Source organism: Microbacterium sp. Be9, from assembly GCF_011754135.1.
Lineage (GTDB): Bacteria > Actinomycetota > Actinomycetes > Actinomycetales > Microbacteriaceae > Microbacterium > Microbacterium maritypicum_A.
This window is the reverse complement of the sequence record NZ_WNWT01000006.1, coordinates 843,461-1,067,849: the sequence shown is the minus strand read 5'-3', so window position 1 is coordinate 1,067,849 and position 224,389 is coordinate 843,461. Positions and strand designations below refer to the sequence as shown.

The 224,389-nt window shown below is 68.5% G+C and carries 233 protein-coding genes, 4 tRNA genes, 1 other RNA gene and 1 pseudogene (2 of these 239 cut by a window edge); 61 read left to right on the top strand and 178 right to left on the bottom strand.

The features are described from left to right. The 10 genes and pseudogenes from topA to GLO27_RS16070 form a co-directional block, all read right to left on the bottom strand. Window positions 1-1,662, bottom strand: partial view of a type I DNA topoisomerase gene (gene topA, locus GLO27_RS16115; RefSeq protein WP_167255708.1) — the 5' portion only. Its footprint begins 1,212 nt before the window's first position; the window shows 1,662 of its 2,874 coding nt (coding positions 1-1,662); it begins with the start codon at window positions 1,660-1,662; the stop codon falls past the left edge of the window. A gap of 80 nt (window positions 1,663-1,742) precedes the next feature. Further along, a complete protein-coding gene (locus GLO27_RS16110) occupies window positions 1,743-2,069 on the bottom strand; it encodes a hypothetical protein (protein ID WP_021199120.1) in 327 nt (108 codons plus the stop codon). Beyond that, on the bottom strand, window positions 2,069-2,464 hold the full coding sequence (locus GLO27_RS16105) for a TadE family type IV pilus minor pilin (protein WP_021199121.1): 396 nt from the start codon (window positions 2,462-2,464) through the stop codon (window positions 2,069-2,071). The genes GLO27_RS16110 and GLO27_RS16105 overlap by 1 nt, the downstream gene beginning before the upstream one ends. Continuing rightward, window positions 2,464-2,661, bottom strand: coding sequence for a DUF4244 domain-containing protein (locus tag GLO27_RS16100; protein WP_021199122.1), 198 nt, complete (start codon window positions 2,659-2,661; stop codon window positions 2,464-2,466). The genes GLO27_RS16105 and GLO27_RS16100 overlap by 1 nt, the downstream gene beginning before the upstream one ends. Window positions 2,662-2,717: 56 nt before the next feature. Next, window positions 2,718-3,614 carry a type II secretion system F family protein gene (locus GLO27_RS16095; protein ID WP_031206959.1) on the bottom strand — a complete coding sequence of 299 codons (897 nt, stop codon included), beginning with the start codon at window positions 3,612-3,614 and terminating at the stop codon, window positions 2,718-2,720. Beyond that, window positions 3,614-4,348, bottom strand: a pseudogene (locus GLO27_RS16090) (ATPase, T2SS/T4P/T4SS family); the annotation flags it as partial. The pseudogene GLO27_RS16090 and the gene GLO27_RS16095, both read right to left, overlap by 1 nt. A gap of 197 nt (window positions 4,349-4,545) precedes the next feature. Continuing rightward, on the bottom strand, window positions 4,546-5,439 hold the full coding sequence (locus tag GLO27_RS16085; protein WP_127011965.1) for a hypothetical protein: 894 nt from the start codon (window positions 5,437-5,439) through the stop codon (window positions 4,546-4,548). A 100-nt stretch (window positions 5,440-5,539) separates the two neighbouring features. Next, window positions 5,540-5,911 (bottom strand): hypothetical protein, encoded by a 372-nt coding sequence (locus GLO27_RS16080; protein WP_045263252.1) that lies wholly within the window; start codon window positions 5,909-5,911, stop codon window positions 5,540-5,542. Then, on the bottom strand, window positions 5,908-6,303 hold the full coding sequence (locus GLO27_RS19630) for a hypothetical protein (RefSeq protein ID WP_208323807.1): 396 nt from the start codon (window positions 6,301-6,303) through the stop codon (window positions 5,908-5,910). The genes GLO27_RS16080 and GLO27_RS19630 overlap by 4 nt, the downstream gene beginning before the upstream one ends. Then, window positions 6,300-6,542, bottom strand: a complete 243-nt coding sequence (locus tag GLO27_RS16070) for a hypothetical protein (protein WP_156149118.1) — start codon at window positions 6,540-6,542, stop codon at window positions 6,300-6,302. The genes GLO27_RS19630 and GLO27_RS16070 overlap by 4 nt, the downstream gene beginning before the upstream one ends. A gap of 312 nt (window positions 6,543-6,854) precedes the next feature. On the opposite strand from GLO27_RS16070, the gene GLO27_RS16065 reads away from it, so the two are divergent. Next, the gene (locus tag GLO27_RS16065; RefSeq protein ID WP_156149117.1) at window positions 6,855-7,010 is read left to right on the top strand and encodes a hypothetical protein; all 156 of its coding nucleotides are present in this window, start codon (window positions 6,855-6,857) and stop codon (window positions 7,008-7,010) included. Window positions 7,011-7,166: 156 nt separating this feature from the next. Here GLO27_RS16065 and GLO27_RS16060 read toward each other — a convergent pair whose 3' ends face one another. The 4 genes from GLO27_RS16060 to GLO27_RS16050 are packed head-to-tail and all read right to left on the bottom strand — an operon-like array spanning window position 7,167 to window position 9,050. Continuing rightward, the gene (locus GLO27_RS16060; protein WP_167255704.1) at window positions 7,167-8,441 is read right to left on the bottom strand and encodes a hypothetical protein; all 1,275 of its coding nucleotides are present in this window, start codon (window positions 8,439-8,441) and stop codon (window positions 7,167-7,169) included. After that, complete coding sequence (locus GLO27_RS16055) at window positions 8,438-8,653, bottom strand: hypothetical protein (RefSeq protein ID WP_167255702.1); 216 nt, start codon at window positions 8,651-8,653, stop codon at window positions 8,438-8,440. Before GLO27_RS16055 ends, GLO27_RS16060 begins: the two co-directional genes overlap by 4 nt. Continuing rightward, complete coding sequence (locus tag GLO27_RS20130) at window positions 8,650-8,778, bottom strand: hypothetical protein (RefSeq protein ID WP_279588004.1); 129 nt, start codon at window positions 8,776-8,778, stop codon at window positions 8,650-8,652. Before GLO27_RS20130 ends, GLO27_RS16055 begins: the two co-directional genes overlap by 4 nt. Then, window positions 8,775-9,050 carry a hypothetical protein gene (locus GLO27_RS16050; RefSeq protein WP_167255700.1) on the bottom strand — a complete coding sequence of 92 codons (276 nt, stop codon included), beginning with the start codon at window positions 9,048-9,050 and terminating at the stop codon, window positions 8,775-8,777. The genes GLO27_RS20130 and GLO27_RS16050 overlap by 4 nt, the downstream gene beginning before the upstream one ends. Window positions 9,051-9,583: 533 nt before the next feature. Here GLO27_RS16050 and GLO27_RS19895 point away from each other — a divergent pair. Next, window positions 9,584-10,321, top strand: a complete 738-nt coding sequence (locus tag GLO27_RS19895) for a DNA methyltransferase (RefSeq protein ID WP_208323806.1) — start codon at window positions 9,584-9,586, stop codon at window positions 10,319-10,321. 2 nt (window positions 10,322-10,323) lie between these two features. Here the strand turns inward: GLO27_RS19895 and GLO27_RS16040 are convergent, their stop codons facing one another. From GLO27_RS16040 to GLO27_RS16025, 4 genes are all read right to left on the bottom strand, one after another. Continuing rightward, window positions 10,324-11,082, bottom strand: a complete 759-nt coding sequence (locus tag GLO27_RS16040) for a hypothetical protein (protein ID WP_167255696.1) — start codon at window positions 11,080-11,082, stop codon at window positions 10,324-10,326. Between the two features lie 222 nt (window positions 11,083-11,304). Continuing rightward, the gene (locus GLO27_RS16035) at window positions 11,305-12,747 is read right to left on the bottom strand and encodes a recombinase family protein (RefSeq protein WP_167255694.1); all 1,443 of its coding nucleotides are present in this window, start codon (window positions 12,745-12,747) and stop codon (window positions 11,305-11,307) included. Continuing rightward, on the bottom strand, window positions 12,744-13,118 hold the full coding sequence (locus tag GLO27_RS16030; RefSeq protein WP_141368883.1) for a hypothetical protein: 375 nt from the start codon (window positions 13,116-13,118) through the stop codon (window positions 12,744-12,746). Before GLO27_RS16030 ends, GLO27_RS16035 begins: the two co-directional genes overlap by 4 nt. A gap of 18 nt (window positions 13,119-13,136) precedes the next feature. Continuing rightward, window positions 13,137-13,415 (bottom strand): hypothetical protein, encoded by a 279-nt coding sequence (locus tag GLO27_RS16025; RefSeq protein ID WP_243844844.1) that lies wholly within the window; start codon window positions 13,413-13,415, stop codon window positions 13,137-13,139. Window positions 13,416-13,816: 401 nt separating this feature from the next. Between GLO27_RS16025 and acs the strand changes: the two genes are divergently transcribed. Continuing rightward, entirely contained in the window at window positions 13,817-15,784 is a 1,968-nt protein-coding gene (gene acs, locus GLO27_RS16020; RefSeq protein ID WP_167255692.1) for an acetate--CoA ligase, read from the top strand. 86 nt (window positions 15,785-15,870) lie between these two features. Here the strand turns inward: acs and GLO27_RS16015 are convergent, their stop codons facing one another. Continuing rightward, window positions 15,871-16,329: a RidA family protein gene (locus GLO27_RS16015; RefSeq protein ID WP_021199126.1), complete on the bottom strand. Its 459-nt coding sequence runs from the start codon at window positions 16,327-16,329 to the stop codon at window positions 15,871-15,873. After that, window positions 16,326-16,550, bottom strand: coding sequence for a hypothetical protein (locus GLO27_RS16010; protein WP_021199127.1), 225 nt, complete (start codon window positions 16,548-16,550; stop codon window positions 16,326-16,328). Before GLO27_RS16010 ends, GLO27_RS16015 begins: the two co-directional genes overlap by 4 nt. An 89-nt stretch (window positions 16,551-16,639) precedes the next feature. Here GLO27_RS16010 and GLO27_RS16005 point away from each other — a divergent pair, with 89 nt between their 5' ends. From GLO27_RS16005 to GLO27_RS15980, 6 genes are all read left to right on the top strand, one after another. Then, window positions 16,640-19,204 carry a transglycosylase domain-containing protein gene (locus tag GLO27_RS16005; RefSeq protein ID WP_029258710.1) on the top strand — a complete coding sequence of 855 codons (2,565 nt, stop codon included), beginning with the start codon at window positions 16,640-16,642 and terminating at the stop codon, window positions 19,202-19,204. Beyond that, window positions 19,195-20,136 (top strand): metallophosphoesterase, encoded by a 942-nt coding sequence (locus GLO27_RS16000; RefSeq protein WP_167255690.1) that lies wholly within the window; start codon window positions 19,195-19,197, stop codon window positions 20,134-20,136. Before GLO27_RS16005 ends, GLO27_RS16000 begins: the two co-directional genes overlap by 10 nt. A 55-nt stretch (window positions 20,137-20,191) precedes the next feature. Continuing rightward, a tRNA-Pro gene (locus GLO27_RS15995) sits at window positions 20,192-20,268 on the top strand. Window positions 20,269-20,335: 67 nt separating this feature from the next. Beyond that, complete coding sequence (locus tag GLO27_RS15990; protein WP_021199130.1) at window positions 20,336-20,812, top strand: VanZ family protein; 477 nt, start codon at window positions 20,336-20,338, stop codon at window positions 20,810-20,812. Continuing rightward, complete coding sequence (locus GLO27_RS15985; protein WP_167255688.1) at window positions 20,809-21,564, top strand: HAD-IIB family hydrolase; 756 nt, start codon at window positions 20,809-20,811, stop codon at window positions 21,562-21,564. The genes GLO27_RS15990 and GLO27_RS15985 overlap by 4 nt, the downstream gene beginning before the upstream one ends. A 52-nt stretch (window positions 21,565-21,616) precedes the next feature. Beyond that, on the top strand, window positions 21,617-22,459 hold the full coding sequence (locus tag GLO27_RS15980; RefSeq protein WP_167255685.1) for a DUF1295 domain-containing protein: 843 nt from the start codon (window positions 21,617-21,619) through the stop codon (window positions 22,457-22,459). 42 nt (window positions 22,460-22,501) lie between these two features. Here the strand turns inward: GLO27_RS15980 and GLO27_RS15975 are convergent, their stop codons facing one another. The 16 genes from GLO27_RS15975 to ffs all read right to left on the bottom strand — a co-directional run bounded on the left by GLO27_RS15975 (window position 22,502) and on the right by ffs (window position 41,943). Next, a complete protein-coding gene (locus tag GLO27_RS15975; protein WP_167255683.1) occupies window positions 22,502-23,761 on the bottom strand; it encodes an alpha-hydroxy acid oxidase in 1,260 nt (419 codons plus the stop codon). 10 nt (window positions 23,762-23,771) lie between these two features. Next, a complete protein-coding gene (locus GLO27_RS15970; RefSeq protein WP_136024965.1) occupies window positions 23,772-24,494 on the bottom strand; it encodes a GntR family transcriptional regulator in 723 nt (240 codons plus the stop codon). A gap of 213 nt (window positions 24,495-24,707) precedes the next feature. Beyond that, entirely contained in the window at window positions 24,708-25,361 is a 654-nt protein-coding gene (locus tag GLO27_RS15965) for a thymidine kinase (RefSeq protein WP_021199135.1), read from the bottom strand. Between the two features lie 9 nt (window positions 25,362-25,370). After that, the gene (locus GLO27_RS15960; protein WP_021199136.1) at window positions 25,371-26,843 is read right to left on the bottom strand and encodes a malate:quinone oxidoreductase; all 1,473 of its coding nucleotides are present in this window, start codon (window positions 26,841-26,843) and stop codon (window positions 25,371-25,373) included. An 83-nt stretch (window positions 26,844-26,926) separates the two neighbouring features. Further along, a complete protein-coding gene (locus GLO27_RS15955; protein WP_167255681.1) occupies window positions 26,927-27,997 on the bottom strand; it encodes an aspartate-semialdehyde dehydrogenase in 1,071 nt (356 codons plus the stop codon). 180 nt (window positions 27,998-28,177) lie between these two features. Continuing rightward, a complete protein-coding gene (locus tag GLO27_RS15950; protein ID WP_167255679.1) occupies window positions 28,178-29,458 on the bottom strand; it encodes an aspartate kinase in 1,281 nt (426 codons plus the stop codon). Window positions 29,459-29,756: 298 nt separating this feature from the next. Beyond that, window positions 29,757-30,674 carry a DMT family transporter gene (locus GLO27_RS20320; RefSeq protein WP_031206964.1) on the bottom strand — a complete coding sequence of 306 codons (918 nt, stop codon included), beginning with the start codon at window positions 30,672-30,674 and terminating at the stop codon, window positions 29,757-29,759. Then, the gene (gene recR / locus GLO27_RS15940) at window positions 30,671-31,264 is read right to left on the bottom strand and encodes a recombination mediator RecR (RefSeq protein ID WP_021199140.1); all 594 of its coding nucleotides are present in this window, start codon (window positions 31,262-31,264) and stop codon (window positions 30,671-30,673) included. Before recR ends, GLO27_RS20320 begins: the two co-directional genes overlap by 4 nt. Beyond that, on the bottom strand, window positions 31,264-33,603 hold the full coding sequence (locus tag GLO27_RS15935) for a DNA polymerase III subunit gamma and tau (protein WP_167255677.1): 2,340 nt from the start codon (window positions 33,601-33,603) through the stop codon (window positions 31,264-31,266). Before GLO27_RS15935 ends, recR begins: the two co-directional genes overlap by 1 nt. Before the next feature lie 45 nt (window positions 33,604-33,648). Beyond that, entirely contained in the window at window positions 33,649-36,153 is a 2,505-nt protein-coding gene (locus tag GLO27_RS15930; protein ID WP_167255675.1) for a glycoside hydrolase family 65 protein, read from the bottom strand. Further along, on the bottom strand, window positions 36,150-36,908 hold the full coding sequence (locus tag GLO27_RS15925; protein ID WP_021199143.1) for an HAD-IA family hydrolase: 759 nt from the start codon (window positions 36,906-36,908) through the stop codon (window positions 36,150-36,152). The genes GLO27_RS15930 and GLO27_RS15925 overlap by 4 nt, the downstream gene beginning before the upstream one ends. A gap of 112 nt (window positions 36,909-37,020) precedes the next feature. Then, on the bottom strand, window positions 37,021-38,241 hold the full coding sequence (locus tag GLO27_RS15920; protein WP_021199144.1) for an acetate kinase: 1,221 nt from the start codon (window positions 38,239-38,241) through the stop codon (window positions 37,021-37,023). After that, window positions 38,238-40,370, bottom strand: a complete 2,133-nt coding sequence (gene pta, locus GLO27_RS15915) for a phosphate acetyltransferase (RefSeq protein ID WP_167255673.1) — start codon at window positions 40,368-40,370, stop codon at window positions 38,238-38,240. The genes GLO27_RS15920 and pta overlap by 4 nt, the downstream gene beginning before the upstream one ends. A gap of 65 nt (window positions 40,371-40,435) precedes the next feature. Further along, window positions 40,436-41,158, bottom strand: a complete 723-nt coding sequence (locus GLO27_RS15910; protein ID WP_167255671.1) for a hypothetical protein — start codon at window positions 41,156-41,158, stop codon at window positions 40,436-40,438. Beyond that, complete coding sequence (locus tag GLO27_RS15905; RefSeq protein WP_021199147.1) at window positions 41,155-41,763, bottom strand: rhomboid family intramembrane serine protease; 609 nt, start codon at window positions 41,761-41,763, stop codon at window positions 41,155-41,157. Before GLO27_RS15905 ends, GLO27_RS15910 begins: the two co-directional genes overlap by 4 nt. 83 nt (window positions 41,764-41,846) lie before the next feature. After that, window positions 41,847-41,943, bottom strand: an RNA gene (gene ffs, locus GLO27_RS15900) — signal recognition particle sRNA small type. A 143-nt stretch (window positions 41,944-42,086) separates the two neighbouring features. Between ffs and GLO27_RS15895 the strand changes: the two genes are divergently transcribed. Genes GLO27_RS15895 through GLO27_RS15885 form a run of 3 tightly spaced genes read left to right on the top strand, consistent with a single transcriptional unit; the run spans window position 42,087 to window position 46,532 of the window. Next, window positions 42,087-43,076 (top strand): MoxR family ATPase, encoded by a 990-nt coding sequence (locus GLO27_RS15895; RefSeq protein WP_021199148.1) that lies wholly within the window; start codon window positions 42,087-42,089, stop codon window positions 43,074-43,076. Window positions 43,077-43,087: 11 nt separating this feature from the next. Then, window positions 43,088-44,278: a DUF58 domain-containing protein gene (locus GLO27_RS15890; protein ID WP_167255669.1), complete on the top strand. Its 1,191-nt coding sequence runs from the start codon at window positions 43,088-43,090 to the stop codon at window positions 44,276-44,278. Beyond that, window positions 44,265-46,532: a DUF3488 and transglutaminase-like domain-containing protein gene (locus GLO27_RS15885; protein ID WP_167255667.1), complete on the top strand. Its 2,268-nt coding sequence runs from the start codon at window positions 44,265-44,267 to the stop codon at window positions 46,530-46,532. Before GLO27_RS15890 ends, GLO27_RS15885 begins: the two co-directional genes overlap by 14 nt. Before the next feature lie 4 nt (window positions 46,533-46,536). On the opposite strand, the gene GLO27_RS15880 is transcribed toward GLO27_RS15885, so the two are convergent. From GLO27_RS15880 to mpaB (GLO27_RS15835), 13 genes are all read right to left on the bottom strand, one after another. Beyond that, entirely contained in the window at window positions 46,537-47,427 is an 891-nt protein-coding gene (locus GLO27_RS15880) for a rhodanese-related sulfurtransferase (RefSeq protein ID WP_029267290.1), read from the bottom strand. A gap of 9 nt (window positions 47,428-47,436) precedes the next feature. Beyond that, window positions 47,437-48,198, bottom strand: a complete 762-nt coding sequence (locus tag GLO27_RS15875; protein WP_167255665.1) for a hypothetical protein — start codon at window positions 48,196-48,198, stop codon at window positions 47,437-47,439. Next, window positions 48,195-48,923 (bottom strand): hypothetical protein, encoded by a 729-nt coding sequence (locus tag GLO27_RS15870; RefSeq protein WP_029258729.1) that lies wholly within the window; start codon window positions 48,921-48,923, stop codon window positions 48,195-48,197. The genes GLO27_RS15875 and GLO27_RS15870 overlap by 4 nt, the downstream gene beginning before the upstream one ends. Beyond that, complete coding sequence (locus GLO27_RS15865; RefSeq protein ID WP_167255663.1) at window positions 48,920-49,636, bottom strand: ATP-binding cassette domain-containing protein; 717 nt, start codon at window positions 49,634-49,636, stop codon at window positions 48,920-48,922. Before GLO27_RS15865 ends, GLO27_RS15870 begins: the two co-directional genes overlap by 4 nt. Continuing rightward, window positions 49,617-51,347: a daptide biosynthesis intramembrane metalloprotease gene (gene mpaP / locus GLO27_RS15860; protein ID WP_347878407.1), complete on the bottom strand. Its 1,731-nt coding sequence runs from the start codon at window positions 51,345-51,347 to the stop codon at window positions 49,617-49,619. Before mpaP ends, GLO27_RS15865 begins: the two co-directional genes overlap by 20 nt. Further along, complete coding sequence (gene mpaM, locus GLO27_RS15855) at window positions 51,334-52,161, bottom strand: daptide-type RiPP biosynthesis methyltransferase (RefSeq protein ID WP_167255659.1); 828 nt, start codon at window positions 52,159-52,161, stop codon at window positions 51,334-51,336. Before mpaM ends, mpaP begins: the two co-directional genes overlap by 14 nt. A 66-nt stretch (window positions 52,162-52,227) precedes the next feature. Continuing rightward, complete coding sequence (mpaA3, locus tag GLO27_RS20315; protein ID WP_021199157.1) at window positions 52,228-52,341, bottom strand: MpaA3 family daptide-type RiPP; 114 nt, start codon at window positions 52,339-52,341, stop codon at window positions 52,228-52,230. A gap of 40 nt (window positions 52,342-52,381) precedes the next feature. Beyond that, window positions 52,382-52,507: an MpaA2 family daptide-type RiPP gene (mpaA2, locus tag GLO27_RS20115; RefSeq protein ID WP_268741823.1), complete on the bottom strand. Its 126-nt coding sequence runs from the start codon at window positions 52,505-52,507 to the stop codon at window positions 52,382-52,384. Window positions 52,508-52,544: 37 nt separating this feature from the next. Beyond that, window positions 52,545-52,679, bottom strand: coding sequence for an MpaA1 family daptide-type RiPP (gene mpaA1 / locus GLO27_RS20110; RefSeq protein ID WP_021199159.1), 135 nt, complete (start codon window positions 52,677-52,679; stop codon window positions 52,545-52,547). Beyond that, window positions 52,680-53,867, bottom strand: a complete 1,188-nt coding sequence (gene mpaC, locus GLO27_RS15850; protein WP_167255657.1) for a daptide-type RiPP biosynthesis dehydogenase — start codon at window positions 53,865-53,867, stop codon at window positions 52,680-52,682. Next, window positions 53,864-55,117, bottom strand: a complete 1,254-nt coding sequence (gene mpaD / locus GLO27_RS15845) for a daptide-type RiPP biosynthesis aminotransferase (RefSeq protein ID WP_021199161.1) — start codon at window positions 55,115-55,117, stop codon at window positions 53,864-53,866. Before mpaD ends, mpaC begins: the two co-directional genes overlap by 4 nt. Next, window positions 55,114-56,163 carry a daptide biosynthesis RiPP recognition protein gene (gene mpaB, locus GLO27_RS15840; protein ID WP_167255655.1) on the bottom strand — a complete coding sequence of 350 codons (1,050 nt, stop codon included), beginning with the start codon at window positions 56,161-56,163 and terminating at the stop codon, window positions 55,114-55,116. The genes mpaD and mpaB (GLO27_RS15840) overlap by 4 nt, the downstream gene beginning before the upstream one ends. Beyond that, window positions 56,163-57,239 carry a daptide biosynthesis RiPP recognition protein gene (gene mpaB, locus GLO27_RS15835; RefSeq protein ID WP_167255653.1) on the bottom strand — a complete coding sequence of 359 codons (1,077 nt, stop codon included), beginning with the start codon at window positions 57,237-57,239 and terminating at the stop codon, window positions 56,163-56,165. The genes mpaB (GLO27_RS15840) and mpaB (GLO27_RS15835) overlap by 1 nt, the downstream gene beginning before the upstream one ends. Before the next feature lie 171 nt (window positions 57,240-57,410). Between mpaB (GLO27_RS15835) and GLO27_RS15830 the strand changes: the two genes are divergently transcribed. Next, window positions 57,411-57,498: transfer RNA gene (locus GLO27_RS15830), tRNA-Ser, on the top strand. 63 nt (window positions 57,499-57,561) lie between these two features. On the opposite strand, the gene GLO27_RS15825 is transcribed toward GLO27_RS15830, so the two are convergent. The 5 genes from GLO27_RS15825 to GLO27_RS15805 all read right to left on the bottom strand — a co-directional run bounded on the left by GLO27_RS15825 (window position 57,562) and on the right by GLO27_RS15805 (window position 63,018). Continuing rightward, window positions 57,562-58,164 (bottom strand): GNAT family N-acetyltransferase, encoded by a 603-nt coding sequence (locus GLO27_RS15825; RefSeq protein WP_029258736.1) that lies wholly within the window; start codon window positions 58,162-58,164, stop codon window positions 57,562-57,564. 26 nt (window positions 58,165-58,190) lie between these two features. After that, window positions 58,191-58,820, bottom strand: coding sequence for a phosphatase PAP2 family protein (locus GLO27_RS15820; protein ID WP_029258737.1), 630 nt, complete (start codon window positions 58,818-58,820; stop codon window positions 58,191-58,193). Between the two features lie 31 nt (window positions 58,821-58,851). Beyond that, complete coding sequence (locus tag GLO27_RS15815) at window positions 58,852-60,252, bottom strand: multidrug effflux MFS transporter (RefSeq protein WP_021199166.1); 1,401 nt, start codon at window positions 60,250-60,252, stop codon at window positions 58,852-58,854. A 158-nt stretch (window positions 60,253-60,410) separates the two neighbouring features. Then, window positions 60,411-61,565 (bottom strand): cystathionine gamma-synthase, encoded by a 1,155-nt coding sequence (locus GLO27_RS15810; RefSeq protein WP_167255651.1) that lies wholly within the window; start codon window positions 61,563-61,565, stop codon window positions 60,411-60,413. A 76-nt stretch (window positions 61,566-61,641) separates the two neighbouring features. Continuing rightward, window positions 61,642-63,018, bottom strand: coding sequence for a cystathionine beta-synthase (locus GLO27_RS15805; protein ID WP_029267310.1), 1,377 nt, complete (start codon window positions 63,016-63,018; stop codon window positions 61,642-61,644). Between the two features lie 141 nt (window positions 63,019-63,159). On the opposite strand from GLO27_RS15805, the gene GLO27_RS15800 reads away from it, so the two are divergent. Beyond that, complete coding sequence (locus GLO27_RS15800) at window positions 63,160-64,167, top strand: glycerophosphodiester phosphodiesterase family protein (protein ID WP_021199169.1); 1,008 nt, start codon at window positions 63,160-63,162, stop codon at window positions 64,165-64,167. Between the two features lie 66 nt (window positions 64,168-64,233). On the opposite strand, the gene GLO27_RS15795 is transcribed toward GLO27_RS15800, so the two are convergent. From GLO27_RS15795 to GLO27_RS15785, 3 genes are all read right to left on the bottom strand, one after another. Beyond that, window positions 64,234-65,196, bottom strand: coding sequence for a carbohydrate ABC transporter permease (locus tag GLO27_RS15795; RefSeq protein WP_021199170.1), 963 nt, complete (start codon window positions 65,194-65,196; stop codon window positions 64,234-64,236). Further along, window positions 65,193-66,332 carry a sugar ABC transporter permease gene (locus tag GLO27_RS15790; protein WP_029258742.1) on the bottom strand — a complete coding sequence of 380 codons (1,140 nt, stop codon included), beginning with the start codon at window positions 66,330-66,332 and terminating at the stop codon, window positions 65,193-65,195. The genes GLO27_RS15795 and GLO27_RS15790 overlap by 4 nt, the downstream gene beginning before the upstream one ends. A 103-nt stretch (window positions 66,333-66,435) precedes the next feature. Further along, window positions 66,436-67,752: an extracellular solute-binding protein gene (locus GLO27_RS15785; protein WP_021199172.1), complete on the bottom strand. Its 1,317-nt coding sequence runs from the start codon at window positions 67,750-67,752 to the stop codon at window positions 66,436-66,438. Window positions 67,753-68,039: 287 nt separating this feature from the next. Between GLO27_RS15785 and GLO27_RS15780 the strand changes: the two genes are divergently transcribed. Continuing rightward, entirely contained in the window at window positions 68,040-69,044 is a 1,005-nt protein-coding gene (locus GLO27_RS15780; RefSeq protein ID WP_167255649.1) for a LacI family DNA-binding transcriptional regulator, read from the top strand. A gap of 162 nt (window positions 69,045-69,206) precedes the next feature. On the opposite strand, the gene rplL is transcribed toward GLO27_RS15780, so the two are convergent. From rplL to GLO27_RS15765, 3 genes are all read right to left on the bottom strand, one after another. Then, window positions 69,207-69,590: a 50S ribosomal protein L7/L12 gene (gene rplL, locus GLO27_RS15775; protein ID WP_017829128.1), complete on the bottom strand. Its 384-nt coding sequence runs from the start codon at window positions 69,588-69,590 to the stop codon at window positions 69,207-69,209. A gap of 48 nt (window positions 69,591-69,638) precedes the next feature. After that, window positions 69,639-70,127, bottom strand: a complete 489-nt coding sequence (rplJ, locus tag GLO27_RS15770) for a 50S ribosomal protein L10 (RefSeq protein ID WP_017829129.1) — start codon at window positions 70,125-70,127, stop codon at window positions 69,639-69,641. A gap of 384 nt (window positions 70,128-70,511) precedes the next feature. Further along, window positions 70,512-71,504 carry a hypothetical protein gene (locus GLO27_RS15765; protein ID WP_167255647.1) on the bottom strand — a complete coding sequence of 331 codons (993 nt, stop codon included), beginning with the start codon at window positions 71,502-71,504 and terminating at the stop codon, window positions 70,512-70,514. Window positions 71,505-71,840: 336 nt separating this feature from the next. Between GLO27_RS15765 and GLO27_RS15760 the strand changes: the two genes are divergently transcribed. Further along, the gene (locus GLO27_RS15760; protein WP_029267314.1) at window positions 71,841-72,521 is read left to right on the top strand and encodes a YqaJ viral recombinase family protein; all 681 of its coding nucleotides are present in this window, start codon (window positions 71,841-71,843) and stop codon (window positions 72,519-72,521) included. Between the two features lie 29 nt (window positions 72,522-72,550). Here the strand turns inward: GLO27_RS15760 and GLO27_RS15755 are convergent, their stop codons facing one another. From GLO27_RS15755 to GLO27_RS15735, 5 genes are read right to left on the bottom strand one after another with little or no spacing between them, the layout of a single operon-like run. Next, window positions 72,551-73,048 carry a hypothetical protein gene (locus GLO27_RS15755; RefSeq protein WP_167255645.1) on the bottom strand — a complete coding sequence of 166 codons (498 nt, stop codon included), beginning with the start codon at window positions 73,046-73,048 and terminating at the stop codon, window positions 72,551-72,553. Further along, window positions 73,045-73,695 (bottom strand): hypothetical protein, encoded by a 651-nt coding sequence (locus tag GLO27_RS15750; protein ID WP_167255643.1) that lies wholly within the window; start codon window positions 73,693-73,695, stop codon window positions 73,045-73,047. The genes GLO27_RS15755 and GLO27_RS15750 overlap by 4 nt, the downstream gene beginning before the upstream one ends. Next, the gene (locus GLO27_RS15745) at window positions 73,692-74,309 is read right to left on the bottom strand and encodes a signal peptidase I (RefSeq protein ID WP_167255641.1); all 618 of its coding nucleotides are present in this window, start codon (window positions 74,307-74,309) and stop codon (window positions 73,692-73,694) included. Before GLO27_RS15745 ends, GLO27_RS15750 begins: the two co-directional genes overlap by 4 nt. A 26-nt stretch (window positions 74,310-74,335) precedes the next feature. Beyond that, window positions 74,336-74,953: a SipW-dependent-type signal peptide-containing protein gene (locus GLO27_RS15740; protein WP_021201053.1), complete on the bottom strand. Its 618-nt coding sequence runs from the start codon at window positions 74,951-74,953 to the stop codon at window positions 74,336-74,338. 7 nt (window positions 74,954-74,960) lie between these two features. After that, the gene (locus tag GLO27_RS15735; protein WP_029258901.1) at window positions 74,961-75,581 is read right to left on the bottom strand and encodes a SipW-dependent-type signal peptide-containing protein; all 621 of its coding nucleotides are present in this window, start codon (window positions 75,579-75,581) and stop codon (window positions 74,961-74,963) included. Between the two features lie 277 nt (window positions 75,582-75,858). Between GLO27_RS15735 and GLO27_RS15730 the strand changes: the two genes are divergently transcribed. Both GLO27_RS15730 and GLO27_RS15725 read left to right on the top strand, forming a co-directional pair. Then, window positions 75,859-77,580, top strand: a complete 1,722-nt coding sequence (locus tag GLO27_RS15730; RefSeq protein ID WP_167255639.1) for an MDR family MFS transporter — start codon at window positions 75,859-75,861, stop codon at window positions 77,578-77,580. After that, complete coding sequence (locus tag GLO27_RS15725) at window positions 77,567-78,055, top strand: MarR family transcriptional regulator (RefSeq protein WP_167255637.1); 489 nt, start codon at window positions 77,567-77,569, stop codon at window positions 78,053-78,055. The genes GLO27_RS15730 and GLO27_RS15725 overlap by 14 nt, the downstream gene beginning before the upstream one ends. Here GLO27_RS15725 and GLO27_RS15720 read toward each other — a convergent pair. Further along, the gene (locus GLO27_RS15720) at window positions 77,994-78,938 is read right to left on the bottom strand and encodes a LysR family transcriptional regulator ArgP (protein WP_021201057.1); all 945 of its coding nucleotides are present in this window, start codon (window positions 78,936-78,938) and stop codon (window positions 77,994-77,996) included. The genes GLO27_RS15725 and GLO27_RS15720 overlap by 62 nt on opposite strands. Before the next feature lie 70 nt (window positions 78,939-79,008). Here GLO27_RS15720 and GLO27_RS15715 point away from each other — a divergent pair, with 70 nt between their 5' ends. Further along, entirely contained in the window at window positions 79,009-79,671 is a 663-nt protein-coding gene (locus tag GLO27_RS15715) for a LysE/ArgO family amino acid transporter (protein ID WP_167255635.1), read from the top strand. Window positions 79,672-79,677: 6 nt separating this feature from the next. Here GLO27_RS15715 and GLO27_RS15710 read toward each other — a convergent pair whose 3' ends face one another. The 9 genes from GLO27_RS15710 to GLO27_RS15670 all read right to left on the bottom strand — a co-directional run bounded on the left by GLO27_RS15710 (window position 79,678) and on the right by GLO27_RS15670 (window position 85,498). Continuing rightward, window positions 79,678-80,034: a DUF1801 domain-containing protein gene (locus GLO27_RS15710; RefSeq protein ID WP_167255633.1), complete on the bottom strand. Its 357-nt coding sequence runs from the start codon at window positions 80,032-80,034 to the stop codon at window positions 79,678-79,680. Window positions 80,035-80,082: 48 nt separating this feature from the next. Then, complete coding sequence (locus tag GLO27_RS15705) at window positions 80,083-80,886, bottom strand: amino acid ABC transporter ATP-binding protein (RefSeq protein ID WP_292774693.1); 804 nt, start codon at window positions 80,884-80,886, stop codon at window positions 80,083-80,085. After that, window positions 80,873-81,538 carry an amino acid ABC transporter permease gene (locus GLO27_RS15700; RefSeq protein WP_029258908.1) on the bottom strand — a complete coding sequence of 222 codons (666 nt, stop codon included), beginning with the start codon at window positions 81,536-81,538 and terminating at the stop codon, window positions 80,873-80,875. Before GLO27_RS15700 ends, GLO27_RS15705 begins: the two co-directional genes overlap by 14 nt. A 3-nt stretch (window positions 81,539-81,541) precedes the next feature. After that, entirely contained in the window at window positions 81,542-82,363 is an 822-nt protein-coding gene (locus tag GLO27_RS15695; protein WP_029258909.1) for an amino acid ABC transporter substrate-binding protein, read from the bottom strand. A 284-nt stretch (window positions 82,364-82,647) separates the two neighbouring features. After that, window positions 82,648-83,337, bottom strand: coding sequence for a 50S ribosomal protein L1 (gene rplA / locus GLO27_RS15690; protein ID WP_021201063.1), 690 nt, complete (start codon window positions 83,335-83,337; stop codon window positions 82,648-82,650). An 11-nt stretch (window positions 83,338-83,348) separates the two neighbouring features. Further along, a complete protein-coding gene (gene rplK, locus GLO27_RS15685) occupies window positions 83,349-83,780 on the bottom strand; it encodes a 50S ribosomal protein L11 (RefSeq protein WP_017829145.1) in 432 nt (143 codons plus the stop codon). Window positions 83,781-84,028: 248 nt separating this feature from the next. Next, a complete protein-coding gene (gene nusG, locus GLO27_RS15680) occupies window positions 84,029-85,072 on the bottom strand; it encodes a transcription termination/antitermination protein NusG (RefSeq protein WP_021201064.1) in 1,044 nt (347 codons plus the stop codon). 40 nt (window positions 85,073-85,112) lie between these two features. Beyond that, entirely contained in the window at window positions 85,113-85,385 is a 273-nt protein-coding gene (gene secE, locus GLO27_RS15675) for a preprotein translocase subunit SecE (protein ID WP_021201065.1), read from the bottom strand. A 40-nt stretch (window positions 85,386-85,425) separates the two neighbouring features. Continuing rightward, window positions 85,426-85,498, bottom strand: a tRNA-Trp gene (locus tag GLO27_RS15670). Window positions 85,499-85,693: 195 nt separating this feature from the next. On the opposite strand from GLO27_RS15670, the gene GLO27_RS15665 reads away from it, so the two are divergent. Beyond that, window positions 85,694-87,517 (top strand): HSP90 family protein, encoded by a 1,824-nt coding sequence (locus GLO27_RS15665; RefSeq protein WP_167255631.1) that lies wholly within the window; start codon window positions 85,694-85,696, stop codon window positions 87,515-87,517. A 23-nt stretch (window positions 87,518-87,540) separates the two neighbouring features. Beyond that, window positions 87,541-90,339, top strand: coding sequence for a hypothetical protein (locus tag GLO27_RS15660; protein WP_167255629.1), 2,799 nt, complete (start codon window positions 87,541-87,543; stop codon window positions 90,337-90,339). Window positions 90,340-90,381: 42 nt separating this feature from the next. Here GLO27_RS15660 and poxB read toward each other — a convergent pair whose 3' ends face one another. Continuing rightward, window positions 90,382-92,106, bottom strand: a complete 1,725-nt coding sequence (gene poxB, locus GLO27_RS15655; RefSeq protein WP_167255627.1) for a ubiquinone-dependent pyruvate dehydrogenase — start codon at window positions 92,104-92,106, stop codon at window positions 90,382-90,384. Between the two features lie 182 nt (window positions 92,107-92,288). On the opposite strand from poxB, the gene GLO27_RS15650 reads away from it, so the two are divergent. Beyond that, window positions 92,289-92,459 (top strand): hypothetical protein, encoded by a 171-nt coding sequence (locus GLO27_RS15650; RefSeq protein ID WP_167255625.1) that lies wholly within the window; start codon window positions 92,289-92,291, stop codon window positions 92,457-92,459. Between the two features lie 16 nt (window positions 92,460-92,475). On the opposite strand, the gene GLO27_RS15645 is transcribed toward GLO27_RS15650, so the two are convergent. The 7 genes from GLO27_RS15645 to gabT form a co-directional block, all read right to left on the bottom strand. Beyond that, window positions 92,476-92,913: a pyridoxamine 5'-phosphate oxidase family protein gene (locus GLO27_RS15645; protein ID WP_029258912.1), complete on the bottom strand. Its 438-nt coding sequence runs from the start codon at window positions 92,911-92,913 to the stop codon at window positions 92,476-92,478. Between the two features lie 111 nt (window positions 92,914-93,024). After that, window positions 93,025-94,389 carry an NAD-dependent succinate-semialdehyde dehydrogenase gene (locus GLO27_RS15640; RefSeq protein WP_029258913.1) on the bottom strand — a complete coding sequence of 455 codons (1,365 nt, stop codon included), beginning with the start codon at window positions 94,387-94,389 and terminating at the stop codon, window positions 93,025-93,027. A gap of 56 nt (window positions 94,390-94,445) precedes the next feature. After that, window positions 94,446-95,912: an NAD-dependent succinate-semialdehyde dehydrogenase gene (locus tag GLO27_RS15635; RefSeq protein WP_029258914.1), complete on the bottom strand. Its 1,467-nt coding sequence runs from the start codon at window positions 95,910-95,912 to the stop codon at window positions 94,446-94,448. Between the two features lie 22 nt (window positions 95,913-95,934). Beyond that, on the bottom strand, window positions 95,935-97,482 hold the full coding sequence (locus GLO27_RS15630; protein WP_029258915.1) for an APC family permease: 1,548 nt from the start codon (window positions 97,480-97,482) through the stop codon (window positions 95,935-95,937). Then, on the bottom strand, window positions 97,482-98,366 hold the full coding sequence (locus GLO27_RS15625) for a universal stress protein (protein ID WP_021201074.1): 885 nt from the start codon (window positions 98,364-98,366) through the stop codon (window positions 97,482-97,484). Before GLO27_RS15625 ends, GLO27_RS15630 begins: the two co-directional genes overlap by 1 nt. After that, entirely contained in the window at window positions 98,366-99,748 is a 1,383-nt protein-coding gene (locus GLO27_RS15620; protein WP_021201075.1) for an NAD(P)/FAD-dependent oxidoreductase, read from the bottom strand. Before GLO27_RS15620 ends, GLO27_RS15625 begins: the two co-directional genes overlap by 1 nt. Window positions 99,749-99,855: 107 nt before the next feature. Continuing rightward, window positions 99,856-101,220 (bottom strand): 4-aminobutyrate--2-oxoglutarate transaminase, encoded by a 1,365-nt coding sequence (gene gabT, locus GLO27_RS15615; protein WP_029258916.1) that lies wholly within the window; start codon window positions 101,218-101,220, stop codon window positions 99,856-99,858. 99 nt (window positions 101,221-101,319) lie between these two features. Here gabT and GLO27_RS15610 point away from each other — a divergent pair, with 99 nt between their 5' ends. Continuing rightward, window positions 101,320-102,828 carry a PucR family transcriptional regulator gene (locus tag GLO27_RS15610; RefSeq protein WP_167255623.1) on the top strand — a complete coding sequence of 503 codons (1,509 nt, stop codon included), beginning with the start codon at window positions 101,320-101,322 and terminating at the stop codon, window positions 102,826-102,828. 154 nt (window positions 102,829-102,982) lie between these two features. On the opposite strand, the gene GLO27_RS15605 is transcribed toward GLO27_RS15610, so the two are convergent. Together GLO27_RS15605 and GLO27_RS15600 are read right to left on the bottom strand one after the other, a co-directional pair. Then, window positions 102,983-103,390 carry a riboflavin kinase gene (locus tag GLO27_RS15605; RefSeq protein WP_029258918.1) on the bottom strand — a complete coding sequence of 136 codons (408 nt, stop codon included), beginning with the start codon at window positions 103,388-103,390 and terminating at the stop codon, window positions 102,983-102,985. Further along, window positions 103,387-103,911, bottom strand: a complete 525-nt coding sequence (locus GLO27_RS15600; protein ID WP_021201079.1) for a flavin reductase family protein — start codon at window positions 103,909-103,911, stop codon at window positions 103,387-103,389. Before GLO27_RS15600 ends, GLO27_RS15605 begins: the two co-directional genes overlap by 4 nt. A 103-nt stretch (window positions 103,912-104,014) precedes the next feature. On the opposite strand from GLO27_RS15600, the gene GLO27_RS15595 reads away from it, so the two are divergent. Further along, window positions 104,015-104,620, top strand: a complete 606-nt coding sequence (locus GLO27_RS15595; protein WP_167255621.1) for a PadR family transcriptional regulator — start codon at window positions 104,015-104,017, stop codon at window positions 104,618-104,620. 2 nt (window positions 104,621-104,622) lie between these two features. Here GLO27_RS15595 and GLO27_RS15590 read toward each other — a convergent pair whose 3' ends face one another. From GLO27_RS15590 to GLO27_RS15555, 8 genes are all read right to left on the bottom strand, one after another. Further along, the gene (locus GLO27_RS15590) at window positions 104,623-105,507 is read right to left on the bottom strand and encodes a ribokinase (protein WP_167255618.1); all 885 of its coding nucleotides are present in this window, start codon (window positions 105,505-105,507) and stop codon (window positions 104,623-104,625) included. Then, the gene (locus GLO27_RS15585) at window positions 105,500-106,879 is read right to left on the bottom strand and encodes an NtaA/DmoA family FMN-dependent monooxygenase (RefSeq protein WP_167255616.1); all 1,380 of its coding nucleotides are present in this window, start codon (window positions 106,877-106,879) and stop codon (window positions 105,500-105,502) included. Before GLO27_RS15585 ends, GLO27_RS15590 begins: the two co-directional genes overlap by 8 nt. 195 nt (window positions 106,880-107,074) lie before the next feature. Beyond that, complete coding sequence (locus tag GLO27_RS15580; protein WP_021201083.1) at window positions 107,075-107,923, bottom strand: ABC transporter permease; 849 nt, start codon at window positions 107,921-107,923, stop codon at window positions 107,075-107,077. Next, window positions 107,916-108,713, bottom strand: coding sequence for an ABC transporter ATP-binding protein (locus GLO27_RS15575; protein ID WP_021201084.1), 798 nt, complete (start codon window positions 108,711-108,713; stop codon window positions 107,916-107,918). The genes GLO27_RS15580 and GLO27_RS15575 overlap by 8 nt, the downstream gene beginning before the upstream one ends. Further along, complete coding sequence (locus tag GLO27_RS15570) at window positions 108,713-109,816, bottom strand: ABC transporter substrate-binding protein (RefSeq protein ID WP_021201085.1); 1,104 nt, start codon at window positions 109,814-109,816, stop codon at window positions 108,713-108,715. The genes GLO27_RS15575 and GLO27_RS15570 overlap by 1 nt, the downstream gene beginning before the upstream one ends. Before the next feature lie 239 nt (window positions 109,817-110,055). Next, window positions 110,056-110,682, bottom strand: a complete 627-nt coding sequence (locus GLO27_RS20310; protein WP_021201086.1) for a TetR/AcrR family transcriptional regulator — start codon at window positions 110,680-110,682, stop codon at window positions 110,056-110,058. Window positions 110,683-110,718: 36 nt separating this feature from the next. After that, window positions 110,719-112,275 carry a glucoamylase family protein gene (locus tag GLO27_RS15560; RefSeq protein ID WP_167255614.1) on the bottom strand — a complete coding sequence of 519 codons (1,557 nt, stop codon included), beginning with the start codon at window positions 112,273-112,275 and terminating at the stop codon, window positions 110,719-110,721. Window positions 112,276-112,468: 193 nt separating this feature from the next. Further along, window positions 112,469-113,920, bottom strand: a complete 1,452-nt coding sequence (locus tag GLO27_RS15555; RefSeq protein WP_021201088.1) for a helix-turn-helix domain-containing protein — start codon at window positions 113,918-113,920, stop codon at window positions 112,469-112,471. Window positions 113,921-114,053: 133 nt separating this feature from the next. Here GLO27_RS15555 and aceA point away from each other — a divergent pair, with 133 nt between their 5' ends. The 3 genes from aceA to GLO27_RS15540 all read left to right on the top strand — a co-directional run bounded on the left by aceA (window position 114,054) and on the right by GLO27_RS15540 (window position 117,716). Continuing rightward, window positions 114,054-115,379: an isocitrate lyase gene (gene aceA / locus GLO27_RS15550; RefSeq protein WP_029258926.1), complete on the top strand. Its 1,326-nt coding sequence runs from the start codon at window positions 114,054-114,056 to the stop codon at window positions 115,377-115,379. A gap of 124 nt (window positions 115,380-115,503) precedes the next feature. Further along, window positions 115,504-117,174: a malate synthase A gene (gene aceB, locus GLO27_RS15545; protein ID WP_029267353.1), complete on the top strand. Its 1,671-nt coding sequence runs from the start codon at window positions 115,504-115,506 to the stop codon at window positions 117,172-117,174. Window positions 117,175-117,284: 110 nt separating this feature from the next. Next, the gene (locus tag GLO27_RS15540; protein WP_167255612.1) at window positions 117,285-117,716 is read left to right on the top strand and encodes a hypothetical protein; all 432 of its coding nucleotides are present in this window, start codon (window positions 117,285-117,287) and stop codon (window positions 117,714-117,716) included. 13 nt (window positions 117,717-117,729) lie between these two features. Here GLO27_RS15540 and GLO27_RS15535 read toward each other — a convergent pair whose 3' ends face one another. After that, window positions 117,730-118,248 (bottom strand): Lrp/AsnC family transcriptional regulator, encoded by a 519-nt coding sequence (locus GLO27_RS15535; protein ID WP_029258929.1) that lies wholly within the window; start codon window positions 118,246-118,248, stop codon window positions 117,730-117,732. Between the two features lie 103 nt (window positions 118,249-118,351). Between GLO27_RS15535 and ald the strand changes: the two genes are divergently transcribed. From ald to GLO27_RS15520, 3 genes are all read left to right on the top strand, one after another. Next, on the top strand, window positions 118,352-119,446 hold the full coding sequence (gene ald, locus GLO27_RS15530; RefSeq protein ID WP_029267355.1) for an alanine dehydrogenase: 1,095 nt from the start codon (window positions 118,352-118,354) through the stop codon (window positions 119,444-119,446). Window positions 119,447-119,527: 81 nt separating this feature from the next. Next, complete coding sequence (locus GLO27_RS15525) at window positions 119,528-120,727, top strand: pyridoxal phosphate-dependent aminotransferase (protein WP_021201094.1); 1,200 nt, start codon at window positions 119,528-119,530, stop codon at window positions 120,725-120,727. Between the two features lie 98 nt (window positions 120,728-120,825). Further along, a complete protein-coding gene (locus GLO27_RS15520) occupies window positions 120,826-121,263 on the top strand; it encodes a hypothetical protein (protein ID WP_021201095.1) in 438 nt (145 codons plus the stop codon). On the opposite strand, the gene GLO27_RS15515 is transcribed toward GLO27_RS15520, so the two are convergent. The 13 genes from GLO27_RS15515 to GLO27_RS15455 form a co-directional block, all read right to left on the bottom strand. Continuing rightward, window positions 121,221-121,622, bottom strand: a complete 402-nt coding sequence (locus GLO27_RS15515) for a VOC family protein (RefSeq protein ID WP_021201096.1) — start codon at window positions 121,620-121,622, stop codon at window positions 121,221-121,223. The genes GLO27_RS15520 and GLO27_RS15515 overlap by 43 nt on opposite strands. A 77-nt stretch (window positions 121,623-121,699) precedes the next feature. After that, complete coding sequence (locus GLO27_RS15510) at window positions 121,700-122,833, bottom strand: UDP-N-acetylmuramate dehydrogenase (protein WP_021201097.1); 1,134 nt, start codon at window positions 122,831-122,833, stop codon at window positions 121,700-121,702. 13 nt (window positions 122,834-122,846) lie between these two features. Then, window positions 122,847-123,245, bottom strand: a complete 399-nt coding sequence (locus GLO27_RS15505) for a MaoC/PaaZ C-terminal domain-containing protein (protein ID WP_167255610.1) — start codon at window positions 123,243-123,245, stop codon at window positions 122,847-122,849. Then, window positions 123,245-123,715, bottom strand: a complete 471-nt coding sequence (locus GLO27_RS15500; protein ID WP_021201099.1) for a MaoC family dehydratase N-terminal domain-containing protein — start codon at window positions 123,713-123,715, stop codon at window positions 123,245-123,247. Before GLO27_RS15500 ends, GLO27_RS15505 begins: the two co-directional genes overlap by 1 nt. Before the next feature lie 57 nt (window positions 123,716-123,772). Then, window positions 123,773-124,975, bottom strand: a complete 1,203-nt coding sequence (locus GLO27_RS15495) for a glycerate kinase (RefSeq protein WP_167255608.1) — start codon at window positions 124,973-124,975, stop codon at window positions 123,773-123,775. Between the two features lie 119 nt (window positions 124,976-125,094). After that, window positions 125,095-126,702, bottom strand: a complete 1,608-nt coding sequence (locus tag GLO27_RS15490) for an SLC13 family permease (protein WP_208323804.1) — start codon at window positions 126,700-126,702, stop codon at window positions 125,095-125,097. Further along, the gene (locus tag GLO27_RS15485) at window positions 126,699-127,358 is read right to left on the bottom strand and encodes a response regulator transcription factor (protein ID WP_029258937.1); all 660 of its coding nucleotides are present in this window, start codon (window positions 127,356-127,358) and stop codon (window positions 126,699-126,701) included. The genes GLO27_RS15490 and GLO27_RS15485 overlap by 4 nt, the downstream gene beginning before the upstream one ends. Before the next feature lies 1 nt (window position 127,359). Further along, window positions 127,360-128,919 (bottom strand): ATP-binding protein, encoded by a 1,560-nt coding sequence (locus GLO27_RS15480; RefSeq protein ID WP_167256215.1) that lies wholly within the window; start codon window positions 128,917-128,919, stop codon window positions 127,360-127,362. Continuing rightward, the gene (locus GLO27_RS15475) at window positions 128,912-129,208 is read right to left on the bottom strand and encodes a hypothetical protein (RefSeq protein WP_136025474.1); all 297 of its coding nucleotides are present in this window, start codon (window positions 129,206-129,208) and stop codon (window positions 128,912-128,914) included. The genes GLO27_RS15480 and GLO27_RS15475 overlap by 8 nt, the downstream gene beginning before the upstream one ends. Before the next feature lie 70 nt (window positions 129,209-129,278). Continuing rightward, window positions 129,279-130,076, bottom strand: a complete 798-nt coding sequence (locus tag GLO27_RS15470) for a sulfite exporter TauE/SafE family protein (protein ID WP_017829181.1) — start codon at window positions 130,074-130,076, stop codon at window positions 129,279-129,281. A gap of 49 nt (window positions 130,077-130,125) precedes the next feature. After that, a complete protein-coding gene (locus GLO27_RS15465; protein ID WP_167255606.1) occupies window positions 130,126-131,673 on the bottom strand; it encodes a tripartite tricarboxylate transporter permease in 1,548 nt (515 codons plus the stop codon). Beyond that, window positions 131,673-132,242: a tripartite tricarboxylate transporter TctB family protein gene (locus GLO27_RS15460; RefSeq protein ID WP_243844842.1), complete on the bottom strand. Its 570-nt coding sequence runs from the start codon at window positions 132,240-132,242 to the stop codon at window positions 131,673-131,675. Before GLO27_RS15460 ends, GLO27_RS15465 begins: the two co-directional genes overlap by 1 nt. Window position 132,243: 1 nt before the next feature. Next, entirely contained in the window at window positions 132,244-133,263 is a 1,020-nt protein-coding gene (locus tag GLO27_RS15455; RefSeq protein ID WP_021201107.1) for a tripartite tricarboxylate transporter substrate-binding protein, read from the bottom strand. 163 nt (window positions 133,264-133,426) lie between these two features. Here GLO27_RS15455 and GLO27_RS15450 point away from each other — a divergent pair, with 163 nt between their 5' ends. Next, window positions 133,427-134,647 (top strand): PAS domain-containing protein, encoded by a 1,221-nt coding sequence (locus GLO27_RS15450; RefSeq protein ID WP_021201108.1) that lies wholly within the window; start codon window positions 133,427-133,429, stop codon window positions 134,645-134,647. Between the two features lie 91 nt (window positions 134,648-134,738). Further along, on the top strand, window positions 134,739-136,313 hold the full coding sequence (locus GLO27_RS15445; RefSeq protein ID WP_167255604.1) for an AMP-binding protein: 1,575 nt from the start codon (window positions 134,739-134,741) through the stop codon (window positions 136,311-136,313). A gap of 71 nt (window positions 136,314-136,384) precedes the next feature. Here the strand turns inward: GLO27_RS15445 and rplQ are convergent, their stop codons facing one another. From rplQ to GLO27_RS15225, 44 genes are all read right to left on the bottom strand, one after another. Then, on the bottom strand, window positions 136,385-136,942 hold the full coding sequence (gene rplQ, locus GLO27_RS15440; protein ID WP_031207971.1) for a 50S ribosomal protein L17: 558 nt from the start codon (window positions 136,940-136,942) through the stop codon (window positions 136,385-136,387). A gap of 33 nt (window positions 136,943-136,975) precedes the next feature. Beyond that, entirely contained in the window at window positions 136,976-137,965 is a 990-nt protein-coding gene (locus GLO27_RS15435; RefSeq protein WP_021201111.1) for a DNA-directed RNA polymerase subunit alpha, read from the bottom strand. 134 nt (window positions 137,966-138,099) lie between these two features. After that, complete coding sequence (rpsK, locus tag GLO27_RS15430) at window positions 138,100-138,498, bottom strand: 30S ribosomal protein S11 (protein WP_017829189.1); 399 nt, start codon at window positions 138,496-138,498, stop codon at window positions 138,100-138,102. Between the two features lie 31 nt (window positions 138,499-138,529). After that, window positions 138,530-138,904 carry a 30S ribosomal protein S13 gene (gene rpsM, locus GLO27_RS15425; protein ID WP_017201568.1) on the bottom strand — a complete coding sequence of 125 codons (375 nt, stop codon included), beginning with the start codon at window positions 138,902-138,904 and terminating at the stop codon, window positions 138,530-138,532. A gap of 178 nt (window positions 138,905-139,082) precedes the next feature. Then, window positions 139,083-139,199, bottom strand: coding sequence for a 50S ribosomal protein L36 (rpmJ, locus tag GLO27_RS15420; protein ID WP_005050492.1), 117 nt, complete (start codon window positions 139,197-139,199; stop codon window positions 139,083-139,085). Window positions 139,200-139,263: 64 nt separating this feature from the next. Then, entirely contained in the window at window positions 139,264-139,485 is a 222-nt protein-coding gene (infA, locus tag GLO27_RS15415) for a translation initiation factor IF-1 (protein ID WP_017201569.1), read from the bottom strand. A gap of 164 nt (window positions 139,486-139,649) precedes the next feature. Next, window positions 139,650-140,318, bottom strand: coding sequence for a thioredoxin domain-containing protein (locus GLO27_RS15410; protein WP_021201112.1), 669 nt, complete (start codon window positions 140,316-140,318; stop codon window positions 139,650-139,652). Continuing rightward, window positions 140,318-141,169 (bottom strand): type I methionyl aminopeptidase, encoded by an 852-nt coding sequence (map, locus tag GLO27_RS15405; protein ID WP_167255602.1) that lies wholly within the window; start codon window positions 141,167-141,169, stop codon window positions 140,318-140,320. Before map ends, GLO27_RS15410 begins: the two co-directional genes overlap by 1 nt. Before the next feature lies 1 nt (window position 141,170). Then, on the bottom strand, window positions 141,171-141,776 hold the full coding sequence (locus tag GLO27_RS15400) for an adenylate kinase (protein ID WP_021201114.1): 606 nt from the start codon (window positions 141,774-141,776) through the stop codon (window positions 141,171-141,173). Further along, window positions 141,773-143,095 (bottom strand): preprotein translocase subunit SecY, encoded by a 1,323-nt coding sequence (secY, locus tag GLO27_RS15395; protein WP_021201115.1) that lies wholly within the window; start codon window positions 143,093-143,095, stop codon window positions 141,773-141,775. Before secY ends, GLO27_RS15400 begins: the two co-directional genes overlap by 4 nt. 183 nt (window positions 143,096-143,278) lie before the next feature. After that, window positions 143,279-143,914, bottom strand: a complete 636-nt coding sequence (rplO, locus tag GLO27_RS15390; protein WP_021201116.1) for a 50S ribosomal protein L15 — start codon at window positions 143,912-143,914, stop codon at window positions 143,279-143,281. Further along, the gene (gene rpmD / locus GLO27_RS15385; RefSeq protein ID WP_017201575.1) at window positions 143,914-144,099 is read right to left on the bottom strand and encodes a 50S ribosomal protein L30; all 186 of its coding nucleotides are present in this window, start codon (window positions 144,097-144,099) and stop codon (window positions 143,914-143,916) included. Before rpmD ends, rplO begins: the two co-directional genes overlap by 1 nt. Then, entirely contained in the window at window positions 144,099-144,776 is a 678-nt protein-coding gene (gene rpsE, locus GLO27_RS15380; protein ID WP_017829196.1) for a 30S ribosomal protein S5, read from the bottom strand. The genes rpmD and rpsE overlap by 1 nt, the downstream gene beginning before the upstream one ends. 20 nt (window positions 144,777-144,796) lie before the next feature. Further along, entirely contained in the window at window positions 144,797-145,156 is a 360-nt protein-coding gene (rplR, locus tag GLO27_RS15375) for a 50S ribosomal protein L18 (protein ID WP_017201578.1), read from the bottom strand. A 2-nt stretch (window positions 145,157-145,158) separates the two neighbouring features. Beyond that, window positions 145,159-145,695 (bottom strand): 50S ribosomal protein L6, encoded by a 537-nt coding sequence (rplF, locus tag GLO27_RS15370; RefSeq protein WP_017829197.1) that lies wholly within the window; start codon window positions 145,693-145,695, stop codon window positions 145,159-145,161. Between the two features lie 6 nt (window positions 145,696-145,701). Beyond that, the gene (gene rpsH / locus GLO27_RS15365; RefSeq protein ID WP_021201117.1) at window positions 145,702-146,100 is read right to left on the bottom strand and encodes a 30S ribosomal protein S8; all 399 of its coding nucleotides are present in this window, start codon (window positions 146,098-146,100) and stop codon (window positions 145,702-145,704) included. A gap of 132 nt (window positions 146,101-146,232) precedes the next feature. Further along, window positions 146,233-146,823, bottom strand: a complete 591-nt coding sequence (rplE, locus tag GLO27_RS15360; protein WP_167255600.1) for a 50S ribosomal protein L5 — start codon at window positions 146,821-146,823, stop codon at window positions 146,233-146,235. Continuing rightward, window positions 146,823-147,182: a 50S ribosomal protein L24 gene (gene rplX / locus GLO27_RS15355; RefSeq protein WP_021201119.1), complete on the bottom strand. Its 360-nt coding sequence runs from the start codon at window positions 147,180-147,182 to the stop codon at window positions 146,823-146,825. Before rplX ends, rplE begins: the two co-directional genes overlap by 1 nt. A 2-nt stretch (window positions 147,183-147,184) precedes the next feature. Continuing rightward, window positions 147,185-147,553 carry a 50S ribosomal protein L14 gene (gene rplN / locus GLO27_RS15350; RefSeq protein ID WP_017201583.1) on the bottom strand — a complete coding sequence of 123 codons (369 nt, stop codon included), beginning with the start codon at window positions 147,551-147,553 and terminating at the stop codon, window positions 147,185-147,187. After that, the gene (gene rpsQ / locus GLO27_RS20095) at window positions 147,550-147,882 is read right to left on the bottom strand and encodes a 30S ribosomal protein S17 (RefSeq protein ID WP_021201120.1); all 333 of its coding nucleotides are present in this window, start codon (window positions 147,880-147,882) and stop codon (window positions 147,550-147,552) included. The genes rplN and rpsQ overlap by 4 nt, the downstream gene beginning before the upstream one ends. Continuing rightward, on the bottom strand, window positions 147,882-148,199 hold the full coding sequence (rpmC, locus tag GLO27_RS20090; protein WP_017829202.1) for a 50S ribosomal protein L29: 318 nt from the start codon (window positions 148,197-148,199) through the stop codon (window positions 147,882-147,884). Before rpmC ends, rpsQ begins: the two co-directional genes overlap by 1 nt. Beyond that, window positions 148,199-148,618: a 50S ribosomal protein L16 gene (gene rplP / locus GLO27_RS15335; RefSeq protein ID WP_017829203.1), complete on the bottom strand. Its 420-nt coding sequence runs from the start codon at window positions 148,616-148,618 to the stop codon at window positions 148,199-148,201. Before rplP ends, rpmC begins: the two co-directional genes overlap by 1 nt. Beyond that, the gene (gene rpsC / locus GLO27_RS15330) at window positions 148,618-149,373 is read right to left on the bottom strand and encodes a 30S ribosomal protein S3 (protein WP_017201587.1); all 756 of its coding nucleotides are present in this window, start codon (window positions 149,371-149,373) and stop codon (window positions 148,618-148,620) included. The genes rplP and rpsC overlap by 1 nt, the downstream gene beginning before the upstream one ends. After that, the gene (rplV, locus tag GLO27_RS15325) at window positions 149,373-149,771 is read right to left on the bottom strand and encodes a 50S ribosomal protein L22 (protein WP_021201121.1); all 399 of its coding nucleotides are present in this window, start codon (window positions 149,769-149,771) and stop codon (window positions 149,373-149,375) included. The genes rpsC and rplV overlap by 1 nt, the downstream gene beginning before the upstream one ends. Further along, window positions 149,771-150,052, bottom strand: coding sequence for a 30S ribosomal protein S19 (gene rpsS / locus GLO27_RS15320; protein ID WP_017829205.1), 282 nt, complete (start codon window positions 150,050-150,052; stop codon window positions 149,771-149,773). Before rpsS ends, rplV begins: the two co-directional genes overlap by 1 nt. A gap of 12 nt (window positions 150,053-150,064) precedes the next feature. Beyond that, a complete protein-coding gene (gene rplB / locus GLO27_RS15315; protein WP_017201590.1) occupies window positions 150,065-150,904 on the bottom strand; it encodes a 50S ribosomal protein L2 in 840 nt (279 codons plus the stop codon). A 20-nt stretch (window positions 150,905-150,924) separates the two neighbouring features. Further along, a complete protein-coding gene (gene rplW / locus GLO27_RS15310; RefSeq protein WP_017829206.1) occupies window positions 150,925-151,248 on the bottom strand; it encodes a 50S ribosomal protein L23 in 324 nt (107 codons plus the stop codon). Then, window positions 151,245-151,907 carry a 50S ribosomal protein L4 gene (gene rplD, locus GLO27_RS15305; protein ID WP_021201122.1) on the bottom strand — a complete coding sequence of 221 codons (663 nt, stop codon included), beginning with the start codon at window positions 151,905-151,907 and terminating at the stop codon, window positions 151,245-151,247. Before rplD ends, rplW begins: the two co-directional genes overlap by 4 nt. A gap of 2 nt (window positions 151,908-151,909) precedes the next feature. Then, window positions 151,910-152,569, bottom strand: a complete 660-nt coding sequence (gene rplC / locus GLO27_RS15300; RefSeq protein WP_021201123.1) for a 50S ribosomal protein L3 — start codon at window positions 152,567-152,569, stop codon at window positions 151,910-151,912. 8 nt (window positions 152,570-152,577) lie between these two features. After that, window positions 152,578-152,886 carry a 30S ribosomal protein S10 gene (rpsJ, locus tag GLO27_RS15295; RefSeq protein ID WP_017201594.1) on the bottom strand — a complete coding sequence of 103 codons (309 nt, stop codon included), beginning with the start codon at window positions 152,884-152,886 and terminating at the stop codon, window positions 152,578-152,580. Between the two features lie 845 nt (window positions 152,887-153,731). Then, on the bottom strand, window positions 153,732-153,944 hold the full coding sequence (locus GLO27_RS15290) for a hypothetical protein (protein WP_021201124.1): 213 nt from the start codon (window positions 153,942-153,944) through the stop codon (window positions 153,732-153,734). 182 nt (window positions 153,945-154,126) lie between these two features. Then, window positions 154,127-155,317 (bottom strand): elongation factor Tu, encoded by a 1,191-nt coding sequence (gene tuf, locus GLO27_RS15285; protein WP_017829210.1) that lies wholly within the window; start codon window positions 155,315-155,317, stop codon window positions 154,127-154,129. Between the two features lie 150 nt (window positions 155,318-155,467). Further along, entirely contained in the window at window positions 155,468-157,582 is a 2,115-nt protein-coding gene (gene fusA, locus GLO27_RS15280) for an elongation factor G (protein ID WP_021201125.1), read from the bottom strand. 87 nt (window positions 157,583-157,669) lie between these two features. Beyond that, the gene (gene rpsG, locus GLO27_RS15275) at window positions 157,670-158,140 is read right to left on the bottom strand and encodes a 30S ribosomal protein S7 (RefSeq protein ID WP_017201608.1); all 471 of its coding nucleotides are present in this window, start codon (window positions 158,138-158,140) and stop codon (window positions 157,670-157,672) included. Window positions 158,141-158,145: 5 nt separating this feature from the next. Further along, window positions 158,146-158,514: a 30S ribosomal protein S12 gene (gene rpsL / locus GLO27_RS15270; protein ID WP_017201609.1), complete on the bottom strand. Its 369-nt coding sequence runs from the start codon at window positions 158,512-158,514 to the stop codon at window positions 158,146-158,148. Window positions 158,515-158,746: 232 nt separating this feature from the next. Next, window positions 158,747-159,394 (bottom strand): hypothetical protein, encoded by a 648-nt coding sequence (locus tag GLO27_RS15265; protein ID WP_029258210.1) that lies wholly within the window; start codon window positions 159,392-159,394, stop codon window positions 158,747-158,749. A gap of 81 nt (window positions 159,395-159,475) precedes the next feature. Then, window positions 159,476-159,907, bottom strand: a complete 432-nt coding sequence (locus tag GLO27_RS15260; RefSeq protein WP_031207980.1) for a hypothetical protein — start codon at window positions 159,905-159,907, stop codon at window positions 159,476-159,478. A gap of 68 nt (window positions 159,908-159,975) precedes the next feature. Further along, window positions 159,976-161,007, bottom strand: a complete 1,032-nt coding sequence (locus GLO27_RS15255; protein WP_021201128.1) for a hypothetical protein — start codon at window positions 161,005-161,007, stop codon at window positions 159,976-159,978. Between the two features lie 135 nt (window positions 161,008-161,142). Then, complete coding sequence (locus GLO27_RS15250; RefSeq protein ID WP_021201129.1) at window positions 161,143-161,295, bottom strand: hypothetical protein; 153 nt, start codon at window positions 161,293-161,295, stop codon at window positions 161,143-161,145. Window positions 161,296-161,365: 70 nt separating this feature from the next. Continuing rightward, the gene (locus tag GLO27_RS15245) at window positions 161,366-162,019 is read right to left on the bottom strand and encodes a hypothetical protein (RefSeq protein WP_029258213.1); all 654 of its coding nucleotides are present in this window, start codon (window positions 162,017-162,019) and stop codon (window positions 161,366-161,368) included. Next, window positions 162,016-162,348 (bottom strand): PadR family transcriptional regulator, encoded by a 333-nt coding sequence (locus GLO27_RS15240; RefSeq protein WP_036271430.1) that lies wholly within the window; start codon window positions 162,346-162,348, stop codon window positions 162,016-162,018. The genes GLO27_RS15245 and GLO27_RS15240 overlap by 4 nt, the downstream gene beginning before the upstream one ends. Before the next feature lie 103 nt (window positions 162,349-162,451). Then, on the bottom strand, window positions 162,452-163,390 hold the full coding sequence (locus GLO27_RS15235; RefSeq protein WP_029258214.1) for a sugar ABC transporter permease: 939 nt from the start codon (window positions 163,388-163,390) through the stop codon (window positions 162,452-162,454). Between the two features lies 1 nt (window position 163,391). Beyond that, complete coding sequence (locus tag GLO27_RS15230; protein ID WP_029267387.1) at window positions 163,392-164,996, bottom strand: ABC transporter permease subunit; 1,605 nt, start codon at window positions 164,994-164,996, stop codon at window positions 163,392-163,394. 69 nt (window positions 164,997-165,065) lie between these two features. Next, the gene (locus GLO27_RS15225) at window positions 165,066-166,274 is read right to left on the bottom strand and encodes an extracellular solute-binding protein (RefSeq protein WP_167255598.1); all 1,209 of its coding nucleotides are present in this window, start codon (window positions 166,272-166,274) and stop codon (window positions 165,066-165,068) included. 185 nt (window positions 166,275-166,459) lie between these two features. Here GLO27_RS15225 and GLO27_RS15220 point away from each other — a divergent pair, with 185 nt between their 5' ends. From GLO27_RS15220 to GLO27_RS15210, 3 genes are all read left to right on the top strand, one after another. Beyond that, window positions 166,460-166,891: a hypothetical protein gene (locus tag GLO27_RS15220; RefSeq protein ID WP_167255596.1), complete on the top strand. Its 432-nt coding sequence runs from the start codon at window positions 166,460-166,462 to the stop codon at window positions 166,889-166,891. A gap of 13 nt (window positions 166,892-166,904) precedes the next feature. Further along, window positions 166,905-167,393: a YajQ family cyclic di-GMP-binding protein gene (locus GLO27_RS15215; RefSeq protein ID WP_017829222.1), complete on the top strand. Its 489-nt coding sequence runs from the start codon at window positions 166,905-166,907 to the stop codon at window positions 167,391-167,393. A gap of 455 nt (window positions 167,394-167,848) precedes the next feature. Then, window positions 167,849-168,481, top strand: coding sequence for a GntR family transcriptional regulator (locus GLO27_RS15210; RefSeq protein ID WP_021201136.1), 633 nt, complete (start codon window positions 167,849-167,851; stop codon window positions 168,479-168,481). 6 nt (window positions 168,482-168,487) lie between these two features. On the opposite strand, the gene GLO27_RS15205 is transcribed toward GLO27_RS15210, so the two are convergent. The 5 genes from GLO27_RS15205 to GLO27_RS15185 form a co-directional block, all read right to left on the bottom strand. Continuing rightward, window positions 168,488-169,495, bottom strand: coding sequence for an alpha/beta hydrolase (locus GLO27_RS15205; protein WP_167255594.1), 1,008 nt, complete (start codon window positions 169,493-169,495; stop codon window positions 168,488-168,490). Window positions 169,496-169,566: 71 nt separating this feature from the next. Further along, window positions 169,567-170,940 (bottom strand): FAD-dependent oxidoreductase, encoded by a 1,374-nt coding sequence (locus tag GLO27_RS15200; protein WP_167255593.1) that lies wholly within the window; start codon window positions 170,938-170,940, stop codon window positions 169,567-169,569. 62 nt (window positions 170,941-171,002) lie between these two features. Then, window positions 171,003-172,064 (bottom strand): polyprenyl synthetase family protein, encoded by a 1,062-nt coding sequence (locus tag GLO27_RS15195; protein WP_021201139.1) that lies wholly within the window; start codon window positions 172,062-172,064, stop codon window positions 171,003-171,005. A gap of 46 nt (window positions 172,065-172,110) precedes the next feature. Continuing rightward, window positions 172,111-172,830: a class I SAM-dependent methyltransferase gene (locus GLO27_RS15190; RefSeq protein WP_029258220.1), complete on the bottom strand. Its 720-nt coding sequence runs from the start codon at window positions 172,828-172,830 to the stop codon at window positions 172,111-172,113. Next, window positions 172,827-173,390, bottom strand: a complete 564-nt coding sequence (locus GLO27_RS15185; RefSeq protein WP_167255591.1) for a hypothetical protein — start codon at window positions 173,388-173,390, stop codon at window positions 172,827-172,829. The genes GLO27_RS15190 and GLO27_RS15185 overlap by 4 nt, the downstream gene beginning before the upstream one ends. 56 nt (window positions 173,391-173,446) lie before the next feature. Here GLO27_RS15185 and GLO27_RS15180 point away from each other — a divergent pair, with 56 nt between their 5' ends. Beyond that, entirely contained in the window at window positions 173,447-174,700 is a 1,254-nt protein-coding gene (locus GLO27_RS15180) for a chorismate-binding protein (RefSeq protein ID WP_167255589.1), read from the top strand. A gap of 13 nt (window positions 174,701-174,713) precedes the next feature. On the opposite strand, the gene GLO27_RS15175 is transcribed toward GLO27_RS15180, so the two are convergent. Genes GLO27_RS15175 through GLO27_RS15165 form a run of 3 tightly spaced genes read right to left on the bottom strand, consistent with a single transcriptional unit; the run spans window position 174,714 to window position 177,587 of the window. Then, a complete protein-coding gene (locus GLO27_RS15175; protein WP_167255587.1) occupies window positions 174,714-175,556 on the bottom strand; it encodes a polyphosphate kinase 2 family protein in 843 nt (280 codons plus the stop codon). Window positions 175,557-175,572: 16 nt separating this feature from the next. Then, window positions 175,573-177,222 (bottom strand): 2-succinyl-5-enolpyruvyl-6-hydroxy-3-cyclohexene-1-carboxylic-acid synthase, encoded by a 1,650-nt coding sequence (menD, locus tag GLO27_RS15170; RefSeq protein WP_051668168.1) that lies wholly within the window; start codon window positions 177,220-177,222, stop codon window positions 175,573-175,575. Window positions 177,223-177,236: 14 nt separating this feature from the next. Continuing rightward, on the bottom strand, window positions 177,237-177,587 hold the full coding sequence (locus tag GLO27_RS15165) for a PLD nuclease N-terminal domain-containing protein (RefSeq protein WP_167255585.1): 351 nt from the start codon (window positions 177,585-177,587) through the stop codon (window positions 177,237-177,239). Between the two features lie 75 nt (window positions 177,588-177,662). On the opposite strand from GLO27_RS15165, the gene GLO27_RS15160 reads away from it, so the two are divergent. From GLO27_RS15160 to GLO27_RS15140, 5 genes are all read left to right on the top strand, one after another. Beyond that, a complete protein-coding gene (locus tag GLO27_RS15160) occupies window positions 177,663-178,088 on the top strand; it encodes a hypothetical protein (protein ID WP_243844841.1) in 426 nt (141 codons plus the stop codon). A 73-nt stretch (window positions 178,089-178,161) separates the two neighbouring features. Then, window positions 178,162-178,815: a thioredoxin domain-containing protein gene (locus GLO27_RS15155; RefSeq protein ID WP_167255583.1), complete on the top strand. Its 654-nt coding sequence runs from the start codon at window positions 178,162-178,164 to the stop codon at window positions 178,813-178,815. Between the two features lie 90 nt (window positions 178,816-178,905). Then, the gene (locus GLO27_RS15150; protein ID WP_167255581.1) at window positions 178,906-179,718 is read left to right on the top strand and encodes a tyrosine-protein phosphatase; all 813 of its coding nucleotides are present in this window, start codon (window positions 178,906-178,908) and stop codon (window positions 179,716-179,718) included. 45 nt (window positions 179,719-179,763) lie between these two features. Continuing rightward, entirely contained in the window at window positions 179,764-181,839 is a 2,076-nt protein-coding gene (locus tag GLO27_RS15145) for a DUF2156 domain-containing protein (protein ID WP_167255579.1), read from the top strand. A gap of 96 nt (window positions 181,840-181,935) precedes the next feature. Next, window positions 181,936-182,751, top strand: a complete 816-nt coding sequence (locus GLO27_RS15140) for a nucleotidyltransferase domain-containing protein (protein WP_031207988.1) — start codon at window positions 181,936-181,938, stop codon at window positions 182,749-182,751. Between the two features lie 3 nt (window positions 182,752-182,754). On the opposite strand, the gene tet(42) is transcribed toward GLO27_RS15140, so the two are convergent. Beyond that, entirely contained in the window at window positions 182,755-184,041 is a 1,287-nt protein-coding gene (tet(42), locus tag GLO27_RS15135; RefSeq protein WP_021201151.1) for a tetracycline efflux MFS transporter Tet(42), read from the bottom strand. Window positions 184,042-184,111: 70 nt separating this feature from the next. Here tet(42) and GLO27_RS15130 point away from each other — a divergent pair, with 70 nt between their 5' ends. Continuing rightward, entirely contained in the window at window positions 184,112-184,717 is a 606-nt protein-coding gene (locus GLO27_RS15130; RefSeq protein WP_021201152.1) for a TetR/AcrR family transcriptional regulator, read from the top strand. Between the two features lie 15 nt (window positions 184,718-184,732). Here the strand turns inward: GLO27_RS15130 and arfB are convergent, their stop codons facing one another. Continuing rightward, window positions 184,733-185,173 carry an alternative ribosome rescue aminoacyl-tRNA hydrolase ArfB gene (gene arfB / locus GLO27_RS15125; RefSeq protein WP_167255577.1) on the bottom strand — a complete coding sequence of 147 codons (441 nt, stop codon included), beginning with the start codon at window positions 185,171-185,173 and terminating at the stop codon, window positions 184,733-184,735. A gap of 109 nt (window positions 185,174-185,282) precedes the next feature. Here arfB and GLO27_RS15120 point away from each other — a divergent pair, with 109 nt between their 5' ends. The 8 genes from GLO27_RS15120 to GLO27_RS15085 all read left to right on the top strand — a co-directional run bounded on the left by GLO27_RS15120 (window position 185,283) and on the right by GLO27_RS15085 (window position 194,617). Beyond that, window positions 185,283-186,125 (top strand): AraC family transcriptional regulator, encoded by an 843-nt coding sequence (locus GLO27_RS15120; protein WP_029267430.1) that lies wholly within the window; start codon window positions 185,283-185,285, stop codon window positions 186,123-186,125. Window positions 186,126-186,311: 186 nt separating this feature from the next. After that, window positions 186,312-187,373 (top strand): iron-siderophore ABC transporter substrate-binding protein, encoded by a 1,062-nt coding sequence (locus GLO27_RS15115; protein WP_167255575.1) that lies wholly within the window; start codon window positions 186,312-186,314, stop codon window positions 187,371-187,373. An 8-nt stretch (window positions 187,374-187,381) separates the two neighbouring features. Next, the gene (locus GLO27_RS15110) at window positions 187,382-188,455 is read left to right on the top strand and encodes an iron chelate uptake ABC transporter family permease subunit (protein WP_208323803.1); all 1,074 of its coding nucleotides are present in this window, start codon (window positions 187,382-187,384) and stop codon (window positions 188,453-188,455) included. Continuing rightward, a complete protein-coding gene (locus tag GLO27_RS15105; RefSeq protein ID WP_021201157.1) occupies window positions 188,452-189,555 on the top strand; it encodes an iron chelate uptake ABC transporter family permease subunit in 1,104 nt (367 codons plus the stop codon). The genes GLO27_RS15110 and GLO27_RS15105 overlap by 4 nt, the downstream gene beginning before the upstream one ends. Before the next feature lie 11 nt (window positions 189,556-189,566). Further along, on the top strand, window positions 189,567-190,355 hold the full coding sequence (locus GLO27_RS15100) for an ABC transporter ATP-binding protein (protein ID WP_208323802.1): 789 nt from the start codon (window positions 189,567-189,569) through the stop codon (window positions 190,353-190,355). Next, window positions 190,352-191,989 carry an ABC transporter ATP-binding protein gene (locus GLO27_RS15095; protein ID WP_167255571.1) on the top strand — a complete coding sequence of 546 codons (1,638 nt, stop codon included), beginning with the start codon at window positions 190,352-190,354 and terminating at the stop codon, window positions 191,987-191,989. The genes GLO27_RS15100 and GLO27_RS15095 overlap by 4 nt, the downstream gene beginning before the upstream one ends. Beyond that, window positions 191,982-193,805, top strand: a complete 1,824-nt coding sequence (locus GLO27_RS15090; protein WP_167255569.1) for an ABC transporter ATP-binding protein — start codon at window positions 191,982-191,984, stop codon at window positions 193,803-193,805. Before GLO27_RS15095 ends, GLO27_RS15090 begins: the two co-directional genes overlap by 8 nt. Next, window positions 193,802-194,617, top strand: a complete 816-nt coding sequence (locus tag GLO27_RS15085) for a siderophore-interacting protein (RefSeq protein WP_208323801.1) — start codon at window positions 193,802-193,804, stop codon at window positions 194,615-194,617. The genes GLO27_RS15090 and GLO27_RS15085 overlap by 4 nt, the downstream gene beginning before the upstream one ends. 186 nt (window positions 194,618-194,803) lie before the next feature. On the opposite strand, the gene GLO27_RS15080 is transcribed toward GLO27_RS15085, so the two are convergent. Next, window positions 194,804-194,879 (bottom strand) — tRNA-Met (locus GLO27_RS15080). 87 nt (window positions 194,880-194,966) lie between these two features. Then, the gene (locus GLO27_RS15075) at window positions 194,967-195,953 is read right to left on the bottom strand and encodes a WYL domain-containing protein (RefSeq protein WP_167255567.1); all 987 of its coding nucleotides are present in this window, start codon (window positions 195,951-195,953) and stop codon (window positions 194,967-194,969) included. A 63-nt stretch (window positions 195,954-196,016) separates the two neighbouring features. On the opposite strand from GLO27_RS15075, the gene GLO27_RS15070 reads away from it, so the two are divergent. Next, window positions 196,017-197,069: an ATP-binding cassette domain-containing protein gene (locus GLO27_RS15070; RefSeq protein WP_167255565.1), complete on the top strand. Its 1,053-nt coding sequence runs from the start codon at window positions 196,017-196,019 to the stop codon at window positions 197,067-197,069. After that, entirely contained in the window at window positions 197,066-197,845 is a 780-nt protein-coding gene (locus GLO27_RS15065) for an ABC transporter permease (RefSeq protein WP_167255563.1), read from the top strand. Before GLO27_RS15070 ends, GLO27_RS15065 begins: the two co-directional genes overlap by 4 nt. A 132-nt stretch (window positions 197,846-197,977) precedes the next feature. Here the strand turns inward: GLO27_RS15065 and GLO27_RS15060 are convergent, their stop codons facing one another. The 5 genes from GLO27_RS15060 to GLO27_RS15040 form a co-directional block, all read right to left on the bottom strand. Then, on the bottom strand, window positions 197,978-199,387 hold the full coding sequence (locus GLO27_RS15060; protein ID WP_052514725.1) for a DUF6716 putative glycosyltransferase: 1,410 nt from the start codon (window positions 199,385-199,387) through the stop codon (window positions 197,978-197,980). Further along, window positions 199,384-200,256 (bottom strand): N-acetylneuraminate synthase family protein, encoded by an 873-nt coding sequence (locus GLO27_RS15055; RefSeq protein WP_021201165.1) that lies wholly within the window; start codon window positions 200,254-200,256, stop codon window positions 199,384-199,386. Before GLO27_RS15055 ends, GLO27_RS15060 begins: the two co-directional genes overlap by 4 nt. A 93-nt stretch (window positions 200,257-200,349) precedes the next feature. Continuing rightward, a complete protein-coding gene (locus GLO27_RS15050) occupies window positions 200,350-201,510 on the bottom strand; it encodes an acylneuraminate cytidylyltransferase (protein ID WP_031208005.1) in 1,161 nt (386 codons plus the stop codon). Window positions 201,511-201,536: 26 nt separating this feature from the next. Beyond that, window positions 201,537-202,883, bottom strand: a complete 1,347-nt coding sequence (locus GLO27_RS15045; protein ID WP_021201167.1) for a polysialyltransferase family glycosyltransferase — start codon at window positions 202,881-202,883, stop codon at window positions 201,537-201,539. Next, complete coding sequence (locus GLO27_RS15040) at window positions 202,880-203,860, bottom strand: glycosyltransferase family 2 protein (protein ID WP_167255561.1); 981 nt, start codon at window positions 203,858-203,860, stop codon at window positions 202,880-202,882. Before GLO27_RS15040 ends, GLO27_RS15045 begins: the two co-directional genes overlap by 4 nt. Before the next feature lie 305 nt (window positions 203,861-204,165). Between GLO27_RS15040 and GLO27_RS15035 the strand changes: the two genes are divergently transcribed. Both GLO27_RS15035 and GLO27_RS15030 read left to right on the top strand, forming a co-directional pair. Further along, window positions 204,166-205,200 (top strand): hypothetical protein, encoded by a 1,035-nt coding sequence (locus GLO27_RS15035; RefSeq protein WP_021201169.1) that lies wholly within the window; start codon window positions 204,166-204,168, stop codon window positions 205,198-205,200. A 9-nt stretch (window positions 205,201-205,209) separates the two neighbouring features. Then, window positions 205,210-205,515 (top strand): DUF4229 domain-containing protein, encoded by a 306-nt coding sequence (locus GLO27_RS15030; RefSeq protein ID WP_136024437.1) that lies wholly within the window; start codon window positions 205,210-205,212, stop codon window positions 205,513-205,515. 15 nt (window positions 205,516-205,530) lie between these two features. On the opposite strand, the gene GLO27_RS15025 is transcribed toward GLO27_RS15030, so the two are convergent. Genes GLO27_RS15025 through GLO27_RS15015 form a run of 3 tightly spaced genes read right to left on the bottom strand, consistent with a single transcriptional unit; the run spans window position 205,531 to window position 207,224 of the window. Beyond that, the gene (locus tag GLO27_RS15025) at window positions 205,531-206,505 is read right to left on the bottom strand and encodes a 1,4-dihydroxy-2-naphthoate polyprenyltransferase (RefSeq protein ID WP_136024438.1); all 975 of its coding nucleotides are present in this window, start codon (window positions 206,503-206,505) and stop codon (window positions 205,531-205,533) included. A gap of 51 nt (window positions 206,506-206,556) precedes the next feature. After that, on the bottom strand, window positions 206,557-206,847 hold the full coding sequence (locus GLO27_RS15020; RefSeq protein ID WP_021201172.1) for a DUF4287 domain-containing protein: 291 nt from the start codon (window positions 206,845-206,847) through the stop codon (window positions 206,557-206,559). Window positions 206,848-206,861: 14 nt separating this feature from the next. Next, the gene (locus GLO27_RS15015) at window positions 206,862-207,224 is read right to left on the bottom strand and encodes a cupin domain-containing protein (protein WP_021201173.1); all 363 of its coding nucleotides are present in this window, start codon (window positions 207,222-207,224) and stop codon (window positions 206,862-206,864) included. Window positions 207,225-207,269: 45 nt separating this feature from the next. On the opposite strand from GLO27_RS15015, the gene GLO27_RS15010 reads away from it, so the two are divergent. Next, window positions 207,270-208,295, top strand: coding sequence for a DUF5937 family protein (locus GLO27_RS15010; RefSeq protein WP_081859773.1), 1,026 nt, complete (start codon window positions 207,270-207,272; stop codon window positions 208,293-208,295). Between the two features lie 15 nt (window positions 208,296-208,310). Here GLO27_RS15010 and GLO27_RS15005 read toward each other — a convergent pair whose 3' ends face one another. Then, on the bottom strand, window positions 208,311-208,769 hold the full coding sequence (locus GLO27_RS15005) for an Lrp/AsnC family transcriptional regulator (protein ID WP_017829260.1): 459 nt from the start codon (window positions 208,767-208,769) through the stop codon (window positions 208,311-208,313). A gap of 72 nt (window positions 208,770-208,841) precedes the next feature. Between GLO27_RS15005 and GLO27_RS15000 the strand changes: the two genes are divergently transcribed. Together GLO27_RS15000 and GLO27_RS14995 are read left to right on the top strand one after the other, a co-directional pair. Next, window positions 208,842-210,281, top strand: a complete 1,440-nt coding sequence (locus GLO27_RS15000) for a DUF6421 family protein (RefSeq protein ID WP_029260009.1) — start codon at window positions 208,842-208,844, stop codon at window positions 210,279-210,281. Between the two features lie 136 nt (window positions 210,282-210,417). After that, window positions 210,418-211,077, top strand: coding sequence for an SDR family oxidoreductase (locus GLO27_RS14995; RefSeq protein ID WP_167255559.1), 660 nt, complete (start codon window positions 210,418-210,420; stop codon window positions 211,075-211,077). 12 nt (window positions 211,078-211,089) lie between these two features. On the opposite strand, the gene GLO27_RS14990 is transcribed toward GLO27_RS14995, so the two are convergent. Further along, complete coding sequence (locus GLO27_RS14990; protein ID WP_167255557.1) at window positions 211,090-212,544, bottom strand: MFS transporter; 1,455 nt, start codon at window positions 212,542-212,544, stop codon at window positions 211,090-211,092. Between the two features lie 101 nt (window positions 212,545-212,645). Between GLO27_RS14990 and GLO27_RS14985 the strand changes: the two genes are divergently transcribed. Further along, window positions 212,646-213,713: a low specificity L-threonine aldolase gene (locus GLO27_RS14985; protein WP_167255555.1), complete on the top strand. Its 1,068-nt coding sequence runs from the start codon at window positions 212,646-212,648 to the stop codon at window positions 213,711-213,713. A 28-nt stretch (window positions 213,714-213,741) separates the two neighbouring features. On the opposite strand, the gene GLO27_RS14980 is transcribed toward GLO27_RS14985, so the two are convergent. Continuing rightward, entirely contained in the window at window positions 213,742-214,347 is a 606-nt protein-coding gene (locus tag GLO27_RS14980) for an NUDIX hydrolase family protein (RefSeq protein WP_021201180.1), read from the bottom strand. A 72-nt stretch (window positions 214,348-214,419) separates the two neighbouring features. Between GLO27_RS14980 and GLO27_RS14975 the strand changes: the two genes are divergently transcribed. Further along, complete coding sequence (locus tag GLO27_RS14975) at window positions 214,420-215,076, top strand: alpha/beta fold hydrolase (protein ID WP_167255553.1); 657 nt, start codon at window positions 214,420-214,422, stop codon at window positions 215,074-215,076. Here GLO27_RS14975 and GLO27_RS14970 read toward each other — a convergent pair whose 3' ends face one another. Beyond that, on the bottom strand, window positions 215,077-215,412 hold the full coding sequence (locus GLO27_RS14970) for a hypothetical protein (protein WP_167254877.1): 336 nt from the start codon (window positions 215,410-215,412) through the stop codon (window positions 215,077-215,079). 289 nt (window positions 215,413-215,701) lie between these two features. Between GLO27_RS14970 and GLO27_RS14965 the strand changes: the two genes are divergently transcribed. Next, a complete protein-coding gene (locus tag GLO27_RS14965; RefSeq protein WP_167255551.1) occupies window positions 215,702-217,393 on the top strand; it encodes an ATP-binding cassette domain-containing protein in 1,692 nt (563 codons plus the stop codon). An 87-nt stretch (window positions 217,394-217,480) separates the two neighbouring features. Here the strand turns inward: GLO27_RS14965 and GLO27_RS14960 are convergent, their stop codons facing one another. Genes GLO27_RS14960 through GLO27_RS14950 form a run of 3 tightly spaced genes read right to left on the bottom strand, consistent with a single transcriptional unit; the run spans window position 217,481 to window position 220,202 of the window. After that, complete coding sequence (locus tag GLO27_RS14960; protein ID WP_029260003.1) at window positions 217,481-218,140, bottom strand: response regulator transcription factor; 660 nt, start codon at window positions 218,138-218,140, stop codon at window positions 217,481-217,483. After that, the gene (locus GLO27_RS14955; protein ID WP_167255549.1) at window positions 218,137-219,408 is read right to left on the bottom strand and encodes a sensor histidine kinase; all 1,272 of its coding nucleotides are present in this window, start codon (window positions 219,406-219,408) and stop codon (window positions 218,137-218,139) included. The genes GLO27_RS14960 and GLO27_RS14955 overlap by 4 nt, the downstream gene beginning before the upstream one ends. 32 nt (window positions 219,409-219,440) lie before the next feature. Further along, a complete protein-coding gene (locus GLO27_RS14950) occupies window positions 219,441-220,202 on the bottom strand; it encodes a DUF998 domain-containing protein (protein WP_208323800.1) in 762 nt (253 codons plus the stop codon). 229 nt (window positions 220,203-220,431) lie between these two features. Here GLO27_RS14950 and GLO27_RS14945 point away from each other — a divergent pair, with 229 nt between their 5' ends. Next, a protein-coding gene (locus tag GLO27_RS14945) for an ATP-dependent helicase (RefSeq protein WP_167255547.1) crosses the window boundary here: on the top strand, window positions 220,432-224,389 show its 5' portion. It continues 623 nt past the right edge of the window; the window shows 3,958 of its 4,581 coding nt (coding positions 1-3,958); its start codon is at window positions 220,432-220,434; the stop codon falls past the right edge of the window.

The following is a 224,389-nucleotide window of genomic DNA, read 5'->3' as shown; positions in this document are numbered from 1 at the left end:
GTAGTCGACGAGTTCGGCGAAGTGCTCTTCGAGCAGGCGCACGACACTGAACGCGAGCCAGGTCGGCACGAGGGCCTGCCCACGTTTGACCGCGTACCCACGATCGAGGATCGTCTCGGGGATCGAGGCGAACGTCGAGGGGCGACCGATGCCCTTCTCCTCGAGCACCTTCACGAGCGAAGCCTCGGTGTATCGCGGCTTCGGGGTGGTGCGGTGCCCCTTGGCCTCCGCATCCGACACCGCGAGCTGATCGCCGACCGCGACAGCGGGGAGCGACTGGTTCTCCGCGGCGTCCGCGTCGCCGCGCTTCTCATCGCGACCCTCTTCGTACGCCTCCAGGAAGCCCTTGAAGGTGTACACGGTCCCGGAGGCCGTGAACTCGGCCTTCTTGCCCGCGGCGTCGACGGCGATCGTGACCGTGGTGGTCTCGTACTTGGCGTCGGCCATCTGGCTGGCGACGGTGCGCTTCCAGATGAGGTCGTAGAGGCGCTGCTCGTCGCGGTCGAGTTCCGACGACAGCGAGGCCGGCGTGCGGAAGTTGTCACCGGACGGACGGATGGCCTCGTGGGCCTCCTGCGCGTTCTTGCTCTTGGACTTGTACACCCGGGGCTTCAGCGGTACCGCGGCGTCGCCGTAGAGGGCCACCGCCTGGCTCCGCGCCGCCTGCACCGCCTGGGTGCTCAGCGACGTGGAGTCGGTACGCATATAGGTGATGTAGCCCTTCTCGTACAGGCGCTGGGCGACACCCATCGCCTGCTTCGCGCCCATCGAGAGCTTGCGCCCGGCTTCCTGCTGCATCGTGGATGTCGTGAAGGGAGCGTAGGGGCTGCGGGTGCCGGGCTTCGCCTCGACCTTGGTGACGGTGCCGGCGCCCACGGCGTCGACGGCCTTCGCCAGGGCAGACGCTGCGGCCTCATCGAGGATGACGACGGCCTTCTTGAGCTTGCCGTCGTCATCGAAGTCGCTACCGCGAGCGAGCTGGCCACCGTCGACGCGCACCAGACGGATCTTGAACGAGGTGCCGGTCGCGGCAGCCGCCGCATCGACGTCCCAGTACTCGGCGGAGGTGAACGCCATGCGCTCGCGCTCCCGGTCGACGATCAGGCGGGTCGCAGCGGACTGCACGCGTCCGGCCGAGATGCCTGTCTTCACCTTGTACCAGAGCACGGGCGAGACGTCCCAGCCGTACAGACGGTCGAGGATGCGTCGGGTCTCCTGTGCATCGACGAGGTCGTGGTCGAGTTCGCGTGTGTTGCCGACTGCGGCCTGGATCGCATCCTTGGTGATCTCGTGGAACACCATCCGCTTCACGGGCACCTTGGGCTTGAGGGTCTCGAGCAGATGCCAGGCGATCGCCTCGCCCTCGCGGTCCTCATCAGTGGCGAGCAGGAGTTCGTCGGCGCTTTTCAGCGCGCGCTTGAGTTCGGCGACCGTCTTGGTCTTCCGATCGGAGACGACGTAGTACGGGTCGAATCCGTTGTCGATGTCGATGGAGTACTTCCCGTAGGCCTGCTTGTCCGCAGCCGGGATGTCCTTCTTGTCAGCGAGGTCGCGGATGTGGCCGACGGAGCTGAGCACCTCGTAGCCGTCGCCGAGGTATCCCTGAATAGACCGCATCTTCGTCGGGGACTCGACGATGACGAGCTTCTTGCCTTCAGCCAAGGGTGCGTCCTTTCTTCGAAGCACACCATACACACCACTGTGCGGGGTCGTTCACAGTGAGCGAGGTCGCGCTGCCGTCGCTATCCCTCGGGTGGCCCGGCACGGGCTCGGGAGACGGCTGCGAGTCCAGCGTACGCCGCTTGCACCTCCACGGTCGCCACGAAGCCCCTGAGGACGCATCCGGTGAGCACGGCATCCGACGCCCGCGCGACCCTCGCTCCGAGTTCACAGGGCTGCTCGTCGGTCGGCACGGCACCACTCGCGGCGTCCGCGACGGCGAGCGCCGCGGCATCAGCGGCACCTGCCGCCCTCTGTGCCGTCACCGCGGCCCCGCCGACAGCGGCGAGGCCGAGGGACAGCGTCGCCGCGACGGCGAGAACTCCCGCCGCGAGCGCCGAACCTGCCATCAGAGTCCCCCGTCGAGCGCGCAACTCCTGGCACGAAGAGGCAGACGGAGCACCGATCCGACGGAAACGTCGAGCGACGCGCTGACGCAGACGAGGTCGCCCGAGAGCGAGGATGTCATCCCCGCTCCCGGGACTGCGGACTGCACCACGCGTTTCGCAGTGCCCTGTTCTTCGCCGCGTCCGAGCAGGCGCGCCGCGTCGGCAGAGGCATCCTGCAGCGCCACCTGGCGGGATGCCGTGCCGAGAGCTCCCGCGCCGAGCAGGAACACCAGCACCACCGCGGGAAGAGCGAGGGCCAACTCCGCCGAGACGGATCCGCGGTCGCCCGCGTGTCGCGGCGCCGGCGACACCTCGCCGACGCCACGGGCGTTCCGGGATCGTCTCGTGATCTTCATCACGACACCGTCAGCGCCCGGCGCACGAGATCGGTGAGAATGCCACGCACTTCGTCCGATCGCATGATGACGACGAGGAGTCCTGCGAAAGCCACAGCAGCCATCGTCGTGATCGCGTACTCGGCCGTGGCGGCTCCGGTGTCGTCGCCGAACAACGCCTCGGCGCGCCGTCGATCCAGCAGGGGAATGTTCTTCATCTGTTCCTTCTTTCTGTGGGATGCAGGGCATCGGGGCGTACGGGTGTTCGGGAACGTCACAGCGGCATCGGCGCGGATACGAGGACGCTGAGCAGGAGCGGCGCCACACCGAGAAGGAGGAAAGCCGGCAGCGTGCAGACCCCGAGCGGGAACAACAGGCGTGTCGAGAGCTTCGCGGCACGGAGCCGCCCCTGCACTCTGGCGGCGTGTCGGTCCTGGGCCGCGGATGCCCTGAGCAGCTCGACTGCCGGCACCCCCGCGGCGCGAGAGAGCTCGAGCACGGAGCGAACGCGTTCATCGCCGGTCTCCGAGGGGGACGCCTGCGAGACCAGCTGATGCGCACGATCGATCGAGGCCCCGCCCGACAGTGCGACCGCGACGAGCTCTGCGTGCATCCCGGGGGTGCCGGGCGCCGGTCGTGCCCGCCGCAGCAGGCGCGTCGTCCACAGATGCGCCGCGGCGACGAGGAGCAGGCCGACGGTGACGCAGGCGGCGCCGAGCACGTTCCCGAAGATCACTCCGATGGTGTCGAACCCGAGTGCGAACCCGAGGAGCACCCCGGCGAACGGCATCCACAGCAGCAGCCGTGCGGTTCCTGCGGGTTCGGCGAGTGCGATGCGCACATCGTCAGCCGCGGCCTCGGAGTCTCGCAGCGTCTCCGCGATCATGCGGAGAACCTCGGCGAGCGGCGCCCCCACCGTCGTCGCGATCTCCCAGGCGGCGGCCAGATCGATCCATGCCCCGCCCTCAGCCTCGATGGCCTCGAGAAGCGGCACGCCACGATCGAGGCGGTCGACGACAGCCCGCGCCTGCGGATCATCGGCCTCGGCCAGGTGGCGCCACGCGATGACCGGCGCAGCCCCCGCCTGCAGCAGCACGGCCAGCGTCTGCACCGAGGTCGCGGCATCCGTCGCGCCGGCCGACCCTCGTCGCCCCACACGGCCCCACCGCATCACCACGGCTGCACTTCCTCGATATCGAGACGATCCCCGACGATCACGAGACGCCCCGCCTGCCGGATGCGACGGGTGCCCCCGGGGGCGCGGTCGAGGTGGAGGACGATCGTGAACGCGCTGACCGCCTGCCGCGCGAGAGCGATCGCGTCCATCCCGGCGAGGGCGCCGAGGGCTTCGAGCCGCGCGGGGACGTCGCGGAGCCCGCTCGCGTGCAGAGTGCCCGCACCCCCGTCGTGACCGGTGTTGAGGGCGGTGAGCAGCTCCCGGACCTCTTCACCGCGGCACTCCCCGACCACCAGCCGATCGGGACGCATCCGCAACGACTCGCGCACCAGTCGCGCCAGAGAGATGCCGCCCGCGCCCTCGAGGTTCGACTGCCGCGCTTCGAGGGCGACGTGATGCGGGTGACGCGGACGCAGCTCGGCGACGTCTTCGATCGTGACGATGCGCTCCGTCGACGACACCTCCGACAGCAGCGCCGACAGCAGCGTCGTCTTGCCCGTTCCGGTTCCCCCGGTGATGAGGATGTTCGCCCGCTCGGCCACCAGCCCGAGCAGCCAGGCATGCTGGCGCGCATCGAAGGCACCGAGAGCGGCGAGCGCGTCGAGATCCGCGACACGTACGCGGGGAATGCGTATCGAGAGGGCGGTTCCGGTGGTCGATACCGGTGCGAGGACCGCATGAACCCGGACGCCGGAATCGAGACGGACGTCGACGCAGGGCGCCTGGTCCTAGAAACCAAGTTTTAGACATATTCCTGATCAGGGGTTTTCCCGAAACGTCCCGTTTTGGGTCGACTCCGATGGAGTTGCCCGCCGCACGTCACCAGCGAGCCGTACGCAGCCTCGCGGACGGCGTGGCACAGATGCATCACGGCCCCGGATGAGGGGAGGTCTCCGGGGCCGTGAGGTCTTGGGTGGATCGAGTGCTACGCGGCGCGCCCGATCAGTGCTTCCGCGGCCTCCCGAAGCTCTCCGAGATCGAGATGAGCCCACGGCTCGCGGTTCGGCGCGGTGCCCGAGGGGAGCGCCGCCCAGCCGATCAGGCCGTCGATGTTCTCCAGCGACCGCAGGTGCGACGGCACCCCGAGGAACGACCGCACGCTGAACGTCATGGCGGAGATGCCGACGCCATGCGCCTGGTCGATCGCGAGGTCGCATCGAGGGCAGACCACGCCGTCGAGGGAGTCGGCCCGACCGGGGCCGCCGATGCTCGCGGAGTCCGCGGACATGAGCGTCCAAACGCTCTCCGCGTCGTCTCGGAATGCCTGGACTGCGCCGACGCCGCAGAGCATGCATCCCGACGGGCTGCCGTCGTAGTCGACGCACTGCACGTCCACGGGCTTCTCGATGCGGCGCGCCAGGAGCCCCGCTGCCGTGTTCCGGAGCTCCCGGCGCTGTTCAGGGGAGATGTGCGACCAGCGAGCGCGTGAGGCGGGCGTCGAGGGCGCGTTGGCGAAGCCCGCATCACGCACGAGCGCCGCCCACCGAGCGTGGACGCCAGGCACGGTGAGCGCGTCCATGAGGCGGAGCAGATCCGCGCCGGTCGTGGTGAGAAGGTCGATCGTCTTGGCGTCGGTGGTGCCCAACGCGTCGAGGGCGCATAGCGCGGACTCGAGGCGGTGAACGGCGATCTCGGCCGCGCCGATCCGCTGGCGCACCGCAGGGTGAGCCCCGAGGAGGTCGACGGCGCTGTGACGGATCAGTCGGCACTCATCGCAGCGCGTCACGTGCAGGTCGTGGCGCGGAGGTGCGTATCCCTCGTGCCGGGTCCGGCCGAACACCTGGAGGACTTCGACCTCCGTCTCGGAATTGGCGCTCACGGCGACGCCGCAGCTTGCACAGGGAAGAGTCCCCGAGGGGAAAGACGTCCAGGGAGAGCGTTCGATGGTAGTGGTCATGATCGGTCCTATCGCTCGAAGTTCAGTAGCCGTAGGCGCTGGGGTCAGCACCCGGCGGGAGTTCCGCGATCTCACGCGCGATCTGCGCGCTCATCTCACGTTGAGCAGCGCGGAGGCGTCGCTTCACCTGGGGGTCAGACGTGCTCTGCAGCGCTTGGTCGAACATGCCGAGCACCGCCGACTTCTGCGGCGGCGCGGGCGGCTGCAGCCCTCGGGGCACGCGACCGTACTTCGGAATCGGCGCCACCTCGGGCTCGGGCTTCTGCTCCCACGCGGCCGGCGCGGGCGTGCTCTCGGGGGCGGGGTCCGGTCGCTGCATCTCGCGGTATCGCTCGGCGCTCTGGGTGACGTGGTGTGACGCCGGGATGAGCCGCGGCGCGTACTTCCTGGTCATCGGTCGTCCTCCTCGTGACTCGTGTGTAGGGCCGGGAACCAGCGGGAGTCCTCGGGCCCGAAGGTCGCGGGGCACCCCTCGTCGTGGCGCACGTCAACGACTCCGGGCGTCAGTACGTCCACGCCCGCAGCGCGTCCGCAAAGCGGGCAGCACCCGGTGGCGGTCGCAAGGACGCGGGCGACGACGCGATCCAGAACGACGGCGGGCGCGTTGTCGTCCAGGGTCGGCATGATCACGACGTGCCGGTCACCAAAGAGTGACCCGACCGCCCATGCTGAATATCCGACTGGCGTACCGGCAGGCGGAGTTCCGAGGAGGCCGATGATCGGTACGGCGCTCGCGGCCTGCTGGCTGCTCACCAGACGTGCGCGGAGGTCCGCGGGCGTGCTCATCGCTGCGCGATCCTCGCCTTGACGCGCTCAGCGCAGAACTCGATGCGGTCACCGCAGACGCCGCGTGCGCCGCCTTCACCGAGGCGGTAGCAGGGCTCTCCGACCGCGGCATCGTGGACCGGGCACGGCACGGTGATGATCGCAGGAACCAGGGCCGTGCGGCGGATGCCGTGGCGCACCTGCTCGGGCGTCGGCTCTGGTCGAGGATGCCCGCCGCGCGCGTGCAGTCCCGTTTCCACGCGCGCGGCGGGCTGGGGCCGCCCGGGATGCCTTACCGAGACGACCGACGCGTCAACGCCGCGAGCGGACGGCGCGGACGCGGGCTTGGAGGGGTGGGAGGATGTTGCGTTCGTGGGCATCGGCGGGCCTGTCAATCAGGCTCCGGCCCTGCTGCCAGACGAGCGTCTTCGAGGGCTGAGGCATCATGCCCTCTAGACGCCAGCGTACTACAGCAGGTTTTTCCGTGATACTCCCTGGGGGTACGAGGTACTCTTGTGGTCTGACCACACGCACGTTCGAGGGGATGGAGACCCACGATGAGCACGATGAGCATGACCTCCCGCACAATGTCGATGTCGCTCGACACGTCACGACCGACCCTGGCCGCGCGCTCGCTCGCTGCCGTGGATCGGGTCACCGATCCGAAGCTCCGGTTCGCCGCCTTCGATCGGCACATGCAGGACTTCCCGCCGCTGATCGCCAGCTGATTGACCTGAACTCGTCTGGACGCTTCACGGCGACGGGTTTCGGGTTTCGGGTTTCTTAGAAGGGGGAGCTTCGCACCCCCAGAGCTTCTAAGAGAACCCGAACACCCGAAGCCCTCTCGCGCGTGGCACGATCGATCCAGCTACGAACTCCGAGGGTCAGTCCTCGTCGGATTTAGGCAGACGCCACTGAACGCCTCGGATCTTGCCCTCCTGATGTTCTCGTGACTCGACCACGCCCTCAGCCCTCAGCACCTTGAGGAGTTTCGATCCGCTCGTGTAGGCGTCACCTGTCCCGCACAGGGTCTTCGTCCACGCCCAGCCGCCAGCGTCCGAGAGCTTCCGCAACAGCCGGTCGCGCTCGGAATCGACGGGGGCCACCGGCGCTACCGCCTTCCCCTCGGACGCCGCGCCCAGCGTGAGCCTGCCATCGTCTCCCAGGCTCACTCGGGCGTCGGAGACGATCGGGTCACCCAGCCGCGGCAGGGTGAGGAAGTGGCGCGGAGTCGTCGGGAAGATCGGGAACCGATCCGCACGCGCGATCCACATTCCGTCCCACTCGCCCATGCTTTCGAGGCCGTTCATGGGAGTGTTGACCCTCGGATCCATCGGAGAGTGCAGCACGCCCAACCCGTTCGGGATGCCGGCCTCCTGCGAGAGCCTTCGGAACCCCGACGTGAATGCGCCATAGCGACTCGTGTCGTTGCCCACCATGGCGGAGACACCGTCGGCGACGAGCACGAGGGGCGGCTCGTGCGTGCCGGTGAAGCGAATCAGACGCGCCTCCCACCAGTCCATCTTGGCCGGGTCTGTGAGGTCGAAGGAGGTCGCCCCGCCGCCGGCGGGAAGGTGCTCCACGATAAGCACGCCTGCATCCACCCCGTGCGGGCCAACGTAGCAAGGCACACCCGCACGCTTGGCGTACTGCAATCCACCTGCGATCAATTCCTCATGTACCGCCGTCGGGCGGGTCTCGGAGTTGATCATCCAGACGTCGCGCTGCCTCTCTGCGTCGGTCATCTGGACGGGCTCGAACGCACCGAGGAATCTCCTGTCTGGCATCAGCAGTGAGGGTGCAAGCTCCCCGAACAGGAGCTTCGTCTTGCCCCACCCCTTCGGGCCGATGAATGCGGGTACGGTGCCGTGATTCCACAAGCCAGGAATGTAGGCGCGCGTCACCGCGCCCTCCGCTGTCGGATCGAAGACCGGCCGCATGCTCTCGGTGTCGATCAGCAGTCGATCCACGACCCGCTGCCGCTCCTTGCCGGACAACTCGAGGCCCGTTGGGCCGATGATCCGTGCATCTTCGAGTGCTTGTACCTGGGCTCGGCGCGTGGCGCGTTCCCAGCCCTCGTCGCCATCAAACGGGCGGTACTGGGCACGGCGGGAGTTGCGATCCGTCACCTCCACGATGAGCCCACTGAACCTGCTCATGCGTCGTCCTCCTCGTTGCCGTACCAGTCGCCAGACGCTAGACGCGCCTGGAAGTCGCGCAGGGCTTCGTCAGCCTCCGCACGTTCACGGTCGCTCAGGTTCAGCGGCGACGATCGCGGCAACGAGAGACGATGGAACTCCGCGATGCCCTCGGCGCGCATGCGCGCTGCCTCTGCGATCTCGGCAGCCAGGTGATCGTCAGCGACGCTCATGATGCCGCCTTCGTGGGTGTGCCCGACGACAGCAGAGCGGCGATGCGGGCGCACTGATCATCGGTGAGCGGCGGCATCACTGCCGCAGCCTCGGCGGGCGTCGGGGTCATGATGGGCGCGCTCACTGGTCGCCTCCCTCAGCCACGACGACGGCCACGACACGACCCTTTGCGCCGCGCCTGCGTCCGTCGCGCATCTTGCTCGGGCCGTAGACCTTGAACGCGCGCTCGATCTCGTCGAGGTCGAATTGGATGCCGCGCACGCCTTCGATGCGATAGCCACGGATGTAGCCGCGGTGATGCCAGTTCGTCAGGGTCTCGGCGGTGACCATGAAGTGCGATGCCGCGCCTTCGGCGTTGCGGAAGCGACGCGCGGCCGGAGTGTTGGTTTCGGACATGAGAAAAGCCCCCTGTGGGTGCTTGTCGAATCCGCCGCGCCTTTCAATCTCAGTCCGCGCGACTTCATCTCACTCAGCACCCCAGGAGGCATATGTGCCCTGTGTCTGGCCTCTCGGCCTCGGCGTTCGGGTCGGTGTGCGGAATTTGATTCCGCCTGACGCCCGTCAGTCCGTCCGTCCATTTCGCGTACTTGCCGGGTGAGGCGGCGTTCTGCTCTGACTTCAATCCCTTGGAGCGCTCCGACGGCTGGCTCGGGGACCTCAGCGCCAGCCCTAGCGGGCGTGGCTCCGATATCCCTAGTTTACCGGGTTTTCGGGTTCCCCGGGCGGGTGAGGTCTTCCCGGTTCTCGGTCATATGCGCCGGTTCCCGGCGTCCGTACAACCGCAAACCACCTGAAGCACCCCGGACGGCCGGAACCCCGGAAACCGGCGCATATGGCCGATTCCGGGGCGCCCCGGTTGGCGCCACATTCGTTCGATGCGCGTGGCGCGGGATGAGCGCCACGTCCCACCTGGCGGTTACTCTCGAAGAGTGACGATCGCCGAAGCACCTGATGCCCTCCCGAAGACCCACGAGCGGACCGCGCGTCGCCAAGGCGGCGAGGCAACGAACGACCTCGTTCTTTCATCGATGGTCGGCGTGAACGCAGACCTTTTCCCTGGGATCCTCGATCTCTATGTCGACCAGGGCGCAACCGTTGCGGACGTAACGTACGGGCAGGGCGCGTTCTGGCGGCAGGTGAAGCGTACCGACATCAATCTGCTCGCAACCGACCTGATGGACGGCGTTGACGCTCGCGCGTTGCCGTATGAAGCGGGCTCAATCGACGCCGTCGTTTTCGACCCTCCCTACATGCACACCCCCGGTCAGGGAGCTCATACCGGGCATCAGAACTTTGAGTCGTATTACCGCAACAACGCGACGCCGAACACCAGCGGTTCGAAGTACCACGAGGCAGTGCTCGACCTGTACTTCGACGCCGCACGCGAGGCTTTCCGAGTCCTCCGAGATGGCGGGATCTACATCGTGAAGTGCCAGGATGAGGTGTGCGCGAACAAGCAGCGGCTCACTCACGTTGAGATCATCAACGAACTGGAGCCCTACGGCTTCCAGACGGAAGACCTCTTCGTGATCACGCGCTCAACGAAGCCCGGCGTCAGTCGAATGGTTCAGCAGCGCCATGCTCGCAAGAACCACTCTTACTTCCTCGTCTTCTGGAAGGCGCCTGCGACTCGACGGTGGCCCGGACGTCGCCGCAGCGCCGACTGACGCTAGACGACTGTGTCGTCGAGACTCTCCTCGACGACGGAGTCGATCGCGAGTCCGGGCTGAGCGATTTCCGCGTGCTCGTAGAAGAAGTCCGCAAAGGTCTTCACTTCGAGGAACGGATACGTGTCGCGGAGCCTGCGGTACTTGTCGGGGACATCGAAGTAGTACACGCGATGCAGCTGCGCGATGTACATCTGATAGGCCGTCCACTGATCCGGCAGGCAGACCTCTGTGACCGTGTTGGCCTGGGTCTGTCGATTGGTCTCGGCGAGCACCACGAGCAGACCGCGAAACCGGTTCACTCCGTGCATACCGTCGAGTACACGCTGATGCGCCCAGACTTGAATCACGCGCTCTCGGGTGGACGCCTTGACCGGAAGATGGATACGGCTCTTTTCGGGGCCGAGGTCGAACACGAAGTCCGTCGGCAGGGTGAGTTGGATGTCTAGCGTCGGCACGCTGATCTGACGTCCGGGGCGAACCCCGAAAGTCGTAGCGACCAGATGAGCGACGAGCAGTTCGAGAAAAGTGCCAGGAGACTTCCTGTCGCCGGTGGTCGTAACGTCACGCGCTGCGGGGTACGAAATAGCCGCGGTGTACAACGCCTGATGAAGGTCTGCAGGATCTTCGGGGTAGTCACCGCGAAGCACCCGTTCGAGAGCCTCAATAACCTCATCGATGTCATCGACGAAGAGACCCGCGTTGACGGCCCGCGATGCGCGTCCGCCCAGAGTGAAGCCGAAGTACGTCTTTCCGGGCACTAGGGAAGTGATCGGAGCCCGTGTCGCAGTCGTTGCCAACAAGTTGAGAGACCCACGCACGCAGGTGATCAGGTGCGCGTCGAGCGAACGATCTCCCAATGAGTTCGATCCCGCTCGCTGCAGCGCCCGGTATGCGGTCTCAATCACTGTTGGCATATCGCAATCATGGCCGAGGTTTCACACCCGCCTGCGCAGCGACGCTCGACGTCGACCAACCCCATCTCAGACAGCGGGGCTCAGGCGCAGGCGCGCCGGGGACCATGCGAGTCCCCGGCGCTCCTGTGGCACGACCTCGACGCGCAGCACCGTGCTGAGCACGGCGCGCTGCACGTCGACGGGAGAGTCCAAGAACGCCTGGCCGGGATCCTGCGCCCGAAGGATCGCCGCTGCCGCCGTCGTGCGCAAGAGTCGCGCCGAACGGGCGTCGATGTCCGCGATCTCTGCGGCCACCCTGTCGGTGGCGCGCTTCAACTGCTCCGCCCTGATCTTGCCCGCGGCGTAGTCGTCCTCGAACTGCTGAAGCCGCAGAGACAGGGCGGCCCGCTCCTCGCGGTCAGCCGCCAATTGCGGGTCTGCGTTCGGGGCCAACGCGGCCTGGATGCGCGGATCGCGCACCATCTCGGCCACGACCCCCCGCACGTAGTCATCTGTGAAGCTCGCGCGCACCGTCAGATGCGCGCTCGTCACGCATCGATAGATCGTGTGGCGACTCCCCGGCTTGCTGGGCGTGCCGCCGTTCGGCGCCGTCCGCATCTTCCCACCGCAGCCCTCGATGCCACAGCGGTAGATGCTCGACCCGAGGTGCTTGGACTCCCGCAGGTTGCCGTGGTAGGTCCGACGCCCGGGGTCGGTGAGCAGCGCTACCAGGGCTCGCCACTTCTCCTCGGGGACGATCGCCGGCCAAAGAGCGGGGCCGATCTCCTCGTACGGACGCGTGCTGTTGTTCGTCGTCGCGTTCCGATTCGGGAGGCCGCGAGCGACGATGCCCGCGTTCCTCGGCTTGAGGAGCAGGTCGCGGAGGTTGTTGTACGTCACCGGCTTGCCCTGGGTGCCCGTGACCCCACGCGCGCGAAGTTCACGCGCCAGAGAGGCCAGTGTCCGCCCCGACAGCAGAGCGTCGGTGCACTCGCGCACGATTGCCGCTTCGCTCTCCCGGATGACCATGCCGCCCTTCTCGTACCCGAAGGGCCGCAGTCCCCCTGCGGGTCGACCCTCCTTCGCGCGCTGGTCGACAGCCGCCTTGATCCGCTTCTTCGTCTGATCGACCTCGTAGCGGGCCGCGACTCCGAGCATGCGCGCCACCATGAGCCCCGAGGGTGTCGACAGGTCGAGCTCCCCCGCCGTCACGGTCTGAATCAGCGTGCCGTGCCTCTCCACAATCGCGATGAACTCTTCAAGTTCGGTCGGGCGGCGGTGCAGCCGGTCCGGGTGCCAAGCCAAGATCGCGTCGATGTGCTTCGCCTTCACCGCCTCGAGCATCGCTCGGTACTCCGGCCGCAGCTTGCCGCTGGCGGCGCTGATGTCGTTGTCCACGTAGACCTCTACGACATCCCAGCCCAGCCGCTGGGCGAGGTCTCGACAGTCGCGCTCCTGTCGGTCGACGCCCTCCCCGGTGCCCTTTCGGTCACTGCTGATGCGCGCGTAGATCGCAGCACGGACGGTCACGGCGCGGCCTCGATGCAGGCGTCGATCTCGTCGGCGTACTCGTCGTTCGTCGTGCCGAGAACGAACGCGCACCGGGTCATCTGCGCGTACTCCTCATCCCACTGGTCGATGAAGCCGTCTTCCCCGACCTGATCCACCCACCGCTCGCAGCCCTCTTCGGGTGTCTGCATGACGTACCCCTCGCCGTCCTCGGCTTTCGCCTCGTACGGCTCGGGGTGTGACCACACGCACCGATCCCAGGCGACGTCGAACGCGTCCGGTGTGGGCGTCGGTGACGCGACGGGCGGGGTCGCAGAGCACCCCACCAGGAGGGCGATAGAGGCGGCGGCGAGTGCTACCGCCGAGAGGGTCGTTCGCGGCATCTTAGGCATATGTCTATTTTATGGTTTCTAGTCGTCGATATGGCGTCCCCCGAGACCGACCAGTGCGACGGCGAGGTCGCGGACCTCCCGCTCCGAAGCCCTCCACCCCGGTGCGGGCTCTGCTCCACTCCCGCGGTCGACGAACAGCCCGCTCGCCCCGTTCACGAACACATCGGTGACGGCATCGTCGAGGTGGGTGAGAAGCGGCCCGAACGCCGGATCCAGGCGACGGGTCTCGGGCGGGGCTTCCCCTTCGGGCGCAGCCGAACGAACTCCCCTGGGCTGGATGACGAAGGAATCAGGCATGGACGCGACGCTATGCGCGGCCGTCGTGTGGGAAAGGCGTGAGGCGCGGGTCGGCTCAGCGCCTGTGAATAAGACCACTCATCCGCCCACGGTGCAGGCGACGCCTCCGGCGGAACCCGGCACGGCAGGGAGCGCTCCCAAAGGAATGGGCGGCATCTCACGGGGGGAATGAGATGCCGCCCACGACGAACCACGATTGGGGGAATCGGGCACGCCAAGGCCGGAATGAGAATTCGGCTGTCGTCGAGTGTACGCAAGGCGACCGTCCTGACAAAACCGGCCGCACTACCGACTTTCGGCAGTATGCGACAGGAGGCCGCGGAGATAGATTCGCCATGACCTGGTCGCCACCCCCACGACCATGCTCGTAAGACCCGTATGCCGCAAAGGAGCGCCTGCCGATGAGCAGCCAGATCGATCATCTTCTCGACGAGACCCGGAAGTTCCCGCCGTCGGAGGACTTCGTCGCCCACACCATCTCCTCGCCCGAGCTGTACGAGCGTGCCGCCGCCGATCGCGAATCCTTCTGGGGTGAGCAGTCCCGAGAGCTGGTGCACTGGCACAAGCCGTTCACCCAGGTGCTCGACTGGAGCAACCCGCCCTTCGCGAAGTGGTTCGAGGACGGCGAGCTGAACGTCGCCTACAACTGCCTCGACCGTCATGTCGAAGCAGGCAACGGCGATCGCGTCGCCCTGCACTGGGAAGGCGAGCCGGGCGACTCCCGCCGCATCACGTACGCCGAGCTCACGGACGAGGTCAAGCGCGTCGCCAACGTGCTCGAAGGTCTCGGCATCGGCCAGGGCGACCGCGTCGCGATCTACCTGCCGATGATCCCCGAAGCGATCGCCTCGATGCTCGCGGTCGCTCGCCTGGGAGCGATCCACTCCGTCGTGTTCGGCGGCTTCAGCGCCGACAGCCTGCGTTCGCGCATCGACGACGCCGGCGCCAAGCTCGTCATCACCGCCGACGGCGGCTACCGCAAGGGCCGCGTCTCGGCGCTGAAGCCGGCCGTCGACCAGGCCCTCGCCGACCGCGGCGACGGTGAGCAGCAGACCGTCGAGCACGTCCTCGTCGTCCGCCGTGGCGAGAACGAGGTCGACTGGATCGACGGCCGCGACATCTGGTGGCACGACGCCGTCCCTGCCGCCTCCGCGGAGCACACGGCACAGGCGTTCCCCGCCGAGAATCCGCTCTTCATCCTCTATACCTCGGGCACGACGGGCAAGCCCAAGGGCATCCTGCACACCTCAGGCGGGTACCTGACCCAGGCGGCGTACTCGCACAAGTACGTCTTCGACCTGCACCCGGAGACCGATGTGTTCTGGTGCACGGCCGACATCGGCTGGATCACCGGACACAGCTACGTCACGTACGGCCCCCTCGCCAACGGCGCGACCCAGGTGCTCTACGAAGGCACACCGGATGCCCCGCACCCCGGCCGCTGGTGGGAGATCATCGAGAAGTACAAGGTGTCGATCTTCTACACCGCGCCGACCGCGATCCGCTCGTTCATGAAGATCGGCCGCAGCGTCCCCGCGAAGTTCGATCTGTCGTCGCTGCGACTGCTCGGCTCGGTGGGAGAGCCCATCAACCCCGAGGCATGGATGTGGTACCGCGAGGTCATCGGGGCGAACAAGACCCCGATCGTCGACACCTGGTGGCAGACCGAGACCGGCGCGATCATGGTGTCCGCTCTTCCGGGAGTCACCGAGACCAAGCCCGGTTCCGCGCAGGTGCCTCTGCCCGGGATCTCTATCGACGTCGTCGACGAGAGCGGCGTCGAGGTCGGCAACGGCAGCGGCGGCCTCCTCGTGATCACCGAGCCCTGGCCCAGCATGCTGCGCGGCATCTGGGGCGACCCCGAGCGCTACCAGGAGACCTATTGGGAGAAGTTCGAAGACCAGGGCTACTACTTCGCCGGGGATGGCGCGCGCCTCGACGACGACGGCGACCTGTGGCTGCTGGGTCGCGTCGACGACGTCATGAACGTCTCCGGACATCGCCTGTCGACCGCGGAGATCGAATCGTCGTTGGTCGCGCACGAAGCGACGGCCGAGGCCGCCGTGGTCGGTGCCTCGGACGAGACGACCGGTCAGGCAGTGGTGGCCTTCGTCATCATCAAGGAGAGCTATCTCGCCGCGCACGAGCCTGCCGGCCTCGCCCAGCAGCTGCGCCTCTGGGTGGGAGAGCAGATCGGCGCGATCGCCCGCCCGCGCGATGTCTACATCGTGGGTGAGCTGCCGAAGACCCGCTCCGGGAAGATCATGCGGCGCCTGCTCCGCGACGTCGCCGAGGGCCGCGAGGTGGGTGACACGACGACCCTCGCCGACACCGCGGTGATGAGCATCATCTCGGCGCAGGTCAAGTAGAGCCACCCGGACGAGACAGAAAACGCGCCTCCCCCGACGGGGAGGCGCGTTTCTGGTTCACCGGCGGCTGGATGCCGCGCCGGGTGTCAGGCCAGCAGGAAGGCGACCTCGACCTCGACCGGGCTGCCGAGCGGAAGCTCGGCGACGCCGACGGCCGCGCGGGCGTGACGCCCGGCATCGCCGAAGATCTCACCGAGTACCTCGCTCGAGCCGTTGATGACGCCGGGCTGACCGGTGAAGCCCTCCGCCGAGGCGACGAAGCCGCCGACGCGGAGCACACCGACGATGCGATCGATCCCGCCGGCCGCATCCGCTGCCGCGGCGAGGGCGTTGAGCGCGCAGGTGCGAGCGTAGGACTTGGCGTCCTCGGCGGAGACCTCGCCGCCGACCTTGCCGACGGCCGGAAGCGCACCGTCGACGAACGGAAGCTGCCCGGAGGTGTAGACGAGACCGCCGTGCACGACCGCCGGGACGTAGGCGGCGACCGGGGCAGCGACGGCCGGGAGCTCGATGCCGAGTTCGGCAAGACGGGCGGAGACGCTCATGCCTGGCCTCCCTCGAACTGACGGGCGGCCTGTTCTGCGGCTGCGAGACCGGCGTTCGTCGACGCGTCCGACGTTACGGGGCGCTTCAAGTAGGCGACGAGCCCGCCCTCGGGGCCTTGCACGACCTGGACGAGCTCCCAGCCCTGCTTGCCCCAGTTGTTGAGGATGGCTGCGGTGTTGTGGATCAGCAGCGGCGTGGTGAGGTACTCCCACGTGGTCATGGCACTCCTGTCGATCGGGGCACGACACCCGAGATCCGGGGCGGGCTCGTCAAAGGCGGTATTCAGGGAACTCCCCTACGATCAAGCGTATGCCCCAAAAGAATCGCACGGTGAGAGGCGTGCTCGGCGGTCTCGTCGGGCTCGTCGGCCTGAGCGCCGTCGCCGGTCTCCTCGTCACGGCCAGCGTCACTCCGGTCCTCGCGATGACCGGTCTCGCAGGCACCCAGGCCCTCACGCTCTTCGATCAGCTCCCCGAGAGCCTCGACCCGAGCACGCCGATGGAGCAGTCGACCATCTACGCGACCGCCCCCGACGGATCCCAGGTCGAACTCGCGTCGTTCTACGAGCAGAACCGTGTCCCCGTGACGTACGAACAGGTCTCCCCGAACCTGTACGACGCGATCCTCTCGAGTGAGGACAAGAACTTCTACAGCCACGGCGGCGTCAACATCGGCGCCACGGTGAAGGCTCTGGTGGACAACGTACGCGGCACGTCCAGCCGTGGTGCGTCGACCATCAGCCAGCAGTACGTGAAGAACGTCCTCATCCAGAAGTGCGAGCAGGAGGTCGACACCACGTCCGACACCTACTCTGAGGACCTCCAGCAGTGCTGGAAGGATGCGACCAACGCGACCGGGGCCAAGGGCATCGAGCGCAAGCTGCAGGAGATGCGCTACGCGATCCAGATCGAGAAGGACTTCTCGAAGAACGACATCCTGCTCGGCTACCTGAACATCGCCAACTTCGGTGGCACTGTGTACGGCATCGAGGCCGCCGCGAACTACTACTTCTCGACGACCGCGGCGAACCTCACGGTCGCGCAGTCGGCGACTCTCGCGGGCATCGTGCAGAACCCCAACACGTATCGCATCGACAAGGCCGAACAGGGCACGACCACCAACGCCGAGGGCGTCGCCCTGAACACTGCGGCGGACGGATACTCGCTCACGAAGGACCGCCGACACTACGTGCTCGGGCGCATGCTCACGGACGGCAAGATCACGCAGGCGCAGTACGACGAAGCCGATGCCTCGGAGATCGCCCCCGCGCTGAACCCACCGACGCAGGGATGCGCCTCCGCAGGCACGAGCGCCTACTTCTGCCAGTACGTGAAGTCGATCGTGCTGAACGACGAGGCCTTCGGCAAGACCCAGCAGGAGCGGACGGATCTGCTCCGCCGCGGTGGCCTCAAGATCTACACGACGCTGGACTACCGCATCCAGAACCCTGCCGCCGAGAAGATGGCCGAGGTTGTTCCCGCCAACGCCGACAACCAGTACTTCGGGGCGGCCGGCGTCTCGGTCGAGGTCGGCACCGGCCGAATCCTCTCCATGACGCAGAACACGACCTTCACCGAGACTCCCACCGATGATCAGGCCTACTCCTCCCTGGTGTTCGCGGGCGATAAGAACCACGGGAACTCGGGTGGCTTCCAGGTCGGCTCGACCTACAAGCTCTTCACGCTGATCGACTGGCTCGAGAAGGGCCACTCCGTCAACGAGGTTCTCAACGGAAGCGTGCAGACGAACCTGAAGATCCCCGTCTGCGGAGCCAAGCAGAACGCCAACACCAAGGAGATCGGCAACTTCGGTGGCGGTGGCGGTGGAACCGGATCCGTGCTGAGCTTCACGAAGAACTCGCTCAACAGTGGTTACTTCGCGATGGCGTCGAAGCTCGATATCTGCGACATCAACAAGGTCGCCGACCGTATGGGTGTCACGCTGGCGAACGGCGACAAGGTCACCGACGAGAACGTGCCCTTCGACGTGCTCGGCCCGAAGAACATCTCCCCCCTCGCGATGGCGAACGCCTACGCGACCGTCGCGAGCGGTGGGAAGTACTGCACACCGCGCGCGATCGATCGCGTCGTCGGCCCCGACGGTCAGGACCGCGAACTGCCGGCATCGTCGTGCACCGACGGAGTGATCTCTCCCGAGGTCGCCGCGACGGCCGCCTTCGCGTTGCAGAGCGTCATGGGTGGCGGCGGCACCGGTTCCCGGGCGAACCCCAACGACGGCACGCCGCTGATCGGCAAGACCGGAACGCACGACACCTGGTCGACGATGATGATCGAGTCCAGCACCAAGGTCGCCACGGCGGTCTGGGCCGGCCGCTGGCAGGGCCAGGAGAACATCTACCGCAAGAGGGCCAACGGCTGGAACCTCAACGACATGCGTTACCCGGTGGCGCAGGCCGCGCAGGCCGCAGCGAACGCTGCGTACGGTGGAGACGCCTTCCCGAAGCCCGATGGCAAGCTCACCCGACAGCAGCTGACGACGGTTCCGAGTGTCGTGGGCAAGTCCGTCGAGGAAGCGACCGCGATCCTGACGGACGCCGGCTTCCAGGTCTCTGTCGGAGGAGCAGTGGACAGCGACCTCGCCGTCGGCCTGGTCGCCGGCCAGGATCCGACCGGGGAGGCGGCCACTGGCGCGACGGTGACCCTCACGACCAGCAACGGACAGGGCACGACCGTCCCGGCGAATCTCGTCGGGATGTCGAGAGCCCAAGCCTCTGCCGCGCTCGGTGCCGCAGGATTCACGAATATCGAATTCGACAACTCCTGCAATCCACCGACCTCCGTCGTCGGCGGATCCGACCCTGCGCCCGGCACCGCGGCCAGCAAGTCCACCGCCGTGCGTGTGACGTGCCAGTAGCGGCCCGTCGCGGCGCGCACCCGGCCCTCATCGCGCTCGGCGCGGTGGGGGCCGTGGGTGCCGGCGCCGCCATCTGGGGGATCGGGATCGAGCGGTACCTGTTCACCGTGCGCGAGGCCTCAATAGTGGCTCTCCCGCCCGGTGCCGCACCGCTGCGTATCCTGCACATCTCCGATGCGCACATGGCGCCGTGGCAGCATCGCAAGCAGGACTGGCTCGCCTCCCTCGCCGAGCTGAAGCCCGACCTCATCGTGAACACCGGGGACAATCTCGGCCACGAGAACGGACTCGACGGCATCCGGCGCGCTTTCGCTCCGTTCGCCGGCATCCCCGGCGTGTTCGTGCACGGCTCGAACGACGTCGCCGCGCCGTCTCCGCGGAACCCTTTCCGCTACTTCCTCGGACCGTCCAAGAAGCACCACAAGCCGGAGCTTCTCGACACGGACGCGATGGATCGGTACTTCGCGGACGAGCTGGGCTGGACCGAGCTCAACAACTCTGCGGCGCGGCTGAACATCGCGGGCAGCGACGTCGATCTCTTCGGTGTCGACGACGCTCACCGCGATTGGGACCGTCTGGATGAGCTTCCCGATGCCATCGCGGCTCTCGGTGCCCGCGACGCAGCGACGCCCGTCCTCGGCGTCACGCACGCGCCGTATCAGCGGGTGCTCAACGGCTTCATCGATCTCGGTGCCGATGCGATCCTCGGTGGCCACACGCACGGCGGTCAGGTGTGCATTCCCGGGTACGGGGCTCTCGTGGCGAACTGCGACATCCCGCTCAAGCAGGCCAAGGGGCTCAGCACCTGGTCGCACGGCGGCCGCACTGTGCCGCTCAACGTCAGCGCGGGGTGTGGACACTCCATCTACGCGCCGGTCCGGTTCGCCTGCCGCCCCGAGGCGACGCTGCTCACTCTGACCGCACAGGTGTGATCCGGCCTCGATTCGGCGCAGGGAACATTTCCCTGTAGACTCGGAGGGTTGCAAACGGGGTGTGGCGCAGCTTGGTAGCGCGCTTCGTTCGGGACGAAGAGGTCGCAGGTTCAAATCCTGTCACCCCGACCAGTAACACCGGAAGGCCGCCCTCAGGGGCGGCCTTCTCTGTACCGGGACCGTGCACGAAAGGGAACGCATGAACTCTCTGCTCCCGCCGCCGCGCCGTTTCACCCGGGCCTGGGCGATCGCCCTCGGTGTCCCCTTCCTGATCGGCCTCGCCGCTCTCACCCTCACGCCGTCGAAGGTCGAGGAGTCGATGCCGAATCTGCTCGACCTCGTGCTCGCCACAGCTCACCGTCTCGGCTGGGAGTGGCTCGACTTCACCCGGCTCGAGATCATCGCGAACGTGCTCGTCTTCGTGCCGGTCGGCATCCTCGCCTTCCTACTCCTCCCCCGTCGTATCTGGTTCCTCGCTGTGCTGGTGGGGCCGCTGCTGTCAGCGATGATCGAGATCGCCCAACGTGTGGCTCTCCCCCACCGCGCGGCCACCGTGAACGATGTCGTCGCCAACTCGACGGGCGCCATCATCGGCGTCGCCGTCGCGGTCGCCTTCACCCTGCTGATCGCCCCGAGATCCTCCCAGCGTCCACCTTCTAGGCTGGAGACATCATGACCGCGCCCACACTCGTCGCCTTCGATCTCGATGACACGCTCGCCCCCTCCAAGGGCCTGATCGACCCGCGGATCGCCGCGCTGCTCCGCACTCTGCTGCGCACCGTCGACGTCGCCATCATCTCCGGAGGGAACGAGGCGCAGTTCCGCTCGCAGGTGATCGCACAGCTCGGAAACGCTGACCCCTCCGATCTCGCCCGGCTGCACCTCCTGCCCACCTGCGGCACCCGCTACCTCCGCCACGACGGCACGGACTTCGCCCCGGTCTACGCCCACGATCTCAGCGAGGCCGACAAGCAGGCGGCCCTCACGGCTCTGCGCGAAGAGGCCGAGCGCCTCGGACTGTGGGAGGCCGAGCCGTGGGGCGACATCCTCGAGGACCGCGGATCGCAGATCACCTTCTCGGCGCTCGGTCAGCGTGCGCCGCGCGAAGCGAAGCACGACTGGGACCCGACGGGCGCCAAGCGAGCTGCGCTGCGGGATGCGGTCGCCGCACGCCTTCCCGGTCTCGAGGTGCGCTCGGGCGGATCCACCTCGATCGACATCACCCAAGCCGGTATCGACAAGGCCTTCGGGATGCGGCAACTCGCCGCGCACACCGGCATCGCCCTCACCGAGATGCTGTTCTACGGCGACCGGCTCGATGAGGGGGGCAACGACTACCCCGTGCTCGCGATCGGTGTTCCCGCCATCGCCGTCGACGGCTGGGAAGACACCGCCGACAAGCTCGACGCGCTCCTGCTGACGCTCTGACCTTCGCGGTGTCGCGCTGCGCGACCCTCCGCGAGAGTCCTAGCATGGCGTCATGGATGCCCTGCTGATCGTCATCATCGTCGCCGCGGCCACCAGCGCCGTCTGCTGGGTGCTCTCCCTGATCACCCGCGACACCTCCTGGGTCGACCGCGCGTGGTCGATCGTGCCGGTGGCCTACGTCTGGATCTTCGTCGCCGGTGCTTTCGTGAACGGTGACGGGTCGGCGCGTGTGGTCGTGATGGGTGTGCTCGCCACCGCGTGGGGCGCACGCCTGACCTTCAACTTCGCCCGCAAGGGTGGCTACACCGGGATGGAGGACTACCGCTGGGCCATCCTGCGTGGGCGGATGCGGCCCTGGCAGTTCCAGATCTTCAACGCGCTGTTCATCATCTGCTATCAGATGGCACTGCTCGTGCTCATCACGCTGCCGACGCTGGTCGCCACACAGCACCCTTCGGCCCTCACCGGGTGGGACGCGCTGTTCATCGCCGCATTCGTCGCCTTCCTCGTCGGAGAGACGATCGCCGATCAGCAGCAGTGGGTGTTCCATCAGCGGAAGAAGCAGGCGGGTGGCACGCTCGCACCGGGATTCGCCACGACGGGCCTCTTCCGATACAGCCGGCACCCGAACTTCTTCTTCGAGCAGGCGCAGTGGTGGGCCTTCTACGCGATCGGAGCGACGGCTGCGGTCACCGGCGGAGCCGGCGTCATCGGCGGGGTGCTGAATCCGACGATCGTCGGTCCGGCTCTGCTGACCGTGCTCTTCATCGGCTCGACGATCTTCACCGAGTCGATCACCGCGTCGAAGTATCCGGCGTACGCCCAGTACCGCAAGACCACGTCGATGCTGGTGCCGTGGCCCCCACGCACCAGGGCGGTGGCCACGCAGTCCTGAGACGACGTGGCCACCTCCCGGTCAGATCCGGACGAGCAGGGCTCAGTGCACGCGGGCTTCCGCGGCGGCGCGGGCCACGGGAACCAAGCGGGTCAACTGGGTCACGTGCGCGGGCTCGAGCTCGGCGAGCGAGGCGACACCCAGCAGGCGCATCGTGCGTTCGATCTCGCTGCGCAGGATCGCGATCGTGCGGTCGACACCCTGACGTCCGCCCGCCATCAGACCGTAGAGGTACGCCCGTCCGATCAGCGTGAAGTCCGCTCCAAGCGCCACCGCGGCGACGATGTCCGCACCGTTCATGATGCCGGTGTCGATCATCACCGTGAAGTCGTCGCCCACGGCCTTGCGCACCTCGGGAAGCAGGTGGAACGGGATCGGTGCACGGTCGAGCTGGCGGCCACCGTGGTTCGAGAGGACGATCCCGTCGACTCCGGCATCGCGCAGACGCACCGAGTCCTCGACGTTCTGCACGCCCTTGATCACGATCTTGCCTGGCCAGATATCGCGGATGACGGCGAGATCGTCATAGCTGATCGTGGGGTCCATCGCGGCGTCCAGCAGCTCGCCCACGGTCCCCCCGGTGGTGCTGAGCGAGGCGAACTCGAGCTTCGGGGTGGTGAGGAAGTCATACCACCACCATGGGCGCGGGATCGCGTTGATGATCGTGCCGAGGGTCAGCTGCGGCGGGATGCTGAACCCGTTGCGCTTATCGCGCAGACGCGCTCCCGCGACCGGGGTGTCCACCGTGAACTGCAGGGTGTCGAACCCCGAGGCGGCGGCGCGACGGGTGAGCTCGTAGGAGATCTCACGGTCGCGCATGACGTAGAGCTGGAACCAGTTGCGTCCGTGCGGGTTGGCGGCCTTCACGCCCTCGATCGAAGTGGTGCCGAGGGTCGAGAGCGTGAACGGGATCCCGGCGGCGGCCGCGGCGCCCGCGCCCGCCGTCTCCCCCTCGGTCTGCATCAGACGGGTGAACCCGGTCGGGGCGATTCCGAACGGCAGAGCGGACGGACCGCCGAGGATCTCGACGCTGGTGTCGACGGCCGGCGCCGGTCGCAGGATCCCGGGGTGGAACTCCACGTCCTGGAACGCCTGACGTGCGCGCGTGAGCGACAGCTCGCCCTCGGCGGCGCCGTCGGTGTAGTCGAACGCGGCCTTCGGCGTGCGGCGCTTGGCGATCAGGCGAAGATCATCGATCGTGAGAGCACCCTCCAACCGTCGCTTGCGACCGTCGAGTTCGGGCTTCTTGAACTTCATCAGCTCGAGGAGCTCGACGGGGTTGGGGAATTGGCGCTGCACCATGATGTGCCTCTCAGATCTGGGGGTGGATCTCACGGGTCAGGCCCGCGGACGTGTAGTAGCCGGTGATGTGCGTGTGGACCAGGGAACGCGCTGTCTCGACGTCGGCGGCATCGATCGCCGCGACGAGTGCGTGGTGCTCGGCGCGAAGCCGCGTCGCCATCGCCCCCCAATCGGCGATCGCGGAGACGCCCGCCTGCACATAGGACTCGATCGAGGAACGAAGACCCGCCATCATCGCGGCGATGACCGTGTTTCCGCTGGCCTCGGCGAGCGAGAGGTGCAGCTGCGCGTCGAGGGCGAGGAACTCCGACGGGGCGAGGCCCGGGGCGTCCATCGCGGCGAGCAGTTCATGGGCGCGGTCCGTGTCGCGCTCGGGGGCGCCTGCCATCGCGGCGACGACCGCGTCTTCGAGCACCAGACGCGTGCGCACGACGTCGTCGAGCGGGAAGCCTTGCGCCGCCACCTGGAGCCGCAGCAGCGCTGACATGCCACCGGTGGGCGTGGCGATGACGATGGCGCCCGATTGCGGGCCCGAGCCGGTCGCTGTGCGGATGAGCCCCATCACTTCGAGCACCCGGAACGCCTCGCGCACGCTCGAGCGTCCGACGCCGAGTTCGGATGCCAGATCACGCTCGGACGGGAGACGATCACCCGGGCCGAGACGGCCGTCGAGGAGGTCGCGTTCGATGTGCTCGAGCACGAGTCGCCATGCGCGCGCCGGCTGGTCGGTCATCGAACCTCCTGTGGTCTGACCACAGAGTATCGCGTGTGGTCAGACCACGCAAACAGGCACGCTCGATCCCCGCCCCGCGTGCGCACCTCAGGAAGAAGACGACGACGTGCGTCGCAGACGGCTCACCGCGGCACGGGGCCGACTGTCTTCCTGGATTGTGCACGGCTGCGCGACGGCAGCGGCCGACGGGCGCCTCGACGGATCGGGCCGGCCTCAGCCCAGGCGACCACCGGACTCTTCGAGGTAGCAGGTACCGCAGAGCGACTCATAGGTGGTCAGCTCCGGCGAGGCCGATCCGGTCGCGCCCTCGTCGATAGCGACCTGGTCGCCGTCGAACACGAACCGTCCGCCGACGACGCGACCGTTGAACACGGCCTTCCGCCCACAGCGGCAGATGGTCTTGAGTTCCTCCAGCGAGTGCGCGATCGCGAGCAGTCGCGCGGATCCGGGGAAGGCATGAGTGAGGAAGTCGTTGCGGATGCCGTAGGCGATGACCGGGATTCCGTCGACCACCGCGATGCGGAAGAGATCATCGACCTGGGTCGGCGTGAGGAACTGCGCCTCGTCGATCAGCAGGCAGGCGACGTCGCTCGGCCCTTCCGGCAGCAGCTCGTCGTCCGACGCATGCTGCATGCGCCCGCGATGTGCGGCGAAGATCGCACGCGCGTCGTCATCGGGATCGATCAGGAAGTCGACCCGACGGGTGACGCCGAGTCGACTCTCGATCTCGGATGCCCCCTTGGTGTCGATCGCCGGCTTCGCGAGAAGCACGTGCTGCCCGCGCTCCTCGTAGTTGTAGGCGGCCTGCAGCAGGGCGGTCGACTTTCCGGAGTTCATCGCGCCGTAGCGGAAGTAGAGCTTCGCCACGGTGCGACCTCAGACGTTGATGCCGAGTGCGGCTGCGGTCGCTGCGGTCGACTTCTCGGCGAGCTCCGGATTCTCGTTCAGCTTCTCGCCGAACGTGGGGATCAGCGCGCGCAGCTCGGGCTCCCAACCCGGGTACTCCGCGGGGAAGCACTTCTTGAGCAGATCGAGCATGATCGGCACGGCGGTCGAGGCGCCCGGAGAAGCACCGAGCAGACCCGCGATCGACCCGTCGGCCGCCGCGACGACCTCGGTGCCGAACTGCAGGATGCCACCCTTCTTCGGGTCCTTCTTCATGACCTGGGCGCGCTGGCCGGCGTCGATGAGCGTCCAGTCCTCGTCCTTCGCAGTCGGCATGAACGTACGCAGGCTGTCGACCTTCTTGGCGTGGTTCTTCAGCAGCTCGCTGATGAGATACGTGATGAGATCGGGGTTCTTCACCGCCACCTGCAGCATCGGCAGCAGGTTGTGCGCGCGCACCTGCGAGACGATGTCGAGCATCGACCCGTTCTTCAGGAACTTCGGGCTGAAGGTCGCGAACGGCCCGAACATGAGCGAGGCCTCGCCGTCGACGACACGCGTGTCGAGGTGCGGGACCGACATGGGCGGAGCACCCACCGACGCCTGCGAGTACACCTTCGCCTTGTGCTGGGCGACGATCGTCGGGTTGGTGGTCTTGAGGAACTGGCCGCCGATCGGGAAGACGCCGTAGCCCTTGATCTCCGGGATGCCGGAATTCTGCAGCAGCTTGAGAGCCCAGCCGCCGGCCCCGACGAACACGAAGCGCGCCTTGACCTCGCTCGGGGTGTGACCGATGCTGTTGCGGTACTTGACCAGCCAGGTGCCGTCCTTCTGCTTCTTCAGACTGCGCACCTCGTGGTTGGTGCGCAGCGTGACGCCGGAGTCGGTCAGATGGTCGAACAGCTGGTGCGTGAGGGCGCCGAAATCGACGTCGGTGCCCGCGGGGACGCGGGTCGCGGCGAACGGCTCGCCCTTCACCCGCTGCTGCATGAGGAGCGGCGCCCACTTGTTGATGACGCGGGAATCCTCGCTGTACTCGATGCCCGCGAACAGCGGCTGCTTCTTGAGTACCTCGTACCGGTTCTTGAGGTACGCGACATCCTTCTCACCGCGCACGAACGTCATGTGCGGCGTCGCGTTGATGAAGGTCGACGGCGCATCGAGCACGCCCTTCTCCACCAACGACGACCAGAACTGCCGGCTCTGCTGGAACTGCTCGTTGATCGAGACCGCCTTGGCGGGGTCGAGCGGGGCATCACCCTGCTGCGGCATGTAGTTCAGCTCGCACAGTGCGGCGTGCCCCGTGCCGGCGTTGTTCCACGGGTTCGAGCTCTCCTGAGCCACCTCGGAGAGTCGCTCGAAGGCGACGATCTTCCACTCCGGCTGCAGCTCGTGCAGGAGAGTACCCAGGGTGGCGCTCATGATGCCACCGCCGATCAGGACGACATCGACGTTTTCAGTCACCGAACCAGTCTAGTTCGCGGGCACGCCACCGCCGACCATGCGGCACGGCCCGGTCAGACCGCTTCCACATCGCGGGGATACCGTCAGGCTATGACCGCCAGGCGCTCTGCCAGGATCTCGGCGATCTGCACGGCGTTCAGCGCCGCCCCCTTGCGCAGGTTGTCGTTGCTGAGGAACAGCACGAGCCCCTTGCCCTCGGGGGCGGACTGGTCGGCGCGGATGCGACCGACGAAGCTCGGGTCCTTCCCCGCGGCCTGCAACGGGGTGGGAACCTCGTCGAGCACGACACCGGGAGCGACGCTCAGCACCTCGCGCGCACGCTCGGGCGTGATGTCGCCGGCGAACTCGACGTTGATCGACAGCGAGTGCCCCGTGAAGACCGGCACCCGCACGCAGGTGCCCGCGACACGGAGGTCCGGGAGTTCGAGGATCTTGCGGCTCTCGTTGCGGAGCTTCTTCTCCTCGTCGGTCTCGTTGTCGCCGTCGTCGACGAGGTTGCCGGCGAACGGGATCACGTCGAACGCGATCGGCGCGATGTACTTCTCGGGCTCGGGGAAGTCGAGCGCCGATCCGTCGTGCACGAGGCGGAGGGTGTCGCCCTGTGCGAGCACGCCCTCGACCTGTCCGAGGAGCTCCTGGGCACCGGCGAGGCCGGAGCCGGAGACAGCCTGGTAGGTCGACACGATCAGACGCTCGAGACCGGCCTCGGCGTGCAGGGCCTTCAGCACCGGCATCGCGGCCATCGTGGTGCAGTTCGGGTTCGCGATGATGCCCTTGGGGCGCTCGTCGATCGCGTGCGGGTTGACCTCGCTGACCACGAGCGGGACCTCGGGGTCCATGCGCCAGGCGCTGGAATTGTCGACGACCACGGCACCGGCGGCGGCGAAGCGCGGCGCATAAGCGCGGCTCGCGGTGGCTCCGGCCGAGAACAGGGCGATGTCGATACCCGCGACATCCGCCGTCTCGACGTCTTCGACGATAACCGTCGCGCCACCGAACTCGATGGCCGTGCCGGCCGAGCGCGCCGAGGAGAACAGGCGCAGGTCGCGGATCGGGAACGACCGCTCGGCGAGAATCTCGCGCATCACGGTGCCCACCTGGCCGGTGGCGCCGACGATGGCGACGGAGAGTCCTGAATCGGAGATGCGGGTCATGATGTTCCTTGGCGTCGTGCGGTGCTGCGTACGAGGCTTCGGGCGCGGCGTCGGGGTGATGAAGCTGCGCCTGGCGCCGGTGTCAGGGTTTCGGCGAGTCTACCGTGGTCTCACGAACTGCCGGCGCTGCGTCCCGAGGGGGCACGGAGTCGGCAGGAAAGCGGCGATGAACGGCGGAGATCAGCGGCCGGTGCCGGCGTGGACAGTGGCTTCGGCGTCACCGTCGAGTCCGTAGGCGGTGTGCACGGTGCGCGCGGCCTCGGCGAGGTCGGTGTCGCGCAGCACGACCGAGATGCGGATCTCCGAGGTCGAGATCATCTCGATGTTGATCCCCCCGGCCGACAGCGCCTCGAAGAGGGTGGCGGAGACACCCGAGTGCGTGCGCATGCCCGCACCGACGACCGACAGCTTGCCGATCTGGTCGTCGTGGATCAGGTTCTGGAACCCGACCTCGGTCTGCTCCCCGGCGAGGGCCTTGAGGGCGGCCGCCGCATCCGCCTTGGGGACGGTGAAGGAGATATCGGTGCGCCCGGTGGCCGAGACGTTCTGCACGATCATGTCGACGTTCGCGCCCGACTTCGCGACGATCTTGAAGATCTCGGCGGCCTTGCCCGGCACATCGGGCACACCCGCGACCGTGATCTTGGCCTGGCTGAAGTCGGTGGCGACGCCGGCGACGATCGGTTCTTCCATGACTGCTCCCTCGGCTTCGCGGGGGTTCTTCATACCCTCGCCCAGAACGTATGTGCCCTCGGCCGACGAGAACGTCGACCGAGCGTGAATCAGGACGCCGTGACGGCGTGCGTACTCGACGGCGCGGATGTACAGCACCTTGGCCCCGTTGGCGGCGAGCTCCAGCATCTCCTCGCTCGAGACATGATCGAGCTTTTGTGCCTTCGGGATCACGCGCGGATCGGCGGTGAAGATGCCGTCGACGTCGCTGTAGATCTCGCAGACATCGGCGTCGAGCGCGGCGGCGAGGGCGACGGCGGTGGTATCGGACCCGCCGCGACCGAGCGTGGTGATGTCACGGGTGTCGCGGTTGAAGCCCTGGAACCCGGCGACGATCACGATCGCGCCCTCGTCCAGAGCTTCGCGCAGACGCACGGGCGTGACATCGACGATGCGGGCGGCACCGTGCTGCGAGTCGGTGATCATGCCCGCCTGGCTGCCCGTGAACGACCGCGCCTCGAAGCCCATGGAGTGGATCGCCATCGCCAGCAGCGCCATCGAGATGCGCTCTCCGCTGGAGAGGAGCATGTCGAGTTCACGGGGCGCGGGAATCGGTGCGACCTCGTTGGCGAGATCGAGCAGCTCGTCGGTGGTGTCGCCCATGGCGCTCACGGCGACGACCACGTCGTGCCCGGCACGACGCGTATCGACGATGCGCTTGGCGACGCGCTTGATGCTCTCTGCGTCGGCGACGGACGAGCCGCCGTACTTCTGCACGATGAGGGCCACGATCACTCCCTGGGATGACGGGCGGATCCGCCCACGCTCATTCTACGATCGACGCGTATGCCCCGTTGCGCATGTGTCAGGCCGCGTGCGTCGCGGTGCGTCGCGTCGCGGTGCGTCGAGTGCACGGGATATCGCCGAGTGCACGGGATGTTCGCGTGAGCAAGCCGTGCACTCGGCGGCAAGCCGTGCACTCGACGACTCGGAGTGGGAGGTGCGCGGCGCACGGCAGGACGTGCGCGGCGCGGCGCACGGCAGGAGGTGCGCGGCGCGGCGCGCGGCAGGAGGTGCGGGGCGCGGCTCAGAGGGAGGGCGGGAGAGCCTGGGGAGAGACCGGGCGCAGTCGACCCCCTGTGGCGGCGAACCAGCACCCGACGATGATCAGCGGGAAGCCCAGCAGCAGGCCGGGAGTCAACGGCTCGGCGAGGACGAGGGCTCCGAGGACGATCGCGACCACCGGATTCACATAGGTGAACAGTGGCGCGCGCACCGGACCGACTTCGCGGATGAGCGCGAAGAAGGCCAGGAAGGCCACCGCCGTGCAGATCACGGCGAGCGCGAGCAGCGCGACGATCGACGGCAGAGTGGGCACCTCGTGCTGAGTGAGCAGCCCGATCGGGAGGTAGAAGATCCCGATCATGAGAAGAGAGAGGGTGATGGTGCCGAGGGACGGCACATCGTTGAGCTTGCGAGCGACGATGAAGGGCGCGGTCGCATACAGCACCGCGACCAGCAGCACCTCGCCGGCCGCGAGAAGACTGACCTCACCACCGAAGAGCCCGGGGCCCGCGACCACCACCGCGACACCGACGAACCCGACGAGCAGACCGATCCCGCGGGCCGGCCGCAGCACGCCGCGGTCGCCACCGCCGAGGGCGATGAGAGCGGCGAACAGCGGCACGGTCGCCACCAGCAGGCCCGTCATGCCGGAGGGCAGCGTCATCTCGGCGTGCCCGAGCAACAGGAAGGGGCCCGCCATCTCGACGACGCCGAACGCGAGCACCCACGGCCAGTGCTTCAGAGCGGCACGCAGCGCGCCGCTGCGGAGGGCGAACGGCAGCAGCAGCAGAGCCGCGATGAGCGTGCGCCCCGCCACGATCGCCGGTGGCGAGAAGGACTCGACCGCGACGCTGATGAACAGATACGGAACTCCCCACAGCAGCGCCATAGCACCGAAGAGGAGCCAGCCACGACGTGAGAAGCCCGTGTGGGGGCTCACAGGATGCGCCGGCCTTCGAAGGCGCGACCGAGGGTGACCTCGTCGGCGTACTCGAGGTCGCCGCCGACGGGCAGGCCCGAAGCGAGACGGGAGACCGTGATCTGCATCGTCGTCAGCAGGCGGCTGAGGTAGCTCGCAGTCGCCTCCCCCTCGAGATTGGGGTTGGTGGCGAGGATGACCTCCTGCACGGTGCCGTCGGCGAGGCGGGTCATGAGCTGGGCGATGCGCAGGTCGTCCGGTCCGATGCCGGCGATGGGACTGATCGCTCCGCCGAGGACGTGGTAGAGGCCCCGGAACTCCCTGGTGCGCTCGATGGCGGCGACGTCTTTGGCGTCTTCGACCACACAGATCAGCGCCTGGCTGCGACGCGGGTCGCGGCAGATGGCGCAACGCTCCTGCTCGGCGACGTTGCCGCAGATCTCGCAGAACCGCACGCGGAGACGGATCTCACTGAGCAGCTCAGCGAGACGGGCGACGTCGAACGTCGGCGTCTGCAGGATATGGAACGCGATCCGCTGCGCGGACTTCGGGCCGATGCCGGGGAGCCGACCGAACTCGTCGATCAACTCCTGAACGATGCCGTCGTACATCAGGAGAACCTCGTCGGGGGCTCGTAGGGCTCTTCGCGCAGGAATGTCGCGCCGAGCACCTGGCGGATCACGGCCTCACCGTAGCGCTGCACTCCTCCGACGGAGGGCGAACGCTCGATGACGACCGGCGGAGTGGCGACGGCCGTGCGCTGCGTCTGCGGCGCCGACCGGTCGGGAGCAGCCCCGCGCGACACGGACGGGTCGGCCGGCGGCTCGTACGAGGGGTCGTACGGAGGCTCATCGTCGTAGGCCGGAGCCTCGTCGTCGCCGGGCAGCGGCGGTTCGTCGCGATCGATGACACCGTCGGACGGGGGAACCGGTGCCGAGGCCGCTGCCTCGACCTCTTCGGGCTCATCGTCGACGGGGAGCGGCGCGGACGGTACCGGAGCGTCGCGCACCGACTCCTCGTTCGCGGTCGGAATCGACGCGACGGCCCACTCCGTCACCGACGATGCGGACGCGCCACGGACCTGCGAACGAGGGGAACGCGCTGACGCAGGCTCCGATGCGGGAGCGGAATCAGTCGGTGCCGAGGATCCGGACGACGCCGGCTGGCGCGGGGCACCCCCGGTCGGCATCGGGGCGGGGAGGTACTTCACGCGGACGCCGAGCTCGTTCTCGATCGCGGAACGCAGGTGGTCGGAAGGCCCTGAGCCCGGGGTCGTGCCCTTGAACTTGGCGACATCGTGCTGGCTGGTGAATCCGAGCGTGAGCACCTCGGTCTCGGTGACGTACGCCAGGGGCTGCACGGCCGTGGCCAGCAGCCAGGACGTGCGGCTGATGCTCTCGAGCCGCGTCAGCACGGCGGGCCACGCGGCGCGGATGCGCTCGAACGTGACCGGTCCCTGCGATGCCGCAGGAGCCGCGGGTTCCGCAGGAGCCGCGGGTTCCGCAGGAGCCGCGGGTTCCGCAGGAGCCGCGGGTTCCGGTGCGGCACCGTCGGATACCGCACCGACGCTCTCGCTCGCCGCCTGCTCGACGACCCGAGTCTGGGCAGCCGAAGCAGGAGCGGATTCGACGACGACCGGCTCCGGCGTCTGCGTGGTAGCGGCCGGGCTGACGGGAGCCGCAGACGCCGCCGGAGCCGCGGGAGCCGATGAACCGGCCGAAGCCCCGATCGTGGATGACGCGGAAGGCGCCGACGCTGCCGGGGTCGCGACCTGTCGGGCGGGAACCGCGGTACGCTCCCCCGCCGGCGCGGGCGCAGCCACGGCGGCATCCGTCGCTCCCGCGAGCACCCGTGCGACCATGAGCTCGAGATGCAGGCGCGGAGATGTGGCTCCCGACATGTCGTCGAGTGCCGCACTCACCACGTCGGCCGTGCGCGAGAGGCGTGCGGAGCCGAATTCTGCGGCCTGGGCGCGCATGCGCTCCAGGTCGTCTTCGGCGATACCGCGCAGGACGGCGGATGCGCCGGCGCCGACCGCCGCGATCACGATGAGATCGCGCAGACGCTCGAGCAGATCGTCGACGAAGCGACGGGGGTCCTGCCCGGTCTGCACGACCCGGTCGATCGCGGGGAACGCGGTCGCCGCGTCGCCCGCGGCGAGCGCGTCGACGATCTCGTCGAGGAGGGCGGCATGCGTGTACCCGAGCAGGGAGACGGCGCGCGCATAGCCGACGGTGACCGTCTCCGAACCTGCGGGGGCGTCGGAGCCGGCGATCAGCTGGTCGAGCAGCGAGAGCGTGTCACGGGGCGAGCCGCCGCCGGCGCGGACCACGAGCGGGAGGACGCCCTGCTCGACGATCACGCCCTCTTCGGCGCACAGCTTGGCGACGTACTCGAGCATCGCGGCCGGCGGGACGAGCCGGAACGGGTAGTGGTGGGTGCGCGAGCGGATCGTGCCCAGCACCTTCTCGGGCTCGGTGGTCGCGAAGATGAACTTCACGTGCTCCGGCGGCTCTTCGACGAGCTTGAGCAGCGCATTGAAGCCCTGGGGCGTCACCATGTGCGCCTCGTCGAGGATGAAGATCTTGTACCGGTCGCGGCTGGGGGCGAATGTCGACCGCTCGCGCAGGTCGCGCGCGTCGTCGACGCCGTTGTGGCTCGCCGCGTCGATCTCGACGACATCGAGTGATCCGCCACCGGCCCGCGACAGCTCCACACAGCTCGGGCAGACGCCGCAGGGCACGTCGGTCGGCCCCTCGGCGCAGTTCAGGCACCGCGCCAGGATGCGCGCGGACGTGGTCTTGCCGCACCCGCGGGGGCCGGAGAACAGATAGGCATGGCCGACCCGGTCACCGCGCAACGCCGTCATGAGCGGATCGGTCACCTGGGACTGCCCGATCATCTCGCCGAACGTCTCGGGTCGGTAGCGGCGGTAGAGGGCTGTGGTCACCTCAACAGCCTACGGCGTGCCACCGACCTTCGGCGGGCCCGAGCATCAGTCGATCGTCTCGATCACCGGGATCGTCGTCGTGATCACGGGAACGGATGCCGACATGCGCGTGCCGTCCTCGCGTCGAGCGTCGGCGAACTGTCGGAGCGTCGGACGACCGGGGAGCAGGGGACCCTGATCCGCGAGCGGCACGACGACCTCGTCGTCGACGGTCGCGATGTACGCGGTCTCTCGCACGCTGAAGGGAACGGGGGGTCCGTTCCTCACCTGCACGCGCAGCTCGGCCGCAGTCACCGTCACGTGCAGCGTCGATCCCTGCCACTGCAGCGGGAACGACAGCGACGGCCAGCTCGCCGGAAGCCGCGGGTCGAAGCTCAGTTCGCCGGCGTAGTCGCGCATCCCGCCGAAACCGCACACCAGAGCCGTCCACACCCCGCCGGCGGAAGCGACGTGCACGCCGTCCGCCGCGTTGTGGTGCAGGTCGTGCAGGTCGACGAACAGCGACTGCTCGAAGTACTTCTGCGCGAGGTCCTGATACCCCACCTCGGCGGCGAGGATCGACTGCACGACGGCCGAGAGAGTCGAGTCGCCGGTGGTCAGCGGGTCGTAGTAGTCGAAGTCCGCCTTCTTCTCCTCTGGCGTGAAGTGATTGCCCTGCAGGAAGAGCGCCAGCACGACGTCGGCCTGCTTGAGCACCTGGAACCGGTAGATCACGAGGGGGTGGAAGTGCAGCAGGAGCGGACGCTGATCGGCGGGCGTATTGGCGAGGTCCCACACCTCACGCTCGAGGAACAGCGAATCCTGCGGGTGGATGCCGAGTCCCTCGCTGTAGGGGATGTACATGGCCTCTGCGGCGCGATCCCAGGCTTCGGCCTCGCCGGGGCCGAGGCCGGTGCGGTCGACCAGCTTCACGTAGTCCTCGGGATAGCTCTCCCTGATCTCGCGCACGATCTTGGCCGCGTAGCGGAGGTTGTAGCGCGCCATGACGTTCGTGTAGAGGTTGTCGTTCACGACCGTCGTGTACTCGTCGGGGCCGGTGACGCCGTGGATGTGGAACGTCTCGGTCCCCTCCCCCGGCATGCCTTCGATCAACCGGGAGGCACGCCAGAAGCCGAGAGTCGCCCACAACCGGGCGGTCTCGATCGCGATGTCGGCGCCTTCCCGACGCAGGAACTCCTCGTCCCCCGTCGCACGCACGTACTTGCCCAGGGCGAAGCTGATGTCGGCGTTGATGTGGTACTGCGCCGTGCCGGCCGCGTAGTAGGCCGAGGCCTCCTCACCGTTGATCGTGCGCCAGGGGAAGAGCGCCCCCGCCTCGTTGAGCTGCGCGGCCCGACGACGTGCGGCCGGGAGCATGCGCACACGGGCGCGCAGCGCGTTGTACGCCCAGCGTGGCGAGGTGTATGTGAGGAACGGGAGCACGTAGATCTCGGTGTCCCAGAAGTAGTGCCCGCTGTATCCCGAGCCGGAGACGCCCTTGGCGGGGACTCCGGCGCCGTCGGCACGCGCCGAGGCCTGGGCGAGCTGGAACAGGCACCAGCGGGTGGCCTGCTGCAGGTCGTCGCGCCCGCCGATCTGCACGTCGCTGCGCTCCCAGAACGCGTCGAGCCATTCCCGCTGCCGACGGAACACGGTCTCGACGCCCTCGTCCGCCGCCCGGTCGAGCGAGCGACGGCAGCGGTCGACGAGCTCGCGCGGGGGCACGCCTCGCGACGTGTGGTAGCTGACGAGCTTGGTCACGGTGATCGGCACGCCGGCCTTCGCCTGCACACGGAACACGTTCTTGGCGATGTCCGGTTCCACCAGCGTGCGGGCGTTGTACTCGTTCTCGGTCTCGACGACGTGATCGGCGACCACGGCGACGGTCATGCCCGAATCGGCGACACGATAGGAGAGCGCGGATCGCAGCCCGTCCTGCCAGTGCTCGGCCGGCTCCAGCACGCGGTCGGCGATCTTCTCGGCCTTGCGGGGGTCGAACGCCGCGGCCTTCGTGCCGATCGGTGTGCCCGCGTAGACGCCCGCACCGTCCTGCCTGTTGAGCAGCTGGCAGCTGATGGTGACGGGCGCGTCGGCGTTCTCGACCACGACCTCGAGCCGCAGCACCGCGAGGTGCCGCTCCTCGAAGCTGACGATGCGCTCGTCCCGCATGCGCACGCGCTTGCCGGACGGGGTCTCCCAGACCACGTGGCGCTCCAGCACGCCGGTGCGCAGGTCGAGTGTGCGCCGGTACTCGCGCACATCGGCGTCGTCCAGCGAGACCGGCTCATCGTCGACGTACACGCGCATGACCTTCGCATCCGGTGCGTTGACGATCGTCTGCCCGACCTCGGCGAAGCCGTAGGCCTGCTCGGCGTGACGGATCGGCCAGGTCTCGTGCAGGCCGTTGATGAACGTGCCGTGCTCCTGGGCGCCACGACCCTCGATGTGGTTGCCGCGCAGGCCGAGATAGCCGTTGCCGACGGAGAACAGCGTCTCTCCGACGCCCTCCTCCGAGTAGTGAGTGTCGATCAGACGCCACGGGTCGACGGGGAAGCGGTCGCGGTCGATCATGCGGTCTCCGGGATGTCGGTGCGGGAAGAGGGAAGGAGGACGGCGAGGTCGTCGACCACGACGGTGGCGCCGGCCGCGCGCAAGGCGTCGGCACCCGTGCCACGGTCGACGCCGACCACGGTTGCGAAGCCGGCCGCCGCAGCGGAGGCGGCGCCGGACGTGGCGTCCTCCACGGCGACCGCACGGGCGGGGTCGATCCCGAGGGCGACGGCACCGGCGGCGAACATGTCGGCGGCGGGTTTGGAGGCGAGTCCGTCGCGTTCGGCCACGACGCCGTCGACGACGATCCGGAAGAAGGAGCGCAGGCCCGCGGCCCCCAGGACCTCTTCGGCGTTCTTGGAGCTCGACACCACGCCGAGCGGGACTCCGGCGGAATGCAGGCTCTCGACGAGTGCGAGCGAGCCGGGATACGGCGCGATCCCCTGGCCGCGCAGCGATGCGGCGAACGCGGCGTTCTTGCGGTTGCCGATACCGCACACGGTCTCGGCCGAGGGGTCGTCGTCGACGTCGCCCCACGGCAGTTCGACGTTGCGACTGTGCATCAGGCTCGCGACGCCGTCGTAGCGCTTCTTGCCGTCGACGTAGTCGTAGTAGTCGGCATCGGTGTACGGCGGAGTGATCCCCCATCGCGCGAACACATCGTCGAACACGGCCTTCCAGGCGCGCATGTGCACCTCGGCCGTCGGGGTGAGCACGCCGTCGAGGTCGAAGAGCACGCCGTCGGCGTGGAACAGGTCGGGCAGTGCTTCGGGCACAGAGCCTCCAGGAGAAGGGCGATCGTCGGGCCGGCACCTCTCCGTGCCACTGTGCAAGCGTAATGCGGTCGCGCACCGCGGGGTAACCCCTGCGGGAGGATCGGCGCAGCGATCAGAGCAGCTCCGCCGTCTGTCGCGCGATCTGCAGCTCCTCGTCGGTCGGCACGACGAGGACGGTCACCGGGGAGGCATCCGTGGAGATCCGGCGGATGCCGCGCTCTCGTGCCGCATTCCTGGCGGGGTCGATCTCCACACCGGCGAAGCCGAGCGTCGCCATCGCGCCGGCGCGTACCGGCGCGGCGTTCTCGCCCACGCCGGCGGTGAAGGAGATGACGTCCACTCCCCCCAGCTGTGCGATGTAGGCGCCGGCGTAGGCGCGCAGCCGGTGCACGTACACGTCGAACGCGAGCATCGCCGCGTCCTCCCCCGCCTCGACGCCCGCGAGGATGTCGCGCATGTCGCTGCGCCCGGCGAGACCGGCGAGTCCGCTGCGGGTGTTCAGCAGAGAATCGAGGTCGTCGATCGACAGCCCGGCGCGGCGCGACAGGTGCACGAGCGCGGCCGGATCGATGTCGCCCGAGCGCGTGCCCATGACGAGCCCCTCGAGAGGGGTGAGCCCCATCGAGGTCTCCACCGAGCGGCCGCCGTCGATCGCGGTCACCGAGGCCCCGTTGCCGAGGTGGAACACCAGCTGCCGGAGATCCCCGAGGTCACGACCGAGGAACGCGGCGGCGGACTCGCTGACGTACTGGTGACTCGTGCCGTGGAAGCCGTAGCGGCGCACCCGGTGCTCCGCGGCGAGCGCCGCATCGATCGCGTAGGTGTAGGCGGCGGGAGGGAGGGTCTGATGGAAGGCCGTGTCGAACACCGCGACGTGCGGAACGTCGTCGAACACGGCGCGCGCGGCGAGGATGCCGGCGAGGTTCGCGGGGTTGTGCAACGGTGCGAGCACCGCGAGCTCGTCGATCTGCCGCTCCACGTCGGCATCGATCAGAGTAGGGGCGTAGAAGCGGGCGCCGCCGTGGACCACGCGGTGCCCGACAGCGACGGGGCGATGCTCGTCGAGTGAGGGACCGTGCGTGACGAACTGCTCGCGCATCACCTCGAAGGCGGCGGCGTGATCGGCGATCGGCCTCTCACTGCGGTAGGTGGCGTCGAGCATGGTCGGCACGGCGTCGCCGTCGACCGCGGGGCGCACCGTGTGCGCGACCGGGCTGATCTCCTGACCGATGCGCTCGATCAGCCCGCTCGCGAGCAGATTCTCCTGCTCGATGTCGATCAGGCTGTACTTCAACGAGGAGGAGCCGCTGTTGATGACCAGGATGGCGCTCATGCCGCCTCTCCCGCCTGCTCGGCTCCCTGCGCCTGGATCGCCGTGATCGCCACCGTGTTGACGATATCGTCGACGAGCGCACCGCGGGAGAGGTCGTTGATCGGCTTGTTGAGCCCCTGCAGCACCGGGCCGATCGCGACGGCGCCGGCTGAGCGCTGCACGGCCTTGTAGGTGTTGTTGCCGGTGTTCAGGTCGGGGAAGACGAACACGGTCGCCCGTCCGGCCACAGCGGAGCCGGGGAGCTTGGCCTTGGCCACCGCCGCATCCGCGGCGGCGTCGTACTGGATCGGCCCCTCGACCGGGAGCTCGGGCGCCCGTTCGCGCACGAGGGCGGTGGCGGCGCGCACCTTGTCGACGTCCGCACCGGATCCGGACTCCCCCGTCGAGTACGACAGCATCGCCACGCGCGGATCGATGCCGAACTGCCGGGCGGTCGTCGCGGAGGAGATCGCGATGTCGGCGAGCTGCTCGCTGGTCGGGTCGGGGATCACGGCGCAGTCGCCGTAGACGAGCACGCGGTCGGCGAGCGCCATCAGGAACACGCTGGAGACCACGTTCACTCCCGGCTTGGTCTTGATGATCTCGAACGACGGGCGGATCGTGTGAGCGGTGGTGTGCGCGGCGCCCGACACCATGCCGTCGGCGAGGCCGAGGTGCACCATCATCGTGCCGAAATACGACACGTCGGTCACCGTGTCCGCCGCCTGGGCGAGCGTGATGCCCTTGTGGGCCCGTAGCCGGGCGTACTCCGCGGCGAAACGCTCGACCAGCTCGGGATCGGTCGGGCTGAGCACCTGGGCCGCCGTGATGTCGATGCCGAGTTCGACGGCGCGGGCGCGGATGCTTGCCTCGTCGCCGAGGATCGTCAGGTCGGCGACCTCTCTCGCGAGCAGCGTGGCCGCGGCGCGCAGGATGCGATCGTCGTCCCCCTCCGGCAGCACGATGCGGCGGCGGTCCCCGCGTGCGCGTTCGATGAGTCCGTACTGGAACATCAGCGGCGTCACCACGTGAGCCTCGGCGAGACCGAGCTGCTCGGTGAGCTCGGCGATGTCGACATGCGCCTGGAAGAGGCCGAGCGCACGGTCATAGCGGCTGCGCGAATCGGCGGAGATGCGTCCGCGGGTGCTCATCACGCGCACCGCCGTGTCATAGGTGCCGAGATCCGTCGTGATGATCGGCACCGACGAGGCAAAGCCGTCGAGCAGTCGCACGATCGGCTCCGGCAGTGGGAACGGCCCGTTCAGGATGATGCCGGCGATGCGGGGGAAGGTGCCGGACGAATCGGCGAGCAGCGCAGCCAGCAGCACCTCGGTGCGGTCGGCGGGGATCACCACGACCGCCTCCTCGGTCAGTCGGGGCAGCACGTTCACCATCGACATGCCCGCGACGACGATCGTCAGCGCCTCCCTCGTGAGACGATCGTCGTCGCCCTTGAGCAGCGTGCCGTCGACGGCCGCGAGGATGCCTCGGATCGACGGCGCGACGAGAGCACGGTCCTCGGGGATCGCCCATACCGGCGTGCTCTCCGCGGGGAGCGCGGCATGCACCGCCTCGATGATGGCGTCGAGCGCCTCCGGGTCGGCGCGGTTGACCGCGACGGCGAACAGCTCCGCCCGCTCCTCCGTCAACTCGGACAGGGCGAGCGCCGCGATCTGCGCGATCGCGGCGGCCGACCGCGCCGTGGTGGTGCCCAACTGCTCGGCCTGGCGCTGCTGGTCGCGACCGCTGAGAACGAGGAGCACCGGGGCTCCGAGGTTGGCGGCGATCCTGGCGTTGAAACCGAGCTCCGCAGGGCTGGCCACATCGGTGTAGTCGCTGCCGATGACGACGACGGCATCGCACTGGGCCTCGACCGCCTTGAACCGCGCGACGATGGTCGACAGGGCGCCCTCCGGGTCGGCCCTCACATCGTCGTAGGTGACGCCGATGCAGTCCTCGTAGTCGAGGTTCACCCCGTCGTGCGCGAGCATCAGTTCGAGGATCTCGTCGCGCGCGGTGACCGAGCGGGCGATCGGACGGAACACGCCCACCCGCGGCGAGACGCGCATCAGAACGTCGAGCGCCCCGAGGGCGATCGTCGACTTTCCGGTATGGCCTTCGGCCGAGGTGATGTAGATGCTCTGCGCCACGACTTCAGCTTAGGCGCGGCATCCATGAACGCACCGAGCGTCTCACCGGGTCAAATGCCGCGACGTCACTCGCACGGTCCGGACATCGCATCGACGACCGCCGTGGCATCCGCCTGGAACCGCGAGTAGTAGTCGCGGTCGGTGTTGATCTGCACCAAGTGGATCGCGTGGGAGGGCTCCATCGTCTGCCAGTCCGGGAGCCGTCCGAGGCGATCGAAGAACAGCGTCGTCGCGGTCGCCGGATCCATCCGCTGCTCCACGCTTCCCCACCACTCCTGCTGCTGGAAGAGTCCGATGCTGGTCGTCCGGGTTCCATCGGGGTTGGTGAATCCGCGCGTCTCCCAGTCGCCGTAGTCGATGTTGCGCAGGCTGCTCTCCCCCATCGCCGTCATCACCCCGAGGATCTGCCCCTCACGCGCGTAGCCGAGAACCGCGGCGGTGCGGATGATGGTGGCCGCGTTCTCGAGCTGCTCACCACTCCATCCCTCGATGCCCTCCGCAGGAAACGTCTGCGGGCGGTCGATGAAGATCGGCGCGGGATCGCGCGCGAGCCCCAGGGGGATGAGCACGAACAGACCGACGGCGACGACGACGGCGCCCCCGGAGATCAGGATGCGCTGCAGGATCTTCCGCCGGCGCAGACGATTCGCCGCCTGCCGTCGCGCGCCGGGACCGCGGCGTTTCCTGGTCTTCTTGGTGTTCGTCGTGCTCTTCGTGCGCGTGCCTCTGGTTGCCGGCTTCTTCGTCGCCGGCCTGCGTCCGGCCCGCGATGCCGGTGCGGCGTTCATGGCGCGAGGGCTCCGCCGGTTCGCGGCCGGCGGCCGGCGAGGGCGGCGATGCCACCTCCGATGGCCCCGAACAGATGCCCCTGCCAGGAGATGCCGTCGGCCACACCGAAGACGCCGGCCAGCATCGAGCCGCCGTACAGCGCGATCACGACGATCGCGATCACGGCGTACAGGATGCGGTGCGCCACACGGCCGGGGGCGAACACCCGCATCACGACGTACCCGAAGTAGCCGAAGACCAGCCCGGACGCCCCGACCGTCAGAGTGCCGGGAGCGTTGAACACCCAGGTGCCGATGCCCCCGACGACGGCGACGATCGCGGTGACGGCCCAGAACCGTCGCGTGCCCTCGACCGCGACGAGACAGCCGAGCACCAGGAACGGGACGGAGTTCGCGATGAGATGCTGCCAGTTCGCGTGCAGGAGCGGCCCGAGCACGATGCCGCCGAGTCCGGAGACGTCCCAGGACCGCAGCCCGAATCCGGTGAACGAGCCGGGGAGGATCGCGTCGGCGAACTGCACGACCCACATCGCGACGAGCAGCAGCACCGGCGAGGCGAATCGGCCGAGCGGATGCTGCGTCTGCGGCGGCGGGGTGACGGTCACCGGACGATTGTCGCAGGTGCAGCCACGAGAGGGCTGTGCGCCCGGGGCGAGAAGCCCGCACACGAACGAGACGCCCGCACAAAGAAAATGACTCTCCGCGCACCCAGCAGAGCCCGGTTACCCTTGCTGCGTTTCCGCCCTGGGGGAATTGGCCTGGATGCCGCCACGCGGAGAGCCGTCAACCATCCTAACCCGACCGGCGCGATGGTCCGAACCGCGCACGTCTCCACGTGCATCCTCAGGGGAACCTGCCAGAGCGGCGCACCCCGTGCAGGGTTACGATCGAGTCACGCGCACCGCAGCGCCGACGTGAGAGGGAACGCATGCCAGAGAACGCCCCCCTGACCCCGGTATCGATGGATGCCGAGAGGTTCGCCGCACAGACGTCTGCGATCCTCGGCTCGATCGGCCAGGTCATCGACGGCAAGCCGGACGCGGTGCGCAGCGCTCTCGTATGCCTCCTCGCCGAGGGGCACCTGCTGATCGAAGACGTTCCAGGGGTCGGCAAGACCATGCTCGCCAGGGCCCTCGCCGCGAGCGTGGATGCGACGGTGCGCCGCATCCAGTTCACGCCCGATCTGCTGCCCGGCGACGTCACGGGGGTGTCCGTCTACAACCCCGTGGATCGCGAATTCGAATTCAAGCGCGGCGCGGTGTTCGCGCACATCGTGATCGCCGACGAGATCAACCGCTCCTCCCCCAAGACGCAGTCCGCTCTGCTGGAGGCGATGGAGGAGGGGCAGGTCACCGTCGACGGCTCCACGCACCTGCTGCCCCAGCCGTTCCTGGTCGTCGCGACCCAGAACCCGCTGGAGATGGAGGGGACCTACGCCCTGCCCGAAGCGCAGCGCGATCGGTTCATGATGCGGATCTCGATGGGGTATCCGGATGCCGCCGCCGAGGCTCTCATGCTGCGCCAGCGTGATGTCGTCAGCCCCCTCGCGGCCGTGTCGCCCGTCGCCGACGCGGCGTCCATCGCCCACCTCATCGCCTGGGCGCGCTCGGTGCACGTGGCCCCCGCGCTCGAGGAGTACGCTGTCGCGCTCGCCCAAGCCACCCGCTCCGACCCGAACCTGCATCTCGGTGCGAGCCCTCGGGCCACCCTGCAGCTGGTCAGGGCCGCGAAGGTGTGGGCTGCTCTCGACGGACGCGAGTACGTGATCCCCGACGACATCACCGCGCTGCTCATCCCTGTGCTGGCGCACCGCCTGCTCCCGGCCAGGGGCGCACATCGCGCCGGCGCGCAGCCGGTCGAGGCCGCCCTCACCCAGATCGTCGAGCGGGTGCGTGTCCCCGTCGCGACGCGTTCCTGACAGACCTCATCATGCGAAGACGTCGATCCCTCACCGGCCGCGGTGCCGGAGCGCTCGTCGCCGCGCTCGGCTGCATGATCGCCGCGAACGTCCTCGGCACGCGCGTCCTGCTCTACATCGGCGTGCTGCTCGCGGCCGTCACGCTCTTCTCCCTCATCGCGGTGCGATTGCCACGACGATCCGGAACGGTCACCCGCCAGATCTCGACCGATCTGCTGACCGTGTCCGAGACGTCACGAGTGACGGTGCGGTTCTCGCTGCGAGCGATCCGGGTGCCGCGGGGGCTCTGGCACGATGTGCTCCCCGACGCGGTCTCCGGAGACTCCGGCGGTGAATATCCCCCCGAGACCGGCCAGCTGACCTACCTCATCACCGGTGTCCGACGCGGCGTCTGGCCCCTCGGGCCGCTGATGCTGCGCACGGTCGACCCGTTCGGTCTGGCGCAGCGCGAGCAGGCATTCGGCGAGACGAGGAGTGTGACGGTCGTTCCCGAGGTGTTCGCGCTCGCCCCGCTGGCCGTGCGTGTCGGTGCCGCCGGCGGCACCGCGCACACCTCCTCCACCCGGCTCGGGCAGGGAAGCGACAACCTCTCGCCCCGCGGATACATCCCGGGCGACTCGATGCGTCGTATCCACTGGCGGGCGACCGCGCATCGCGGTCAGTTGATGGTGCGTCAGGAAGAGGAGGAGTCCAGCCCCGACGCAGTGGTCGTGCTCGACCGCAGCGGGCGCCGTTGGGACGCACCGGGCACCGACGAGGATCCCGCCTTCGAAGCAGCGGTCTCCCTGTGCGCCTCCGCGGCCGTGCACCTCGCATCGGAGGGGTACAGCGTCGACGTTCTCGACAGCGCAGGAACGCTGCTCGGCGCGCTTCGCGGGCATGAAGACGATCGCGACGGTCTGCTCGCTGCACTCGCGACGGTCACCCCGCGCGGAGAGAGCCGTGACCTGATGGCGCTCGTCGGCGGCACCCCGCCCGGTCCGCTCGTCTACATCACGGGCCGCCTCGACGAGGAGGATGCGGCCCTGCTGCGTTCAGCAGGTGCCGCTGCACCGATGCTGTTCAGCACAGAGCTGCTCCCCGGCGCCACCGAGGCCTCCGTCCGCCATGGATGGACGGTGGCCCCACTCGGGGACGACATCCCCGCAGCGTGGGAAGACGCCGTCTCGGCCCGGATCGGGGTCGGCGATGTTCCGCGCTGAGCAGGCGCCGCCGGCGCCGACCGTCGCCACGCGCAGGCCGGCCTTCTGGCACCGCGACCACGAGGAGCCGGCCGGCATCGTCGGCCCCGGCGCACTCGCGGCGACGGCGGCGCTCACGGCGATGTGGCCGTTCACCTCTGTGATCGGCCCCGGGGCGTGGTCCTTCACCGTGATCGCCGTGATCGTCGCCGTGGCGGGCACCGGGATGCTGACGCGACACCTGCTGCGGCGACGAGCGGCGTGGGCGCAGGACATCGTCACCTTCGCCGTGCAGATCGTGGTCGCCATCGCCGTCGTGACGCTGCTCGTGGCCGGCGACACCGCCATCTTCGGGATCGTCCCGACATCGGCGACGCTGACGCTGTTCGGTGTGCTCGGGGCCTCCGCCGTCGAGGCCGTGGTGTTCGGATCCGCGCCGTTGGATCCCTCCCCCGGCCTCGCTGCGGTGATGGGCATCGGCTTCGCGGTCGTCGCGATCCTCCTCGACCATCTCGTCGCGCATCGTTCGGCCGTGCTGGCCGTCCTCTTGGCCGGCGTCATCGGCGCCGTGCCGATGATCGTCACGCTCGGCGACACGAACGTGGCCTGGTTCCTGCTCTTCGGCGTGGTCGCCCTGCTCCTCCTCCGCTACACCGCACGCCGGCATCCGGAATCCCCGCGCCGCTCGTCGACGTCGTTGGCCGTCGCGCTCGGAGCCGCCGCGCTGGCGACGACAGTGGCCATTGCCCCGATGCTGCCCGTCACCGCGAGCCTCGCCGGCAACGGGGTCGGCGTCACGGTCGACGCCTCGCTGCGTCTCGGAGACGACCTGCGCCAGCCCAATCCGGTCGAAGTCCTCACCGTTGCCGCGAAAGGCGACACGGCACCGTACCTGCGTCTGACCACGCTCTCGCGCTTCGACGGCCGCGTCTGGCAGCCGGACGACGGCGACCTGCAGGCGCAGAACGACGGATTCGGTCCCCCGGAATGGGGCGAGGACATCGCGACGGAAGAACAGAACACCTCCATCCGCGTGCTGCGGATGTCGAGTTCCTGGCTCCCGGTGCCCTATCCCGCCACCGCCGTGCAGGGACTCAGCAATGCCTGGAGGATCGCCCCCGAGAATCGCACGCTGTACTCCCGCGGCGCGGACGCCGTCGGGAACGACTACACGGTCACGTCGTCGAGATTGATCCCCACCCTCGAGCAGATCCGCGCGATCGATGCCGCCGCCCCCGTCGTCGATCCCGATGCCGAACCGGTCGAGCTCCCCGGGATCATCGGTGAGCTCGCGGACGACGTGACCGCGGCGGCGAGCACCGACTACGACCGGCTCATCGCGCTGCAGAACTGGTTCCGCTCGCAGTTCGCCTACTCGCTGGAGACCCCGGTGGAGGAAGGCTTCGACGGCACCGGGGCGGAAGCCGTCGCGGAATTCCTCGAGGCGCGGTCGGGATACTGCGTCCATTTCGCGGGGGCGTTCGCGTTGATGGCGGAGAGCCTGGGCATGCAGGTGCGCATCGTCGTCGGATACCTTCCCGGTTCGCTGACCGACGAGAAGCGCGGCAGCGAGTCGGTGTTCTCCGTGACCAGCGACCGGCTGCACTCCTGGCCGGAGGTGCTGTTCCCCGGTATCGGATGGGTTCCGTTCGAGCCCACCGCGTCTCTGGGTGTGCCCACCGCCTTCCGCCCCGGAGCGACGCAGGGTGGAGGTGCCGGAAGCCCGTCCGCCCCGGCCCCGACCACGGCACCGCAGGCCGAGCAGACCTCGGGTCCCGAGATCGACCGCAACGATGCCGGCGGCGACGCGGCCAGCGGCGACGACCTGCGCCGCCTCGACCCGACGCCGGTGGTCTTCACAGCCCTCGGCATCGTCGTGCTGCTCCTGCTTCCCGCACTGATCCGGCTCGTGGAACGCCGAGCGCGGCTGAACAGGGCACGTCGAGGAGATTCCGCTGCGGCATGGGCGGAACTCCGGGACACCCTGATCGACCTGCAGATCCCGGTGTCTGACGCCGACACGCCACGCACGCGCGCGGCAGGACTGGTGCGGCAGCACGATGTCGGCGTCGAGGCGATGGGACGTCTGACGGATGCGGTCGAACGTGCGAACTACGCCCGCTCCGTCGATGCATCGGACGACCTCGCCGAGCCGTTGGGCGACGTTCTCACGAGCCTGCGGCAGAGCGCCGATCGGGCCACCAGGGTGCGGGCCGTGCTGATCCCGCGTTCCCTGTACGCCCCGAGAGCCGCCGAGCCCGGTGTGACGATCTGACCCGTCAGGCGGCGTGGGAGGTGCAGGGTACAGCGCCGCACTCCTCGCACACCACGAACTGCGATCGGCACGAGAGATCGGGGCAGTTCGCGGTGCGCTTGGTCGCCGCCCCGCATCCGACGCATTCTCCGATGACCGCGGCATGGTCGGAGAAGTCCACGGAGCCCCGGCCGTCGAAGACGTAGAGCGATCCGTCCCACAGGCCGTCGTCGCCGTACTTCTCGCCGTATCGGACGATGCCGCCCTCGAGCTGGTAGACCTCACCGAAGCCACGGGCGGTCATCAGACTCGACAGCACCTCGCAGCGGATGCCGCCGGTGCAGTACGTGACCACGGGCTTGCCCTTGAGGTCGTCGTAGACGCCCGAATCGAGAAGCTCGACGAAATCCCTGGTCGTCTCGGTGTCGGGGACGACCGCGCCACGGAAGCGTCCGATCTGCGCTTCGAGCGCGTTCCGACCGTCGAAGAACACCACATCGTCGCCACGTTCGTCGATCAGACCGTGCAGTTCTTCGGGCGTCAGACGCGTGCCGCCGCCGACGACGCCGTTCTCGTCGACGCGGAGCTCACCGGGCGCACCGAACGACACGATCTCCTCGCGCACCTTGACGCTGAGCTTGGGGAAGTCGAGGCTGCGTCCCTCGGCGTCCACACCGGTCCCCTCGCTCCATTTGATGTCGGCGTCGGCGAACGGACGGTACGAGCGGAACGAGCGCAGCCATTTCTTCAGCGCGCCGATGTCGCCGCCGAGGGTGCCGTTGATGCCGTCCTTCGAGATGAGCAGACGTCCGCGCAGTCCGAGCGCCTCACCGAGGTCTCGCTGCCAGACGCGGATGGCATCGGGATCGGCAAGAGGAGTGAAGGCGTAGAAGAGGACGATCTTGGGTGTTGCCACCTAGGGATCCTACGTCGTCTCCGCGCCGACATCACGCTTCATGAAAGCCGCTCCCCCGGCGAGGAGCACGGCGAGCACCCAGCCTGCGGTCACCCAGAGCGCCAGGGATCTCTCGAGAAGATCGTTCGGCGGGATGCCCATGGCTGACACGTCGAATCCGAGGGCTCGGAGCATCACGAGGGGCGGGAGATAGCCGGCGCCGGAGCTCCAGAACATCGTGAGGAGCAGCGCCCCGCTCATCGACATCGACACCACGAAGAGAGCGACGAGATGAACCTGTACGACGACTCCCAGCCCCATCCCCCAGAGCCCGGCGACCGCCCCGAGGGCGAGAGTCGATGCCACAGTCGCTCCATCGAGGGTCGCTCCATCGAGGGTCGCACCGCCCCGGGACACGTTCAGCGCGATCTGCCCGACGACGACGACGGTGAGCGCCACGATCGCCCCTCCCAGAGCGGCCGTCGGCATCCTGGCGACGAAGATCGTCCACCGGGGCAGCATCATCAGACGTTGCGCGATGACACCGTCCCGGCGGTCGATCGTGTATCGGAAGGAGCCGTAGACCGCCGCGAGGACCGCTCCGTACGTCGCGAGCACGACGGTGAAGGACTCGGCGAACGCGGATCGGACGCCCGCCGGGGCCTCCGCGAGGTCGGGCGGAATACTCGTCGCCACGGCGAGCGACATCAGCAGCGCCGCTGCCACCATCCCGAGGAGGACCACGTCACCGGCGAAGCTGCGCGCCTGCGCGCGAAGCGCCCGGCCGATCACGCGGCTCCCCGACGTCCCCTGAACCAGGCGATCACGACGAGAGCTGCGGCCCAGACGAGCCCGACACCGAGTGCGGGCGCGAACTCGAGCAGTCGCCCCTGGTAGCCGGGAACACCCAGCGCGGCGAGTGCCAATCCGGGCGAGAACTTCGCCACCTCCGGCGCCGTGCGCACGAGTGCGAGCTCCACGACCATCGGAAAGATGAGGACGATCCCTGCCGTCAGGTAGTAGTTGCGGGTGATCCAGCCGACGGACACTCCGATCAGTGCACCGAGGACCGTGCCGGCCAGCGCGCCGGCATACAGCTGCCACGACTCCGGTGTGAGAGCGAGCGCCAGTCCGTTCCGGATCAGGATCACGGAGACGCCCCCTGTCCAGAGGACGAAGATGCACACCGACAGCGCGACGGCGGCCAACACCGCCGCGACGAGCTTTCCCCCGAAGACGCGACGGAAGCCGACCCCGGTGAGCGTTCTGTCCATCGAGCCGTAGTAGTACTCCCGCGTGACGGAGTACGCACCGACGAACGCCGCGGAGACGACCGACCACGCGAGCGGCTCCAGCAGGCGCGCGGTGGCCGTGCCGGGATCGACACCGGCGAACTCGAAGCGGGAACCGTCGGAGACGAGCACGAATACCGGCATGAGCAGGGCCACGAGATAGACCGGCAGGACGGAGAGTCCGCTCACTGCACGCAGCGCTTCGCTGCGGATCGCGTTCCTCATGCTGCCGCTTCTCCCACGAGATCGAAGTACTTGCTCTCGAGGGAGTCGCCGTCGTCCGTGACGAGGTCGTGCAACCGCCCCGCGAAGAGTGCACGGCGCTTGATCACGACGACCTCGTCCACGAATTGCTCGAGTTCCGCCAGCTGATGGCTGGCGACCAGCACGGTGCCGCCGCGTTCGGCGAAGCTCCGCAGGAACCGGCGAAGCCACCGGATGCCGTCGGGGTCGAGCCCGTTCGCCGGCTCGTCGAGGATGAGCGTCCGGGGTGAACCCACAAGAGCGGTCGCCAACCCCAGCCTCTGTGCCATCCCGGTCGAGAACGTCTTCACGCGACGGTCGGCATCCGCTGCGAGCCCCACCTCCTGGAGCACCTCGGCGACACGGCCCCGGGGTGCGCCGGCCGCGAGGCGGGAGATCTCCAGGTGCCTTCTCGCTGTGATGCCCAGCTCGAAGCCGAACCCGTCCATATGAACGCCCACGTGCGATGCAGGGTTGTCGAGCGCGGAGAACGGCGCACCGTCGATGACGCTGTCGCCACTGGTCGGAGTGATCAACCCCACCAGTGCCCGCAGCGTCGTCGACTTTCCCGCCCCGTTCGGGCCGAGGAGTCCGACGACCGTCCCCCGCGGCACGTCGAACGACAGTTCCTCGACGGCCGTTCGGCGCCCGTACCTCTTCGTGAGTCCTCGGACTTCAATCGCGTGGTCGCTCATTCTCTTCCTCTTCTTCTCTCTCACCCTGAAGCGCTGTCAGCGGCAGCATCACGCCTCTCGCCCAGAGCGCCTGCCACAGGTCCGTCTCACCGAGCTCGACCCGCGCCTGCCCCGTCGGGGGCAGGCCGTCGCTCTTCCCAGCGACGAGCACCTCGGCGACGACCACCGCAGGTATCGCCACCCCATCCGCGGTCACGGGAAACAGCGCGTCGAGTGGCACCGTCGTCGGCGTCGGAGGCAGCGGCCTGGCTGTGCCCTCTCCCACCGGCACGTTCGCGACGATGCCACTGCTCATCAACACGACCGGGGCGCCCGCCGGCACCTCCGCCTCGGTGTCGGCGCCTGCGCCTGCTCCTGCTCCTGCTCCTGCGCGAAGGAGCATCACCCGGCCCCCGTGTATGGAGAAGCCGAGCGTGTCGGTGACGGGTACGCGGATGAGGGCTCCGGCGGTCACGATGCTCGCGACCACCACCGCCCCGACGCACACGAACCGGAGCCGGGAGACACCCGAGCGGAGGACTCGCCGCAGGGCTTTCGCCAGCAGAGCCACACCGACGAGGACGACGACGGCTTCCAACACGACCACCAGCAGGCCGAGGACCGGTCCTCCTCCGGCGAGCGCTTGAGCGGTGCGCGCGACGGCGAACACGACCATCACGACCGGGGCGGCAAGACTGGCGAGGCCGAACGGAACGCTCCACGCGGTGTCCAGGGCTCTGCCGATCCGCCGCCCGCCGAACAGGAATCGGGTCAGGAAGTTCGAGGCGTCGCGGATGGCGCGTCCCCGGAGGTTCGGCTCGTCGAGCGCGCTCATGAGTGCGATGTACCCGTCGAACCGCACGAACGGGATCAGGTTGACGATGACGACGGCGATGCAGGAGAGAGCGAGCAGCAGCATCGCCCTGTCGGTCTCCGGCTGCGGAAGCGCGAGAGCGGCGATGAGCGCGACGGCGGCGATGACCGCATGCACTGCGGGGCCGGCCAACGCGATCGCCACGCGTTGCGATCTCTTCGGGAGGCGCCAGCCGTCGGTCACGTCCACGAAGAACGCGGGGGTGAGGTAGAAGAGCATGAAGCCGGCACGACGGGGGCTCCCGCCGAAGCGGGCGAGGGTGAGTCCATGGGCGGCCTCATGGAGCAGCGTCGCGAGCGAGAGCACCGCGATCAGGATCAGCAGGCCGGTCAAGGGCATCGGCGTGGTCAGGACGCTCAGCAGGTCCCGCGCCTGAACGATGGCGGCCACGAGCCCTCCGCCGAGCAGCACCACCACCGATGCCAGGACCACCCGAGCCGGCAGTCGGACGATCACATGGTCCACGCGCCGGAAGAGGGCGGGAGCACGGAGCGTCGCGATCTGCAGGGTGAATGGCGGGCGGTAGGTCAGCCGCCCGGGCGGGAGGATCGCGTCGCCCTTCAGGAGTCCACTGGCGCGGAAGCGCTCGGCGAGGTCGAGGAAGTCCTCCAGCGATTCGGATGCGGCGAAGCGCAGGTGCAGGTCGCGGAGCGCGGTCTCGCCGTTCATCGCCGAGAGCAGGTCGGCGACCGACCGGGACACCCTCGACGACGGCACTCCGTGGATCGTCGCTATCCATGCCCTGTCGTCGGCCCCTTCCTCGAAAGCGACACCGGAGGCGAGGCTCGGGCATGCATCGGCAGAGAGCCGAACCCTCGCGCGGGAGCCGCGTCGACGCGGGGAGTCAGCCGGTGGCATCGTCGTCCACCGTTCCCGAGGATCCCGCCCACGACGTCGTGAGCAGGAGGATCTCCACCCCGCGGTCGGTGCGGACGGGCGACACGGCAGGTGCCGCGAAGCCCGCGTCGACGAGCTCCCCGGCGAGGACGTCATGGCCGAGCACCTGTAGGCGGCTCGTGAGCACCGTCGCTTCGAGGCCGGCCGCGATGTCGGCGACGCGCACCCAGTTGACCACTCGCGCCGCTCCGCCGTCTTCCATCTGCTGCGCGAAGAGGTAGGTCTCTTCGCCCTGCGGACCGGGGACGCCGATCTCCTGCGTTCTCGACACCGCCAGGCTCTGCGCCGCCGCGCCTCCCGCGACGGTGAAGGCGAACACGCCTCCGGTGGCGAGGTGACGACCCACACTTCCGTACAGGAGCGAGCGGCCCACACGATCGAGCAACGTGATGGATGTGGCACCGATGATCACGAGACCGTATCGCCGCCCCAGGGAGAAGTCGCGCATGTCCGCCACGACGCACTCCACCGTCGATCGCGCAGGAAGCGCTCGACGCAGGTGGGAGAGCATGTCGTCGGAGAGATCGATCGCGGTGACCTCTCTTCCCGTTCTCACCAGCGGAACCGTCAACCTCCCGCCGCCCGCGGCGATGTCGAGGATGGGGTCGTCGGTCTTCCTCGCGAGCGCCAGCACCTCTCGAATCTCTGCACGGTCGGTACCGACCAATCGCTCATAGAAGTCGGTGCCCTCCCCGGAGTACAGATCCAGCTCCCGGGGAACCGCGCCCGCGGTCTCGAGCCGCGCCGATACTGCTTCGGTGATCAAACCGGACATTCACACATCGCCTCTCAACGGGAGCGGTGGGGTGCGGACGGGCATGCTCCACCCGCACCCCGGGGATTAGGTTGCGATCGCTGCCGCGCCGCCGATGATGGCAATGATGTAGCTGGCGTGCTCCCACCATTCCAACGGTGCGTCGATCTGTTCGAGTTCCGTGAACTCCAGAGACGTCATCTGCAATCTGCACCTCCTTCTCGAGCTGTCGGTCGCCGCCCTATGTCAGGGCGAGAATTCCGATGATGACTCCCACGGCGAATCCTCGGATGTAGTCGTCGGTGTCGTTCAGGGCCTCCATGGCCTCGAGTTCCGTGAACTCGAGCGTCGGCGTTGTGGTGTGCATCTTCACCTCCCTTCCGTGTCGCTGCGCGTGCCAGGGATCAGGTGGCCGCGGCTGCGCCGATCCCGATGAGGACCAACGCCCCTATCGCGCCCTGATAGAAGCTCTCCCAACTGGGGGCCTCCATGGTTTCCAGCTCCTGGAACCGGATACTGCTCTCGACTTTCTCGCCCATCTAATTCACCTCCTTCGCAACAGAAATCGGAGGTCGGCGATCAGGGCCGACCAGCTCAGAACTCCACCGGGAGTCGTGGAGCACGTCACGGAAGTCGTCTGCGAGGAGGCCCGGCAGCATCGGGTGGCGTCTTCCCCACGCCCTCTCTGTGACGACGGAGATGCGATCGATGTCATCCGGGCTCGGTCTCGGAGCACGCTCGATTCCCCACCGTTCGATCAGGGCCTCGATGCCCGTCGGCGGGTCCAGCGGTAACGCCATCCCGCCCACGACGTTCACCCAGAAGTCCTGGAGACTCTCCCGGTCTCCCCAGCGCACGTCCCCTGCACAGACCCGCCGCCAGACCGCCGCGATGACCGCCGCCGTGGCGACGATCTTGCGGATCCTCAGCACGAAAGCGATCTCGTTCGCCGCATACCAGTGGCGCGCACTGTAGGGGTCCGGCCCCCGCAGCGCCGCGCTGCGCTGGGTCGCCGCGCTCAGTCGAGCGAGACGCATCCTTCCCCCGCGTGAGTCCGGGTCACGGGTGGCGGAATCGAGGACGGCTCTCCCGAGCGCGACGGCGTCTCGGTTCTGCCGCGCGCTCCTCCGCGAGCTCGTCGAGGCGCCCGCTACCCGGAGGAAGGCTTCCAATGCTCCCTCCCGGACGGCGGCGTGCGTCAGCGAAGCCAGATTGCCCGGATCGATGATCGCGTGGCGAGGCCTCAGGGCAAGACCGACGATGAGCCGGTATCCGCTGTCGTTCCTGAGCACTCCGACGCTGTTGGTCTCCGACGAGGTGCCGAGCGTCGTCGGCACGGCGATGATGTCGACGGGTGGCAATGCGTGGGGAAGGAGAGTCAGCGCCGACCTCGACGCATGCCCGATGGCGAAGTCGAACACCCGCCCCCGAGCGAGAGCGAGCGCGGCGATCTTGCTGGCGTCGAGAACGGTTCCGCCGCCGACCGCGACGATGACGCTCGGCGATCGACGCACGATCTGTCGGGCCAGTTCGACGACTGCAGCGACGTCGACCGACGACGCATCGATCTGGATCGTCGTGGTCCGGCGCCCGGACGGGAGGGCAACCGGTACCGCCGAATCCACGATCATGAGGCTCTCTCGGTCGGCCGTGAGGTGCTTCGTCAACCGGCCGGTGGCCCCTTCCCCCTGCCACAGGGTGGGAAGTCGACCGAACTCCGCGGTCATCCCTGCACTCCCCGAGCCAGGCCTGCACGTATGGCCACGTCCACGGCGAGAAGCTCCTCCGCAGTGAATCCGTAGGCCGGGATCAACTCGATGGAGCTGGGGCCCGGTTGCACCAGGACGCCGTTGTCCGCGATCGCGGAGACGACGCGAAGGATGTCGGGCCCAGAGAGCGGGCTCTCGTCCGCGTGGCGGAGCCCGAGTCCCATGAAGCACCCGCGTCCGGTGATCTCCGCGACCACACCGTCCGCCTCCCACTCGGCCGCGAGGCGAAGCAGGTCGATGCCCAGTGCCTGAGCGGTCGACTCCACATCGATGCGGCGCAGTTCCTCGATCACGGCGAGGATCGCCGCCGCACAAGCCGGCGTCCCCGCCTGGGTCTCGCCATGTACGAACGTCCACCCGCCCCGCACGAACTCCGAGGCGACCCGTTCCCCCACCAGGAGCGCCGCCGCACCCATCGCCCCGTTGGTCAGCGCCTTCGAGAGGATGAGGATGTCCGGTGCCGCAGCCCACCTGTCGGTGGCGAACATCGTCCCGGTGCGGCCGAAGCCCGTCGCGACCTCATCGGCGACGATCAGGAAGCCGTACTCCTCGCGCAGTGCGAGCAGACGCTGGACGAACGCCTCAGACAGCGCGTAGGCACCGCTGCCCAGCACGGGTTCGACCACGACCGATGCCACGCGCGCCCCCTCCCGCTGCAGCAGCCGTTCGAGCTCCTCGCCGTCGTCGCGGTGGGATACATGCCGCACCGACCGGCGGTCGACGGCGTAGACGGATTGGAGGAGGTCGTCCCCACTCAGGGCGTGACTGCCGTATGCCGTGCCGTGATAGCTGCCTTTCAGGCCCACGATCAACGAGCGGGACGCGAGTCCCTTCTGCGCCCAGTACTGCCTGCCCAGCTTCATCGCCGCGTCGTTCGCCGCCCCTCCCGAGGTCGAGAAGATGACGCGGCGGTAGCGGACGGGGTCCGCGAGCTCGATCAGCGCTTCGGCCGCGCGCTGCGCGTACTCATGGGGCGCGCGGAACAGCGAGAGATAGGAGGCATCGTGATTCGCCCTGTTGACGGCCTCGACGACCGTCGGGTTGCCGAACCCGAGAGGGACGTTCCAGAGACCGCTCGTCGCGCAGAGACGTGTGGATCCGTCAGCGAACTCGATCCGGTTCCCGGCAGCGCCGACGGCGACGCGCTCCGGTGCGAAGGTCGAGTCCGCGGGGAGCATCGAGGTCCACAGCGCGTGCGGCGATGTCATCCTTCGGCCCCGTTCGTCCCGTCAGCGGATCCGGTACGCCGGCCCGTGTGGACGTTGAGAGCGGTGCGGGCTTGCAGGCACAGGTCACGCGCGTCCGGTGACGATGTGCCCCGCAGCCGAGCCACGCGCTCGGTGGCGATCTCGATCGTGCTCGACGTCTGTATCACCGCGATGACCCGGGCCGTCGATGGCGTGAGCAGCTGGCGGCGCAGGGTCCCGGTGTCTGCGAGCAGGAAACCGGCGGCGGTCTCGAGCAGAAACGGATCCGCAGTCAACGGTTCGGCATCCGAGAGGTCGTCGTCGATCGGGAACCAGCCGAATCCCGAGACCCGGGCGGCGCCGTTCTCTGCGCGGAGCATCTTCATGAGGTCCGTCGCCTTGAGGTAGCGTCCGATCCACTCCCGGCTCGCGAGGTCGGCGGCGAACCCATCGCCCGCCGCGACCTCTCCCAGTGCCGCGGCCCGGGGCAGCGGGATGGCGAGAACGGACGGCAGGTCGTCGACGGTGCCGATGGTCCGCCCCTGCACGCCGATGCCGACACTGCCGTCCGCACCCACCCGCAGCGCCTTCGGAGTCTTCATCTCCCTCGGGCAGTCCAGGGCGTCGCGGTCCGCGAGCAGCACCCGTGGGTCGATCAACGCCGAGGGGAAGACCCCGGTTCGGCGAGCGAGCTCGGCATCCTCGAGGAAGGCCTGCCCGCTGGATGCGTCGAAGAAGCGCACCACGGTGGGACCGACGATCTGGACGAACGCAGCAGCGACATAGTCCTGGAGTTCGACGCCGTGTTCGCCGAAGAACAGCTCGTCACCCGCTTCTCGCAGTGCGCCTCGGTAGCGCACCACGCTGCCGAGACCGTCGTACATCCCACTCTCCACCGGCAGGAGGACCACGTCGTCGCCGCGCGCCACCTTCGCGACATCGGCTGCCGGAGCCCCGCTCTCGAGGAGGAACACTCGCGAGTGCCCCTCCCCCTGCCCGGTGATCCATGCGCGGAGTGCCCGCGCTCCGCTGATTTCCCCTGTTTCCACCCGCTCACCGTCGTGCATCACAGTCCCGCCTGCCCGCCCGCGGCGGGATCGAGGCCGACCACCGCCAATCGGCATCGGACCTCCTGCACCAGGGAGGCGACGCTGCTCGTCCCCCTGCCGAGCTCGGCCGCCAGCAATCCGACCGCCGCGGACTCGTCCGCCGTCGCGATCAGGCATTCCGCCGCGCGTGCGCTGTCGATGCCGAGCCGGATCCCGCGCCGGCTCACGGGATCGATCAGCATCCACTCCTCGCCGTCGCCCGTCAGCAGGTACGGGACGCGTGGTGAGACGACTCCCGGAAGCGCGGCGAGTTCGTCGAGAGCCCGCACGAGGTGTCCGCCGAAGCCGGAGATGGCGGGGCGACTCGGAACTCCCTCCCATCGACGCAGCAGGTCGATCGCGCCGATGTACCGTGCGATCCACGGCCGGTCGTCGAGATCGGCCTCCAGCATCCCGCGGTCGACGACGCGCGCGAACGCCCGCCCTCGGCCGGCGCCTTCTCCTGCGCGGGCCTCGATGTCTGCCCGCCCATCGCCCACCTCGCCGAGCAGGAGCCCGTCGGGCCCGTCCCTGTACTCGCCTTCCGCGGTGACGTGCACGCGGGGCAGGGCGTCTCCCTCGCGGCCGGAGCCGAGGAATGACGGCAGGGAGTCGAGCAGAACCGTGCTGCTGAGCAGCGGATCGATGAAGATCCCGGAGTCCTTCGCCGTATCGGCATCGCTCAGGAACGCGGCCACGCCCGCGGCGTTGCACTGCCGGAAGAGAGTGGGCCCGACGATCGGAAGGAAGGGAGCCGCCACGTACTCCCGGAGTTCGAACGTCTGCCCGCCGTCGAACATGATCCGATCGCCGGGCTCGCGCAGAGCACCGTCGTAGGGGATCACCCGGGAGTCGCTGCTCATGACGACACCGCCCGCGGGAGCGAACACGATGTCGTCGAGGCGGGTCTGGCTCAGCACCGCACCGACGTGGTCACCCGCCTCGACGAAGAACACGGCGCCCGTGACGAGGTTCCGTCTTCCGCTGACGCACTGTTCGAAAGCCGTCGTGGTGCGGTGGCGGTCTCGCGCCGTCGTGATCGAGCTCGCGTCCATGCTCCCCCTCTGGACGCCGCACCCCCAGCGAATGCGATACGTCCTCACATGAGGCTATACAGGTGACGTGTGACGTGCAATATTTCACATCGGTGGACGTTCAGGTCGCTGACCCCAGAGGCCTGTCACGTCGTCGTCCTCGCATCGGATAGGATGGACAGGTTGTTCCCTGGTGACGTGTCCGAGCGGCCGAAGGAGCACGCTTGGAAAGCGTGTGTTGTGCAAGCAACCGCGGGTTCGAATCCCGCCGTCACCGCCAAAAGTGAAAGAGCCTCCGCATCAGCGGGGGCTCTTTCGCTTCGCCCACGCGATCGTTCGGCGTTCAGTCGTCGAAGCGCACGCCGTAGATCTGTCCGCCGGGCTCGGCGGGGAGACGCGTCATCCCGAGCCGTTCGTAGAAGGCGGCGGCTCCGGTGTTGTTCGGATCGATGCCCAGGTGCAGCCCGCGCACTCCGCGTCGGGTCAGCTCGGCGAACAGCGTTTCGATGAGCTGGCGACCGAGCCCCTGACCCTGGGTCTCGGGAAGCAGGTCGATGTGCAGATGGGCCGGGTGATCCGCGACGTTCGGCTCGATGCCGGCGGCGCGGCTGTAGCCGTAGTCGATCATCCGATCCTCCCGCGTGACCACCTCCGCCGGCCGGGGGTGGCGACCCTCGAGCGTCGGCCACCACTCCTCGCGGAACCAGGTGTAGAAGGCATCGGTGTCGTCGGTCGCGACGATGTAGCCGATCGTGCGCTCGTCATCGCTCTCGACCACCCAGGCGAGGTCGGGATGACGCTCGGCATAGGGGACGGCGAAGAGGTCGCCCCACAGCGAGTCGTCGGAGAGGACGCCGGTCGCATCCGCCCCGGCGTCGGCCGTCTTCACGCAGATCTCATACAGTGCGGCACGATCGGTGGGGCGGTACGGACGGATGCGAGACACGACGACTCCTCTGGGGACGGGTCTTCTCAGCCTATCGGCGCCTCGACCGCCGACTTCTTCTGCTGCACCCACGGGAGCAACCAGGCGGCGAGCACCAGCACCACGCCGGCGCCGACCAGGGCGCCGCCGAGGGTGTCGCTGGCCCAGTGCACCGAGAGGAAGGTGCGCGAGAGCGCCATCGCGAGCACCCACGCCGCGCCGACGATCGCGACCCAGACGCGCGGGAACAGCACCCAGAGCACGAGGGCGATCGTCGCGGCGTTCGCCGTGTGCCCGGAGGGGAACGAGCCGTAGTCGCTCACCACGAGCATGTCGTCGGGCCGCGCCCGCCCGAAGAGCTGCTTGAGCAGTTGCACGCCGGCGGCACTGGCGGCGAAGCAGAGTGCCGCGAACAGCGCGCCACGCCAGCGCCGTGCGAGCACGAGCGCCAGGATCGCCAGCAGCGGCACCCCGAGGATCGCGACCCAGCCGCCGCCGATCCAGTTCAGAACGAGGGCGAAGTCGACCATCCAGTCCGCGCGGACCCCGGCGATCGTCTCGTTCCACCAGTGGTCGAATCCCGGAGTCTGCGGGTAGGCGAACACGACCACGGCGCCCAGGACCGTTGCGAGCGCGAGGAGGCCCACTCCCCACCACAGCAGCATGCGCCTGTTCATCGTCCTATTCTGTCGGACGACACCTGAAGACTCAGGGAGCGAGCATCCCGACGGTGCGCGGGCGCACGACGAACCACAGCGACAGGATGCCGATCGCGGCACAGCCGACCATGACGGACGCCATGGTGGTCGCGGTGATCCCGGCGTCGTGCGAGAGCCAGCCGACGACGGGCGAGATGAGCCCGGCGACGCCGAAGTTCGTCGCGCCGATGATGGATGCCGCGGTTCCCGCGGCCTTCCCGTGGCGGTCGAGCGCCAGCACCTGCACGTTCGGGAATGTGAAGCCACAAGCAGTCATGAAGACGAACAGCGGGATCACCGTGCCCCACAGGCCGAGGCCGAGCTGGTCGGTGACGATGATCGCGACGCCGGCGAGCAGCAACACTGCGGTCGAGTAGGCCATGACCCACTGCGGTCCGAAGCGTGCGGCCAAGCGGGAGGCGGTCTGCACGCCGACGACCACGCCGAGCGAGTTCACGGCGAAGAGCAGACCGTACTGCTGTGCATCGAGCCCGTGGGTCACCTGGAACAGGAAGGGCGACGCCGACAAGTAGGAGAACAGTCCGGAGAACGTCATGCCGCCGATGACGAGCACGCCGAGGAACACCCGGTCCGAGAGCACCGAGCGGTACCGCTGCAGCATGGTCGCACCGCCGTGACCCTGGCGCCGGGCGACGGGCAGCGTCTCCGGGATGAACAGGATCGTCGACAGCAGCATGACCACGCCGTAGGCCGCGAGCACGCCGAAGATCCCGCGCCACGGCATGAGCGTGAGCAGCCACGAGCCGATCAGGGGCGCGATGACCGGTGCCACGCCCGAGACCAGAGCGAGGCGGGAGAGCATGACGACCAGTCGACGCCCGCCGAACAGGTCGCGCACGATCGCCATGGCCACCACGCCGCCGGCCGCGGCACCCACTCCCATCAGCACGCGGGCGACGCTGAGCAACCCGAGGTCCGGTGCGAAGGCCGCCCCGACGCTCGCGAGCACGTGCAGCGCGGTGACGGCGATCAGCGGCACACGACGACCGACCTTGTCGCTGAGCGGTCCGACCACGAGCTGGCCGAGCGCGAACCCGATCATGGTTCCGGTCAGGGTCAGCTGGATCGCGGCGGCCGTGGTCTGGAAGTCCTGCTCCAGCACCGGGAACGCCGGGAGGTAGAGGTCGATCGTGAAGGGGCCGAGGGCGGTGAGCGCGCCGAGCAGGATGATGTACAGCGTGCGGCGGCCCAGGGAGATGGCATCGCCCGGGTGCAGCATGATCGGCGCGGTGGCAGGGTTCGCGCCGAGGGTGCGGATCGCGCCGGTCGCGGTGGGGATGCGGATGCTCCCCGTCGCGGTGCGCTCGGGCTGCGGGATCTGCGATTCGTCGGCGGCGGAATCCCCCGCCTTCACGACGGGGAGGGAATCAGTGCGGGGAGCGTCGGACACGACGTCCTTCCAGAGTTCAGGGGGTGCAAGGGTCGAATCGATTCGACCGGGGAAGCCCCCATGTTACCGCCGCCACGGCCTCGTCCGCCCGCCCACGCGCAGAGCAGAGACGCACCCCCGCGGATGCGAAGGTGCGTCTCTCACGGCCCGGTGCGACGTCAGCGCGAGATGCGGTCGAGCCCCTGCTCGAGGTCGGCGATCAGGTCGCCCACGTCTTCGATCCCGACGGAGAGGCGCACGATGTTCTCCGGGACCGCGAGCTCGGTGCCGCGCACGGAGGCGTGCGTCATGTCCGGCGGGTATCCGATGAGCGACTCGACTCCACCGAGCGACTCGGCGAGCTGGAACACCGAGGTGCTCTCGACGAACGCCCGTGCCGCGTCGGCGCCGGCGGCGAGGCCGAACGACAGCATCCCGCCGAAACCGCTCATCTGCTTCGCGGCGATCCCGTGGCCGGGATGCGAGGAAAGTCCCGGGAAGTAGACCTGCGCGAACTCCGGCCGATCCTGCGCCCACTCGGCGATGGCCTGCGCGTTCTCGGAGTGCTGCCGCATCCGCAGCGCCAGGGTCTTGATGCCGCGGGTCGTCAGCCAGGCGTCCAGCGGGGCGGAGACCGCTCCGACCGCGAACTGCTGGAACTTGACCTGATCGAAGAACCGATCATCGCCGAACACGACCGCGCCGCCGAGCACATCCGAGTGCCCGCCCAGGTACTTGGTCGTGGAGTGGACCACCAGGTCGGCGCCGAGCGCGAGCGGCTGCTGCAGCGCCGGCGAGGCGAAGGTGTTGTCCACGACCACGATCAGGCCGGCCGCGTGCGCGATCTCGGCGATCAGAGCGATGTCGACGATCTTCAGGAGCGGATTGCTGGGCGTCTCCAGCCACACGATCTTCGTCTCGGGACGGATCGCCGCGCGGAGCGCATCCACGTCGGAGAGCTCGACCGTCGTGGTCTCGATCCCCCACGGTGCGAGGACCCGGGTGAGCAGCCGGTAGGTGCCGCCGTACACGTCGTTGCCGAGCAGGATGTGGTCGCCGGGCTTGAGGATGCCACGCAGCAGCGCATCCTCCGCGGCGAGTCCCGACGCGAACGAGAGCGCGCTCGCGCCCCCTTCGAGGGCCGCGAGCTGGGTCTCGAGCGAGGAGCGCGTGGGGTTGCCCGCACGGTTGTACTCGTAGCCCGCACGCAGGCCGCCGACGCTGTCCTGCACATGCGTCGAGGACTGGTAGATCGGCGGGATGATCGCTCCCGTGACGGGGTCGGGCGCTTGTCCTGCGTGGATGGCTCGGGTGGCGAAGGCGTGATCGGACATGTGTCTCAGCCTACGTCCGCCCCTGCGGGGAGGGCCTCCTGGTTACGCCCCGGGTCGGCCGACCTCCCGGCGCCCCTCAGCGCGACAGATACGCCAGCAGGTCCTGACGGGTGAGCACGGTGTGCGGCTTGCCGTCCTCGGTCACCAGCAGCGCGTCGGCATCGGCGAGCGCGGCCTTGGCCTGCGCGACGGAGGTGTGGATGCCGACGAGCGGGAGCCTCTCCCCCACGTGCGCGCCCACGGCATCGGTCGCGTTCGCCTCACCGCGGAACAGCAGGTCGAGCAGCCCCTTCTCGTCGACCGTGCCGACCACCTCGCCCATCATGACCGGCGGTTCGGCGCTGAGTACGACCAGCTGCGAGACGTCGTACTCGGTCATCATGCCGATGGCCTCGAGCACGGTGTCGGTCGGGTGGGCGTGCACCAGGTCGGGGATGCCGGCGCCCTGCCGCGACGGACGAGCCGCGAGCACGTCGGCGACGGTCTCCCCGTCCTCCAGCTCGCTGAACCCGTAGGAGCGCATCCATCCGTCGTTGAAGATCTTGCCCAGGTAGCCGCGTCCGCCGTCGGGCAGCAGCACGACCATCACGGCGTCCGCCGGCAGGTCACGCGCGACGCGCAGCGCACCGACGACGGCCATGCCACTCGATCCCCCGACGAGGATGCCCTCCTCGCGGGCGAGGCGCCGGGTCATCGCGAACGCCTCGGCATCGCCGACAGCGACGATCTCGTGCGGCACCGTGGGATCGTACGCACCGGGCCAGATGTCCTCGCCCACACCCTCGACGAGATACGGACGACCGGTGCCGCCGCTGTACACGCTGCCCTCGGGATCGACCCCGACGATCCGCACCCGCCCTTCCGAGACCTCGCGCAGATACCGCCCCGTCCCCGTGATCGTTCCGCCCGTGCCCACGCCGGCCACGAAATGCGTGACCTCGCCGTCGGTGTCGCGCCAGATCTCGGGCCCCGTGGTCTCGTAGTGGCTGCGCGGACCGTTCGGGTTCTCGTACTGGTTCGGCTTGAAGGCTCCGGGGATCTCGCGGGTCAACCGGTCGCTCACGCTGTAGTACGACTCCGGGCTGTCGGGGGCGACCGATGTGGGGGTCACCACGACCTCGGCACCGTAGGCCCGCAGCACGTCGATCTTGTCTTCGCCGACCTTGTCCGGCAGCACGAACACGCACTTGTAGCCCCGCTGCTGGGCGACCAGGGCCAGGCCGACTCCGGTGTTGCCGCTGGTGGGTTCGACGATCGTCCCCCCGGGCTTCAGATCGCCGGATGCCTCCGCGGCGTCGATGATCCGCGCGGCGATGCGATCCTTCGAGGAACCGCCGGGGTTCAGGTACTCGAGCTTCACGAGCACCGTGCACGCGACGCCCTCGGTGACGTGCTGCAGCTTCACGAGGGGCGTGTCGCCGACGAGGTCGACGATCGAGTCTGCGTACTTCATGCCTTCAGGGTAGACGCGCGGATGCCGCGGACGGGGATGTGTTTCGACGCCGATCGAACCGAGGGCCGAAAGTCTAAAATGTTACATTTGCCTGATGGTGGGAAAGATCCCAGCGGCGGGCTCACGAAGGAGCAGATCACCATGTTCTCGAAACAGCATCCATTCTGGGCGCGCGCGGCGGGTATCACGACCCTCGGTCTCGTGCTCGGCATCGCGCCGATGATCGCGGCAGATCGGCCCCCGAAAGTCGGAGCCGGGACAGGCACCGAAACCGGCACCGATGCCGGCTCCGGCCCCGAAACCGGCTACGGGCAAGAGGCACCGCTGATCGTGGCTCATCGGGCGGGGACCGCCGACTATCCGGAGAACACCAGGGAGGGCATCCGAGGTTCGCTGGAGGATGGCGCTGACGCGCTCTGGATCACCGTCCAGCTCTCTCGCGACGGCGTGCCCGTGCTGTACCGGCCCATCGGCCTCGACGAGAAGACGAACGGGACGGGGACCGTGGCGGAGAAGACCGTCGCAGAACTGACCGCGCTCAACGCCGGATGGAACTTCCGCCCTCGTGGATCGGAAGAGACGCCGTATCGCGACGACCCGGCCCTTCTCCCGACACTCCGACAGGCTCTGGCGGACATCCCCGCCGACCGCCTGGTGTTCCTCGATCTCAAGCAGGCGGATCCGGTTCCTCTGGCGGACGCGGTCGTCGCCGTTCTCCGCGATGCGGAGCGCACGGAGAACACCGTCATCTACTCCACGGATGCGGCCGCGACCGGTCGAGCCCGTGACGCCGGCGACGTCCAGGTCGCAGAAGACCGCGATGTCACCCGCAAGCGACTCCTCGACATCGCTCTCGCACACGAGTGCGAGCCGCCGCCCGCGGCCGGAACCTGGATGGCCTTCGAGGATCGCCGCAAGATCACCGTCAGTGAGACCTTCACCTCGGGTACCGCGAAGAGCGAGGTGGAAGTCACCCCCTGGGATCGCGAGGCCGTGCGGTGCATCGATCCCACCGACCGTGTGAATCTCATGGCGATCGGAGTCGCGGACGCCGAACGGTATCGAGACCTCGCCCGCGTCGGCGTCGATGCGGTCCTCGTGGACTCGCCCCGCGATGCCGTGAGCTGGAAGTACGGCCACTCCCGCTGACATCGACGACGCCGCGTCGACCTCCTCAGGTCGGCGCGGCGTCGTCGATGAAGCGGATCCGTACCGCTAGCCCTTCGTCGATCCCGCCAGCAGGCCGCGGACGAAGTAGCGCTGCAGTGCGAAGAAGACGATCAGCGGCACGATGATCGACACGAAGGCGCCCGCCGTGAGCAGGTACCAGTCGTTTCCTCTCGTGCCCGTGATCTCGGCCAACAGCTTCGTGATGGGCGCCGCGGCGCCGTCGGCGAACACCAGCGCCACGAGCAGATCGTTCCACACCCACAAGAACTGGAAGATCGCGACAGAAGCGATCGCCGGCATCGTGAGAGGCAGCACCACGCGGAAGAAGATCTGCCCACGGGACGCACCGTCGACGCGCGCGGCCTCGATGATCTCTCCGGGGATCTCCGACATGAAGTTGTGCAGCAGGTAGATCGCCAGCGGGAGAGCGAACATCGAGTGAGCGATCCACACCTGGGCGTAGCCCGAGGAGGCACCGAGCGGGGTCGTGACCTGCAGCCCGAAGAGGTTGATCCCTCGGGAGAACGAGCTCAACAGTGGCACCAGCGCCATCTGGATCGGCACGATCTGCAGCGCGAACACGAAGATGAACAGCGCGTTGCGCCCCTTGAAGTCGATCCACGCGAACGCATAGGCCGCCATGGACGCGATCATCAGCGGCACGATGGTGGCGGGGATCGTGATCGCGATCGAGTTGACGAACGACTCCAGGATCGTGAGCTGCGTCGTGCCGGACTGGAGCACGTCGACGTAGTTCTCGAGCGTCACCTGCGGGTCGGCGAAGAAGGTCCACCAGCCGGTCGTCTGGATCTGGTCCCTCGGCCGGAACGACGAGATGAACAGCCCGAGCGTCGGAATCGTCCACAAAAACGCGATGACGATGGACGCCACCGACGCCCACGGACGGGACAGGCGCTTGCGGGTGCGACCGGCGGCGCCGTCGAACCCGCCGCCGGTGGTGATCGCGCGCGTGCTGACGGCGGCGTCTGACTTCACGGTGTCGGTCATCGGATCTCCCGCTGCTTCTTGATCTGGCGCGCGTTGTAGATGACGATCGGCAACACCAGGATGAACAGGATGACGGAGAGCGCGGCACTGCGTCCCGCCTCGAACTTCGAGAACTGCGTGTACATCTCGTTCGCGAGGGTCGACGTGCCGTAGTTGCCGGCGGTCATCGTGCGCACGATGTCGAACACCTTCAGCGAGGCGATCGAGATGGTCGTGAGCACCACGATGAGCGCCGGGCGGATCGCAGGGACCGTCACCGAGATGAACCGCTGCCACGCGTTCGCGCCGTCCAGCTCGGCCGCTTCCAGCAGCTCCGCCGGTACGCCCTTGATCGATGCGGACAGCACCACCATCGCGAAACCGGTCTGCACCCAGATCAGCACGACGATCAGGAACAGGTTGTTCCACGGCTCATTGAGCAGCCACTGCTGCGGCGTGCCACCGAACCACACGAGGAGCTGGTTGAGCAGACCGATCTGCTCGTACTGCGGGCCACGGTACTCGTAGATGAATCGCCAGATGATGCTCGCCCCGACGAAGGAGATGGCCATCGGCATGAAGACCAGCACCTTGTAGATCTTCTCGCCCCGGGTGCGATCGATGAACACGGCGTACGCGAGGCCGACGATCGTGGAGACCGTCGGAACCAGGAGCACCCAGATGATCGTGTTGATGACGGCGGTGATGCCGTCGGATTGCGTGAAGATCCAGAGGTAGTTCGACAGGCCGACGAACTCCTTCCCCGAGGAGTTCATGAACGACGAGAACATCGTCTGGATCGACGGCAGGACGAGACCGACGATCAGCAACAGCAGCGCCGGAGCCATGAAGGCCACGAGCTGGATCAGATATCCCGCGCCATCGCGGGAACGGTAGTCGAGCCAGAAGAACAAGGCGCCGACGGCGACGGCGACTCCCATCGCCCAGTAATAGGAGTTGAAGAAGAACATCACCGCGAGCGGGATGAGCAGGCACATCGCCAATCGGACGAACGTGTAGACCTTCCCCCTACGGGGAGCGATGTCCACCAGGAGCAGGATGATCGCCACGACCACCGCGAAGGCGATGACCACGGCGACGGCCTGCAGGACCGGCGGGAGCGAGCCGATCCATTTGAAGAAATTAGTCGCGTTCACGGATTCCCCTTCATCACGCGGACCGGATCATCGACGCACACGTCGGAGTGCGCGCCGTGGGGTCAGAGGGGCCGCCCCGGTGCGGGGCGGCCCCTCTGCTGGATCAGCTGCTCGGCCAGCCGGTCTCGATCTGCGTGAGCACCTCATCGGTCGAGGTGCCGTTGACCCATGCGACCATGCCCTTCCAGAACGTTCCGGCACCGACGGCACCGGGCATCAGGTCGGACGCGTCGAATCGGAAGGTGGTGTCCGGGTCCTGCAGGATCTTGATGGTCTCCTGGAGGATCGGGTCCTTCGCGTTCGCGGGGTCGAGGCCGTTGTTCGCGGAGGTCACGCCGCCGAGGCTGACGCGGCTGTTCGCCCACTCGGGGCTGGACAGGTACGCGAGCACCTTCTGCGTCGCCTCGGAGTCGCTGAACCCGCCGACGATCTCACCGGCACCCGTCACAGCCGTGTCGCCCTCGGTCTCGCCCGGCAGCATGAATGCCCAGACGTCGCCGTCCTCTGCGACCTTCGTGCCGTCGGGGAAGAAGCCCGACAGGAACGAGGCCTGGTGGGTCAGCGCGCACTCGCCGCCCGCGAGCTTCGGAGCGACATCTCCGAACGCGGTGGAGTTGATGGAGCGCACGTCACCGAAGCCGGCGTTGACGTTGGCCGGGTTGAGCAGGATGCCGCCGACCGAGTCGAACGCCTGCTTGATCTGCGGGTCGGTGAACTTGACCTCGTTCGTGACCCACTGGTCGTAGACGTCCGGTCCGGACTGACGCAGCACGTAGTCCTCGATCCAGTCCGTTCCCGGCCAGCCGGTCGCGGTGCCCGATTCGAAGCCGGCGCACCATGCGGGGGTTCCGGTGGTCGCCTGGATCTTCTCGGTGAGGGCGGTCATCTCGTCGAGCGTCTTGGGAACCTCGACGCCCCACTCCTTGAACTTCGCCGGCGAGTACCAGATCCAGCCCTTGACGTTCGCCATCAGCGGGGCGCCGTAGAAGGTGCCGTCGACGGTGCCGTAGTTCACCCAGTCTTCGGTCCAGTACTCGTTGGCGTTCTTCTCGACCTCTTCGGGTGCGGGCTTCAGGTAGTCGCGGTCCGCGAAGTCCTTGAACAGTCCCGGCTGCGGGAAGATCGCGATGTCCGGCGGGTTGCCGCCCTGGGCGCGCGTGCCGAGCTGGGTCTCGAAGTCCTGGCTGCCCTCGTACTTGATCGTGATGCCGTTCTCGTCGGCCCAGTCCTTCCAGGACTCCTGGAGGAGCTTCGCCTCGTCATCGACGATCGTTCCGTAGATGGTGACGGTGGCATCGCCCCCATCGCCGCCGTCGGTGCCCGGTGCCCCTCCGGGAGCCCCGCATCCGGCGAGCGCGATGCCCGCGACCCCCAGCAGGGCGAGCGGCGCGTAACGCCGGGAACGCTGTGACAGAGCCATGTGAATTCTCCTCTTCGAGTACAGGTTCCCGACTGGTGCGACGCCACCCCGGGGCATCGTTAGGGAACCGATTCCAGGCCAACCTACTGGCCATGCGCACCCCCGCACAACACGCTAGGGTCACAAGCTCGCAACCATTCGACGTGCTCGCGCCCCCGACGTGGGAGCGCTCCCTCGCTTCCGCTCTGGAACCGGTTCCTTTTTCGTATGCCGGCGACTACGATTTGACGCGGCGCGCACCCCCGCGTCGGGGCCACGCAGCTGCGTGATCAGGTCGAGGAGGACCGATGAGCACGATCGCGGACGTCGCGTCGCGTGCCGGCGTATCGAAGGCCACCGCCAGTCGCGCCCTGAGCGGCCGTGGGTACGTGTCGGAGACCACCCGGCAGCGCGTCGAGGACGCCGCTCGCGATCTCTCCTATGTCGCCCACTCCTCCGCGACGAGCCTGGCCACCGGGCGCACGCAGACCGTGGGCGTCGTGATGCCGCCCGTGGACCGATGGTTCTTCGCCGAGCTGCTCGCCGGCGTGCAGGAATCGCTCTTCGCCCTCGACTACGACCTGTCGCTCTACGGCGTGCCGGAAGGGTCGCAGACCAGGGAGCGGTTGTTCGAGAGCGTGCTTCCCGGCCGGCGGTTCGACGGGATCATCGCGGTCGGCATCCAGCCGAGCGCCCGGGAGCTCGAGCGCCTGCAGCAGACCGGGCGGCCGCTCGTGAGCGTCGGACCGTACAGCGAGGGTTCCAGCGCGGTGTCGATCGACGACACGGCCGCCGCGCGCATCGCGACCGAGCACCTCATCGAGCTCGGGCACACCGACATCGCCTTCGTCGGCGGATCGACGGACGCGGCCACGCTGAGCTACGGTGACGCGCAGCGGCTGGAGGGTTATCGCGGCGCATTGCAGGCGGCCGGAATCGCGGCTCATGCGCGCGTCGCCGGCGGGGCTCCGACGATGCCCGGCGGGTACACCGCGGCAGCGGGACTGCTGGGAGACCGACGGCGGAGGCCGACGGCGATCGTGGGAGTGTGCGATGAAGCCGCGATCGGGGCGATCATCGCCGCGCGGCGACTCGGCATCGCCGTGCCGACCGAGCTCAGCGTCGTCGGCATCGACGATCACGAACACGCCGACATGTTCGCGTTGACCACGATCGGACAGTCACCGCGCGACCAGGGACATGAGGCGGTGCGCCTCCTGACGCAGCGGATGGAGTACCCCGACGCACCGCTGGAGCGCATCTATGCGGCGTCGGCCCTCGTCGTGCGCAGCTCGACGGCTCCTCCGCGCTGACTTCGCAGCATGCCGGGATGCAGGCCGGGCCGCGGCCCGGGCTCCTGGGTGCACCGGGAGGACAGCCCCGGGAAGCGTCGGCAACGGCGGAAACCACCCGGAACGCACGAAGGCCCCGGGGCGAACCCGGGGCCTTCGACGAGAAACGCGTGAGCGTCGCGATTACTTGAGGGTAACCGTGGCGCCTGCCTCTTCGAGAGCAGCCTTGGCCTTCTCGGCGGTCTCCTTGTTGGCGCCCTCAAGGACGGCCTTCGGGGCACCGTCGACGACAGCCTTGGCCTCGCCGAGACCCAGCGAGGTGAGCTCGCGGACGGTCTTGATGACCTGGATCTTCTTGTCGCCAGCAGCCTCGAGGATGACGTCGAAGGAGTCCTTCTCTTCCTCAGCCTCAGCAGCGCCTGCGCCACCCGCGGCACCGGCGACGGCGACGGGAGCAGCAGCGGTGACCTCGAACTTCTCCTCGAACGCCTTCACGAACTCGTTGAGCTCGATGAGGGTCAGGCCGGCGAACTGCTCGAGCAGTTCCTCGGTGGAAAGCTTCGCCATGATGTATCTCCTAGATAGATGGGGTTTGTAGACGAGATCGCAGGTCGCTTACGCGGCCTCTGCGGTCTCCAGCTTTTCGCGAAGAGCATCGATGGTGGCGGCAGCCTTGCCCATCGTCGCCTTCATCATGCCCGCAGCCTTCGCCAGCAGAACCTCACGGCTCTCGAGCGCGGCGTACTTGTTGACCTCGTCCGCGGTGAGGGCGTTGCCCTCGAAGATGCCGGACTTGATCACGAGAAGCGGGTTGGCCTTGGCGAAGTCACGCAGAGCCTTGGCGGTGGCGACGAAGTCACCGTGCACGAACGCGACAGCCGACGGACCCTTGAGGTCGTCGTCCAGCGCGGAGATGCCAGCCTTGTTGGCGGCGATCTTGGTCAGCGTGTTCTTCACCACGGCGTACTCAGCGTCCTGACGGATGCTGTTGCGCAGCTCCTTGAGCTGGGCAACCGTCAGACCGCGGTACTCGGTCAGCAGAACGGCAGTCGAGTTCTCGAATGACTTCGTGAGCTCGGCGACCGATGCATCCTTCTGCGCCATGGTCACTCCTTGGTGTGTACGAGGCGCCGCACGGTGGTGAGGCGCCGACCTGGACCACCTGCAAGAGAAAAAGCTCCGGCGCAAGCGCACGGAGCTTTGAGAGTTCGTGGCCTGCGCGGGCCCCTGCTATGCAGAGCTTCGATCGCTGCGTGCTTGCGCACACGACGATGACCAGCGGTCTTCGGTTCGACATAACTGTACCCCACCCGCCCCTGCTCCCCCAAATCCCGCCTCTCCTCCGCCCCTCCGCCCTCCGTCCACCCACCCCCTCGCCGAGACCCACGCTCCGCACCCAGACCCACGGCGGGACTCGTCTCCTGGCATGGGTCTGGACGAGGGGCATGGGTGTCGGCGGCAATCGCTGGCAGAAAGCGAAGCACGATGTCAGGGGCGGAGGCCGAAGGCACCCAGGCGTGCGCCGAGAGCCTCAGGCGTCACGATGTGCTCGTATCCCCATCGGACGACGCGCCATCCCGTGACGCCACGGACAGCGTCCTCACGGTACTTCTCAGCGATCACGATGTCCTCCGCCGACCTCTCACCGCGCAGATCCGGATCGAGATACTTGCCTCTGCCGTCGAACTCGCCGAAGGCCTGCAAACCGCGGAAGGCGAAATCGAGCCAATAGTCCTCACCGCCTGGCCCGGTGACGTGCGACTGCAGCTCGATGCCCGTGAAGCCGAGCCTGTGGAGGTGCAGACGACTGACGCTCTCCCCGGGAAGCTGGGCACGACCGTCCGACAGCGCGATCATCGCGCGGGCCTGACGGATCCCACGGCCCGACACAGCCCGGGCACGCCGAGCAAGTTCTCCTCGCCACGTGGCGGCCACCTCGGAATCCTGCTCATTCCCGCGCATGGCAACTCGCCGGAGAGCAGCATCGGCCACGGAGATAGCCGCTTCCGGCCCGAGCCGGCTGGTCAGGTCGAGCACGGTTCTCTCGAGCGACGTGCATCTTATGCCCTCGATCTCTTCGAGGTCCCCCTCACCGACCTGTATGTCGTGCCGTGCCACACAGCCCTTCACCCTGCTGTGACTCGTCCGGCCGAGCAACACGTGCACGTGCGCCGGGAACGTCCGATAGAGCGGCAGACCGTGGAGCACAGCTGCCGAGTCGAAGCAGAATGCGGCGCCTCCGCCCGAGGACTCCCGGTGCACGGCGAGCACCTTCAGGAGATGCCGGCCTTCCGCCCAGAGCTGTGCCCACGCCTCCCCCTCCGCGTACCAGCCCCGACGCACCCGGATGAGCACGCCACCGTCGACCATGCCCTTGAGTTCCCGCTCGGTGATTCCTCGGGCGAGAACATCCCGTCTGGAGAGGAGGAGCTGACGCGCTTCCTCGATCGTGACAGCCTTCCGCATGCGCTCGATCTTCATGCTTGCAGCCGGCCCGCGACCCAGGATCCGCGCATTTCACCGGGAACCGATAGCAACTCGCTCAGAACCATCGCCGTGCAGTTCGCTTCCCTGCCTCTCCCTCCCGCATCCCGGCGAGACCTCGCGCCTTCCTCCCAGCGAAACCCACGCTTGTCGTCGAAACCCACGCGCCGAAGCAACTGCACACGTGGGTGTCGGCGACGCCAATGGGTCTCGGCGACGGGGAGGGCGCGGGCGGGGGCGGGAGCGGGAGGGGAGGCAGCGGGCGGGAGCGGGAGGGGCGGGAGGGCGGCGTGTACGGGAGGGAGGGTCGGCGCGCGGGGTTAGGGTCGAAGGGTGACCCCGGAACTCTCTGCACGCATCGTCGCGGACTCCCGCGACCGCGTGGCATGGTTGCGTGCGCGCTCGCGGGGCATCACGGCCACCGACGTGGCAGGTCTCACCTCGGAGAAGTCGATCGCCCGCGCGGCCGACTCCAAGCTCGGCGGCGGACCCCGCTTCGGCGGCAACGCCTACACCGATCATGGTCGACGACGCGAGCCCGAGATCGCGGCATGGGTCGCGGCCACCCATGGCATCCTTCCCTCCTCCGCACTGTTCCGCGCCGAGGTCGAGCACCGGCACCTGGCCACCCCCGACGGCATCGCGGTCGACGCCGACGGACGCGTGAAGCTCGCCGAGATCAAGACCACGAACAAGGCGTTCCGGGGTATCCCGCGCACCTACCTCCGTCAGGTGTGGTGGCAGCAGCACGTGCTCGGCGCCGAGCGGACCCTGTTCGTCTGGGAAGAGCACGTCGACTTCGCCCCGATCCACGATGAGCCGCGCTGCGTGTGGATCGACCGCGATGACCGCGAGATCGCGAAGCTCGTCGGCCTCGCCACGGATCTCATCGATGAGCTCTACCGACGCACCACCGGCCAGCAGGTTCCGAGCCGGGTGATGGATGCCGCCGCGAGCCGGCGCGAACAGCTCCGTGAACGCGACGCGTTTCGCGCGCTGGCCCTCGCCGACTGATCCGCCCCCCGCCGGGGCCGAGCCGGGCCTCACGTGCAGGTGTTGTTGCCACCGAGACCGAGCAGACCACCGACCGAGAGCGTGCGTGTCGCGGCCGGTGAGACCCACGACGTTCCCGCGTAGATCGTCTCGACCTTCACCGCGTTGGACGATCCGAGAAGACTCCCCAGCAGCGTGTTCAGCAATCCGGAGCTGATCGTGGACGAGTAGGTGTAGGGGCCGGATCCGCTCTGCGTGACGTTGCTGTTGTCGACGACGACGTTATTGATCGACAGCCGCTGCTGCACGGTCAGGTAGGGCGATGTCCACGTGATCGTGAAGCCGGTGAACGTGCCGAGGAAGCTCGTCACCGTGCACGAGGTGACCACGGGGGTGGCCAGGGTCGCCGCGGTGAACGTGCGCGTCGCATACTCGCTGTCGGTGAATGCGGCGTCGGTGACCTGCACAGCGGGCGTCGAGGCGACGCCGACGAGCACGACGAGGCCGAGGGCTCCTGCCAGGATGCGTGCGCGCGTCGGCCGCCTCATCGTCGACTCCGCGTCTCTGACGTCGCGCGTCGATGCCGACCCGCGAGTGCGATGCCCGACGCCACCAGCGCCGAGCCGGCCATGACCGCCCACGGCATGCCCGGTGGCAGCCCCGTCGTCGCGAGGCCGCCGTCCGACCCCACGATCACCGTCTCGCCCGTCCCCTGCGCGTGCACGCGCACATCGGTACTGCCCGCACCCGCACCCCCGGAGGGATCCAGGAAGATCGCGAGGCGAAGATGCGCCGTCTCGGTGTCGGCGACCTGTGCGAGCGGGATCTCGACCCCGTCGCGCGGGATGCTCCACGCCGTACGAAGCGTGGCGGCGCCATGGGGACACCCGGCGTCGGTCCATTCCTGCAGGCACAGGGCGACGTCGAGGAGCAGCTGTGCATCACCCGTCGCGCTGACCGCGATCCGCACGACCCCCGGATCCGGGGCATCGGCACTCACCGCGATGTCCCATTCCACCGGCTGTCCCGGCAGCAGACTGCCGGCTGCCGTCCAGTCCGCGACGGAGACGAGGCGCAGGACCGACCCCTGGATGATCTGCGTCGTCGGCGCACCCCATGCGGCCGTCGGCATCGTGACCACCGGCATCGTGACCGCGAGGACGGAGAGCAGGACGACGGCGAGCGCGCGCCTCATGGGCCGTTCCCGTCGGGATCGCGCCCGGACCGATGCTGCCCGCGCGGCCAGAACGCCCAGACGACCAACGACGTCGCCGCAACTGTCAGGGCTCCCAGCACGATCGGGTTCCCCATACCCGCGACGACGAGCGCGATACCGGGAACGGAGAACAGCACCTTCCGCACCGATGTCACCGAGTAGGGGAAGGGATCGTCTGCGGCGTTCGCGTCGCCACGCATCGTGATCACCCGTTCATCCGCGCTCGCACCCCGGACGATCGTGGTGACGCGGTGGGTCACCGGCAGCTCCCCTTCGCGGTCGACGGTCACGACGTCGCCGACCTCGATCTCGGTCGCCGGGACGCGCTGCACCACCGCGACGGAGCCCGCGGGGATCGTCGGGGACATCGACCCGGTGCGGAACATGATGAGCGTGATCTGCGCCGTGAAAGCGAGCACGACGAGCAGGATGCAGATCGCCCCGGCGACCGCGGCCATCCAGAGCAGCGCGTCGCCGATCACACGCCCCGGCCGCATGCCGGTATGTACCCTCGCCGCGGTCGCGTGGGGTTCGACCGCGGCGAGGGACGTCTCTTTCTCGCGCAGGCTCCTTCGCGTCATGGGGGTCGTCATCTCGTCCTCCTCCCTGCCATCCGCGCCTACGACGACGTTCCGAGGAACTGCCAGGTCTGCGTCATCGTGAGTCCCTGCGCGGCGTTCGGGGCCGTCGTCGGGAGAGTGACCGCGAAGCAGTAGTTGACCTGAGCCGCACCGTTCGCCGTCACCGCCTGCATCCCCGAACCCCCGGCGGTGAGCGCCGACCCGTCCGCGACGACGGCCGTCCCCGCCGCGTACGTGGTCGCGTTGCAGGTGGTGCCCGCGATGGTGCGCACACCGTAGGTGAGATACGTCGCGAGCCCCGTGCCGCCGGGTGTTCCCGCGGTCAGCTGGAGGGTTCCCGCCACCGAGGGGTTCGCCGTCTTCACGCTGAACAGCGCATACGTCGCGTTCCCCGGCGCCATCGCGGTGGGCGCGAGCTGGAAGTTCAGGGTCGCCGCCGCGCCCGTGGTGGCGTGACTCGAGAACGTGGAACCGTCGACCGCTCCGACGATGTCGAATCTCCCGGCCGTGAAGCTGGCGGATCCGTACTCGGAGTCATTCCAGGCGGCGAGGGTGGCGGCGACGCCGATGCCGAGTACGAGCCCGCCCGCGAGGACGGCTCTCAGCCGACGGGAGCGCAGCCGCCGCCTCTCCCGCACATCTCTGCGGGTGACCATCACATGCTCAGTTCGTCGACGTGGCCGTGAACTTCCAGGTGGCGTTGGTCACCAGGCTCGGCGTGAGCGACGCATCCGCCGTCACCTTGAAACACAACTGCACCGCCGTGCCGGGCACGGCCGATGTGCCGCCGGCCGTGAGCGGAACCTGCGTCACGCCGGTCTGCACATCGAGCGTCGCTCCGGTCGCGATGGGCGTGCCCGTGGCACTCGCCGCGTTGCACGTGGCGCCCGGCGCGAGCTGGTAGATCGAGTACGACAGATGACCGGTGTTCGAACTCGCGGCGGGGTCGGCCGTCGTGCCGTCGGCGACGAGGTTCGCTCCGCTCGTGGTGCCGGCTGCGAGGCGCACCCAGAATCCGGCGTAGACCGAACTCGTCGGCGACATGTTGCCCACGAGCCCCGCCGGCAGGGTGAAGGCGAGAGTCGCCGCGGTGCCAGCGGAGTTGTGGTCGGCGTACGCGGTGCCGTCGGTGGACCCCTGCAGATTGAATGCGCCCGCGGTGAACGTGCCGTTCGCGAACTCGGAGTCGTTCCAGACCGCGAGCGTCACTGCGGTGCCGATGCCGAGCACGAGTCCACCGGCCAGTACCGCCAGGACCTTGCGCTGGGTTGCCTTGGTTGCCATCGCTTCCCCCTCAGGAATTCGTGAACCACGCGAATGCCTGTCGTCCGGTCGCCCCTCAACGACCCCGCATCCGCGCGTTTGCGCCATCCTCTCCCCGCCTCATCCGCAGAACAAGGCGATTTCGCGCACGACATTCGCTCATCCCGCGCAGATCCGAATCCCTCTCGAAGATCGTTGACGTATATCAACGATCGGCGTATAGTTGACGCAGTTCAACCATCTCGTGCGCGCCAGAGCTGTCGCAGCATCTCCACCACCCTTCTGCGAAAGGTCACGCATGACCACGGATTCCCCCGTCAAGATGACGCATCGCCAGGTGCTCGAAGCCCTCACCGGCCTCCTCCTCGGCATGTTCGTCTCGATGATCGCGACCACGGTGGTCTCCACCTCGATGCCGGTCATCGTGCACGACCTCGGCGGCGACCAGGCCGCCTACACCTGGGTCATCACGGCGACGCTCCTCACCACCGCGATCTCGACCCCGATCTGGGGCAAGCTCGCCGACCTGTTCAATCGCAAGCTGTTGATCCAGATCGCGATCATCGTCTTCGTCGGAGCGACCGCTGCGGCCGGATTCGCGCAGGACACCAACACCCTCATCGCCTTCCGCGCCATCCAGGGCATCGGCGGCGGTGGGCTCGCCGCCCTGAGCCAGGTCATCATGGCCGACATCATCAGCCCGCGCGAGCGCGGCCGCTACATGGGTCTGTTCGGTGCCGTGATGGCTGTCGCCACCGTGGGCGGCCCGCTGCTCGGCGGATGGATCACCGACGTCGCCAACTGGCGCTGGAACTTCTTCGTCGCCCTCCCCTTCGCCGTGGCCGCACTGATCATCCTGCAGAAGACTCTGCACATCAGCACCGAGCGCACCCGCAAGGTGTCGATCGACTACGTCGGCATCGTGCTGCTGTCGGCCGCCGTCTCGCTGATCCTCATCTGGATCACCAACGCCGGCTCGACGTTCGACTGGTGGAGCACAGAGACCGTGCTCATGGTCGGCGGCGCGATCGTCTCGGCCATCGCCTTCATCATCGTCGAGCTCAAGGTGCGCGAGCCGCTCATCCCGCTCACGCTGTTCCGCGGCCGCACCTTCACCCTCTCGGTGCTCGCGTCGATCTCGATCGGCGTCGCGATGTTCGGCACCTCGGTGTACCTCGCGCAGTACATGCAGCTCTCCCGCGGTGCGACGCCGACCGAGGCCGGGCTCATGACCCTGCCGATGATGGCCGGCCTCCTGATCTCGTCGATGGTCATCGGCCAGCTCGTCACCCGTTTCGGCAAGTGGAAGGGCTACCTGATCCTCGGGTCCGTGCTGCTGATCGCGGGCTCCGTGATGCTGTCCACGTTGCACTACGACACGAACTTCGTCCTCGTCTCGATCTACATGTTCGTGATGGGCGCGGGCGTCGGCATGACCATGCAGAATCTCGTGCTCATCGTGCAGAACGTCGCGAAGCCCAGCGAGATGGGCGTCGCGAGCTCGGGCGTGACCTTCTTCCGCAGCCTCGGCGGCACGATCGGCGTCTCCGTCATGGGCGCCGTGCTCGCGAACAGCCTCACCGGTCTGTTCAGCGACGGCAAGGAGCGCATCGGGGCAGCGATCGCCCAGCTCGGCGACAAGGGCGCCGAAGTCGCCGCACAGCTCTCCAGCGGAACACTGCCGGAGGTCCGACTCCTCCCGGAACCGGTGCGCGCGATCATCGAGGACTTCTACGCCCAGGCCATCTCGCACGCGTTCCTGATCGGCATCCCGCTCGCGGTGATCAGCCTCATCGCGATCCTGTTCCTGCCGAACCGACCGCTGACGACGATGACCACGACCGAGCGCGCGCAGGCGGACGCCGCGAAGAAGAAGCCCGTCGACGGCAGCGTCGACGGCGCGGTCGACGTGGCGATCGCCGACGCGACTGCGCTCTCCGGTGCCCCGACGACCGGTACCGTGACGGTCGTCGACCGCGCAGGTGACCGTGGGGACGGCGCCTCCGATGTCCGACGCTGAGAAAGACATCGACACCCCGGAGGCGCGGGCCGAAGCGGTCCGCGCCCTCGAGGCGGAGTTCAGTGAGCTGATCACGCACTTCCGCCGCGTCATCACCGAGAACGCCCATCGGGTGAGCCCCGGTCTGCTGCCCGGCGCCTACAAGATCTTCACGACGATCGCCCGATGCGAACGGGTGACCGTGTCGACGCTGTCCGAGCGGATGCTCATGGACAAGGGACAGGTCAGCCGCACGGTGCGCGAGCTGGAGGAACTCGGTCTGATCGAACGCACCGCCGACCCCGCCGACGGCCGTTCGTCCCTCCTGGAGCTCACGCCCCTCGGCACGGAGCGGTTGTCAGCGGCTCGACTGCCGCAGGAGGGCCTGCTGCTGCGCACGCTCGAGCAGTGGAGCCTCACCGACATCGGCAACCTCACCCGGCTGCTGCACGCCCTGGCTTCCGGAGTGACACCGGGGTCGACCGCGGCCGATTGACCGGGACGCTGCCGAGGACGCGCCGGGCCTCGGTGGCGACCTCCGCGGCGATCGTGTCGAGCAATTCCGAGCGCAGGTTCCACTGCTGCCAATAGAGCTGCACGCGCAGGGTCGGTCCCCCCAACGGCACGAGCCCAGCCGACTCCTGCAGCAGCGGCACCATGCCCCAGCCGAGTCCGAGGGTGACCGCGAGGGCGTAATCGTGGGATGCCGGGACGTAGTGCCGCGGCACGCCCTCCTGCGCGACCGACATCGCCCTGAGCCATTCGTGCTGCAGCGTATCTCGACGGTCGAAGTCGACGAACGGCGCGGCCGTCAACGCGGTCGATGTCACTCCCTTGGGAAACCATCGGGCGGCGAACCCCGGCTCTGCCATCGCCCGATACTCGAGCACTCCGAGCGGCGACACGGAGCAGCCGGAGACCGGAGTCTCCTCACTCGTGACGGCCGCCATCACCGTCCCCGACTCCAGCAGACGGGCGGTGAAGTTCTGGTCATCTCGATGCAGGTCGAAGTCGATGTCGTGCGCTGCGGACAGGCGCGCGAGCGGAGCGAGGAACCAGGTCGCCATCGAGTCGGCGTTGACCGCGAGGGGGATGCTGATCCTGCGCGCCGCGCCGGCCTCGTCGATACCCACCCCGGCCAGCGCATCATGCTCCAGCAGAGCGACCTGCCGCGCCAGACGGACGACCGCCTCCCCCGCCTGCGTCAGCCGTGCGGGCTTGGTGCGCACGACCAGGATGCGCCCCAGCTGCTGCTCGAGAGTCTTCAACCGCTGACTCACCGCGGAAGGAGTGATCTGCAGTCGCCTCGAGGCGGCATCCAGTGTCCCCTCGTCGACGATGGCGGCGAGGGTGGCCGCGAGTTCGGGATCGATTCGCACATCAGCAATGCTAATGGTTCGGTAGAAATCTTCGCTTCTCTTGATGTCCGGCCGTTCCTAGGCTGTATCCATGCTCACGGTTCTCGCCGGCCTCGGCCTCGGTCTCTCCCTCATCGTCGCCATCGGCGCGCAGAACGTCTTCGTGCTGCGTCAGGGGATCCGCCGCGAGCACGTCCTCGCCGTCGTGATCATCTGCGCCCTCTCCGACGCGGCTCTGATCGCGGCCGGTGTCGCCGGACTCGGTTTCGTGATCTCCGCCGCGCCGTGGCTGGTGGTCGTCGCACGATGGGCGGGGGCGCTGTTCCTGCTGACCTATGGCATCCTGGCCGCACGCCGGGCCTGGCGTGGAGGTGAGGAGTTGGTCGTCGAGACCTCCGACTCCTCGCCCTCCGCATCGCTCGCATCGAGCGGCGTGACGGCGACGCTCACTCGCACGCGGTTGACACCCGTGATCCTGACGACGCTCGCGCTGACCTGGCTCAATCCGCACGTGTACCTCGACACCGTGCTGATGCTCGGCTCGATCGCCGCCACCCACGGCGACGAGCGCTGGCTGTTCGCGGGCGGGGCGATCGCCGCCAGCATCCTGTGGTTCACGGCGCTGGGGTTCGGCGCCCGCTATCTGGGGCGCTGGTTGCGCACCCCGCGGTCGTGGCGCATCCTCGACGCCGTGATCGCCGTGGTCATGATCGCGATCGCGATCAGCCTCGTGCTGCCGGTGCTAGGAATCTGAGCGGAGTCAGACGCTGTCGATCTGCGCGAGCCGGGCGCGGACGAGCGTCTCGAGCACCTCGCCCGGGATCGGATGCTCGGGCTGGAACCGGATGGTGCCCTTGTCGACGCTGATTCCCGGATGCCCGTCGAGCATGTCGGCGACGGCGGCGACGGCATCCGGGCTGAACGGGTAGATGCCGATATGCTTCTTGGCGCGCATCACCGAGAGCAGCGGCTTGCCGCCGTGCACGAGCGCGGGCATGCCGTAGCCCGTGCCCTGCTCCGCGTCCGGATCCTCCCGACGGGCGACCGCATAGACGCGGTCGATCGCATCACGATCGGCAACGGCGAGATCTGCGAGGTAGTCGTCGATGGTTCCCACGAGGGCATCCTGCCACCGATCGGCGCACAGGGCGAGGAGATCGCCGGATCAGGCCCCGTCGAGCGGCCGCATGATGCGGGTGAGGAATCGCTGCGTGCGTTCATGCTTCGGTGCGCTGAAGATCTCAGCCGGCGGCCCCTGCTCCACGACGACGCCGCCGTCCATGAACAGCACGTGATCGGCGGCTTCGCGCGCGAAGCTCAGCTCGTGGGTGACGACCGCCATGGTCCAGTTCTCGTCCGCGAGCTCCTTGATCACGAGCAGCACTTCGCCGACGAGCTCCGGATCGAGCGCACTGGTCGGCTCGTCGAACAGCAGCAGGTCGGGCTTGAGCGCGAGCGCGCGCACGATTCCCACGCGCTGCTGCTGCCCTCCGGAGAGTTGGTGCGGGCGGGCATCCGCCTTGTCGGCCAAACCGACCCGGTCGAGCAGCGCGAGCGCCTCGGCCACCACCTCGGCCTTCGGCCGCCCCTGCACCCGCCACGGCCCCTCGATGACATTCTCGAGCACCGTCAGGTGCGGGAAGAGATTGTGGTGCTGGAACACCATCGCCGAGCGGTCGCGCAGCGCGAGTCGCTTCTGCTTCTGCACGCGGGGCTTCGGCTGCACGGCGGGCGAGAAGTCGATCTCCGGGCCGCCCGCGACGACGATCGTGCCGGCGTCGGGCGTCTCCAGCCCGTTGAGCGCACGGAGCACCGTCGTCTTGCCCGAGCCGCTGGGGCCGATGAGCACGACGACCTCGCCACGGTGCAAAGTCAGATCGATGCCGCGGAGCACCTCGTTGTCACCGAAGCTCTTGTGCAGGCCACGGGCGGTGAGCAGAGCCTCTGAAGTGTTGTCAGTGCGCGACACGACTGTCGAGCCTCCTCTCGAGGGCGCTCTGTCCGAACGACAGCACCAGGCAGAACACCCAGTAGACCAGCGCCGCGGCGAGGTAGAGCACCATGAACTCGTAGGTCGTCGACGCGATCTGCTGGGCCACCTTGAACAGCTCGGTCACGAGGATCAGCGACGCGAGCGAGGTGTCCTTCACGAGGGAGATGAACGTGTTTGACAGCGGCGGCACCGACACCCGCGCCGCCTGCGGCAGGATGATGCGCGTGAGCGTGCGCGTGCGGTTCATCCCCACGGTGTACGCGGCCTCCCACTGCCCCTGCGGGACGGAGAGGATGGCCGCACGCACCACCTCGGCGCCGTAGCCGCCGACGTTGAGCGACAGCGCGATGATCGCGCTCGGCCATGGATCGATCGTGATCCCGATCGACGGCATGCCGTAGAAGATCACGAACAGCTGCACCAGCAACGGCGTCCCCCGGATCACCGAGATGTAGAACCGCGCGACGCCCGAGAGGATCGGGTTCACGGAGATCCGCATCAGCGCGATGCCGATGGCGATGACGAGTCCCAGCGTGAAGGATGCCAGTGCGAGCGGCACCGTCGCCGTCAGACCCGCCCAGGCGATCGGCCCGAGCGAGTCGAGGAACAGCTGCCAGGGGTTCTCCATCGATTACTGCGAGACGTCTTCGCCGAAGTACTTCTTGCTGATCTCGGCCAGAGTTCCGTCCGCACGCAGCTCGTCGAGCGCCCCGTCGACCGCCGTGACGAGCGCTTCCTTGTCCTTAGTGAACGCGAAGGCCTGCTCGCCGGCATCTTCGGTCTCGGCGGCGATCTTCAGACCGGTCGGGCTGTTGGTCGTCTCGTAGTCGAGGAACGTCAGCTTGTCGTTGATGGTCGCATCGACGCGGCCCTGACGCAGGAGCTCGACGGCCTGCGCCCAGCCCTCGACGCCCTCGACCTTGGCACCCGATTCAGTGGCGAGGTCGTTCCAGTTGCTCGTGAGCGACTGTGCGGTGGTCTTGCCCTCGAGGTCGGCGAACGACGAGATCGAGTCGTCATCCTCGTTCACGACGATGACGCCGGGCGAGACCGTGTAGGGCGTGCTGAAGAGGTATTTCGCCTCGCGCTCGTCGTTGATCGTGACCTGGTTGGCGATCACGTCGAAGCGTCCGGCGTCGAGGCCCGCGAAGATTGCATCCCACTGGGTCTCTTCGAACTTCACCTCGAGGCCGAGCTTGTCGGCGACGGCTTCGATGATCTCCACGTCGTATCCGGTCAGGTCACCGGCGCCGTTGTCGCCGTGGAAGCTGAACGGGCGATACGTGCCCTCGGTTCCGACGGTGAGCGTGCCGTCCTTCGCGAGACCGTACTCCGAACTCGCGGAGCTCTCGCCACTGCCCGAGGTGCTCGCGGGCGTGCTCGACCCGCTGCAGGCGGTCAGGGCTGCGGCGGCGACGACGAGTGCGGTGACGGCGATGAGACGACGGGACATGAACCCTCCTGGGGTGTGAAGCGCGGTGCGAGTTTACGCGACCGACGCGGGAACTCCCCCACAGTACGTGGCGCTCGGCGGATCGCCGCATCCGATGACGTTGCGTTTCGCGGGTCTGGCCTGCCCTCTCGGGGCCCTGCCCCGTTCGAGCGCCAGCCCTGTTCCGGTCGCACTTCCTGCCGCTCAGCAGTCGATGATGCGGCAGGAAGTGCGACCGGAACGAGGTCTGCGCAGGACGCAGAAACGCCCCCGGGCGAACCCGGGGGCGTTTCAGAGAGTCAGACTCAGATGGAGTTGACGTCCAGCGGGATGCCGGGGCCGAACGTGGTCGACACCGCACCCTTCTGGATGTAACGGCCCTTCGAGCTCGACGGCTTGAGGCGGACGATCTCCTCGAGCGCTGCGCCGATGTTCTCGTTCAGCTGCTCTGCGGTGAAGGATGCCTTGCCGACGACGAAGTGCACGTTGGCGTGCTTGTCGACGCGGAACTCGATCTTTCCGCCCTTGATCTCCTCGACGGCCTTGGCCGGGTTCGGAGTCACGGTGCCGGTCTTCGGGTTCGGCATCAGACCACGCGGTCCGAGCACCTTTCCGAGACGACCGACCTGGCCCATGAGCTCCGGGGTGGAGACAGCGGCGTCGAAGTTGGTCCAGCCATCGGCGACCTTCTGGATGAGCTCGGCGCCGCCGACCTCATCTGCACCTGCGGCGATCGCAGCCTCGGCCGCGGGGCCGGTGGCGAAGACGATGACGCGGGCGGTCTTACCGGTGCCGTGGGGCAGGATGACGGTGCCGCGCACCATCTGGTCTGCCTTGCGGGGGTCGACGGCGAGCTTCAGCGCGACCTCGACGGTCGAGTCGAACTTCGTCGAGCCGGTCTCCTTCGCGAGGGCGACAGCCTCGGTGGGGGTGTAGAAACGGTCTGCCTCGATCTTCTCGGCGGCAGCCTTGTAAGCCTTGGACTTGGTAGCCATGATTATTCTCCTCAGCCCTCGACCGTGATGCCCATGGAACGGGCGGTGCCGGCGATGATCGAGATCGCGGCCTCGATGTCGTTCGCGTTCAGGTCGGCCTGCTTGGTCTCGGCGATCTGACGGACCTGGTCCTTGGTGATCTTCGCGACCTTGACGGTGTGCGGGGTCGCGGAGCCCTTGGGGACGCCGGCGGCCTTCTTGATGAGCTCCGCAGCAGGCGGGGTCTTCAGGACGAAGGTGAAGCTGCGGTCCTCGTAGACGGTGATCTCGACGGGGATGACGTTGCCGCGCTGCGACTCGGTCGCGGCGTTGTACGCCTTGCAGAACTCCATGATGTTGACGCCATGCTGACCGAGCGCGGGGCCGATCGGCGGCGCCGGGTTGGCTGCACCGGCGTTGATCTGAAGCTTGATCAGGCCGGTCACCTTCTTCTTCGGTGCCATTCTCTTTCCTTTCATCGAATCGGATGCCGGAGCATCCGCTTCTCCCACAGATCCGGCGGTTCCGGAACGTGGTCGTCTCCGCGCACGCCGAAGCGTCGCACAAACCACACAAGTCTACCCGATCAGAAGGAGTCCTGCCGGCCACGGCCGCTCAGCGGCGCAACGGACGCCTGCCCGACGCAAGAGGCGCCTGCCCGACGCAAGAACGGCCGCCCCGAGAGGGACGGCCGTTCTCGTGTGAATGTGTGTCAGACCATCTTGGTGACCTGGTCGAACGACAGCTCCACCGGGGTCTCGCGCTCGAAGAGGGAGACGAGGACCGTGAGCTTGCCGCTCTCGGGCTTGATCTCGCTGATCGAACCGGGAAGACCCGCGAACGAGCCCTCCTTGATCGTGATGGTCTCGCCGACCTCGAAGTCGACCTCGGCCGGCAGGGGACGAGCGACGGCGACGCCGCCCTTCGACGCGATGTTCTTGGCCGTGGGGACGTCCTTGACCTCGACGAGCGACTTCAGCATGTTGAAGGCCTCTTCGAAGCGCAGCGGCGTCGGGTTATGGGCGTTGCCCACGAAGCCGGTGACACCCGGGGTGTGCCGCACGACCGACCAGGTGTCTTCCGTGAGCTCCATGCGCACCAGCACATAGCCGGGGATGCGCACGCGGGTGACCATCTTGCGCTGGCCGTTCTTGATCTCGACCACGTCTTCCATCGGGACCTCGACCTGGTAGATCTCGTCCTCGACCTCGAGCGTCGACTTGCGCTGCTCGATGTTGGCCTTCACCTTGCGCTCGAAACCGGCGTAGGAGTGGATGACGTACCACTTGCCCGGGAGCATGCGGAGGTCCATGCGGAAGGCCTCGTACGGGTCTTCCTCGGCGTCCTCGTCGTCTTCGTCCGTCGAGGAGTCCTCGTCGGCCTGCGCGTCGTCAGCGCCGAGCTCGGGACCGTCGTAGGGAGTGACCTCGTCGGCCGCCTCCGCCTCCTGCTCGGCGACTTCTTCGGCCACTGATTCGTTGAGGACCTCAGCGGCAGCCTCAGACTCAGCCGCTTCGTCCAGGTTGAGAGCGTCGTTCACGATCGCGTCCGCCTCCGGGTCGTCGATGTCGATGTCGATGTCAGCCGTGTCATCCTCTTCGCCGTCCTCATCTTCGACGTGGACCGCGACGTGTTCGGCCGAGGTGACCGAGAGCTCTTCCTCAGCGAGGACGTTGCCCTCCTGGGCCTCGTCTTCCTCGCTGGACTGCTCTGCGGCGGTCGCCCAGTCGGCGTCGTCGGAATATCGTTCAGACACGTTGTTTTCTCCATAGCTGCGGCGCGAGCCGCGGGGGTCATCAGCCAGGGATTCCGAACACCCAGTGCGCCAAGAGCCCGAAGGCGAAGTCCAAGCCGTAGACGATGCCCATGACGATGATCACGAAGACGAGCACCACCCCGGTGAACTTGAACAGCTCCTTGCGAGTCGGGGTGACGACCTTGCGGAGCTCGGCGATGACCTGGCGGATGAACAGGGCGATGCTCCCGAAGAACCGGGAGAAGGGGTTGCCCTTCTTCTCGCGGGTGGCGCCGGCCGCGACGACCTCGCCGCGCGGTTCGTCCTGATCCATCCTGAATGTACCTTTCGTGTGTCAGCGTTGCGCTGACGCGCAGGGCGGACAGGAATCGAACCTGCAACCTGCGGTTTTGGAGACCGCTGCTCTGCCAATTGAGCTACCGCCCTAGAGACCGGGAGGTCTCGGGGTGTTCTCCCCACTCTGCCACCGTAGCCGCGATCGGAAGACCCCAGGCATGGCGAAAGAATGCAGACAACAACTGCCCCACAAGCATACGGCATCGATCCGGTCGCGCCGAACCGGGATCGCGATGGCGTGTTCTTGTTAGGCTCAGCGAGCGTATGCAGGAGGAGGGAGCGCCGGTGAGCGCTGAAGTGCAGCAGTTCCAGGTGGATCTGCGCGGAGTCGTCGATCTGCTCAGCCGGCACATCTACTCCAGTCCTCGCGTGTACCTGCGAGAGCTCTTGCAGAACGCCCGCGACGCGATCACCGCCCGCCGCGAGGTCGACGGTGGCGGCGGCCGCATCCGGATCACTCCGCTGACCGCCGAGACCGGCGAGTTCGTGCTGCGCGACGACGGCGTGGGGCTGACCGCCACGGAGGTCGCCGATCTGCTGGCGACGGTCGGCCGCAGCTCCAAGCGGGACATCTTCGACCTCCCCCGCAGCGACTACCTCGGGCAGTTCGGCATCGGTCTGCTCAGCTGCTTCATGGTCGCCGACACGATCGTCATCCGCTCGCGCAGCGCCCGCGGCGGCGCCTCGGTCGAGTGGACCGGCAGTGCCGACGGCACGTTCCAGGTGGCCGAGATCGACGAGGAGCTGCCGATCGGCACCAGTGTGCACCTCGTCCCGCGCTTCGACGCCGACGAGCTGCTGCGCCCCGCCGCCGTGCACGAGCTGGCGACGACGTTCGGGGAGTTCCTGCCGGTGCGCGTCACGATCGACGCCGCCGCCGGCGACATCGACATCACCCGAGACGCTCCGTTCCTCGACGCCGCGCAGGACCCCGAAGCCGCGGTCGGCTACGGTCGGGATCTCCTCGGAGCGAGTCCGCTCGACGTCATCGAGCTGAGCGAGCCCGCCACGGGCACGCGCGGCCTCGCGTACGTGCTGCCGTTCGCCCCTCCTCCCGGTGCACGCCAGGCCACGCGCATGTACCTGGGACGGATGCTGCTCTCCGAGCGCGTCGACGACGTGCTCCCCGACTGGGCCTTCTTCGTGCGCGCCGTGATCGATTCCACCGGCCTCGCTCCCACCGCGAGCAGGGAATCGCTCGTCGAGGACGCGGCGCTCGAACGCGTGCGCGAGCAGCTGGGCGCCGGCATCCGCCGCTGGGTGCTCGAGCTGGGGCTGCGCGAACCCCATCGTCTCGCGCAGTTCGTCGCCGTGCACGAGGTCGGCCTCAAATCCCTGGTGCGCCACGACGAGGAGCTCGCCCACTTCATCTCCCGCTGGTTGACGGTCGAGACGACGCACGGCACGGTGCGGATCGGCGACCTCGTCGAGAGATACCCGCACATCCGCTACGCGCAGAGCGTGGACGAATTCCGCCAGGTGGCCGGCATCTCCCCCTCCGATGAGGTGCTCGTCAACGGCGGCTACCTCTACGACGCCGATCTGATCCGGATGCTGCCCGACCTCTACCCGCACGTCTCCGTCGAAAAGGTGGATGTCACGGGCGAACTCGATCGTCTCGATCCGCCACCCCTCGACGACCGCGATGCGGCCGTCGCCCTCGAAGCGCGCGCCGGTGCCGTGCTCGACGCATCCGACTGCTCCGTGGTCGTCCGGTCGATCGACCGCCCCGATCTCGCCGGGCTCTACGTGGCCGACCCCGAGGTGCTGCGGGCGATCGACCGCGGACGCACCAAGGGCGTCACCGGGGCCCTCTGGGGCGGTGTACTGCATCGCATCGACCAGACCCTGTCATCCGCCCGCGACGACGATCTGCGCGCGCGCCTGTGCCTGAACTGGTCCAATCGGGTCGTGCGCGCCCTGGTGCGCGTGCAGGACGACGCCGTCTTCGCGCGCACCGTGCAGCTCCTCTACATCCAGGCGCTTCTCGCCGGGCACCATCCGCTCGCGGACGCCGACCGGACGCTGATGACCAGCGCCCTCGCCGACCTCGTCTCGCTCTCGGCCGGTCTGGAGGGCGACACCATCCCCTTCGGCGACGCCCGCTGACTCTCCACCGAAAGGTCCCCTCCATGGCACGTCCGAAGAAGCGCTTCCAGCAGCTGATCGAGGAGATCGATCGCACCCCCTGGGGGCCCGCAGAGCAGGCGCTGGTCTCCGAGGCCGTCGCCCTGGCGATCGAGATCGGCGACGAGCGGCTCGAGTACGAGGCTCGGATGCGTCAGACCGCGTCGGCGAACATGAACGGCGCCACCGACGTGATGCTCAACTCGTTCGCGTGGTGCCTCGCCCATCACGATGCCGACCCGCAGCGCTTCCCGGCCGATCTCGACAACGGCGGAGCCGATCTGATGTGGCAGTTCAAGTGGATGGCCTCGTCGCTGCGGTCCTCCCCCGCGTTCTCGCAGGAGCAGATCGCCGCCGTGCTCGACGACATGGAGTCGCACTACCGCGCCGCGGGGCTCGGCGTCAGCGGCGTGCTCACCGCGCGCTTCGAGGACGCCTGGGACGCCGGTCGCATGGACGAGGCCGAGGCGCTGCGCGTGCAGCTGGAGGCGACGCCGCGCGACGACCACAGCCACTGCGACGCCTGCGGACGCAGTCAGATCGCGGGCTTCTTCGCCGACACCGACCGCGACGCCGAGGCGATCGTGCTCGTCGAGGAGATGATCGAGGGCGGATTCTCCTGTGGAGAGGAGCCCGAGCACGCCCTCTCGCGCGTGCTCCTGCCCTACCTGCGTGCCGGACGCCTCGACGAGGCGAAGACCGCGCATCTGCGCAGCTACCGACTGGCCAAGGACAACCCCGACAACCTTCGCATCGTCGCCAACAACATCGTGTTCGCAGCCCTCACCGGCAACGAGGCGCGCGCGCTCGCACTGGTCGAGAAGCACATCTCCTGGCTCGCGCACGACGGCCTGAACGTCGACGCCCATTTCGCGGCGCTCGCGGCCCTCGCCGTGGCGCTGGACCGGGTGACGGCCGTCGGACACGGCGACACTCCCGTGCGCGGCGCGGAGTCGGCCGCCCTCGTCCCGTTCTTCGGCGAGCACGACGGCACCTGGAGCGCCGCCGAGCTCGCGGCAGCCGCGTGGACCGCTGCGGAGCGGATCGGAGCGGGCTTCGACGGGCGTGACGGGACGGACGGGCACGCCCGCAGCCTGGAACGGATGCGGGCGCTGGCGGACGAGCGGTACGACGTTCCGATCCGCTCCGACGCGTTCGTCGCCGCGGCACCCACCACCACACCGGTCGACGCGGACGGATGGTTCGAGCGGGCGATGCAGCTCGCCCAGTTCGGCGCCGAGCACGAGACGCTCGAGGCCCTGCCCCGGGCTCTCGAGGTCGAGGACCCCGCGAAGCGCGCCCAGTTGCTCTCGATGCGCCTGGGCATCCTGATCGCCCTCGATCGCGCCGACGAGGCTCTGCAGCTCCTCCCGGAGCGTGTCGCCGCACTGCGCGCGGCCGGTCGCGATGTGCAGGCCGATCTCGAAGAACGTCTCGGCCTCGCGACGTTCGGGCTGAACACCCCGGAGACGACCGCCGCCCTCGAGGAGGAGATCGGCGCCTCCGAGCATCTCCCCGCCTGGACGCGCGGCGACCTCGCGATCAGCCGCGCCGCCCTGCACCTGCAGTCCGGCGAACCCGACGCCGCGCTCGATCACGCCGAGGTGGCGGCGCGGTCGTTCGCCGAGGCCGAGGACACCCGTCTGACGAACACCACGACGCTGCTGGCCATCTCGGCCGTGCTGAGCAAGGGCGACCTCGAAGCGGGGAGCGCGCTGCTCGACCGCTTCCTCGCTCAGGACGACCTCAGCGCGGGCCACCGGGCCCAGGCGCTGCAGACCCGCGCACGCGTGCGCGGCGGCGGGAACACGTACCTGGAGGGCGCGGCCGATGCCGACGAGGCCTGCCGCCTGCTCGCCGAACTGGGAGCGACCCGCGCGCTCGGTGACGCGCACCTGCTCGCCGGAGCCCTCTGGGAGGACGCGGACGAGCCGGAGAAAGCCGTCTCGCGCTACCGCCTCGCCGCGCGCCTGGGAGGCGAAGCCGGAGCGGACACGACCGGACTCGACTTCCGTCTCGCGCGCGCGATGCTGCGTGTCGGCGATGCAGAAGAAGCCGCAGAGCTGTTCGGCGACGTGCTGCAGCGCGAGGAGGAGGCCGACGTCCCCGCCGGCTCGCGCGCCATGACCGTGTCGATGCTCGCGCGCGCCCTGAGCGCCGCGGGCGAGTTCGGTCAGTCGGTCGGTGCGCACGGCTATGCCTCCGAACTGTTCGGGCAGGCCGAGGAGCACGGGGACCAGGCGATGTCGATGACGGAGCAGGCCAAGATCCTCGCGCGCTTCGACGAGCACGACGATGCGATCGCCCTGCTTGAGTCCGCCGCCGAGATCGTACGGCGCGCGCCCGAAGCCGTCGGCGCGCTCACCGAGGTTCTGCACAGTCTCGGCCAGGCCTACGGCGGACGCGGCGATGAGCGGGCGTTCGGGCTCTTCGACGAGGTCGCCGCCCTCGCGCAGCAGCACGAGGCCGAGTGGCTGCTCGCCGATGTGACCGACTCGCGCGCACGGGCGCTGGCCGAGCTCGGCCGTGTCGATGAAGCCGTCTCGGCTGCTCTCACCGCGGCCGACGGCTTCGCAGCGCTCGGAGACCTGGGCTCGGCCGGAGGCTCGGAGCTGTTCGCGGCGCGGGTGCTCGCCGGCAACGAGCGCTCAGCCGACGCGGTCCCGGTCTACCGCAGCGCCATCGAGCACGCGGCCGGACACGCGCCGCTGTTGCAGGTGTCGGCCCTCGAGCTCGGCAACGTGCTCGAGGCACTCGGCCGTCACGGCGAAGCCGCCGAGATCCGCGCGCACCTGGAGAGCTGAGCGCAGGGCCGGCGAGACGGCGTCGTCGCTGGGGGCGCCGTCTCAGAAGAGCTGGCGCCAGTTGGCCTTCGCGAGATCGAGGAGTTCGTCGCCGCGCCCGGACATGACCGTGCGGATCGCGTAGAGCGCGAAGCCCTTGACCTGCGCCGCCTCGATCGCGGGCGGCATGGAGAGCTCCTGCCGTTCGGTGACCACGTCGAGCAGAGCGGGACCGTCATGGGCCAGCACTTCGCGGACGGCGTCAGGGAGGTCCTCGCTCCGCTCCACCCGGCGTGCGAAGATCCCCATCGCCTCGGCGATCGCAGCGAAGCTGGGGTTGTCCAGCCCCGTCCCGTACGTCACGAAACCGGCGGCCTTCATCTCGAGCTCGACGAAGTTCAGCGACGAGTTGTTGACCACGACGGTCTTCACGGGCAGCTTGTTCTGCGTCAGGGTCAGCAGCTCGCCGAGCATCATCGAGAGGCCGCCGTCACCCGCGAGCGCCACGACCTGACGGTCGGGGTGTGCGACCTGGGCCCCGATGCCGTGCATCAGCGCATTGGCCATGGAGCCGTGCGTGAACGAGCCGATCAGTCGCCGGTTCTCGGTCATCGAGAGGTATCGGGCCGCCCACACGGTCGGCGACCCCACGTCGGCCGTGAAGATCGCATCGTCGGCCGCGTATTGGTCCAGGAGGCGAGCGAGGTACTGCGGGTGGATGGGACGCTTGCCCTTGGCCGGCACCGCCAGCTCGTCGAGCTTCTTGCGAGTCTTGCGGTAGTGCGCGGTGGCATCGTCGAGGTGCGTACGGTCGTCCTTGCGCGCCAGTCGAGGCAGCAGTGCGTCCGCCGTGGCACGCACATCGCCGACCAGCCCCAGATCGAGCGGATGCCGCTTGCCGAGCTGGGCACCACGGATGTCGACCTGAATCGTCGTCGCGTTGTCGGGGTAGAACTGCTCGTACGGGAAGTCGCTGCCCAGCACCAGCAGCGCGTCGGCGGCCTCCATGGCCCGGAAGCCCGAAGCGAAGCCGAGAAGCCCCGTCATCCCCACGTCGAAGGGGTTGTCGTACTCGATGAACTCCTTGCCGCGGAGCGCATGCACGATGGGAGCACCCAGTGTGTCGGCGAGCGCGATGACCTCGTCGTGCGCGCCCTCGACGCCGGCTCCGGCGAGGATCGTGACCTTCTTCGCGGCGTTCAACAGCGTCGCCGCCTTCTCGAGCTCCGCCGGATTGGGCACGACCACCGGGCGGGTGCGCTCGATCACGACGGCACGGTCGTCGGCGATGTCTGCCAGGGCGACGTCACCGGGGATCACGAGCACCGCGACCCCGCGCTCTTCGATGGCAGCACGCATGGCGATCTCCATCAGGCGCGGCATCTGCTTCGGATCGGCGACGTACTCGACGTAGACGCTGCACTCGCGGAAGAGCTCCTGCGGATGCGTCTCCTGGAAGTATCCGGTTCCGATCTCGGTGGTGGGGATGTGGGCGGCGATCGCGAGCACGGGAACACGTGAGCGGTTGGCGTCGTAGAGGCCGTTGATCAGATGCAGGTTCCCAGGCCCGCAGGATCCGGCGACGACGGCGAGCTCGCCGGTGGTTGCGGCATCGGCGGCGGCGGCGAACGCGGCGGATTCCTCGTGCCGCACATGCACCCATCGGATCGTGCCGTCTTTGCGCAGCGCATCCGTGAAGCCGTTCAGCGAGTCCCCGGGAATGCCGTAGACACGGTCGATCCCGTTGGCGTGCAGAGTCTTGACGATGTTCTCAGCGACGTTTGCCATGCTTCGACCCTACGCCCGAGGCACGGGGCTGAGGCTCGTCGGACGACCGTGACAGATGTCACTCGAACTGCCGACATCCGACACTGTCGCCGCTTCGACGCGCGATCTAGCCTCGAAGCATCAGAAGAAGCCGAGACGCTCGCCGGCGCATCCGGGGTCACGGCACGACGAGAGGATGCAGAATGAGCGACTTCGCCATCGGAGACACCGTGCAGATCACCGGACCGACGATGACCGGCAATGTCGGAACCGTCGTCTCGATCGACGGAAAGCGGGGAAAGTACCTCGTGCGCATCACGGACGTGACCCAGAACTACTTCACTCCCGAGGAGTTGAAGCTCTTCTCCGCCTGAGGGCGACGAGTGGCGCTCAGTACTCCTGAGCACCATCCCTGTCCGGCTCTGCACTGCGACGGAACGCCCGCCCGGAGACCGACGTCGGGTCGATGCGCACGTAGACGCGCTTGAGGGTGGGGATCCAGGGGCGAAGGCCCGCGGCATCCGCGCGGTGCACGTCCGCATCCGCCTCCAGAGCGGTCGCGTGCCCGCGGACGATGACGCTCCAGGCGTCCGTGTCGGTATGATCGTCGACCTCGAACAGCACGTCGGTGTTCACCGTCAGCTCGAACAGCTTGCTGCCTGGCGCCGTGCGGAACAGGATGCCGTCGCCGTCGACCACGTAGTTCACCGGGAAGATGTCGATCGTGTCCCCGACGTGGGTGACGAGTCTTCCCAGTTCCTGCGTGCCGAGCAGCTCCCGGCTCCGGTCGGTGGTCAGCATCTCGATGGGGTCGGTGTGCGCGCTCATGCCGCCATTGTCTCCCACTCGATGTCCCCACCGACAGGGCATCCGTCCCGCATTCGGTGGTGGATGCGACAACGGCCCCCCGCGTTCTGCGAGGGGCCGTTCATCGTGCGCTCAGCCGATGCGGATGAGCTTCTTGTTGACGAACTCGTCCGCGGCCAGGTGACCCAGTTCGCGGGCCGTGCCGCTGCGCTTGACGCCGCCGAACGGCAGCTCGGGGCTGTCGGCGAGCACGAGGTTGACGTAGACCATGCCCGCCTCGATCTTGTCGGCGACGCGCTCGGCCTGCGCGGCATCCGTCGTGAAGACGTAGGAGCCGAGACCGAAGGTGGTGTCGTTCGCGAGCTCGACCGCCGCGTCCTCATCCGCCACGCGGTAGACGACGGCGGCGGGGCCGAAGAGCTCCTCGCGGTAGACGTTCATCTCGGGCGTCACGTCAGCCAGCACGGTCGGAGCGAAGAACGCGCCGTCACGGGTGCCGCCGGTGAGGAGCGTCGCTCCCTGCTCGACCGCCTGGTCGATCTGCTTCTGCAGGTTGACCGCAGCCGTCTCGGACGACACCGGACCGAGGACCGTGTCGTCGAGCATGGGATCGGTCGCCTCGACGGCCGCCATCGCCGCCGTGAACTTCTCGACGAAGGCGTCGTACAGGCTGTCCACGATGATGAAGCGCTTCGCGCCGTTGCACGCCTGCCCGTTGTTGTCGAGGCGCGCATCGACGCCGGCCTGCACCGTGGCGTCGAGGTCGTCGGTGGAGAGCACGATGAACGGGTCGGAGCCGCCGAGCTCGAGTGCGACCTTCTTGAGGTTGCGTCCGGCGATCTCGGCGACCGCGGCACCGGCGCGCTCTGATCCGGTGAGCGAGACACCCTGCACGCGCGGGTCGGCGATCATCGTCGCGATCTGCTCGTTCGTCGCGAGGACGTTCTGGTAGGCGCCCTTCGGGAATCCGGCATCGTGATAGATCTTCTCGATCGCGGTCGACGACTCCGGGCACTGCGGGGCGGGCTTGAGCAGGATCGTGTTGCCCACGATCAGGTTGGGAGCGGCGAAGCGCACGATCTGGTACGCCGGGAAGTTCCACGGCATGATGCCGACGAGCGGGCCGAGCGAGGAACGGCGGATGATGGCCGACCCCTCCCCCAGGATCGCGATCGGCTGGTCGGCCATGATCGACTCCGCCTGGTCGGCGTAGTACTCGGCGATGTCGGCGGCGAAGTCGACCTCGCCCAGGGCAGCCTCGCGGGGCTTGCCCATCTCACGCACGAAGATGTCGGCGAGCTCTTCGCGGCGTTCGCGGTGCAGCTCGGCGGCACGCCGGACGAGGGCCGCGCGCTCGGCGACCGTCGACGAGCGCGACCACTCGCGGTGGGCCTCGTCGGCGGCGGCGACCGCCTCATCGATCTGGGCATCCGTGAACGTGTCGAAGGACGCCAGCGTCTCTCCGGTGGCGGGGTTGGTGACGGCGTAGTCGGTCATGACATGTCCTCTCGTGTGGTGGTGCGGGGCCCGACGCGCGGGCCCCGCATCGGAAATCAGGAGACCGGGATCAGCGTGTACTTGGTGGACAGGTACTCGTGGATGCCCTCGAAGCCGCCCTCGCGGCCGACGCCGGACTGCTTGACGCCGCCGAAGGGTGCGGCCGCGTTCGAGACAACGCCCACGTTGAGACCCATCATGCCGGTCTCGAGCCCGTCGATCATCCGCTGACCGCGCTGCAGGTTCTCGGTGAAGACGTACGACACGAGTCCGTACTCGGTGTCGTTCGCCAGGCGCACGGCCTCTTCCTCGGTCTCGAAGGTCGCGATCGCGAGCACCGGTCCGAAGATCTCCTCGCGCAGGATCGCGCTTCCCGCGACGACATCGGTCAGCACGGTCGGCTCGTAGAACGTGCCCGTGCCCTCCACAGCCTTGCCACCTGCGAGCAGCGTCGCACCGCGACCGACCGCATCGTCGACGAGTTCGCCGGCCTTCGCGACGGCATCCGCGTCGATGAGCGGTCCGATCGCCACGCCCTCTTCGGTGCCACGGCCGATCTTCATGCCGTTGACGCGCTCGGTGACACGCTTGGCAAATTCGCCCGCGACGTCCTTGTGCACGATGAAACGGTTCGCCGCCGTGCAGGCCTGTCCGATGTTGCGGAACTTCGCGGCCAGCGCACCGTCCACGGCCTTGTCGAGGTCGGCGTCGTCGAACACCACGAACGGGGCGTTGCCGCCGAGTTCCATCGACACGCGCAGCACGCCCTCCGCCGCCTGGGCGATGAGCTTGCGTCCGACCTCGGTCGAGCCCGTGAAGGAGAGCTTGCGCAGACGCGGGTCGGCGATGATCGGCGCCGACAGCGCGCTCGACTTCGAGGTCTGCACGACGTTGACGACACCGGCGGGAAGGCCGGCCTCTTCGAGCAGCTTCGTGAAGTACATCGTCGTCAGCGGCGTGAGTGCCGGGGGCTTGATCACCACGGTGCAGCCGGCCGCGAGTGCCGGAGCGATCTTGCGCGTCGCCATCGCGAACGGGAAGTTCCACGGCGTCACGAAGAACGACGGTCCGACCGGGCGCTGCGACACGACCATGTGACCGGTGCCCTCGGGGTTGATGCCGTAGCGGCCGCTGATGCGCACGGCCTCCTCGCTGAACCAGCGCAGGAACTCGCCGCCGTAGCCGACCTCGCCACGCGCCTCGGCGAGCGGCTTGCCCATCTCGAGCGTCATGAGCAGCGCCAGGTCCTCCTTGTGCTCCTGCACGAGGTCGAATGCCCGGCGGAGGATCTCACTGCGCACGCGCGGAGCCGTCGCGGCCCACGCGTCCTGCGCGGCGACGGCCGCATCGAGGGCGCGGATGCCGTCTGCGGGCGTCGCGTCGGCGATCGTGCGGATCACGGCACCGGTCGCGGGATCCTGCACGTCGAACGTGCCGCCGGTCTCGCCGTCGATCCACTCACCGCCGATGAAGAGGCCGGTGGGGATGCTGTCCAGGAGCGCCTGTTCGGTCTGAGTGCTCATGATTCTCTTTCTGTGAGGAGGGCTAGGAGCGCGTGCGTCGGCTGGGAGGTGCGTCGATGCTCAGCGTCTGACCGCGGAAGAACGCCGGCCGTCTGATGGCGTTCCAGACCATGACGACGATGCCGACGCCGATGATCAGCATTCCGAGGATGAAGACGATGCCGACGCCGCCGATCTGAGAACCCGAGCCGTAGGCCGGGTCCATCGAGTCGATCAGCGTCGTGAAGAACAGCACCGCGAGGATCGCACCGCCGACGAGCGGGAAGAGGAACGTGAAGAAGAAGTTCCTCGTCGAGTCGAACCACTGCTTGCGGAAGTACCAGACGCACGCGAAGGCGGTGATCCCGTAGTAGAAGCAGATCATCATGCCGAGCGTGAGGATGGTGTCCCACAGCGTGTCCTCGCTCACGACGCGCATCACAGCGTAGAAGGCCGACGCGACGATGGCGGAGATGATGGTCGCGTACCCCGGGGTGAAGAAGCGGGGGCTGACCTTCGCGAACGACTTGGGCAGGGCGCCGTAGTGCCCCATCGCCAGCAGCGTGCGCGCCGGTCCCACGAACGTGGACTGCAGCGACGACGCCGAGCTGGTCAGCACCGCGAGCGACACCAGGAAGGCGAGCGGGCCGAGGATCGGGCCGGAGAGGTGGAAGAACACGTTCTCCTGGATGTCCTCGTTGCCGAGACCCAGCGCACCGGTGCCGACACCGGCGAACATGATCATCGCCACCGCGAGCAGCAGGTAGAGCGAGACAATCATCAGCACCGTGACGGTGGCCGCGCGACCCGGGGTCTTCTCCGGGTCCTTGGTCTCCTCGTTCATGGTGAGGGTGACGTCCCAGCCCCAGAAGATGAAGATCGACAGCGAGAGTCCGGCGGCGACGGCGCTGAACGACGAGATCGCGAACGGGTTGAACCAGTTCAGATCGAAGGGCTGGTAGTCGAAGCCGTTGCCGTTGACGGCCTGCACGATCGCCGCACCGGCGAAGAAGAGCAGGACGAGGATCTGGAAGCTGACGAGCCAGTACTGCAGCTTCTGGGTCGTCTGCATGTCGCGGTACGAGATCCAGGTCGCCCCGAGCATGAACAGCAGGCACACGCCGATGTTGATCCAGGTGACGCTCGCGAGGGAGGCGATGTCGGGGTTGCCCGTGATCTGCGAGATCAGCAGGAAGAGGAAGTCGACGGCGATGCCCGCGAGGTTGGACAGCACGAGGATCGTGGCGACGACCAGGCCCCAGCCCGCCATCCAGCCCACCCACGGACCGAAGGCGCGGGCCGCCCAGGTGAACGAGGTGCCGGAGTCGGGCATCCGGTTGTTGAGCTCGCGGTACCCGAAGGCGACCAGGAGCATCGGGATGAAGCCGACCAGGATGATCGCGGGGATCTGCGACCCCACCGTGGAGGCCACAGGGCCGACGGCGGCGGTGAAGGTGTAGGCGGGTGCGATGCACGATATGCCGATCACGACCGCGCCGATCAGGCCGACCGTTCCGGCGCTCAGGCCCTTGGTGGAGATCCCGGTCGTGACACCGGATTCGGGCTCCGTCGCCCGGTTGGTGCTGCTCATCAGCGTTCTCCTGCTTCGTTGCGGGTGCGCGGGACGACGATCATGGGGACGGGCAGCTCGTGCAGCATCTTCGCCGCCGTGGAGCCCAGGAAGAGACGACGGGGCTGCGCCAGCCTGCTGGAGCCGACCAGGACCACCTCGCCGGGAAGCCAGGAGAGGTTCGCGACCGCATCTTCGACGGTGTCGCCCGGAGCCTTCTCGACGGCGGCGGTGCGCCCGTCGGGGAGCAGCTCTGTCGCCATCGCGAGGACCTCCTGCCCGTGGTCGTCACCGACCGTGCGGATCGCGCCCGTATCGAGCCCCGGGGGCACATCGAACGGCACGAGGGACACGAGGCGCAGGTCGACGCCGCTGTCGCCGGCGAGGGCGACAGCCTCGTCGAGCAGCGCATCGGCGCCCGGCCTCGATCCGACGGCGACCGTGACGCGCGGGATGACGTGGTCGTCCTGCTGGGCGGTGCCCACCGGAGCCAGTGCGACCGGGATGGTCGACGAATGGAGCAGCTCGGAGGCGACGCTGCCGAGCCGGTGGCGTCCGAAGATGCCCCCGCCCGCCGCACCGATCACGATCACCCGGGCGCCGAACTCCTCGCCAGCGGCGATGAGCCCCTCGGCGAACGACTCGGAGAACCGGACATGACCGCTGCGGGTCAGCTCCTGCGGCAGCCGGACGACGGCGTCGGCGAGCCACTTCCTGGCCTGCGACCGGATGTGCTCCTCATAGGCGCGCTCCGGCGGCACCGCGGCGTTGCGTGTTCCTTCGTTCGGCAGCACGATCACCAGGTGCAGGGTCGCGCCCAGGCTGCGGGCGATGCGCGCGCCCAGCGCCGCGGCATCCGCTCCCGCATCCGTCGCCGTGTACCCCACGACGACCGAGCCGGTCATCAGCTGCTGCTCTCGACAGCGCCGGACTCGCGGCTCGCATCGACGATGTTGGATGCGACGAGGTGTCCCATCCGGATCGCACCGTCGACGTGCTGGTACCCGGCTCCGGCCATGTCGCTGCAGGCGAAGTGGATCGGGCCGACCGCCGTGCGCAGGTCGGCGCCGTAACGGTGCAGGCCACCCATGTCGAAGCTCGCGGCATAGGCACCACGCGTCCACTCCTCGCTGCCCCAGTCGCTCTCGTAGTAGACGACCGGGTTCTTGGCCTCTGGGCCGTAATAGTGCGAGAGCGACTCGAGGATGCGCTCCTTGCGTTCCTCGGCAGAGAGCTCGAACACGCCGTCGGCGTTGGCGTCGGAGACGAAGCCCACCAGGGTGCCGCGCTCGTCGCCGTGGTTCGTGTTGTCGTACGCCTCGTGCGACAGCTCGTACGGGCTGAACGCGGTGCCGCTGAGACCCTGCTCGCGCCAGAACGGACGATCGTAGACCGCGTGCACCTTGATGACGAAGCCCATGGAGAGATGCTGGTGCAGCTGGTGCTGACGACGCGGCAGCGGCGGATCGAAGGAGATACGGCTGTACAGCACCGGCGCGTGCGCGAGGATCGCGTGGCGGGCGCGGACCGTGAGCTCGTCGGTGGTGGCGACGACCCCCGCGTCCGACCACTCGAGGCTGCGGACCGGCTGGTTCAGCAGCACGTCGTCGCCCAGGCGCTCGGCGAGACGCAGCGGCACCTGCTGCAGACCGCCGACCACGCGCTTGTCGAGGATGAAGTCGGCGTCGACGAGGTTGGAGTACGAACCGGCGGATGCGGCCATCAGCAGCGACTGCAGCAGCGAGAACGAGTGCGTGGGCTTGGTGAGCATCGCCGATCCCGTGGCGAAGGCCAGGTTGCGCACGGCCTCGTCGTCATCGGTCTGCGAGCGCAGCCAGGCGTCCCAGGTGATCGAGTCCCACTCCTCGGCGTTCGGGTGCGCCCACGGCTGATCGGGGTCGATCTCGGCGACCAGGGCGTCGAGGATGCCCGTGATCCGGGCGATCACGGCCTCGGTCTCCGGCGACACGGGGAACATCTCCCCCGTGAAACGGTGCGTCTTCCCGTCGGGGCCGACGTAGACGCTGTCGCCTTCGCGATAGCGGCTGTAGGTCTCGAGGCCCAGCTCTTCGATGGCGTCCTTGAGCGCATCCTGATCGGGCGAGACCCACTGACCGCCGATCTCGAGCATGGCGCCGTCGATGACGTCGGTCCACAGGCGTCCGCCCACGCGGTCGCGGGCCTCCAGCACGGCGACCGACAGGCCGGCCTTGCGCAGGTCGTTCGCGGCGGTGAGCCCTGCGGCTCCGGCGCCGATGATGAGTACGTCGCGGGTGATCTCAGACATCTGCAACTCCTTCGTTGGGGGAAGTAGTGCCGGTCGCGACCCGAAATCCCCCGATTGGGGTCGCGACCGGACAGGGGGTCGGGCCGCACGGGAGTGCGGCCCGGATGCTATTCGGCGGCGGCCAGGGCGGCGGCGACGATGTCGAGTCCCTCGTTCAGCAGGTCGTCGCCGATCGAGAGCGGAGGGAGGAAGCGGATGACGTTGCCGTAGGTTCCGCAGGTGAGGACGATGACGCCCTGCGCGATGCACGCCTTGGCGACGGCGGCCGTGAGAGCGGCGTTCGGCGCCTTGGTCTCGGGGTCGACGAACTCGGCGGCGATCATCGCACCGTGGCCGCGGACGTCGCCGACGCGCGGGTCGTTCTGCTGGATCGCGGTGAGGCGGTCGATGAGGATCGTGCCGATCTCGCGCGCCCGCTCGATCACGCCGTCGTTCTCGAACACGTCGATCGAGGCGAGGGCTGCGGCGCAGGCGATGGGGTTGCCCCCGTAGGTGCCACCGAGGCCGCCCGAGTGCGAGGCGTCCATGATCTCGGAGCGACCGGTGACCGCAGCGAGCGGGAGGCCGCCGGCGATGCCCTTGGCCGTGGTGATCAGATCGGGCTCGATGCCGAAGATCTCGCTCGCGAACATGTGCCCGGTGCGGGCGAAGCCGGTCTGCACCTCGTCGGCGATGAACACGACGCCGTTCGCGCGGCACCACTCGACGATCGCGGGGAGGAACCCGTCGGCGGGGACGATGAAGCCGCCCTCGCCCTGGATGGGCTCGATGATGACCGCGGCCAGGTTGTCGGCGCCGATCTGCTTCTCGAGCTGGAGGATGACGCGGGCCGCGGCCTCACGTCCATCGAGTCCGTCGCGGAACGGGTACGACATCGGCGCCCGGTAGACCTCGGGCGCGAAGGGGCCGAAACCGCTCTTGTAGGGCATCGACTTGGCGGTGAGCGCCATGGTTAGGTTGGTGCGGCCATGGTAGCCGTGGTCGAAGGCGACGACCGCCTGGCGACCGGTGTGCTTGCGGGCGATCTTGATCGCATTCTCGACCGCCTCGGCGCCCGAGTTGAACAGGGCGCTCTTCTTGGCGAAGTCACCGGGGGTCACGCGGTTGAGCGCCTCGGCGACGCCGACGTACGACTCGTAGGGCGAGATCATGAAACAGGTGTGGGTGAACTGCGCGGCCTGAGCGGCGACGGCCGCGGCGACCTTGGGGTGCGCGTTGCCGACGGTGGTCACGGCGATGCCGGAGCCGAGGTCGATGAGCGAGTTCCCGTCGGCGTCCACGACGACGCCACCACCGGCGGCGACAGCGGCGACCGGAACGGTGTGTCCGACGCCCGCTGCCACGGCATCCGCCTTGCGCGCGAGGATCTCGGCGGAACGGGGGCCGGGAAGATCCGTGACCAGACGACGCTCCTGGGGGAGGTCGGGTCCGCCGAGAGGGACTGCGGGGGCTGCGGTGTCGAGGAGTGCCATGTTCGCGAGCGTACGGCGGCCACCGAGCCGGCTGCACTCACCGGTCTGTACAATCTGGAGAAGCAAATCGCCCGCTCGTACAACTCGCCGGAGGTCACCGTGGTCGTCACCGCCCAGCCGACCCTGCGCGCCCTGTTGCAGCGTCGCGATCTCGGGCTCTCTCTGATCCCCCGCGAAGGCGACATCCCCGATGGGGCACTCGACCGCCCGCTGCGTTGGGTGCACAGCTCCGATCTCGCCGACCCCACCCCGTTCCTGTCCGAAGACCTGGCGCTGCTGACCACCGGAACCCAGTTCGACGAAGCCGTCAGCATCGACACGTACGTCGGACGGCTCGCGGACCGCGGGGTGATCGGTCTGGGATTCGGCACCGAGGTGCACCGATCCGGCATCCCGGAAGAGCTCGTCGACGCGTGCGCCGCGCACGGGATGCCGCTGTTCGCCGTTCCGTACCGCACCCCGTTCATCGCCGTCGCCCGCGCGCACTCCGAGGCGATCGCGGCTCAGGCGTATGCCCGACGGTCCTGGGCCCTCGACACGCAGCGTGCCCTCGCTCTCGCCGCCCTCCGACCGCACGGCCTCGATGCGACGATCGCCGAACTCGGGCGGCGAATCGGCGTCTGGGCCGGGATGTTCGACGCCGCCGGAGCGCTCACCCTCTCCCACCCTCGCGAAACGGTGGAGGCCCGTGTGCTCGACGAGCTCGGGAATCGCGCGGTGGAGATCCTGACCCGTGGACTCGAGGCGGGGCAGTCGCTCAGCATCGAAGACCATTCGTTCATGCTGTTCACGGTCGGCCGCGGCGGGCATCTGCGGGGCGTCATCGCCCTCGCCGTCGATACGCTCGATCCCGAAGCCCGGTCGGTCGTGACCTCGGTGATCGCCATGGCAGGACTCGCGATGGAGCAGAGCGAGCAGCTCGCCCGCAGTCGTCGTCGCCTGCACGCGCAGCTCCTCAGATCACTCCTCGCCGACGACCCCACCTTGGCCAGGAGGGTGCTGGGCAGCCTGCCCACCGCACCCGTGCTCGTGGCCGTCGCCGCCGACGCGCCGGCAGGGCCGCTCTCCGACTGGTGGGAGCGGCACCGCGCCGAGCACGGGACCTCGATCTTCCTCGCCGAATCCGAGGACGGGGTGACGATGTGCGTCTCAGCCGGAGACGAGGCCCTGCTCGACGAGGTCGCCGCCCGCTTCGGCATCCGCATCGGCGTCTCCGATCCCGAAGGGTACGACTCGTTCGCCCGGGCACACGCGCAGGCGCTCACGGCGCTGCGTCAGCAGGGCACCCACGGGGTCGCCCGCTACTCCGACACCGTCGGGTCGAGCATCCTCACGGCCCTCGCGACCGACGAGGCGCGCCTCGTCGCCGAATCGCGCCTGGCCCCGGTGCGCGAGCACGACGCCCGTACCGGCGCCGAGCTCGAACGCTCGCTGCGCACCTGGCTGGAGCATGACGCGAAAGCGGAATCCGCCGCGGTCGCGCTCGGAGTGCATCGGCACACCCTGCGCTCCCGCATCGCCCACGCGGGCGCGCTGCTCGACGTCGACCTGTCGACCTTCCCCGCCCGCGCCGAGCTCTGGACGATCCTGCAGACCGCCCGCGACTGAGCCGGGGCGGCTGCACGCTCCCGATCATCCACGTGCTTCCTGCTCGCACCCCGCGCGGCGGGAACACTCCGGTCGCACTTCGCGCCGCCCCCGCGACGTCTGAGCGGCAGGAACTGCAACCGGAGCAGCGGGCCAACATCGGGCCAAGAGCGGGTCAGGAGTGGATGCGCGCTCCCGCAGCCAGCACCGCCCGGCACCGCATGACGTCATCGGCAGTCTGGGCGATCAACGCCTCGACGCCGTCGAACCGCAGCGTCGGACGAAGGCGCGCGACGAGGGTCACGCACAGGCGCCGACCGTAGAGGTCGATGTCGGCATCATGCAGGTGCACCTCGACGCGTCGCTCGCGATCGCCGTCGAAGGTCGGGTTCATCCCGACACTGACACTCGCCGCCCACGACAGCAGGTCGTCGTCGATCCGCACCCACGCCGCGTAGATCCCGTCGTCGGGCAGATCTTCGTGGTCGAGCGCCAGGTTCGCCGTCGGGAAGCCGAGCTCGCGACCCCGACCGTCGCCGGGGACGACCAGTCCGACGATCGTCCCGGGCGGCGACGCGCTCACGCGTTCTCGGGGGCGGCGATCGAGCGGTAGCGGCTCTGATGGAAGACCAGGGGCTCGACGTCGTCGAACAGCGTGATGTCGGCGATCTCGTACAGCGCGATCTCGTGGTCGCCACCGTCGAACGTGCTGTGCAGGCGACACGTGAGCCAGAGCGCTGCGTCCGCGATCAGCACGGCTCCGCCATCGGTGCGGCGCCACTCATGGCCGCCGAACCGGTCGCCCTCCCTCGCCGAGAGCGAGCGGCTGAGCGGCTCGTGGTGCGCGGCGAGCACACTCATGCCGAGCTCGGGCACGGTGCGCAGCACCGGCCAGGTCTTCGACGTACGGGCGGCGCTGATCGCCACCAGCGCCGGTTCGAGCGAGATCGAGGTGAAGGAGTTGACCGCCATTCCCACGGCACGGTCGTCGACGTGCGCGGCCAGGGCCACGACGCCGGTCGGGTATACCGAGAAGGCCCGGCGGAGGGCGAGGTCGCGCGGGACCGTATCGTTCGTCAGCGCGTCGGTCACGACAGTCGTCATTTCGGCTTCCTTTCGTTAGTCAACTTTGACTAGTTTTGATAATAGGCAACTTTGATCATGCAAACAACAGGAAAGGCGAAGGCCAGCCGTTAGCATGAGGGGCATGTCGACCACCCGCCTCGTCGTCCTCGGCGCCGTGAAGCAGTTCCAGCCCGTGCACGGGTACTTCCTCCGTCGCGAACTCATGACCTGGCACGTCGACGAGTGGGCGCATATCCAACCCGGATCGATCTACAACGCCCTGCGCGCCCTCGAGGTCGACGGCTACATCGCCGAAAGCGGCACCGAAGCCGAGGGCAAGCGCCCGGCGCGGACCACCTACCGCATCACCCCGGCCGGCGAGGTCGAACTGCAGCGCATGCTGCGCGAGAACCTCTGGAACGTCGCAGCCTTCGACACCCAGGCCATCATGACCGTGGCCTCGTTCATGTTCGTTCTGAGTCGGCAGGAGGTGATCGCCGGCCTCGAGCACCGCCTCATCAAGAGCGACGCGATCATCACGCAGAACGGCTTCGACGTGCAGGACACGCTGCGCTCCGAGACGACGCCCAAGTACGTGCGGGAGATCTTCGACCTCTCCACAGCCCGCCTCACGGCCGAGAAGCAGTGGCTGCTCGACCTGCTGGAACGTCTGCGCGGTGGGGAGTACACATTCGCCGGCGAGACGACCGACGAGGCAGCGTCGGCCGACGCGGCCTCGTCGGCCTGAGGTCAGCGCGACGAGACGAGCGCGTCGATCGACGCGCGCGACAGGGCCGACGTCGTCGCACCCCGATGCTGCGCCACCACGGCGCCAGCCGCACAGGCCCGGATCAGCGCCGTCTCGATTGCTTCTCCCTGGGCGAGCGCGGCGGCCAGGGCTCCGCAGAACGCATCGCCGGCGCCGGTCGTATCCACCGGATCGATCCGGAACGCGTCGACCTGCAGAGGATCGCTCCCCGCGCGATGCAGCACCACTCCCCCGGCACCCCGGGTGAGAACCACGACCGGGGCTCCGGCGGCGTGCAGCCGGTCGATGCCGCCGAGCGCGGTGCACTCGGTCTCGTTGACCACCAGCACGTCGACGTCGCCGAGCATCTCGACCGCCTCGGCATGTGCGGGCGCGGCGTTCAGGATCGTCAGGGCTCCGGCCGTCCGGCCCGCGCGCAGGGCGGCCGCCACGCTCGCGAGCGGAACCTCCAGCTGCGCGAGCACGACCGCCGCGCCCGCGATCCCGGCGACCGCGTCGTCGACATCGAGCTCGGCGTTCGCACCGGCCGCGACGATGATGCTGTTGTCGCCGTCGTCGAAGGCCAGCACGTGGGCGACGCCCGTCGGAACGGCGGCACTCCGGCGCAGGGCCGCCGCGACTCCGGCATCCGCCAGCGTCTGCTGCAGCACGTCGGCGGCCTCGTCCGTTCCGACCACCGCACAGAACCGGGTCGGAGCCCCGCTGCGTGCGGAGGCGACGGCCTGATTCAGCCCCTTGCCCCCGGCGAAGCGGCCGCCGGCCCGACCGAGTAGGGTCTCGCCGACGCGGGGAGGGCGCGCGACCTCGACCACGAGATCGAGATTCGCGCTCCCCACGACGGCGACACCGGTGAGGGTGTCAGACACGCGACATCGTCCGTCGGTACTGGGAGCCGGTGTGCGAGTCGGAGAGCGCCGGCGTCGGCGTGCCGATCAGACGCTCACGCAGCGACTGCGGCTCGGCCGAGGGTTCGGCGATCGCACCGCGCTCCTTGAGGATCGGCAGCACGTGCTCGATGAAGTCGACCGTCGACGCCGGCGGGATGACGGGAGCGAACAGGAATCCGTCCAGGTCGGCGCCGTCGGCGAGCTCGATCATCCGGTCTGCCACCTGCTCGGGGGTGCCGACGATCGGGCGGGCGCCGACGCCGTGCGCGTGCCAGTCTCCGAGAACGTCGCCGACCGTCTTGTCGGCGAAGCGGGCGACCTGGGTCTGCGACAGCTCGGTGCTCAGCTCCGACATCGGCGTGTTCGGCGCATAGGCCGAGAGGTCGAGGCCGGTGAACCATGCGTAGGAGGCGACGGTGACGTCGGGGTTCTGCGCGTCGGCGACCTCGGCGTACTTGCGCTGCGCCTCTTCCTCGGTGCTGCCGACGATCGCGGCGAATGCCGACATGATCTTCACCTCGTCGGCCCCGCGGCCGTTCTTGACGGCCTCTTCGCGGATCGCCGACGAGTGCGCACGCAGCTGCTCGACCGAGCCGCTGCCGACGAAGATCGCCTCGCCGTGCTTGCCCCCGAACTCCCGGCCCGCGGGGGAAGCCCCGGCCTGGAACAGCACCGGGGTACCCTGCGGCGAGCGCGAGGTGTTGCCGTAGCCGTGCGATCGGAAGTACGGGCCGTCGTGGGCGATGCGGTGCACCTTCGACGGGTCGGCGAAGCGCCCGGACTTGTCGCGCTCCAGAGCCCCTTCCTCCCACGCCTGCTCCCACAGCTTGTAGACGACCTGCATGAAGTCGTCGGCCATGAGGTAGCGCTCGTCGTGGCCGACCATCGGCACGCCGAAGCCCTGCACAGCCGTGTCCGCCGTGCCGGTGGTGACCACGTTCCAGCCGATGCGGCCGCCGGAGAGGATGTCGAGCGTCGCCATCCGTCGCGCGAACGAATAGGGCGGTTCGAGCAGTGTCGAGCCGGTGGCGACGAGCCCCAGGCGCGTCGTCTCGGGGATGAGAGCGGCGAGGATGATCGCCGGGTCCAGACGCGGCAGGTCGAGACCTTCGAGGGAGCAGATGTCGGGACGCTCGCCGGCGACGTCGGCCCACCCCCAGGCATCCGCGAGGAACAGGAAGTCGAACCCGGCGTCCTCGACCATGCGCGCGGTGTCGCGCCAGTACTCGAGCTTGTCGAACAGGTAGCGCCCGTTGTCGGGGTGCCGCCACGTGGCGGTGCCGGAGTCGTTCGCCTGGGCGTTCTCGAAGAGGCCGAGACGCAACTGCTTGACGGTGTTCTGATCGGTCATGTGCGGGTGCCTTCCTTGTGGGTGGTTCGTTCTGCTGGTTCCGGAGTCGTTCTGCTGGTTCCGGAGTCGTTCTGCTGGTTCCGGAGTCGTTCTGGTGGTTCCGGAGCGGTTCTGGAGTGGTTCCGGGCACGCCGGAGGAACCCCGGGACGGGTTGGGGGGGGGGGGGGCACCCGTCCCGGGATGAGGGTGCCGCGTCAGCCCTTGGCCGTGACCTCGCCGTCGCTCCACCAGAGCACGCGCTTGCGCACCAGGGCGAGGACGATGATCAGGAGCACACCGAGCAGGCAGAGCAGAGCGATGCTGGCCCAGGTGACCGCGAGGTTCGCCTGAGCCGCAGACGTGGTGACGAGCGAGCCGAGACCGGCCTGCTGTCCCGCCGCGACGAACTCGGCGACCGCCGCGCCGACCACCGCGAGCGGCAGGGCGATGCGGAGCCCTGCGAACACGTAGGGCATGCTGCCGGGAAAGCGCAGCTCGCGGAAGATCTCCCACCGCGAGGCGTGCAGCGTCTTGAAGACGTCGAGCGCCTTCTGATCGACGTCGCGCAGACCCGCGAGCGAGTTCACGAGCATCGGGAAGAACACCACGAGCCCCGTCACGATGAACTTCGGCACCATGCCGAAGCCGAAGGCCACGACCAGTGCGGGGGCGATCGCCACGATCGGGGTCACCATCACGATGATGACCAGCGGCATGACCGCCCGCTCGATGATCTGGAACTCCGCCATGACGACCGCCAGGAGGAATCCGGCGAGGATACCGGCGGCGGCGCCGACCACCACCTCGAGGAGCGTGACGAGGAAGTTCGACCAGTACATGCCGGCGTCATCGACGAGGCTGGCGCCGATCGCCTCCAGCGTCGGCAGCACGTACGGGTTGGTCCAGGCCACGACCTGCCAGAGGAGAGCGGCGATCACGAAGGTGATCAACGTGGGTCCCCACGCTCCCCAGCGCAGCCAGGAAGGAACTCCCCGGCGTGGCTGGGCCTTCAGGCGGGCGGTCGCGAGGGTGGCGGTCGTGTCTCTCATCGTCAGCTCAGACATGGGCCTTCTCCGTCTGCGCGCGCAGCGCACCGCGCACGACTGCTTCCAGTTCGCGGAACTCGTCCGTCGCGTAGGCCTCTTCGGTGCGCGGCCGCGGCAGGTTCACATCGATCACCTGGGCGATGCGCCCCGGGTGCGCGGCCATCACCACGATGCGGTCGGAGAGCATGATCGCCTCCGGCACCGAGTGCGTGACGAACATGACGGCCTTGCGGTTGGACTGCCAGAACTCCAGCAGCGCGATCCGCTGCAGGTCGCGGTTCATCTCGTCCAGCGCCGAGAACGGCTCGTCCATCAGCATGATGGCCGGGTCGAACACGAACGCCCTCGCGATCGCGGCACGCTGCTGCATGCCGCCCGACAGCTGTCCGGGGTACTTCTTCATCGCCTGGCCGAGCCCGAAGGTGGCCAGCAGCTCCGCGGGATCACGGAGCGCTCGCCCGGCGTTGGCCTTGGCGTTGATCCGCACCGGCAGCTCGACGTTCTCGCGCACCGTCTTCCACGGCAGCAGTGCGGGCGACTGCGGCACGAGACCGATCTTCTTGTCGCGCGAAGCCGCCGTGACGCTCTCGCCGTCGATCGTGACGGTTCCGGAGTCGGCGTCGAGAAGGCCGGCGACGACCTTGAGCAGTGTGGACTTGCCGCAGCCGCTCGGGCCGATCACCGACACGAACTCGCCCATGCCGATCGTCAGGCTCACATCATCGAGTACGGTGACCTTCGCGCCGTCGACGCCGAACGACTTCGAGACGTTCCTGACCTCGACGCCGGCGCCGTGTGCGACCGTCATCACTTCTCCTGCCAGATCAGGGTGTCGCCGTCGTAGAGGTCGGCGACCAGGTCGGCGTCCATCATGTCGGCGATCGCGGGCAGCTCCTTGACGTCGCCGTACTTCTTCACGAGGGCGTACTCGGGCTCCCACATCGACTCGTTCTGCACGCCGGGGTTCCCGCCGGCGCTCTCGCGCACCCACGCGGACTCCACCTCCCACGTGCGGGCGAGCTGGTCGCGGGGGAACGCTGCGCCCTGACCGCTGTCCTCGGCCAGCTTCGCGAGCTTGTCGATGCAGGCATCCGACTCGTCCAGGCAGTACTGCAGCGCCTTGAGGCTCGCCCGCATGAAGTCGGCGGCGACCTCGCGGTGCTCGTCGAGGAATCGGGAATTCACCTCCATCACGTTGTATGTACCCTCGACGCCGAGATCGGCGGGGAGGAACTCGCTGAACGGCAGGCCCTGAGCCTTGAGCGACTGCGGCTGGTTGGAGGCGTAGCCGACGATCGCGTCGACCTGCTCGCGGACGACGACCGTGGGGTCGTAGTTGGTCATCTTGACCATCTCGACCTTCGAGACGTCGACGCCGGCCTCGTCGAGCATGGCCGAGGCGATCGGCGTCAGGTTGATGAAGTATCCGAGCGATCCGCCCTCGAGGTCCTTCAGGCTCTCGAGCTTCTCGTTGCCGAAGATCGAGAACGGCGGGGTCGTGCCGTAGGTGGCGACCGCCGTGAGGTTCTTGCTGTTCGCCGCCGCCAGCATCACGTCGGATGCCGAACCGAGAGCGGTGAACTGGGCCTGACCGGATGCCACGAGCTGCTGCCCGTTCGCCCCGGAGGCGTTGATCTCGACATCGAGGCACAGGTCGTCGAAGTAGCCCAGCTCCTCGGCGAGGAACACGTCGAGCTGGCCGGCGCTGGCGGAGTAGCCGTAGCCGGAGATGTAGGTGATGGTGCCGGCATCCTGATTCCGCTTGCAGGCGTCGGTGTCGCTCGCACTCGTGGGGGCGGTATCGCCGCCTGGCGTCTGCGCGGAGCATGCTCCGAGCGTCAGCGTGGCGGCGAGAACGCACGTCAGGGTGGCAGTGATGCGGAATCGGGTTTCCGCAGAGGAAGTAGCCATGAGGGTCCCTTCTCGGCCGTTCGTCGTTGATGGCTCGATGAAAGTAACATAGTCAAGATTGACTAAGCAAGATCAAACTAACTTTTGACGACAGGCACGACACGGACGGGGGCTGGACGGGCGTCGAGTGCACGCGAACTCGCCGAGTGCACGACTTGTCGACGTCGAGAAGCCGTGCACTCGGCAGGAAGCCGTGCACTCGGCGATACAGAGCGGGAGCGCGGGCGGAGCGCGTGCCGTCAGGACTGAGGAGGAGCGGCAGGGTAGAGGTAGCGGCGCACGAACTCGTCGAAGAGCGGGACCATGTCGACGGATTCGTCGAGGAGCCACTGCAGCTGGATCCCGTCCATGACGGCGCTGATCAGGCGTGCGGCGAGCGCGGGGTCGATGTCGTCGCGCACCTCACCGGCTTCCTGCCCACGGCGGAGGATCTCCACGGCTTCGTCGGCTCGTGCCCGGTAGCGGGCGGCGAACTCGGCGTGCGACGGATGCTCCGGATCGGTCGCCTCGGCCGAGACGATCGCGTACAACGACGTGAGGCCGCGCGAGGTCTGATTGTGGGCGACGACTCTCTTCGCCTGCTCGAGGAGGGTGTGCTCCGCGGGATCGCCCGCGGCCGCTCGTACCTTCTCGTCGCGCTGGTGCAGCACCTCGGCGAACAGCTCCTCCTTGTCGGCGAAGTGATGCAGGAGGCCGGCAGGCGTCACGCCGACGCGCTTCGCGATCTCCCGCAGCGACCCGCCGTGGAATCCGGTCCGGGAGAACACGACCAGCGCTTCGTCGACGATCGCCTGCCGTCGCGCCTGCCCCGTGGCGTAGGAGCCACGGGGGCCACGACCTGCTGTCGGCTGGCCGTCCGTTCCCACTGCCCACTCCCATCCCTCGTCGAGGGAAGCGGCGGTTCAGCCCTGGTGGCCGTTGCCACCCGCACCCCACGACGAGCTGAATTCCTGCTGTCGCATCGCGGGGCGCAGGAGCTTCTCCATCTCGCGATCCACGAAGTAGTCCTTGAGCTTATCCTTCGTGAGTTCGTTGCCGATCGCCGCCATGATCATCGACTGGTCGAGCGAGAGATAGCGCTCGGCGATCGTGCCGCTCTTCACGGCGACCGCGTCGTAGAACCCACCGGGGCCATAGGCGCCGAGGTCATCCTCGATGCCTTCGAGGTTGCGGAGCACGCCCTTGCGGTCATAGGGCAGCGCGAGGAAGGCCGCATGCGGCGTGATCACGCCGTCGCCGAACTCGGGAGCGGGGTTCGTGCCCACCGCACAGCCCGGACGGTCCACATCGACGTCGGTCTTCTCCATGTCGGACGTGTAGCCGTCAGACCGCATGCCCGCGATGTCGACGCCGTATTCCGCGTATCCGCCGAAGGGATCACTCGCGGGCGAGAAGCCCCAATACCCGTATCCGGCCTCGTCGAGCCCGTGCTGCTTCTGCACGGCGACCGTGATCGGATGATTGAGCTTCCACGACTTCGGACCCCACTTCGTCTCCGGGACGAGCAGGTCGGGCATCAGCGACTCGAACATGCTGCCGCCCCAGCTGGGGACGAACGACATACCGTCATAGCTGTACGCGCCTTCCCAGACCTCGACGCCGTCGTAGGTGCGGTACTCCCCCTCGGGAAGCTGCTCCTGCCAGGCCCAGTCGCAGCCGGGCGGCATCGTGCGATGCGTGCCGTACAACGCCGTCGCCGGGATCTGGCCGTTGGCGATGCCGAGATAGGTCGCGATGCGGCTCTCGCTCACGGTCGTGTCGTAGTGGTGGCAGGTGTAGTAGGCGGTCTCGCCCGATCCGTTGTACATCGGGGCCGCGACGCTGCAGTCCGGCGGCACCTCGTCCCAGAAACCGCCGCGGTTGGTGCCGGCGGGGAGGCCGGCGGCACCCGCGGGATCGAAGAACGAGGCGAAGTCCATGGAGTCGTAGAGGGCGTCCGCCTGCACCGCGAGGGCAGGATCCGCCTCGCGGACGATACGCAGGGCGGCGGCCAGCCACCCGTTGTCGACCGTGCTGAGGAACGGATGCACCGGATCGCCGGAGTCGGGCCAGGTCGTCAGCTTCTCCCCCGTCGATGGCGAGTACCAGTTGTAGAACATGCCGCTCGCGTCGTTGCGCTCGAGCCCTTCGAGGGTGTCGAGCGTGGCGGACATGCGGCTGCGCGCCTCGTCGGCGCCGATGATACCGAGGTCTCGCGCCGTGACGGTCGACCACAGGTATCCGCCGATGTTCGTCGGAGAAGTGTATGCGCTGGGGGTCTGCAGGTCGCCGGTGATGTTGTCGGCCGGAAGGCCCGTCTCCTCATCGGTCATCGCCACGAGGGAGCCCCAGGTGTCCTGCGCCCAGCGCGTGAGCTCGGCGTCGCCCTGACGGCCGCCTCCCGCCGCCGCCGGTCCGGCCAGGGCCAGGCCTGAGACGACCAGTCCGACCGTGGCCAGTGTGCTCATCCATCGCTTCATCACGTCTCCTCATCGAGAACGGGCGCCGCTGACCGGAGCCACTCCACACGCGAAAACCTAACAGGTGTTCAGTGTTGGCTCAACCCCCGCTTCCGTCCGCTCCGTAGCCTGCGCAGGATGCCCGCGCGAGTCGATCCATCCGCTCCGGTCGGAGCGGGCGGGAGCGGGGGCGGAGGGCGGGGGCGGGGCGGGGTCAGCGGGGGGCGTGCGCCTCCAGGAACTCGTACACGTCGGTCGTGTCGACGCCGGGGAAGGCCCCGGTAGGAAGGGTCGCCAGCAGCGTGCGCGGGGTCTTCACGTTCGGCCAGGAGTTGTCTCGCCAGCGGTCCTCCAGGTCGGCCGGCGCCCGGCGGCAGCACACCTCGACCGAGTGCTTCGAGACGCCCCGATGCGAGGTGTCGCGCCCCACGAACCACTTCGTGTCGTCGAAGCGCACGCCCACGCTGACGGAGTGCAGCCCCTCGCTCGACGACTCCACCCGGGCCGTGCACCAGTACGTGCCGTTCCCGGTGTCGGTGTACTGGTAATACGGGTTGAAGCGGTCGTCCTCGTCGAACACCACACGCGAGGTCCACCGGCGGCAGCACATCTGCCCCTCGATGGCCCCAAGACGGTCGGTGGGGAAGTTCACGTCGTCGTTCTCGTACGCCTTGGTGATCGTGCCCGACTCATGCACCTTGAGGAAGTGCACGGGGATGTCGAGGTGCCGGGTCGCGAGGTTCGTGAACCGATGCGCGGCCGTCTCGTACGACACCGAGTAGGCGTCGCGCAGGTCTTCGATCGAGATCGCCCGACGCTGCTTGGCATCCTTCAGCGCCGGGACCACATGCGCCTCGGGGATGAGGAGCGCACCGGTGAGGTAGTTCGTCTCCACGCGCTGACGCAGGAACTCGGCGTAACTGCGCGGCTCGGAGTGCCCGAGGATGCGACTCGACAGCGCCTGCAGCACCGCGGTGCGGGCATCGCCCTTCGCGGGCACGCTGCTCGACAGGTAGAGCCGGCCGTTCGCGAGGTCGGCGACGCTCCGGGTGGTCTGCGGCAGGTCGGGCGCGTAGTGCAGGGTGAAGCCCAGGTAGGCCGCGATCTCGGACGCCGTGCGCTGGGTCAGCGGACCACCCGGATGACCGACCGCGGAGAGGATCTCGGCGGCCTTCGCCTCGAGGTCGGCGAAGTGGTTGTCCTGCCGACGCATCAGGTGCCGCAGCTCGACGTTCGCCCGCCGGGCCTCCTCCGGTGTCGCGGCCCGCTCATCCTTGAGCCGGTCGATCTCGCCGTGCAGGGCGAGCAGTGCTTTCAGAGCGTCGGTCGGCAGGCTCTTCGCGATGCGGAAAGGCTCGATGCCCAGCGCCTGGAACGTCTGCCCCTTCATCGCCCGCTCCAGCGCGATCTCGACCGCGCTGCGCTCGTCGAGCGGCTCGCCCTCCAGCAGGGCGTCGATCGTGACCCCGAGCGCCCGGGCGATCGCCTGCAGCTGCGTGAGCTTGGGTTCGCGCTTTCCGGTCTCGATCATCGACATCTGGCTCGGCGCTCGATCGACGGCAGAGGCGAGGTCGTCGAGGGTCATGCCCTTCGCCGTGCGGAGCTGGCGGATGCGGCGACCGATCGTGAGGGCGTCGGCCTCTTCTGCAGCGTCGATGGTGCTCATGCGGCCGATTCTGTCACAGAAACAGAATTTCCATCGATCTTCTCCTCACATTCGGTCGATCAGCCCTCCGAACTTCACGCACAGTGGAACCACGCCACACCGGCACAGCCGCCGGATCCACCGAGGAGACACCATGACGAACACCGCCCACACCCCGACGCCCCGCCCCGCCGGTCTGCGAGCCGGCGACCAGGTTCAGACGGCCGCCGAGCTCCAGGAGATCTGGGACACCGACCCCCGCTGGGACGGCGTCGAGCGCACCTACTCGGCCGAAGACGTCATCCGCATCCGCGGTTCGGTCCGCGAAGAGGCCACGCTCGCCCATCGCGGTGCCGACAATCTGTGGAACCTCCTGCACACCGAGGACTACGTCCGTGCGCTCGGCGCGTACACCGGCGGCCAGGCCGTGCAGCAGGTGCGGGCGGGACTCAAGGCCATCTATCTCTCCGGATGGCAGGTCGCCGCCGACGGCAACCTCGCTGGCCAGACCTACCCCGACCAGTCGCTGTATCCCGCGAACTCGGTGCCGGCGGTCGTGCGCCGCATCAACAACGCGCTCATCCGCCAGGACCAGCTCGAGCACGCTGAGGGCGAGACCACGCAGGACTGGCTCGCGCCGATCGTCGCCGACGCCGAGGCGGGCTTCGGAGGGCCCCTGAACGCCTACGAGCTGGCGCAGTCGCTCATCCAGTCCGGTGCCGCCGGCATCCACTGGGAGGACCAGCTGGCCAGCGAGAAGAAGTGCGGCCACCTCGGCGGCAAGGTGCTCGTGCCCACCCAGCAGCACATCCGCACCCTGAACGCGGCCCGCCTCGCGGCCGACGTCGCCGGAGTGCCGACCGTCATCATCGCCCGCACCGATGCCCTCGCCGCCGACCTGCTCACCAGCGACGTCGACGAGCGGGACCAGCAGTTCACCACCGGCGAGCGCACCACCGAGGGGTTCTACCGGATCCGGCCCGGACTGGAGTCGGTCATCAGCCGCGGCCTCGCCTTCGCCCCTTATGCCGACCTGCTGTGGGTCGAGACGGGAGAGCCCGACATCGAGCTCGCCCGCTCGTTCGCCGCAGCGATCCACGAGCAGTTCCCCGGCAAGCTCCTGGCGTACAACTGCTCGCCGAGCTTCAACTGGAAGAAGCACCTGTCGGACGCCGAGATCGCGACGTTCCAGCAGGAGCTGGCCGACCTGGGCTACAAGTTCCAGTTCATCACGCTGGCCGGCTTCCACGCCCTGAACTACTCGATGTTCGACCTCGCCCGCGGCTACGCCGATCGCGCCATGAGCGCGTACGTCGAGCTGCAGGAAGCCGAGTTCGCCGCAGAAGCAGACGGCTACACCGCCACCAAGCACCAGCGCGAGGCGGGCACCGGCTACTTCGACGTCATCTCCACCGCGCTCAACCCCGACAGCGCGACACTCGCCCTCGCCGGCTCCACCGAAGCCGCGCAGTTCCACTGATCCCCACGCCCCCTCCACACGGCGCTGGCGCGCCGCGCGGAGCCTCCAGGCGCGTGGCCCCTCTTCGTCGCGGTGCTCGACGCATTCGTCGCAGTACCCGACACGACTCAAAGGACTCACGATCATGACCACTCCCACCGCTCCCCCGACCACGGCTCCGATCCAGACGACCCAGCAGGGTCCCGCGATCGAGGTCACCGGCCCCCTCCGCGACCGCTACGCGGAGATCCTGACCCCCGAAGCGGTCGCCTTCCTCACCGAGCTGCACCACCGCTTCGCCTCCCGTCGCCACGACCGCCTCGCCGACCGCATGCGCCGTCGCTTCGAGATCGGCAACGGTCATGACCCGAAGTTCCGCGACGACACCGCCCACATCCGTGAGGATCGCGACTGGCGGGTCGCCGGTGCCGGGCCCGGCCTCGAGGATCGCCGCGTCGAGATCACCGGACCGACCGACCCGAAGATGACGATCAACGCGCTGAACTCCGGCGCGCGGGTGTGGCTCGCCGACCAGGAGGATGCCACGAGCCCGACCTGGAAGAACGTCATCGAGGGGCAGCTGTCGCTCCGTGACGCCATCCGCGGCGAGCTGTCGTTCACATCGCCTGCCTCTGAATCCGGCCCCGGCAAGGAGTACCGCGTCACGGCGGAGCGCACGCCGACGATCGTGATGCGCCCTCGCGGGTGGCACCTGCCCGAGAAGCACATCGCCTTCATCGACCGCGCCGGTCGTCGCACCTCGGCATCCGGCTCCCTGGTCGACTTCGGCCTCTACTTCCTGCACAACGCGCAGGCGCTGATCGACGGCGGTCGCGGACCGTACTTCTACATCGCCAAGCTGGAGTCCAGCGAGGAGGCGAAGCTGTGGGACGACGTCTTCTCGTTCAGCGAGGAGTACATCGGCATCCCGCACGGCACGATCCGCGCGACCGTGCTGATCGAGACCCTGCCGGCGGCGTTCGAGATGGACGAGATCCTCTACGAGCTGCGCGACCACTGCGCGGGCCTGAACGCCGGCCGCTGGGACTACATCTTCTCGATCATCAAGAACTACCGCGGCCGCGGGGCGCGCTTCGTGCTTCCCGATCGCAGCGAGGTCACGATGACGGTGCCGTTCATGCGGGCGTACACCGATCTGCTCGTGCAGACCTGCCACAAGCGGGGCGCCTTCGCGATCGGCGGCATGAGCGCGTTCATCCCCAACCGCCGCGACCCCGAGGTGACAGCACGCGCGATCGAGAAGGTCACCGCCGACAAGAAGCGCGAGGCCGGCGACGGCTTCGACGGCACCTGGGTGGCGCACCCCGACCTGATCCCCACGGCGCAGGCGGAGTTCGATGCCGTGCTGGGCGACCGCCCCAACCAGGTCGACCGCCAGCGTGACGACGTGCACGTCGAGGCCCGCGACCTGCTCGACCTGCACATCGGCCGGCCCATCACAGCACAGGGCGTGCGCGACAACGTGTCGGTCGCCATCCGCTACCTCGAGGCCTGGCTGCGCGGACTCGGGGCCGTGGCGATCGACAACCTGATGGAGGATGCCGCGACGGCCGAGATCAGCCGCTCGCAGGTGTGGCAGTGGATCCACCAGGACCGCACCACTCAGGACGGCACCCCGATCACGGCGGAGTACATCGAGGGTCTGATCGCCCAGGTGCTCGCGCAGGCGACGCGCAGCCACGGCGACCGGTACGACGACGCGGCGGAGATCTTCCGCGAGGTCGCCCTCCAGGAGGAGTTCCCCACCTTCCTCACACTGGGCGCCTACAGCCGGTTCCTGATCGACGAGGACTGAGCACACGACTGAGCAGACGAGGGAGCCCCCGGGACTGCGGCATCCGCCGTGGTCCCGGGGGCTCCCTCTTTTCCCGCTCCCACGCCCCTCGCCGGGCGTAGCCTGGACGCATGACCGACGTCTGGGCGGACATCGCCTCCGAGTTCCTGCACTTCTACCCGCGCGGCCGGCGGCTGCTCGCAGTGGCCGGGGTGGATGCCGGGCGCTCGCGACAGGCGGCAGACGACCTCGCGGCCGCGCTGACGGCGTCAGGGCAGCCGGTCATCCGCGACCACTCACCGGACGGCGCCGAGGCCGAGCTCCGCTCCGTGGTCACCGCGTTCCGCGAAGGCCCGAAGAGCGGCGACATCCTGCTCGTCTCCGGACCGGCGACTCTGCTCGGCGAGCGCACCAGGGGCATGTGGAACTACGCGGTGTGGCAGCTGGCCGGCGACGAGCCACCGCACACGGTCGCGGGTGCGATCGTCGACGTGACCGACCCCGCGCACCCGACGCGGCGGTTCGCCGACTACTGCGCACTGCCCGCGTCCTACGGCGCCTGACCCGCGGCAGCCGTCAGCGGAAGGAAGCGGCCACCGAGTTGCGGTGGTAGTCGAACACGATGCTTGTGCGTGTGGAGGCGACGCTGCTCTGCGCCGAGAGATGCTCCAGCACGAACTCGCGCATCTCCGACGAGTCGGCAACCGCGATGTGCAGCAGGAAGTCGTCGTCGCCACCGAGGAAGAAGAGCTGGATCACCGGCGGCAGCACGCGCACGCGGTCCGCGAACTCCACGATGCTCTCCCGGCGTCCGCTCGGACGCAGCGTGACACCGATGATCGCCTGCAGGCCCGCGCCGAGTGCCCGCTCGTCCACACTCGCGTGGAAGCCCGTGATCACGCCGCGATCCACGAGGGCCCGCAGCCGGGTGTGCGCCGTCGAGGGCGCGACACCCAGACGCCCGGCGAGCTCGGCATTCGTCATGCGCCCGTCGGCCGTGAGCAGCTGCACGATCCTGGCGTCGATCGCATCCAGGGCGGGGGCCCGAACGGTGTTCGGCTCCGGGGCCTCTGAGGTCGTCTCCATACGAAGCATTATTCAGGATTTCCGCATCACGCGAATCATCTTCACCGATTCTGTTGTTCTGTCGATGTTTCTGCGATCCTGGGTGCCGCACCGCATCGAACCTGGAGGATCAATGAAGATCGGCGTCCCCACCGAGGTCAAGAACAACGAGAACCGCGTCTCCCTCACTCCCGCCGGCGCCGACCGTCTGGTGCACGAGGGCCACCGGGTGCTCGTGCAGTCCGGGGCCGGGCTCGGCTCGCGCATCACCGACGACGACTACCGGGCCGCCGGCGCAGAGATCGTCGCCACCGCCGCCGACGCGTGGGGCGAGGCCGATATGGTCATCAAGGTCAAGGAGCCGATCGCCCAGGAGTACGGCTTCCTGCGCGACGACCTCACCCTCTTCACCTACCTGCATCTCGCTGCCGACCGCGCACTGACTACCGCCCTCGTCGAGGCGGGGACCACCGCCGTCGCGTACGAGACCGTGCAGCTGCCCGACCGCAGCCTGCCGCTGCTCGTGCCGATGAGCGAGATCGCCGGACGCCTCTCGGTCACCATGGGCTCGTACTCGCTGCTGCGTTCCCAGGGCGGACGTGGAATGCTGCTCGGCGGCATCGCCGGCACGCCGCGCGCCAAGACCGTCGTGATCGGCGGCGGCGTCGCTGGAGAACACGCCGCGGCGAACGCCCTCGGACTCGGCTCGAAGGTCACCGTGATCGACGTCTCCCTACCGCGTCTGCGCGAGCTCGAGCACCGCTACGGCGGCGCCCTCGAGACCCGTGCGTCAAGCCGCTACGACATCGCCGAAGAGCTCAAGACCGCCGACCTCGTGATCGGATCCGTGCTCATCCCCGGTGCCGCGGCCCCCAAGCTCGTGACCGACGACATGGTCGCCGCGATGAAGCCGGGGTCCGTGCTCGTCGACATCGCGATCGACCAGGGCGGATGCTTCGAGGGCTCGCGCCCGACCACCCACGACGATCCCACATTCGCGGTGCACGACTCGATCTACTACTGCGTGGCGAACATGCCGGGCGCGGTTCCCGAGACCGCGACCCGTGCACTGACGAACGCGACCCTCCCCTATGTCTCGGCGATCGCCGGCAAGGGCTGGGAGCGGGCGGCGGCCGACGACGCCGCGCTGGCCGCGGGTCTGAACGTGCAGGGCGGACGCATCACGCTTCCGGCCGTCGCACAGGCGCACGGACTCACGACCGACTGACCTTCCGAACCCGAAAGAACTCCGGATCTTGGCGGCATCCCACACCTCTCCTGCCGCGCCGACCCGAGTACGCTCGTAATCGTGACCGAACGCGCTCCCCTCTCCCGCAAGCTGTCCGCCATCGCCGAGTCCGCGACCCTCAAGGTCGATGCCAAGGCCAAGGCCCTCAAGGCCGAAGGCAAGGACGTCATCTCGTACGCTGCCGGCGAGCCCGACTTCGCGACGCCGCAGTTCATCGTGGATGCGGCGGCCGAGGCTCTGGCCGACCCGGCGAGCTACCGGTACACGCCCGCTCCCGGCCTCCCGGCGCTGCGCGAGGCGATCGCGGCGAAGACCCTCCGCGACTCCGGACTCGAGGTGTCTCCGAGCCAGGTCATCGTCACCAACGGCGGCAAGCAGTCGGTCTACCAGGCCTTCCAGGCCGTGGTGAACCCCGGCGACGAGGTGCTGCTGCCCGCCCCGTACTGGACCACGTACCCCGAGGCCATCCGCCTCGCCGACGGCACCCCCGTCGAGGTCTTCGCCGGGGCCGACCAGGAGTACAAGGTCACGGTCGCGCAGCTCGAAGCCGCACGCACCGCCCGCACCACCGCCCTCGTGTTCGTCTCCCCGTCGAACCCCACCGGCTCCGTCTACACCGCCGAGGAGACCAAGGCCATCGGCGAGTGGGCGCTCGAGCACGGCATCTGGATCATCAGCGACGAGATCTACCAGAACCTCACCTACGAGGGCGTCAAGGCCACCTCGATCGTCGACGCCGTGCCCGAGGTCGCCGGCCAGACGATCCTCGTCAACGGCGTCGCGAAGACCTACGCCATGACCGGCTGGCGCGTGGGCTGGATGGTCGGGCCGGCCGATGCCATCAAGATCGCCGGCAACCTGCAGTCGCACCTCACCAGCAACGTGAACAACGTCGCCCAGAAGGCCGCGATCGCCGCGCTCACCGGCCCGCAGGACGAGGCCGAGCAGATGCGCCAGGCCTTCGACCGTCGCCGCCAGCTGATCGTCTCGGAGCTGTCGAAGATCGACGGCCTCGTCGTACCGAACCCGCTGGGCGCGTTCTACGTGTACCCCGACGTGCAGGGCCTGCTGGGCCGCACCTGGGGCGGCGTGACCCCGACCACCTCGCTCGAACTCGCCGATCTCATCCTCGACCAGGCCGAGGTCGCGGTCGTCCCCGGCGAGGCCTTCGGTCCCTCCGGCTACATCCGCATGTCATACGCACTGGGCGACGAGCAGCTGCTCGAGGGCGTGCAGCGCCTGCAGCGTCTGTTCGCCTGACCCGCGGAACCCGACGAAGGCCCCTCCCGTCTGCAGATGGGAGGGGCCTTCGTCACGACGTCTCCTGCCCTCAGGCGAGGGTCAGCGATACTGGAGGCATGACGAACGGCGAGCGGGAGTATGAGCGGATGCCGGTGACTCTGCGGGTGGCATTCCCCATCCTGATCACGGTGACCGTGCTGGTCTTCTTCCTCTCCCTCGCAGTCGCTCCCTTCCTCTGGTACTGGGGAGGAGAGTCGCGTCAGTGGCTCAGTGCGCTCGCCTTCGTACCGGTGGTCGTCTACGCGACCATCACGGTGCTCGTGATCAGACGAAAGTCGTGGGCCCGATACGCGACCCTGCTGTTCCCGCTCCCGCTCGCGCTCTATGTTCCGGCGGTAGCAGCCCCGATCTGGGAGTTCTGGGTCGCCATCGCGGCCCTCGCCGTCACCACGGCGGCGGTCGTGTTGATCCTCCTGCCGTCGTCTCGTTCCTACTTCGGCAGCGGGACACCTCAGTCCTCGGGACGGAAGCCGATCAGCCAGCGCACGCCGTAACGGTCGACGAGCGTGCCGTCGAAGTCACCCCAGGGTCGCTTCTGCAGTGCGTCGATCACGCGGCCGCCGGCGGCGAGCTCGTCGTACCAGTCGGTCAGAGTGAGGGCGTCGGCCGTGCCGAGGAGCGAGAGGAACATGCCGCCCATCTGCACGGCATCGTCATCGGCTCCGGCATCCGCTCCGGCGATCTCGACCAGTCCGCTCAGCTGCCCGTGCGCGATCGCATCGCCGGGGCCGTCGTGCCTCCCTGCGGTGGCGTAGTCGAGCAGCTGGAGCTCACCGCCGAACACCGATCGATAATGACGCAGCGCCTCCGCGGCGTTGCCGGGGAACAGCAGGTACGGGATCAATCCGCTCATGCCGCGAGTGTAGCCGCGACAGCCGACGTGTCCTGCGGTTCGACGCCTTGCGGTTCGACGCCTTGGCGTTCGACGCCTTAGAGTTCGACGCCGACGAGAACCGGCTCCGGCTGCAGCACGAGACCGAACTCGGCGTGCACCCTGCTCTGGATGAACCGGGCGAGCTCGGCGACCTCACCCGCGGTCGCCCCGCCACGGTTGGTCAGCGCGAGCGCATGCTTCGTCGACACGGATGCGCGGGAGCGCGGGAGCTTGAACCCCTTGCGGATGCCCGCCTGCTCGATCAGCCACGCCGCGCTCACCTTCACGTCGGAGACCGCCGCGGGCTTCGACAGCGGCACCTGTCCGTCATAAGACGCCAACGGGATCACGGTCACGGCGTCCAGATCGGGGGCGACCGGCCAGCGCGGGCACTCCGGGGGCAACGAGCCGGCGACCGCCGCCGTCACGATCGCGTTCTGGAAGAAGGAGCCGACGCCGTGGGTGTCGGGGTCATCCGCGTCGAGCAGCATGCCCTTCGACGCGCGAGTCGAGAGAATGCGCTCGCGCACCCAGCCGAGCGGAACCGGTGTCTCATCGGTCAGACCCAGTGCCCGACGCAGCTGCTCACCGCGCACCACACGCTCGCCCGCGATCAGCAGGTCGACGGTCACGGAGAGGATCACGGCACGGCGCAGCGGCACACTGCCATGGTGATGCTTGAGCACCGAGGTGCGGAAACCCAGCCCGAGCTCGGCAGCGGGAACCGTCGAGATCTCGCCGGTCGACTCGTCGATCAGCTCGACCTCGACCAGCGTCTCCTGGATCTCCTGCCCGTACGCCCCGATGTTCTGCACGGGGGCGGCGCCGACCGTGCCGGGGATCCCGCTCATGGCCTCGAGGCCCGCATACCCGTGGGCGACGGCATAGGCGACGAGGTCGTCCCACCCGTGGCCGGCCTGCGCGCGCAGACGGATGCGGCCGGCGTGCGGGGACGGCAGCTCCTCGATGCCCTCGGTGCGCACGCGGATGACCGTGCCCTCGAACGGCTCGTCGCCCACGAAGAGGTTGGAGCCGCCACCGAGGACGAACCACTCGTCGCCGCGCGCCCACGTCTCACGCAGAGCATCGACGAGACCCGCCGTCGTCGTCGCCTCGAACATCCGCTCCGGTGCTGCTCCTGTGCGCAGCGTGGTCAGCTCCGCCAGACGGACCGGCTCGATCTCCCGCATCAGCTCGCCCTCATCAGACAGCGACGCGCAGCTGCGCCTTGACGAGCACGGTGGTGTCGCCGAACGTGACCTTGAGGTCGATGCGCGCGGACTCGTCGTCGACGGCGCCGACCGTGGCGACGACGGTGATATCAGCACCCTCGTCGGGGTCGACCACGACCGGCTTGGTGAAGCGCACGCCGTAGTCGAGGATGCGCGTGGCCGGGTCGAGAGCCGCGACGACCACCGACGAGGCGATGCCCATCGTGAGCATGCCGTGCGCGAGCACGCCGGGAAGCCCGACGGACGCGGCGACATCATCGCGGTAGTGGATCGGGTTGAAGTCTCCGGACGCTCCCGCGTACCGCACCAGCGACTCGCGGGTCAGGTGTACGGTGCGCTCGGCGAGCACGTCTCCGACGGTGTAGCCCATCAGGCGGCCTCTCCTTCATCCGCGCTCGGCTCGGCACCGACCAGCAGCACGCTGGTGGCGGTGACGACGTGGGCACCCGCGGGGTCGGTGATCTCGGCCTCGCTGGTGATCATCGCGTTGCCGCCCATCATCCGGATGCCGGTGACGCGCAGTTGCGCGGTGAGCTCGTCGCCCGCGACGATGGGGCGCGTGTAGGTGAAGCGCTGCTCGGCGTGGACGGTGCGCGCGAGCACGATGCCGGAATCCTCCTGCCCCAGGAGCTGCTGGAGCGAGAGGTCCTGGATGACCATCGCGAAGGTCGGCGGCGCCACGACGTCGGAGAAGCCCGCCGCGCGGGCCGCCTTCAGGTCGGTGTGCTGCGGGGCGTCGGCGAAGACGGCACGAGCGAACTCGCGCACCTTCTCGCGGCCGACGAGGTACGGGGCCGTCGGCGGGAACTCCCGGCCGACCAGATCTTGGTTCACTGCCACCCTTCGATCCTACCGAGGGGTGGCGGCGACCCAGGCCGCGGGTCGGCTCCCGGGAGTTCAGGCCGCACGCGCGGACATCGCCGATCCGAGCAGCACCATCCTCATGCTGCGCTCCGCGGCGTCGCGCAGCAGTGCCTCGCCGTGTTCCACCGCCTGTTCGAGGGGCATCGGCACGGTGATGATCGAGGCGATCGCGTCGATGCCGATGTCATGCACGGTCGGCGCGCCGACACCCAGCGATCCGGCGATGCCGAGCACCGGGACGCCGGCGACTCGGGCGCGCATCGCGATCTCGGCCGGCACCTTGCCCCGAGACGTCTGGAAGTCGATCGCCCCTTCGGCGGTGATGACGAGATCGGCCACCGCCATCAGCTCATCGAGGGGCTCGGGCAGCAGCCCGCTGTCGAGGAGCACCTCGAAACGCGGGGCGAGACGCGCACCGAGCACGGCGGCGAGACCCGCCCCGAGCCCGCCAGAGGCGCCGGTGCCGCCGCCGGTGCGCACATCCATCGCCGCTCCGAACGGGCTCTGCTCCTCAAGCAGACCGGCCCAGACGTCGAGGGCGTCCGCGAGCTCCTCGACCTGCTCGGACGTCGCTCCCTTCTGCGGACCGAACACCCTGGCCACGCCGCGCGGTCCGCACAGGACGTTGTGGATGTTGCAGGCGAGCACGATCTCGACCTCGCCGATGCGGGGATGAAGACCCGCGAGATCGAGGCGCACCGCATCGCGGAGATGCCGCCCGCCCGCGGTGATCGGCACACCGTCGCGGTCGAGGATGCGCACGCCGAGCGCTTCGAGCGCTCCGGCACCGCCGTCGCTCGTGCCGGAGTCGCCGCAGCCGACCACGATCCGCTCCGCACCGGCGTCCAGCGCAGAGGCGATCAGCTCGCCCACGCCACGCGTCGTCGTCTCCCCCGGGTCGCGGCGATCGCGCGGCACGAGCCGCAGACCCGCTGCCGAGGCCATCTCGACCATGGCGGTCCCGATGGCGTGCCCACCGAGCCGCGCCCAATGCGCGTCCACCGGGTCGCCGACGGGGCCCGTCACCCGTGCCGGGATGAGCTCGCCTCCGGTCGCCGCGGCGAGCGCGGCGGCCGTGCCCTCTCCGCCGTCCGGCACCGGGTACTCGTCCACCTGCACGCCGGGGATGACCCGACGAACGCCGGCGGCGATCGCCTGGGCCACGGCCTCGGCGCTCAGGCTCTCCTTGAAGCCACTGGGTGCGACCAGGATGCGCTGCGGGGTGTGGATCGACATGATTCCTCCTTCTGCGCCCGAGACGGGCGACGAGCGCCCGGTGTGCGGGCACGACGAGCACCGGTGCACCGGCGGTGCACGCGGAGTGAAGCGGGTGTGGGATGGGCCGGGGCCGCGGATCAGAGCAGCAGCGGCAGCCCCATCAGAGGCCACACCCACAGGGCGAAGACGGCCACGAGCACGAACATCGCCGGTGCCAGCAGCACCGAGAGCCGGCGCAGGTCCAGCGGGGTGAAGCCCCCGCTCACGATGTCGGGGTCGGCGAACATGGCGACCGGCTTCGCCGAACTGGGGAGCGTGTGGCAGAACCCGGCCGCGGCGGTCGAGGCGAACGCCGCCGCCATCGGGGAGACGCCGAGTGCGGGAGCGAGCGCGATCACGACCGGGACGATCGCGGCGGAGCGGGCCGACCGCGACGGGATCAGCAGGTGCGCGGCGGTCGAGATCGCGATGACCACGAGCACGAACGCGACGGCTCCCGCGGCGCCGAGCCCCCGGAGCGGGGCGAGCGCCGACGAACTCAACCAGGCGGCGGCGCCCGTGCTGGTGAGCGCGGATGCCAGCGCGAGAGTCGCGGCGAGGAACAGCAGCAGCGACCACGGCACGCGCTTGATCGCAGCGGGGAAGGTCAGGCAGCCGATCCCGGGCGTCACGGCGGCGACGGCTCCGATGAGGGCGACCAATGCCGGCGACAGATGGTGCAGCGGTTCCGTGGCCCAGAGGAGGATCACGCCGCCCAGCAGCACGCCAGCGCGTCGCTCCATGGTGCTGAGAGGTCCGGTCACGGCGGTCGATGCGGAGCGACCGATATCCGTCGCGCTCATCCGCAGCGGCGTGCTGCGGTCGTCGCGGCAGGTGAAGCGCCAGAGGATGAGCTCGCAGGCCAGGTGCGACGAGACCGTGGCGAGAGGCAGCCCGAGCCAGAGCCAGCTCAGGAACGTGAAGCCCTGCTCGCCCGCGGCCCGCAGCAGCTGATCCGTCACGATGTGCGCCCCCGCGCCGAGCAGCGAGCCGACGGCCGAGAGCAGGACCACGGTCGGCATCAGCAGGGCGAGGGCGCGGATCACCCGCTCGCGTCCGGGAAGCGCGGCCGCGACCGCCGTATGCACCGGGACGGCGAGCGCGGCGCGCCCGGAGGTGGCGGGCACGGCGAAGGCGGTGAGCGTGAGGGCTACGGTCGTCAGGTGGAACAGGCTCCGCGGCCCGCGTGCGAACCGCAGCAGATGCGAGGCACCGCGCAGAGCGAGGCCGGAGGACGACACTGCGGAGGCGATCACGAACGCGCCGATGAGCAGCCAGATGGTCTCGTCGCCGAGGGAGGCGAAGAAGTCGCTCGCCGGCAGCACGCCGGTGACGATCAGGGCGATCGCGGCGAGGAAGGCGACGAGCGTGTCATCGAGGCCGGTGGATGTCCACGCCCACACCGCGAGCAGGAACCCGGTGAGAGTCACGGCGATCGGCATGGTCACCCGGCCGGGGCCGGCGCCCTGAGACAGCGACGACAGCGCCATGGCGAGCCCCGCGATCAGCACGAGTCCGAGGGCGAGGAGGCTGAGGATGCGCCCACGCCCGAGCCGGCGCACCGCGAAGCCACCTCCGGCCGGGTTGCGACCGGGGAACGGAGTCGGGCGCTGCGGCGGCATCGTCGAGAATCGCGTGCGCTCGACCGCCGACGGCTCGGCCAGCCGGCGCGCGTTCTCGGCATGGGTATGGGTGGGATCACTCATCGGAATCGGTATCCCGCCCCGCGCACCGTCTCGATGCGATCGACACCGATCTTGCCGCGCAGTGCCCGAACGTACACGTCGACCACGTTGGAGGCCGGATCGAAGTCCATACCCCACACGTGCCCGATCAGCTGGTCGCGCGACAGCACCTGGCCGGCGTTCTGCAGGAACACCTCGAGCAGGGCGAACTCCCGCGAGGTGAGCTCGCGCATGTCGCCGTCGACCGTGACCGTGCGGGCGCGCACATCCACCCGCACATCGCCGTGGGTGAGCACGGGGCCGGCCGCGCGTCCCTCGCCGTCGCCGATCCGCAGCCGCACCCTGGCGATGAGCTCGGCGAACTGGAACGGCTTGGTGACGTAGTCGTTCGCCCCGCTCTCCAAGCCCCGCACCGTGTCGATGACCGAGTCACGGGCGGTGAGGATGATGACCGGTGTCGCGACGCCCTCGCCGCGCAGGTTGGCGAGCACGTCGAAACCGTCCATGCCGCCGAGCCCGATGTCGAGCAGCACCAGATCGAACATGCCGCTGCGGGCCATCAGCAGCGCGGTGTGGCCGTCGGCCGCCTCGGCGGTCTCGTAGCCGGCCGCGCGCAGGCCCCGGCGGACGAACGAGGTGATGTGCGGGTCGTCTTCCGCGATGAGGATGCTGCGCATCTCACTCGCTCCTCTCTGCCGCGGTGTCGAACCGCGTGGTGGTGGGTGCCGGAAGGTCGATGCCGAACGTGGCACCTTCTCCGAACACGCTGTCGACCCAGGCTGAACCGCCGTGTCCATCGGTGATCGCCCGCACGATCGCGAGCCCGAGCCCCGACCCTCGTCGCGCACCAGAGCTGTCGCCGCGGGCGAAGCGCTCGAAGATGCGCTCGGCGTCGGCCACGGCGACCCCGGGACCGGAGTCGCGCACCCACAGCCGCAGCCGCCGCTCGCTCCCCTCGCCGTCGAAGCGCGAGCCGATGAGGATGCGGTCACCTGTCTCGGTCACCTGCACCGCGTTCGCCGCGAGCTGCAGCACGGCCTGGGTCACCCGCTGGGGATCGAGCGCCGCCGTCCCCTCGGCCACCTCCATGAGCTGCCAGCGACGATCTCCGAGGTTCTGCGCCTTGGCCTCGATGTCGAGGGTGAGGGCGGCGGTGTCGCAGTTCGCGACCCGCACGAAGTCGGGCTGCTCGGCCCTCGCGAGCACGAGCAGGTCGGTGACGATGCGGCTCATCCGGTCGAGCTCGTCGCTGACGAGACGCAGGGTCGCCGCACGCTCCTCCGGGTCTTCGCTCAGCAGTTCCAACTGACCGCGGACGATGGTGATCGGCGTGCGCAGCTCGTGCCCCGCATCGTCGACGAAGCGCTGCTGCGTCGCGTGCACGGCCTCGAGGCGGTCGAGCATCTGGTTGAAGGTCGTGGCCACGGCCGCGATGTCGTCGGTGCCCTCGACCGGCACGCGCGCCGAGAGGTCGTGCTCTCCGATGTCGCGGGCGACCCGGTACACCTCTCGCACGGGAGCCAGGATCTGCCCGGCGACGAGCCAGGCGACGCCGGAGCTGAGCAGGATCCCGATCAGCGCCACCCACGCGATCGTGGCGAATCCCGCGTCGACCTGCGAGCGCGCCTCCTGCGTGTACTGCACGATCAGCACCGCACCGCCGCGATCACCGGTGGTGAATTCCAACCGCCCCCAGCGCAGGGGGCCCACGTCGGGCGCATCCATCGCGCCGGACGCCGACGTCTCATCGAGCAGCCGGTTCACGAGCGCCTCGCCGCCCGGCACCGCGGCGAGCGCGGAGGCATCCGTCGCTTGCACCCGGCCGTTCGCGACCGCGATCACCGCCCCCTCGACGGTGGCGATCACGACCTCGTTCTCGTGCACGGACTGGCGGGCGACGTACTCGCTGACCAGTTCCTCGGCCGTCGTGTGACCGCTGGCCGCGGCATCCTCCGCGAATCGGGAGAACTCGGAGGCCTCCTGCTCGATCTCGGCGTTGGCCGACTGCTCCACACCGGCGAGGAAGATGCTGCGGCCGACCATGCCGACGGCGAGGAGCGTGATGGCGGTGCTGAGGATGATCCACAGCGTGATACGCCAGCGGGCGGGCAGAGTGCGTCGGCGCAAGGTGCGCAGCGGCGCATCGGTGGCCGCGAGGCCCTGCGCCGCCGCACGCGTCGGCGCAGGCGGCGTGGCGCTCTCGTCGAGATCCAGGGGCAGGGTAGGGGCGTCAGTCATCATCGCCGCCACCGTCATCGTCGTCGTCGCCGGCGGGTGGGGCGGGCGCAGGCGCAGGTACCGGTGCCGGGGCAGGGGCCGGCGCAGGTCCCGGCGCAGGCGCAGGTGCCGGCGCAGGCACGGGCGCAGGCACCTCGCTCGGCACCGGCGGCGCGAGCTGCACCGACACGGGTTCGGTAGGGATCCGCGGCGAGGGCGGCATCTGCGCCAGCACGACGCTTCCGACCGCGAAGGCGACCGGGATCGCGATCAGGGCGCCGGTGACGAGAAGGCGACGTGGAGTGGGCATGACCCCATGATGCCCGTCGATCATGATGGGCAGATGAGCCGTGGATGAAGATCCCTTCATCCGGACACGCTCAGGCCCGCTTGCGCCCTCTGACCGCCTTGATCGCCATCTGCACCGCGATCACGACCAGATATGCCGCGAACAGCATGTTGCCGAGAGTCGGATCGACGATCGTCGCCAACCATGCCCCGAGCGCCGTCGTCGTGCAGGCGGAGACGCCGATGAGCAGCGCGGCGAGCAGATCGACGTTGCGGTTGCGGAGGTTTCCCACGGTGCCCGAGATCGCCGTCGGGATCATCATGAGCAGCGACGTGCCCTTGGCGACCAGGTCGCTGGTGCCGAACGCCAGCATCAGCACGGGCACGACGATCACGCCGCCGCCGACGCCGATGAGCCCGGCGAGGATGCCGGTGCCGATGCCCACGCCGACGAGGGCGATACCTGTCAGCCAGGACAGTTCGAACGCGGCATCGCGCGAGGGGATGACCAGGAAGAGGCTGACGATCACGACCAGCAGGAAGCCGACGAAGCCCCAGCGCAGGGCGGTCTGCGAGATGCGCGGCAGCAGCCGTGTGCCGATCTGCGCACCCACCACGGCGCCGGCGGCGAGGATGATCGCGGGGATCCAGGCGACAGACCCGGTCGTGGCGTAGGAGATGACGCCGACGCTCGCCGTCGGCACGATCGCCGCGAGGGATGTCCCTGCCGCGAGGCGCTGATCGAAGTGCAGCAGGAGCACGAGAAGCGGAACGATGACCGTGCCACCGCCCACGCCGAAGAGTCCGGAGAGGAGGCCGGCGAGAAGGCCGATGCCGATGAACGCCGCATAGGCGCGAGGCCCTCGTGCGGGGGCCTGTACGTCACTCACCGGATCAGCCTACTCGCGGCCTCCTCCCCTCTCGAACCCGCGTCGCGGATCAGACCTCGGCGTCCGCCTTGATCGGCACCGCGATCGACGCGGTCAGCGCCTGCTCGTACCGGCGCTGGCGACGCCGCAACCAGAGTCCGCCGACGATCAGCAGGGCGAGCACCCCGTAGGCGATCGCCGCGAACGGCTGCATGACGAGCGTGCTCAGATCCCCCTGGCTCAGCTGCAGCGCCTTGCGCAGCTGCTCCTCGGCCATCGGCCCCAGGATCATGCCGACCACGAGCGGCGCGACCGGATAGCCGTACCGGCGCATGAAGTAGCCGAGGATGCCGACGATCAGCAGGATCACGATGTCCGACGGCGAACTGTGCAGCGCGTAGGCCCCGAACACTGCGAACAGAAGGATGCCCGCGTACAGATACGGCCGCGGGATCTGCAGCAGCTTCACCCACATGCCCACGAGCGGCAGGTTGAGCACGATCAGGATCACGTTGCCGATGTAGAGGCTCGCGATGAGCGCCCACACCAGGTTCGACTGGCTCTCGAACAGCAGCGGTCCCGGTTGGATGCCGTACGACTGGAACGCCGTGAGGATGATCGCCGCAGTCGCCGTCGTCGGCAGGCCCAGCGTGAGCAGGGGCACCAGCACTCCGGCGGCCGCGGCGTTGTTCGCCGACTCCGGACCGGCGACGCCCTCGATCGCACCGCGGCCGAACTCGTCGCGGTGCTTCGACAGCTTGCGCTCGGTCGCATACGACAGGAACGTGGCGACGTCCGCGCCGCCGGCGGGGATCGTGCCGATCGGGAAGCCGATCGCCGTGCCGCGCAGCCACGGCTTCCAGGACCTCCGCCAATCGGACCTCGTCATCCATGAACGCCATCCTCGGGTGACCGGGATCACATCGACCCCGCCGTGCCGCAACCGGGCGGCGATGTAGAACGTCTCCCCGACCGCGAACAGGCCGACGGCGACCAGCACGATGTCGACGCCGTCCGACAGTGCGGGAAGCCCCAGCGTGTAGCGCTGCTGACCGGAGAGCCAGTCGGTGCCGACCAGCCCGAGGAACAGGCCGACGCCGAGCGAGAGCATGCCGCGCGAGATCGAGCTGCCGATCAGCGCGCCGACCGTGATGAACGCGATGACGATGAGGGCCACGTAGTCGGCGGGCCCGAGGTTCACGGCGAACTGCGCGAGCAGCGGTGCGAGCAGCGTGAGGCCCAGCGTCGCCAGGGTGCCGGCGATGAAGGACCCGATGGCGGCGGTGGCGAGCGCGGCAGCGCCCCGCCCCATCCTGGCCATCTTGTTGCCCTCGATCGCTGTGACTATCGAGGCCGACTCCCCCGGTGTGTTCAGGAGGATGCTCGTCGTCGAGCCGCCGTACATGCCGCCGTAGTAGATGCCCGCGAACGTGATCAACGCCGCTGCGGGGTCGAGCGTGTAGGTGAGGGGAAGCAGCAGCGCCACCGTCATCGCGGGGCCGATGCCCGGGAGCACCCCGACCGCGGTGCCGACGAAGACGCCGAGGAAGGCGAAGGCGAGGTACTGCGGCTGCAGCGCGGTCGCGAAGCCCTCCAGGAGCAGGGTCCAACTGTCCATCAGAACATCCTTCCGAACCAGCCGAGAGCAGGGCCCCAGGGCAGCGACAGGCCGAGCAGACCGCCGAAGACGACCTGGATCACGAGCGCGACCACGATGCCGATCAGGAACGCCATCCACCACCGCTTGGCGGCGAGCGACCACGCGACCCCGCCGAACAGCAGAGCGGCCGCCGGCGCCCACCCCAGCGGCTCGATCAAGAGCAGGTGCGCGACGACGAGACCGGCCAGCTTGGCGAGGGTGACCCAGTCGGTCGGCAGGCTCTCATCGATGTCCTCCGCCTCCTCCGCACCGCCGCGCTCCCCGCGCAGCACGCCGATGAGAACGGCGACGGCCGAGGCGAGCAGGATGACCGAGACGAAGATCGGGAAGACCGTCGGACCGGCCTTCATCCCGACGGGGACGTGGATCAGGAAGATGCCGACGACGGCGAAGACGCCGAGCGCGACCATGATTCCGGCGAACACGAGCTCGCTGAGGGGGACGGAGGGAGAGCGGCGTGGGGGTCGACCATCGTGGTCGACCCGCACCCCCTGCTCCTCGGTCCCCGATGAGGCGGGGACCATCATGTCACTGCACCAGACCGATGTTCTTCAGCGTCGCCGTGACCTCTTCGATGTTCCCGGTGAGGAAGTCATCGAACTCCGCGCCGACCAGGAACGCGTCGGTCCACCCCTTGGTCTCCAGCTGCTCCGTCCACGCCTCGGATTCGTGCAGCTCGGTGATCACGCGCACCAGCTCGTCCTTCTCGCCGTCGGAGATGCCACCGGGGGCGATCACGCCGCGCCAGTTGGTCAGGACCACGTCGTACCCCTCCTCGGTGATGGTCGGGACATCCGGGAGCTGAGACACCGGCTCCTCGCTCGAGACAGCCAGAGCCTTGAGCGCGCCGCTCTCGATGTGCTGCGCGAACTCGCCGACGCCCGAGATGCCCGCGGCGACCTTGCCGCCGATCAGCAGCGGAACGGCCTCGCCGCCGCCGGAGTTCGGCGTGTAGTTCAGCTTCTCGGCGATCTCGGCCCCGTCGAGTCCTGCTTCCTCGAGCATGAGACCGGCGAGGATGTGGTCGGCGCCGCCCGCCGAGCCGCCGGTGATCGTGACCGCCTGGCCGTTGTCGACGACGTCTTCGACGAGGTCTTCGAGCGTGTCGTACTTCGAGTCGGCCGGCACCACCACGACGAGCGGTTCGTCGGTGAGCCGGGCGATCGGTGTGGTGTCCTCGATCCGCACGGCCGAGGCGTTGGTCTCGACCGCTCCGACCATGACCAGGCCCATCACCATCAGCGTGTTCGGGTCCTTCTCGTTGGCGAGCTGGGCGAGGCCGACCGTGCCACCGGCACCGCCCACGTTGGTCACCGGGGCGGAGGCCACGAGGTCGTCCTGCGTGAGCACCTGCGACAGCGCCCGGCCCGTCTGATCCCATCCCCCACCGGGATCCGCCGGGACCACGATCGAGACGTCGGTGACGGTGGCGGTCTCTGCTTCCCCTCCACCGTCGTCGGTCGCTGCGCTGCCTCCCGCGCACGAGGTGAGTGTGAGGGCTGCGACCGCGGCCAGCCCGGCCAGGGTTGCGATGCGTGCGTTCTTCATGTGCGCTCCTCCTTGAGCGTTCGTGGTGCTGTGGCTCCACCCTGGAGCGGGAGCTGCGCCTGCTCCAGCTTCGGAAACCATTGGTCGGAGTTTCGGAACTATTGGTCACGAGCGGCTCTCCCGCCCGCTCGCACCGCACTCGCCGAAGGGCCAGAATGAGCAGGTGGCCTCGAAGATGACGCTCCGCGTGCAGTTGCTCGTGCTGCAGGCGCTGATCGTGTTCCTGGTGACCCTGGCGACCGGCATCGTGGCCGGCGCGTTCCAGGAGCAGGCTCTCCGCGAGGCGTACAAGGACCGGATGCAGGCCGTGGCCCAGTCGATCGCCGCGCTCCCGACGGTGCACGCGGCGTTCGACGATGCCGAGCCCTCCGCAGCCATCCAGCCGATCGCCGAGGTCATCCGCGAGGCCTCCGATCTCGCCTACGTCGTCGTCGCCAACGAAGACGGCATCCGCTACTCGCACCCGAATCCGGAGCGCATCGGCGAGAAGGTCTCCACCGACCCGTCGATCCCTCTCGCCGGCGAGATCTACGTCGGCACGCAGACCGGCACGCTCGGCACGTCGTGGCGGGTCAAGGTGCCCATCCGTGACGATGAGGGCGACGTTATCGGCACCGCATCCGTCGGGATTCTCGAGTCGGAGCTCAACGAGGAGTTCTCGGCCAATCTCGTCTGGCTGATCTCGGCGATGCTGGCGGCTGCTGTTCTCGGGGTGTTCGGCTCGGCGTGGGTGACCTCCATCATCCGGCGGCGCATCTACCGTCTCGAACCCCACCAGATCGCCGCTCTCGTGAAGAACCAGGAGACCACGCTGCACGGTCTGAGCGAAGGGGTCATCACGGTCGACGGCACCGGGCGGATCACGCTCGTCAACGACGCCGCCGCCCGATTCCTCGACAGGGATGCCGCCGATCTCGATGGCGAACCCGCCGCCGAGGTCCTGGGCACAGAGCTCGCCACGGTGCTCCGGGAGGGCGAGTCCGCCGGCCGGCCGGTGATCGTCGGGGCGCACGTGCTCGTCGCCCGCAGCACCGGAAGCGAGGCAGACGGCGAAGGCATCGGAGCGACGCTGCTGTTGCGCGATCACACCGAGTTGCATGACGTGGTGCGACGGGTCGAGGCCGCGGATGCGATCATCGCGTTCCGACAGCGACTCGGGCTCCCCAAGGGACTGAGCGCCGAGACGCTCGATCGTGTCTGCGCAGCTCTCGCTGCGCGCCCCGACGCTTCGGCGACCGAGATCGGCGACGACCTCGAGATCTCGCGCGTCAGCGCCCGCCGCTACCTCGAGCATCTCGCCGGCTCCGGCCGAGCGACCCGCACACTCGACTACTCGACCAAGGGCCGCCCGAGTACCCGCTACCGGTCGAACGACGCCGTCTGAAGCCCGTCACCCCTGGGACGCAGTGCCATTGTGTGCGACACTGGATCGCATTCGACGTCGTCGTCAGCCTGCCCGGATCGAAGGAGATCTCATGGTTCGCAGTACCTATCCCGATGTGGAGATCCCCGAGGTCTCCATCCTCGAGTTCCTGTTCGGCGATCTCTCCGAAGCCGAACTCGACACCATCGCCCTCGTCGACGGGATGAGCGGGGCAACCACCACCTACCGGCAGCTCGTCGGACAGATCGACCTTTTCGCCGGCGCCCTCGCGGCACGCGGAGTCGGGGTGGGCACCACTGTCGGCGTCCTCTGTCCGAACATCCCGGCCTTCGCCACCGTTTTCCACGGCATCCTCCGCGCGGGGGCGACGGCCACCACCATCAACTCCCTCTACACCGCCGACGAGATCGCGAACCAGCTCACCGACGCCGGAGCGACCTGGCTCGTGACGGTCTCCCCTCTGCTTCCCGGCGCACAGGCCGCCGCGGACAAGCTCGGGTTCGACGCCGACCACGTGATCGTTCTCGATGGCGCCGAGGGCCACCCGTCCCTCCCCGCGCTGCTCAGCGAAGGGCACCCCGCACCGGACGTGACATTTGACCCGGCGACCCATCTCGCCGTCCTCCCCTACTCCTCGGGAACGACCGGCCGCCCGAAGGGCGTCATGCTCACGCACCGCAACCTGGTGGCCAACGTGTCGCAGTGCCGTCCGGTCCTCGGCGTCGATGCCAGTGACCGGGTGCTCGCCGTCCTGCCCTTCTTCCACATCTACGGCATGACGGTGCTGCTGAACTTCGCGCTGCGTCAACGGGCCGGGCTCGTCACGATGCCGAAGTTCGACCTCCCCGAGTTCCTGCGCATCATCGCCGATCACCGCACCACCTGGGTGTTCGTCGCTCCCCCGATCGCAGTCGCGCTCGCGAAGCATCCGATCGTCGACCAGTACGACCTCTCCGCCGTGAAGGTGATCTTCTCCGGCGCCGCGCCTCTCGACGGCGCCCTGGCCTCGGCGGTGGCCAACCGCTTGGGGTGCATCGTGACCCAGGGGTACGGCATGACCGAGACCAGCCCCGCGGTCAACCTCATCTCCGAGGCGCGCACCGACATCGACCGCTCGACCATCGGGCCCCTCGTGCCGAACACCGAAGCACGGCTCGTCGATCCCGATTCGGGCGAAGACGTCACAGTGCCGGCAGAGGGCGCGAGCGAGCCCGGCGAACTGTGGGTGCGGGGACCGCAGGTCATGGTCGGCTACCTCAACCGCCCGGACGCCACGGCAGAGATGCTCGATGCCGACGGCTGGCTGCACACCGGTGATGTCGCCACCGTCACCGATGAGGGCATCTACCGTATCGTCGACCGGCTCAAGGAACTCATCAAGTACAAGGGCTACCAGGTGGCTCCGGCCGTGCTGGAAGCCGTGCTGCTCGAGCATCCCTCCATCGCGGATGCCGCCGTGATCGGCGCACTCGATGAGGACGGCCAGGAGGTGCCCAAGGCCTTCGTCGTACGCCAGCCGGAAGCCGAACTCGATGCCGAGGCGGTCATGGCCCACGTCGCCTCGCATGTCGCGCCGCACGAGAAGGTACGCCAGGTGGAGTTCATCGATGTGATCCCCAAGTCGAGCTCGGGGAAGATCCTGCGCAAGGATCTGCGTACCCGCTGACGACGTCACCGGGTACACGAAGAAGCCCGCCATCCCTTTCGGGGTGGCGGGCTTCTTCGTGAGCGAAGTACTTACTCGGACTTCTTCTCGACAGCGTCCTCGGCGGCAGCCTCGGCTGCTTCGCCCTCGGCCTGCGACTCGGCGCCGGCCTCGACGGTCTCGTCGGCGGGAGCCTCCTCAGCGGGAGCCTCCTCGACGACCTCAGCCGGCTTCTCGGCCTTCTCGGCCTTCGGAGCAGCAGCCTTCTTGGTCGACTTCGCCTTCGGGGTGACGGGCTCGAGGACGAGCTCGATCACGGCCATAGGCGCGTTGTCGCCCTTGCGGTTGCCGACCTTCGTGATGCGGGTGTAGCCGCCCTCACGGTCAGCGACGAGCGGCGCGATCTCGGAGAACAGGACGTGCACGACTTCCTTGTCACCGATGACCGACAGCACGCGACGACGCGCGTGCAGGTCGCCACGCTTGGCGAAGGTGATCAGACGCTCGGCGAGCGGACGAAGGCGCTTGGCCTTGGTCTCGGTCGTCTTGATCGACTTGTGGGTGTAGAGCGCCGCCGCGAGGTTGGCAAGCATCAGGCGCTCGTGTGCGGGGCCGCCTCCGAGGCGGGGACCCTTAGTGGGCTTGGGCATAATCGTCTAACTCCTGGTCAGAAAGGTCGGGTATCAGAAGGACTCGTCTTCGCTGCCGCCGTAGAAGTGGGCGCCGTCGAAACCGGGCACCGAATCCTTGAGCGACAGACCGAGCGAGATGAGCTTGTCGCGCACCTCGTCGACCGACTTCTGGCCGAAATTGCGGATGTTCATGAGCTGCGTCTCCGACAGGGCGACGAGCTCAGAAACGGTGTTGATGCCCTCACGCTTCAGGCAGTTGTACGAGCGGACCGACAGGTCGAGGTCCTCGATCGGCATCGACAGCTCGCTGGAGTTCACTGCCTCCACCGGCGCCGGGCCGATCTCGATGCCCTCGGCCTCGACGTTCAGCTCGCGGGCGAGACCGAACAGCTCGGTGAGCGTCTTCGCAGCCGAAGCGACGGCGTCGCGGGGGCTGATGGCCGACTTGGTCTCGACGTCGAGGACGAGCTTGTCGAAGTCGGTGCGCTCCCCGGCACGGGTCGCGTCGACGCGGTAGCTGACCTTGAGGACCGGCGAGTAGATCGAGTCGATCGGGATCTGACCGGCCTCGGCGTACTCGTTGCGGTTCTGCGTCGCCGAGACGTAGCCACGGCCACGCTCGATGGTGAGCTCGAGCTCGAACTTCGCGGTGTCGTTCAGCGTCGCGATGACGAGCTCGGGGTTCTGCACCTCGACACCGGCCGGAGCCGAGATGTCAGCGGCGGTGACTTCGCCCGCACCGGTCTTGCGCAGGTACGCGGTGATGGGCTCATCACGCTCCGACGAGACGACGAGCTGCTTGATGTTGAGGATGATCTCGGTGACATCCTCCTTCACGCCGGGGATGGTGCTGAACTCGTGCAGCACGCCGTCGATGCGAACGCTGGTGACAGCAGCACCGGGGATCGACGACAGCAGGCTGCGACGCAGCGCGTTGCCGATCGTGTAACCGAAGCCGGGCTCCAGAGGCTCGATGATGAACCGGCTACGGTTCTCGACGATCTTTTCCTCGGTCAGTGTGGGACGCTGTGCAATAAGCACTCTGTGTTCCTTTCGATCACATGCCCGCTATATGACATGTGGTGGGGTGAGGTTTTGAGTTGTGGAAGTCGATGCCCGCACGCGGGCGTCGAGCCGCTCAGACCACGAAGGGACCGAGCGGCTCGACACGCGAATCAGACGCGGCGACGCTTCGGCGGACGGCAGCCGTTGTGCGCCTGCGGGGTGACGTCCTGGATCGAACCCACCTCGAGGCCGGCGGCCTGCAGCGAGCGGATCGCGGTCTCGCGGCCGGAGCCCGGACCCTTCACGAGGACGTCGACCTTCTTGACGCCGTGCTCCGCAGCCTGGCGGGCAGCCGACTCGGCGGCCATGCCTGCGGCGTACGGGGTCGACTTGCGGGAGCCCTTGAAGCCCACGCCACCCGACGATGCCCAGGCGATGACGGCGCCGGACGGGTCGGTGATCGAGACGATCGTGTTGTTGAACGTCGACTTGATGTGGGCCTGGCCCAGCGCGATGTTCTTCTTTTCCTTGCGGCGCGGCTTGCGCGCGGCGGCCTTGGGTGCAGCCATGAAAGTGTTCTCCTAGTCCCTGGGGCCGCGCTTAGCGGGCCTTCTTCTTGCCTGCGACGGTGCGCTTCGGGCCCTTGCGGGTACGGGCGTTGGTCTTGGTGCGCTGACCACGGACCGGGAGACCACGACGGTGGCGGATGCCCTCGTAGGAGCCGATCTCGACCTTGCGGCGGATGTCTGCTGCAACCTCGCGGCGCAGGTCACCCTCCACCTTGTAGTTGCCTTCGATGTGGTCGCGGAGGGCGATCAGCTGGTCGTCGCTGAGGTCCTTCACGCGGATGCTCTCGTCGATGTCCGTCGCCTTGAGGATCTCGACCGAGCGGGTACGGCCGACGCCGTAGATGTAGGTAAGGGCGATCACCACGCGCTTGTCGCGCGGGATGTCAACGCCGGCAAGACGTGCCATGCGGTTCTCCTGGGTGTTGTGGAGGTATGGAACAGGATCGGTGCCCGGGCCTCCGCCCCGAGGTGTCCCCCGCTTCCGCGAGTTCTGATCCTGCCGTTGTGTTTTCAGTTGTGAGATGTGCGTGAGCGATGCCGCGCAGCGCGGGCCCGTCGATCAGACCGGCGGGCCCGCCAGGGACTCAGCCCTGGCGCTGCTTGTGACGCGGGTTGCTCTTGCAGATCACCATGACGCGGCCGTGACGGCGGATCACCTTGCAGTGATCGCAGATGGGCTTGACGCTGGGGTTGACCTTCATGATGTTTCCTGTTCGCTGTCTTCGTACCGCCCCGGGCAGGGGCAGGCCGTTACTTCTCGACCGATCAGCGGTAGCGGTAGACGATACGGCCGCGGGTCAGGTCGTAGGGGCTGAGCTCCACGACCACACGGTCCTCGGGGATGATACGGATGTAGTTCTGCCGCATCTTGCCGGAGATCGTTGCAAGGACCTTGTGTCCGTTGCTGAGCTCAACGCGGAACATCGCGTTGGGCAGAGCCTCGGAGATCACGCCCTCGATCTCGATGACACCGTCTTTCTTAGCCATAGCCTCGCTGACGCTTCTGCAGATCGGTCGATCTGCGGTGGGTGATTGGTTTGTGGTGCTGCACCGCCGGACACGCCGAATCAAGGCACAAAGCACCAAAGATCTATGTTAGACGCTCCGGAGCCATCCGGCAACTTGACGGCCAGGGCCGGGAAGCCGCCGGTTCAGCTGATCAGGTCGGTGAACTTCTTCAGGTCGGCCTGGTCCTGCAGGTTGAGGCGCGTGCCGTTGATGTCCACCGTCGGCGTGCCGGCGATCTCGTGGGACTTCGCCTGCGCCGCACCGAACTTGCGGTACGTCTCGTCGGTGATGCACGAGACCGCGTCATCCGCACCGACCTGTGTCGCGAAGCCGGCCAGCTGGTCGTTCGTCAGACCTGTCGAGTTCTCCTCGGGCTGGTTCTCGAAGAGCGTCTTGGCGAAGTCGAGGTACAGGTCAGGGTTCGACTCGGCGACGCAGAACGCGGCACCTGCCGACCGTGAGGAGTACTCGGTGCCCTGCGAGAAGCGGTCGAGGATCGCGATCGGGTGGTACTCGAGCGTGATGCGGCCGTCGGCAGCCGCGGCTTCGAGCTGAGCACCGAACTGGTCCTCGAAGGTCTTGCAGACCGGGCACTGGAAGTCGACGAACACCGCGATGGTGTCTTCACCGTCGCCGAACGAGACCGCACCGGTCTCGGAGTTGAAGGTGTCGTTGGCCTTCGGCGCCGCGCCGGGCGAGGTCGCCTGGTTGTTGAGGAACACCACGAGTCCACCGATCGCCACCAGCACCACGACGACGGCGATGGAGACGCCGATCGCGAACCAGTTGGTGTTGCTCTTCGCCGCTGCCATTACTTTCCGATCTCTCGAGGCTCGACCCCGAACGGGGCGAGTCCGGCTCTTCCACCATCGGGCGCAGTCAGCACCCAGATACCCCCATCATGCAGGGCGACGCTATGTTCCCAATGGGAGCCGTCTGTGCCGTCCACCGTGGTGACGGTCCAGTCGTCCTCCTCGATGAAGGTCGCCTCCCCACCGGCGGTGACCATCGGCTCGATCGCGAGCACGAGGCCGGGCTTCACGTCTTCACCGCGGTCGGGTGTGCGGTAGTTGAAGACGCTGGGGGCTTCGTGCATCTTGCGACCGATGCCGTGTCCGACGTACTCGCGCAGGATGCCGTAGGGCTCGCCGGAGACCGCTGAGGGCCCCTGAGCCTCGATGTGGTCCTGGATGGCCGCACCGATCTCGTCGATCGACGACACGGACGCCATGGCGGCGATTCCCGCCCACATCGACCCCTCGGTCACGCGGGAGAGCTCCTCGCGACGGGCGACCACCTCGGGGCGCTCCTGGTCGGGCACGACCACGGTGATGGCGCTGTCGCCGTTCCACCCCTGGAACTGCGCACCGCAGTCGACCGACACGATGTCGCCGGGCTGGAGCACCCGCTCCCCCGGGATCCCGTGCACGACCTGCTCGTTCACCGAGATGCAGGTGGTGTGGTGATAGCCGCGCACCAGCTGGAAATTCGACTCGGCGCCGCGGGCGAGGATCGTGCGGTTCGCCACCGTGTCGAGCTCGAGCGTCGTCACACCGGCCTTGATCAGCGGGCGGACGGCATCCAGTGCCGCCGCCGTGATGAGGCCGGGCTCCACCATGGCTCGAAGCTGAGCCGGGGTCTTGTAGATCGACCGGCGGAACATCTCAGGAGGCGGAGGCCGCGAGACGCAGACCGCGCGCGGCCAGGGCCTCGGCGATGCGCTCGGTGATCTCGTCGAGGGAGCCGACGCCGTCGATACGGTCGACGATGCCCTTGGCCCCGTAGACCTCGAGGATCGGGGCGGTCTCGCGCTCGTAGATGTCGAGGCGGTGGCCGATGGCCTCCGGGGTGTCGTCGGAGCGTCCCTGCTCGGTCGCACGGAGCGTCAGACGCTCCAGACTCTCCTCGCGCGGCACGTCGAGGAGGATGACGGCGTCGAGCGCCTGTCCCCGTTCGGCGAGGAACGACTCGAGGTGGGCGACCTGCGCGGTGTTGCGCGGGTAGCCGTCGAGCAGGAAGCCGTGAGCGGCATCCTCCTGTGACAGGCGGTCGCGCACGATCTCGCTCGTCAGCTCGTCCGGAACGAGGTCGCCCTTGTCGAGGATCGCGGTGACCTGCTGCCCGAGGGGCGTCCCCTCCTTGATGTTCGCCCGGAAGATGTCGCCGGTCGAGACGACCGGGATGCCGTAGGACTCGGCGATGCGCACGCCCTGCGTGCCCTTGCCGGAGCCCTGCGGGCCGACGATGAGAAGACGTGCGGATGCTGTCATCGGAGGAGCCCTTCATAGTGTCGCTGCTGCAGCTGCGCGTCGATCTGCTTGACCGTCTCGAGACCCACACCGACGATGATGAGGATCGAGGCGCCGCCGAACGGGAAGTTCTGGTTGGCGCCGACGGTGGCCAGAGCGATGAGCGGGATGAGCGCGATCAGACCGAGGTACAGGGAGCCGGGGAGCGTGATGCGGGTGAGCACGTAGTCGAGGTACTCGGCCGTCGGGCGGCCCGCGCGGATGCCGGGGATGAAACCGCCGTACTTCTTCATGTTGTCCGCGACCTCGACCGGGTTAAACGTGATCGCCACGTAGAAGTACGTGAACCCGATGATCAGCAGGAAGTACGCGGCCATGTACACCGGGCTGTTGCCGGACGTGAAGTTCGTCGTGATCCAGGTCACCCAGGCGGCCGGAGTCGATCCGTCCTGCGGGGTGTTGAACTGCGCGATGAGCGCCGGGATGTACAGCAGCGACGAGGCGAAGATCACGGGGATCACACCCGCCATGTTCACCTTGATCGGGATGTAGGTGTTCGTGCCGCCGTAGGTGCGTCGACCCACCATGCGCTTGGCGTACTGCACCGGGATGCGTCGCTGGGATTGCTCGACGAACACGACGAGCCCCATCACGATGATTCCGACGAGCAGCACCAACAGGAAGACCTCGAAGCCCTTGGTCTGCCAGATGAGGCTCATGGCACCGGGGAACGTGGCGGCGATCGAGGTGAAGATGAGCAGCGACATGCCGTTGCCGATGCCGCGCTCGGTGACGAGCTCGGCGAACCACATGATCAGGCCGGTACCGGCCGTCATCGCCATGATGATGAGCAGCTGCGCCCACCACACATCGTTCGTCAGAAGCTGCTGGCAGGCCGCGAGATCGGTCGTGCCGAAGAGCTGGCCGCTACGGGCCACCGTGACGAGAGTCGTCGACTGGAGAAGCGCGAGGGCGATCGTGAGGTAGCGCGTGTACTGGGTCAGACGGGCCTGGCCGGCCTGTCCTTCCTTGTGCAGCGCCTCGAAGTGCGGGATGACCACGCGCAGGAGCTGCGTGATGATCGTCGCGGTGATGTACGGCATGACGCCGAGCGCGAAGATCGACAGCTGCAGCAGCGCGCCGCCGGAGAAGAGGTTGACCAGTCCGAGCAGCCCATCGGTGCCCGCGTTGGCGGCAAGACACTCTTCGACGTTCGGGAAGTTCACGAACGGCGCCGGGACGTTGGAGCCGAGCCGGTAGATCGCGACGATGGCGAGTGTGAAACCGATCTTCCGACGCAGGTCGGGGGTGCGGAAGATCCGCGCGATGGCGCTAAACAAGGACGTTCCTCCTGAAAAGGTTGCCGATTCCCGAAGGACGGCTGAAAGACCAGGGTAACGCAAACCGGGCTTCCCGGAATTCGCCACCGATACCAGGCCCGCCGGATGCGGCCCCAGAGCGAGGTCTCGGAGTGTGAAACCACAAGAGGGGCCGGAGAATCTCCGACCCCTCTTGCTAAGCGGTTACTTGACGGATCCGCCAGCCGCGACGATCTTCTGCTCGGCAGAACCCGAGACCTTGTCGACCGAAACGGTGAGCTTCACGGCGATGTCGCCGTTTCCGAGAACCTTGACCTTCTCGTTCTTGCGAACGGCGCCCTTGGCGACCAGGTCGCCGATGGTGACATCGCCACCCTTCGGGTACAGCTCCGCGAGCTTCTCCAGGTTCACGACCTGGTACTCCACGCGGAACGGGTTCTTGAACCCGCGCAGCTTCGGGGTGCGCATGTGCAGCGGCATCTGCCCACCCTCGAAGCCGACGCGAACGGTGTTGCGCGCCTTGGTGCCCTTGGTTCCACGACCAGCGGTCTTACCCTTGGAGCCCTCACCACGGCCGACGCGAGTCTTGGCGGTGTTGGATCCGGGGACGGGACGCAGGTGGTGCACCTTCAGCACGCCGGGGCGGGACGCCGGAGCATCCTTCTTCGGCGCGGCCTTCTTGGCGGCCGGCTTCTTGGCAGCGCCCTCAGCCTTGGCGTCAGCGGCAGCGGTCTTGGCCGGAGCCTTCTTCGCGGCCGGCTTCTTCTCGGCGGCAGCCTTGGGAGCTGCAGCCTTCTTCGTGGCCTTCTCAGCCTCGACGGCCTCGTTCTTCTCAGCCATTAGTCGATCTCCTCAACCTTGACGAGGTGGGCGACGGTCTTGACGTAACCGCGCGTCTGCGCGTCGTCGGGGCGGACGGTGGTGTCACCGATCCGCTTCAGACCGAGGCTGCGCAGCGTGTCACGCTGGTTCTGCTTCTCGCTCACCTTGGACTTGATCTGCGTGACCTTCAGTCGCGCGGCCATCAGGCACCTACCTTCTGTGCGGCGATGGCCTCGGCCTCGGCGCGCACGAGGCGCGCAGGGGCGACCTGGTCGAACTCGAGGCCACGACGCGCGGCGACCGCACGAGGCTCCTCGAGCTGCTTCAGGGCGGTGACCGTCGCGTGCACGATGTTGATCGTGTTCGACGAGCCGAGCGACTTCGACAGCACGTCGTGGATACCGGCGCACTCGAGCACGGCGCGGACCGGACCACCGGCGATGACACCGGTACCGGCAGCGGCCGGACGGAGCAGGACCACACCAGCGGCCGCCTCACCCTGCACGGGGTGCGGGATGGTGCTGCCGACGCGCGGAACGCGGAAGAAGTTGCGCTTGGCCTCTTCGACACCCTTCGAGATCGCCAGAGGGACCTCGCGGGCCTTGCCGTAGCCGACGCCGACCAGACCGTTGCCGTCACCGACGACCACGAGGGCGGTGAAGCTGAAGCGACGACCACCCTTCACGACCTTCGAGACGCGGTTGATGGTGACGACGCGCTCCAGGAACTGGTTGTCGCCACGGTCACGGGAGTTGCGGTCACGGCCGCCACCCTGGTTGCGGTCACGACCGCCGCGGCGGCCATCACGCGAATCGCGAGCCGGCTCAGCCTGCGTGGTGCCGGCAGCCGTCTCGGAAGTGGCAGCAGCCGCTTCGGTCACTTCGTTCTCCTTGTTGTCACTCACAGTGCCAGACCCCCCTCGCGGGCGCCGTCGGCGATGGCGGCGACACGACCGGCGTAGCGGTTGCCGCCACGGTCGAACACTGCCTCGGAAACGCCGGCAGCCTTCGCACGCTCGGCGAGGAGCTCGCCGACCTTGCGGGCCTTGGCGGTCTTGTCACCCTCGAGCGAGCGCAGGTCGGTCTCGAGCGTCGAAGCCGACGCCACGGTGTGACCCTTGCTGTCGTCGACCAGCTGCACGAAGACGTGGCGGGCCGAGCGGTTGACGACGAGACGCGGACGCGCCTCGGTGCCGACGACCTTCTTGCGAAGGCGGGCGTGACGACGCGCGCGGGCGTCAGACTTTGACTTGAGAGCCATGGTTACTTACCACTCTTTCCGGCCTTGCGACGCACGTTCTCGCCGGCGTAGCGCACACCCTTACCCTTGTACGGCTCGGGCTTGCGGATCTTGCGGATGTTGGCAGCTGCCTCGCCGACAGCCTGCTTGTCGATCCCGCTGACGGTGAGCTTGGTGGTGCCCTCGACCGTGAGCGTGATGCCGGCGGGCGGGTCGATCAGGACCGGGTGCGAGAAGCCGAGGGCGAACTCGACCGAGCTGCCCTTCTGCTGCACGCGGTAACCGGTGCCGACGACCTCGAGACCCTTGGTGTAGCCCTGGGTCACGCCGATGATGTTGTTGTTGATGAGCGTGCGGGTCAGGCCGTGAAGCGACCGCGACTCGCGCTCGTCGTCGGGACGGGAGACCAGAACCTGGTTCTCCTCGACCGCGACCTCGATGGGGCTGGCCACCGTGAGGGTGAGTTCACCCTTGGGGCCCTTCACCGCGACCTCGCGGCCGTCGACCGAAACGGTCACGCCCGCGGGAACGTCGATGGGAAGTCGTCCAATACGCGACATTTCGAATTACCACACGTAGGCGAGAACTTCTCCGCCCACGCCCTTCTGCTCTGCCTGACGGTCGGTGAGAAGACCGGAGGAGGTGGACAGGATCGCCACGCCAAGGCCGCCGAGGACCGTGGGAAGCTCGGTCGACTTCGCGTAGACGCGGAGACCGGGCTTCGAGACGCGCTTGATGCCAGCGATGGAGCGCTCACGGTTGGGACCGTACTTCAGCGTCAGCGTGAGGTTCTGTCCGACGCGGGCGTCAGAGGTCTCCCAGCCGGCGATGTAGCCCTCCTGCTGGAGGATCTGAGCGATGTGCGTCTTGAGCTTGCTCGACGGCAGGGTCACGGAATCGTGGTGCGCCGAGTTCGCGTTGCGCAGACGGGTCAGCAGATCTGCGACCGGGTCTGTCATTGTCATTGTTGATTTCCTTTGTTCATGAGGTTCCGGCTGCCGTTACACGACAGACGGCCTGCGATGACACGCAATTTTCAATTGTACGTGCACATCGACGGGCTCAGTGACACGAGACCACTGAGCCCGTCGAGGGTGTTACGCCTGTGCGTCTTCCGAGCGGAAAGGGAATCCGAGGTGACGGAGCAGTGCCCGGCCCTCTTCATCCGTCTTCGCGGTGGTGACGACGGTGATGTCGAAACCGCGAACCCGGTCGATCTTGTCCTGATCGATCTCGTGGAACACGCTCTGCTCCTGGAGACCGAAGGTGTAGTTACCGTTGCCGTCGAACTGCTTGCCCGAGAGACCGCGGAAGTCGCGGATACGGGGCAGTGCGAGCGAGACGAGGCGATCCACGAACTCCCACGCGCGGTCACCACGGAGGGTGACGTGCGCGCCGATGGCCTGACCCTCGCGCAGCTTGAACTGCGCGATGGACTTGCGAGCCTTCGTGACGATCGGCTTCTGGCCGGTGATCTTGGTGAGATCGTCGACCGCGCCATCGATCACCTTGCTGTCGCGAGCTGCCTCGCCGACACCGGTGTTCACGACGACCTTGACCAGTCCGGGGATCTGCATGACGTTCGCGTAACCGAACTCGTCCTGCATCGCCTTCTTGATCTCGGTGTTGTACTTCTGCTTCAGGCGCGGATGGATCTTGCCAGCCGGCGCGGCAGTGTCGGTGCTCATCAGAGGTCCTTACCGCTCTTCTTCGCGTAGCGCACGCGGACGGTGCGCTTGACGCCGTCCTTGGTCTGCTCCTCGACCCGGTGGCCGACCTTGGTCGGCTTCTTGGTCGAGGGGTCGACGAGTGCGACGTTCGAGATGTGGATGGAGGCTTCGACGGTCTCGATGCCTCCGGTCTTGGTGCCACGCTGCGTCTGGCCGACGCGGGTGTGCTTGGTGACGTAGTTCACGCCTTCGACGATGACGCGGTTCTTGTCGGAAAGGACGTCGAGGACCTTGCCCTGCTTGCCGCGGTCGCCGCCACGCTCCTGCGTGGCACCGGTGATGACCTGAACCAGGTCACCCTTCTTGATCTTCGCCATGATTAGATGACCTCCGGCGCCAGCGAGACGATCTTCATGAACTTCTTGTCGCGAAGCTCACGACCGACCGGCCCGAAGATACGGGTGCCGCGGGGCTCCCCGTCGTTCTTCAGGATCACTGCGGCGTTCTCGTCGAACTTGATGTAGGAGCCGTCCGGACGACGGACCTCCTTCTTGGTGCGGACGATGACCGCCTTGACGACATCGCCCTTCTTGACGTTGCCACCGGGGATCGCGTCCTTGACGGTCGCGACGATGGTGTCGCCGAGTCCCGCGTAACGGCGCTTCGAGCCACCGAGAACGCGGATGGTGAGCAGCTCCTTGGCGCCGGTGTTGTCGGCGACCTTGAGTCGGGATTCCTGCTGGATCACTTGGCCTTCTCCAGAATCTCCACCAGGCGCCAGCGCTTCGTGGCGCTCAGCGGGCGGGTCTCGTTGATCAGGACCAGGTCGCCGATGCCGGCGGAGTTCGCCTCATCGTGCGCCTTGACCTTCGAGGTGCGGCGGATGACCTTGCCGTAAAGCGGGTGCTTCACGCGGTCCTCGACCTCGACCACGATGGTCTTGTCCATCTTGTCGCTGACGACGTAGCCGCGACGCGCCTTGCGGTAACCGCGGGCAGCGGAGTCGCGGACGTCGTGCTCGGACGACTCGTGTCCTGCGGCCTGCGTCTCCACAGTCGCTTCCTTCTTGGTGGCCATCACTCAGCCTCTTCCTTCACGGCGTCGTCGGCGGAGTCCGCCTTCTTCGCCTTCGACTTGGTCGCCTTCTTGGCCGGAGCCTCGACCGGAGCGGGCGTCGCACGGATGCCCAGCTCGCGTTCGCGGATCACGGTGTAGAGGCGCGCGATGTCGCGCTTGACGGCGCGGATGCGGCCGTGGCTCTCCAGCTGGCCGGTGGCCGACTGGAAACGGAGGTTGAACAGCTCCTCCTTGGCCTTGCGCAGCTCCTCGACGAGGCGCTGGTCTTCGAATGTGTCGAGCTCTGCCGGGGCGAGCTCCTTGGTGCCGATCGCCATTACGCGTCGCCCTCCTCGCGCTTGATGATGCGTGCCTTGAGCGGCAGCTTGTGAATTGCACGGGTCAGAGCTTCGCGTGCGAGCTCCTCGTCGACACCCGCGACCTCGAAGAGGACACGGCCCGGCTTGACGTTGGCGACCCACCACTCGGGGGAACCCTTACCGGAACCCATGCGGGTTTCGGCAGGCTTCTTCGTGAGCGGACGGTCGGGGTAGATGTTGATCCACACCTTTCCACCACGCTTGATGTGACGGGTCATCGCGATACGAGCGGACTCGATCTGACGGTTCGTCACGTAAGCGGGCGTGAGGGCCTGGATACCGTACTCGCCGAAGGAGACCTTCGTGCCGCCGGTGGCCTGACCCGAGCGACCCGGGTGGTGCTGCTTGCGGAACTTGACCTTACGGGGGATGAGCATTATGCCGACGCTCCTTCTGCGACAGGTGCCTCGTTGCGCGGGGCACGGCGGCGGTCGCCACCACGGTCGTCACGACGAGCCTTGGGTGCGTTGGCCTGCTCGCGAGCGAGCTCCTTCGCGGTCAGGTCGCCCTTGTAGATCCAGACCTTCACGCCGATGCGGCCGAAGGTGGTCTTCGCCTCGTAGAAGCCGTAGTCGATGTTCGCGCGCAGCGTGTGCAGCGGCACACGACCCTCGCGGTAGAACTCCGAACGGCTCATCTCGGCGCCGCCGAGGCGGCCGGAGACCTGGATGCGGATGCCCTTGGCGCCGGCGCGCTGCGCGCCCTGCAGACCCTTGCGCATCGCACGACGGAACGCCACACGAGCAGAGAGCTGCTCGGCGATGCCCTGTGCGACCAGCTGAGCGTCGGCCTCGGGGTTCTTGACCTCGAGGATGTTCAGCTGGATCTGCTTGCCCGAGAGCTTCTCGAGGTCGCCGCGGATGCGCTCGGCCTCGGCCCCACGACGACCGATCACGATGCCCGGACGGGCGGTGTGGATGTCGACGCGGACGCGGTCACGGGTGCGCTCGATCTCGATGTTCGAGACACCGGCGCGGTCGAGCTGCGTCTTGAGCAGGTTACGGATCTTGATGTCCTCGGCGACGTAGTCGGCGTAGCGCTGACCCGGCTTCGTCGAGTCAGAGAACCAACGCGAGACGTGGTCCGTCGTGATGCCGAGACGGAAGCCGTACGGGTTTACCTTCTGTCCCATTACTTGCTCGCCTTCTTGTTGCTGTCGCCCGTGGCGGCCGGAGCTGCCTCAGGCGTCGAGAGCACGACCGTGATGTGGCTCGTGCGCTTCTTGATCTGGAAAGCGCGACCCTGAGCACGGGGCTGGAAACGCTTGAGCGTGGTGCCCTCGTCGACGTACGCGTTGGCCACGTACAGGTCCTGCTCGTCGAGGAACTCGCCGTCGCGATCCGCCTTCACCTGCGCGTTGGCCATGGCCGACGCGACAAGCTTGTAGATCGGTTCGCTGGCGCTCTGCTGTGCGAACTTGAGGATCGCGAGAGCTTCCTGTGCCTGCTTGCCCTTGATGAGCGCGACGACACGACGAGCCTTCTGAGGGGTCACGCGGATGTGTCGCACGCGTGCGATCGATTCGACCATTAGCGGCGCCGCCCCTTCTTGTCGTCCTTCTCGTGGCCGCGGAAGGTGCGGGTGGGCGCGAACTCGCCCAACTTGTGACCGACCATGGTCTCGGACACGAACACAGGGATGTGCTTGCGTCCGTCGTGGACCGCGATCGTGTGACCCAGCATGGCCGGGATGATCATGGACCGACGGGACCAGGTCTTGATGACGTTCTTGGTGCCGGCTTCGTTCTGCACGACCACCTTGCGAAGCAGGTGATCGTCGACGAAGGGGCCCTTCTTAAGACTGCGAGGCATCTTCTCTTACTCCTACTTACGCTTCTTGCCGGCGTTACGACGACGCACGATGTACTTGTCGCTTTCCTTGTTGGCGTGACGGGTACGACCCTCAGCCTGGCCCCACGGGGAGACGGGGTGACGACCACCGGAGGTCTTACCCTCACCACCACCGTGCGGGTGGTCGACCGGGTTCATCGCGACACCACGCACGGTCGGGCGGACGCCCTTCCAGCGCATGCGGCCGGCCTTACCCCAGTTGATGTTCGACTGCTCGGCGTTGCCGACCTCGCCGATGGTCGCGCGGCAGCGCGCATCGACGTTGCGGATCTCGCCCGAGGGCAGACGCAGCTGGGCGTAGGGGCCGTCCTTGGCGACGAGACGGACGGATGCACCGGCCGAACGTGCCATCTTCGCGCCGCCGCCGGGGCGGAGCTCGATCGCGTGGATGACGGTACCCGTGGGGATGTTCTTCAGCGGGAGGTTGTTGCCCGGCTTGATGTCAGCCCCGGCACCCGACTCGACGATGTCGCCCTGCTTCAGCTTCGCCGGAGCGAGGATGTAGCGCTTCTCGCCGTCGAAGTAGTGCAGCAGCGCGATGCGCGCGGTGCGGTTGGGGTCGTACTCGATGTGAGCGACCTTGGCGTTGACGCCGTCCTTGTCGTTACGACGGAAGTCGATGACACGGTACTGGCGCTTGTGGCCACCACCGATGTGACGGGTCGTGATGCGGCCCTGGTTGTTGCGACCACCGGTCTTCGAGAGCGGGCGCAGCAGCGACTTCTCCGGCGTCGATCGAGTGATCTCGGCGAAGTCAGCCACCGACGAGCCGCGACGGCCCGGGGTCGTGGGCTTGTACTTGCGAATAGCCATTATTGTCCTTATCCCCCGGATCAGCCGATTGCCGTGAAGATGTCGATGGTGCCCGACTTCAGGGTGACGATGGCGCGCTTGGTGTCCTTGCGCTTGCCGGTGCCGAAGCGGGTGCGGCGTGCCTTGCCGACGCGGTTGAGGGTGTTGACCCCTGCGACCTTGACGCCGAAGATCTTCTCGATGGCGAGCTTGATCTCGGTCTTCGAAGCGCGCGGGTCGACGAGGAAGGTGTACTTGCCTTCATCGATGAGACCGTAGCTCTTCTCGGACACGACCGGCTTCAGGATGATGTCGCGCGGGTCCTTGTTCAGGGCCGTCTGGAGAACAGATGCCTGCTCGCTCATGCGGAGACCTCCTGGTTGGCGCCGGACTTGGAGGCGATGAAGCCCTCGAGCGCGGCCTGGGTGAAGACGATGTCGTCGGAGACGAGCACGTCGTATGCGTTGAGCTGGTCGAACGTCAGCACGTGCAGGTTCGACAGGTTGCGGATGCTCTTCAGCGTCACGTCGTCGTTGCGCTCGATCACGACGAGCACGTTCTTCGACGAGACGACGTTGGTGAGGAAGTTCACCGCGGTCTTGGTCGAAGGCGTTCCGTCGATCCCGAAGGACTCGATGGCGTGGATGCGGTCACCGCGGAAGCGGTCGCTGAGCGCGCCCAGGAGGGCGGCGGCGATCATCTTCTTGGGGGTGCGCTGCGAGTAGTCGCGCGGCTTGGGGCCGTGCACGATGCCACCACCGGTCATGTGCGGCGCGCGGATGGAACCCTGACGGGCGTTACCCGTGCCCTTCTGCTTGAAGGGCTTGCGACCGGCACCCGAGACCTCGCCACGACGCTTGGTCGAGTGCGTGCCCTGGCGAGCCGCCGCGAGCTGCGCGACGACGACCTGGTGGATGAGCGGGATGTTCGTCTTGGCGTCGAACAGCGCGGCGGGAAGCTCGATCGAGCCTGCCTTCTTGCCGTCTGCCTTGAGGACGTCGAGCGCGAGAGTGGAGTCAGCCATGATCAGGCACCCTTCACTGCGTTGCGGACATAGACGATGCGGCCACGAGCACCGGGGACGGCGCCCTTGACGAGCATGAGTCCCTTCTCGATGTCGATGGAGTGCACCGTGAGGTTGAGGACGGTCACGCGCTCGCCACCCATACGGCCGGCCATGCGCATGCCCTTGAAGACGCGGCTCGGGGTCGACGATGCGCCGATCGAGCCGGGCTTGCGGTGGTTGCGGTGCGAACCGTGCGAAGCCGAGACGCCCTTGAAGTTGTGACGCTTCATGACACCGGCGAAGCCCTTGCCCTTGCTCGTGCCGACGACGTCGACGAGCTGGCCCGCTTCGAAGGTGCCGTCGACCGTGAGCTCCTGGCCCAGGTTGTAGTCGCCGGCGTCCGCGGTGCGGATCTCGGTGACGTGACGACGCGGCGTGACGCCGGCTGCCTCGAAGTGAGCGGAGAGCGGCTTGTTGACCTTGCGGGGGTCGATCTGGCCGTACGCGATCTGCACGGCGTTGTAGCCGTCCTTCTCGGGCGTGCGGACCTGGGTGACCACGTTGGGTGCCAGCTCGATGACGGTGACGGGAACGAGCTTGCCGCTCTCGTTCCACACCTGGGTCATGCCGAGCTTCGTGCCCAGCATGCCCTTGGAAACCTTGGAGTTGATGTCAGCCATGTCGAACCTCAGAGCTTGATCTCGATGTTGACATCGGCCGGCAGGTCGAGACGCATCAGCGAGTCGACGGCCTTGGGCGTCGGGTCGACGATGTCGATCAGACGCTTGTGGGTGCGCATCTCGAAGTGCTCGCGGCTGTCCTTGTACTTGTGCGGCGACCGGATGACGCACACGACGTTCTTCTCGGTCGGAAGGGGCACGGGGCCGACGACGGTTGCGCCCGCACGGGTCACGGTGTCGACGATCTTGCGTGCGGACGTGTCGATGACCTCGTGGTCATACGACTTCAGGCGAATGCGGATCTTCTGTCCCGCCATTGTCTGCTCTCTCTCTTTAAGCGTCTTACCGACCGGGACCGGGTGGCCCTGGGGCATTGGACGCACGTCGGCGCTGTTCGCGCCTCGGCACGAGAACGACCCTCGCGAGTCGATCTGCTGCACCACTGTTCTTCTGTCAGCCGGAAGCCGTGAGGCGACCGGATGCCGACCTTCCGCCGCGCACGGCGGAAGCCTTCGTGAAGAAGGGTGTCGGGGTGTGTTCTGCTACCCGCGGCCTAGAACCCTGCACCGTCCCGGAGGCGGCGCCGTCTATGCACTGCCCTGGCAGTGATCCGACGCACGCACAGCGGCGACGGAATATCGAACCTGTCTATTCTGCCACGGCTGATTTCACTTGTGCAAACCCGGGCGTGTCGCGGTCCGTCGAACGCGACTCCAGACGGTGCGTGAACAGGTCAGAGTGCGGGAGATAGCGGGGCGAGGCATCCCCATGCCTCGCCCCGCTTGGGGAGGGCGTTCAGTGCGAGGGGGCACACCGAACGCGAGTAGCCCGGCGTGAAGGGACGCCGAACTCCTCGACCGAGGGCGCGGCGGAAGACCCGCCGCGCAGGCGGGGTGACGCTCAGGCGCAATGAGTGCGCGCGTCGCACGATGATCCCCAAGATCGCATATCCCCAGTTTGTACGCGGAACTCCGCGTGCTTCGGGAAACCGAACCCCTTCGGCTCCCCCGACCGCAAGATCCCCAGGCGGTCGAGACGATCCTACTGGATACAACCGTGAATGCGCCACATCCGACGACATTCCGGCACGGACGCTGCCCTCCAGCACGCACGAGCGGCGACCCACAGGTGGTGGATCGCCGCTCGGGGCTTGCGGTCTTTCTTACTCGTTGCCGACGGCCTTGTCAGCGCCGTCGCGGATCTCATCGATCTTGTCCGCGGCACCGGGGGCGATCTTCTTGGCGAAGTCCGCGACGCCGTCGAGCACCTTGTCGCTGATGTCCTCGGCCTGCTCGCTCTTGACGGCCTCGGCGATCTTGTCCTTGTTCTGCTCGTACAGATCCTTGCCCTTGTTCACGGCGTCTTCGATGCCCATGTGATTCCCCTTCTGAAGGTGTGCCGCCGACCGATCGAGCCGACCACACTCATTGTGCATGTCCACCCCGGCAAACGGAACCCTCGCGTCCCGGGTCGACGACAGCACCGCGCCCACAGGGCGGCATCGACGACAAAGGGGCCGGACCCGAAGGTCCGACCCCTTTGCGAGGAAGCAGATGCTTACTTGATGATCTTCGTGACCGTACCGGCGCCGACGGTGCGTCCACCCTCACGGATGGCGAAGCCGAGGCCCTCCTCCATGGCGATCGGCTGGATCAGCTCGACCGTCATGTCGGTGGTGTCGCCGGGCATGACCATCTCGGTGCCCTCGGGCAGCGAGATGACGCCGGTGACGTCGGTGGTGCGGAAGTAGAACTGCGGGCGGTAGTTCGTGTAGAACGGGTTGTGACGGCCACCCTCGTCCTTGGACAGGATGTACGCGGTGCCCTCGAAGTCGGTGTGCGGCGTGACCGAACCCGGCTTGACGATGACCTGACCGCGCTCGACGTCCTCACGCTTGGTGCCGCGGAGCAGCAGACCACAGTTCTCGCCGGCCCAGGCCTCGTCGAGCTGCTTGTGGAACATCTCGATACCCGTGACCGTGGTCTTGACGGTCGGACGGAGTCCGACGATCTCGACCTCGGAGTTGATGGCCAGCGTGCCACGCTCGGCGCGACCCGTGACGACGGTTCCACGACCGGTGATCGTGAAGACGTCCTCGACGGGCATCAGGAACGGCTTGTCACGGTCACGCTCCGGGTCCGGAACGCTGTCGTCGACAGCCTGCATCAGGTCCAGGATCGCCTGGGTCCACTTCTCGTCGCCCTCGAGGGCCTTGAGAGCGGAGACGCGGACGACAGGAGCGTCCTCGTCGAAGCCCTGGCCGGCGAGCAGCTCGCGGACCTCGAGCTCGACGAGCTCCAGGATCTCCTCGTCGTCGACCATGTCGGACTTGTTCAGCGCGACCAGCAGGTACGGAACGCCGACCTGCTTGGCGAGCAGCACGTGCTCACGCGTCTGAGCCATGGGGCCGTCGGTGGCGGCGACCACGAGGATCGCGCCGTCCATCTGAGCCGCACCGGTGATCATGTTCTTGACGTAGTCGGCGTGGCCGGGAGCGTCAACGTGCGCGTAGTGGCGCTTCGGGGTCTCGTACTCGATGTGCGAGATGTTGATGGTGATACCACGCTGGCGCTCTTCCGGCGCCGAGTCGATGGAAGCGAAGTCACGCTGCACGTTGGTGTCGGACGGGTACTTGTCAGCAAGCACCTTCGAGATCGCTGCGGAGAGCGTGGTCTTGCCGTGGTCGACGTGACCGATCGTTCCGATGTTGACGTGCGGCTTGGTCCGCTCGAACTTGGCCTTAGCCACTGGGTCCTCCTCAGGACGTCGTTGTAGAGGTGACCGGGCACTGGTTTGCGACCGGTTCTCTACGGGTTAGGTTCTCAGTTTAGTAGAGAGGGAATGTGAAGTTGTAGGTGTCCTGGGAGCCGGACCGGGGCCCGGCTCCCAGAAGGACGATTACTCGCCCTTGGTCTTCTGGACGATCTCGTCGGCCACTGCGCGGGGAACCTCAGCGTAGCTGTGGAACTCCATCGAGTAGACGGCGCGGCCCGAGGTCTTCGAGCGCAGGTCGCCGATGTAGCCGAACATCTCGGACAGCGGGACCTGAGCGCGGACGACCTTGACGCCTGCGGCGTCTTCCATCGACTGGATCTGGCCACGACGCGAGTTCAGGTCGCCGATGACGTCGCCCATGTACTCCTCGGGAGTACGGACCTCGACGGCCATCAGCGGCTCGAGCAGCACGGGGTTGGCACGACGAGCGGCCTCCTTGAAGCCCATGGAGCCCGCGATCTTGAACGCCATCTCCGAGGAGTCGACGTCGTGCGCTGCACCATCGACGATGGTCGCCTTGACGCCGACCATCGGGTAGCCCGCGAGCACGCCGACGTTCATCGCGTCCTGGAAACCGGCGTCGATCGAGCCGATGTACTCACGAGGGATGCGACCACCGGTGACGGCGTTCACGAACTCGTAGGTCTTCTCGGAGTCGAGGTCGAGCGGCTCGATGGTGAACTGGATCTTTGCGAACTGTCCAGAACCACCGGTCTGCTTCTTGTGCGTGTAGTCGTGCTTCTCGACGGTCTTGCGGATCGTCTCGCGGTACGCCACCTGCGGCTTGCCGACGTTGGCCTCGACGTTGAACTCGCGCTTCATGCGGTCCACGAGGATGTCGAGGTGCAGCTCGCCCATGCCCTTGATGGTCGTCTGACCGGTCTCGGGGTTGAGCTCCGTGCGGAAGGTCGGGTCCTCTTCAGCGAGCTTCTGGATGGCGACACCCAGTTTCTCCTGGTCGGCCTTGGTCTTCGGCTCGATCGCGACCTCGATGACGGGCTCGGGGAACGTCATCGACTCGAGGACGACCGGAGCCGTCGGGTCGGTGAGGGTGTCACCCGTGGTGGTGTCCTTGAGGCCGATGACCGCGTAGATGTTTCCGGCGGTGACCGAGGGAACCGGGATCTCCTTGTTGGCGTGCATCTGGAAGATCTTCCCGATGCGCTCCTTCTTGTTCTTGGTCGAGTTGACGACCGCAGAACCGGAGTCCAGGTGACCCGAGTAGACGCGCACGTAGGTGAGGCGACCGAAGAACGGGTGCACGGCGACCTTGAACGCGAGGGCGGCGAACGGGTCATTGGCGTCGGGGTGACGCTCGATGATCGTGTCGTAGTCCTTCGGGTCGTGCGCCTCGATCGAGCCCACGTCGAGCGGGTTCGGGAGGTAGTCGACGACCGCGTCGAGCATCGGCTGGACGCCACGGTTCTTGAACGCGGAACCGCAGAGCACCGGGTAGATCTCGCTGGCAACGGTCAGCTTGCGGATCGCACCCTTGATCTCGGCGACCGTGAGCTCCTCGCCACCGAAGAACTTCTCGAGCAGCGCGTCGTCGGTCTCGGCGACGGTCTCGAGGAGCTGCTGGCGGTACTCCGCTGCCTTCTCCTTGAGGTCCTCCGGGATCTCCTGGATCTCGTAGGAGGCGCCCATGGTGACATCACCCTTGGCGTCTCCGGCCCAGACCAGTGCACGCATCTCGATCAGGTCGACGACGCCGATGAAGTCGCTCTCCGCGCCGATGGGCAGCTGGATCACGAGCGGCTTGGCGCCGAGGCGGTTGATGATGGTGTCGACAGTGAAGTAGAAGTCGGCGCCGAGCTTGTCCATCTTGTTGACGAAGCAGATGCGCGGGACGTTGTACTTGTCGGCCTGACGCCAGACGGTCTCGGACTGGGGCTCGACGCCCTCCTTGCCGTCGAACACGGCGACCGCACCGTCGAGCACGCGGAGCGAGCGCTCCACCTCGACCGTGAAGTCCACGTGGCCGGGGGTGTCGATGATGTTGATCTGGTTCTTGTTCCAGTAGCAGGTCACGGCGGCAGACGTGATCGTGATGCCGCGCTCCTTCTCCTGCTCCATCCAGTCGGTGGTCGAAGCGCCATCGTGCGTCTCACCGAGCTTGTGGTTGACGCCCGTGTAGAACAGGATGCGCTCGGTCGTCGTGGTCTTGCCGGCATCGATGTGCGCCATGATGCCGATGTTGCGGACCTTGCTCAGGTCCGTGAGCACGTCTTGTGCCACAGGAGTGTCCTTATCTTTTCGAGCAGTCGTACTGCGAAGAGGGGGTGCCCGCCCCGCGGCGAGTGACCGAGAGGCGGGCGAAGCTGTTTACCAGCGGTAGTGAGCGAACGCGCGGTTCGACTCGGCCATCTTGTGCGTGTCCTCGCGGCGCTTGACCGCGGCACCCAGGCCGTTGGATGCGTCGAGGATCTCGTTCTGCAGACGCTCGGTCATCGTCTTCTCACGACGGCCCTTCGCGTAGCTCACGAGCCAGCGCAGAGCGAGCGTGTTGGCGCGGTGAGGCTTGACCTCGACCGGCACCTGGTAGGTCGAGCCACCGACGCGGCGGCTGCGGACCTCGAGGGTCGGGCGCACGTTGTCGAGCGCCTTCTTCAGCGTGGCGACGGCGTCCTGACCGTTCTTCGCCTCGACGCCGCGGAGGGCGCCGTAGACGATCGACTCGGCCAGCGACTTCTTGCCGTCGACGAGGATCTTGTTCACCAGCGAGGTGACGATGGGTGCGCCGTATACCGGGTCGTTGACGACGGGGCGCTTCGGGGCGGGTCCCTTACGAGGCATCTAACTCAACCCTTCTTCGCGCCGTAGCGGGAACGAGCCTGCTTACGGTTCTTGACTGCCTGGGTGTCCAGGGCGCCACGGACGATCTTGTAACGCACACCGGGGAGGTCCTTGACACGACCGCCACGCACGAGCACGAGCGAGTGCTCCTGCAGGTTGTGACCCTCACCGGGGATGTACGCGGTGACCTCGGTGCCGTTGCGGAGCTTCACACGAGCGACCTTGCGCATCGCCGAGTTCGGCTTCTTCGGGGTGGTGGTGTAGACGCGGGTGCAGACCCCGGCCTGCTGCGGGTTCGACTTGAGCGCCGGCGCCTTGGTCTTGGTGACCTTGGGCGAGCGACCCTTGCGAACCAACTGCTGAATGGTTGGCACGTTCTCTCCTCATAGTGCTGCACGGTGACAGCGTGATGGGTTTCACATCATGACCCACCGGCACGCCGGAACCGACGAGCTTTTGGTGTGATGGGTATGCCGTGGGGGCGGACCGGCATGGTGCCGGCGCCCAGCGCACACGCGGAGGCGTGCACACACCTGATCAAGTGTAATGCCGCGTAACGTAGCGGTCAAATGAGCGCAACTCCGGCCGCGCGACCCGAGTGCAGGATCAGGGCAGATCGGGATCGAACGGCGAGTCCAGCGATTCGGTCAGCTCAGCCAGCAGTGCCTCGATCTGCGGTTCGACGTGCTGAGAGATCGCGGCCTGGATGTGTATGCGATGACGCAACAGGATCCCGCAGATCTCGCGGCCGACCATGTTGGCGTACTCGTCGGCGAGGGCGACCTCCTGGCGGAGGGCGATCTTCGCCTCCTCCGTGAGCGGGGGCAGCGCGGGCAGCGCGGCGGCGGATTCGTCTGCGAGCCCCGCGATCGTGAACAGGAACGGTGCTCCGGGCACCGGATCCGGATCGAGGGGCAGCCCGTCGAACTCGGGATCGAGGTCCTCGGCCGGGCGGTAGCTGCGGGCGCGGTTCCGCGCAGCCTGCTGATCCAGCTCGCGCTGCAGCATCGGCAGATTCCGCGCCGTGTACTCCGCGACGGCGTGATCGACGATGGTCTTGATACGCGTCGAGAGGCCGTGCTGCACGCCGTGCGGCACGTTGGCACCAATACCGGCTGCGGAGAGGATCGGCGATCCGAGGCACCGGCGGCATGGCGCGACGCGACCACGATGGGTTGCCGGCTCCCAGCGCGGCACCCAGCGCAACCATGCCTCCACGGCCTGGTCCACCTGCGTCTCCAACGAGCGCTCCACCCCACCAGAGTACGGCGCGTCGCCCGTCACCGTCGCGATTTCCCGGTCCCGGCGGGGCGCGGAGGGAGGATCGCTCGGACGTCATTCCTCTTCGTCGCGCTCCCACGGCCAACGCGGATGCTCGGCGCGCGTGCGACGCAGCGCGATCCCACCCCATCCGGCGATCAGGCCCGCCAGCACGAGGACGGCGCTCGCGCCGCCTCGCACGAGACCGCCGGCGACCGCTGTCGCGAGCACGATGCTCCCGGCGCCGACGAGGACGGCGACCCATACCGCGATCAGATGGACGAGGCCGGCGACCAGCGCGATCGCGATCGTGGCGACATACGACGGATGCGGTCGACGCAGAGTGGACCACAGCACGAGCGCGAACGAGACGACAGCCGCGATCATGCCGAGCACGCCAGGGGTCTGGCCGAGATCGGGGACCGCGATGATGTCCGTGTCGGTGGCGATGCTCACGGCGCCGAGCCCGAACACCGCGAGCGCGAAGAAGCTGATGGTGGCGAGCACCACCGCCAGGATGGCCGAAACCCCCGCGGACTCGGGTCCCCGGGGGTTCGGCGTGGTGGAGTTCGTGATTACCTCGACAACGTCGGGCCGGCCTCGAGCGTGCGCTCGTACTCGCGCTGCGCCTCGGCATTCAGCTCGGTCTTGCGAGCACCGCTTCGGGCGACCCAGGCACCGAACCAGATGGTCAGCTCGCGGGCGAACACGAAGGCCGCGATCGCGAGCGGGGCGAGCATCTGCTCCCCGACGAGGTCGAGTCCCTGGCTGGCGCTGAGCTTCCAGAACGGAGCTTCGAAGAGCTGCCCGAGGATGTGGCCCCCATACGCGATGACGCCGACGATGAGGCCGAAGACGACCCAGAGGCCCCAGCGTCCACGGTTGATGACCGCACCCAGCAGCCAGAACCCGAGGAAGAACACGACGACGGGCGTCCAGAACCCCCATGTCATCAGGGGTGCGATCGCGGTCTGGCCGATGTTCTCGCCGGTCACATCTCCGGCGATGGCACCGAGTCCGAGCGCAGCCCCCAGGTAGAGCACCGCGAAGACGAGTGTCGCCAGGAGTCCGATGGCTCCCGCGGTGCCGCGGTTGCCGCGGTCACGGGGCGGTTCAGGCGCCTGGACGAAGATGGGCTGCGGCTGTGCGGCGGCAGCGGCGACGAGCGGCTCCGACGGGACGACGCGCGTCTCGACCTCATCGCCGTACTGGGCGTACGCCGCACCGGCCATCCCCGACTGCTCGTGGCCGAACGGGACGGGCTCGCCCACGACGGGCTCGGGGTAGAACGAGGTGGTCTCGGCGTCGGCCTGAGCCCTGACCTCGTCGGCGTAGTCGCGCGACGGAGCGACCGGAGCAGGCGTCACGGCCGGCGGCGGGGAGGCGAACGTACCGGGGTGATCACGCTCGGCCTCTTCGAAAGCGGCGAGGTCGGGGTCGACCGGCGTTGCGACGGGCTTCTGATCGATGCCGTCGTTCACGCCGTCGTTGTTGCCGGGAACGCCAGCACCCGCAGCCGCAGCGGCGTCCAGGCCTTCGTTCGCACTGCCGACGACGTCGTCAACGTCAGCCGGCTTCTCGGGCTGGGGAACGTTGGGGTCACTCATGGGGTGCGCCTCTCATCGGATACGTGCACTGCGAGGGTACCTCCGCGCGAACGACCGCTCGCGGAGGCGTGCCGACGTGTCGTCATACGCGGAGACGCGTCGTCATCCGCGAGGACCGGTCGTCGTGACGCGGGTTCAGGGGAGCGCGCTGCGCAGCGCATCGCCCGCGAACTGCGCGAGCACGGGGACCATCGGCAGGGACAGCCACACGAGAGCCCCGATGATGCCGACGCACACGATCCCGGCGAACCAGCTCATCCCGAGGTTGCGTCCCCCCACCCGTGCCATGGCTCCACGCTACGGCCGAAGCCCCGACAGGCTGCGGAGCAACGCCGATATCCGGCAACGGCAGCGCCTGTCATCCTGCGGTGCGCCCGCGAAGTCGCCACAGCAGCCACAGCCCCGAGAGGGGGACGAGGAGGAACCCGAGGAGGATGAGGACGTGCCACTCCCCCACGCCGGGGACGAGGGGGTTGACGGCGGCAACCTCCGGGGGCGTCCCGGTCCCCGAGGAGCTGCTTCCCGTCTCCGACGAGGCGAGGGCCGTCAGCGTCGAGACCGTGAGGAACGAGATGCCGGTGACGACGAACGGCACGACGATAGCGATCGCCTTCTCCCAGGCCCTCCAGAGTGCACTCGCGCTCACGAGCGCGGCGCCGACGAACCAGCCGACCACGGGCACCACGATCCCTCCGAAGCTCAACGTGAGCGCCGCAGCGATCGCGAACCCTCTCGTCGATGTCGCGGGCGGACGGGGTGTGGGCGCTGCGGCGATCGTGGGAGCACCGACGATCGTCGCCGAGGGCACCTCCGCCTGGGCTTCATCCGCGATCACGACCGGATCGCCGAGATGCGCGATGCGCGCCGCCGTCGCTTCGGCGTCGAGTCCCTGCAGCTCTTCGAGGATGCCGGCACGGATGTCGCTCGCGACACCGTGCGGCAGGTTGCGCATGGCCTCGTCGAGCCGCGCGAGGTAATCCGCACGGAGGTCGTCTGCGGTGAGCTCTGTCATGGTCGTCCCTCTCCGACGATGCCCGTGACGACACGGGCGAATGGTGTCCACTGCGCACGGAACCGCTCGAGCTGATCGGTCCCGCTGGCGGTGAGCCGGTAGTACTTGCGCACCGGACCGCTTCCGGAGGGCTGGTCGAAGGTGGTGACCCAGCCGTTGTCCTTCAGCCGCCCGAGCAGCGGGTACAGCGTCCCGATACTGGCGATCAATCCCGCGCCGGTGAGTGCGTCGGCCAGCTGCCAGCCGTACATCGGCTCACGCGCGAGCAGACCGAGCACGCAGTACTCGACCACGCCCTTGCGCATCTGGGCGCCGACGTCCGCTGTCATGCATGACAAGGTAGCATGCGAGACAAGTGAGCGGGAAGCGCCGGGGAGAGGAGGACCCGGGGAGGGACGGCGGTCGCCACCGAAGGGACGACCGCCCGTGCCATCAGCCCTTCGTCGCGCCTGCCGTCAGCCCGCCCACGATGTACTTCTGCAGGAAGAGGAACAGGATCATCACCGGGATCGCGGCCATCACGGCGCCGGCCGAGAACGCGGACCAGTCTGCATACCGCGGGTTGGCGACGAGCTTGGTGAGTCCGACGACCAGCGTCTGCTGATCCACGTCGACGAGCATGACACTCGCGATCACGTACTCGTTCACGGTGCCGATGAACGACAGCAGGCCGACCACTGCGAGGATGGGGGCGACCAGACGCAGGATGATCGTGAAGAAGATGCGCGCATGACCGGCGCCGTCGATCCGGGCCGCCTCGTCGATCTCCTTCGGAATGGTGTTGAAGAAGCCGTACATCAGGTAGGTGTTCACGCCGAGCGCTCCACCGAGGTACACCAGGATCAGCCCGGTGTGCGTGTTGAGACCGATGGCGGGGAACCAGTCCCCCAGCGTCGACATGAGCAGGAAGATCGCGACCACGGCGAGCAGCTGCGGGAACATCTGCACGACGACGATCGTGACGAGACCGACCCGTCGTCCGGCGAACCGCATGCGCGAGAAGGCATATGCGGCGCAGGCGCCGATGAAGACGGTGACCGCGCCGGTGACGACGGCGATCAGCAGCGTGTTGAGGAACCAGGTGCCGTACGGGTTCTGCGGGTCGCTCAGGATGCGCACGTAGCTGTCGATACCGATCGCGGAGAAGAGCTGGTTCGAGCCCGTCAGCGTCCCCTTCGGGTTCAGCGAAGCGGAGACGACGTAGAGCAGCGGGAACAGGGCGAAGGCGCTCACGACGATCGCGACGAGGTGTCGCCATCCGGTGTCGGCGAACCACGCGCCGAAGCTGCGGCGCCGCGGAGCGAGGCTCTGCAGGTCGTCGGTGGAGCGAGTGTCGGCGGATCGCCCGGTGGTGGGGCTGTGGGTGCTCATGTCAGTTCAGCTCCTCGAGGGCCTTGGTCTTGCGGAAGCTGATGATCGAGATCGTGGCCACCACGATGAAGATCAGGATCGTGAAGGCCGACGCCAGACCGTAGTCGCGCGTCTGCCCCGTGAAGGCGACCTTGTAGACCATCGAGATCAGGATGTCGGTGTGCCCGACGGGGATCGACACGTCGCTGAAGCGCGGACCGCCATTGGTGAGCATGTAGATCAGGTTGAAGTTGTTGAAGTTGAACGCGAACGACGAGATCAACAGCGGCGCGACGGTGACCAGCAGCAGCGGCAGCTTGATCCGCCGGAAGACCTGCCACGGGTTCGCGCCGTCCATCACCGCGGCTTCGTTCACGTCCTCGGGGATGCCCTGCAGGGCGCCCATGCAGACGAGGAACATGTACGGGAAGCCGAGCCACAGGTTCACCAGCAGCACAGACACCTTCGCGAGCACCGGGTCGGTGAGCCACGGGATCGCGGCCCCGCCGAAGATCACCTGGTTGATGAAGCCGAAGCTCTCGTTCATCATCCCGGCCCAGACCAGCGCGGAGAGGAACGCGGGGAACGCGTACGGGAGGATGAGGATGATCCGGTATCCGTTGCGGAATCGCATGCGGGTGTTGTTGAAGACGAGCGCGAGCAGGAGTCCGAGGAAGAACGTCGTCGCGACAGAGATCAGCGCGAACGCGAAGGTCCACAACGTGACCGAGATGAGCGGCCCGCGGATCGACGAGTCGGTCACCGCGCGCACGAAGTTGTCGAACCCGACCGTCGTCTGCCATCCGGGGAGGAGCTGCTCTCCGCCTTCGGCCGTGAAGGCTCCGTCACCGGTGTCCGCGTACACGGTGCCGGTGGTGGTGTCGGTGATGGTGTCCGCGGCCTCGTCGTATTCGAGCGTCGAGACGTACAGATAGCCCTTCTGCCCGTCGGGAGCCCGCAGGCTGCCGTCGTTCGGATCATCACTGAAGGGGACCGAGAGCTTCTCCAGCTCTTCGGAGAGGGTGAAGACGGTCGCGAGCGGGAGCGTGGTCCAGCCATCGACCGCGACGGCCTTCCCGCCCTCGAACCGGGCGTCGACCTCTTCCAGGGGCTGCTCCGCGGTGCCGAGCAGCGCGTCGCCGGACTCCGGATCGGTCGCGAGCAGCCCGTAGGTGCCGAACTGCTCGACCACCGTGACGGGGTAGGTCGGCGAATCCTCGACCCGCTCCTGGGCCGAGGCGAGGAGCGAGGAGATCGCCTGGTCCTTGGTCCCGTTGTGACCCGTGCCGTAGTTCGTGAACCCGATGTAACCGGTGTAGAGCAGGGTGAAGACCTGGAACACGACCAGGAAGATGATGCCCGGCGTGAGGTACTTCGCCGCGATGCGCTTGCGGGAGAAGTAGATGTAGTTGACGAGGACGGCGACCACGACGACGACGCCGAGGATCACCCATTCCTGATGGGCGAAGAGCACGAAGGCCGCATACAGCGCGATCGCGTCGACCACCGCCAGCAGGAGGATCTTCAGCAGCATCCAGCCGATGGGTCCGGATGCGGCCTCCGCGATCTTCGCGGCCTGGCGCTGGCGTCTGGTCGGAGGAGCTGTGCGCTCGTCGGTGTCTGTCATGTCGTCCTCGTCATGATCCTGCCGGGGCGGACGAAGACGCCCACCCCGGCAGAGTCAGTGTTCTGGCTGTTACTTGATCGCGGCGGTCACGTCGTCGACGAGCTTCTGCCACGTCGTCGTCGGGTCCTCGCCGTTGATGATCGCGGCCTCGGCCACGCCCCAGTACTGCCAGACCGCGCCCATGGCCGGGATGGCGGGCATCGGGACGGCGTCGGCGCCGACGGCCTGGAATCCGGCGATGATCGGATCGGCGGCGGCGGTGTCGGCTGCGGCGGTCAGGGCGGGCAGGATGTTGCCGGCCTTGAACAGCTCGAGCTGCACGTCTTCGGTGCCGATGTAGTTGACGAGGAAGTCGTTCGCCGCGACCTTGTTCTTCGACTCGGAGCTCACGAAGAAGCCCTTGACGCCGGCGAACGGCGAGGCGGTCTCACCGGTCGGGCTCGGGATCGGGTCGATCGCGACGTTGATGCCCGCGTCGGTGGCCGCACCCACGTTCCACGGACCGGTCAGCCAGAAGGCCGCGGTGCCGTCGAGGAACTGCTGCTTGGCGATCTCGCCGTCGACGTCGGTGTTCAGCACGCCCGCTGCGCCCTGCGCGCCCAGCCAGTCGGCGAACGCGAAGCCGCCCTCACTGCCCAGCTGGAGGTCGGTGGAGTCGTAGCTGCCGGTGTCATCGGTGCCGAACACCGGGGCCCCGAAAGCGGTCTGGAACGGATACAGGTGGTACGGGTTGCCCTCGGTGCCCTGCTCCACGACGAACGTGCCCTTCGAGACCATGTCGTCGAAGCTGGTCGCGGCGGCGGGAACGAGATCGGCGTTGCGCAGGACCGCGATGTTCTCGACGGCGTACGGAAGCATGTAGACGGTGCCATCGTAGGTGGCGGCCTGCAGGGCGACGGGAAGGTAGTCCTCGGAGCTGTCACCCAGCTCGATCGGCGCGACCACTCCGTTCGTGGAGAGCTCGCCCAGCCAGTCGTGCGCGCCCATGACGATGTCGGGGCCCTTGCCGGTCGGAACCTGCTGGATGAAGTCGTCCTTCATGTCGTCGACCGACTTGCCCGTGAGCTCGACCTTGACGCCGGTCTTCTCCTGGTAGGCGTCTGCCGCGCCCTGCAGTGCATCGACGCGCTCGGCATCGACCCAGACGACCAGCTTTCCGCTGTCGTCGGAGCCCGAGGTGTCGTCGCTGCTGGTCCCCGTGGAGCAGCCGGCAAGCGTCAGAGTCGAAACGATGGCGATCGCGCCCGCGGCGACGATGCCCCTCTTGTTCACCTTCATTGGTGTGTGCCTCTCTCAGTGCTGATCACCTGCAAGGACTGCAAGCGCTTACAGTATGCATCGAAATCGACGCTGTTTGCAATGAGACCGGGCGTCGATATCAACCCGTGACCGAGAGAAGGGTGGCCGCCAGGTGTGAAAACGCTTCCACCTGCGGAGAAGAGGTCGCCCCGTAGACTGCCGACATGGCTGATGGTTCGCTTCGCATCGCGCGGATGACGGCAGGAATCGTCCTGGCGTTCTCCGCTGCTGTCCTCAGCGGGTGCACCGCGTTCGCCACCGGCTACGCCGTTCTGGACCGTGAAGCCGAAGGCGCAGACGCCCTTCCGGACGCGTTCATCGAGCAGGACCCCGCAGACATCGCCGACATTTCGTCTGCACGGTACGTCGGCGAGCATTCCGGCAGCTCGCTCTGGCTGTTGCGCGGGGTGGATCAGGGCTCTGTCTGCATACTCGCCTATCGGGACGAGACCGCAGGGATCATGGGGTGCGGCAGCGAAGGCGGCCCCGTCGAGATGAGCGGCCTCGCCGGCCATTTCGTGACCGTTCCGGACGACTACCCCGCCCCGGACGGAGCCACCCGGATCTCCGACAATGTGTACGCGCTGAGCCCCTGAGTAGGATGAAACCATGGCTGACAGTTCATTTGACATCGTCTCGAAGGTCGACCACCAGGAGGCGGAGAACGCCCTGAACCAGGCCCGCAAGGAGATCGAGCAGCGCTACGACTTCAAGGGCACCGGTGCGTCGATCGCCTGGAGCGGCGAGAGCATCCTCATCATCGCGAACACCGAGGAGCGGGCCAAGGCCGTGCTCGACGTGTTCCAGTCCAAGCTCATCAAGCGGGGCATCTCCCTGAAGAGCCTCGAGTCGGGCGACCCGTTCGCCAGCGGCAAGGAGTTCCGCATCGTCTCGACACTCAAGGACGGCATCTCCTCGGAGAACGCGAAGAAGATCAACAAGATCATCCGCGACGAGGGCCCCAAGGGAGTGAAGAGCCAGATCCAGGGCGACGAGCTGCGCGTGCAATCCAAGAGCCGAGACGACCTGCAGTCGGTCATCGCACTGCTCAAGGGTGCCGACCTCGATCTCGATCTGCAGTTCATCAACTACCGGTAAGCCGCCGCGACACGTCGCGGGGAGGGGGTCGGGTGCAGCGCACTCGGCCCCCTCTCTCGTCATTGTTGGATTGCATACCGATATATGGGTTGCGGTGCCCAAGACTGGGAGTGGTCGACTCAATGCGACCGATGACGCGAACGCCGCATGACGCACTGCCGTCGTAGGGCTACGCGATCTCGGGATTGCGAGCTTGCCCTCGTGGGGACGAGGCCGCGGCAGTTCCATGCGCTCGCGTCTTCGGTGGCCGGCGGATGCCCTGCATCCGCCGGCCACGGAACCGCGAGCAAGGAGACCGCGAGTAAGAAGAGCCCACCTGAGTCACGCTGCGCGCCCCCACGCGGTTCGCGGACTCGGGTGGGGCTGTTGGCATCCGATGCGACTTCATGATGTAGTTGCCCTCCCGGGCGAATCATGGGGCGCTCGGGATCAGAAGGACAACTGGGGGCAGGTCCATGGCGAGTATCGGATCGACGAACATCGGAGAGAGCAAGCAGCTCTTGGCCGAGGAGGTCTTCCACCACATCGGAAGGCAGATCATCGACGGCACGCTGGCAGAGGGTGAGCGCATCCGCGATGTCGACGTCGCCGAAGAGCTGCATGTGTCGCGCACACCTGTTCGAGAGGCGCTTCAGCGCCTGGAGCGACTGGGAATGGTAACGATGTACCCGAGCCGGTACACCGAGGTCACGGCGGTGACGCCCGAGACGATGGCGCAGTCGCTCGAGTTCGCGGGGTATCAGGCCGGAATCGCAGCGCGACTGGCGGTGCCGAGGCTCACGGCGGCTCAACGCGAGCATGTCATCACGCTCGTCGCCGCGATGAATGCGTCGTTGGACGACCTGGCGACGACCTCCGGCGCCCGTTGGGCCGTGTTCTCGTACCTGGGCTCGCACAGCGGCAACGAGCAGCATCGCACACTGATCGACGATGCGAGCATGGTGCTTTTCCGCAACCTTCGCGACTGGGTGGTTCCCGCGTCCGATCGGGCGCGGATGGGGCAGGTCTACGACGATTTCCGCGACGCCGTGCGCGATGCCGACGGCGATGGAGCCGAACGCCTGGTCAGGGCGATGTACTACCTGTGAGCCCCGTCACAGCGCCGCGCGCCAACCCGTGACCCATCTGTCCAAGCGCCGGTAGGCGTCCTCCCGCGCGTCGTGTCGGGAGAGGAAGACGTCGTGGAGCGCGCCGTCGATGCGCTCGACGGTCACACTGGGACCGAGGCGGAGTGCCGCACGCGCGATGTCGTCGACCACCAGCACCGAGTCGGCGGAGGTGAGATCGTTCGACCAGCGCGTCGGCGGCACGAATCGTGCCGAGAGCAGCACACATACCGGTGCGGTGATCGACAGCCCCGCGGCCACCGTCTTGTGCCCGGAGAGCACGGCGTGCAGCCACCCCGCGTACACCGCCATGGTCTGCGCGGGGCGCCACACCGGGTTGACCTCCATCGGGTCGTCGGGATCGGCGACCTCCTGCTGCGCGCGGGTGTAGAAGCCGAGGTCGATCTGCGGTGCGGCCTCCATCGGCCGGATCCGCGCCTGCAGCTCGACCATCGGCGCGATCGCGGCCCTCGCCGGCGCGAACTGGAATTCCAGCCAGGGGCTGTTGAGGATCACCGCGTCGACCGCGCCCGGGTGCCGGGAAGCCCACAGGCTCAACGTCAGGCCGCCCGTGGAATGCCCGAGAAGAACGAGTCGTCGATCGGATTCCAGGCCGCCCTCACCTCGACCCATCCCATCCAGCGCCGCCCCGATGTCCTCGTCGTAGATGGCGAGGTCGGCGATGTAGCCCGGGGTCTGGCCGTCGCGGAGACTGCGACCGTACTTGCGCAGGTCGAGGGCGAAGAAGCGGGCCCCCCGAGACGTCCAGAATCGAGCGAGCCGCTTCTGGAAGAAGTAGTCGGACCAGCCGTGCACGTACAGCACATCGACTCCGTCGAGAGGCGGACGATTGCCGCTCGCCCGTGCCCACAGACCGGGCCTCTTCGGCAGCGCACGCACCAGCGTCGCCACCACGGGGCCCTGATCGTCCGTGCCGAGATCGAGCGTCAGCTGCTCGAACTCGTCGCCCAGGACATCAGGGATCCACTCGGCCATGCGTTCCTCCCCCGTCGTCGCCAGGCTAGCCGAGAGCGCGACCGGTCGGGGGAAGGCCGACCGCGACCGCGCTATTCGCCGCGCGAGACGCGGACCATCTCGTCGCGCGGGACCACCTTCACGCGGGCGCGCTCCTCCGGGGCGCCGAGAGCGATCTCGTGCTCGTCGAGGCGGTGCCAGCCGTCGAGGTCGGTCCAGCGCACACCGCGCTCCTGCAGGAGCTCGACGATCGCCTCCTCCGATGGGTCCTCCGGGTGCCACCAGGAACCCTGATCGTTGATGATGTGGCGCACGGTCTCCATCGCATCGGACTTCGTGTGCCCGATCAGCCCGACCGGGCCGCGCTTGATCCATCCGGTCGCGTAGATGCCGGGCACGCGGTCGTTCGAGTCCTTCGCGAGGACCTGGCCCTCGCGGTTCGGGATCACCCCGTGCTTCTTGTCGAACGGAACGCCGGGAAGCGGGGATCCGAAGTAGCCGATGGCACGGTAGAGAGCCTGCAGGGGCACCTCGCGCAACTCGCCGGTGCCGACCGCGCCACCCTGGCCGTCGGGCCGGGTGCGCTCGTACACGAGAGCCGCGACGCGACCGTTCTCGTCCTTGCGGACCTCGACCGGCTTCGCCCAGAAGTGCAGATGCAGACGGCGCGATGCCGTGCCTCCCGCGTTGTTGACCGAATCCCGTTTGCGCCACGACTGCAGGATGCGATCGATGACCATGACCTGCTTGTTGCTGGCGACGGCGTCTTTGGCGGCATCGTCGTAGTCGAAGTCCTCGTCGTAGACGACCATGTCGACGTCGCGCAGCTCGCCGAGCTCGCGCAGTTCGAGCGGGGTGAACTTGACCTGCGCCGGCCCCCGCCGCCCGAACACGTGCACATCCGTGATCTCGCTGGCCTTGAGGCCCTCGTAGACGTTGGCCGGCACCTCGGTGACGAGCAGGTCCTCCGCGTGCTTGGCCAGCATGCGGGCCACGTCGAGCGCGACGTTGCCGTTGCCGAGCACGCCGACGGAAGCGGCGTCGAGCGGCCATTCACGCGGCACGTCGGGGTGGCCGTCGAACCAGCTGACGTAGTCCGCCGCCCCGTACGAGGCGACGGCATCGATGCCGGGGATGTCGAGCGAGGTGTCACGGACCGCACCGGTCGCGAAGATCACCGCGTTGTAGTGCTTCTTGAGGTCTTCGAGGGTGATGTCCTCGCCGAAGCGTACGTTGCCGAACAGGCGGATGTCACCGCGGTCCAGCACGTCGCGAAGGGCGGTGATGATGCCCTTGATGCGGGGGTGGTCAGGGGCGACGCCGTAGCGCACCAGTCCGTACGGCGCGGGGAGTTGTTCGAAGAGGTCGATCGAGACGTCGAACTTGCGCTCCGCCTTCAGCAGGATGTCTGCCGCGTAGATGCCGGCGGGGCCCGCACCGACGATGGCCAGTCTGAGCTTGGTCATGGGAGGTCCTTTCGTATGCCGTCGCAGCCGGTGCCCGCGGCCCGAAGGGCCGCCGCGCGGAGTCAGCTGGAGCGTTCGGCGAGGGTCTCAGCGAATCGGGTCAGCGCCTCGCGCACGGTTCCGCGCGGGAGAGGCCGGAGAGCGTCGACGGCGTCGCGCGTCCACGCGTGGGCGAGCTCGAGGGTCTTCTGCGTCACGACATGGTCGCGCAACTCGTCCAACGGGCCGTCGAGGATGGCCGGGTCCGCTCCGTCGGCGATGAGGGCGACGCCGTCATCGATGCGCGCCGCGAGGTCGATAGACGCCTCGTCCCCCTCCGCCTTGAGCAGCAGATACGGCATCGTCGGAACGCCGGCGCGCAGGTCGGTGCCCGGCACCTTGCCGGTCTCCTCGGGCTTCGCGGAGAGGTCGATCACGTCGTCGAGCAGCTGGAACGCGACTCCGATCTTCTCGCCGTACACGCGCAGGGGCTCCTCGTACTCCGAGGGAGCGTTCGAGAAGATCACCCCGCCCTGCGTGGCCGCGGCGATCAGGGAGCCCGTCTTGTCGGCGAGCACCTGGATGTAGAACTCGATCGGGTCGTCGCCGTCCTGCGGTCCCAGGGTCTCGTGCATCTGACCGAGCACCAGACGCTCGAACGTGTCGGCCTGGAGACGGATGGCACGCTCCCCCAGCCGCGACATCAGCTGGCTGGCGCGGGAGAACAGGATGTCGCCCGTGAGGATCGCGATGTTGTTGCCCCACACGGCATGCGCGGCGGGAACCCCTCGGCGGCGGTCGGCACCGTCCATCACGTCGTCGTGGTACAGCGAGCCGAGATGCGTGATCTCGAGGGCCTTCGCGACGTCGATGACCTCGGTGGTGTTGCCGTCGCCGAGCTGCGCGGCGAGGAGCGTGAGCACGGGACGGATGCGCTTCCCGCCCGCCTCGTACAGGTAACGGCTGGCGGCGTCGGCCAGCGGGTCGGCGACGCGGACGTCGTCGGCCAGGCCGGTCTCGACGAGCTCCAGCCCGTCTTCGATGGCGCGCGCGACACGTCGGGCAGCAGGGCCGATGAAGACGCGATCGCTGAAGCCGAGACGGCTCGCCAGTCGCGAACCCGGGGCGATGGGGCTCGAAGTCACGTTCTCAGCCTACCTTCGTCGGATGTCGAGGTTTCGCCCGAGAGACTCACTCCGGCTTGCGCGCTCTGTGCAGGGCCACGATGCCGAACGAGAGATTGCGGTAGGCGACGTCGCTCCAGCCCGCCTCGCGAATCCAGGCGGAGAGCCGCTTCTGGTCCGGCCACTCGCGGATCGACTCGTTCAGGTAGTCGTAGGCGTCGCCGTTCGTACCGGCGACGCGGGCCACCCGCGGGAGCACCTGGGCGTTGTAGAAGCGGTAGGCGCTGCGGAAGAGCTTTCCCGGCGGGGTCGAGAACTCGTTGATCACGAGCCGTCCTCCGGGCTTGGTCACGCGGTAGAGCTCGCTCAGCGCCTTCTTCGGATCGTTCACGTTGCGCAGCGCGTACGACATCGTGACCGCGTCGAACGTCGCATCCGGGAACGGCAGATCCGTGGCATCGGCCTGCACGAACGACAGGTTGCGCATGGCGCCGTGCCGGCGCTCGCCCTCGGCGAGCATGCCGGGTGAGAAATCGGCCGCGACCACCTCGGCGCCGCTCCGCGCAAGGGACGCCGACGACGAGGCCGTGCCCGCCCCCAGGTCGAGGATCCGCTCCCCCGGCTTCGGAGCGACCGCTCGGGTGGTCGCCGCACGCCACAGCACGTCGTTGCCGAAGGTCATCGCGGTGTTCGTCCGGTCGTACCCTGCGGCGACCTGGTCGAACATGCCGCTGACGCGGGCGGGGTCCTTGCCGAGATCGGCGCGGTTCTTCTCGTTCGAGGTCACGAGTTCAGTCTAGGCGCGAGGCCCAGCGCTTCGAGGCGGTCGAGCCAGGGATCGGCGGTCGCATCGTCGAACGGCGCGACCCGGGCCCGCACCCGCTCCTCGAGGTCGAGCGCGAGGGATTCCAGATGCGACATGACATCGGTCGGGTAGCCGTAACGGGCACTGTGGTCGGCCCATTCGTCGCGGTCGTCGACCCACGTTCCCCGTTCCCCTTCCACGCGCACCACGTCGAGGTCCATGTCGATCCCGGTCGCCAGCAGCGGATCATCGGACCAGCGGATGTCCCACCCCAGATCGATGTAGATGCGCATGCCCTTGCGGTGACGGCGATTGACGGTGAGCGCATGGTCACCGCTCGACGGGACCAGGGTGACGTTCGGACCGCCCGCGTGGAACTCGGCGCCGGGGCGCACACTGTGCCAACCGACGGGCTGCCCGATCCAGTCACCCCACTCGTCGGCGCCGAGATAGACGCACTCGTGCCGCCAGTGCGGCGAGCCATCCCATTTGCGCCATTGGAAGACCATCTCGGTGCCGGGTGCAGGACGTGCGTCGCTCATCCGCTCACCCTACGACCACGCGGATCCACGCGCCCTGAGCGGCATAGGCTGGAGACGTGCACACCACCCACCTGGTCGTGGAGACCCGCGAGATCGACCCGGTCGAAGACCTCCTGGCCTACGCGGACCCCGCCCGCCCTCTTGCCTGGCTGCGCCGCGGAGACGGGATCGTCGCCGTCGGCCGACCGCTCACGGAGATCCGTCCCGCGGTCGAAGCGGGAACGTCACGCGTCGAGACCCTCGCGGCTGCCTGGCGCACCATGGCGGCGCAGTCCGAGATCACCGACCCGATGGGCCTCCCGGGCACGGGGCTCGTGGCCTTCGGGGCATTCGCGTTCGACGAGGACTCGGCCGCGGACAGCGTGCTCGTGGTGCCCACGCAGGTGGTGGGGCGACACGGCGACCGGTTCTGGCGCACCACGCTCCGCCTCGCCGGCGCTCCGGACGACCGTGACGAGCTCGTCACCCAGCCCTACGGCCCGCACTGGGCCGGCACCGTCGGCCCCGGAGCGCAGAGCCCGCAGGGATACCAGGATTCGGTGCGCCGCGCCCTCGCCCGCATCGCCGACGGAGACCTGAGCAAGGTCGTGCTGGCCCGCGACCTCACCGGGAGCATCCCGGCAGGCTCCGACCTGCGTCGGCTCGTGCGCGCCCTTTCGACCGGCTACCCCGACACGTGGGCGTTCGCCGTCGACGGGCTGATCGGTGCGAGCCCGGAGACGCTCGTCACCGTGCACGACGGAACCGTCACCGCACGGGTGCTGGCGGGAACGATCGGCCGTGGCGCGGACGCCGACGCCGACACCGCCGCATCCGCTCACCTCGCGTCGAGCGTCAAAGACCTCGACGAACACCAGTACGCCGTGCAGAGCGTGCTCGCCTCGCTCCGATCCCACACCCGGGCGCTGGCGGCGAGCGAACAGCCCTTCCTGTTGAAGCTGCCGAATCTGTTCCATCTGGCCACCGACGTCGAGGGCGAGCTGGCCGATGGGGAGAGCGCGCTCGACCTGGTGCGGGCACTGCATCCGACCGCCGCCGTTGCCGGCACTCCGACACCGGCGGCGATCGACGCGATCCGCGAGCTCGAACCCTTCGACCGCGGGCGCTATGCCGGCCCCGTGGGCTGGGTGGATGCCGCCGGCAACGGCGAATGGGCGATCGCGCTGCGCTGCGCGCAGTTCGCCGAGCGCCAGGGAGAGATCGGCGTCACGGCCTACGCGGGCGCCGGAATCGTCGCCGGCTCCGACCCGGAGAGCGAACTGCTCGAGACGCGCGTGAAATTCCGCCCCCTGGTCGACGCGCTGGCCTGACCGCGGCCGACCCTCAGCTGGCGGCGAGACGCTTCTTCTCGGCCTCGACATCGAAGTCGGCACGTGGCCACTGCGGGTCGATGTCTTCCAGGGCCGCGAGCAGCAGTTCCTGCACGGCCAGCCGGGCGTACCACTTGGCGTTCGCCGGGATCACGTGCCACGGGGCCACCTCGGTCGAGGTGCGCTCGAACACCGTCTGGTACGCCTCCATGTACTGCGGCCACAGCATGCGCTCGTCCACGTCGCCGGGGTTGTACTTCCAGTGCTTGTCCGGACGCTCGAGTCGCTCCATCAGCCGCGACTTCTGCTCATCCGGTGAGATGTGCAGCATGACCTTGACGATGCGGGTACCGGATGCCGCGACCCGGGACTCGAACTCGTTGATGGCGTCGTAGCGGCGCTCGATCTCGTCCGGCGGGGCGAGTTCGCGCACACGCCCGATCAGCACATCCTCGTAGTGGGAGCGGTCGAACACCCCGATGAACCCCGGTTCAGGCAGACGCTTCTCGATGCGCCAGAGGAAGTCGTGCGCGCGTTCCTCGGCCGTCGGCGCCTTGAACGCGGCGAGCGCGACGCCCTGCGGGTCGACGCCGCCGACGACGTGCCGCACGATGCCGCCCTTGCCGGCCGAGTCCATCGCCTGCAGCACCAGCAGCACCGCATCCTTCGCCACCCCTGCCCGGCTCTCGGCGAAGAGCCGTTCCTGCAGCACATTGAGGTCGGTGAGCCCGGCTGCGAGGTCGGAGACCCCGCGTGACTTGCCGTGGTCGTATCCGGGCTTGGCTTCGGGGTCGACGTCGGCGAGACGGAATCCCTCGTCGACTCGCAGCGTCTGCGTCCAGGTGTGCGCGTTCATACGCACATCCTGCCAGTCAACGCGCCAGTGGCACCTCGATGATCTGACGTCCACCACGAGGCGAGGTCAGGGCCTGATCCAGTGCCGTGCGGGTGGTGACCCGCTGGTACTCCCAGCCGTACGCGAGAGCGAGGTGCTCGAGGCGGACCGTGTGCGGCGTGTAGAAGGCGCGATCGAGGTCGCCGGGGCGTGCTGACGATGCGACCTCGAGAGAGTCGAAGATCGTGCCCCCGCCATCGTTGCCGACGACGACCTGCAACCGGGGCTCGGTCTCGTCAGGCGGCAGCAGCAGGGCGCCGACGTCGTGCAGGAAGGCGAGGTCGCCCAGCAGCACCCGCGTCACGCCGGGGGCGCCGGCAGCCTGACTCGCGATCGCGACTCCGGTCGCGGTGGCGATCGTGCCGTCGATGCCGGCGAGACCGCGGTTGGCATGGACGGGGACCTTCTTGCCGCCGAGCACCTGATCGGCGACGCGGACGAGCCGGGAGGAGCCGAACACCAGGCGGTCGTGCGGCCAGGTGGCGCGCCACACGGCATCGACGAGCAGCTCGCGATCGAGCGGACGGCGGACGGCGTCGAGCTCGGCCCTCACGGCTTGCCTGCGCGCCGCGAAATCGGAGGACGCCAGCGCTTCCGGATCGGGGGCGCGCTCGCTCAGGTCTACGGTCTCGGCCGCGGATGCTCGCATCCACTCCCCGAGCCAGCTGCGATCCGCGACGCCCGGAGCGACGACGACGGCGTCGACCCCCCTCGTACGGTGATTGAGGTTCAGCTCCTCGCCGCCGCGGTGCACGGCCACGACCTCGACATCCTGACGCGAGAGGAGTGCGGCGACCTCACGACTGAGTGTCGGATGCCCGAGGACGACGACCCGCTCGACGCGTCCGCCGAGATCCTCACGCGCGAGCAGTCGACGGTAGCCGTGTACGATCTGGCGTCCGAATCGCGCGCCGCTCACGATCTCGGCGATCAGCGGCCAGCCGCCGGCGTGCGCGATCTCCTCGGCATCGGGGCCGGCATCGGCCCCGGCGACCACGACGGTGCGTGGCCCGCGGTCGAGTTCGAACGGTGTGCTTCTCAGAGCCTCCGGCGCCTCGCCCGGGGTGATGGCGATCGAGGGCAGGTCGCCCGAGAGCGGTTCCCGGGAGGGAAGGTTCAGATGCACGGGTCCGGAGATCCCGCGAAGGCCGCTCTCGACCTCGCGAGCACCCATCGCCGCGGCCACGGCCTGCGCAGCGAGTCCCGACCAGTCGCCATCCCCGGGCACCGGAGCGTCCAGCTGGTCACGCACCCACGGGTGGAAGAGCCCGTCCTGGAGCGTCGCCTGGTTGGCACCGACCCCGCGCAGCTCGGGCGGCCGGTCGGCGGTGAGCAGCAGCAGCGGCACCCCGGAGTGGAAGGCCTCCATCACCGCGGGCAGCAGGTTCGCGACGGCCGTTCCCGAGGTGCACACCACCGCGGCGGGCACGCCCGTCTCACGGGCGATTCCGAGAGCCGTGAAGCCGGCGACCCGCTCGTCGATCCGGACGTGCACCCGGACGTGTCCGTCATCGGCGGCCCGTACCGCGGCGAGCGCGAGGGCCTGCGAGCGTGAGCCCGGAGACACCACGATGTGGCGCACACCCTGGGCGACGAGGTCGGCGATCAGGGATGCCGCAGCATCCATGGCCGGCGAGGAGGTCACGGGCGCTGGTCCGTGGTGGGAGGCTCGTCGGTCTCCTCGTCCAGACGGGCGAGCTCCTCCTCGAGGCGGCGGATGCGCGCATCCTGCTCGGTCTTGCTGATGCTGCGCAGGAAGGCCGGGTCGTCGTCAGGCGCGACGACCGGACGGACCCCGGGATCGTTCGCACGTCGACGGCCGATCACGAACCAGAGGATGCCTCCGATCACGGGAAGGAGCACCACGATCAGGATCCAGACGGGCTTGGACACACCGCGGTGCCGCGTCGCCGGCTGCACTGCGCAGTCGACGATGCTGAACACCCAGAACACGGCGGCGAGGAAGCCGCCGACGATCAGTAGTCTCGCCACCCTTCCAGTGTAGGCGCGCCACGGCTTCCCCGGCCCCGGGGAGGACAGAGGCGCCGTTGCTAGACTGCGCGGGAAATGCTGCCCTCATCGCCGGATCCGATGCCGCGAGCGCGGGCCGAGCGGATGCTGATCGCCCGGGTGATCACCGCCGTCGGCCTCGCGCTCCTGCTCGTGGTCGGCGCGTGGTCGACCTCGCGGGGTTCGGCCGATGTGCACGCGACGCTGTGTCTCGCCTCCGGCGTCTCGGAGTCGACGGCTGCCGCCCCGACGGCAGGTGACGCGGCAGCAGCGCCCACGATCGACGTGCTCAGCTCCGGTGTCGGGATCTGCCTGCTCGCGGTGCTCGGCGGCGTCGCGCTGGTCCTGCTGTTCCGCCGGCTCGCCGGGGGCACCCGACCGCTCGGCACCCGCGCCCCGCGCACGGCGTCGCCGAGTCGCGCGGGTCCGCGCGCCTTCGTCCCCGCCCTGACTCTCACGCAGCTCTCCATCTCCCGCACCTGACCTGCCGACGCGCGCATCGAGCCGCCCGAAAGCGGCACCCTCCCCTCGTCGTACCCGTGTGTCTGGAGACCTCATGAAGAACTCTGTCAAAGCGACCCTGATCGCCATCGCCGTCGCCATCGTCCTGCTGATCGCCGGAATCGTCTTCGCGATCAGCCAGCAGCAACCCGCCGCGCCCGCGGAGGGCGGAGAGCCGCAGCAGACCGTCCGCACCGATTCCCATGTGCTCGACGACGGGGGCGAGGGCGCCGTGACCGTGGTCGAGTTCCTCGACTTCGAGTGCGAGGCGTGCGGGGCATTCTACCCCGTCGTCGAAGACCTCAGGGAGAAGTACGACGGCAAGATCACGTACGTCGTCCGCTACTTCCCCCTGCCCGGGCACATCAACTCCACGCAGGCCGCGCTGGCCGCCGAGGCCGCCGGGCAGCAGGACCGCTTCGAGGACATGTACCGCCGTCTGTTCGAGACGCAGGCGCAGTGGGGCGAGCAGCCCGAGGAGACCCCCGCGGTGTTCCGCGGGTTCGCCCAGGATCTCGGGCTCGACATGGGCGCGTACGATGCCGCGATCGCCGACCCGGCCACCGCGGAGCGCGTGCAGTCCGACAAGGCCGACGGCGAGAAGCTCGGGGTGAACAGCACGCCGACGTTCTTCATCGACGGCGAGAAGATCGTGTTGCAGGAGTGGGATGACCTCGAGCAGGCCATCGAGAAGGCCGTGAACGGCTGACGTGGAAAGGCGGATCGCGCGGCTTCCGTGTCGAAGCCGCGCGGTCCCGCCGCACCGATATTCTGGCCGCATACCCAGGAGAGGGCCAGAATGACCATCGACATCACGACCGCCTTGCAGACGACCCACAACGCCCGCGAACTCGCCGGGATCCCGACCTCGGGCGGCGGCACGCTCGCCTCCGGTCTGCTCTTCCGATCGGACGCGCTCGCCGCGCTGACCGACGAGGGGATGCAGGCGCTGGCCGACCTCCGCATCGACACCGTGATCGATCTGCGCACCGAGGGCGAACGCGCACGCGCCGCGGATCGCCTGCCCGGCGACGGCAGCGTGACGCTCCTGACTCTGCCCATGCAGGGCGGCGCGATGGACGAGATGGTGAAGCAGCTGCTCCCTGCAGCCAACGGAGCGGGACTCTCGGTGACCCAGGTCGCCGAGGTGCTGAAGCAGGTGCCGACGTTGGAGGAGCTGTACGTCTCGATCCTGGCGGCCAGCGCCACCCCCTTCGCGACCATCGCACGGACGGTGCTCGAAGCCTCGCGCACCGAACGACCCGGCGTGCTGTTCCACTGCACTGCGGGCAAGGACCGCACGGGGCTCGCCGCCGCGATCCTGCTGCTCGTCGCCGAAGCACCTCGCGAGGCCATCGTCGAGGACTACACGCAGACGGAGAAGAATCTGGCGCGGGGTTTCGCCGAAGCCCTCACCGCACTGATCACCTCGCTCGGCGTCCCCCTCACGCCGGCCCTGAAGACGCTCGCGACCGAGGCTCCGGCATCCGCCATCGAGGCTGCGATGGACTGGATCGACGACAACCACGGCGACGTCGCGGGCTATCTGCGAAGCGGCGGTCTGACCGACGACGAGATCGCCGACCTTCGTCGAGTGCTTCGCGGGGAGTAGGAGTGCCCGCGCCCGTGCGGACGCAGCCCTCGCTACGCTGAGCGCATGACCGAGGAGCACTCCCCCTCTCCCCATCCGGTGATGGCCGTCGTCCAGCGCATTCCGGCGACGCTGACGATGGTGCTGCTGGTCATCGCGGTGGGGGTCGTCTGGAGCGGCCTCTGGGCGCCGTTCGAGGACACCGCACTTTTCCAGACAGTCGCCTACGGGCTCCCGAACCTCGCCGACGGCAAGTGGTGGACGCCCCTGACCGGCACGTTCTTCGTGAACCAGCCCTGGGTGTACCTGTTCACGATCGCAGGCTTCTGGGGTATGGGTTACCTGGAGTTCCGTCGCGGATCGCGCGTGGCGCTCGCCTACTACTGGCTCGGTCAGCTGTTCGCGATCTTCGCCACCGCCCTGCTGCTGTACGTGCTCTCGCAGTTCCCGTGGGCGTGGGCGGCGGAGCAGGCCCAGGCGCTCGACGTGGGAGCATCCGGCGGCACCATGGCGTGCATCGCCGCCGCGGTCGGCCTGTTCCGTCCGCCGTGGCGGGTGCGCGGCTGGCTCATCCTGCTCGGCTTCGTGTTCATCGCGATGCTCTTCTGGGGCAAGGTCGCCGACCTCGAGCACCTGCTCGCGGTGCTGCTGATCCTCGTCGTCGACCGATCGCTGCGGGTGCGGCACACGACGGTCCGCGAGCAGCGGCTGATCGCCGTGGTGGCGATCCTCGTCCTGGGCGCCGTCGAGATCATCACGACCTTCCTGCCCACGGACGGACCCTTCGGGCCGACCGCTCCCGCGTCGGGAGGATTCATCGACCTCGCGATCGACCTCGTCGTGATCCTCGTGCTCGTGAACGGGCTCCGTCGCGGGCGGCGCTTCGCGTGGGTGCTCGCGATCCTGCTCGGCCTGTTCAACGTCTCGGGCGCCGCGCTGGTGCTCACCCTCATCATCATCACGAGCCAGGCGGAGCTCGATCTGCGCTGGGACGGTGAGACCGAGCTCGCGATGGCCAACGGCTTCCTGTGGCTCATCATGCTCGTGTACCTGGTGTGGGTGCGACGCGCGTTCCGAGCCAAGCGCCGCGCCAAGCTGGGCATCCAGCCCGCTCCGAACGTCGATGACATGAAGCGCGAGCTGCGCACTCATGGCGGCGGAACGCTCTCGTGGATGACCACCTGGGAGGGCAACAGCTATGCCCGGGTGGCCGGCGGCATCGTCGCGTACCAGCGTCGCAACGGCGTCGCCCTGGCCCTGGCCGACCCGATCGGCCCTGCGGAGACACGCGCAGAAGCCGTGAACGATTTCATCCACGCCGTGGAGCTCGCCGGCCTCGTTCCCTGCTTCTTCAGTGCGGATGAGGCCACGCGGGCGGCCGTCCCCTCGACCTGGCGCAGCATCGTCGTGGCCGACGACACGATCGTCGACCTGCCGGGGCTGGAGTTCACGGGCAAGCGCTGGAACTCGGTGCGCACCTCACTGAACAAGGCCGGTCGCGAGGAGATGACCTTCCGCATGACGCACCTCAAAGCGGAGCCGTGGGGTGTGCAGCAGCAGCTCAGAGCGATCTCGGAGGCCTGGGTCGGAGACAAGGACCTGCCCGAGATGCGCTTCACGCTCGGTACCCTCGACGAGGCCGAGGATCCGGAGGTGCGGCTCGCCCTGGCGCTCGCTCCGAACGGCGACGTCGACGGTTTCCTCTCCTGGCTGCCGGTGTACGGCGACGACGGTGCGGTGCGGGGCTGGACCCTCGACCTCATGCGTCGCCGCGAAGACGGTTTCGGGCCCGTCATGGAGTATCTGATCGGCTCCTCGGCCAAGCAGTTCGCCGAGGAGGGGGCGCAGATCATGTCGCTCTCCGGCGCGCCCCTCGCCCACGACTACCCGCCGGATGCCGGTATGATCGCCGCCCTCAGCGACCGGCTGGCCGATGCGCTGGAACCGGTGTACGGCTTCGGGTCGCTGCATCGGTTCAAGCAGAAGTTCCACCCCCGTTACGAGACCATGTATCTCCTCTTCCGCGACGAGAGCGACCTCACCCGCATCGGTGGAGCACTCACGCGGGCGTTCCTGCCGGATGCGACGCTGCGCCAGTTCGCGGGTGCCGGGCTCGAACTCGTACGGGGCGGGAAGGACTGACGGAGCCCACGCCGCCCGAGAACGCGTCGGGTGGGTCGATCTCCGGATGGCGTCTGTTCTCCGACGGCGTGAGACCACGTGAGTACGATCGGTGTCGTGCTCGATGAAGACCGCCTCCGCTCGATGGCCGACGAACTGAGCCGGGTTCCCGGCGTGCGTGCCGTCGCATTGGGCGGCAGTCGCGCCCGCGGGACGCACCGACCCGACTCCGACATCGATCTGGGGCTCTACGTGGACTCGGATGTCGACCGCGCCGGTATCGCGCGCGTGGCGAGCGGGTGGACGGGCGAACCCGTCGAGGTCGCCGAGCGCGGCGGATGGGGACCCTGGGTCGACGGCGGCGCCTGGCTGATCGTCGACGGCGTGCCGGTCGACCTCATCCTCCGCGACGTCACCCGCGTCGGAGAGCAATGCGCTCGCGCCGTCCGCGGCGAGTTCGCCTTCCACACCCAACCGGGTCACCCCCTCGGCTTCCTCGATGTCGCCTATGCGGGCGAGGTGGCCACCAGCGTGCCGCTTCGCGATCCGGAGGGACTCCTGGTCGGTCTGGCACGGAGCGTCACCCCCTATCCCGCGGCGCTGCGCGAGGCGTTCCTCACGAGCCTCTGGCAGGTCGACTTCCTGCTGAACGCGGCGGTGAAGGGCGCGAAGGCGGGAGACGTCGCATACGTCTCCCTCTGCGGAACCACGACGGCCATGCTGACCGCGCACGCCTGGCACGCCGCCGCCGGGAACTGGGTGACGAACGAGAAGGGGCTGGTGCCGAACGTGGCACGCCTCCCGATCGACTCGGCGGGATTCAGCGCGTCGGCGGCACTGGCACTCGGGAATCTCGGCACGACGCCGGAGGAGTTGCTCGCGTCGATCACGCGGCTGCGGGAGCTGCCGCGTCCGGCAGCTCCCGCAACCTGATGCTCAGCCGACGGTCTCGACGGCTTCGACCGGAGGCGCTCCCACGCCATCGGTGACCGGGCGCTTCGCGGTGTTCGCGATGTGTGCGCGGCTGACGACGATCACGGCGACGATCATGAGTGCGACCCCGAGCCAGTACGGGGCGGCGTGGCTGACCAGCGCGTAGAGCGCCCCCGCGATGAGCGGGGCGGCCGTGCCCATGGCCGCATTCAGTGACTGCGTCGCTCCGCCGAGCCAGCCCTGCTCGTCGTCGCCCACCGCGTTCGACATGGCACCGTCCATCGCCGCCTGGGATGCCCCCTGGCCGGCAGCGAGCATGAGCGCACCGACGATGAACACCCACGGCTGGGCGAAGATCGACGCGACGATGGCGAGCGCCGCGAGACCGACCATCTGCGCGACGATGCCGCTGATGATCACACCGCGCTCACCGATGCGCGGGAGCAGGATGCCGAGCAGCACACCCTGGATGAGGATGTCGATGATGCCGACGGCCGCGGTCAGGAGTCCGATCTGCGTCGGCCCCCACTGGATGGAGTCCAGCGCGAGGACGCTGAAGTTGTTCACGAAGAAGCCGAACGGCAGGGCGAGCAGACCGAAGCCGATCATCAGTCCGCGCAGCTCCTTGCGCCCGAACGCCTCTTTGAAGACCGCGAACGGCTGCACGTCACGCAGCCGGATGGCGCTGATGCGATTGCCGGGCTTGAGGCTCTCCGGAAGCAGGAAGATGCTGAGGATCGCGATCGTGAGGGCGACGGCGGAGGTGAGGAAGACGGGAAGCTGAATGCTCACCGCGGCGAGCAGACCACCGATCCCCGGGCCGACCATGGTGCCGATTCCCGTGAGAGCGCCGAGGAGACCGAAGCGTTTCGCCCGCTGTTCCGGCGGGGTGATGTCGGCGAGGTAGGCGAAGAGGGCGGGGAGATCTCCCGCGGTCAGGCCTTGGATCATGCGCGCGAGCACGAGGACCCAGATCGCACCGCCGATGCCGAACAGCGCCATCGAGAATGCGGCGCCGAACGCGGCGACGATGATGACGGGTCGACGACCGAAGCGGTCGGAGAGCCGGCCGAGGAAGGGGGCGACCAGGAAGGCGCAGAGGCCGTTGACGGCCTCGAGCACGCCCACCCAGATGGCGAGGTCGCTCTCGTGCGAGACGTATTGCAGCACGACGAAGGGCAGGACGGGAAGGACGACCGTCATACCGATGACGGTGAGCATCGTGAGCACGATGAGCATGATCCACGCGCGGTTCTGATCCCGTCGCGTGAGGACATTGGGTGAAGTCATACCGAAAGTGTACCAATACCAGTTTTGGTGTCAAGCCAGGTTTGTAGTCGGTCCACGATAGACTGCTGTCATGACGAACCCAGAGCCCCTCGGACGCCGCGAGCGCAAGAAGGCCGCGACCCGCAAGGCGATCTCCGACGTCGCGACGATGATGTTCCTCGAGCGCGGCTTCGACAACGTCAGCATCCGCGAGGTCGCCGATGCGGCGGACGTCTCCCCTACGACCGTGTTCGCGCACTTCCCGCAGAAGGAGGCTCTCGTCTTCGACGAGGACGACGAACAGCGCGACCGTCTGGTCTCGGCCGTGCGCGACCGGCCCGCAGGACGCACGATCAACCGCGCGATCCACGACTTCTTCGCCGCCGAGATCAGGGCGAACTTCGACGAGCACGGTGATGACGTCACCCGCGTGTTCATGCGCTTCCTCAACGAGACACCCGCCCTGCGCGATTATGCCGCGAAGATGTGGCTCCGACACGAGGATGCCCTCGCCGCGGCCATCGCCGACGAGCTCGGGCTCGCCGAGCCGGTCGCCGAGATCCGCGTCTACGCCCGATTCGTCCTGCAGATGCAACTGCTGATCAACGACAGCGAAGATCCACTCGAGACGGTGGACGCGGGATTCCGGGTGCTCGCGAGTGGCTGGGACCCTGTCGAAGAGCGTCTCGCCAGGTGATTCTCCGGCGCCGGGTCAGTCGTCGCGAGGTCGTCGTCGCAGACTCTTGACGTCGGTGCGCCGTTGCTTGGCCTTCAGCCGGCGCTCCTTCGACCCCCGACTCGGCTTCGTCGGCCGTCGCGGTGGTGCCGGCGGGCGCAGAGCCTCTGCGACGACAGCGACGAGCCGCTCCCGCGCCGCATCCCTGTTGCGCAACTGGGCACGGTGCTCGGACGCGGCGATCGTCAGCACTCCATCGACCAGGCGACCGCTCAGTCGGTCGAGCAGCCTCTCGCGCTGATGCGGTGAGAGCACCGCGGAGTTCGCCGCATTCCAGACGAGTTCAGCGCGGGAATCCGCGGTGTTGACGCCCTGTCCCCCCGGCCCGGATGACCGCGAGAAGCGCCACGACAACTCAGCCTCGGGGATCGTGAGACCCGACGAGACCCGCAGACCGGGGCGATGGGCGGAAGGCATGTGTCCATCATCGGGCCTCGCGGGGCCATCGCGCCTCACCCGGATAGCATGGCGAGGGCGGCAGGACCTGTTTTCCCGAGCAGTCGGCGCCGCCTCATGCGGAGCACGAATGAACTCATACCGGCAGGACGACTGGGCAGCGAGCCCGTCGTATCCGTCGACCGTGAACGAGCCGTATCTGATGGGCACCGGCGTCGTCACCGCCGAGGACACCGGCACCCGCCCGCTCTCCCCTCCGCACAGCCACGCCGACCCGATGCTGGCCTGGTGCTATCGCGGCACGGTGTGGGTGCACCTGCAGGACACGAGGTGGCGCCTCGCTCCCGGTCAGGGCGTGTGGATCCCCGCACGCACCCCGCACACGGCCCATCACGAACCCGACTCGACCGGCTGCTACACGTACATCCCCGACTCATCGCTGATCGCCCCGATCGACGACATCACACGGGTGCTGGTGCCGCGCGCGGTGCAGGAGATGCTGCTCCACCTCGGCATCAACGACATGCCCACCGACCTGCGCGTGCGCATCCAGTCGGTGCTCATCGAGATGCTGCAGCAGCCGCTTCCCGAGGCCGCGAGCGAATGGGGCGAGGTGCCGATGCCGGCGGATGAGCGGGTCGCCCCGCTCGTGCAGGCCGTTCTCGCCGACCCCGGCGACCCCCGCAGTGCGATCGAGCTGTTCCTCGCGCACGGGCTCCACGAGCGTACGGTCCTGCGCATCTTCCAGAACGACGTCGGCATGAGCTTCGGGCGGTGGCGCACCGGCGTGCGGATGACCCTCGGGGCGCGTCTGATCGTCGACGGCACTCCGATCGGTGCGGCCGCGCACCGCTGCGGCTACGCCACGACGAGCGCCTTCTCCGCCGCGTTCAAGGAGCGCTTCGGGCTCACTCCCCGGCAGCACGTGGCGCGCGTGCAGGCCGACGCGGCGCACCAGCTGTACTGGCGGTGACGGCGGGGCGATCCTGATCCCCTGACGGCGAATCCGACCGTCGTTGTCGGTTCCGCGATACAAGTCGTCGCTCCCGCGACACTGAGCGCAGGATCCGCGTTCTAGCATCGTTCTGTTAGGGCATGCTTACCTAACTTCTCGCCGCGTCGACGCGGCAACACCCTCCCCCCTTCCCGAAGGAGAACCATGTCGCTCGCTTCTGCGCGCCCGAAGATCCGCCGAGGCTCGGCCCTCGTCGCCGCGGCCGTCGCCGCCGCCCTCACCCTCGCCGGGTGCTCGTCCACCCCCGAGGAATCGAGTTCCGCCTCCACCGCAACAGACGGCGTGGTCATCGAGCACGGCCACGGCAAGACCGTGATCCCCGAGAAGCCGCAGCGCATCGTCACCCTCGGCTGGATGACGGCCGACATCGTCGCCGCCCTCGGCACCAATCCCGTCGGCATGGAGGAGGTCTGGGGCGCAGGCGAGAGCGGCTACCAGCCCTGGTTCGAGGACTATGTCACCGAGGAGTACGGCGAGACCCCCGAGATCATCCCCTTCCTCGAGGACGGCCCCAACTACGAGGCCATCAAGGAGCTCAAGCCCGACCTGATCCTGAGCCTCTACTCCGGCGTCTCCGACATCGAGTACGAGCGCCTGACCGAGATCGCCCCGACCGTCCCCTACATCGAAGGCCCCTGGAACCCGGGGACCTGGGAGGACATGACCCGCACGGTCGGCAAGGCACTGTCCGAAGAGGACAAGGCCGATGAGCTGATCGCCGAGACAGAGAAGCAGATCACCACCCTGGCCGGCGAGCACCCCGAGTTCGAGGACAAGACCTTCGTCTGGGGTCTGACCCTGAACGAGGGCGGCACCGACCTCGGCGTCTACCTCGAGTACGACCCCCGCGTGCGCATCACCGAGGCCCTCGGATTCACCTCGACCCCGGCGATGGACAGCTTCCTCCAGACCGCGGAGGGCGACAACTGGTACACCGGCGTCAGCCTCGAGAACCTCTACGACGTGGAGGCCGATCTGTTCGCGGCCTGGGGCGGCAGCGCCGACGAGGGCACGTACACGGTCGAGAACAAGGTCGTGTCGCGCTGGAACCCGATCGCCAACGGCTCGTACGTGATCTACGCCGACGACGCCGAGGCCTCGGCCATCAGCGCGCCCACCGTGCTCTCGCTGAAGTACATCCTGCCGACGTACGTCGACGACCTCGCCGGGGCGCTCCAGGGCGAGCCCACCATCACCGGCAAGTGATCCGAGAGATGTCCCTGGCGACGGATGACGGCACGGACGTCTCGAACACGGGTGCGGGGAGTCGTGCAGTCGACTCCCCGCACCGTAACGGGACGCTCGTGGCGGGACTGGTCATCTCGGTCGTGGTGCTGGCCATCGCCGCCATCGCCTCGCTCGCCGTCGGCGCCCTCGCGATCGACCCCATCACCGTGCTGCAGTCCCTCTTCTCCTACGACGACGAGAACCCGCTGCACCTCATGGTCATGGAGCTGCGTGTGCCGCGCACCCTGCTCGGCATCGTCGTGGGTGCCGCTCTCGCGGTGTGCGGCGGCCTGATCCAGGCCTTCACCCGCAACCCGCTGGCCGACCCCGGCATCCTCGGTGTGAACGCCGGTGCATCCTTCGCCGTCACGTTCGCCGTCGGTGTGCTCGGCCTCACCGCCCCCGGCGCCTACGTGCCCTTCGCCCTCGGCGGAGCCTTCGTCCTCACCATGCTCGTCTACATACTGGGCTCGTTCGGAGCCTCGGGGGCGACCCCCATGAAGCTCACCCTCGCCGGCGTCGCCCTCGGCGCGGCCTTCACCGGCTTCACCACCGCGATCGTGCTGCGCGACCACAGCACCCTGCAGGTGATGCGGTTCTGGGGCGTCGGCTCGATCGGTGGACGCACCCTCGACCAGCTCACCTGGGCCGTGCCCCTGATCGTCGCCGGTCTCCTGATCGGACTCCTGTGCGCGCGCTCCCTGAACGCCCTGGCCCTCGGCGACGACCTGGCGCAGGCCCTCGGTGCACGCGTGCGCGTGACTCGCATCCTCGTCATCATCGCCGTCACCCTGCTGGCCGGAACCAGCGTCGCCGCCGCCGGACCCATCGCCTTCGTCGGGCTCATGATCCCGCACATCGTCCGCTGGTTCACCGGCCCCGACCAGCGCTGGGTGCTCGGGTACTCGATGATCATCGGCCCCGCCTTCCTGCTGTTCGCCGACGTCCTCGGCCGCATCGTGCTCCCGAACGGGGAGATGCGCGTCGGCATCGTCACGGCCCTCCTCGGAGCCCCGATCCTGATCATGCTCGTGCGTCGCAAGCGGGTGAGCGGCCTGTGAGCATCGACCAGAAGACCCGCACCGCGCCCCACACTGAGGCATCGCCCGCCGCGTTCACCCCGGTCGATCACGGTCGACGCCTGTTCCGGATCGAGACCGCGCGGATCGCCACGCTCATCCCGGTGCGATCCGTCATCGTCAGCCTCCTGCTGGTCGTCGTGATCATCGGCGCGGGCCTGTTCTCCATGACCCTCGGCGCCTACGAGGTCGACTTCGCGGCCGTCATCCGAGCGATCTTCGATCCCGCATCCGACCCCGACATCCGCCAGGTGGTGTTCGAATGGCGCCTGCCGCGCGTGCTGTTCGCGGTGCTGTGCGGCGCAGCCCTCGCCCTCGCCGGCGGCATCTTCCAGTCCCTCACCCGCAATCCGCTCGGCTCCCCCGACATCATCGGCTTCGGCATCGGCGCACAGTTCGGTGTGACGCTGGTCATGATCGTCTTCGAGCTGAACACCTACATGTTCAAGGCGGCGGGTGCGCTCGTCGGAGGCCTGTTCACCGCGCTGCTCGTCTACGTGCTCGCCAGCAAGAACACGATGTCGTCGTTCCGGCTCATCATCGTCGGCATCGGCGTCTCGGCGGGACTCGGATCCCTCACCTCGTGGATCCTGATCTCGGTCAGCGTCGAGAAGGCCATGATGGCGGCGACCTGGGGCGCGGGCTCGATCGCCTCGCTCGGCTTCGACCAGCTGATCCCGGCGGCGATCGTGTTCGCGATCGTGACCCTGCTCTCCCTCCCCCTCGCCCGCACGCTTCCCGTGCTCGAGATGGGCGACGACGCGGCGACAGCTCTCGGTATCAGTCCCGGTCGCACCCGTCTCGCAGCGATGGTGTTCGGCGTCGCCCTGGTCGCGCTGGTGACCGCCGCGGCCGGCCCCATCTCCTTCATCGCCCTCGCGGCCCCGCAGATCTCGCAGCGCCTCACCCGCTCGAACACCCCGATGGGCACGGTGCCCGTGATGCTGACCGGCGCCGCCCTCGTCGTGGTGTCGGACGCCGTGGCCCAGCTCGTCGCTGTGCCGGTCGGCGTCGTGACGGTGTCGGTCGGCGGCCTCTATCTCGCCTGGCTGCTCGCTGCCCAGTACGCGCGCCGCACCTGAAAGGAACACCCTTGACCGCTTCGCTGCAGGCCCGCGACATCACGCTGGGCTACGGGGACACCCCGATCATCTCCGACCTCACTCTCGAGGTTCCCGACAACTCGTTCACGATCATCATCGGACCCAACGCGTGCGGCAAGTCGACCCTGCTGCGCGGATTCGCCCGGCTGCTGCGCCCGACCACCGGCGCCGTGCTGCTCGACGGCGACGAACTGCGTTCGCTCAAGCCGAAAGAAGTCGCCCGCAAGCTGGGACTGCTTCCGCAGTCGTCCATCGCCCCCGACGGCATCACGGTCGCCGATCTCGTCGGGCGCGGACGCTTCCCGCACCAGAGCGCCCTGCGCACGTGGAGCAGCGCCGACGAGCGCGCCGTGTCCGAGGCGATGGCCGCGACCGGGGTCACCGATCTGTCGCGGCGCCTGGTCGACGAGCTCTCCGGCGGTCAGCGGCAGCGCGTCTGGGTGGCCATGGCCCTCGCCCAGCAGACCACGCATCTGCTGCTCGACGAACCGACGACATTCCTCGACATCGCGCACCAGATCGACCTGATGGAGCTGTTCGCCGACCTGCACCGCAGCGGCACCACGCTCGTCGCCGTGCTGCACGACCTCAACCATGCGGCCCGTTACGCGACGCACCTCGTGGCGATGCGCGACGGGGCCATCGTGGCGCAGGGCGATCCGCGCGAGATCATCACCGCAGAGCTCGTGCACACCGTGTACGACCTTCCGTGTCGAGTGATCACCGACCCCGTCTCCGGGACGCCGCTGGTGCTCCCGCTCGGTCGGCGGACACCGTGACGCCCACGCCGCGGAGGCTCTTCGGGATCGCGCTGAAGTCGGAGGGGCGTGGCATCGCCCTCGCCGGAGCGACCGCGCTGCTCATCGTGCATGCGCTCGCCGAGGCGACGATCCCCGTCATCATCGGTGCGACGATCGACCGCGCCGTGCTCCCCGCCGACCCCGCAGCACTCGCCCTCTGGCTCGGCGCCCTGGTCGGCACGTTCCTCGTGCTGACGGCGAGTTACCAGTCGGCGTCCCACCTCATGGTGTCGATCTACGGCTACGGCGAGCAGGCGCTGCGCCACCTCACGCTCTCTCGGATGCTGCGCCCCCGGCTCTCTCGCCGCACAGTGGCCCCCGGCGAGGCACTCACCTTCGTCACGTCGGACACCTATCGGGTCGCCGGCGTCGCCTGGTCGGTCGCGCAGCAGTGCTCCACGATCGCCGCGATCATCGGAGCCGGTCTCGCGATGCTGGTGATCTCGCCCGTCGCGACGCTCGTCGTATTCGGCTCGACCATCGCGATGATGCTCGTGATGCAGGTCGTGTCGCGCCCGCTGGAACGCCGTGGCCTCGTCGAGCAGCAGGCGGCCACCGAGGCCGGGGCGGTCGCCGCCGACTTCATGAGCGGATTCCGGGTGCTCGTGGGCATCGGCGCCCGCGAGGAGGCCGTGCGCCGCTACATCGCCGCGAGCGACACCTCTCGGCGGGCGGCGACCGCGGCAGGTCGCTCCCTCGCGTCATACGAGGCGGTGAGCGGCACGCTGGCGGCGATCGCGACCACCGCGCTGGCAGGTATGTCGGCCTGGTTCGCCTCCGAGGGCCGCATCAGCATCGGCGAGCTGGTCACGGTGCTCGGGCTCGCTCAGTTCATCAGCGGCTACCTCGCGTATGCGGGCTCCTTCCCCTCGAACTGGATCCACAAGCTCGCCTCGGCCAAGCGACTCGCCGAGGTGATCGACGCCGACGACCTGCTCGATGCGCCCGTCGCGGCGGCCGCCCCGGTACGACCGGCGGAGGACGTCGTCCTGACCTTCCGCGCGGGATCCGCCTCCGCGCCCGTCGAGGTGCGCGAGCGCGAACTGCTCGGCATCCGTCCCGCCGACAGCGACACGGCCCGTGCCCTCTCGCGCCTGCTCGGTCTGCGCACCCGACCCGACCGCGGCCGGGTCGCGCTCGCGATCGACGGTGAATTGCACGATCTGACCGACCTCGACCCGGTCGAGTATCGGCGTCGGGTCGTCGCCCCTCCGCACAGGCAGACGATCGTGAGCGGCTCCCTGCGCGAGGCCGTGCGCGGCCACGGCGTGGAGGACCAGCCGCACGCGCCCTTCATCGAGATGGCGGCGCTGCACGACACCGTGGTGCAGGTCGGAGGGTGGGAGTCAGAGGTAGGAGAGGCCGGGCGACGCCTCTCGGGCGGACAGCGCCAGCGCATCGGCATCGCCCGAGCCCTGCACGCGGAGGCCGACGTGCTCGTGCTCGACGAGCCCACCTCGGCCGTCGACGCCATCACCGAGGCGCACATCGCCCGCGCCCTTGCAGAGCACACCGAGACCGTGATCGTGATCACCACCTCGCCGGTGCTGCTCGGAGCCTGCGACCGGGTCGTCGAGCTTCCCTCCGAAGGATCGGATACACGCCATGAGTGACTCGACCTCGACCGGCGCGCTGCTCCCGATCGCCTCCGGCGCTCGGGTGCGGGCCGTCGTGGGTGGGCTGCTGCGGCAGCATCCCGGTCGCACCGCCGCTGTCGCCGCGCTGTTCCTCGCGGCATCCGCTCTCGGGATCGTGATGCCCGCGTGCCTGGGGCGCATCGTCGATGCCGTGTCGTCCGACGCCGGCTTCGCGACCATCGCCGGGTGGGTCGCCGCGGCCGGTCTGGGTGCCATCGGCGCAGCTGTGGTGATGCTGTGGGCCGTGCGCGTGCTCACCGGCTTGGTGCAGGACATGCTCGCGAGCCTGCGTGAAGACGTGTTCGCCTCGGCGATGCGGCTGCCCGTCAGCGCGGTCGACGACGGAGAGAGCGCCGATCTGCTCTCCCGCGTGACCGGCGACGTCGATGCCGTTGCCGAAGCCGGAGGGAACGTCGCTCCGACCCTGCTGTCCGCGGGGTTCGCGATCGGCGTCTCGGTGGTCGCGCTGACCGCTCTGGATCCCTGGCTGGCGCTCGCGGGGCTTGCCTCCGTGCCGTTCTACATCCTCGGTACGCGCGCTTTTCTGCGGAAGTCCCGTGTGGTGTTCCGCGAGGTGCGGGTGCGCGAGGCCGCCCGCAGCCAGGCCGTGCTCGACACGGTGGACGGCATCGAGACCCTCACCGCGTTCAACGAGCAGGAGCCCGCTCTCGAGCGGGTGCGCGAGCGCGCGGTGGCGTCGATCCACATGCAGATCGAGGGCGTGCGGGTGACGAATCGTCTGTTCCGCTGGATCAACGGCGGTGAGCTCGTCGGGCTGGCCGCGATCCTCGGCGCCGGATTCCTGCTGCAGTCCGCCGGCGCTGTCACGGTAGGCGCGGTCACCACTGCTGCGCTGCTGTTCCATCGCCTGTTCGGCCCGGTCGGACAGCTGATCTTCGGACTCGACGACATCCAGCGGGCAGCCATCGGTCTCGCGCGACTCGTCGGGGTCATCGATCTCGCGCCCGCGCCGGCCGCCCAGAGCCCGGAGACGGAAGCTGCACCGCCGGCATCCGCGGGCATCGAGGTGCGGGACGTGACGTTCCACTACCCCACCACCGGCCGGGGGATCAGCGGCGTGAACCTGCGGGTCGACCCCGGCACCACGGCGGCGCTGGTGGGCACCTCGGGGTCGGGCAAGAGCACGCTGGCGCGCGTCATCGCCGGGCATCACCCGCCGACGTCGGGAAGCGTGCACCTGGCGTCCCGCACAGACGCCCCGTACTACCTGTCGCAGGAGCTGCACCACTTCCGAGGCACGATCGCCGACAACCTGCGCCTCGTCGCCCCCGAAGCGAGCGGCGAGGAGATGGCGGCGGCGCTGCGGGCGGTCGGGGCGCAGTGGGCGGTCGAGGCGATGCGTCGTGAGGAGTCCGCAGAGGGCGAGAGTTCGTCCGCCGATTCCGTCGTACCGCTCGACGAGGGGCGCATCCAGCAGCTCGCGGTCGCCCGCGCCTTCCTCGCCGACCCGGATGTGGTGATCCTCGACGAGGCCACCGCAGACGTGGGGCTCCACCACCGCGAAGCCGTCGAAGACGCGATCGCGGCACTGCGGGAGGGACGCACGGCGGTGCTCATCGCCCACCGACTGCAGCAGGCAGTGACCGCCGAGCAGATCGTCGTCTTCGCCGACGGACGGATGACGCAGCGCGGCACGCATGAAGAGCTCCTCGCGACCGAAGGGCTCTACCGCGACTCCTGGCTCGCCCAGACCCGCAGCACATCCCACCCGGCCCCCACCGACCCATCCCCCACCGAAGAGATTCGCCCTACAGAGACGGAGACTCCGTGAGCATCCACCGCGGCATCGTCAGCAGCACGACCACCCTCACCCCGACCCTGGTCCGCGTCACGCTCGGCGGCGAGGGCGTCGCCGACTTCCTCAGCACCGGTATCGGCGACGAATACGTGCGGGTGTTCTTCCCGCACGGCGACGACCCGAAGGAGGTGTCGCTGCCGGTGCCGGCGGGCGACTGGTGGGAGACGCCCGAGGGTGCGCCCGAGGCCCCGATGCGCACGTACACCATCAGCGGCGTGCGCCCGGACGCCGGCGAACTCGACATCGACTTCGTGATCCACGAGGCAGGTGTCGCGGGCCCCTGGGCCGCGCGGGCGGAGCCGGGGCACGTGCTCGGGTTCAACTCCCCGACGGGCCTGTACTCGCCGCCGGAGGGCATCACGTGGCAGGTGCTCGTCGCCGACCTCACCGGGCTTCCGGCCGTGGCGCGCATCATCGCCGAGGCCCCGGAGGGCGTGCGCACGCGGGTCGTGCTCGAAGTGCCGAGCGAGGCGGACCGCGTCGCTCTCGAGGTGGGCGCCGACGTCGAGGTCACCTGGGTGGTCGGCGGCAACGGCCGCGGTCCCAGTGCGCTCGGTCCGCTCGTGCGCGGCATCGTCGACGACCGGCTTCCGCTCGACGAAGGCTATGTCTGGGTGGCCGGTGAGACCGTGGCGCTGCGCGACGTGCGCAAGTACCTGCGCAAGGAGCTCGCCCTGCCCGCGACCCGCTTCAAGGTCGTCGGCTACTGGACGCCGGTCGTCGCGTGGGACGAGAAGTTCGCCGCCCTGCCCGAGTCGGTGCAGAAGGAGCTGGATGCGATATAGGCCGAGTCCGAGGGCGATGAGCCGGAAGACGTGCAGGTGCGCTTCGAGGAGCGGCTGGACCAGTTGGGGTTGTGAGGCGGAACCCACCCCGGCCGGACCCCCGCCGTGTTCCGGTCGCAGTTCCTGCCGTTCTGCGTGCGTCGAGGCGGCAGCAACTGCGACCGGAACGGGTGAGATGGCTTCAAGTGGACGCGACGGCGGGAGTCGAACCCGCAACGCCTTCAGGTATGAACTGAGGCCCGGGACCGCCCGGATCGCCGCGATGGGAATGACGTTACCCGGCCGTGATCTTCCCCGCCAGGATGGTTGCCTGGGATAACCCTATGAGTCTGCGGATGACGCCTCTTCGTCACCCGGCGTCATCCGGCTCCGGGGCGTCGAGGGCACGCATCAGCCGTGCGACCGCCTCGCGCAACTCGCTCCGGTGCGGTTCGGCGAGCGCCACCGCGTACTCGACGCCCTCGGGGATCCAGAGCAGCGCGTACATGGCCTCGCGCCAGTCCGAGCCTCCGAACGGCCACCGCGTGCGGTCGTCGCCCACAGCGGTCGCACCCTGCCACCACGGCCCGAAGCGCTCCTGCATCTCGGCGAGCGGCAGCTCCATCACGGCGGCCGCCTCGACCTTCTGCGGCGACCACGACGAGGCGACGAGCACGCGCTCCTCGATCTCGTCCTCCGTGATCTCGCGACGGGTGAACAGCACACGCGTGTGTTCCACCGCGGCGATGCGGTCGACGCGGAACGTGCGCCAGTCGTCCCGATCGAGGTCCCAGCACAACAGGAACCACTTGCGACCGGCCGGGGCCAGGGCATGCGGCTCGACGCGGCGCACGCTCTCGCGCCCTTCCCCGTCGAGGTACCGCAGGCGCAGCCGCTCGGTGTCGCGGGTGGCGAGCGCGATCTCCCCCAGCACCTCGGGTGAGACCACCGGCCCTTCTCCGATGCGCGGCGCCTGCACCGATGCGGCGAGCGCGTTCACCCGTTGCCGCAGCGCCGATGGAAGCACCTGCTCCAGCTTCGCAAGAGCCGTGAGCGTCACGTCGGGTCCGCCGACCAGCTGCTGCGTGGCGGCGATGCGGAGTCCGATCGCCATGGTCACCGCCTCGTCGTCGTTGAGCAGCAGCGGAGGCACGGCGCTCCCCGCCTCCAACCGGTATCCGCCGGCGGCACCGGGCGTCGACTCGACCCGATAGCCGAGTTCGCGCAGCCGATCGACGTCGCGGCGCACGGTGCGCTCGGTCACTCCCAGCCGGGCGGCGAGTTCCGTCCCCGGCCAGTGCCGGTGCGTCTGCAGCAGGTTGAGCAGAGCGAGGGCACGGGAGGTGGTGTCGGTCATGCGTCTCAGATTGTCAGAATATGCGGACAGGATCTGTCCGCATTGGTTCTTACGCTCGCTCCCATGAACGAATCCCTCATCGAGACCGAAGGCCTGACCAAGGTCTTCACCGTCAAGAAGACGCCGGTCCACGCCGTGACCGATGTCTCCTTCACCGCCGTGCGCGGAGAGCTCGTCGCCTTCCTCGGTCCCAACGGCGCCGGCAAATCGACGACTCTGCGGATGCTGACCACCCTGATCCCGCCCACCTCCGGCCATGCGCGGGTCGTCGGCCACGACATCCGCTCCGACGCGGCCGGGGTACGCGCACGCATCGGGTATGTCGGTCAGCTCACGAGCGGCAGCTTCTCGCAGCGCGTACGCGACGAGCTGCTCAGCCAGGGCGCCTTCTACCGCATGTCGCGTCGGGACAGCGCCCGGCGAGCGGACGAGCTCATCGACTCCCTCGATCTCACGTCCTTCGCGACCCGCAGTGTGCAGCAGCTCAGCGGCGGCCAGAAGCGCCGACTCGACATCGCGCTCGGACTCATGCACGCACCTCCCCTCATCTTCCTCGACGAGCCCTCCACCGGACTCGACCCGCAGAGCAGGGCGAACCTGTGGGAGCACATCCTCGACCTGCGCACGCAGCACGGCACGACCGTCTTCCTCACCACGCACTATCTGGAAGAGGCCGACCGCTACGCCGAGCGGGTGATGGTGATGGACAAGGGGCGGATCATCGCCGACGACGACGCCGCCTCCCTCAAGGCGACCCTTGCCGGCGACGTGCTCACCTTCGGATTCGCGGATGCCGCCGAGGCGGCGAGCGCCCGCGCCGTGGTCGCCCGTCTCAGCCCGGCGCCGGTGACCGCGGACGGGGAATCGATCTCCCTCGCCGTGCAGGACGGCGACCGGCTGCTCCCGGTGATCGTGCGCGAACTCGACGCCGCCGGGATCCTGGTCCGTCGGGCCACAGGAGTACCGCCGACGCTCGATGACGTCTTCCTCGCCCTCACCGGCCGCACCCTCCGCGATGCCGGAGAAGGCGCGGATGCCACGGGCGAAGCATCCGCTCCCGGCGCCCCCGAGAACAGCCCCGCCTCCGAGAACAGCACGACAGGAGTCCTCTCATGACCGTCAACGACACCATCGTGCGCCCGAACCTCGCGCGCGACACCCGGAACGTGCTGACGCGCGAACTCAAGCCCGTGCTCCGCGACCCGTTCACGCTGATCTTCAGCCTGCTGCAGCCGCTCATCTTCCTCGGGCTGTTCGCGCCCCTGCTGATCGGCGACTCCGGACAGCCGGCCGGTGAGACGCTGGCGTGGTTCGTGCCGGGCGTGCTGGTGATGATCGTGCTGTTCGGCACCGGGTCGACCGGGTCGAACCTGCAGTACGAGATGATGACCGGATCGCACGAGCGCACCCTGGTCGCCCCGCTCGCCCGGTCCTCGCTGCTGGTCGGACGCGCCCTCAAGGAGATCGCACCGATCGTCGTGCAGGCTCTGGTGATCGTGCTGATCGCCTGGCCGTTCGGATTCGCGGCCGACATCCCCGGTCTGCTCATCGGCCTGGCACTGCTGGCCGTGTTCGGAGTGGGTCTCGGCTCGCTGTCGTACTCGCTGGCTCTCGCGACGAAGGATCGGGAGTGGCTGTTCTGGGGTGTGCAGCAGTCGCTGATCTTCCCGCTGCTGATCCTCTCCGGCATGCTGCTGCCCCTGGACGCGGCACCCGACTGGATGCGGGTCGTCGCCTCGGTCAACCCGGTCAACTGGGTCGTCCAGGCCGAGCGTGCCCTGTTCGCGGGAGACCTCGGCGATGTCACCGTGTTGTGGGGCTGGGTCTCGGCGCTCGCCGTCGCGGTCGTCGGACTGATCGTCGGAGTGCGCGCGATCCGTCGCAGCAACTGACCGCGCCCGGTGGTGCGCCGCTGCGGGCATGCCGAAACCCAGACGCAGTGGCGCATCATCCGCGCGTCGTGGCGCGACACCCCGACGGTGGAACGAAGCGTCTGGGTTTCGGCAGCGCCTGAGGACCGCGGCTCAACGGCGCAGGGAGTCGTCGAACGGGTTCGGCTCCAACGTGTAGTCGGTCAACGCGTCCGCCCAGGTTCCCCCGTCGGCGGGCAGTCGGCGTCCGCGCACCGCGGCCAGCGCTCGGGTCGCCGGCGCGCCCATGGCCAGCGCCACCGTCCCTCGTATCGTGCGATCCTCCGCGCCGAGCACACTCGCCCGATGCCAGGCCTCGTGCAGTGATCCGCCGCGGGCCGACGGCACCCGCCGCGCCGGCAGTGCCCCGGAACGCCGCAGCGCCACGAGCTGCTCGACCCGCTCCCACCACGTCGACTCGCCATCGGGGTGGAAGTAGTTGTCGCGCAGCCAGTCAGGGTGCGGATGCCGGAAGCGCCCCGCCACGACCTCGCTACGACCGCCGAGCAGCCCGCTTCCCACGAACACCGTGTTCAGCAGGTTCTTGCTCACCCCGAACGCGTCGAGGGCGATCACGGGCACACCGAGAGCCGTGGCCTCGATGGCGGCGGTGGAGCTCACCGTGACGAGGCCCGCGGCCGTCTCGAGCGCGGTGCTCATCGAGTCGTAGGAGAAGACGAGATTCGGCGGCAGGCGCGACGGCAGCAGCCCCGCATACGGTTCGCGCTCGAGGTGGGTCTCCGACTCCCCCGGCCGCGAACGCAGCTTCACCACCACACGGCGACCCGGCTCGGCCTCGGCCGCCCGCACGAGCATGGCCGCGATCTCGGCCCGCTGGTCTTTCGCGAGCGGAACGAGGGCCTGCGCGGCGAAGACGACGTCGGTCGCCGGTGGCTTGACCGGGGCAGGCCGCGGAGGGCGCTCGGCGACCGCGACGCCACCGCCCCGCGCGGCAAGACCGGCTCGCCGACCCGCCACCGCATCGATGCCGACGCGCTCCGGACGCAGCATGCGCTGCCGCCGCCGGGCGAACGGGAGGGTGGCGAGCGCCGCCGGCGTCTGCACCCCGATGCGGCGGCCGAGTTCTTCGAAGGCCCGCACCTCCCTGTGGGAATGCACGACCAGCAGATCGGTGTGGCGGCGATAATCCAGCGCCCCGCGCTGGGCGGGGATCGCCATGCCGGGCAGTCCCGAGACCGTGACCGGTCGATGCTCCAACGCGTCGATCACGCGTCCCATCAGCCGCACGAACGGTCCGCGCCCCGCGAGCAGGACCACGTCGGGGCGCTGTCCGGCCAGCCAGGCCTCCGTCTGCGCGAACCCGATGCGGGTGACGTCATCCGGTCTGAGCGTCGTGCCGGCGAGAGCCGTGCGCTGCTGCTCGGCGCTGGCCGTGAGCGGTGTGCGCACGAGCAGCAGGTGCGGGCGCACACCCGGCACGGAACCGAGAAGGGAGGCGGCCCACTTCACGAACGAGTCGGCATCCGCGATGGCGACGACGCGGATGCCGGTGGCCGCCGTCATGCCGGAACGCGGCGCAGCTTCGCCATCGGCGCACGCTCGCTGTCGAACACCCGCTTGACTCCGTCGCCGGTCGCACGCTCGATCACCCGGATGTCGCGTACGAGGTGCTCGAGGCCCGTCGGCTCGAGCGAGGCCGCATGGTCGGATCCCCACATCGTGCGGTCCAGGGTGATGTGGCGCTCGACAGCGACGGCTCCGATGGCCACGGCGGCGAGAGAGATCTGCAGTCCGCGCTCATGACCCGAGTAGCCGACGGGCACGCCGGGATAGCGGTCGCGCAGCGTCGCGATCACCCGCAGGTTCGCCTCTTCCGGCTCCAGCGGGTAGGTCGACGTCGCATGCATGAGGACCACCCGATCGGTGCCGAGCGTGTCGAGCGCCCGGTCGATCTGCTCGATGGTCGACATGCCGGTGGAGAGGATCACGGGCTTGCCGGTCTCCCGCAGCGCGATCAGCAGTTCGGTGTCGGTGAGGCTGGCCGAGGCGACCTTGTGGGCCACCACGTTCAACTCTTCGAGGAACGCGACGCTGGGAACGTCCCACGGCGAGGCGAACCAGTCCAGGCCGAGCATCGTGGCGTGGTCGCCGATCTCGACGTACTCGTCGCGCCCGAACTCGACACGACGGCGGTAGTCGAGGTAGCTCATCACACCCCAGGGCGTCTCGCGCGGAACGTCGCGCATGTGCTCCGGCGTCGAGATCTCCGGAGTGCGCTTCTGGAACTTCACGGCATCGGCACCGGCTCGGGCCGCGACGTCGATGAGCTTCTTCGCGATGTCGACGTCGCCGTTGTGGTTCAGGCCGATCTCTGCGATGACGTAGGCAGGACGCCCTCCGCCGATCACTCGTGAGCCGATGCTGACAGTCATGATTCCTCCGGTGTTCGAGCGTTGGTGCTACCCCTCCTTCCTGGATACGGGCCGAGGATGAACACCGGGCGACCGCCGGGTTACCGGCATCGGTCAGCTCGACAACACCCGCTCGATCAGCTCCCGCACCGCACCCTCTCCACCTCTGCGACGCAGCACGACACGGGCCTCTTCGATCACCAGCGGATGCGCGTTCGCGACCGCGACCGGCCACCCCACGATCCGCATCGCCGGCAGGTCGTTGACGTCGTTGCCGAGGTAGGCGATGTCGCCGAGAGGCACCTCGTTGTCGCGCGCCCAGTTGCGCAGCGCCGTCTCCTTGTCGTCGATGCCGTGCAGCACGGGGACCCTGAGCTTGTCGGCGCGAGCGCGGACCACCGGATTCACCTCGGTCGACAGGATCAGCAGCGGCACGCCGGCTCGGCGCAGCAGGGCGACGCCCATGCCGTCCTCCCGGCTGACCCGCACCCGTTCACCGCCGTCGGCGTCGATGATCGCGGTGTCGTCGGTGTGCACGCCGTCGAAGTCGGTGACGACCGCGCGGACCACGATGGGCGTGGGGGCCTCGTGCAGGCGGGCGAGCGCACGGGCGACGCGGAGTTGATCCGCATCGTCGATCTCGATCGCCGTCCACTCCGGCACCGCCGCGATGCGGGTCCTGCCGAAGAAGCGGTGCCTGTTCTCGCGGAAGCCCGCGGCACGGAACACATAGAACGCGCCGGTCTCGAGGTGGTGCGGCTCGCGGTCCTGTCGGCGCGGGCGGTGCGCGGCTTCGTGGTTGATCGCCACCGCCTCGCTCCCCTCCCCTTCCCGCCACAGGAACGCATAGGTCTCGTGAGCCGAGAAGACGCTGTCGGCGCGGTCGGCGCGGATCTCCTCCACGGCGTCAGCGAGCGCATCGCTCGGGATGAACGGCGAGGTCGCCTGCAGGAACGCCACGATGCCGACGGCGGCTCCGTTCACCTCGAGGTCGTCCAATGCATGCAGGATCGCGCTCTCCGAGGTCGCGGTGTCACCGGAGAGCGCCGCGGGGCGACGGACCACCCGCGCGCCGGCCGACGTCGCCACCGCAGCGATCTCGTCATCGTCTGTCGAGACGACGACCAGATCGATGCCGGGTGCGGCGGCCGCGGCGCGGACCGCACGCTCGACCAGGGGCACACCGCCGACGCGCTGCAGGTTCTTGCGTGGCACCTGCTTCGATCCCCCGCGCGCCGGGATGATCGCCACCGTGAGGGGCTTCCGCTCGTCCATCGTCCACATCCTCGTCGTCGCCATCGTCATCGTCCGCGTAGCGCCCGCCACGCACGCCCTGCCCGCCTCCTGGCCCCGAGGGCGTGAAGGCGCCACTCCTCGATCCTGCCCACTCCCCCGGCAGGACGCAGCGCACGACGCAGGGCGTTCTCCGCCGGCGCACCGGGCAGCCGCAGCTCGGCGAGCCGTCGGGGCGTGAAGTACCGAGCACGCTCGTCGGCGTCGAGGCCACGCAGCAGTTCCTCGGCCCGACCCCGCAGGTGGCCGGCGATCTCCGGCTGCATCGCATAGCCGACCGCGTCGATGAGCAGCTGCAGTCGGGCAGGATCGGCATAGGGCGAGTCCTCACGCGTGAGGGCGTCGACCAGGGTGACGGGAATCCGGTTGCTGTTCTCGAAAGGCGTCAGGGCGGCCAGCACGGTGTCGTTTCCCGCCGAACCGATCGCCCGGCCGAAGAGCGCATGCACGGTCGGCAGCGCGGTGGAGAACCCGGCGACCACCGCCACCGCGTCCAGTCGCTCGGCGAGCAGTTCCGCGGGGAGGGGGCCGCGATACTCCTCGAAGTCGATGCCGCGACGGGCCGCTGCCCCTTCGACGGCGGCGGTCACCAGCGGCGGAGCGGCCGGATGCGGTTTGAACACGATGCACTGCGGTCCCCACTGCGCCGCGCGGTCGACCAGGCGCGTCTGCAGATCGATCTCGGCAGCCGCCGTCATCAGTCCGAGCGCCGACAGATACTGTCCGAGCACGAGCACCGTCGGACCGGCCTCGTCCCGAGGCTCGGGGGAACCGGCATCCGTCTCGCGCAGGGCGGCGGCGAACACCCGCGGCGGCACCGGCACGACCTGTGCACCGGGTGACCCGACGAGCGGTCGGACCCCCGGTACGACATCGGCGTAGACGACCTGTTCGATGCGTGCGGCGACGGAGTAGGGGATCCGCACCCGCATCGGCGAGTACGTCATCAGACCATCGCCGATGATCGTGATGCGCGCCTGCGGGAACAACGCCATCAGTGTGCGGGCCGGCGCGACCTGCGGACTCTGCACGAACAGTTCGAGATCGTGAGGATCCAGATCCCACGCGCGTGCGAACAGCCGCTCCAGCATCGGCAGGTCGGAATCGGCCGGCTCCCACGAACTCGGATGCATGGGCCCGAGCAGGTCTTCCCACGGCTCGATACGGTCGAACCGCGCACGCAGAGATCCGAGCGCCGGGTCGTGCGCGATCCCGACCACCGTCTCGGGCACTCGAGACGAGGTGAAGGGAACCAGGAGGCGCTCGCCGACGGACGCGTCGAGGAGTCCGGAATCGATCCCGGCGACGGCCGTCACCAGGCCATAGGCGCTGTGGAGCGCGAAGATCTGCGTCATGCCGCACTCCCTGCCTGTCGGAGGATGCGCGCGAGCACGCGGCGGCGCGGCCCGTCGAAGCGCCCCAGCACCGCAGTCACCTCATCAGTGGGGAGCCGGCGGAGCATGTCGCGGATCCCGGATCGCATCTCCGTGCGCAGCTGTGGGCTCATCCGCCGTGCGCGCACGAGGTGGTGGGAGCTGAGGGCGAGTGCGGTCCAGACGACCTTGGGCAGGAAGCGCTCCGCCTCCGCGTCCTGCTCGACCACTGAGACGACCTCATTCATGGCCCTGGCGAAGTCGAGTTGCCGCCGATCGTGCACCTGCGTCAGCGATGTGGCGACGCCTCGGCGGTAGAGCAGGGCAGGCGCATCGACCACAGCGAACGATCGGGCCTGCAGGTGCAGTCGCCAGATCCAAGGACGGTCCTCCGCTGTGAACAGGCCCTCCGGGAACGCCGCGAGACCGCTGTCGATGATCCGGCGGTGGAAGAGCCCTGCCCAGGCGTAGGGATAGTCGACCATCGTCGACTCGTTCTCGGGCAGGATCGCCTCTCGCGGCGGTGTCACCCGCTCCCGCCACGGGTGCGGTGCGCGGACGAGCGCCCGCTGTCCGTCGGTCACCGTGACGTGGTCGGTGCGCACGAAGTCGCAGCCGAGCTCCCGCATACGCGACAGCAGTACCTCGAGCCGCCGCGGCTGCATCCAGTCGTCGCCGTCCAGGAAGCAGAAGGCGTCGCCCTCGACATGCGCGAGGCCTTGGTTGCGGGCCGTCGCGAGCCCGCGCGCCGTCGGATTCCGGAGCACCTCGGCGTGATCGAAGCACTGCGCGTACTTCTGCATGAGCTCGCCGGTGTCGTCGCGGGACCCGTCGTCGATGGCCACGAGCTTGACCGCTCCGGCATCGTCGAACTGGCGGGTGAGCGTTTCGAGCGTCGTCCCGATGTACTCGCCGGCGTCTTTCGCGGGCAGGATGACGGTGACGAAGGGTGTGCGCACAGGACTCCCGGAGACGGACGGTGTCCGGGAATGGTGCCAGGCGGTCGTTGCCGGATGGCGACGCGGAGGTGAACGATGGGTGTCCACGGAGACGAGCACTGAGGTGTGGTCCCGCACCCGAACGGAACCACACCTCCCAGTGCATCGCACTGCCGAACGTGACACGTTCGGGATGCAGGATCGCAGATACGACCCCGCGGGCCACGGGGTCGTCTGACCCCCATCAGACTCCCCCGAGACGTTCTTCGTCGTCGCATTCGTTCCCAGAGACGAAATCGACCTCCGGTAACATAATACATGCCAGCATGATGGAATCTGCGCGCCGCGATGCCGCGCTCTTCGAGGTTCGGTTCGCACCCGCGCGACGCATCGACGACGATGGGAGCATGCTCTGGCCCTTCGGATCGACCTGGCGTCCCGTGCGACAGCGTCGTCGCGACACCGTCGATCTGCGATGGCTCAGCGCGAGGACGTGGACCAGGCGCTGGTACCCGCAGGGCGTCGACGTCGGCGAGTGGCGCGGGCGACGCACCCTGGCCGTGAGCTGGTTCCGTCAGGAGCTCTCCGGGGAGCACCTCGCCTCCCGCGTCACGCTCGTCGATCTGGAGCGCTCGCGCCACATCGACATCCTGCTCGCGGTCACCGATGACGAGGGCGAGCTGCAACCGGCGCGGATCCACGCCGGCGGGCTCGCCTGGTTCGGGGATCGCCTGTTCGCCGCGGCCACAGGACGCGGTGTCTGGGAATTCGACATGTCCGACATCCGTCAGGTGCACGGCGCACTCGCTCAGCGACTGGCCGGGGCACGCGGTCGCAGTGGACGCACGACGGCGCTCATCGCGGTACGCACCCGCGCGCATCCGATCGCGCTGCGCTGCTCGTACCTCGGCCGCGTGTTCGACGACGCTGGCGCGTCGTTGCCGCGAGTGCTCATCGGTGAGCACCGCACGGATGACAGCGGCCGGATCGGCGAGTTCATCGTCCCCGCGAGCGCCGAGGACGACTTCACCGAGGTCGATCGCTTCACCCCGGGCATCCCGCGGATGCAGGGGGCCGTCCGCTGGGGCGATCGGCACTTCGTGTCGCAATCCGACCGTATGCACCCCGGTACGCTCTGGAGCGGCCGGCGCGAGGCGCTCGCGCCGACTCCGGTGCCGCTGCCGGTCGGATGCGAAGACCTCGCCCTCGACCTCGAGGCGGGACTGCTGTGGTCGCTCGGCGAGCATCCGTGGCGGCGCGTGGTGCGCGGCATCCCCTTCCCCCGACTCGGCATCCCCCGCAGCACCGACGACGGGACCGACGACAGCACCCGCGACGGAGGCCGTCCGCAGCGAACGTAGACTGGAGGGGTGAAGAAGCCCGCGCCTTTCCTCGTCTACACCGTGCTGCGGCTGCTGGCGTTCCTCGTCCCGCTCGCCATCCTCTGGGTGTTCTTCCCGATCTTCCGAGAGTTCTGGTGGCTCGCCGCGATCTTCGCCGCGCTGATCGGCATGAGCATCTCGATGCTGTTCCTGCGTGCGCCCCTCACCGACGCCTCCGCCCGGTTGCAGGAACGCCGCGAGAGCCGCTCGTCCGCCGGACAGGCCGATGCGGACGCCGAGGACCAGGTCATCGACGAGTCGAACGACCCGATCGACGGCGACGCCAGGGCCTGAGCGCCCCGGCTGCGCTCAGCCGACGAACGCCCAGAAGAGGGCGCCCGCGTAGAGCAGCGACGTCAGCGACGTGAGCGCCAAAGCGGTCACGAGTTCCTTGGGCTGCCGGTAGGACCACACGATCGCGATCGCCGGGAGCCCTGCGAGCAGCGCCAGCAGCGAGATCCATGCGATCGGGAACGCCAACGCCAGGAAGGCCGCGATCCCGAACGGCGCGATCACGAAGAGGGTGAACAGCACCTGGGTGGCCCGGCGTCCGATCAGCACCGTCAGCGTGCGCTTTCCCACTTCGCGGTCCTGATCGATGTCCCGCAGGTTGTTCGCGAGGAGCACGGCGCAGGCGAAAAGACCGGTCGCGATCGCACCGAGCCACGCCTGCTGCGGCAGCGCGAAGATCTGTACCCAGGTCGTGCCGAGGGTGGCGACGAGCCCGAAGAACACGAACACGAAGACCTCGCCGAGGCCGTAGTAGCCGTAGGGCCGCTTGCCGCCGGTGTAGAACCAGGCGGCCACGATGCAGGCGGCGCCCACCGCGAGCATCCACCACTGTCCGGTGCGCACGACGATCGCCAGCCCGACGAGCGCGGCGAGCGCGAAGAACACCAGCCCGATGATGAGGACGGTGCGCGGCGCGACCCGCCCGGATGCGGTCAGGCGCGCGGGCCCTACCCGGTGGGCATCGGTGCCGCGCACGCCGTCGCTGTAGTCGTTCGTGAAGTTCACGCCGATCTGCAGCAGCACCGCGACGGCGAGACAGGCGAGCGCGATGACCCAGTGGAACTCGGGCCCGGTGCTGCGCGCGGCTCCCGTGCCGATCACGACCGGCGCGATCGCGAGAGGAAGGGTGCGAAGACGCGCGGCCCCGACCCAGTCGGAGGCCGTCACGGGGCCCGCTTCGACCGCCGGACGCTTCGCCGGGTTGCCGCTCGTGCGGACCGGGGTGCGCTTCGCGGTCGGGGTCTTCTTCTTGCGCTGGGAGGATGCTGCCACGCAGGGAATCCTACTGGCCGGGGCGATGCCCGACCTCAGCGTGAGGGCCCATCAGGAGTTCGGGTTGCTGTCCTTGCCGTCGAGCCACAGAGTGTCGGACGCGTCTGCGTGGGCACCGCCCGTGCCCACGTGCTTGTCGCTGATCTGCGGGCCCTTGGTGATCACGTGCACGAGCGCCATGGCGTGCCCCTGACCGAGTTGGTAGTCCTCTTTGAGCCACGCGACGATCGGCGTCGCCTTGGTGGTGCGGTCGAACCCCTTCTCGGTCGCGAGCGCGATGAACTGCCGCGGGGTGAGGCCGGTCTTGGTCTCGATGTTGTCGAGGTATGCCTGGAAGGACATCGGTGCTCCTGTGGTCAGTCCTCATCGAGGAACGTCTGGATGATGGTGGCGGAGGCGTGGATGCCGATGATGCGGAGCACCCCGTCCCCCACGTTGGTGAAGCGGTGCGGGATGAAGGCGGGCCCGGTGGCCGTGTCTCCCGCCCCGGCCACGAAAGTCTCCTCGCCCACCGCGATCGAGGCAATGCCCTCGATCACGACCCAGGTCTCAGGATAGGGATGCCAGTGCAGCCCCGGCCCTTCCCCCGGCTGGTTCTCGACGAAGAAGTACGACACCTCGGCGCCGTGCTCGGCTCCCACGAACCTGCGGCTGCCGCCCGTACCGATGCGGATGTCCGCCCCGGAGACGACCCCGTTCGATGGTGATGTGCTGTTCATGGCACCAGTCTCGACAGACTCGCGAAGAGTCCCTAGAGTTTCGACGTGGATCGAAACTCCGGCCCGATCGAGGGCGTCGAGCACCCCGATCACCGCGTCGAGTTCCACCTGAGCCCGGGTGACGTCGAGGCGGTGCGGTTCGGCATCTCGCCCGGACACGAGCTCGCGCACGCGGTACGGGTACTACGGCGACCGACCGCCCACCCCCTGCAATGGGGGTGGCTGCGTTCCGTGCGCGACCGCCTCCCCCGCGACGACGTCGCGCTGCTCGCCACTGTGATCGGCGACGACGGCTACTTGCCCGACTTCCTGACGACCACGCCCCGCTGGGACCTCACGCCCGAGATCGAGCTCGACGAACTGCGTGCCGCATCCCTCGGCCCGATGCGCGTCGACTTCGGGAAGATGGTGGCGCGGTCGAGCGGAACCCGGCGAGAGGCTCTCCGCGAGATGCGGGATCACCCCGCCCGCGCCCGCAGCCTGATCGCCGACGCGTGGGGCGCCGTGTGGGACGCCGCACTCGCCCCGGTGTGGCCGCAGCTCGACCGGCTGCTGCGCGCCGACATCGCCGTCCGCACACGCACGATGGCGAGCGCGGGCATCGCCGGCATGGCCGGCGATCTGCACCGACAGGTGACCTGGGGGTCCGGTGCCGTCCGCGTCTCGCTGCGCCGCCACAGCGAACAGGTCGACTGCCGGGGAAGCGGCATGGTCCTGGTCCCGTCCGTCATGTCGTCATGGGGATGCATGGTGCTCACCGAGCCGCCGGCACAGCCCACCCTGTTCTATCCCGCCCGGGGAGTCACGGCCGGATGGGCCCGCGACGCCACCGAGATCGCCGACGCCCTCGGCGCCCTGTTGGGGCCGGCCCGAGCGGCCATCCTGCTCGGCGCCGGCACGGCCCGCACGACCTCGCAGGTGGCACGCGATGCCGACATCGCGATATCGACGGCATCGCACCACCTCTCGGTGCTGCGGGGCGGCGGTCTCATCGCCAGCGAACGCGACGGCGCCAGGATGCTGCATCTGCGCACGCCGCTGGGCGAGGCGATGGTCGGCGCGATGCTCTGACGCCCGCTCGTCCGACTACTCGGTGGAGCCCACCGGGATGATCGGCCGGTGCTCGTAGTACGTCTGCAGGACCACGGTCGTGCGGGTGCTGACGTTCGCCGCGAGCCGCACGTCGCGCACCAGTTCTTCGAGCGCACGCGGTGACGGAACCCGCACGAAGAGCATGTAACTGGCATCGCCGGCGATGGAGTGACATGCCTCGATCGCGTCCAGGTGCTCCAGCAGCTCGGGCGCGTTGTCGGGCTGCGCCGGGTCGAGCGGGGTGATCTCGATGAACGCCGAGAGCGGCGTGCCCACCTGCTCGGGGTCGAGGATCGCCTGGTATCCGGAGATGACTCCCCGCGTCTCCAACCGACGCAGGCGCGACTGCACCGCCGAGACCGACAGCCCCACCGCATCCGAGAGCTGGGAGAGCGTGGCACGGCCGTCACGGGAGATCGCGGTCAGGATCGCGCGGTCGACAGAGTCATCCATGGCTGTAAGATTATCGTCAGGATTCCGTTTGTGCAGGAATCTTTCCGTTAAAAGCTCCGATCGGAGGTCCCGATGTCCCTTCTTTCCGCCAACAGTTCCGCTGTTCAGGCCATCGTCGGCGAACCCGAGGTCGTCGAGGACGCATCGATCGCCGAGCAGTCGACCGCCTGGGCACAGCTCAAGGACGCGGCGATCGCGATCCGCGAGATGCAGATCAAGGACGGCTCGATCCCGGACGCCGCTCATCATGCCGCGGCCCGCGAGCTGGTCGGCGCCATCACCGCCGCGATCCACGCGCTCGCCCCGGCCTTCCCGCACGACGCCGAGTATCTCGCCGCCTCCGTGGTCGACTTCGACCGCTGGTCCGCCTCGGACTTCGGCGTGCCGGACTTCCTCGACTCGCTCATGGCCTTCCAGCCGCAGCAGCACCGCGTCGACGGCATCCGTCACCTCGTCGTGTTCCCGATGTACACGCAGAACGGATCGAGCGACCGCCTGGTCGAAGCGCTGATCGTCGAGACGATCTGGCCGGAGTTCATCGCGGCGCTCGAAGCGGGCGACTACGGCAACAAGCTGTTCGTCTCGCTGCGTCTGGTCGACTTCACGCCCGGATACGACACCAACTCGGCCGTGCTGTTCCCCGAGACCGTCGCGATGCGCGAGATCCCGTCCTTCACATGGGGCGCGATCTTCCAGGACCGCGAGGCGGCCCGCTACCGTCGCGTCACCCGTGCCGCTGCCGAGATCACCAACCTCGACCTGCCGGAGCGCGCGGCCGCGATGCTGGACGATCAGCAGGTGGCAGAGAAGACGTTCGTGATGTGGGACATCATCCACGACCGCACCCACATGCGTGGAGACCTGCCGTTCGACCCGTTCATGATCAAGCAGCGGATGCCGTTCTTCCTCTATTCGCTCGAGGAGATGCGCTGCGACATGACGGCGTTCCGCGAGTCCGTGAAGATCGAGCGCGCCCTCGCGGCACGCATCGACGCCGGCGAGGAGCTCACCGCGACCGAGCAGGAGATGCACGACTACGCGCACCTCGTGCAGTACGCGGTGATCTTCGACCGCATCTTCCGCTTCTCGATCACGGGCACCCGCACCCGCAACTACGACGCGGTCGGCGGGCAGCTGCTGTTCGCATGGCTGCACCAGCGCGGCGTGCTGCACTGGACCGACACCGCTCTGGCGTTCGACTGGGACAACGTGCCCGATGCCGTGGTGGCTCTGGGCGATGCGATCGACGACCTGTACTGGCACTCGATCGACCGCCCGAAGGTCGCGCACTGGCTCGCCGCATACGAACTGGTGCGCGGCACGCTCACCCCGCACCCGGCATCGCAGTGGGCTCGCGGACTCTCGGACGAGATCCTCGCCGGTGCGCCGAAGGGCTACACGGACGCCGTGATGGACGACGAGTTCCCGCTGTCGATGTTCTTCGAGACCCTCGACAAGAAGATGAAGCCGGTCATCGAGTCGACTGTCGGCATCCGCGGTACCGACGACTGAGGATGAAGACCACGCGCGCACCGCGCGCGTTCCGAGTGTGACGCTGGGGCGCACCGCGCTGCGGCCGGAACCTGTTCTGCGGATCTCTCCGCGGGTTCCGGCCGCAGAAGCCCCGACGACGCGGAAGAGTGGACACATGGCTGAACGCACCGATTCGAACGCCGCCGGACGCACCGTCATCCTCGCCGGAGCGACCAGCGCCGCCGGCCTCGCCGCCACACGCGCACTGGTCGCCGCGCATGCCCGTGTCATCGCCACCGGCCGCTCCGCGGAGCGCCTGCGGGAACTCGCAGATGCCGGGGCTCAGGTCGAGGTCGCCGATGCGACCTCCCTCGACGCGATGACCGCCGTGGCCTCGCGGATCGGCCCCGTGGATGCGGTGGTCCCGCTGGTCGGCGGCTGGCGCGGTGGTGGAGGGCTGGCCGGGCAATCCGACGCTGACTTCGCCGCACTGCTGCCGGCACTCGAAGCCGTGCGCGCCACGAGCCGGGCGTTCGACACTGCCCTGCGCGCCTCCGCGGCCGGACGCTTCGCGATCGTCTCCTCGACCGCCGTCGCACGTCCCCTCGCCGGCGGGGCGAACTACGCCGCCGTCAAGGCCGCGAGCGAAGCCTGGGCCCGAGCGGTCGCTCAGGGGTATGCCAAGGCGTCGCGCGAGGCCGGGGAGCCACTGCGGGCCGCATCCGTCGTGTTCCGCGCCCAGGCGCTCGACGCCGAGGTGCTCGCTGCACGGATCGTCGCGCTGTGGGATGCGGACGCCGCCGAGCTCAATGACCGGGTGTTCGACGTGGCCTGATTCCGCCCGGGATCACCGACGCGGTCCCCCGGATTCGGGGGGCATCCCCGGCACGACGGGCGGCGCGTCCGCACGCCGGGTCACGACGGGCTCGGTCTCGTCATCGTCCGGTGTCCGGTCCGAGATCTCCTCCTCCGCCCCCGCGACCTCCTGCTCCGGAGCCTCTGCGTACAGCTCTGTGAGCTTGCGATACGAGCGGGTGAAGAAGGCCAGGGTGGCGGCGACGACCATGATCAGTCCGGCGAACAGGCAGATGAGCGCGATGCCTCGAGCCTCTCCCTCGCCGAGCAGCCACCCCCACTGCCGCTGCCCCTGCGCCGTGTCCATGTACGGGATGATCAGGAACTCGGCGATCGGTGCGATCAGGAATGCGGTGATCGGGGCCGCTGCCGCCTCCATCGCGGCGGCCACTCCGAACACGCGCCCCTGCCGCTCGAACGGCACGACCTTCTGGATCACGGTCTGCTCGGCCGCCTCCACCGGAGGCACCAGCGCCATGTACACCCACATGCCGACCACATACAGCGGCCACCACTCCCGCAGCATGAACACGGAGCCCAGCAGCCCCATCGCGATGACCACGAGCAGCATCGTGCGCATCGGCTTCGGACCGAGACCGAACTTGGCCACGAGTCCCCCGCCGACCAGGAATCCGGTCGACGCGAACGCCAGGGCGAATCCCCAGGTCTGGGCGTCGAAGAGCGTCAGCCCGTAAGGATCCATGAGCGCCATGTAGACGCCGCCGATGAGGTTGTTGAACGTGGAGAAGATGATCAGTGCGAAGAGGCCGGGAGCCAGCCGGATGGCCCGCACGCTCCCCCGGAAGTCGAGCGCGCTCGACGCGTTCGGGTCGGGCTCCGGATTGCCCTCGGGGATGCGTACGAACAGCAGATGCACGAACGTGAGCGCCATGGCGGCGATCGCGATCGCGAGCGTCCACCCCATGCCGAGGAAGCCGATCGAGAGTCCCGAGAACACGCTCGTGACGAGGAAGGCGATGCCCTGCACCGTGCCGACCAGGCCGTTGGCGTTCGCACGTCTCTCTTCGGGGATGAGCAGGGTGACCGTCGTGGACAGCGCGATGTTGCGCAGCTGCTCGATGACTCCGCCGAACAGGATGATGCCAGAGAACAGCCAGAACCACGGTCCTCCCAGGTCGAGCAGGGCCGCCTCGGGCTGCCAGAGGTAGAGCACCCCGGCCACCATGAAAGCGACAGCCGAGATGACGCTCGAGATCACCATGACGGTGTGCTTGCGGTTTCGATCGACGATCGTGCCGAACGCCATCGCGAAGAACGCGACGAACAGCATGTAGGCACCGCCGATGATGCCCGTGGCCAGCACCGACTGCGTCTCGATGTAGACCCAGAACGTGAGCGCGAACCACAGGAAGCTCGTCGTCACGTTCGCGATGAGCGTGTTGACGAGGACGTTGGCGAAGGCCCTCTTCGCTGCGGTGCGCTGCATGCCTAAGAGGGTAGGACCGGCCTCCGACATCCGGAAGCCCCTCTCCGGACAGAGCATCGTCGTCGCACCGCGAGCACCGGCCGGACAATTAGGCTGGGGAGGTGAGCATCCAGCATGACCCCGCGATCCGGGGCTTCGCCAGTGACAACTACTCCGGTATCCACCCCGAGATCCTTGCGGCGATCGTCGCGGCGAACGGCGGCCACCAGAGCGCCTACGGCGAGGACGCGTACACCGCGCGCCTGCAGGAGGTCTTCCAGGAGCACTTCGGCGAGGGCGTGGAGGCGTTCCCGGTGTTCAACGGCACCGGCGCGAACGTGACCGGCCTGCAGTCGATGCTGCCGCGTTGGGGCGCGGTGATCGCCGCATCCACCGCGCACATCAACGTCGACGAGGCTGCGGCGCCCGAGAAGATCGGCGGCTTCAAGCTGCTCACGGTCGCCACCGACGACGGCAAGCTCACCCCCGAGCTGATCGACCGCGAGGCCTGGGGCTGGGGCGACGAGCACCGCGCGCAGCCGCTGGTCGTCTCGATCACCCAGACCACCGAGCTCGGCACGCTGTACACGGCCGAAGAGATCCGCACGATCGCCGACCACGTGCATGAGCGCGGCATGAAGCTGCACCTCGACGGCGCACGCCTCTCGAACGCCGCTGCCGCCCTCGACCTGCCGCTGCGCGCGTTCACCCGTGACGCGGGTGTCGACGTGCTCACCTTCGGCGGGACGAAGAACGGTGCCATGCTCGGCGAGGCGATCGTCGTGCTGAACCCCGAGGCCTCCCACGGACTGAAGTACTCGCGCAAGTTCAACATGCAGCTGTCGTCGAAGATGCGGTTCGTGTCGGCGCAGCTGATCGCCCTGCTCGAGAGCGACCTCTGGTTGCGCAACGCCCAGCACGCCAACGCCATGGCGGCCCGTCTGCGTTCCGAGATCGAGGCCGGCATCGCCGACGGCTCCATCCGGGGCGTCGGATTCACCCAGCCGACCCAGTCCAACGGCGTGTTCGCCACGCTCCCCGACGGCGTCGCCGACCAGCTCCGCGACTCGTTCCGCTTCTACGACTGGGACGCGGCGCGCAAGGAGGTGCGGTGGATGTGCGGCTTCGACACCGAGCAAGCCGACGTCGACGCCTTCGTCGCCGAACTCGCCCGGCTCACCACGGCCTGACCCTCCGCGAACGTCGGCGCAGAAGACGTCAGCGCAGCAGACCGAGGCTCGCGAGAGCCTGTCGGATGAGCGTGCCCCGGCCGTTCTCCATCTCGGCGGCGACCGCGTCGGAGCCGGCGGCCTCCGGCGAGAACCAGGTGACCTCGAGAGCGTCCTGACGCGGCTCGCACGTTCCCGTCACCGGCACCACGAACGCCAGCGACACGGCGTGCTGCCGATCGTCGTGGAACGCACTCACCCCGGGGATCGGGAAGTACTCGGCCACCGTGAACGGCAGCGGCTGCGGCGGCAGCAGCGGGAAGGCCATCGGGCCCAGGTCGTTCTCGACGTGGCGGAAGAGGGCGTCGCGGATCGTCTCACCGAAGCGGACGCGACCGGACACGATCGTGCGGGTCATCTCGCCCATCGGAGTGGAGCGCAGCAGGATGCCGATCTCGATCACCTGGCCGGAGCCGTCGGTGCGCACCGGGATCGCCTCGACGTAGAGCATCGGCAGACGGCGCCGAGCCTCTTCGAGCTCGAACTCGCTCAGCCAGCCGGGATTCGCGTCGGGCGCGGGCCGGTTCGAATCCGGGAAGTCGCCGAGACCGTCGTCATCGGGCTCCGGATCGGGATCAGGTGTGCGGACGGCCATGTGTCCTTTCTACCAGCCGCTTCTGCGAACCGACACCGCGCGCACGTCGGTCGCCCCTGGCAGGATGACGGTGTGAGCGAGAACCTGACGATCGACGACACCGCGACCCGATGGTCGTCCCCCGACCGCGCGGGGATGCCACTGCTGGTCCTGCTGCACGGCTACGGTGCCGACGAGCACGACCTGTTCGGCCTCGTCCCCTACCTCCCCGAGGGCATCGCCGTGGCGTCCGTGGCCGCGCCCCTCGCACCGCCGTGGCCGATGCCCGGGCGTTCCTGGTATCCGATCGAGGGGCTCGACGGGCGCAGCTCCGAGGCCGTGACCGCCGCCGCGGAGGCCTTTCTGCGCTGGCTCGACACCGCGGCGGCCGATGCCCCCTCGGTCGCCCTGCTCGGCTTCTCTCAGGGCGCGGCGGTGTCGCTGCAGGCTCTGCGCCTGGCCCCGGAGCGCTTCGGGGCCGTCGCGGTCCTGAGCGGGTATGCGGCACCGGGCGAGCTGCCGAACGACGAGTCGCTGGCAGAACTGCGCCCGCACGTGTTCTGGGGTCGGGGCACGCACGACGACGTCATCCCGCCCGCGTTGATCGATCACACCGCGCAGTGGCTGCCCGCGCACTCCGAGCTGTCCGGTCGCGTGTACACCGGACTCACCCACAGCATCTCCGAAGAGGAGCTGACCGACGTGCACCGGTTCTTCACGAAGTGGCTGGAGGGGATCACCACCGGCTGATCAGAGCTCGGGCTTCTCGTCGGGCTTCTCCGCGGAAGCGCCGGGATCGCCGTCAGGGCCGTCGTCGGTGTCGTCGCCGTCAGGGCCGTCGCTGTCAGGGCCGTCGTCAGGGTCGTCATCAGGGTCGCCCTCAGGCTGTCTTCCCGGGCGGGAACCCCCGCCCGACGTGATGGCGACGGAGAGCGCGACACCGATCGCCACTCCGATCCCGATACCGAGCGCCCAGTTCTGCAGGGCGGCACCCATCGACGCTCCGATCGCCACCCCGAGCGCGAGCCCCACGCCCAAGCCCATGCGCGAACGCGACTCCTGCGGACTCGGATTCTGATCTGCCATGACTCCACGGTACGGATCCGCCGGCTCGACGGCATCCCCCGCACGACGGATGTCCGACACGCCCGGGGGTTGCGCGATCCTGACAGCCCCGGGTATCGTCGGGGAGTCCTGTCCGCCGTGTCTGGAAGTCCTTTGATCTGATCCGTCGCCTCCGCGCTCTTCCTTCCGCGCGCTGACCCGACGATCGCCGACTCCACGGCAGACCCTCTCCTCTCGCATCCTGTGACGCGTGTCACGGCCCGGCAGAGGCTCGGTGTCAGTGCACCCTCGCACTCGACAGGAGACACTCATGTCAACTCCCACCACTCTTCACGCGTCGGTCATCCTCGACCGGCTCACCTTCACCTGGCCCGACGGCTCGGTCGCGCTCGACGGCGTCTCGGGCGCATTCGGCTCTGGACGCACCGGACTGGTCGGTCGCAACGGCGCGGGCAAGTCGACGTTGCTGCGGCTGATGGCCGGCGAGCTCGAACCGACCTCGGGCATGGTCACGGCATCCGGCGAGGTCGCGTACCTTCCGCAGCAGCTGACTCTCGACGTCGACCGCCGCGTCGCCGAGCTTCTCGGAGTGTCGGAGGCGCTCGACGCCGTGCGGGCGATCAGCGCCGGCGACGTCGATCCCGCCCACTTCGACGCGGTCGGCGACGACTGGGACATCGAGGCGCGCGCCGAGGCGTCCCTGGCGGAGGCCGGTCTCGCGCCGGACTTCCTCGACCGCAGGGTCGGAGAGCTCTCCGGCGGGGAGGCCGTGCTCGTGGCGATCGCCGGCATCCGCCTGCGCCGCGCACCGATCACGCTCCTCGACGAGCCGACCAACAACCTCGACCGTGACGCCAGGGCGAAGCTCGCGGCGATGGTGCGCGCCTGGAAAGGCACGCTCATCGTCGTCAGCCACGACCTGTCGCTGCTCGAGCTGATGGACGACACCGCCGAGCTCTACGCCCAGACCTTGAGCGTTTTCGGCGGTCCGTATTCGGAATGGCGTGCGTGGCTGGACGCCGAGCAGGATGCCGCGAAGCAGGCCGAGGTCACCGCCGCCCAGGTGCTCCGCAAGGAGAAACGGCAGCGGATCGAAGCCGAGGTGAAGCTCGCCCACCGCGCGCGCACGGCGAAGAAGGCGGAGATCGAGAAGCGGGTCCCGAAGATCGTCGCGCACGGCCGGAAGATGGCCGCCGAGGTATCGGCCGGCAGGCTCCGCACCGAGGTCGGAGCGAAGGAGGATGCCGCGCGCTCGGTGCTCGACGAGGCCGGGCGACGGGTACGCTCCGATTCGTCGATGAAGATCGAGCTGCCCGACCCGCAGGTGTCGCGCAGCCGCCGCATCGCGACGGTCGGCGATCACGAACGCGCGTGGGTGATCCAGGGGCCGGAGCGGGTCGCGCTGATCGGACGCAACGGCGCGGGGAAGACCACGCTGCTGGAGCGGTTGGTCGCCACCGGCGTTCACAGCTCAGGAACAATGACTCCCGTCGGGCCGCAGGGGCGGGAAGGAAGCGGATCCGAGACGGAGGTCCTGAGTTCCGTACGGCCAGCCCTGCATGCCGAAGCCCATACCGACCTGATCGGCTACCTGCCGCAGCGGGTCGACGGCCTCGACGAGGCGCGGTCGGTGTTCGAGAACATCGCGGCCGCGGCGCCGCACGTCCCGGAGAAGGAGCTGCGCAACCGCCTCGCGCGGTTCCTCATCCGAGGGGCCACCGCCGAGCGACCGGTCGCCGCCCTCTCCGGTGGCGAACGCTTCCGCGTCGCGCTGGCGAAGCTGCTGCTCGCCGACCCGGCACCCCACCTCGTGGTGCTGGACGAGCCGACGAACAACCTCGACCTCGACACGGTCGACCAGCTCGTCGACGCCCTCCGCGCCTATCGCGGGGCCGTGCTCATCGTGAGTCACGACGATGCGTTCCTGCGGCGGCTCGACCTCGATCTGACACTCCAGATCGACGCCGACGGCGCGCTCCAGGAGGTCTCGCTGGAGCAGTGACGCGCGGGAGGACGACAACGCGCGGAAGACGACGACGCGCGCCGGGACTCCGTTTCCTCGGCGCGCGCCGTCGTCGCACCGGAACCGTCAGACGAGGCCGACCTCGTAGGCGAGGATGACGGCCTGCACGCGGTCGCGCAGATCGAGCTTGAGCAGGATGCGGCCGACGTGGGTCTTCACCGTCGACTCCGACACGAACAGGCTCTCGCCGATCTCGGTGTTGTTGTATCCCTTGGCGATCGCGAGGAAGACATCCCGCTCGCGTTCGGTCAACACGTCCAGCCGTGAATCGACCGCCTCGGCCTGTCGGGGAAGACGGGTGGCGAACAGGTCGAGCATCGACCGCGTGACGCGCGGCGAGACGAGGGCGTCACCGGCGGCGATCGCGCGGATCGCGGCGGTCAGCTGCGCGGGCGGGGTGTTCTTCAGCAGGAACCCGCTCGCTCCTGCGCGGAGGCTGCCAAACGCGTACTCGTCGAGGTCGAAGGTCGTGAGCACCAGCACCCGGCTCGACGGCGTGCTCCGCACGATGCGCCTGGTCGCCTCGATCCCGTCCATCTCCGGCATCCGGATGTCCATCAGGATCACATCGGGTCGCAGATCGGCCGCGAGGTGCACGGCCTCCGCTCCTGAGACGGCCTCCCCGACCACCTGCATGTCATCTTCGGCATCGAGCACCATCCGCATGCCGCGACGGATCAACTCGTGGTCGTCCACGATGAGCAGCCGGATCTTCTCCTCGGTCATCCCTGTTCCTCCTGTTCGGGAAGTTCCACCCGCACGCGCCATCCGCCCTCGGGGAGCGGACCGGCGTCGACCGTCCCGCCGGCCAGCCGCGCGCGTTCCCGCACGCCCACGAGGCCGCGGCCCGATCCGACCGAGACCGCCGGCGGGCCCTGCCGGCCGTCATCGGTGACCTCGATCACGAGGACCTCTCCACGGAAATCGAGACTCACGAGCACCTCACGCGGGTCCTTGGCATAGCGCAGCGCATTCGTGAGCGCCTCCTGCACGATGCGGTGGATCGTGTTCTGCAGCGCCGGTGCCCCGGGCGCCGCCCCTTGCATATGCACCGTCACCGGCAGACCCGCGGAGCGGAAGGTCTCGACCAGCGCCGTGAGTTCCGCCAGTCCGGGGTTGGGGCGCAGCGGGCTCTGCTCCTCGCCGTCGTCCGCGTCGTCGCCGAGCGCGCCCAGCAGCTGGCGCATCTCGACGAGCGATTGCCGTCCGACCTCGCCGATCTCCTGGATGGCGCTGCGCGAACGCTGCGGATCCTTCTCCGCGAGCGCGCCGGCGCCGTCGGCGAGCGACACCATGACCGACACGCTGTGCGCGACGACGTCGTGGATCTCGCGGGTGATCCTCGCGCGCTCGGCCAGCGTCGCGATCCGCGCCTGCTGGTCACGTTCGCGTGCGAGCTGGTTGGCGCGGTCGAGGATCGCCCCGATGTAGCGCCGCCGGTCACCCACGGTGACTCCGAGGAGCGCGGCGATCAGCATCACGACGAGGAACAGCAGGCTGCCCGGCACATACGTGAAGCCGCCATCGGGGGCACCGCGGCGCAGCCAGTCGAGAGCGGGGAGCACCACGACCCCGGCCAGCACCGTCACCCCGAAGGCGACCCATCCGCTGCGATTCGAGCGGTAGACGAAGAGCGCGTAGAGGGCGAAGCCGACGCCGATCGGCTCGGCAGGCGTGTCGGCGATGAGCGCGACGACCGCGACGACCGCGAAGACCGCGAACGTGAGCCACGGCCGATGCCTGCGGAAGAGGAGTCCTCCCGCCGCAAGAACGCCCAGCACGATAGGGACGACGATCGGAGCGAGCGGGGACCAGTCGCCCGAGGAGAGGGGAGCGACGACCGCCCAGAACACGCTCACGACGAGGTAGGCGAAGGCGAGCAGACCGTCGAAGAGCCAGGGGTGGTTTCCCCAGAACCGCCGGACAATCCCCGGCGGCCGCGGCAGGTCCACCGACCGGACCCCGCTCTCGCCGACGGATGCTGACTCTCGCATGTGACGACTCTACGCACCGCACGTCGGGTTCCTCAGCGGGAGACGGCGACGAGCGCACCCGTCGCGGTGCGACGCGCGGTGCTCTGATGCGAGTCGAGGGTCGGCGCCACCGGTTTCCACGTCTCGCGCCGCACCCGTCGACGCCGCTGCGCGACCGCCGTGTCCATTCCGAGGATCGCGAGCCACCCCATGCCGATGGTGGTCGCGACGAGCTCGAAGATGCTGCCGATGTCCGTGCGGAACTGCAGCAGGGAGAGGATGCCTCCCGCCGCGGCGATCACGGCCGTCGAGATGCCCGCGCCGAGCGAGAGCACCCGGAGCGTGCGCCGACCTTCGACGAAGGAGACCTGCAGCATCGCGAACGCGGCCAGGGCGAAGGCGAGCACGGCGACCGTGGTGTGCACCAGATCCTGCCAGGTGAACGCGGGCCCCACCGGCAGCGGGCACCCGGTCGTGCACGTGACCTGCGAGGCCACCAGGAACAGCGATGATGCCATCGCCACCGAGAACGACGGCGACCAGATGCTCAACCACGGCACCGTCGAACGCAGCCCGCGCGAGGCCCAGGCCACAGCGAAGCCACCGGTGACGAGGAGCAGCAGTGCGAGCTCGAACCATCCCGCGGTCGGCTCGCCGTCGGCTCCGAGTCCGCTCACATACAGGACGCGGTCGATGCTCAGACGGGCGACCCAGATGATGGTCAGCGCGACGGCGACGAGCAGGCTTCCGACGATCGAGGCGACGATGCGGAGAGCGTTTCCGGCGGACGGAGGGGTGGTGTTCTCGGTGGGCATAGGGAGACGGTATGAGCGGAGGGAACCCGGTCGCGTCGGCCCGGAGTGCCCACTGTCGAGGGGCGTCGTACCGAGGTACGACGCCCCTTCGCCGTCGCGATGTGAGGGGAACGACCTCCGCCGAAAGCCGTCGCTTCGCGGTCGCGGGAGGTGTGCGCATGCGAACCTCCCGCCTTCCGCCGACATCGTTCACGACCCCGATGTCCCCGGCCTCGACGAAGATGGAGGGATGAGCGACGTGCTCGACCGTTTCACCTCCGCGACGCAGGACTGGTTCCGGGGGGCCTTCCCCGCGCCCACGCCGGCGCAGGCAGGCGCCTGGAATGCGATCTCCGCGGGCAAGCATGCGCTCGTGGTGGCACCGACCGGGTCGGGCAAGACACTGTCGGCGTTCCTGTGGGCGATCGACAGCGTGTTCCGGGAGCGCATGGCGGAGACCGCCCCTCCGGCGAAGGGCGAGCCACGCACGCGCATCCTCTACATCTCTCCGTTGAAAGCACTCGGCGTCGACGTCGAGCGCAACCTCCGCTCGCCCCTGATCGGCATCGGACAGTCGGCCAGACGGCTCGGAGTCCCGGCGCCGGCGGTGACGGTCGGCGTGCGCTCGGGCGACACGACCTCGAGCGACCGACGCAAGCTCGTGTCCGACCCGCCCGACATCCTCATCACGACCCCCGAGTCTCTGTACCTCATGCTGACGAGCCGCGCAGGTGAGACGCTGCGCGGCGTGCACACCGTGATCATCGACGAGGTGCACGCGGTCGCCGCCACCAAGCGCGGCGCGCACCTCGCCGTGAGCCTGGAGCGTCTCGACGCGCTGCGCCGCGCGAACGGCATCGAGACTCCCGCGCAGCGCATCGGACTCTCGGCCACCGTCCGCCCGATCGACGAGGTCGCCCGGTTCCTCGGCGGCTCGGCTCCGGTCGAGATCGTCGCGCCCCCCGCATCCAAGACCTTCGAGCTCGGCGTGGTCGTGCCGATGGATGACATGACCAACCCGCCGCCCCCTCCCGGTGTGCCGGGGGATGCCGCCGATGCCGAGTACTCCGAGGTCACCGGCTCGGTCTGGCCGCACGTCGAGGAGGCGATCGTCGACCGCATCCTGCAGAACAACTCGACGATCGTGTTCGCCAACTCCCGTCGGCTCGCCGAGCGCCTCACCGGGCGTCTGAACGAGATCTACTCCGAGCGGATCGGCGTCGAACTTCCGGCGGCGACCGTACCCGCCGCCATGAGGGCGCAGGCCGGAGCGACCGCAGGTGCCGATCCCGTGCTCGCGAAGGCGCACCACGGTTCGGTCTCGAAGGAGCAGCGCGCGCAGGTCGAGGAAGAGCTCAAGTCCGGCGTGCTGCGCTGCGTCGTCGCGACGAGCAGCCTCGAGCTCGGCATCGACATGGGAGCGGTCGACCTCGTGATCCAGGTCGAGGCACCGCCCTCGGCGGCCTCCGGTCTGCAGCGGGTGGGCCGCGCCGGTCACCAGGTGGGCGAGATCAGTCGCGCCGCGCTCTTCCCGAAGCACCGCGGCGACGTGCTGCACACCGCGATCGTGACCGAGCGGATGCTCGCGGGCAAGATCGAGGCGATCCAGGTGCCGCGCAACCCGCTCGACATCCTCGCGCAGCAGACCGTCGCCGCGAGCGCCCTCGGAGCCATCGGGGTCGAGGAGTGGTTCGAGACTGTTCGCCGGTCGGCGCCCTTCCAGGCTCTTCCTCGTTCGGCCTACGAGGCGACGCTCGATCTGCTGGCCGGTCGATTCCCGTCCGACGAGTTCGCCGAGCTGCGCCCCCGACTGGTGTGGGATCGCGATGCCGGCACGCTGACCGGGCGACCGGGAGCACAGCGGATCGCGGTGACCAGTGGCGGCACGATCCCGGACCGCGGCCTGTTCGGCGTCTTCGTCGCCGGCGAATCGACGGGCGCGCGGGTCGGCGAGCTCGACGAGGAGATGGTCTACGAGTCGCGGGTGGGAGACGTGTTCACGCTCGGTACGACGAGCTGGCGGATCGCGGAGATCACCCACGACCGCGTCAACGTGATCCCGGCCTACGGGCAGCCGGGCAAGGTGCCGTTCTGGCACGGCGACGGGATCGGCCGCCCGTTCGAGCTCGGCGAGGCTCTGGGCGCGTTCTCCCGTGAGGTGTCGGCGGCCACTCCCGAGAAGGCGGCGCAGAGACTGATCGACGCCGGACTCGACGAGCAGGCGCGCGCGAACCTCATGGCGCACCTGACCGAGCAGCGCGAAGCGACGGGCACGCTCCCGACCGACCGCACGCTCACCGTCGAACGCGGTCGCGACGAGGTCGGCGACTGGCGTGTCATCCTGCATTCCCCCTACGGCATGAAGGTGCACGCACCCTGGGCGCTGGCGATCAACGCCCGGGTGCGTGAGCGCCTCGGCGTCGAGGGGTCGGCGGTCGCGAGCGACGACGGCATCATCGTGCGCATCCCCGACGCCGAGGCCGAGCCGCCCGGCGCAGAGCTGTTCGTGTTCGAGCCCGACGAGCTGGAACACCTGGTCACCGAAGAGGTGGGCGGCTCCGCCCTGTTCGCCTCCCGCTTCCGCGAGTGCGCGGCGCGGGCACTGCTCATGCCCCGCATGAACCCCAACAAGCGCACCCCGCTGTGGCAGCAGCGACAGCGGTCGGCTCAGCTGCTCGAGGTGGCCAGGCGCCATCCGACCTTCCCGGTGATCCTCGAGACCCTGCGCGAAGTGCTGCAGGACGTCTACGACCTCCCCTCGTTGCGCACCCTCGCGACGTCGATCGCCGACCGCCGCATCCGCCTCGTCGAGACCGAGCCCGGCCAGCCCTCGCCGTATGCCCGTGACCTGCTGTTCGGCTACGTGGGCGCCTTCATGTACGAGGGCGACTCCCCTCTCGCCGAGCGCAGAGCGGCCGCTCTCTCGGTCGACCCCGCACTGCTCGGCGAGCTGCTGGGCACGGTCGAGCTGCGCGAACTGCTCGACCCCGACGTGATCGCCCAGTTCGAGCGCGAGGCGCAGCGTCTCGACCCCGATCGCCGAGCGCGCGGACTCGAGGGCGTCGCCGACCTGCTGCGGATGCTCGGCCCCCTCGACGCCGACGAGGCGACGGCCCGCCTCGACCCCGACTCGATCGTCGACACCTCGGCAGCCGCCCTGCTCGACGAGTTGATCACCGCGCGCCGGGCGATCCCCGTGACCATCGCCGGCACGAGCCGGGTCGCGGCGATCGAAGATGCAGGACGCCTGCGCGATGCCCTGGGCGCTGCGCTCCCGACCGGTGTCCCTGTCGCCTTCCTCGAACCCGTCGCCGACCCGCTCGGCGACCTCGTCGCCCGCCATGCCCGCACGCACAGCCCGTTCACGACGGATGCCATCGCCGCCCGGTTCGGACTCGGCGCCGCGGTGGCCCGGCACACCCTGCAGCGCCTCGAGACCGCGGGGCGGATCACGAGCGGCTACTTCCTGCCGGAGGCGGCGGGCAGCGGCGATGCGATCGAATGGTGCGACACCGAGGTGCTGCGCCGCCTGCGGATGCGCTCGCTCGCCGCGATCCGTGGATCGGTCGAACCGGTCTCCCCCGAGGCGTACGCCCGATTCCTGCCCGACTGGCAGCACATCGGTCGCCCCCTCGACGGCGTCGACGGCGTGCTCAGCGTGATCGAGCAGTTCGCCGGTGTTCCGATTCCCGCGAGCGCCTGGGAATCGTTGGTCCTCCCCTCCCGCGTGCGCGACTACTCCCCCGGGATGCTGGATGAGCTGACGGCCGCCGGCGAGGTCATCTGGTCGGGGCACGGCACGCTTCCGGGGCGCGACGGCTGGGTGTCGCTGCATCCCGCCGACATCGCGCCCTTCACCCTCCCGGAGCGCGACGCCGAGATCGCCTCCGACTCCCTGGAATCACGTATCCTCATCGCCCTCGACGTCGGCGGCGCCTACTTCGCCGGCCAGCTGAAAGAGATGGCCGCGGCCGAGAACGAGCAGTCCGTGCTCGAGGCGCTGTGGTCGCTGACGTGGTCGGGCTACGTCACCAACGACACCTTCGCCCCGATCCGCTCTCTTCTCGCCGGCGGCTCGCAGGCACACAAGGTGAAGCGCCGCGCCCCCCGTGCCCGCACCTACCGCGGCGTGTCCTTCACCGGATCCGCCGCACCGCGGCCCGCGTCGATCGGCGGACGCTGGTCGCTGCTGCCCGCACTCGAGACCG

Bases quoted from the DNA above. Each gene is read 5' to 3' on its own strand.
- GLO27_RS16110 (WP_021199120.1), bottom strand. From the start codon at position 2,069: ATGGCAGGTTCGGCGCTCGCGGCGGGAGTTCTCGCCGTCGCGGCGACG.
- GLO27_RS16105 (WP_021199121.1), bottom strand. From the start codon at position 2,464: ATGAAGATCACGAGACGATCCCGGAACGCCCGTGGCGTCGGCGAGGTG.
- GLO27_RS16100 (WP_021199122.1), bottom strand. From the start codon at position 2,661: ATGAAGAACATTCCCCTGCTGGATCGACGGCGCGCCGAGGCGTTGTTC.
- GLO27_RS16095 (WP_031206959.1), bottom strand. From the start codon at position 3,614: ATGCGGTGGGGCCGTGTGGGGCGACGAGGGTCGGCCGGCGCGACGGAT.
- GLO27_RS16080 (WP_045263252.1), bottom strand. From the start codon at position 5,911: ATGACCAGGAAGTACGCGCCGCGGCTCATCCCGGCGTCACACCACGTC.
- GLO27_RS19630 (WP_208323807.1), bottom strand. From the start codon at position 6,303: ATGAGCACGCCCGCGGACCTCCGCGCACGTCTGGTGAGCAGCCAGCAG.
- GLO27_RS16065 (WP_156149117.1), top strand. From the start codon at position 6,855: ATGACCTCCCGCACAATGTCGATGTCGCTCGACACGTCACGACCGACC.
- GLO27_RS16060 (WP_167255704.1), bottom strand. From the start codon at position 8,441: ATGAGCAGGTTCAGTGGGCTCATCGTGGAGGTGACGGATCGCAACTCC.
- GLO27_RS16055 (WP_167255702.1), bottom strand. From the start codon at position 8,653: ATGAGCGTCGCTGACGATCACCTGGCTGCCGAGATCGCAGAGGCAGCG.
- GLO27_RS16050 (WP_167255700.1), bottom strand. From the start codon at position 9,050: ATGTCCGAAACCAACACTCCGGCCGCGCGTCGCTTCCGCAACGCCGAA.
- GLO27_RS16030 (WP_141368883.1), bottom strand. From the start codon at position 13,118: ATGCCTAAGATGCCGCGAACGACCCTCTCGGCGGTAGCACTCGCCGCC.
- GLO27_RS16025 (WP_243844844.1), bottom strand. From the start codon at position 13,415: ATGCCTGATTCCTTCGTCATCCAGCCCAGGGGAGTTCGTTCGGCTGCG.
- acs (WP_167255692.1), top strand. From the start codon at position 13,817: ATGAGCAGCCAGATCGATCATCTTCTCGACGAGACCCGGAAGTTCCCG.
- GLO27_RS16015 (WP_021199126.1), bottom strand. From the start codon at position 16,329: ATGAGCGTCTCCGCCCGTCTTGCCGAACTCGGCATCGAGCTCCCGGCC.
- GLO27_RS16010 (WP_021199127.1), bottom strand. From the start codon at position 16,550: ATGACCACGTGGGAGTACCTCACCACGCCGCTGCTGATCCACAACACC.
- GLO27_RS16005 (WP_029258710.1), top strand. From the start codon at position 16,640: ATGCCCCAAAAGAATCGCACGGTGAGAGGCGTGCTCGGCGGTCTCGTC.
- GLO27_RS15990 (WP_021199130.1), top strand. From the start codon at position 20,336: ATGAACTCTCTGCTCCCGCCGCCGCGCCGTTTCACCCGGGCCTGGGCG.
- GLO27_RS15985 (WP_167255688.1), top strand. From the start codon at position 20,809: ATGACCGCGCCCACACTCGTCGCCTTCGATCTCGATGACACGCTCGCC.
- GLO27_RS15980 (WP_167255685.1), top strand. From the start codon at position 21,617: ATGGATGCCCTGCTGATCGTCATCATCGTCGCCGCGGCCACCAGCGCC.
- GLO27_RS15975 (WP_167255683.1), bottom strand. From the start codon at position 23,761: ATGGTGCAGCGCCAATTCCCCAACCCCGTCGAGCTCCTCGAGCTGATG.
- GLO27_RS15970 (WP_136024965.1), bottom strand. From the start codon at position 24,494: ATGACCGACCAGCCGGCGCGCGCATGGCGACTCGTGCTCGAGCACATC.
- GLO27_RS15955 (WP_167255681.1), bottom strand. From the start codon at position 27,997: ATGACCCGCATCTCCGATTCAGGACTCTCCGTCGCCATCGTCGGCGCC.
- recR (WP_021199140.1), bottom strand. From the start codon at position 31,264: ATGTACGACGGCATCGTTCAGGAGTTGATCGACGAGTTCGGTCGGCTC.
- GLO27_RS15930 (WP_167255675.1), bottom strand. From the start codon at position 36,153: ATGATCGACCGCGACCGCTTCCCCGTCGACCCGTGGCGTCTGATCGAC.
- GLO27_RS15920 (WP_021199144.1), bottom strand. From the start codon at position 38,241: ATGAGCGCCATCCTGGTCATCAACAGCGGCTCCTCCTCGTTGAAGTAC.
- GLO27_RS15910 (WP_167255671.1), bottom strand. From the start codon at position 41,158: ATGAACGCCGCACCGGCATCGCGGGCCGGACGCAGGCCGGCGACGAAG.
- GLO27_RS15895 (WP_021199148.1), top strand. From the start codon at position 42,087: ATGCCAGAGAACGCCCCCCTGACCCCGGTATCGATGGATGCCGAGAGG.
- GLO27_RS15890 (WP_167255669.1), top strand. From the start codon at position 43,088: ATGCGAAGACGTCGATCCCTCACCGGCCGCGGTGCCGGAGCGCTCGTC.
- GLO27_RS15885 (WP_167255667.1), top strand. From the start codon at position 44,265: ATGTTCCGCGCTGAGCAGGCGCCGCCGGCGCCGACCGTCGCCACGCGC.
- GLO27_RS15870 (WP_029258729.1), bottom strand. From the start codon at position 48,923: ATGAGGAACGCGATCCGCAGCGAAGCGCTGCGTGCAGTGAGCGGACTC.
- GLO27_RS15865 (WP_167255663.1), bottom strand. From the start codon at position 49,636: ATGAGCGACCACGCGATTGAAGTCCGAGGACTCACGAAGAGGTACGGG.
- mpaP (WP_347878407.1), bottom strand. From the start codon at position 51,347: ATGCCACCGGCTGACTCCCCGCGTCGACGCGGCTCCCGCGCGAGGGTT.
- mpaM (WP_167255659.1), bottom strand. From the start codon at position 52,161: ATGTCCGGTTTGATCACCGAAGCAGTATCGGCGCGGCTCGAGACCGCG.
- mpaA3 (WP_021199157.1), bottom strand. From the start codon at position 52,341: ATGACGTCTCTGGAGTTCACGGAACTCGAACAGATCGACGCACCGTTG.
- mpaA2 (WP_268741823.1), bottom strand. From the start codon at position 52,507: ATGCACACCACAACGCCGACGCTCGAGTTCACGGAACTCGAGGCCATG.
- mpaA1 (WP_021199159.1), bottom strand. From the start codon at position 52,679: ATGGGCGAGAAAGTCGAGAGCAGTATCCGGTTCCAGGAGCTGGAAACC.
- mpaC (WP_167255657.1), bottom strand. From the start codon at position 53,867: ATGACCGCGGAGTTCGGTCGACTTCCCACCCTGTGGCAGGGGGAAGGG.
- mpaD (WP_021199161.1), bottom strand. From the start codon at position 55,117: ATGACATCGCCGCACGCGCTGTGGACCTCGATGCTCCCCGCGGACTCG.
- mpaB (WP_167255655.1), bottom strand. From the start codon at position 56,163: ATGCACGACGGTGAGCGGGTGGAAACAGGGGAAATCAGCGGAGCGCGG.
- mpaB (WP_167255653.1), bottom strand. From the start codon at position 57,239: ATGGACGCGAGCTCGATCACGACGGCGCGAGACCGCCACCGCACCACG.
- GLO27_RS15820 (WP_029258737.1), bottom strand. From the start codon at position 58,820: ATGAACAGGCGCATGCTGCTGTGGTGGGGAGTGGGCCTCCTCGCGCTC.
- GLO27_RS15810 (WP_167255651.1), bottom strand. From the start codon at position 61,565: ATGTCCGATCACGCCTTCGCCACCCGAGCCATCCACGCAGGACAAGCG.
- GLO27_RS15805 (WP_029267310.1), bottom strand. From the start codon at position 63,018: ATGAAGTACGCAGACTCGATCGTCGACCTCGTCGGCGACACGCCCCTC.
- GLO27_RS15800 (WP_021199169.1), top strand. From the start codon at position 63,160: ATGTTCTCGAAACAGCATCCATTCTGGGCGCGCGCGGCGGGTATCACG.
- GLO27_RS15795 (WP_021199170.1), bottom strand. From the start codon at position 65,196: ATGACCGACACCGTGAAGTCAGACGCCGCCGTCAGCACGCGCGCGATC.
- GLO27_RS15785 (WP_021199172.1), bottom strand. From the start codon at position 67,752: ATGGCTCTGTCACAGCGTTCCCGGCGTTACGCGCCGCTCGCCCTGCTG.
- GLO27_RS15780 (WP_167255649.1), top strand. From the start codon at position 68,040: ATGAGCACGATCGCGGACGTCGCGTCGCGTGCCGGCGTATCGAAGGCC.
- rplL (WP_017829128.1), bottom strand. From the start codon at position 69,590: ATGGCGAAGCTTTCCACCGAGGAACTGCTCGAGCAGTTCGCCGGCCTG.
- rplJ (WP_017829129.1), bottom strand. From the start codon at position 70,127: ATGGCGCAGAAGGATGCATCGGTCGCCGAGCTCACGAAGTCATTCGAG.
- GLO27_RS15765 (WP_167255647.1), bottom strand. From the start codon at position 71,504: ATGAAGATCGAGCGCATGCGGAAGGCTGTCACGATCGAGGAAGCGCGT.
- GLO27_RS15755 (WP_167255645.1), bottom strand. From the start codon at position 73,048: ATGAGGCGGCCGACGCGCGCACGCATCCTGGCAGGAGCCCTCGGCCTC.
- GLO27_RS15750 (WP_167255643.1), bottom strand. From the start codon at position 73,695: ATGAGGCGCGCGCTCGCCGTCGTCCTGCTCTCCGTCCTCGCGGTCACG.
- GLO27_RS15745 (WP_167255641.1), bottom strand. From the start codon at position 74,309: ATGACGACCCCCATGACGCGAAGGAGCCTGCGCGAGAAAGAGACGTCC.
- GLO27_RS15740 (WP_021201053.1), bottom strand. From the start codon at position 74,953: ATGGTCACCCGCAGAGATGTGCGGGAGAGGCGGCGGCTGCGCTCCCGT.
- GLO27_RS15735 (WP_029258901.1), bottom strand. From the start codon at position 75,581: ATGGCAACCAAGGCAACCCAGCGCAAGGTCCTGGCGGTACTGGCCGGT.
- GLO27_RS15730 (WP_167255639.1), top strand. From the start codon at position 75,859: ATGACCACGGATTCCCCCGTCAAGATGACGCATCGCCAGGTGCTCGAA.
- GLO27_RS15725 (WP_167255637.1), top strand. From the start codon at position 77,567: ATGTCCGACGCTGAGAAAGACATCGACACCCCGGAGGCGCGGGCCGAA.
- GLO27_RS15715 (WP_167255635.1), top strand. From the start codon at position 79,009: ATGCTCACGGTTCTCGCCGGCCTCGGCCTCGGTCTCTCCCTCATCGTC.
- GLO27_RS15700 (WP_029258908.1), bottom strand. From the start codon at position 81,538: ATGGAGAACCCCTGGCAGCTGTTCCTCGACTCGCTCGGGCCGATCGCC.
- GLO27_RS15695 (WP_029258909.1), bottom strand. From the start codon at position 82,363: ATGTCCCGTCGTCTCATCGCCGTCACCGCACTCGTCGTCGCCGCCGCA.
- rplA (WP_021201063.1), bottom strand. From the start codon at position 83,337: ATGGCTACCAAGTCCAAGGCTTACAAGGCTGCCGCCGAGAAGATCGAG.
- rplK (WP_017829145.1), bottom strand. From the start codon at position 83,780: ATGGCACCGAAGAAGAAGGTGACCGGCCTGATCAAGCTTCAGATCAAC.
- secE (WP_021201065.1), bottom strand. From the start codon at position 85,385: ATGGATCAGGACGAACCGCGCGGCGAGGTCGTCGCGGCCGGCGCCACC.
- GLO27_RS15660 (WP_167255629.1), top strand. From the start codon at position 87,541: ATGGCACGTCCGAAGAAGCGCTTCCAGCAGCTGATCGAGGAGATCGAT.
- poxB (WP_167255627.1), bottom strand. From the start codon at position 92,106: ATGGCAAACGTCGCTGAGAACATCGTCAAGACTCTGCACGCCAACGGG.
- GLO27_RS15650 (WP_167255625.1), top strand. From the start codon at position 92,289: ATGAGCGACTTCGCCATCGGAGACACCGTGCAGATCACCGGACCGACG.
- GLO27_RS15645 (WP_029258912.1), bottom strand. From the start codon at position 92,913: ATGAGCGCGCACACCGACCCCATCGAGATGCTGACCACCGACCGGAGC.
- GLO27_RS15640 (WP_029258913.1), bottom strand. From the start codon at position 94,389: ATGACCGACTACGCCGTCACCAACCCCGCCACCGGAGAGACGCTGGCG.
- GLO27_RS15635 (WP_029258914.1), bottom strand. From the start codon at position 95,912: ATGAGCACTCAGACCGAACAGGCGCTCCTGGACAGCATCCCCACCGGC.
- GLO27_RS15630 (WP_029258915.1), bottom strand. From the start codon at position 97,482: ATGAGCAGCACCAACCGGGCGACGGAGCCCGAATCCGGTGTCACGACC.
- GLO27_RS15625 (WP_021201074.1), bottom strand. From the start codon at position 98,366: ATGACCGGCTCGGTCGTCGTGGGGTACACGGCGACGGATGCGGGAGCG.
- GLO27_RS15620 (WP_021201075.1), bottom strand. From the start codon at position 99,748: ATGTCTGAGATCACCCGCGACGTACTCATCATCGGCGCCGGAGCCGCA.
- gabT (WP_029258916.1), bottom strand. From the start codon at position 101,220: ATGGCACTCCTCGACACCGCAGCCCCCGCAGTCCCTCTCGGCGGACCC.
- GLO27_RS15600 (WP_021201079.1), bottom strand. From the start codon at position 103,911: ATGACGACTGTCGTGACCGACGCGCTGACGAACGATACGGTCCCGCGC.
- GLO27_RS15595 (WP_167255621.1), top strand. From the start codon at position 104,015: ATGTCGACCACCCGCCTCGTCGTCCTCGGCGCCGTGAAGCAGTTCCAG.
- GLO27_RS15585 (WP_167255616.1), bottom strand. From the start codon at position 106,879: ATGACCGATCAGAACACCGTCAAGCAGTTGCGTCTCGGCCTCTTCGAG.
- GLO27_RS15580 (WP_021201083.1), bottom strand. From the start codon at position 107,923: ATGTCTGAGCTGACGATGAGAGACACGACCGCCACCCTCGCGACCGCC.
- GLO27_RS15575 (WP_021201084.1), bottom strand. From the start codon at position 108,713: ATGACGGTCGCACACGGCGCCGGCGTCGAGGTCAGGAACGTCTCGAAG.
- GLO27_RS15570 (WP_021201085.1), bottom strand. From the start codon at position 109,816: ATGGCTACTTCCTCTGCGGAAACCCGATTCCGCATCACTGCCACCCTG.
- GLO27_RS15560 (WP_167255614.1), bottom strand. From the start codon at position 112,275: ATGAAGCGATGGATGAGCACACTGGCCACGGTCGGACTGGTCGTCTCA.
- GLO27_RS15555 (WP_021201088.1), bottom strand. From the start codon at position 113,920: ATGAGCACCATCGACGCTGCAGAAGAGGCCGACGCCCTCACGATCGGT.
- aceA (WP_029258926.1), top strand. From the start codon at position 114,054: ATGACGAACACCGCCCACACCCCGACGCCCCGCCCCGCCGGTCTGCGA.
- aceB (WP_029267353.1), top strand. From the start codon at position 115,504: ATGACCACTCCCACCGCTCCCCCGACCACGGCTCCGATCCAGACGACC.
- GLO27_RS15540 (WP_167255612.1), top strand. From the start codon at position 117,285: ATGACCGACGTCTGGGCGGACATCGCCTCCGAGTTCCTGCACTTCTAC.
- GLO27_RS15535 (WP_029258929.1), bottom strand. From the start codon at position 118,248: ATGCTTCGTATGGAGACGACCTCAGAGGCCCCGGAGCCGAACACCGTT.
- ald (WP_029267355.1), top strand. From the start codon at position 118,352: ATGAAGATCGGCGTCCCCACCGAGGTCAAGAACAACGAGAACCGCGTC.
- GLO27_RS15520 (WP_021201095.1), top strand. From the start codon at position 120,826: ATGACGAACGGCGAGCGGGAGTATGAGCGGATGCCGGTGACTCTGCGG.
- GLO27_RS15515 (WP_021201096.1), bottom strand. From the start codon at position 121,622: ATGAGCGGATTGATCCCGTACCTGCTGTTCCCCGGCAACGCCGCGGAG.
- GLO27_RS15510 (WP_021201097.1), bottom strand. From the start codon at position 122,833: ATGCGGGAGATCGAGCCGGTCCGTCTGGCGGAGCTGACCACGCTGCGC.
- GLO27_RS15505 (WP_167255610.1), bottom strand. From the start codon at position 123,245: ATGGGCTACACCGTCGGAGACGTGCTCGCCGAGCGCACCGTACACCTG.
- GLO27_RS15495 (WP_167255608.1), bottom strand. From the start codon at position 124,975: ATGTCGATCCACACCCCGCAGCGCATCCTGGTCGCACCCAGTGGCTTC.
- GLO27_RS15490 (WP_208323804.1), bottom strand. From the start codon at position 126,702: ATGAGTGATCCCACCCATACCCATGCCGAGAACGCGCGCCGGCTGGCC.
- GLO27_RS15485 (WP_029258937.1), bottom strand. From the start codon at position 127,358: ATGCGCAGCATCCTCATCGCGGAAGACGACCCGCACATCACCTCGTTC.
- GLO27_RS15480 (WP_167256215.1), bottom strand. From the start codon at position 128,919: ATGACTGACGCCCCTACCCTGCCCCTGGATCTCGACGAGAGCGCCACG.
- GLO27_RS15475 (WP_136025474.1), bottom strand. From the start codon at position 129,208: ATGCCCACTCCACGTCGCCTTCTCGTCACCGGCGCCCTGATCGCGATC.
- GLO27_RS15465 (WP_167255606.1), bottom strand. From the start codon at position 131,673: ATGGACAGTTGGACCCTGCTCCTGGAGGGCTTCGCGACCGCGCTGCAG.
- GLO27_RS15460 (WP_243844842.1), bottom strand. From the start codon at position 132,242: ATGATGGTCCCCGCCTCATCGGGGACCGAGGAGCAGGGGGTGCGGGTC.
- GLO27_RS15455 (WP_021201107.1), bottom strand. From the start codon at position 133,263: ATGAAGAACGCACGCATCGCAACCCTGGCCGGGCTGGCCGCGGTCGCA.
- GLO27_RS15445 (WP_167255604.1), top strand. From the start codon at position 134,739: ATGGTTCGCAGTACCTATCCCGATGTGGAGATCCCCGAGGTCTCCATC.
- rplQ (WP_031207971.1), bottom strand. From the start codon at position 136,942: ATGCCCAAGCCCACTAAGGGTCCCCGCCTCGGAGGCGGCCCCGCACAC.
- rpsK (WP_017829189.1), bottom strand. From the start codon at position 138,498: ATGGCTGCACCCAAGGCCGCCGCGCGCAAGCCGCGCCGCAAGGAAAAG.
- rpsM (WP_017201568.1), bottom strand. From the start codon at position 138,904: ATGGCACGTCTTGCCGGCGTTGACATCCCGCGCGACAAGCGCGTGGTG.
- rpmJ (WP_005050492.1), bottom strand. From the start codon at position 139,199: ATGAAGGTCAACCCCAGCGTCAAGCCCATCTGCGATCACTGCAAGGTG.
- infA (WP_017201569.1), bottom strand. From the start codon at position 139,485: ATGGCTAAGAAAGACGGTGTCATCGAGATCGAGGGCGTGATCTCCGAG.
- GLO27_RS15410 (WP_021201112.1), bottom strand. From the start codon at position 140,318: ATGGCAGCGGCGAAGAGCAACACCAACTGGTTCGCGATCGGCGTCTCC.
- map (WP_167255602.1), bottom strand. From the start codon at position 141,169: ATGTTCCGCCGGTCGATCTACAAGACCCCGGCTCAGCTTCGAGCCATG.
- GLO27_RS15400 (WP_021201114.1), bottom strand. From the start codon at position 141,776: ATGACAGCATCCGCACGTCTTCTCATCGTCGGCCCGCAGGGCTCCGGC.
- rplO (WP_021201116.1), bottom strand. From the start codon at position 143,914: ATGGCTGAGAAGAACGAGGCCGTCGAGGCTGAGAAGGCCACGAAGAAG.
- rpmD (WP_017201575.1), bottom strand. From the start codon at position 144,099: ATGGCCGCGCGACTGAAGGTCACGCAGATCAAGTCCAAGGTGAGCGAG.
- rplR (WP_017201578.1), bottom strand. From the start codon at position 145,156: ATGGCTCTCAAGTCAAAGTCTGACGCCCGCGCGCGTCGTCACGCCCGC.
- rplF (WP_017829197.1), bottom strand. From the start codon at position 145,695: ATGTCGCGTATTGGACGACTTCCCATCGACGTTCCCGCGGGCGTGACC.
- rpsH (WP_021201117.1), bottom strand. From the start codon at position 146,100: ATGACAATGACAGACCCGGTCGCAGATCTGCTGACCCGTCTGCGCAAC.
- rplE (WP_167255600.1), bottom strand. From the start codon at position 146,823: ATGAGCACCGACACTGCCGCGCCGGCTGGCAAGATCCATCCGCGCCTG.
- rplX (WP_021201119.1), bottom strand. From the start codon at position 147,182: ATGGCGAAGATCAAGAAGGGTGACCTGGTTCAGGTCATCACCGGTGCC.
- rpsQ (WP_021201120.1), bottom strand. From the start codon at position 147,882: ATGGCCACCAAGAAGGAAGCGACTGTGGAGACGCAGGCCGCAGGACAC.
- rpmC (WP_017829202.1), bottom strand. From the start codon at position 148,199: ATGGCGATCGGCACCAAGGAGCTCGCCCCGGCAGAGCTCGACACATTC.
- rplP (WP_017829203.1), bottom strand. From the start codon at position 148,618: ATGCTCATCCCCCGTAAGGTCAAGTTCCGCAAGCAGCACCACCCGGGT.
- rpsC (WP_017201587.1), bottom strand. From the start codon at position 149,373: ATGGGACAGAAGGTAAACCCGTACGGCTTCCGTCTCGGCATCACGACG.
- rplV (WP_021201121.1), bottom strand. From the start codon at position 149,771: ATGGTCGAATCGATCGCACGCGTGCGACACATCCGCGTGACCCCTCAG.
- rpsS (WP_017829205.1), bottom strand. From the start codon at position 150,052: ATGCCTCGCAGTCTTAAGAAGGGCCCCTTCGTCGACGATCACCTGCTT.
- rplB (WP_017201590.1), bottom strand. From the start codon at position 150,904: ATGGCTATTCGCAAGTACAAGCCCACGACCCCGGGCCGTCGCGGCTCG.
- rplW (WP_017829206.1), bottom strand. From the start codon at position 151,248: ATGAGCGAGCAGGCATCTGTTCTCCAGACGGCCCTGAACAAGGACCCG.
- rplD (WP_021201122.1), bottom strand. From the start codon at position 151,907: ATGGCTGACTCCACTCTCGCGCTCGACGTCCTCAAGGCAGACGGCAAG.
- rplC (WP_021201123.1), bottom strand. From the start codon at position 152,569: ATGGCTGACATCAACTCCAAGGTTTCCAAGGGCATGCTGGGCACGAAG.
- rpsJ (WP_017201594.1), bottom strand. From the start codon at position 152,886: ATGGCGGGACAGAAGATCCGCATTCGCCTGAAGTCGTATGACCACGAG.
- GLO27_RS15290 (WP_021201124.1), bottom strand. From the start codon at position 153,944: ATGGGCATCGAAGACGCCGTGAACAAGGGCAAGGATCTGTACGAGCAG.
- rpsG (WP_017201608.1), bottom strand. From the start codon at position 158,140: ATGCCTCGTAAGGGACCCGCCCCGAAGCGCCCCGTCGTCAACGACCCG.
- GLO27_RS15255 (WP_021201128.1), bottom strand. From the start codon at position 161,007: ATGAGTGACCCCAACGTTCCCCAGCCCGAGAAGCCGGCTGACGTTGAC.
- GLO27_RS15250 (WP_021201129.1), bottom strand. From the start codon at position 161,295: ATGGCACGGGTGGGGGGACGCAACCTCGGGATGAGCTGGTTCGCCGGG.
- GLO27_RS15245 (WP_029258213.1), bottom strand. From the start codon at position 162,019: ATGACAGAGCTCACCGCAGACGACCTCCGTGCGGATTACCTCGCGCGG.
- GLO27_RS15240 (WP_036271430.1), bottom strand. From the start codon at position 162,348: ATGACAGCGGACGTCGGCGCCCAGATGCGCAAGGGCGTGGTCGAGTAC.
- GLO27_RS15235 (WP_029258214.1), bottom strand. From the start codon at position 163,390: ATGAGCACCCACAGCCCCACCACCGGGCGATCCGCCGACACTCGCTCC.
- GLO27_RS15230 (WP_029267387.1), bottom strand. From the start codon at position 164,996: ATGACAGACACCGACGAGCGCACAGCTCCTCCGACCAGACGCCAGCGC.
- GLO27_RS15225 (WP_167255598.1), bottom strand. From the start codon at position 166,274: ATGAAGGTGAACAAGAGGGGCATCGTCGCCGCGGGCGCGATCGCCATC.
- GLO27_RS15220 (WP_167255596.1), top strand. From the start codon at position 166,460: ATGGCTGATGGTTCGCTTCGCATCGCGCGGATGACGGCAGGAATCGTC.
- GLO27_RS15215 (WP_017829222.1), top strand. From the start codon at position 166,905: ATGGCTGACAGTTCATTTGACATCGTCTCGAAGGTCGACCACCAGGAG.
- GLO27_RS15210 (WP_021201136.1), top strand. From the start codon at position 167,849: ATGGCGAGTATCGGATCGACGAACATCGGAGAGAGCAAGCAGCTCTTG.
- GLO27_RS15205 (WP_167255594.1), bottom strand. From the start codon at position 169,495: ATGGCCGAGTGGATCCCTGATGTCCTGGGCGACGAGTTCGAGCAGCTG.
- GLO27_RS15200 (WP_167255593.1), bottom strand. From the start codon at position 170,940: ATGACCAAGCTCAGACTGGCCATCGTCGGTGCGGGCCCCGCCGGCATC.
- GLO27_RS15185 (WP_167255591.1), bottom strand. From the start codon at position 173,390: ATGAGCGACGCACGTCCTGCACCCGGCACCGAGATGGTCTTCCAATGG.
- GLO27_RS15175 (WP_167255587.1), bottom strand. From the start codon at position 175,556: ATGAACGCGCACACCTGGACGCAGACGCTGCGAGTCGACGAGGGATTC.
- menD (WP_051668168.1), bottom strand. From the start codon at position 177,222: ATGGATGCTGCGGCATCCCTGATCGCCGACCTCGTCGCCCAGGGTGTG.
- GLO27_RS15160 (WP_243844841.1), top strand. From the start codon at position 177,663: ATGCTGCCCTCATCGCCGGATCCGATGCCGCGAGCGCGGGCCGAGCGG.
- GLO27_RS15155 (WP_167255583.1), top strand. From the start codon at position 178,162: ATGAAGAACTCTGTCAAAGCGACCCTGATCGCCATCGCCGTCGCCATC.
- GLO27_RS15150 (WP_167255581.1), top strand. From the start codon at position 178,906: ATGACCATCGACATCACGACCGCCTTGCAGACGACCCACAACGCCCGC.
- GLO27_RS15145 (WP_167255579.1), top strand. From the start codon at position 179,764: ATGACCGAGGAGCACTCCCCCTCTCCCCATCCGGTGATGGCCGTCGTC.
- GLO27_RS15130 (WP_021201152.1), top strand. From the start codon at position 184,112: ATGACGAACCCAGAGCCCCTCGGACGCCGCGAGCGCAAGAAGGCCGCG.
- arfB (WP_167255577.1), bottom strand. From the start codon at position 185,173: ATGCCTTCCGCCCATCGCCCCGGTCTGCGGGTCTCGTCGGGTCTCACG.
- GLO27_RS15120 (WP_029267430.1), top strand. From the start codon at position 185,283: ATGAACTCATACCGGCAGGACGACTGGGCAGCGAGCCCGTCGTATCCG.
- GLO27_RS15115 (WP_167255575.1), top strand. From the start codon at position 186,312: ATGTCGCTCGCTTCTGCGCGCCCGAAGATCCGCCGAGGCTCGGCCCTC.
- GLO27_RS15110 (WP_208323803.1), top strand. From the start codon at position 187,382: ATGTCCCTGGCGACGGATGACGGCACGGACGTCTCGAACACGGGTGCG.
- GLO27_RS15090 (WP_167255569.1), top strand. From the start codon at position 191,982: ATGAGTGACTCGACCTCGACCGGCGCGCTGCTCCCGATCGCCTCCGGC.
- GLO27_RS15075 (WP_167255567.1), bottom strand. From the start codon at position 195,953: ATGACCGACACCACCTCCCGTGCCCTCGCTCTGCTCAACCTGCTGCAG.
- GLO27_RS15070 (WP_167255565.1), top strand. From the start codon at position 196,017: ATGAACGAATCCCTCATCGAGACCGAAGGCCTGACCAAGGTCTTCACC.
- GLO27_RS15065 (WP_167255563.1), top strand. From the start codon at position 197,066: ATGACCGTCAACGACACCATCGTGCGCCCGAACCTCGCGCGCGACACC.
- GLO27_RS15060 (WP_052514725.1), bottom strand. From the start codon at position 199,387: ATGACGGCGGCCACCGGCATCCGCGTCGTCGCCATCGCGGATGCCGAC.
- GLO27_RS15055 (WP_021201165.1), bottom strand. From the start codon at position 200,256: ATGACTGTCAGCATCGGCTCACGAGTGATCGGCGGAGGGCGTCCTGCC.
- GLO27_RS15050 (WP_031208005.1), bottom strand. From the start codon at position 201,510: ATGGACGAGCGGAAGCCCCTCACGGTGGCGATCATCCCGGCGCGCGGG.
- GLO27_RS15045 (WP_021201167.1), bottom strand. From the start codon at position 202,883: ATGACGCAGATCTTCGCGCTCCACAGCGCCTATGGCCTGGTGACGGCC.
- GLO27_RS15035 (WP_021201169.1), top strand. From the start codon at position 204,166: ATGATGGAATCTGCGCGCCGCGATGCCGCGCTCTTCGAGGTTCGGTTC.
- GLO27_RS15020 (WP_021201172.1), bottom strand. From the start codon at position 206,847: ATGTCCTTCCAGGCATACCTCGACAACATCGAGACCAAGACCGGCCTC.
- GLO27_RS15015 (WP_021201173.1), bottom strand. From the start codon at position 207,224: ATGAACAGCACATCACCATCGAACGGGGTCGTCTCCGGGGCGGACATC.
- GLO27_RS15005 (WP_017829260.1), bottom strand. From the start codon at position 208,769: ATGGATGACTCTGTCGACCGCGCGATCCTGACCGCGATCTCCCGTGAC.
- GLO27_RS15000 (WP_029260009.1), top strand. From the start codon at position 208,842: ATGTCCCTTCTTTCCGCCAACAGTTCCGCTGTTCAGGCCATCGTCGGC.
- GLO27_RS14995 (WP_167255559.1), top strand. From the start codon at position 210,418: ATGGCTGAACGCACCGATTCGAACGCCGCCGGACGCACCGTCATCCTC.
- GLO27_RS14990 (WP_167255557.1), bottom strand. From the start codon at position 212,544: ATGCAGCGCACCGCAGCGAAGAGGGCCTTCGCCAACGTCCTCGTCAAC.
- GLO27_RS14980 (WP_021201180.1), bottom strand. From the start codon at position 214,347: ATGGCCGTCCGCACACCTGATCCCGATCCGGAGCCCGATGACGACGGT.
- GLO27_RS14970 (WP_167254877.1), bottom strand. From the start codon at position 215,412: ATGGCAGATCAGAATCCGAGTCCGCAGGAGTCGCGTTCGCGCATGGGC.
- GLO27_RS14965 (WP_167255551.1), top strand. From the start codon at position 215,702: ATGTCAACTCCCACCACTCTTCACGCGTCGGTCATCCTCGACCGGCTC.
- GLO27_RS14960 (WP_029260003.1), bottom strand. From the start codon at position 218,140: ATGACCGAGGAGAAGATCCGGCTGCTCATCGTGGACGACCACGAGTTG.
- GLO27_RS14955 (WP_167255549.1), bottom strand. From the start codon at position 219,408: ATGCGAGAGTCAGCATCCGTCGGCGAGAGCGGGGTCCGGTCGGTGGAC.
- GLO27_RS14950 (WP_208323800.1), bottom strand. From the start codon at position 220,202: ATGCCCACCGAGAACACCACCCCTCCGTCCGCCGGAAACGCTCTCCGC.